The following is a 224,803-nucleotide window of genomic DNA, read 5'->3' on the forward strand; positions in this document are numbered from 1 at the left end:
CAGGATTTCACGTGTCCCGCCTTACTCGTGGATACATCATCGCATTACTCGTACGGGGCTATCACCCTCTAAGGCCCAGCTTTCCTGACTGGTTCCGATTGTCTTTGATGTATCACTGGCCTGGTCCGCGTTCGCTCGCCACTACTAACGGAGTCTCTGTTGATGTCCTTTCCTCCAGGTACTTAGATGTTTCAGTTCCCTGGGTTTGCTTGAAACCTCCTATGTATTCAGAAGTCTCATACCTTCTTTTGATAACCGGAAATCCAAAACCTCTTCGATCGAAATCTAAAGGCTTAGGCATCTCACATTTCTGTTCGAACCCCACACCACAGTCTTTCGACTGAGGTCTTGGAGTTCCGGCTATCGAAGGTGGGTTTCCCCATTCGGAAATCCATGGATCAAAGCTTCTTCGCAGCTCCCCACGGCTTATCGCAGCGTAGCACGTCCTTCATCGCCTCTCAGCGCCAAGGCATCCACCGAACACCCTTAAGGCACTTGATTGCTCTCATTATCAATGTCCACACACTCGGCAGAATGTTGTCTGCAGAATTACCTTGCGGCACGCGCCCTCGATGAACGCTATCTGCAGCCGGACAATGATTAGAAAGACCAGCTTGCTTCGTAAGATCGTTCCGATAGCGAGGCGGTCAAGCTTCGCTAAAAGGATCATTTACAACTCGCTTGTCTTTCAATGCAGCCTTGTGAGCTACGCTAAAAGACGCACGAGCGCCGAAATGATCCGGAGATAATGGAGTATCGCGCAACAATTACTTGTTGCCCGATCCAACTCGGATCGATCTCCTCTTTACGATGTCAGAAATCACGCAGCTTACTGTCCATCCGGACTAGTAAGTGCGAAGTGATGTTTCGCGGACGACGGTATGAGTAGTCGGTGATCAAACCATCTGGTGGAGCCAGACGGGATCGAACCGACGACCTCATGCTTGCAAAGCACGCGCTCTCCCAGCTGAGCTATGGCCCCGTAACCAGAAGACGAATGCTCACTCGATGAGTGTGGTGGGCCTGGGAAGACTTGAACTTCCGACCTCACGCTTATCAAGCGCGCGCTCTAACCAACTGAGCTACAAGCCCCTAACGCATATCCAGTCAAGGACCAGGGATTCTGCAAGGTTGCAGCCCCAGCGCGTGTTCGTCCGCGAAGAAAGAGAAACGAAGACGGCGAAATCCCGCCAATGCAGCTCAACGATCCTGACGACCGTTGGCCACTGATGTTTCTAAAACGGTTCGATAGAAGCAAGCTTCTGAAGAACCATCCTTAGAAAGGAGGTGATCCAGCCGCAGGTTCCCCTACGGCTACCTTGTTACGACTTCACCCCAGTCGCTGACCCTACCGTGGCCGGCTGCCTCCATTGCTGGTTAGCGCACCGTCTTCAGGTAAAACCAACTCCCATGGTGTGACGGGCGGTGTGTACAAGGCCCGGGAACGTATTCACCGTGGCGTGCTGATCCACGATTACTAGCGATTCCAACTTCATGGGCTCGAGTTGCAGAGCCCAATCCGAACTGAGACGGCTTTTTGAGATTTGCGAAGGGTTGCCCCTTAGCGTCCCATTGTCACCGCCATTGTAGCACGTGTGTAGCCCAGCCCGTAAGGGCCATGAGGACTTGACGTCATCCCCACCTTCCTCGCGGCTTATCACCGGCAGTCTCCTTAGAGTGCTCAACTAAATGGTAGCAACTAAGGACGGGGGTTGCGCTCGTTGCGGGACTTAACCCAACATCTCACGACACGAGCTGACGACAGCCATGCAGCACCTGTGTTCCAGGCTCCGAAGAGAAGGTCACATCTCTGCGACCGGTCCTGGACATGTCAAGGGCTGGTAAGGTTCTGCGCGTTGCGTCGAATTAAACCACATGCTCCACCGCTTGTGCGGGCCCCCGTCAATTCCTTTGAGTTTTAATCTTGCGACCGTACTCCCCAGGCGGAATGCTTAAAGCGTTAGCTGCGCCACTAGTGAGTAAACCCACTAACGGCTGGCATTCATCGTTTACGGCGTGGACTACCAGGGTATCTAATCCTGTTTGCTCCCCACGCTTTCGTGCCTCAGCGTCAGTATCGGGCCAGTGAGCCGCCTTCGCCACTGGTGTTCTTGCGAATATCTACGAATTTCACCTCTACACTCGCAGTTCCACTCACCTCTCCCGAACTCAAGATCCTCAGTATCAAAGGCAGTTCTGGAGTTGAGCTCCAGGATTTCACCCCTGACTTAAAGACCCGCCTACGCACCCTTTACGCCCAGTGATTCCGAGCAACGCTAGCCCCCTTCGTATTACCGCGGCTGCTGGCACGAAGTTAGCCGGGGCTTATTCTTGCGGTACCGTCATTATCTTCCCGCACAAAAGAGCTTTACAACCCTAGGGCCTTCATCACTCACGCGGCATGGCTGGATCAGGCTTGCGCCCATTGTCCAATATTCCCCACTGCTGCCTCCCGTAGGAGTTTGGGCCGTGTCTCAGTCCCAATGTGGCTGATCATCCTCTCAGACCAGCTACTGATCGTCGCCTTGGTGAGCCATTACCTCACCAACTAGCTAATCAGACGCGGGCCAATCTTTCGGCGATAAATCTTTCCCCGTAAGGGCTTATCCGGTATTAGCACAAGTTTCCCTGTGTTGTTCCGAACCAAAAGGTATGTTCCCACGCGTTACTCACCCGTCTGCCGCTGACGTATTGCTACGCCCGCTCGACTTGCATGTGTTAAGCCTGCCGCCAGCGTTCGCTCTGAGCCAGGATCAAACTCTCAAGTTGGACTTGAACTTTGAACCGGCTGATCACAACGTTTTGACGAGGTCCCACCATTTTTCATCAACCGAAGTCGATGAGCTGCCCGCGATTCACATCGCTGGCAACGATGGTGTAACCTTAAAACGTGTACCGCCGAAGTCTTTCGTCCCCTCTCAGAACTCAAAAGCCGAAGCTCTTCAGTATCCGAGAGGCGCAAGGACTCCGCCGTCCACGTTTCTCTTTCTTCATCTTCACTTGTCAAACAGCCCGGGACCAGGAGGCCCCAACCTTCCAGAGAGGAAGGGTTCCGACACCCTTACCGACGATGGATGAACTCCAATCGACTTACGTCGACTGTTGTGTCACTCAACAAGGTGAGGAGCATCAGTGGCGCGTTCGCTCGCCTTGGTCAGTGACCCGGCGGCGCCGCGCTCAGTGGTCGGGTTATAGGCCCCACCCATCGGGGTTGTCAACGACCATTGTCAGAAAATCGTCGCACGGTGGATTGTTAAAAAAATCTGCGCGATTACAGCGGGTTAGAAGGACGCCGAGCGGCCGGATCGGGCCGGCGCGGAGAAAAAACTCAAAAAAAGTTTGGGCCCGAGGGGGTCCGGAGGCGGCATGGAGGCGCCTTGAACGCGGCTGGGAGCCCCCGCCCCTGGAAGGCCCCTGGCGCCCAGTCGTTCGGGAAACTTTTCCATATTAGGCGCCGTACTTGAGCCACAATCCCCCGGCGTTCTGATACAGACAAAGCTTGAATCGCAGGGATGCCAGTGGGGGCTGCCGGCGGTTTGTGTGGGGTCAGAGGGAGGCGATCATCCGATGAAGCAGCCTTCTTCAGACATTCGAGACACATCGAGAGATCTTTTTCCGCTTAGCTGTTCGTAATTTCGGCCGGTCCGTCATCTGGGCCTTCTGACCGCGGACGCCTATGCGGCTTTGCCTTTTCCGGAGACGCCCCGAAGAGGGCGGCGTAAGGAGGGGCTCGAAACAGGGCTGCTCAGAACGGGGCTGCTCGAAATCGGGCTCTCGGGTCGTTGATTGGGGGACTTGGGTTGAACCACAGGACGTCACGCGGCGCTTACGGACGTGAGACCGGGATCATCGATCTCGGCCACGAGCCGCCGCTGTCCGTCGATGGTTCCGAAGCCGCCGTCATCGACCGCCGCCGCGTCTCGGTGCAATGGTTCAGCGGGACAATCTTGACCGGACTCTGCGGCGCAGCCCTGATCGGCGGCGCCGTTTTCGCTTCGCTCGACGGCGAGATGACCTTCGCCAAGGTGCCGGAGCGCGTCGAAGGCGCGCTGCGCGGCGCATTCGGCGCAGCCGACCGCGCCGCCACGCTGCACAAGAGCGACCGCCTGCCGCCCCCGAACGAATCCACAGCCTCGCGCAACATCGTGCGCGTCTCGACCGTTGCCCGCGTCGGCAACCGCGACGTGATGCGGGTGCGTCCCTTCATCAGGATTGCCGGCAATCTGTCGATGACGACGAGCGACCTGTCGGCGAAGATCCCGCCATTCAACGCCCAGCGCCTTCTCACCGATGTCGGCTCCGATCCGAAGGCGGCATCCGAGGATCCCAACAATCCGGAAGCCGTCGAACCCGACGCCGAGGTCTCGTTCGTCACCAAGGACCTCTCCCAGGTGCTGCCGAAAGCCAAGATTTCCGCAGTGGTGGCGCTCGACGACATCCTGATGCGGGTCCGTGATGCCGCGAACTGGCGCGGCAATGGCGGGGTGCGCTACGCCGCACTCTCCAATGCTGCGGCCGACGTCTCCGGCGCGACCGGCCCGTCCGACATCAGAAGCGCCTACGCCACCGAAGTGTCGCCGTCCGATCCCTATGCCGGCTTCGAGACGCGCGTGGTGCCGGAAAATGTCACGCTGCTGCCGAAGACCAAGGAACAGATCACCGGCGGCAATCCCAACGGCGAACGCGTCCACGTGGTCAAGAAGGGCGACAGCGTCGCCGGCGTGCTGCGCGATCTCGGCGCCACGGCCGAGGAGATCAAGGCGATCACCGCGACGCTCGGTCCGCGCGGCCGCGACGGCGGCCTGAAGGAAGGCGAGAAGCTGCGCATCCTGATGGCGCCCGCAAGCCCCGGCGCCCGTCTGCAGCCCTACCGCGTCGTCATCGCCAACGAGACCATGGTCGAGGCGATCGCGGCGCTGTCCGATCTCGGCAAATACGTCGCGGTCGACGTTTCCAGCATGAATACCGTCGCCGACGCGGCGGCGAACGCCAACAGCGACGACGATGACGACGATGACGGCACGGGCGTGCGGCTCTACCAGAGCATCTACGAGACCGCGATGCGCAACAAAGTGCCGATGCCCGTCATCGACGACATGATCAAGATCTACTCCTACGACGTCGATTTCCAGCGCAAGGTGGCGCCGGGCGATTCATTCGACGTGTTCTACGCCGGCGAAGACGAAGGCGTGACGGCGAGCGAAAAGAACGACGTGCTGTTCGCTTCGCTCACGCTCGGCGGCGAGACCAAGAAATACTACCGCTACCAGAGCCCCGACGACGGCGTCGTCGACTACTATGACGAGACCGGCAAGAGCGCGAAGAAGTTCCTGGTGCGCAAGCCCGTCAACAACGCCATCATGCGCTCCGGCTTCGGCGGCCGCCGTCACCCCATCCTCGGCTACGTGAAGATGCATACCGGCGTCGACTGGGCGACCTCCTATGGCACGCCGATCTTCGCCTCCGGCAACGGCGTGATCGAGAAGGCCGGCCCCGAAGGCGGCTACGGTAAATACATCCGCATCAAGCATAACAACGGCTACGAGACCGCCTATGGCCATATGTCGGCCTTCGCCAAGGGCATGGAGCCCGGCAAGAAGGTGCGGCAGGGCCAGGTGATCGGCTTCGTCGGTTCGACCGGCGCGTCGACCGGCCCGCACGTCCACTACGAAATCCTGGTCAACGGCCGCTTCGTCGATCCGCTCCGTGTGAAACTGCCGCGCGGCCGCTCGCTGGAAGGCCCGATGCTGGCCGGCTTCGAGAAGGAGCGCGACCGGCTCGACGGCATGATGAGCGGCCGCGCCGGCGCCATCGCCCGGATGTCGGACGCAACCGGCGGTCCGTTGCAGGTCACCAACAGGTAAAAGCCGGCGACCGGCCGAGATCGGCCGATCATCTTCAAACACGATCCGGTTTTGACGTTGTCGCGCGGAGCTCGCCTGGCGGCATCACAACGTCAAGTTTCGTTTGCCAAAGCGGCATGAGGAGCGAATACTTTCCAAAAAACGGGAGGTCTCGCCATGAAGAACAGGCTCGCCTGCGCAGCCTTCGTTGCTGCGATTGTCTCCGCCACCAGTGTTTCGGCCGAAAACTGGGAGGTCACCAAGCTCGTCCCCGGCTCCGCGTTCCACGGCGTGCACGGGCTTGCGATCGACAAGGCCGGCCATCTGTTTGCCGGCAGCGTCGCGGGCGCGGCGCTCTACGAGGTCGACATCGCCGGCGGTACCGCCAAGGTTGCAATCCCAGCTCCGGTCGGAATGGCCGACGACATCGCATTCGCGCCCGACGGCACCATGGCCTGGACCGGCTTCCTGGCCGGCGATCTCTACTCGCGCAAGGGCGACGGCCCGATCAAGAAGCTCGCTTCCGGCCTTCCCGGCATCAATTCGCTCGCCTTCCGCAAGGATGGCAGACTCTACGCCACCACCGTCTTCCTCGGCGACACGCTCTATGAGATCGATGTCGAGGGCGTCAAACCGCCGCGCCAGATCATGGAGAAGATGGGCGGCCTCAACGGCTTCGAGTTCGGCCCTGACGACAAGCTCTACGGTCCGCTCTGGTTCAAGGGACAGGTCGCAAAGATCGACGTCGACAAGGCCGAGCTGACCGTCGTCGCCGACGGCTTCAAGGTCCCGGCCGCGGTGAACTTCGATTCCAAGGGCAATCTCTGGGTGGTCGACACCGCGCTCGGCCAGCTCGTTCGGGTCGATCCCAAGTCGGGCACCAAGACCATGGTCGCGCAATTGAAGCCGTCGCTGGACAATCTCGCGATCGACGACAAGGACCGCATCTACGTCTCCAACATGGCCGACAACGGCATCCAGGAGGTCGATCCGGCGACCGGCCAGGCGCGGCAGGTCATCATCGGCAAGCTCGCTTTGCCCGGCGGCATCGGCGTCACGTCGGAGAACGGCAAGGATACAATCCACGTCGCCGACGTGTTCGCCTATCGCACGGTAGACGGCGCGACCGGCGAAGTCACCGAGAAGGCGCGCATGCACGCCGCCGGCGTCACGCTCGAATATCCGATGAGCGCGACGGCGAAGGGCAACGACGTGGTCCTGTCGAGCTGGTTCACCGGCACGGTGCAGGTGATCGACGGCAAGACCGGCGCCACCCGCGACATGCTGCACGGCTTCAAGGCGCCGCATGACGCGCTCGTGCTCGCGGACGGCAGCATCCTGGTGGCCGAGCTCGGCACCAAATCGCTGGTCCGCGTCAGCGGCGAGCACGGCAAGGACCGCACCACGCTGATCGGCGGACTCGAGGGTCCGGTCGGGCTGGTCGCCGGATCGCGCGGCGAGGTCTATGCCACCGAAGCCTTTTCCGGCGTCGTCTCGATGATCGAGAGCAACGGCGAGAAGACGGTCATCGCCAAGGACCTGAAAATGCCCGAAGGCATCGCACGCGCCAGCGACGGCAAGCTGATCGTGGCGGAGGTCGGCGCGAATCGGTTGATCGAGATCGCACCGGAGAGCGGCACGATCACCGAGATCGCGGCCAATCTCCCGATCGGCCTGAGCGGTGCGCCCGGAGGGCTGCCGACGCATATCCCGACGGGCGTTGGCATCGGGGAATCCGGCACGATCTATTTCTCTTCTGACATCGAGAACGCGATCTACAAGGTCACGAAGAAATAAGTCCCCGCGCGTCGAAATTGTAGATGGATTGCATATGCCGGCAGGGCCGCACCGCAAAGATTGCACGTCCTAGCCAGACCACACTCCGGCTGCAGCAACATCGTCAACAACCCGCAAAACAAACCGCCCCGGAGAGATTGACCTCTTCGGGGCGGCTTTTTGCTTCAGGCTTGAATTGCCGGCGCTCAGTTCAGCTTCCGCTTCGACACCGGCGCCTCGAACTGGGCGATCTCCGCGGTCTGCGGCGCCTTGCCGTTGAAGGTCAGCACGTTGCCTTCGGACGAGATCGCAACGGTATCGCCGTCCTTGACGTCGCCGGCCAGGATCATCTCGGCGAGCGGATCCTGAACGTGACGCTGGATCACGCGCTTGAGCGGCCGTGCGCCGTAGGCGGGATCCCAGCCCTTGGCGGCGAGCCAGTCGCGGCCCGCAGCGTCGAGCGTCAGCACGATCTTGCGATCGGTCAAGAGCTTCTGCAGCCGCGCGAACTGGATCTCGACGATCCGGCCCATCTCGCTCCTCTGCAAGCGATGGAACAGGATGATCTCGTCGACGCGGTTCAAGAACTCTGGCCTGAAGTGCGACCGCACCATTCCCATCACCTGCTCGCGCACGGCCGAGGTGTCCTCGCCCTCCGGCTGGTTCACCAGAAACTCCGAACCGAGGTTCGAGGTCATGATGATCAGCGTGTTGCGGAAGTCGACGGTGCGGCCCTGGCCGTCGGTGAGGCGGCCGTCGTCGAGCACCTGCAACAGCACGTTGAACACGTCAGGATGCGCCTTCTCGATCTCGTCGAACAGCACGACCTGGTAGGGCCGGCGCCGCACCGCTTCGGTGAGCGCACCGCCCTCGTCATAACCGACATAGCCCGGAGGCGCGCCGATCAGCCGCGAGACCGAGTGCTTCTCCATGTACTCGGACATGTCGAGCCGGACCATCGCGGTCTCGTCGTTGAACAGATACTCGGCGAGCGCTTTCGTCAGCTCGGTCTTGCCGACGCCGGTGGGCCCCAGGAACATGAACGAGCCGGTCGGCCGGTTCGGGTCCTGCAGCCCCGCGCGCGAACGGCGCACGGCGGTCGCGACCGCACGTACGGCTTCGGCCTGGCCGACGACGCGCTTGCCGAGCGAGTCCTCCATCCGCAGGAGCTTGTCTTTCTCGCCTTCCAGCATCTTGTCGACGGGCACGCCGGTCCAGCGCGAGACCACCTGCGCGATGTGGTTGGCGGTGACCGCCTCCTCCATCATCTCGCCGGAGTTCTCCTTGGCCTCGATGTCGGCAAGCTGCTTTTCGAGCTCGGGGATCCGGCCATAGGCCAGCTCACCGGCCTTCTGGAATTCACCGCGCCGCTGCGCGTTGGCGAGTTCGACCCGTAAGCCGTCGAGCTCGGCCTTCAGCTTCTGGGCGTCGGAGAGCTTGTTCTTCTCCGCGCTCCAGCGTGCGGTGAGCGCCGCGGACTTCTCCTCGAGATCGGCTAGCTCCTTCTCCAGGGTCTGCAGGCGGCTCTTCGAACCGGCATCGCTCTCTTTCTTCAATGCTTCCTGTTCGATCTTCAGCCGGATGATTTCCCGATCCATCGAATCCAGCTCTTCCGGCTTGGAGTCGACCTGCATCTTGAGCCGCGCGGCCGCCTCGTCCATGAGGTCGATGGCCTTGTCCGGCAGGAAGCGGTCGGTGATGTAGCGGTTGGACAGCGTCGTGGCGGCGACCAGCGCGGAATCGGTGATCCGCACGCCGTGGTGCTGCTCGTACTTGTCCTTCAGCCCGCGCAGAATCGAGATCGTATCCTCGACCGAGGGCTCGCTGACGAAGATCGGCTGGAAACGCCGCGCCAGCGCTGCGTCCTTTTCGACGTGCTTCTGGTACTCATCGAGCGTGGTGGCGCCGATGCAGTGCAGCTCGCCGCGGGCGAGCGCAGGCTTCAGCAGGTTGGACGCGTCCATCGCGCCATCGCCCTTGCCGGCGCCGATCAGCGTGTGCATCTCGTCGATGAACAGGACGAAATTGCCCTCGCTCCCGATCACCTCCTGGAGCACGGCCTTCAGCCGCTCCTCGAACTCGCCGCGATACTTCGCACCCGCGATCAGCGCACCGAGGTCGAGCGACAGCAGCTTCTTGTCCTTCAGGCTCTCCGGCACGTCGCCGTTGACGATGCGCAGCGCCAGGCCCTCGGCGATGGCGGTCTTGCCGACGCCGGGCTCACCGATCAGGACGGGATTGTTCTTGGTCCGGCGCGACAGCACCTGGATCGTGCGGCGGATCTCCTCGTCGCGGCCGATGACCGGATCGAGCTTGCCGTCGCGCGCTGCCTGGGTGAGGTCGCGGGCATATTTCTTCAGCGCGTCATACGCGTTCTCGGCCGTTGCGGAGTCCGCAGTCCGGCCCTTGCGCAGCGCTTCGATCGCCGCATTGAGGTTTTGCGGGGTGACGCCGCCCTTGGCCAGGATCGCGCCCGCCTCGCTGCTCTTCTCCAGCGCGAGCCCGAGCAGCAGCCGCTCGACCGTGACAAAGCTGTCGCCGGCCTTCTCGCCGGCCTTTTCGGCGACGTCGAAGGTGCGGGCGAGCTCGGGCGCCAGATAGATCTGGCCGGCGCCGCCGCCAGAGACCTTCGGCACCTTGTTCAGGGCGTCCTCGGTCGCCTTCAGAATTGCGCGGGAATTGCCGCCGGCGCGGTCGATCAGGCCGGCAGCGAGGCCTTCATTGTCATCCAGCAGCACTTTCAGGACGTGCAGGGTCGAAAACTGCTGGTGCCCTTCGCGCACCGCAAGCGACTGTGCGGACTGGACGAAGCCCCTGGAGCGTTCGGTATATTTTTCGATGTTCATATCGTGGTCTTTCCCTCGGCCTGCCCCTGGAGCCCTCAAAGGCACTCCAAACGGCATCTTCATTGGGTTTCCGATAACCGCATTGACGTTTCTCAACCGGCAACGGTCGTTATCAGCCGGCGCTGGCGCCGGCCTGACCCAGATGTGGGAAGCGAGGCCTCGGACCGGAAGAGGCGAGTTCACAATTTCGTGCGCGGATCCGCCCGCTTGGCGCCGATGGGCCGAATCCCCTAAGTAGCGGCATGACCCCTAGCGCAATGACAGCCAGCCAGACCGCCGAGATCACCGGCCTCTACCGTTATCCGATCAAGGGCCTGACGCCGGAGCCCCTGCCCCGCGTCTCCCTGCGAGCCGGCCAGACCCTGCCCGCCGACCGCCGCTACGCCATTGAGAACGGCCCAAGCGGCTTCGATCCGGAACAGCCGCAGTGGAAGCCGAAGATCCAGTTCCTGATGCTGGCGCGCAATGAGCGGCTGGCTTCGCTCGACAGCCGGTTCGAGGACGCGACCAACCGCCTGACCATCCGCAAGGACGGCCAGATCGTCGCCAGCGGCGATCTCGAGACCGCCGCCGGGCGCGCCGCCATCGAGGACTACTTCAGCCAGAACTTTCAGCCAGAGCTGAAAGGTCCGCCCAAGATCCTGTCCGGCCGCAACCACAGCTTTTCCGACGTCGCCCGCAAGGTCGTGTCCATCATCAATCTCGACAGCGTCCGCGCGCTCGAGACCATGCTCGGCGGCGCCGCCGTCCACCCGCTGCGCTTCCGCGCCAATCTCTACGTGAAGGGCTGGCCGGCCTGGTCCGAGCTCGACCTCGTCGGCCAGACGCTCGCGATCGGACAGGCCCGGCTGCAAGTGGTCAAGCGCATCAAGCGCTGCCCGGCTACCAATGTCGACCCCGAGACCGCCAGGCGCGATCTCGAAATCCCGACCACGCTCTCGAGCAATCTCGGCCACATGGACTGCGGCATCTATGCCGAGGTGATCGCCGACGGCGACATCGGCGTGGGCGACGCGGTTGCGTTGGAAGAGCCGAAGCTGGTGTGACGCGGCGCCGGCGCCACGTACTCCGTCATTGCGAGCGCAGCGAAGCAATCCAGATATCTATCTGCGGAGACAGTCTGGATTGCTTCGTCGCTTCGCTCCTCGCAATGACGGCCGTCAGTTCGGCATCACATACGCATAGATCCGGCCGCGCGAGACCGGTGCTTCGCGAACGCGGTTGCCGTTGTTGCCGGAGATCATGATCGGATTACCCTGCGCGTCGACGCCGGTGATGATGCCGACATGGCCGCCCCGGCCGCCGCGCGACATCACTGCGATGGCGCCGACCTGCGGACCGGAGACGCGCGTCCCGTAATGGGCGAACGAATTCGCCATATCGGAGCCGGTGCCACGGTGACCGGTCTTCTCAAGCACCATGTTCATGAACCGCGCGCACCACAGGCTGCCGCGGCCGGTCGGATTGCCGCCGACATAGCGGCGCGCCTCGGACACGAGGCCCGATCCGCCGCCGAAGCCGCCGCTGCCCGTGGCGCTATGGGCCACGCCGCCGTCATTCGCGTTAGTGGCCATCCCACCGCCACGCCTCGTGGCGATTCGACGGCTGGCGCGCGTGATCTTCCCACTGCTATCGCTGGTAACCATTCCTGCGTTGCCCCGCATGGCCATTCCACCGCTGCCGCTCATAGCCATTCCACCGCTGCCGCTCATGGCGATGCCACCGCTGCCGCTCATGGCGATGCCGCCGGTATTGGCGTTCGGGTCATAGCTGGCGAAGGTGTTGCCGAAGCCGCTCGCCTGCAATTGCGCCGCGCCGCGATCGAAACGCGAGCTGCGTGCATGCCGGTAATGATGATGTCTGCTGGCGTGATGCGCGTAAGCGTGGCGCTCTGCGCTATGACGATGAGGTCGTGCTGACGCCGGAGAAGTGAAGGCGGCGACCGCCGCGAAGAAAACAGCCAGCGCGACGACACAGCGCGACAGGCGAGACGCAAACAACTCGAACATTCTTCATCCTTCGTGACACCCCCACTTCCCAATCGGCCCGTGCGGTGGCCGACATCCGCGGGCTGTATCAGTATCCTGATGTGGCGAGAACAAGACGCGGCCGCGGAGATTTTCTACGATGATTAATAAGTGTTAGGGTCGTATGCGCTCACCGCAGGACGGCATTCCAATGCCGCAGCCACCTCAGGGAGAAAACCGGATGCCTCACGCCCTCACGAAGGACAATTGTCGCCTCTATTTCGAAGAAGCAGGCACCGGCACGCCGATTATTTTTCTGCACGAGTTCGCGGCCGACTACACGAATTGGGAGCCGCAGATGCGCTACTTTTCGCGCGGCCATCGCTGCATCACCTATTCGGCGCGCGGCTACACGCCATCGGACGTGCCTGATGGCGAGGTCTACGGCTACACGCATTTCTATACCGATGCGCTCGCGGTGCTCGATCATCTGAAGATCGATCGCGCGCACTTCGTCGGTCTCTCGATGGGCGCCTATTCGTCGCTCCAGATCGGGCTCAACGCGCCCCAACGTGCGCTGTCGATGACGCTCGCCGGCGTCGGCTCAGGCTCGGAGATCGAGAACCTCGACGCCTGGCGCAAGCAGTGCCGCGCCAACGCGGAGCAATTCGAGATGCTCGGCTCAGCCGAAGTCGCAAAAGTCACGCGCGAGGCGCCGAGCCGGATTCCCTTCCTGGTGAAGGACCCGCGCGGCCACGCCGATTTCTATGCCGCCCTGGCGCGGCACGACGCCAAGGGATCGGCGCGGACGATGCGCGGCTTCCAGGCCGGCCGTCCCTCGATCTTTACGATGACGGACGCGATCAGAGCGGCCACGACGCCGGCACTCATCATCTGCGGCGACGAGGACGATCCGTGCGTGGGCGCAAGCCTGTTCCTGAAGAAGCATCTGCCGGCGGCAGGGCTCGCCATGTTTCCGAAGTCCGGTCACGTCCTCAATCTCGAAGAGCCAGCGCTGTTCAACGAAACGGTGGAACGGTTCGTCACGCTGGTGGAAGCGGGAAGATGGCCGGTGCGCGACCCGAGGTCACTGGCGGCGCATTAGCGCGAAGGCGTCACCAGGTACTGCGTCGCGTAGATGGGGTAACGGGTCGGCCTACTTCCTGCCGCCGCGCGTCAGCAAGAACACGCCCTGCTCGCCGAACAGATTCCACACCCACCAGGGCATCCGCAGCCGCAGCGGACGGCCGTAGAGGTCGAGCGCCTCGGCACGTTCCATCTTGACGTCGATCGCGTCGCAGAGCTCGACGAAATCCTTGATGGTGCAGAAATGGATGTTGGCGGTGTCATACCAGCTTGCCGGCAGGTTCTCCGTGCGCGGCATGTGGCCGCCGATCAGGAGCTGGAGCCGCATCTTCCAGAAGCCGAAATTCGGGAACGACACGATGGCGCGGCGGCCGATGCGCAAGAGATTCTCGAGCACGACCTTGGGCTGCCGCGTCGCCTGCAAGGTTTGCGACAGGATCACGTAGTCAAAGGCGTCATCCGGATAATTCACGAGGTCGGTGTCGGCATCGCCCTGCACCACCGCAAGACCCTTGGCGACGCAGCGGTTGACGCCCTCGCGCGACAGCTCGATGCCGCGGCCGTCGATGCCGCGGGTTTCCAGCAGCTGGAGCAGGTCGCCTTCGCCACACCCGACGTCGAGCACCTTCGAGCCCGGCTTGACCATCTCGGCCACCAGCACATGGTCGGCGCGAAAATCACCGGGCTGCCCGGTCGCAAGGCCGCCCAGCGGCAGCGCTTCCTGTACAGACATGACTAGCCGTCCTTTAAGCTTTCTTGGCGGTGAGCCCGCGCGCCTTGCCTGCCGACTGCAGGAACGCACGGCCGATGTCGAAGAACTCGGGCACGTCGAGGAGGAACGCGTCGTGACCGCGATCGGTCTCGATCTCGGCGAACGACACCCGCGCGCTCGACGCATTCAACGCGTGCACCAGTGCGCGCGATTCCGAGGTCGGGAACAGCCAGTCGCTGGTGAAGGAGACCACGCAGAACCGGGTCTGGATTCCCGCGAACGCCTTCGCCAGCACGCCGCCATGGTCGCCGGCGATGTCGAAATAATCCATCGCGCGGGTCAGATAGAGATAGGAGTTGGCATCGAAGCGTTCGACAAAGGACGAGCCCTGGTAGCGCAGGTAGGACTCGACCTGGAAGTCGGCGTCGAACGAGAAGGTCGGCAGCTCGCGGTCCTGCATCCGCCGTCCGAATTTGCGATGCAGCGCGGCGTCGGAGAGATAGGTGATGTGCGCCGCCATCCGGGCGACAGCGAGCCCACGATGCGGATGGATACCTTGATCGGCATAGCCGCCATGGTGCCAGTCGGGATCGGCCATCACCGCCTGGCGGCCAAGCTCGTGGAACGCGATGTTCTGCGCCGAATGTCGTGTCGAGCAGGCGATCGCCAGCGCGGAGAACACCCGGCTCGGATACGCCGCCGTCCATTGCAGCACTTGCATGCCGCCCATCGAGCCGCCGACGACTGCGAACAGCGTGTCGATGCCGAGCCGGTCGATCAGCATCGCCTGCGCGCGCACCATGTCGGGGATGGTGATGACGGGGAAATCGAGGCCCCAAACCTTGCCGGTCGCCGGATTGATCGAAGCCGGACCGGTCGAGCCCATGCAGCCGCCGATCACGTTGGAGCAGATGATAAAATACTCGCTGGGATCGAGCGGTCGGCCCGAGCCGACCAAAGTCTCCCACCAGCCGGGCTTGCCGGTGACAGGGTGCACATTGGCGACGTGCTGGTCGCCGGTCAACGCATGGCAGACCAGGATTGTGTTGGAGCGATCGGCATTCAGCTCGCCATAGGTCTGGTAGGCGATCTGGAACGGGCTGAGATCGACACCGCAATCGAGCCGCAGCGGCTGTTCCAAGCCAAACTGCGCGACGTGCGAACTCGGATGATCCACCTCGTGCGACCGCTCGTCGGCGGTAATCGCGGGACTCGGAATTGACTGGACGCCAACCATCTGACCATCGACCTCGTTTGCGGTCGTCGTGGTGACCGCATTGACATCAGGCCATGAAAAACCCGGCCTGAACGATAGGTTCGGCCGGGATCGAAAGCGTCCCCGGCCTGTTTAGCGAGTTTTTTAACGTGGCTGCAAGCCGGCCGGCTCAAATGACCACGGAACGGGTAAAAACTACCGTCTTGGACGGTTTTCGTCAAGTCACGGCCCGGATCAGCCAAATTCACCTGTCGCGCCACGGGCGGAAAGGGCCCGATTTCCCTTTGCATTTCTCTTTGCTTTCGCAGCCCCGACTGCCTAATCAGGATATCCATCACAGCGGTGACGGCTCGACTGATCCGCATTGGAACGCCTCTCAACAGCACCTGTCAGACATGTCCCAACGTCCGCCCGCGCCACCATCACTCCAGGAATTGCGCAAGGAGATCGACGCGATCGACGAGGGCATGCATCGCCTGCTGATGCAACGCGGCGACATCATCGACCGCCTGATCCAGGTGAAGCAGACCCAGGAGGTCGGCTCGGCGTTCCGCCCAGCACGTGAGGCCTCCATGATGCGCGACCTCGTGCAGCGTCATCGCGGCATCCTGCCGCTCGATACGGTCGAGAGCATCTGGCGCGTCATCATCGCGACCTTCACCTATGTCCAGGCCCCGTTCTCGGTGCACGCCGACATCTCGGCGAGCGAGCCGGCCATGCGCGATTCCGCGCGATTCCATTTCGGCTTCACGGTGCCTTACGTCGCGCATTTCAGCGCGCAGGCGGCGGTCGAGGCCGTCGCGAAGTCCAAGGGCGATCTGGCGCTGGTCTCGGCGACTTCGAGCCGCACGCCGTGGTGGCTGTCGCTGGAAGAAGCCGGCGCACCAAAAATCATCGCGCGGCTGCCCTTTGTCGAGCGCGCCGACCATCCGGCGGCGTTGCCCGTGTTCGCGGTCTCGCGCGTCGCCGATAGCGCCCTGGTGACGGAGGTCGAGACCTTCAGCGTCCGCGTCTCTGGGTGGAATGCGGAGGTCGCGCGCGCCCTGTCGCCGCTCGCCGAGATCGTGGCGGTGCCCGACACCGCCTTCGACGGTGCCGCGCTGCTGGTCTCGGTCACCGCGACAAGCAACATCGACAAGATCAAGGCTGCCCTGATCGAAGCGGGGGCCTCGGTGCGCTCCACGGCCCTCGTCGGCAGCCACGCAACGCGCTATACGGTGCCCCCGACCGGGTCGAAATCGTAAGTCGCGAACCGCTTAAGCCAGTCCGGAGTTGAAGATGTCCCGCCCCGTGCCGAATCCCGGCATTCTCGATATTGCGCCCTACACGCCCGGCAAGACTCCAGTGGCAGAGCCCGGCCGCAAGGTGTTCAAGCTTTCGGCCAACGAGACGCCGTTCGGGCCCTCGCCGAAGGCGATCGAGGCGTTCAAGAACGTGGCAGATCATCTGGAAGACTATCCGGAAGGGACCTCGCGCGTGCTGCGCGAAGCGATCGGGCGCACCTTCGGGCTCGATCCCAACCGCATCATCTGCGGCGCCGGCTCGGACGAGATCCTCAACCTGCTCGCCCACACCTATCTCAGCCACGGTGACGAGGCGATTTCGACCACGCATGGCTTCCTGGTCTACCCGATCGCGACCATGGCGGTCGGCGCGAAGAATGTCATCGCGGCCGAGAAGAACCTCACCTGCGATGTCGACGCTATCCTAAAGGCGGTGACGCCGAAGACAAAGCTGGTCTGGCTCGCCAACCCCAACAACCCGACCGGCACCTATGTGCCGTTCGACGAGGTCAAGCGCCTGCGCGCCGGCCTGCCCTCGCACGTGCTGCTGGTGCTGGACGCAGCCTATTGCGACTACGTCTCGCGCAACGATTACGAGATGGGGATCGAGCTGGTCGCGACCACCGAAAACACGGTGGTGACCCACACCTTCTCCAAGATCCATGGTCTTGCGGCACTGCGCATCGGCTGGATGTTCGGCCCCGAGCACATCATCGATGCGGTCAACCGCATCCGCGGTCCCTTCAACGTATCGACGCCGGCCATGTACGCCGCCGTTGCCGCGATCGAGGACACCGCGCACCAGGCCATGTCGAAGCAGTTCACCGAGACCTGGCGCAACTGGCTGACCGAGGAGATCGGCAAGCTCGGGCTGAAGGTGACGCCGAGCGTCGCCAATTTCGTGCTGATCCACTTCCCGACCGAGGGCAAGACCTCGGACGCAGCCGACGCCTTCCTCACCAGGCGCGGGCTGGTGCTGCGCGGCTTGAAGAACTACGGCCTGCCGCATTCGCTGCGCATGACCATTAGCACCGAGGAGGCCAACCGCCTCGTCCTCGAAGGCCTGCGCGACTTCATGGCTGGACGATGAGCGCGACCCCGCACTTCCAGCGCGTCGCGCTGATCGGCTTCGGCCTGATCGGCGGCTCGATCGCGCGCGCCGCGAAGCTCCAGGGCCTGGCTTCCGAGATCGTCACCACCGCGCGCTCGGAGAAGACGCGCGCACGCGTGATGGAGCTCGGCATCGTCGATCAGGTCGTGGCGACCAATGCAGAAGCCGTGAAGGACGCCGATCTCGTCATCCTCTGCATTCCCGTCGGCGCCTGCGGCCCGGTGGCGCAGGAGATCGCCCCGCATCTCAAGCCCGGCGCGATCATCTCCGACGTCGGCTCGGTCAAGGGCGCCATCGTCAGGGATATGGCGCCGCATCTGCCGAAAGGCATCCATTTCGTGCCGGCGCATCCCGTCGCAGGCACCGAGCATTCGGGCCCCGATTCCGGCTTCGCCGAGCTCTTCATCAACCGCTGGTGCATCCTCACCCCGCCGGAGGGCGTTGATGCGGCGGCCACCGATCGCCTGCGTGCGTTCTGGGCGGCGATGGGCGCCAAGGTCGAAATCATGACGCCGGATCATCATGATCTCGTGCTCGCGATCACCAGCCATCTGCCGCATCTGATCGCCTACACCATCGTCGGCACCGCCGACGAGCTGGCGCAGGTGACGGAATCCGAGGTCATCAAGTTCTCCGCCGGCGGCTTTCGCGACTTCACGCGCATCGCGGCATCCGATCCGACGATGTGGCGCGACGTCTTCCTCGCCAACAAGGAAGCCGTGCTGGAGATGCTCGGCACCTTCACCGAGGATCTGGCAAAGCTCACCCGCGCGATCCGCCGCGGCGACGGCGAGGCACTGTTCGACCACTTCACCCGCACCCGCGCCATCCGCCGCGGCATCGTCGAAATCGGCCAGGACTCGGCCGCGCCCGACTTCGGCCGGCCGCACGCGCAGCTCGGCAACAAGCCGTAGCACTGAAGTAGCCCGGATGGAGCGCAAGCGTAATCCGGGACCTCCGTCGCTTGAGACAGGATTCCCGGATTGCGCTTCGCTCCATCCAGGCTACGAGCCCGCGTGGCTCCGTGATTAGAACGGATAGTACCGGATCTGCGTCATGACGACGTTGTCGTCCGTCCTCGGAGCGCCGCCGACGCCCGCGAACGCGAACCGTTGCGTGTGGGAATACTGCAGGCCGGCTCTCAGCGTACCGAAACTGCCTTGGTAGATGGTGTCGTAGATCCCGGTCGTGATCTGCCGGACCTCCCTGGTGTTGCCGTTGCAGGTCGCGGCCGGCGAGTTTTCGGTGAAGCAGCCGGTGTTGTTGTAGAGCGGATTGCCGTAGCCGAACGGCACCGTTCCAACATTGGCGAAATTCGCCTTGGCCTTTTCGAGGCCTGCATAGGAGTAGACATCGAGGCTGGGCGTCGCGTGCCAGATCAGGCCGACGGCGGCCGCCGTGATCGTCAGCGGGAGGATGGTGCCGTCCTGCGCCACCGCCGCGTCGGGGAACGGCGTTGCCGTGAAACGGCCGAGCACGCCGTGCGAGCCATAGAGCTGAAGATCGAGGGTTTTCGGAATCAGCTCGGCGAAGATGTGTCCACCGAAGCTTCCGGTGTCGTAGGTGTGGTTGGCGTTGTTGAAGCGATCGAACAGCTGGCGGTAGAGCGCCCACGCCTCGACATGCAGCTTGGTGGGCCCGAGCCGTGGGTCCCACGCTGCCTTGACGGTGATGTCGGGCACCTGATTCAGACTGACATTGTTGAGGTTGTTGAAGAAGCTGCCGCCGGGACCGGTCAGGTTGACCTGAAGGTTCGGGTTCAGCACGCCCTGTGGTCCGATGGCGGGTGTGCCGACGGCCGGGACATTCCCGCCGAAGAACGCGGTCTGGGCATTCTCGACCGAGGCAGCCAGCTTGAACTCCGGTCCGATGTCCTGCCAGACGCGCAGTCCGGGCTGCCGTGCCGCAAGAAATCCCGGAACGGATTCGAAGTCGATCACGCCGGGCGCGTCGACGCCACGAGGATCGATGCCCGACTTGGTCGGCGCGTTCAGCGACCAGGATTGCCCGGCGAGGAAATGTAGACCGAGATCGCTGCGGTCGACCTCGAGGCTGAGCTGCCGCATGCGCGGATTGAACGAGTTGGTCGCAACCGAACTCGCCGTCTGAGCCGCACCTTCGAAATCGATCTCGCCATAGCCCGCGAGGTGCGTGTCGGCATCGGCATTGCCCTCGGCCAGCACCGAGAACCTGCTCTGCCGCGCGGAGAAGCGTGTTTCCGGAATGTTGAAGTTGCGGCTCTGCTGATAGGGGATGAAGTTGTAGACCGAGCCGGTATCGGAGGCGAGATTGCGTGAGCGGTAGATGCCGGTGAGATCGACCCAGCCACCGAAGGTCAACGTCACGCCCTTGTAGCAGACCTTGCCGGCCGCACATGGATCGGCGGCGAGCGCCTTGTAACTTGCCGGCAACTGAACGGCCTTCGCTTGCGCTTCAACCTGCCGCGTCTTGCGCGCCTCCGAGTCCACGCGTTGCTGGAGCTCCTTCAGCTTGGCCTTCAGCGACTGGATTTCGGTTGTGACATTGTCGTCGGCACGCGCCTGCCCGGAACAGGCAGCGAGAATACCCAGCATCAGTCCGCAATTGATGATCCGCACTTGAAGCTCCCTCCATTTGGGAAGCGGATTGGATTGCGCGCGCCGGCTCCGGCGCATGCATGCTTCCCTGGTGTGGAGTGATTTGAATGCGGCTGCGGTTATTCGCGGCGCCGTGCATCTTCTGCATCACGTTTTCCTGACGATCCTGTTCGGAATATTTTCGTTGGCTGCCGATCCGCACGCGCGACTGTTCAAGGCACAGTTCAAGGCAATGCGCATTGGGCCCGGCCGGGACAAGACCGGGCCCACTTCGCGACGGGCAAGGGGTGGGACGGCGGCTATTTGCCCTTGGTCGCGCGCATCACCGTGGGGCGCGGTGATTTCGGCGTGGGGACGAATGCCATCGTCTCCCGCGTCGCGGCATTCGAGATGTTGCGATCACCGTTCGGATACATCGAGGCGTATGCGGCCGGCTCCTGCGACTGCCATTGCCACTGCGCGAAGGCGGGCGTCGCGATCGCGGCCGAGATGGCGACGATGGCAACGAACAGTTTGGACTTGGTCATGGTATCTCTCCTGCCTGGGCGACCGCATCATCTTGCGGCCGACATGGAGAGAGAGCGGAGTTTGCGGCTCCGCATTCCCGGCGGGTCATCACGATCCGGCGAAGCGGCCGTGAGTTCAGCTCGTAACGCGGATGGAGGGAGTTACGACAGCTGAGGGCGGCGAATGGAGAGAGGCGACTCTGAATTCATCCTACTGCTTCGCGCTGCGAACAAACTTTCCCGGCTTGAACAGATCGAGGTCGATGGCCTGTCCCATCGCCAGATATCCGGTGCGGTTGGGATGAAGCTTGTCGCCGGCGCCGCCTGTCGTGCTTTCGGGAACGAACTCCGGCTTGAGGCCACCCGAGGCCGTGTCGAGCGTCGCGCGATCAAAATCTATCACAGCGTCGAATGTCCCCGAGCTACGGATGAATGCGTTGAGCGCCTTACGCTTGTCATCCTGCTCGGGAAAACCATGGGCCGCGCTGGTGCTGCCCAGTGCCGAAACAACGGTGGCGCCGATGATCCGGGCTTGCGGCCATTTCGCACGTAGTTTCGCGACGCCGTCCTTCATCGCGGCGATGACCTCGTCGGCGGCAAAATTGCCGTTCTTGCTGAAATCGTTGATGCCTTCCAGCCAGATCAGGCTCGATATGCCGGACAGCGACAGCACGTCGCGATCGAGCCGCTGACCCGAAGCGGGGCCGCCCGCGTACGGTTTGTCGGGACCGTATTCGGCCGGGCCTGCGATTTGGTTGCCACCGATGCCGCCATTCACGACGGCGACCTTGTTGCCGTAGACTGCCTTCAGGCGACGCGACAGCACGTTGGGCCAGCGATCGTCGCCATTCATGGTTGAGGCGGTCCCGTCGGTAATCGAATCCCCAAACGCCATGATGGCGAAGGCGTCCGCAGGCGCAGTCATCTCGATCGCATCGAGGAAGAACCACGACGCGGTCGCATAGGGGAAGGAAGCCTCGTCTTCGAGGGCGCCCTTCGCGCCGCCGCCGGGCGCACTGACATAGGAGGTCGTCAGCGCTTTGGCGTGCCAGGTCATCGGACCGCTCTGGCCGGCGACATGAAAACTGACCGCAAGCCGGCGGCCGGCGAGGTCATCGGGCCGCTTTGCAAACGGCAGCGCGATCGCATCGCTCCAGACCGAATTCCCCGGCGACACCGTAACGGAAGGCGTGCCGGCGAACGTAATGGGAGTGTTGGAGCCGCGGATCAACGCGGCACTACCCGACTGCAGGCCGACGTAAACGCCGTCAAACGTGACGGGTTTGGTGCCGAAGGCGTTGCTGAGCCGGATGCGGGCCTGACGGCCCCAGATATCCGGCCGCACGATCAGGCGAAAAGTCTGGTCCCGCGCACCGGCCGCAGGCTCGGGAAACGCGAATTTCTGTTCGGGCTGGGCAGACGGATTGCCGACGGGATATGGGCCCTGAACCGCGCCCGTCCAGGACACCACCCAATGTTCGCTATCCCTGGCGGTTGCGGCCTGAAGCGAAGCGACGAGCAGCGATGCTGCCACGAGACAATTCAACGCGCGCATTGTTTCCCCCGAACCCCAGATAATCTGGGCGCGACTTTAGAGCCGGCAGTTGGTCTTCAATAGGGCGGCAGAACGCTACCTGTCGAGCCGCAACTGATACACTCCTCGCCCGACGCCGGAGAGGACCTCGCGGGTTGCAACACCGGCGCTAACAAGACGCTCCTCGGACCATCTGTTCACAGCTTCAAACGCGTCAGGCGGACCAAGCTGTCCGCCCGGTGACTTATGAATTCACGACCTAATACAGCGGCGGGATCTGGCCGACCTTGACCGGGCCGAGCAGCACGGCGCCGTCGACGAACTTCAGCGGGAAGCTGCGGGCCTTCCTACCTTCCAGCGTGCTCTCGGTGCCGATCGAATTGATGCCGGCGGCCACGCCGGCATTGGCGTTCTGCTTGATGACCTTGCCGAGGCCGGGAACGGCGCGGTCGAGCGCACCGAACAGATTGTTCAGGTCCTGCGACTTCACGCCGGGCGCGACGCGATCGAGGGTTGCCTGCGGCACCCCCTCCTCCAGCATCTTCTCGATGCCGAGCGCGGGGATCACGCGCTCGAGACCCGTCACCGTCATCTGCAATTCGCCGTCGAGACGGCCGTTGGCCGAGAGCCCGAGCGTGCCGGCCGCAACCGCGATCATCTCGCCCTGCTGGATCCGGGACTGCACGATCTCGATATGGCCGCCGGCGGCCTGGATCTCGCGGAAGCGCTGCGGCCACGGCTTTGGCGTGAGGTCGGACAGTCCGGTGATCTTCGCCCGCGTGTCGGCCTCGAACGGCTCGGCGAGCAGCGGATGAACGCCCTGGATACTGCCCTGCGCGATCTGGAGCACGGTCTCGATCACGGGATGATCGGACGGCGATCCATCCGCGAGGCGTCCATGCAGCTCGACCTGTTTCGCACGCGCGAGCGGCACCTGCACGCTGCCGTCGACACGATTGACGGTCGGCTCCTCGAACACGATGGAGGCGCGCTCCGGCACGGCGGGCAGGCCGACCACGCTGCTGCGACCCTTGCTCCAGTTCACCACGAAGGTGCTCTGCGTGACGCCGTCAGTGAGCGTCGCGGGTGCGGTGAATTCGGCGATGACGCGCTTGGGATCGTAGACCTGGGCGACGACCAGGATGTTGTCGAGCTTCGCCGTGAACGGCGTCTTGCTGGCGTTCTGCGACACCAGGGCGACGCTGGCGCCCGAACACTGGACCTCGAAGCGGAAGGGGAAGCCCGCGATCGAGCGCTTGGCGCAATCATAGACGCGGCCGGATTTGGCCTCCTGCGCGCGCCAGGCATCGGCGGCGATTTCGGCCTGCGACGCCGCATAGAACCAGAAGCCGCTCCACGCCACCGCGAGGATCAGGAGGATGACAGGGGCGATGAAAAGGCCCCAGCGGGAGCGCCGGCGTGCGGCAACGGTCATATCGGACATGCGGCGATCCTTTGACCCCTGATTTTGTCAAATGTAAGCGAGGTTGGCTTGCTCCGAAAGGCGGAGAATTCGCTTCGCTTGGGGGCGCGGTTCTGGTAGCCGTGCCCGAAATGTCGGAAATCACCCTCCCCTCCGTCACCACTGCCAAAGGCGACCTCTGGGTGTTCGGCTACGGCTCGCTGATGTGGCGGCCGGGCTTCGAATTCGAGGAGCGCGTCCCCGCGCGGCTGGTCGGCGAGCACCGCGCGCTCTGCGTCTATTCCTTCGTCCACCGTGGCACGCCGGAGAAGCCGGGTCTGGTGCTCGGCCTCGACCGCGGCGGCGCCTGCCGCGGCATCGCCTTCCGCGTCGCCGAAAAGAACCGCGCCGACGTCGTCGCCTATTTGCGCGCGCGCGAGCAGGTGACGTCGGTCTATCGCGAAGTCATGCGCTCGGTGTGGCTGGAGAACGATGCGCGGCAGCGCGTCTCCGCGCTCGCCTATGTCGTCGATCGCGGCCATGTGCAATATGCCGGCCGGCTGTCGCTCACCGACCAGCATCGCCACGTGCTCCAGGGCCACGGCCAGTCCGGCGCCAACCGCGACTACGTGACCGCGACGGTGAAGGCGATCGAGGCCGAAGGCTTTCGCGACGCGCAGCTGCATCAGCTTGCCATGATGCTACATGGGGATGCGCATTCTCCGCACGCCCCGACTCCGGTGGACAATCGGGAAAACCGCTAGTTCTCCAACGGCGCATAGCTCGGCGCCGAGCCGATCAGCTGCTCCTGCTCCTTGCGACCCGTTTCGACGAGGCGGCCGGTCGCGTCTTCGATCGCCGTTTGCACGCGGGAGAGAAACTCGTCCTTGGGCAAGCCCGGCGGCAGCGGATCGAGGAACTCCACCACCAGCGTGCCGGGATAGCGCATGAAGGTGCGGCGCGGCCAGAACAGGCCGGAATTGAGCGCGATCGGCAGGCACGGCGCGCCGCAGGACGAATAGATCTGCGCGAAGCCGCTTTTGTAGTCCGGTGGCGCGCCCGGGGCGCGGCGCGTGCCTTCGGGAAAGATCACGAGCTGCCCGCCGCTGCGCACCGCCTCCCGCGCCCGCCGCGTCATGTCCAAAAGCGCTTTGACGCCGGCATTGCGGTCGATCGCGATCATCCCGGTCTTGACCAGGAACTGACCGAACACCGGGATCTGCATGAGTTGACGCTTGAGGATGAAAATCGGACGGTCGAAGAAGCCCGGCAAGACGAACGTCTCCCAGAATGACTGGTGCTTCGCCACGACGACCAATGGTCCCGTCGGAATCTTGTCGAGGCCGCGGAATTCCACCTTGATGTTGCAGACCGCCCGCATCAGGAACAGCGTCGCCTTCGCCCACCATTGCGCGACCGTGAGCATGGCGCGCGGCGGCAACGCGAAGGTCGGCAGCGCCACGATCGCGAGGCACACCAGCACGGTGTAGAACAGCACGTTGAAGACGAGCGATCGCAGGAAAATCAAGAACATCGAGGATCCGATCAATGCCGATCAGTTGCCGATCAATTGGCCTGTGCGGTGGCGGGCCGCTTCGGCTGCAGCCCGGAAGGCTGCTCCGACATCTCGGGCGAAAGGTCAATCCCGAAATCCTCCAGCCGCACCCTGAGCTCGGCCGCGATGTACTTGACATATTCCGACAGCAGCAGCCGCAAGGTGGACGACGAGGTCCACCACGGCTCCTCGCGCCATTTGTCGCCGACCACCACGAACGGGATCAGTGTCGTCTCCGGCATCGCATGCGAGAATTCCACCAGCGCGCGCGGCATGTGATAGTTCGAGGTGACCACGATCAGCGATTTGAAGCCGCGTCCCGCGGCCCAGCGCCGCGCCTCCGCGGCATTGCCGCGGGTCGAGACCGCGGTGCGGTCGAGATCGACGCAGCAACGCATGAAGGACTGGTTCTCCGGCAACGTCCGGGAGATGTCGCTCGCCGTCGAGGTCGGGTGCACGCCGGAGATCAGGAGCCTCCTGCCGTAGCCGGCAGCGAGCAGCTCCATCGCATCCGACACCCGCGAGGAGCCGCCGGTCAGCACCACGATGCCGTCCGCCTTGCGGTCCGGCGCGATCTCGGCGCCGCGCAATTGCGACAGAAACGCGATGAAGCCCACCGCCACGCCGACGAAGGCGAGCGCAATCGCCGACATCACGGTCGCGCGCAGCCAGCCGCGCGGCAGTTTCGGCGATCGATCGTCGGTCGGCGCGGTCATGTGATGTCGGTGATCCCTTCCCAGAGATGATTTTAGGACGTTTTGAGGCGAAGTGGAGTCCGGTTTGTCGGCCTCAATCGACATCATTCAGCGTCGCGAACAGCGTCTGGCGCGAGGCGACCGCGGTGATGGCGCCGATCAGCACGGCCTGCACCGCGAGCACGATGTAGCCGGACGGCCGCAGCGAGAAGGTGCCGAGCAGCGCGGCGAACTGGTCGCCGACGGGGGTGCCGGAAAACCAGCCTGCAATCGACTCGGAGAAGCCGAACACCAGCATGGCGGCGCCGCCGCCGATCACGCCGCCCTCCAACCCCAGCCTGAGGAAATGACGCAGGAAGCGGTTGGCGATATAGCGGTCGCCGGCGCCGACGAAATGCAGCACCTCGACGATCGGACGGTTCGCCGCCATGGCGCCCCGGGTCGCGAACGACACCGAGATGATGGTGGCGACGATGACAAGCGCGAGAATACCGAGCCCGGCGAGCACGGTGGCGTTGGTCATCGAGCGCATGCGCTCGATCCAGGCGCGGTGATCGTCGACGCTGGCGCTTGGCGCCACCTGGGTCACGCGGGCGCGCAGAGCGCCGAGATCAAGCGCCGTGCCGGGCTGCACGCGCGCGATGATCATGCGCGGCACCGGCAGATCGTCCATCGACAGCCCGGTGCCGAGCCAGGGCTCGAGCAGCTTGCCGCTCTCGTCCTTCGTGAACGGCTTGACCTCGACGATGCCGGCTTGCGCGCGCATGGCCTCGGTCACTGCCGCGGTGTCGCGTTCGAGATCGCGGCCCGTCTGCGGGCGGACCTGGATGGTGATCTCGCTCGCGACATCCGACTGCCATTCGGCGGCGGAGGCGCTCACCAGCAGCACCGTGCCGGTCGTCATCGACGCCAGGAAGGTCATGATGGCGACGACGGCGACGAGCGCGCGGCCGTGGATCGAGGCGCGCGGCACGATCGGCGACATGTTGCGCGCCCGGGCCGGAAGCGGCGGCCCCTCCTGCCCGAGATCGACCAGCACGCCGCGCTCGTCGGGCCTACTCATAGACGTGCAGCCGTCCCTGGTGCAGCACGAAGCGTCGCGCCTCGTACTGGTCCATCAGGGCGATATCGTGGGTGGCGATGATGACGGCGGTGCCTGACTTGTTGAGCTCGATGAACAGCCGCAGCAGGCGGCGGCCAAGCGTCGGATCGACGCTGCCGGTCGGCTCGTCGGCCAGTAGCAGCTGCGGCCGCGAGATCACGGCGCGCGCGATTGCCGCGCGCTGCTTCTCGCCGCCGGACAGGATCGGCGGCAGCGCGTCCATGCGTTCGCCGAGCCCGACCCATTTCAGCAGATCGATGACCTCCTTGCGGTAGCTCGATTCGCTGCGGCCCATGACGCGGAACGGCAGCGCGACGTTCTCATAGGTGGTCATGTGGTCAAGCAGGCGGAAATCCTGGAGCACGATGCCGATGCGCTTGCGCAAGTCTGCGATCTCGTCCTTGCCCAGTTGCGAGATGTCGTGACCGAACAAATTGACGAGGCCGCGCGTCGGGCGATGCGACAGGAACAACAGGCGCAGCAATGAGGTCTTACCGGCGCCGGACGGGCCGGTGAGAAATTGGAAGGAATGCGCCGGAATCTGGAAGTTGAGGTCGCGCAGGACCTCGGGCCCCAGGCCGTAACGCAATCCGACATTTTCGAACCGAACCAAGCTCAGCTCCGTTCGAGAGAGGCCGCGGGCCGCACGGCTGTGCTCCGCTACACGCGATCAGCGGGTTTTGCGGCCGTTATGGTTTCCGGTTCGTTAACGGTCGTCCTGTAGCATAATTGGTAGCATCTTTCCCGCTCGGTTCTCCGCGACCGTGTCACCGTCACGACTTGGCCATGCATCAAGGCTCGTCCATGCATATCGTCTGCCCTCATTGTACGACATCCTACGCCATCAAGCCCGCGAGCCTTGGGGCGAACGGCCGGGCCGTGCGCTGTTCCCGTTGCAAGGAAACCTGGGTCGCCCATGCCGAGGATGCCATCGAGGAGGCATCTGTACCGGCCATGGCCGCGGCCAGCCGGGGCGACGACCAGTCCGATCTCGCCGAGCAGTGGAACTCCTATGCCCAGGACGACGGCGCCGCTGAGGCGCCTGTCGTTGACAGCCCCTCGATCGCCAGCGACTGGCCGGACCAGGAAACCAGCGACGCCGAGGACGAATGGTCCGCGGCCGCCCGGTCCGTCGAGGAGGAAGTCGTCGGCGAGCAGCACCAGTCCTGGTTCCGTGGCCTGTTCGGCAGTCGCCGCGGCGCGGGAGTGCGCCGCCCGGTGGCCACGGCGGCCCCGCGAAAATCCCATTTCGGCCTGCCGACCGCCTGCGCCGCCATGGGCGCGCTGGTGCTGGCGTTGGTGATCTGGCGCGGCGATATGGTGCGGCTGCTGCCGCAGACGTCCGCCTTCTACAGGATGGTCGGCCTTGAAGTTAATCTGCGCGCACTGGCCTTCAAGGACGTCAAGCTCTCCAGCGAGACCGTGGACGGTAAGCAGGTGCTGGTGATCGAGGGCGTGATCGTGGGCCAGGGCAAGAAGCCGCTCGACATTCCCCGGTTGCGCTTCGCGGTGCGCGACGCGCAGGGCGCGGAAATCTATGCCTGGAACGCGGTTCTGGAACAGACCGTGCTACAGCCCGGCGAGCGCGCCTTTTTCCGCTCGCGCCTGGCCTCGCCGCCGCCGGAGGGCCGAAATATCGACGTTCGCTTCTTCAACCGGCGCGACATCGCCGGCGGCAGCGTATAATCGATTTCGCAAGTCTCGCAGGCAAAGTTGGTCGCGAGATTGATCCCAAGGTTGGTCTGATGTCCAAGATCCTGATCGCCGACGACGAGGATTCGATGCGCCAGCTGGTGGCGCGCGCCATCGCCATGGACGGCCACGAGACCGTCACCGCGCAAGACGGCGCCGAGGCGCTGGAGATTCTGACTCGCGCGAACGGCGCATTCGACCTGCTGCTCACCGACATCCAGATGCCGGTGATGGACGGCATCGCGCTGGCGCTTTCAGTCGCACGCGATTTCCCCGAACTGACCATTCTGCTGATGACCGGCTTTGCCGACCAGCGCGAGCGCGCCTCGAACCTCAATGCGCTGGTGCATGACGTCGTGACCAAGCCGTTCTCGGTCGCCGACATCCGCACGGCAGTGGCGGATGCGCTGGCGGCGAAGAAGGGGTAGCTGCGTCGGGGCGCCACGTATTCCGCTGTCATGCCCCGGCTTGACCGGGGCATCCAGTACGCCGCGACCTCTCGATTGAATCACAACCGTCTCGGAGAACTGGATCGCCCGGTCAAGCCGGGCGATGACAGAGAACTCAAAAATCCTTCAGCAGCCGCTCGATGTAGTCGAGCTCGATCTGCGGGCGCGAGCTGTCCCCCAAGCGGCGGCGGAGCTCCTCGAGGATGCGGCGGACGCGCTGGGCGTCGATCTCGCCAGGGATCTTGACCGTGTAGTCGTCGCTCAGATCGCGGCCGTGAAGGGGGCGACCGAGCGGATCGGTCTGATTGCCGCCGCTCTGCTGACGGCCGGGCCGGTTGCCGGGACCATCGCCCTGCCCGTCGCCATCGCCCTGCTGCATCGCCTCGGCCATCTTCTGCGCGCCCTTGCGCAAGGCCTCGAGCGCTTTACCTTGCGCGTCCACGGCACCGTCCGAATTGCCTTCGCCGAGCTGCGAGCCGGCATCGCCCATGGCCCCGTCGGCGGCGTCAAGACTGCCGTCGTCATCGCCCTGGTCACCGTCCTGATCGCCGTCCTGGCCCGGTTGTCCCTGCTCGCCCTGCTGACCCTTTTGCCCTTTCTGGCCCTGGCTCTTCTGGCCCTTTTGCCCCTTCTGCGCGAGGCCGCGCTTGGCAAGCTCGTCCTGCAGCTTCTTCAGCCGGTCGCGCAGCGACTGCTGATCCTGCTGGAGGTCCGACATCGACTGGTCGCCCTGCTGCTTGCCGCGCGAGCGCTCACGCCGGGAATCCTGCCCCTGCTTGAAAGTCTTGTCGCGCAATTGCTGCTGCTTGCGGATCATGTCGCTGAGCTCGTTGAGCGCCTGCTCCATGTCGCTGTCGCCGGATTGCCCGGGCTGCGCCATCTGGAGATTTTCCATGATCTGCGCGAGCTGCTCGAGCATGCGCTGGGCCGCTTCTTTGTTGCCTTCGCGCGCGGCCTTCTCGATTTGCTTCAGCAATTCGTCCAGGTCGCGCTGCGTGATGACGGAACGATCGCGATTGGAGGATTGGCTCTTTTCCGTCGCGCGCTTGTAGTCCTCGAGCTTCTGAATCGCATCGGATTGATTGTTCAGGCTCTTGCCGGATTCCTTCTGCCTGAGACTGTCGCCGGAATCCTGCATCGCCTTTTCAGCGCCATCGAGCAGAGCATCAACATCCTGATCCTGCTGGGCAGCCACGGGCGAGACGCCTCCCAACAGGAAGGCGAGACAAGCGATCGAGATCGCCTTCAAGACTGGCACGCGTGCTAACTTCCGCATTTACGGTCTCGCGTCGACTGGTTGGCCCCGTCGTTGCCCGCCTTCGCCCGGTTGTTCGCCGACTTGCGATAGGCCTGAAGCTGCTCGCGTAGCGCGTCCTGCTGCTTCGCCAGCTCTTGGAGCTGCTCGGGCGTGGCGTTCTGGGTCTTTTGTTTCAGCTCGATGGACTTGTCGAGGATGAGCTGAACCTCTGCCGGGAAAGGCTGCCGGGGTCCAAGCGGATTCTGCTCGGCGCGCCGGGCGAGATCGCGCACCTTGCCGGCCATCGCCTCGCGAAGCTTTTGCGTCAGCGCCTTGATCTCGTCCTCGCTGGCGCCGCGTTCCAGCGCCCGCTTGAGCGCGTCCTGGGCCGAACGCAGCGCGGCGTTGACGCTGCCGGCGACACCGTCGTCCTCGATGGTGACCGCGAACGCCCACATGCTTTTCACCACATCGCGCATCGCGTCGTCGGTGCGGGCGGCTTCCAGCTGCAGCGCCAGGCTGCGCAGGCCGAGATAGCAGCCCGCATCCGGCGTGAACAATTCGGGTGCGATCATCAGCGCGTCGAGCGCGGCGTAGACATCCGAGTTCTTGTTGGCGTCGAGCGCGAGGATGCGGCGCTGCTCGACCAGCGCGCGCGCGAGCGAGTTGGTGAACAGTCGCTCGGGCAGGCGCATGTTGAAGGGCTCGCTCCTGGCCTCGTTGCCCGCCTCGTCCTTGGCGGTGAGGGTCAGCGTGACGTCGGCGCCGGCATAGGGATCCTCGCTGAGGTCCTTCACCGTCTGGCCGACGCCGTTTCGGGTGCGCGCATTCGGCAGCACGAGCGGGAATTGCGGAGGCTGGAATAGCGGCCGCGCGGCGGCCTCCTTGACGCCATCCTTGGCATCGACGGTACGCAGGCCGATTTGCGCGTCGGCTCCAGTGACGCCGTAATCGTCCTCGACCTTGTAAGTGAGCTGGAGTCCGCCACGGGCCTGGCGCTCGGGATCCTTGGCCAGCGCGATCGTCGGCGCGCGGTCCGGCGTTGCCGCAAACACCCATTGCGGCTGGCCGGAGGGAGCGCGGACATGCGCAGTGCCGTCGCCGCTGATGGCAAAATGCTTCTCATTGGTACCCTTGGGCGCGGCTTCTGTGGGCGCGACTTCCTTGAGGCCGCCGGAGACGACAACATCAAGGCTGCCGCCGGAGGAGCGAACGATCAGGGTCGAGCCTGCGGGAACGGCAAGCGGCCCGCTGGCCGGCAGCGCCGCGGCCTCCTTGTTCGCCGCCGACAGGATGATTGGCGGCTTGCCGGTGTAGAGCGGTGGCGTGACCCAGGCATCAACGCGAACATTCGTCGGCGCCAGTACGCCGTTCCAGTGGAAGGCGGCCCCGAGCCGCATCGCACGCTCGTCGCCGGCGGCGAAGAAGGTCGCAACCAGCATCACCATGACCAGCGCGCGCAGCGCCCAGGGGTCATGCAGAGCGAGCCGGGGCTGCGGCAGACCGGCGCGGATGCGCTTGATCGAAGCCAGCGTGCGCTCGCGCTGCGCCCGCCACAAGGCCTGCGCAACCGGGTCCTGTGAGCTCAGCGTGTCCGTCAGCGTGGTGGCCGGCCGATGACGGATGCCAGAGCCGCGGTCGAGCCGGGCCAGAGCCTCCTCGCGGCTCGGCCAGCGGAAGCGACTCAATGGGAACAGGACGGCAATCGCAACGCCGGCGAAAACGACAAGACCGATGGCGCGGGCAATGGACGGCAGCGCCAGCCAGAGGCCGGCCCAGGACACCACCAGGAACAGACCGACGACGGTAAGAAGCCGCGCCAAATTTGGCCAGGCACGCTCCCACGCGATGGCATAAGTGGCCCGTTGCAGGGCTTGCGCCAGCTTCAGCCGCGACAGAGCGTCGCCATCGCGGATCGGGTCTGACGGGTCGGGGGTGACGCCGTTCAATCAACTCTCCAGGTTGCCCGGTAGAGAAGCGTACCACAACGGCAGCACTGAGGCATCCGTTCCTGTACGGGAGACACCCCTTTTCCCGCATAACACGAGGACGTGACTGGCCCGCCGCAACCCCGTAATTTCCGCGCCGCCATCCAAGGAAAAAGAAGGAAACGCCATGGACAAGAAGATGCACGACAAGGGCCTGGAAGTCCGCAAAGCGGTGCTCGGCGAGGCCTATGTCAACAACGCTCTGAAGAGCGTCGACGATTTCAACCGTCCGTTTCAGGAGATGCTCAACGAATATTGCTGGGGCACGGTGTGGGGCCGCGAGGAGCTGCCGCGCAAGACCCGCAGCATGCTCAATATCGCGATGATCGCGATCCTCAATCGTCAGCACGAATTCCGCGCGCATCTGAAGGGCGCACTCACCAACGGCGTCAGCCGCGACGAGATCCGCGAGATCCTGATGCAGGTCGCAATCTATGGTGGCATGCCGGCCGCGGTCGACAGTTTTCGGATCGCGCGCGAGGTGTTCGCCGAGATCGACGGCAAGGCGTGAGCTAGACTAACGCTCTTAACTCTATCGCTTCGTCATTGCGAGCGGAGCGAAGCAATCCAGAACCCCTCCGCGGCGACAGTCTGGATTGCTTCGTCGCTTCGCTCCTCGCAATGACAACGGGAAGGAAACACCATGGACATCGGATTCATCGGCCTCGGAAACATGGGTTTCCCGATGGCGCGGCGGCTGATCGAGGCCGGCAACCGGCTCGTCGTGTTCGACACGCGCCGGGAGGTCGTCGACAAGCTGGTGGCGCGCGGCGCCACTGCAGCGACGTCGCCGAAGGACGTCGCCGACCAGGTCGAGACGGTCATGGCGAGCCTGCCCTCGCTGCAGGCTTCGCTCGCGGTTGCGACGGGGCCGAACGGCGTGATCGAGGGGAGCCGCGTCAAGCGCTTCATCGACCTCTCCACGGTCGGCTCCGCGATGGCGGTTAAGATTCACAGCCTGCTCGCCAAGCATGACATCGTGCAGATCGACTGCCCCGTCTCCGGCGGCGTCGGCGGCGCGGAGAAGGGTACGCTGGCGGTGATGGTCTCGGGGCCGAAGACCGAGTTCGAGCTGCTCAAGCCCGCGCTCGACATCATCGGGAAAGTGTTCTTCATCGGCGAGAAGCCCGGCGCGGCGCAGACCATGAAGCTCGCAAACAACTTCTTGTCGGCCACCGCGATCGTGGCGACCTCGGAAGCGGTGGTGATGGGCGTCAAGGCGGGGCTCGATCCCGCCGTGATGATCGACGTCATCAATGCGGGCTCCGGCATGAACACCGCGAGCCGCGACAAGTTTCCGCGCTCGGTGCTGCCGCGCAGCTTCGACTTCGGCTTCGCCACGGGACTGATGGTGAAGGACGTGCGGCTGGCGCTGGAGGAGATGAAGCAGCTCGGCCTGTCGATGGAAGTCGCGGATGCGGTCGGGCGGTTGTGGGAGACGGTCATCAGCGCGGAAGGCGCCGAGTCCGATTTCACCGCGGCGATCAAGCCGATCGAGAAGAAGGCGGGCGTTGTGGTTGGCGGCAGGCCACCCAGCTAGCGCCAACACGAAAACGCAGCGCCGGCGACCGGCGCTGCGCAGTCCTCCTTGGATCGATCTGCTACGAGCGGCGCCTGCCCAAGTTCCAGAAGGTCGATCGGCCGCTCCGGTTGCAGGGAGGCCGAGGCCCCGCTGCATTTGATATACTTCTCGTCGCACCTGCGCATGCACCGTCTCTCGCTCGAGCATTTCGCAGAGGTGTTGTTGCAGCTGACCCACGTAATGTCGCACCGTGTGACCCGGGCCGACGCGACGCCGGAAAGTGCGAGCAGCAAGGCCACGCTGCAAGCTACGAAAAGCATGCGAAGCAGGCCGGCGCCCGCGAGTGAATCGTTCATTCCAATCTCCTGTGTTGGCCGGGCAGGTCTGCGCCTGCGCGCCGAGTTTTTGACGAACGCAGTTCAAGCCTTGGCGAGATAGGGGATCGTGCCGGCCAAGTCGGTATCGTCGATCAACTGGAAGCGGCTCTCGCTGCCGCCCCTGCGCGCTGCCGCGAAGCGGCTGTAGGCGGGATCAGTGACGAAGGACTCTGCTGCCTTCACCGTCGGAAACGACATGATCGCGATCAGCGAGGTGTCGAGAGGGGCACCTTCCAGCGTCTTCACATTGCCGCTGCGCGAGAGGTACTTGCCGCCGTGCTTGTGCACGAGGTCGTGAACGGAGGCCGCATAGTCCGGCACCCATTTTCCGTCGGTCACTTTGATGTCTGCGATCAGATAGGCTGTCATGCCGCGTCTCCTGGCTCGAGTTCAGCTCCGCTTTGATAGGGGCGGGCATCACTTGGGTGCCAGAACACGGCCGGGGCTCGCCAGTACGGGAACTGTAGCGGGGCGATACAAATACTGAATTGCGCCGCCCTGGATCAGCTCGCCAGCTTGCGTTCCTTGGCGAACGGGCTGAGGCCCAGCCAGCTTTGCATGGCCGCGGCAAGCTGCCGGTCGCCGGTGAGCAGCATCCGCCGGCTTGCGACGGCCGCGCGCACAGTATCGAGTCCCATCCAGATCGCCGTCATGGTGCGCAGATCAACCGACACGTAAAGGTCAACATCGAAACCGGGATCAATCGAGCAGAGGTCGACACTGTCGTCGGGATCGACGATCAGCCACCACAATCGCTGCGTCGAAGGCAATTCCGGATACGCGAACTGCAGCACACTGCGGCGGGTCGGCATCGGCGTCGTGTTCAAATTCCGCCGCATGTCCCACATCAACAGCTGGACATCGAGATGCTGAAGCGACAGATCCGACTCGATACGGCGCTGGCCCCAGATGCCGAACGCCTCCACGATTGGGCCGAGTTCGCGTCCGGCTGTGGTCAGCAGATATTCGGTGATACCGCGCTCGGAAGCCGATGCCCGCCGCGTAACGATGCCGGCGGCTTCGAGCTCCTTGAGACGTTGCGAGAGCAAGGCAGGCGACATCCGCGGAACGCCGCGGCGCAGCTCGTTGAAGCGCGTCGATCCGGCAATGAGTTCGCGAAGGAGCACGACGGTCCAGCGCGTGCATAATATCTCGGCCGCCATCGCGACCGGACAGAACTGCCTGTAGCTGCCAATGGTCATGCGGGTCTCCGTGACAAGCGAAGGCGCAACCTTAGGGCCGCCGCGCACGGCTTCCTAGTTCAGTTTCTGTATCAGCAGCGATTCATTCTCTGAACTGGCCGCGGACGGTGGTGAGCGTCTATTCGACCGGCATTGGCAAGCCGGCCGCCGCCATCACGGCCCGCCGGACACAGGAGATTACCATGAAGAAATACGATTCAGCGGCTTCCAGATTGCTCGTTTCGGTTCGCAGCGCCGCGATTTGCACCCTCGGCCTGGGCGTCGGCGTCATGCCGGCGTCCGCAGCCAATCTGACGAGGAGCATCGAGGTCAGCAGTGCTGCGGCCGAGGTGTGGTCCGTGATCGGGCCGTTCTGCGCGATCAAGGATTGGCTGCCGCCGGTGGGGCAGTGCATTGTGGACGGCAAGTCGCCGCCAACCCGCACGCTCGTCACCAGGGACGGCAAGGCTTCGTTCGTGGAGACGCAGACTGCGCGGAACGACAAAGACTACAGCTATTCCTACGCGTTCCTGTCAAGCCCACTGCCGGTGAGCCAGTATAAGTCGACCATCAAGGTCACGGCAAAGGGTGAAGGCGCGTCGGTGGTGACATGGACCGGCATCTACACGCCCGACCCGGGGCGAGAGAAGGAAGCGGTCGATGCCCTCGGCGGCGTCTATGATTCCGGCCTCGCCGCAATCAAGGACCGGTTCAAGAAGTAGGGGTCAATGCAGCGATGGGCGCAGCGGTAGCTGCGCTCATCGTGAACAATCACAGCCTCACAGCCACGGCGCCGGCGTATCCATCGCGATCAATTGCTCGACCTCGATGCGCGGACGCACGACGGCGTACTGGTCGCCCTTCACCAGCACTTCGGGCACCAGCGGCCTCGTATTGTAGGTGCCGGCCTGCACTGCGCCATAGGCGCCGGCGGTCATGATGGCGATGAGGTCGCCGGGCTTTGGCGTCGGCAGCGTGCGATCCAGCGCGAGGTAGTCGCCGGTCTCGCAGACCGGGCCGACGACGTCGGCCATCATGGTCGCGGCCCCCTTCGCAGGCTGTGTCACCGGCAGAATGTCGTGATGGGCCTCGTACAGCGTCGGACGGATCAGATCGTTCATGGCGGCGTCGATGATGACGAAATTCTTGCCGTCACCGTGCTTCACATAGATCACCTTGGCGACCAGGATGCCGGCATTGCCGACGATCATGCGCCCCGGCTCGAACATCAGCGTGCAGCCGAGATTGTGGCTGACGCGCTTGACCATCGCGGCATAGGCGTCGGGCGCAGGCGGCGCCTCGCGGTCCATGTAATAGGGAATGCCGAGGCCGCCGCCGAAATCGACATGCGAGATGTTGTGGCCGTCGGCACGCAGCGTCTGCACGAATTCGGAGAGGATGCGGAACGCGATCTCCATCTTGGACAGGTCGGTGATCTGGCTGCCGATATGCACGTCGGTGCCTGTGACCTCGATGCCCGGCAGCTTCGCGGCGCGGGCATAGACCTCGCGGGCATGCGCGATCGGGATGCCGAACTTGTTCTCGGACTTGCCGGTCGAGATCTTTGCGTGGGTGCCGGCATCGACGTCGGGATTGACACGGATCGAGATCCGCGCGGTCTTGCCCGTCTCGGTCGCAAGGCGCGACAGCAACTCGAGCTCGGGCTCGGATTCGACGTTGAGGCAGAGAATGTCGGCGGCCAGCGCCGCTCGCAGCTCGTCTTCCGTCTTGCCGACGCCGGAGAACAGGATCTTGTTTGCCGGAATGCCGGCGGCCAGCGCGCGCTTCAATTCGCCGCCGGAGACCACGTCCGCGCCGGCCCCGAGCCTGGCCAGCGTGCGCAGCACCGACTGGTTGGAATTCGCCTTCATGGCGTAGCAGACCAGCACCTTCTCGCCGGCGAAAGCGTCGGTGAAAACGCGATAGTGCCGCTCGAGCGTTGCGGTCGAATAGCAATAGAACGGCGTGCCGACGGTTGCAGCCAGCTCGGACAGGTTCACTGCCTCGGCGTGCAGCACGCCGTTGCGATAGTCAAAATGGTTCATGGCGTTGGCTCAGTTGCCCCAGCCTATCGGCTGGGTCTTTCGTCCAGCAGCGGGTCGAGGATAAACGGTTTCTTCCTGCCCTTGGTCGCCGCCGGTGCGGCGTCCGCGCCATAGGTGGGATTGAACACGCTCGGCGTCCTCTGGGCTTCGGCCTCGGTGTCGGTCGGCGGTGCGACGTTGGCTGTGGACGCGCTCGAAGCGGTCGGCGGCAGATCCAGCGGGCCCTTGCGGCCACAGCCGGCAAGCGCGAGCGCCGTCAGGCTCAAGACAATGATGGCCCACCCCGAGCCGGCCGGGCGAAACTTTGACGTCACGACGAAATCCCCACTACGCGCGGCGCACCATACAGAGATTGGCGCGCTCTGGCGAGACCCGGATGATCATGAAACATAAGCGAAATTTTGCCCTCAGCCCAATTTTCGCTCTTTTTCCAGCCGCCTCAGCCAGGCCTTGGCCTGCGCCGCCACGTTCTTCGGCGCGGTGCCACCGAAGCTGGTCCGGCTCTTGACCGACGATTCGACCGAGAGCACGCCAAGCACGTCTTTCGTAACCTTCGGCTCGATCGCCTGCATCTCCTTGAGCGGGAGCTCGTGCAGCGCCACGCCGCCCTCGGCGGCCTTCGCGACGATGCGGCCGGTGACGTGATGGGCCTCGCGGAACGGCATCTTTAACGTCCGCACCAGCCAGTCGGCAAGATCGGTCGCGGTGGCGTAGCCCTCGCCTGCAGCAAGCTTCATCTTCGCTTCATCAGGCACGAGATCCCGGACCATGCCGGTCATGGCGCGGATCGCGAGCGACAGCGCGGCGAAGCCTTCCATCGCGCCCTGCTTGTCTTCCTGCATGTCCTTTTGATAGGCGAGCGGCAGGCCCTTCATCACGATCAGCAACCCATTGAGCGCGCCGATCACGCGGCCGGTCTTGGCGCGCACCAGCTCGGCGGCGTCAGGATTGCGCTTCTGCGGCATGATCGAGGATCCCGTGGTGAACTTGTCGCTGAGGCGGATCATGCCGACCAGCGGGGAGGTCCAGATCACGATCTCCTCGGCGAAGCGCGACATGTGCACGGCGCAGATCGAGGCCGCCGACAGCGTCTCCAGCACGAAGTCGCGATCGGAGACCGCATCGAGCGAGTTGGCCATCGGACGATCAAAACCGAGCGCCTTCGCCGTGGCGTGACGATCGATCGGGAACGAGGTACCGGCGAGCGCTGCAGCTCCGAGCGGGGATTCGTTCAGCCGCTTGCGCGCGTCCTGGAAACGGCCGCGATCGCGCGCGGCCATCTCGACATAGGCGAGCAGATGGTGGCCGAAGGTCACCGGCTGCGCGGTCTGCAGGTGCGTGAAGCCGGGCATGACCGTCCCGGCATGCTCCAGCGCGCGCTCCACCAGCGCCCGCTGGAATGCGGCGAGCGCGGCGTCGGTCTCATCGAGGACATCGCGGACATAGAGACGGAAATCGGTCGCGACCTGGTCGTTGCGCGAGCGCGCCGTATGCAGGCGGCCGGCGGCAGGGCCGATCAGCTCGGACAGGCGGCTCTCGACATTCATGTGAATGTCCTCGAGCGCGCGCTTGAATTCGAAGCCGCCCTTGCCGATCTCTGACAAAATCGTGTCTAGACCCTTGCCGATATTTTTCGCATCAGAGGCCGTGATGATGCCCTGTGCGGCCAGCATCGCGGCGTGGGCCTTGGACGCGGCAATGTCCTGGGCAAAGAGGTGACGATCGACGTCGATGGAGACGTTGATCTCTTCCATGATCTCGTCGGGGCGTTCCGAGAACCGGCCGCCCCACATCTTGTTGCTCATGATCCCCTGCTCACGCCTTGCCTGTCGCCGCCGCACGTTTGCTGACGGCTGCCAGCCGTATTAAGAGGCCTCTGATAGCCATATCTGCGACCGGATGACAAACGATATGCTCGACCCCAACGACAGGCTCGACCAAACGAAAGCACGGTCGGCCACGCGCCGCATCCCCGTCGTCATCGCTACCGTGGTGGTCGGGGGCCTGGCTGGCTTTGCCGCGCTGTACGGGCTCGGCCTGGGCCGGTCCCCATCCGGCGATCCCGCCTGCCGGGCGGCGGTGAACACGGCACAGAAGATCGCCCCGCTCGTCCATGGCGAGGTGGCGGCGCTGACCATGGCGACCGCACCGCTGAAGCTGCCGGACCTGGCCTTCGAGGACGCCGACGGCAGGCCGAAGAAGCTGTCGGATTTCCGCGGCAAGACGCTGCTGGTGAATCTCTGGGCCACTTGGTGCGTGCCCTGCCGCAAGGAAATGCCGGCGCTGGACGAGCTCCAGGGCAAGCTTTCGGGCCCGAATTTCGAGGTGGTGGCGATCAATATCGACACCCGCGACCCCGAGAAGCCCAAGACGTTCCTGAAAGAGGCCAATCTTATCAGGCTCGGCTATTTCAACGATCAGAAAGCCAAGGTTTTTCAAGATCTTAAGGCGATAGGCCGGGCTTTGGGCATGCCCACCTCGGTGCTGGTCGATCCCCAAGGCTGCGAGATCGCGACGATCGCGGGGCCGGCGGAATGGGCGAGCGAAGATGCGCTCAAGCTGATCCGGGCTGCGACGGGCAAAGCCGCCGCGTCGTTCTAGGCGACGATGTTTTAGGCGGTGACGTTGAGGTTGCTGCCGAGGCCGGCGCCGACATTGGCAAGCGAGGGCTGTCCGGCGCCGAGCAGCGTCAGGACGGTGGATTTCTCCGCGTCCGCGTTCTGCTTCATCAGCGTCGCCGAGATATTCGACTGCAGCGCGCCTTGCTGAGAGGCCAGCATGCTGCTGACCATCGCCATCATGTCCATTACGCAAACCCTCGTACCGGCCGTAACCTAGACGCGAGCGGTTAACGGGACATGAATTGCCACGAAACGCCCTAGGTGGGGCTTTGTCCGTGTTCCGGACGCGGCGCGCCATGCAATGACGCGACGCAGAGCCGGGGCGCGAGACCGGCTTATCTCGTCGGAACCGGCTTGGCGCCGCGGTAGTCGTAAAAACCGCGCTGGGTCTTGCGACCGAGCCAGCCCGCCTCGACGTATTTCACCAGCAGCGGGCACGGGCGGTACTTGGAGTCGGCGAGGCCCTCATGCAGCACTTGCATGATCGACAGGCAGGTATCGAGGCCGATGAAATCGGCGAGCTCCAGCGGGCCCATCGGATGGTGCGCCCCGAGCTTCATCGCCGCGTCGATCGCCTCGACATTGCCCACGCCTTCGTACAGCGTGTAAATCGCCTCGTTGATCATCGGCAGCAGGATGCGGTTGACGATGAAGGCCGGGAAATCCTCGGAGACCGCGACCTGTTTGCCGAGCTTGCCGACGAATTCCTTTGACGCCTCGAAGGTCTGGTCGTCGGTGGCGATGCCGCGGATCAGCTCCACCAGCTCCATCAACGGCACCGGATTCATGAAGTGAATGCCGATGAAGCGTTCGGGCCGGTCGGTGGCGGCGGCGAGCCGCGTGATCGAGATCGAGGAGGTATCGGAGGCAACGATCGCCTCCGGCTTCAACACCGCGCAGAGATCGTGGAAAATCTTGCGCTTGACCTCTTCCTTCTCGACCGCGGTCTCGATCACGAGATCGCAGTCCGCGAGGTCGTCCAGCTTCTCGCCGGCCACGATACGCGCCATCGCCTTGGCTTTGTCGTCCTCGCTAACGGCCTTCTTGGAGACCTGGCGCGTCAGGTTGCCGTTGATCGTAGCCATGCCTGACTTGAGGCGGTCGGTCGAAATGTCGTTGAGCACCACGTCGAAGCCGGCCAGCGCAGCGACATGTGCGATGCCATTGCCCATCTGCCCCGCGCCGATCACGCCGACCTTCTTGATTACTGCCGCCATAATGTCATCCACCGGAACGACGCGCTATCAACCGCGCCTGCCTATCCCCCTGAGCCGGGAGGTCTGATTTAATCAGAACCCGGCCTCGAAACCTAGATTGGATCGCTTCGAAGGCGTGTCCCGCGCCAAAGAAAACGCCTCAAAAAGCAACACCGGCCGGAGTTTATAGCTCCGGCCGGTGTTTTAGCGCGTTTTACTTGCCGAGCTTGCCGAGTTCGGCCGTCAGCTCCGGAACCGCCTGGTAGAGGTCGGCGACCAGGCCGTAATCAGCAACCTGGAAGATCGGCGCGTCCTCGTCCTTGTTGATCGCGACGATCACCTTGGAGTCCTTCATGCCGGCCAGATGCTGGATCGCGCCGGAAATGCCGACTGCGACATAGAGCTCGGGGGCCACGACCTTGCCGGTCTGGCCGACCTGCCAGTCGTTCGGCGCATAGCCCGCATCCACCGCCGCGCGCGAAGCGCCGACGCCGGCGCCAAGCTTGTCGGCGAGCGGCTCGATGTACTTTGCGAAATTCTCGCGGCTCTGCATGGCGCGGCCACCAGACACGATGATCTTGGCCGAGGTCAGTTCGGGACGGTCGCTCTTTGCGACTTCCTCGCCGACAAAGGACGACAGGCCCGGATCGGCCGCCGCCGCGACGCTCTCGACCGACGCGCTGCCGCCTTCACCTGCTGCGGCGAAGGTGGAGGTGCGCACCGTGATGACCTTCTTGGCGTCCTTCGACTTCACCGTCTGGATGGCGTTGCCGGCGTAGATCGGACGCTCATAGGTGTCGGGGGCGACCACCTTGGTGATTTCCGAGACCTGCATGACGTCGAGCAGGGCCGCGACGCGCGGCATCACGTTCTTGAAGCGCGAGGTCGCGGGCGCGACGATGGCGTCATAGGACGGCGCCAGCGAGACGATCAGCGCGGCCAGCGGCTCGGCCAGATCGTGCGCGTAGAGCGAGCCGTCGGCGAGCAGCACCTTCTTCACACCGGCAAGCTTTGCGGCCGCGTCCGCTGCAGCCTTGGCATTCTCGCCAGCCACCAGAACCTCGACGTCCGCGCCGAGCGCGGCCGCCGCGGTCAGGGCCTTGTTGGTCGCATCCTTGAGCGACGCATTGTCGTGTTCGGCAATCAGAAGCGTCGTCATCAGAGCACCCCGGCTTCGTTCTTGAGTTTCGACACCAGCTCGGCGACGTCCTTGACCTTGACGCCCGCCTTGCGGCCCGCCGGCTCGGTCGTCTTGAGAACTTCGAGGCGCGCGGTGAGATCGACGCCGTAATCGGCGGCGGTCTTGTCTGCAATCGGCTTCTTTTTGGCCTTCATGATGTTCGGCAGCGAGGCATAGCGCGGCTCGTTGAGACGGAGATCGGTGGTGACGATCGCCGGTCCCTTCAGCTTCACGGTCTGCAAGCCGCCGTCGACTTCGCGGGTGACCTTGAAGTCGCTGCCTTCGACCTCGAGCTTCGAGGCGAAGGTCGCCTGCGACCACCCGAGCAGCGCGGCCAGCATCTGGCCGGTCTGATTGCTGTCGTCGTCGATCGCCTGCTTGCCGAGAATGATCAGGCCCGGCTGCTCTTCGTCGGCAATCTTCTTCAGGATCTTGGCGACGGCGAGCGGCTCGACCGCGCCCTCGGCCTTCACCAGGATGCCGCGATCGGCGCCCATGGCGAGACCGGTGCGGATCGTTTCCGACGCCTGCGCCGGTCCGATGGAGACCACCACGACTTCGGTCGCCTTGCCGGCTTCCTTCAGGCGCAGCGCTTCTTCGACCGCAATTTCGTCGAACGGGTTCATCGACATTTTGACGTTGGCGAGTTCAACACCCGATCCATCGCTCTTGACGCGGACCTTGACGTTGTAATCGACCACCCGCTTTACCGGCACCAAGACCTTCATCGATCCTCTTTCACTCAATCTGGGAGGGGGTTATCAACTGGCGCGGAACCTAAAGGCCTGATCCGGCCCGGTCAACGCGCGAAGGGGTCTAATTTTGGCGCCCAGAAATGCGCCGCCTAATGGGTCAGCGATTCTGGCCCGGAACCCAGAGCACGTCGCCGGCGCCGTCGTCGTTACTGGCGCGGCTCGCGACGAACAGGAAGTCCGACAGGCGATTCATATACTGGATGCCAGCGGGACCAACGGGCTCTTCCGGCCGGGCCGCTAGTTCCACCATCACGCGTTCCGCCCGGCGGCAAATCGTACGGGCGACATGGAGGTAGGCGGCGGCCGGCGTGCCGCCCGGCAGCACGAAGGAGGTCAGGGGTGCCAGCTTGTCGTTGAGCGCGTCGATGTCGCGCTCGAGCCGCTCGACCTGGCTCGCCACCACCCGTAGCCGCTCCGCCTTGCCCTCACGTTCGGGCACCGCGAGGTCCGCGCCGAGGTCGAACAGATCGTTCTGGATGCGGCCAAGCATCGCGTCGAGCTCGGGCGCATCCCTGGTGTGAAGCCGGACCACGCCGATCGCGGCATTGGTCTCGTCGACCGTGCCGTAGGCCTCGATGCGCAGATCATATTTCGGCCGGCGTTCGCCCGAGCCGAGCGCTGTCGTGCCGTCGTCACCGGTTTTCGTATAGATGCGGTTGAGCACGACCATGTTAACGCCCCATCGCCCACACGGCGACCATCGCGATGACGATCGCCACGAACTGAAGCAGCACGCGCCAGCGCATCAGCTTCTGCGAGGTGCTGGGCGAGCCGCCGCGCATCATGTTGATGAGACCTAGCAGCAGCACCAACGCCACGGCGCCGACCGCGATCGGCAGGATGAAAGTACTCAGAAGAGATGCCATTCGAGGGTAAATAACACCCTCCGCGCCGGTCCGCCATGGCGTTCCCGATCTGGCTTTTAAGCCAATAATATCAGAAGCTAGCTGGATGAATCTGGATTTGCGCGAATTACCCGTCCTCTTCGCCTCTCCCCGCCTGCGGCGAGAGGTCGGAATGCGTTTCCCCCGCGCGGGAAGAGGAAACGACAACAGCAGTGCAGGTGGTGCGTGAAGGCAATCCGTGCCATCTACGTCGTCGCGATGGACGCGTTCTACACGTTCCTGGCCGACGATGGCTGGGCGATCGCGAGCCACATTGCACTGTCGACACTGATGGCGCTGTTCCCGTTCCTGATCGTGCTGACCTCGCTCGCCGGCTTCTTCGGCTCCAAGGAACTCGCGGACCAGGCCGCAAGCCTGATGCTCCAGGTCTGGCCCAAGCAGGTCGCGGATTCGATCTCGGGGGAAGTCCACGACGTGCTGACCACGACCCGCACCGGCCTATTCACCATCGGCGCGGTGCTGTCGGTCTACTTCGCCTCCAACGGCGTCGAGGCGCTGCGGGTCGCACTGAACCGCGCCTATGCGGTCGTGGAGATGCGGCCCTGGTACTGGCTACGGCTGGAATCGATTGCCTACACGCTGATTGCGGCCATCACCGCGCTCGCCATGGCATTCCTGATCGTGCTCGGGCCGCTCCTCATCGAGGCCGCGCGCGCCCACATTCCGCTGTTCGTCGAGTCCAACGAGAGGATCCTCACCTGGCTGCGCTACGGCATCACCGTCGGCGCGCTGGTCGTGGCGCTGATCATCCTGCATACTTGGTTGCCGGCGGGACGGCGCCGGTTCCTGCAGATCCTGCCCGGCATCGTCTTCACCATCGTGGCGTCGCTGATCTCGGGCATCGTGTTCGGGCAGTATCTGGCGCGCTTCGCCAACAATTACGTGACGATGTATGCGGGGCTCGCCTCGGTGATCATCGCGCTGGTGTTCCTGTACTTCATCGCGGCGATCTTCGTTTTCGGCGGCGAGCTCAACGCCGCGATCATCAAGTCGCGGCTTCCTCACGGCGTGTCGCTGCAAGCAGCGCAGTCGCTAGCGCCCGCGGAGACACAGGCTTGACCAAAAAGGCGTCGGCGCCGGCTTCGCGTGAGGCGACTTCGTCTTCGCCGCGGCCGGACACCCCGATGATGGGGATCTGAGCCAGCGGCGTCGCCATAGTGCGGATCCGCCTGATCGCCTCGACGCCATTGATGCCCGGCAGCACCATATCCATCAGCACCGCGTCGAAGGCGCCCTGCGCGAGCCGGTTCACCGCGTCCTCGCCGCGCCCGATGAACTCGGCATGATGACCGAGCTCGGTCAGGATGGTGTTGAGCACGACGCGGCCGAACGGATTGTCCTCGACGCTGAGCAAGCGCAGCGCCGGGACCGCATCCATCTCGGCTTCACCCTTCGACTTGCGGGACTTGCCCGATCCCGTGGCATCCACCGACACCGTCAACGTGAAGGTGGCGCCGCCGCCGGGCCGAGGGGCGACCGTGATGTCGCCACCCATCGCGCGCGCCAGTTGCTTCACCGAGGACAGGCCCAGGCCGGCGCCGCCGAAGCGCGAGGCAATGGTCACATTGGCCTGGGTAAACGGCCGGAACAGCCGCTTGATCTCGGCCATGGTGAGGCCGATGCCGCTGTCGGACACGGCAAAGGCGACACCGACGCTGCCTTTGTTCTTTGCTTTGCCTTTGCTCTTGGTGCTGCCCTTGCTGTTGCTCTTGCTCTTGGCGGAACGCCAAGGCGCGACCGTGAGCGCCACGCCGCCGTGCTCGGTGAACTTCACGGCATTGTCGATCAGGTTCTCGAGCGCGGCGCGGAGGCGAACGGGATCACCGACCACCAGCCCCGGCAGCTTCTCCGAGATATCGACCTCGGCCTGGAGACCCTTGGCCGCGGCGCGACCGGCCAGCGAATCGCCGGCGTTGCGTGCGAGCGTCCGCAGGTCGAACAAATCCTGCCGCAGCGAGCTTCCACCTCCGACCGCCTTCCCCGTCCCCTTGCCACTTCGGGCGGCGTCGACGAACAGGGTGGCAAGGTTCGCCAGATGCTCGGCCCCAGCCTTGATCGTGTCGGCCCAGCGTCTTTCCCGTTCCCCGAGATCCGACGTCGCGAGCAGGTCGCTGATCGCGAGAATGCCGGTCAGGGGGGTGCGGACCTCATGGGCAAAGGCGGCAAGCGCGGCCTGGACGACGTCCGGCTCGACCCGCTTGGTGCTGCGCTTGCGCAACCGGGCAGTCGGCCCGGAGCGCTTCCGAGCCACTCGCTTGGACGTCCCCGTAGTGCGCGCTGCGCGCGTTTTCGCCGCCATAACTCCCCTTCGAAGTATCCCCTTCGAACCCCGGGCCGTCAGGTGAGCATGGCACGGCGGAACACCCGGAGTCACGGCGGCGTTTGGCTAACCCCCAGAGAAACTTAATCTAATCCCACCAGCTGGCGGATACCGGCCGGCGTGGCGCCGGCAGCGCGCAGTTCACGAAGGCCGGTCGAGCTGGTTGATTTCGACAGTTTCCGGCCACCCTGGTCGCGAACTAGCCCATGGTGGCGGTAGGCGGGTTCCGGCAGGCGGAGCAGAACCTGGAGCAAACGGTGGACCGAAGTGGCGTGGAACAGGTCTTGGCCCCGCACGATCTCGCTGATGTCCTGGAGCGCATCATCGACAACGACAGACAGATGGTAACTGGTCGGCGTCTCCTTGCGGGCCACAATGACATCGCCCCAGGCTTCTGGCCGCGCCGGAACGACACCACGCTCACCATCGGGCCCCTCGCCCAGTTCGTTCCAGCTCAGGCCGGCGGCGCGGCGGCAGGCAGCCGCCATATCGAGCCGAAGCGCATAAGGCGCACCGGTGTCGATGAGGCGGTCGCGCTCGTCGGCGGGCAGCGATCTGGCGTCGCCGGGATAGAGCGGCGCGCCGTCAGGATCGCGCGGCCAAGGCCCATCCGCTTCACGCGCCGCAACCAGCCTTGCGATCTCGGCGCGGCTTTCGAAGGCGGGATAGACCAGGCCCAGCGCCGAGAGCCTGTCCAGCGCCGCGCGATAAGCGTCGAGATGCTCCGACTGCCGCCGCACCGGCGTCTCCCAGGCGATGCCGAGCCAGGCGAGGTCTTCGTAGATCGCTGTCTCATATTCCGGCCGGCAACGCGTCGCGTCGATGTCCTCGATCCGCAGCAAGAGCCGCCCACCGGTCTCGCGCGCGCGGTCGGAATTCAACAGCGCTGAATAGGCGTGGCCGAGGTGCAGAAAACCGTTCGGACTCGGGGCAAATCGGAAAACGGGTGGCGACATATGCACAAATCTCGTCATGGCCGGGCTTACCCGATCATCCATCTTCCAACACTCTGTTACGATAGGAGATGGATGCGCGGGTCAAGTCCGCGCACAACGAGTTCAGCAAGCGATGACCATCCACCTCGAAACCCAATCCGATCTCGAAGAGGCCGTCTATGCGCTGGTCAAGCACGACCCGCGCCTGAAGCCCGTGCTGGCGACTGCCGGCATGCCGGCATTGCGCCGGCGCGAGCCTGGCTTTGCGGGGCTTGCCCACATCGTCTGCGGACAGCAGCTCTCGACCGCGAGCGCCGCGGCGATCTGGGGACGGCTGTCCGCCGCGTTCGATCCGTTCGATCACGAGGCGGTCCGCCGCGCCCGCACCGACCGGCTGGGGCGGCTCGGCCTGTCCGCCGCCAAGATCAAGACGCTGAAACATCTCGCGCGCGAGATCACCGCACAACGGCTGAACCTCGACGTGCTCGCCGAAGAAGACGCCGATGCCGCGCATCACTCGCTGATCGCACTGCCCGGCATCGGACCGTGGACGGCGGACGTCTATCTGCTGTTCTGCCTCGGCCATGGCGACGCTTGGCCCGCCGGCGACCTCGCCGTGCAGGAAGGCATCCGCATCGGGCTCGGCTTGCAGGCGCGGCCGACGGAGAAGCAGATGGCGCCGCTCGCCGAACCCTGGCGTCCCCTGCGCGGTGCGGCGGCGCATCTGTGGTGGAGCTATTATCGCGCAGTGAAGAAGCGGGAAGGCGTGATCGCGGGATCAGCTTAGCCCCGCAACCTACCGCGATCGGACCGGGCGCATTCGGCGACGAAATCGACCACGGCCCGCACCGCCGGCAGCTCGACGAGGTCGGGATGGGCGAGCAGCCACAGGTCCGCCACGCTGGCGAGCTTCTGCGGCGCGACACGCACGAGATCGGGATAGCTTTCGGCGACGAAGCACGACAGGGCGGAGATTCCGAGTCCGGCGCGGACCGCCGCCAGCATGTCGCCCTGGGACGAGCAGCGCATCACCACCCTAGCCTGACGCGTGACGACGTCGCTCCAGCGCGCAAGCTGGGCATTGGAGGCCTGATCGGCGAAACCGATGACGCTGTGCCCCTTCCACTCGCCGCGCCGTTCCGGCAGGGACCGCCCGCCGGCGTACTCGCGCGAGGCGTAGAATCCGGTGCCGAGACGGCCGACCTTGCGGCCGACCAGATTTTCCTCGCCGCTGTCGAAAGGCCGCAGCACCACGTCCGCCTCGCGCCGGCGTACGCTGGCCGGAAACGGATGGGTGATGATCTCGAACTGGATGTGATCATGCGCGCGCAGGAAAGCAGGCAGGCGCGGCATCAGCCAATGCGATGCCAGCGTCGCGCCGATCGACAGCTTGACGGTACCACGCGCCTTGTGCCCTCCGGCCGAGACTGCCGTCTCTGCCCGCAGCGCGGCCGCCGCCATCACCTCGGCGTGCTCGCGCAGCGTCCGTCCCTCCGCCGTCAGCGCCAGGCCGTCGGCGGCGCGCGCCACCAGCCTGGTACCGAGCTGGGCTTCCAGCGCCGCGATCTTGCGGCTGACGGTGGGATGGCTGCTGTGCAGCCGGCGTGCCGCGCCGGTGAAGCTGCCGGTATCAGCGACCGCGACGAAGGTCTTGCAAAGGTCCCAATCCATGAGCGGCCTCTGTTCAAATCTGAATAGCCATCCGTTCAATATTGAACGATGGGAGGCCGCACTCCAACCCCTATAATGGCGTGAAATGAAACATGGGCGGCAACTCGCCCACGACGATCAACAGGGAAACGCCTCGTCATCCGCCTGCCAGCGGACTGCGTTTCCGGGAGGACATCATGGCGCTGCCCGCTCTCTTGAAGGATTCGCTCGAGCTGCCCGTGGTCGGCTCGCCGCTCTTCCTCGTCTCGGGCCCTGAGCTGGTGATCGCCCAGTGCAAGGCCGGCATCGTCGGCTCGTTTCCGGCGCTCAATGCCCGTCCGGTGGAAAAGCTCGACGAGTGGCTGAGCCGCATCGAGGACGAACTCGGCGAATACAAATCGCTCAATCCCGGCAAGAAGGTCGCACCCTACGCCGTCAACCAGATCTGCCACGCCTCCAACGACCGGCTGATGAAGGACATGGAGACCTGTGTGAAGCACAGGGCGCCCATCATCATCACCTCGCTGCGACCGCCCGCCGAGCTCGTCGAGGCCGCGCATTCCTACGGCGGCCTCGTGTTCCACGACGTCATCAACGTCAAGCACGCGCGCAAGGCGGCCGAGCAAGGCGTCGACGGGCTGATCCTGGTCTGCGCCGGCGCTGGAGGACATGCAGGAACGCTCTCGCCTTTCGCGCTGGTACGTGAGGTCAAGCAATGGTTCGACGGCGCGATCCTGCTGTCGGGCGCCATCAGCGACGGCTTCGCAATCGCCTCCGCGCTGACGCTGGGCGCCGACCTCGCCTATATGGGCACGCGCTTCATCGCGACGAAGGAAGCCAACGCTGACGAAGCCTACAAATCCGCCCTGACACAGCACGCCGCGCACGACATCGTCTACACCAACCTCTTCACCGGCGTGCACGGCAACTATCTCGGCCCTTCGATCGCCGCGGCCGGGCTCGATCCGGACAATCTGCCGGCGGCCGACAAGACGAAGATGAACTTCGGCTCCGGCGGGAACATGAAATCCAAGGCGTGGCGCGACATCTGGGGCTCGGGCCAGGGTATCGGCCAGATCGCAGACGCGCCGCCGGTCGCCGAGCTCGTCGACCGGATGAAACGGGAATTCGACCAGGCCCGACAGGATTTCCTGATGCGCGCCAGCGCCTGACGACTCGGAACGACAATAAAACGGGAGGACACCATGAAGCTGGCAGCCGCACTGATCGGCATGTCGTTGCTGACGCTCGCCGGCGGCAGTGCCCATGCCGAAGGCAGCGACGAGATTCGCATCGGGCAGACCCTGCCCTACAGCGGTCCGGCCTCTGGCTTCGGCGCGATCGGACGAACGCAGGAAGCGTTCTTCGAGAAGGTCAATGCCGAAGGCGGCATCAACGGCCGCAAGGTCAAGTTCATCACGCTGGACGACGCCTATTCGCCACCAAAGACCGTTGAGCAGACCCGCAAGCTGGTGGAGCAAGAGGAGGTGCTGATGATGTTCGGTTCGCTCGGCACCGCCACCAACAGCGCCGTGCAGCGCTATCTCAACGCCAAGAAAGTGCCGCAGCTGTTCGTGCTCTCCGGCGCCACCAAATGGGCCGATCCGCAGAAGAACCCGTGGACCATGCCGGGCATGGCGGCCTACGAATCCGAGGGCGTGGTCTATGCCAAATACATTTTGCAGGCCAAGCCCGACGCCAGGATCGCGATCCTCTCGCAGAACGACGATTTCGGCCGCGACTATGTCGCGGGGTTCAAGCGCGCGCTCGGGACCAAGGCGGCCGGCATGATCGTCGCGGAAGCAAGCTACGAGACCAGCGCGCCGACGATCAGCTCGCAGCTCTCGACCTTGAAGGTCTCCGGCGCCAACGTGCTGTTCGGCGTCGTGCTCGGCAAGTTCACCTCGCAGATGGTCAAGGGCGTGGCCGAGATCGGCTGGAAGCCGGAGCTGTTCTTCGTGCCGACCTCGGCGTTGTCGATCTCTTTCCTGGAACCGGCAGGGCTCGACAACGCGGTCGGCCTGATCTCGTCCAGCAACCAAAAGGACACGATGGACCCGCAATGGGCCGACGATCCCGGGGTGAAAGAATACTTCGCCTTCATGAAGCGCTACATGCCGACCGCGGACCTCTCCAACTCCAACTACGCCGCGGGCTATCACTATGCCACGCTGCTGATGACCGTGCTGAAGGCGTGCAAGGACGATGTCAGCCGCGACAACATCATGCGCCAGGCGGCCTCGCTGAAGGATGTGAAGCTGCCGCTGCTGCTGCCGGGAATGGCTGTTGCGACCGGCCCCGACGACTATCTGCCGTTCCAGCAGCTTCAGCTCCGGCGTTTCAACGGCAAGAGCTGGGTCGGCTTCGGCGACGTGCTGGATGATCGCTAGACGAGCGGAATGAGGAGACGCCATGATCATCAGCGGCGAACGCCAGATCAGCTATGACGACATCCGGGCCCGGATCAAGCGGGCGATGAGCGGCTTCCGTGCCCTGGGGCTTGCGGAGGCAGCGCCGGTCGCGATGATGCTGCGCAACGATTTCGCCCTGTTCGAGGTGGTTGCCGCTTCCGCCGCGCTGGGCAGTCCGGTGGTGCCGATCAACTGGCATCTGAAAGCCGAGGAGGTCCGTTACATCCTGGCCGACAGCGGGGCGAAGATCCTCGTCTGTCATGCCGATTTGCTGCCGCAGATCCGCGACGGCATACCGGCGGATGTCCTTCTCCTGGTCGTCGCGACGCCGCCCGAACTCGCGGCGACCTTCTCGATCCCTCGGGAGCTGACCGAGATCCCTGTGGGACTGACCGATTGGGACCGCTGGCGCGACGACCATCCGCAAGCGCAGGAGCCACCGCGCCGGGCGGCAGCGATGATCTACACGTCGGGGACTACGGGCATGCCGAAGGGTGTACGGCGCATGCCGATGCAGCCCGAACAGGCGGCCGCCTCGGAACGCGTGGGCGGGATCGCCTATGGCATCAAGCCGCGGGAAGACCAAATCGTGCTGATCAACGGGCCGATGTATCACTCGGCGCCGCATTCCTACGGCATGCTGGCGTTCCGCAGCGCTTGCACCATCATCCTCCAGGCGCGGTTCGATGCCGAGGAGCTGCTGGCGCTGATCGAGCGCCACCGCGTCACGCACATTCACATGGTACCGACCATGTTCGTCCGGCTGCTGCGGTTGCCCGAAGCGGTCAGGCAGCGTTACGACCTGTCGTCGCTGCGTTTCGTCGTGCACGGCGCCGCGCCCTGCCCGCCAGACGTCAAGCGCGCCATGATCAACTGGTGGGGACCCGTCATCAACGAATATTTCGGTTCCACGGAGACCGGGATCCCGGTCTGGCACTCGGCCGAGGAAGCCTTGAAAAAGCCCGGCACGGTCGGCCGCGCCATCGAAGGCGGCATCGTCAGGATCTTCCGCGATGACGGCAGCCCGTGCGGTGCCAACGAAGTCGGCGAAATCTACATGCGCCAGACGGCAGTGCCCGATTTCGACTATCACGGCAGGACGCAGGCAAGGGCCGAGGCCGGCCGCGACGGCCTCGTCAGCGTCGGCGACGTCGGTTACCTCGACGAGGACGGCTATCTGTTCCTGTGCGACCGCAAGCGCGACATGGTGATCTCCGGCGGCGTCAACATCTATCCCGCCGAGATCGAGAACGCGCTGATCGGAATGCCCGGCGTGCGCGACTGTGCCGTGTTCGGCATACCCGACGCGGAATTCGGCGAACAGCTGTGCGCCTTTGTCGAGCCTGAATCGGATGCCGGGCTCTCGGCCGACGCTGTCCGATCGTTCCTGCGCGAGCGGCTTGCCAATTTCAAGGTGCCGAAGGACGTCGAATTCCGCGACGCGCTGCCGCGCGAGGCAACGGGAAAGATTTTCAAGCGCAAGCTGCGGGAGCCCTATTGGGCGACGTGAAAACAGGCGACGCGTCCGAGAGTGCGAGACCGTATTAACGGGAACGAGTGGCAATCGTTCCTGGGCCTCTTCAATATCGAGCAATTTGAAGACGCGCGCTTCCGTCGCAAAATGGAAGAGCAACCAATTCGAATCTCGTCTGTTATCGACCGGCACAATCACTGCCGGAGGATAAACTATGTCACGTCTAATTTCGCTCGCTGCGGCTCTCCTGCTGCTCGGATCGGTACCCGTAAGCGCGCAGTCGCAAAAGGCACAAAGCGGCCCGGGCAACAATGCGGTCAACAGCTCTGATCACAACAACTCCAACGCACCGGTCGCAGGCCGCAACAGCTTCACCGAGGGCCAAGCGAAGTCGAAGATCGAGGGCGCGGGCTATTCCAATGTTTCCGGCCTGCAAAAGGACGACAACGGCGTCTGGCGCGGCAAGGCCGACAAGGCCGGGACCAAGGCGGACGTGAGCGTCGACTTCCAGGGCAACGTGAACCCCGCCAAGTAAGGAGGATAAAACATGACCACCACCATTTCTCGACTCTATGACACCTATCCGGATGCGGAACGTGCGGTCAGCCGCCTGGAGGCCGCGGGCGTGCAGCACTCCGACATCAGCATCGTCGCGAACAATTCCGATAATTGGTACGGCTCATCCACCGGCAAGGTCGACCGCGATCGCGACGGCGTCGACGATCGCGCCGAAGGCGCCGGCACGGGTGCCGGCATCGGCGCGGGCCTCGGAAGCGCGGCGGGCCTGCTTGCAGGACTCGGCTTGCTGGCCATTCCGGGACTCGGACCGGTGGTTGCCGCCGGATGGCTGGCTTCGACCGCAGTTGGTGCCGCGGCCGGCGCCGCGACGGGCGGCATCGTCGGCGCGCTGACCGAAGCCGGCGTCTCCAAGGACGATGCGTCGCGCTACGCGGAGGGCGTCCGTCGTGGCGGAACGCTGGTATCGGCGCGGGTCCCCGACCAGGACCGCTCACGGCTCGATGCTCTTCTGCACGAAAAGGCCGTGAACCTGCAGGAACGGAGCACCGCCTGGCAAAAATCCGGCTGGAACGGCTTCGATGCCGCAAGCCCGCCGCTGTCGCCTGACGATGTCGGCCGTGAGCGCGAGTTGTACGGCAATGGGATGCGGGGCAGATAAGGATCCGCGAACCAAAACGACAGCACGAGGAGGCTCCACTCAGGTGGAGCCTTTTTCGTCATACACCTCTCTCGTTCCGCGAGCGTGCGGCGGGCATCTCGCAGCGCTCACCGGCGTATTCCGCCTGAGCAGGGCCACATGCTTTCGCTGCTCGGGTAAAGCGCTTTCGATACCCCTCCTTCCAGTATAGCCTTCGACCCTAGAGGAAACGCCGCGAAGACGGCACGAGGTCGCGCATGCTGGACAGGACGATGGATATTGCCGCATCCGCACAAGCCTGGCTCGACGAATTTGAGCGCACGCTTGGCGCACCCGATGGCGCTGGGCTGGATCGTCTTTTCCTCGCCGACAGCTATTGGCGCGACGCGCTGGCACTCAGCTGGAACCTGCAAACAATCGCCGGCGGCGACTCCATCAAGCGGGAGCTGACAACGCTGGCGGCAAAGGTCGCGCCGGGCAGCTTCAAGATCGCGCCCAACCGAGCGCCACCGCGCTGGGTCACGCGTGCCGGGACCAACACTATCGAAGCCATCTTCAATTTCGAGACCGCAATCGGCCGTGGTAGCGGCATCGTCCGGCTCGTACCCGACGCCGCCGACGGCGACCGCCTGAAAGCGTGGACGCTCCTCACCGCGCTCGACGAGCTCAAAGGCTTCGAGGAACAGCTCGGCACCTCGCGGCCGCGCGGCCAGGCCTATTCGCGCGACTTCCGTGGACCGAACTGGCTCGACCTGCGCAACGCCTCGCGCGACTACGCCGCTCGCGATCCTACCGTGCTGGTGGTCGGCGGCGGCCAGGCCGGACTCGCGATTGCGGCGCGGCTGAAGCAGTTGAAGATCGACAGCCTGATCGTCGATCGCGAGGCACGGATCGGGGACAATTGGCGCAAGCGCTACCACGCGCTGACCCTGCACAACCAGGTGCAGGTCAATCATTTGCCCTACATGCCGTTTCCTCCGAGCTGGCCGACCTATATTCCCAAGGACAAGCTCGCCAACTGGTTCGAAGCTTATGTCGAGGCGATGGAGCTCAACTTCTGGACCGACACCGAATTCGAAGGGGGCGCCTATGACGATGCCAAGGGCAATTGGACCGTCACGTTGCGACGTGCTGACGGTGGCAAACGGACCATGCACCCGCGCCATGTGGTGATGGCAACCGGTGTCAGCGGCATCGCCAATGTGCCTTTCATCCCGACACTCGACAACTTCAAGGGCACGCTGCTGCATTCGAGCCGCTACGAGGACGGCGAACACTGGACCGGCAAGCGCGCCATCGTCATCGGCACCGGCAACAGCGGTCACGACATCGCGCAGGATCTTCACTCCAGCGGCGCCGAAGTGACGCTGGTGCAGCGTTCACCTACGCTCGTCACCAATATCGAGCCGTCGGCCCAACTCGCTTATGCGACCTACAATGAGGGCACGCTCGAGGACAACGATCTGATCGCGACCTCGATGCCGGCACCGATTGCGAAGAAGACCCATGTGATGCTGACGGAGCAGTCGAAGCAGCTCGACAAGGAGCTGCTCGACGGCTTGCGGCGCGTCGGCTTCAAGCTCGATTTCGGCGAGGCCGGCACCGGCTGGCAGTTCAAATATCTCACCCGTGGGGGCGGCTATTATTTCAACGTCGGCTGCTCCAACCTCATCGTCGAGGGCGCGATCAAGCTCAGGCAGTTTTCCGAGATGGAGGGCTTCGTCACCGAGGGCGCCCGGATGAAGGACGGCGCGACTATTGCCGCCGATCTGATCGTGCTCTCGACCGGTTACAAGACGCAGGAATATCTGGTGCGGAAACTGTTCGGCGACGGCGTCGTCGACCGGGTCGGCCCTATCTGGGGCTTTGGCGACGGCCTCGAGCTGCGCAACATGTATGCACGCACCAGGCAGCCCGGCCTCTGGTTCATCGCCGGCAGCCTCGCGCAATGCCGGATCAACTCGAAATATCTAGCGCTCCAGATCAAGGCGATCGAGGAAGGGATTTTGGGGCGTGAGGCGGGCGCGATTTGAGCCTCCTCGTCATTGCGAGCGCAGCGAAGCAATCCAGTGTCTTTCCGCGGACACAGTCTGGATTGCTTCGCTGCGCTCGCAATGACAGTGTGGAAACGATCGCGCATCGCCGACACCAATAAGAGGAGAACACCCATGCCAGCCATTCTCGGCACCGGCGAGCACCGCTACCGCGTCGTTGAAAATTTCACAAAGCTGCCGGACGGATGGCAGCTCACCGACGTCGCTTCGGTCGCCGTCGACAGCAAGGACCGCGTCTACGTCTTCAACCGCGGGGCCCATCCGATGGTGGTGCTGGACCGCGAGGGCAATTTCTTGCGCAGTTGGGGCGAAGGCCTGTTCTCGCGCGCCCATGGCCTGCACATCGATGCCGACGACAATCTCTATTGCACCGATGACGGCGACCACACCGTGCGCAAGTGCAGCACAGACGGCAAGGTGCTGCTGACGATCGGCATTCCCGAGAAACCGTCGCCGTTCATGAGCGGCGATCCCTTTCACCGCTGTACCCACACCGCGCTGTCGCCGAAGGGCGAAATCTACGTCTCCGACGGCTATGGCAATGCGCGCGTGCACAAGTTCACGCCCGGCGGCAAGCTGATGACCAGCTGGGGCGAGCCCGGCACCGACCCCGGCCAGTTCAACATCGTGCACAACATCGCCACCGATGCCGACGGCTTTGTCTATGTCGCCGACCGCGAGAACCATCGCGTTCAGGTGTTCGACGGCAACGGCAAGTACGAGACGCAGTGGAACAATCTGCACCGCCCTTGTGCGCTATGCTGTTGCGGTGGGGCTAAGAGCCCGACCTTCGTTATCGGGGAACTCGGCCCTGGCCTGGCGGTCAACCGCAAGGTACCCAATCTCGGCCCGCGGTTGTCGATCGTGGACGCCAAGGGCAACCGCATCGCGCGGCTCGGCGGCGAGGCAGGCCCGGGCGTTGCGAGCGGAAAATTCCTGGCACCGCACGGCATTGCACTGGATTCCAGGGGCGACATCTATGTCGGCGAGGTCGGCGTCACCGACTGGAAGACCAGCTTTCCGGATGAGGAGATGCCGGCCGCGGTGCGCGCGACGCGATGTTTGCAGAAGCTGGAGCGGGTGCGGGAGTAGCTGCCTCGGCACATCCACATCGCGCTGTCAGGACGACGCTGCCTCCGCGGCCTCGGCCCTGGAAATCACGGCGTTTTTCGCGTTTTGCCACCCCCCGGCCGCAATGCTTGCGCCGGAATAAGTCGCTCAACGGGCTTCACAATCCCGTCACGCTGCATGTAGTATGTCAGTTACGTGCTGCTTCGCAGCGTACATTGGAGGCCAGGAGCGTTACTTGAACGCACATGTCTCGCAAGGCCATTGGCCGGTGTTGGTGCTGAATGCGGACTTCCGGCCGCTGAGTTACTACCCACTGTCTTTGTGGTCGTGGCAGGACGCGATCAAGGCGGTATTCCTCGACCGCGTCAACATCGTCGCGCATTACGATCAGGCGGTCCATAGCCCCACGCTGCAAATGCAGCTACCGAGCGTGGTCTCGCTCAAATCCTTCGTCAAGCCGACCACCCACCCTGCCTTCACCCGATTCAACGTCTTCCTGCGCGATCGTTTCGCCTGCCAATATTGCGGCTCGCCCGAAGACCTCACCTTCGACCACATCATCCCGCGCAGCAAAGGCGGCCAGACCACCTGGGAGAATGTGGTTGCGGCGTGCTCGCCCTGCAATCTGCGCAAGGGCAATCTGACGCCGGTGCAGGCCAAGATGTTTCCACGCCAGCACGCGTTCGCGCCGACCGTGCACCAGCTCCACCGCAACGGCCGGCTGTTCCCACCGAACTATCTGCACGACAGCTGGCTGGACTATCTCTACTGGGATACGGAGCTGGATCCGTAGCGTCGGCGTGCAGGCCCTCAGCGGTCCATCGTTGACTCGCGGCGCTCAACACCGGGAGAGATCAGCGAACTTCGCTATCTGCGCGCCTGCTCCAGATCGATCTGATAGACGGAAATCCGGTCGATCTCGAATGCGACGGTAGGCGGCGACTCCGCGTCGACCGGACCGACGCCGAGGAAGAATTTCGATCCGATCGCGAGATTGACGATCATGTACATGGGATCGTCGAAACCGATCGGCACCTTGATGTCGGACACCGGCCTGCGGTCGATGAAATAGACCAGGCGATCCTCCTCCCACAGCACGCCGTAAGTGTGGAATGCGCTCGACGCGTCGCCCACCGCGAAGTCGAAGCCGCAGGACTGGATCTTCTGGGTCGAGGGAATCCGCCAATGCGTCGTCATCACGAGATCACCCGGCTTTTCGCCGCGGCCTTCCAGCACGTCGACCTCCGGCGGCCAGCCGCCGTCATCCGCCAGCATCCAGAACGCCGGCCACACCGCGTGCCCGACCGGCACCTTGGCGCGGATCTCGAAATACCCGTGCTTCTGCGCGAACGTGCCCTGGGTCGTCAGTATCCCGGAGATGTACTCGTTGTCGAACAGCACCGGTTTCAATTCCAGCGGCGTGTGGCTGGCGACGATCGACAGCACGCCGTCCTTGACCTTGAAGGGATCGAGCCCGAGCGGCGCCGCCGCACGCCCGGCGTAGCGCGGATCGACATAGATCTGTTGCTCGCCATTGGCGCTGGTCTTGCGCTTGAAGTCGGAGCCGTCGCCACCCCAGTAGCGCGCCTCCGGCCAGGCCGCACCGCCGGCGTAATGCGGCACCCAGCGTCCGTTCGCCAGCGGATGCTCGTCAAAATCCTCGTTGAAGGTCCGGCGTAGCGGCAAGAAGACCAGCGAGGCCGGATTGACCTCCTCCAGCCGGCGGCACTCGATGGTGGAGGGATCGGTCGTGACCTGCAGCGACATGCTCACCGGGGCAGCATTGAGATCGTCCTGCGCGATGGCCGGCGCAGGCACTACGCAGAGACCGATCGCAGCCAGAGCGCCCCTCGTCCAACGCGCGATCATCACCGCTCTTCGAAGATGCCAGAGGAAGGGCGGAAGTTAGCTCGCCCATATCGGGACGCGCAAGAGCGGGCCCGCGACCGCGCGCCAATTCGGGGGCGCCACCCGCCCACGCCATCCGGATTTTCGTGCACTTATAAAAATGGAGCACCGCGCGCGGCAGGCGACCGGCGGGTCTCCCTCGGGGACGGAACTCGAAGCGCCGGCATCCGTTCAGAGTCGAGGCCGGATGTCGCGCGGACGCCAGTTGTCCGCGACAGACATATCCGGCCCCGCCACAGCACAAGGGGAGAATAGTGATGGCCACAAGCGAGACGGATCACGTCTACAAGATCCTGGAACTGGTCGGATCGTCCGAGACCTCGATCGAGGATGCGATCAAGAACGCGGTCAGCCGGGCCGCAAAGACCGTTCGCGAGATGAAATGGTTCGAGGTTGTGCAAACGCGCGGCCATATCGAGAATGGTGCCGTGCGCCACTACCAGGTGACGCTGCGGGTCGGCTTCACGCTGGATGAGTAAGGCAGAAAACGCCGGGCGAAGCCGACGCCCGACGCCAGCCTGGTTAGCTCGACAATAGCTCCGTCCATTGCCGAGGATTGTTCCAACCGGAAGCGCACAATCCGCGCGGATGTTGCAACAGGCCGTTAAGGCCAAAGTGAGAGGTTTGCGCCGAAATGGAGCAAGCCTGATGACCACGGGTCGCGAACTCGGAAAGACTCGCCTTCCGCTCTGGGCAGCGGGTTTCGTCATCCTGACCTGCTTCGCCATCCTCGGCTTGAGCGCCTGGCGTGAATGGGAAACACGCGATGCAGATCTCAAGAACGCCGAGATCGACGTCGCCAATCTGGCGCATTCGCTGATCCAGCACGCGGACGACACCTTCGAACTCGTTGATACGATCCTCGTCGGGCTGGTCCATCGGCTCGAAATCGACGGCACGGGTCTGGACACGATTACCAAGCTTCAGGCCTATCTGCCGACACGGAAATCGTCGGACCGCATCCGCGGCATCTTCGTTTATGACGCGACCGGGCAGTGGCTTGCCACGACCGAGCGGCTCGACTTCTCCAAGCTCAACAACAGCGACCGCGGATACTTCCAGCGTCATCGCGACTCGCCCGAGATGGGCACGTTGATCGGAGCGCCCGTGAAGAGTCGAGCCGGCGGCCAATGGGTCGTCACCGCGTCCCGCCGGATCAACGATGTCGACGGCGGCTTCGCCGGCGTTGCCCTGCTCACGATCGACGTCAGCTATTTCGTCAAGTTCTACGAGCGGTTTGACATCGGTCCGAACGGCTCGACGTCGCTGCTCAACGATAGCGGCATCATGCTGGCGCGCAGCCGCGACGACAGCGGCGCCTTTGTCGGACGCGACCTGTCCAACGCGCCCTTGTTCAAGGGATGGGAAAGTCGTCCCGCCGCAGCAGTCTACTATTTCAAGTCGCCGCTCGATGGCGTCCAGCGGCTTAGCTATTACCAACGCAGCAGCCGCTATCCCCTGATGGTGCTGGCGAGCAAGTCGCGGGACGACGTGCTGGCACCCTGGCGGCAAGCCGCGGCAGCGCGCACCACCTTCGTCCTCGGCCTCGTGCTGCTGATCGCGGTGATCGGCTTCTACCTGGTCCGTCAGCTCGTACAGCGGCAGCGCATGGCCCAGGCCCTCGTCGTCAACGAAGCAAACTTCCGCCTGTTAGCCGAGCAATCCAGCGACATGGTGACCCGGATCGGGCTGGACAACCGGCTGCTCTACGTTTCCCCCTCGTGCGTACGCATCACGGGCTGGTCGTCCGACGAACTGCTGTCCACTTCGGCCCTGGCCGGCATTCACGCCGACGACATGGAGCGGGTCGAGCAGGCTATCGCCGCGCTGAGGAATGGCGAGGCCGAGGAGGCGCGGTTCGTCTATCGCCAGCGTCACCGCGACAAGGGCGAGATCTGGGCGGAGGCGGCGTTGCACGTGACCCTGGCGTCGGACAGCGGCGAGATCGACGGCGTCGTCGCGGTGGTGCGCGACATGACGGAGCAGAAGGATCTTCAGGACAAGCTCGCCTCACTCGCAACGACCGACGGCCTTACCGGCCTCGCCAACCGGCGCACATTCGACGAGCGTCTCGCGGACGAATGGGCGCGCGCCAGGCGCGACGGCACGCAGCTCTCGCTCCTGCTGATCGATGTCGATTATTTCAAGAAGTTCAACGACCATTACGGCCATCTGGCGGGCGACGGATGCCTGCGCGCGCTGGGCCGGATTCTGTCAGCGCTCACCAAGCGCCCGGCCGACCTCGCGGCGCGCTACGGTGGCGAAGAATTCGCCGTGCTGTTGCCGAACACCGGTCCCGAGGGCTGCGCCGAGGTCGGCGATGGGATTCGCAAGGCGCTGCACGATCTCGCCATGCTGCATGCGCAAAGTCCCCCCTCGCGCCTGGTGACCGCAAGCGTCGGCGGCGCGACGAGTCTGCCATCCCAAACCACGGCGGACTGCAGCACGCTGGTCGCCGCCGCCGACCGCGCGCTCTACGCCGCCAAGGACAACGGCCGTGACCGGCTGGTGATGTCGGGACAGGTCGTTCCCTGGCCCGCCAAGAGCGCGTGACGGATCGACCGTTGCGCCGGATTTGTCGCCTGCGCCCCAGCGCGTTATGACTTGGATCACGGCCGGATGTTCGACCAATCCGAGAGTGCCGCTGTGACTGGTAGAATCAAACTCGTCCTCTTCGACATGGACAATGTCCTCTGCGACTACGACAGGGCAAAGCGTGTCGCATGGCTGGCGAAGCTTGCGGGGACCACGAACGAATCCGTCCACAAGGCGATCTGGGACAGCGGCTTCGAGCTGCTCGGCGATTCCGGCACTCTCGACGCCGCGGACTATTTGCGGTGTTTCGGCGAGCGCATCGGCTATCCGCTGTCACTGGACGAGTGGATCGAGGCGCGACGCCGTTCAATGCAGGCCGATCGTGCGATGCTGGAGATTGCCGGCAGCTTGCGTCAAACCGTCGACATTGCCGTCCTGACCAACAACACCACGCTGGTCGCCGACCATATCGCTGCGCTGCTGCCGGAATTGCCGCCGCTGTTCGGCAAGCGAATCTACGCCTCGGCCCGGTTCAAGACGGCGAAGCCGGACCCGCGCTGCTACCGCCTCTGTCTGTCGGAGCTCGACGTCACACCGGAGAGCGTCCTGTTCGTCGACGATCTCATGGTCAATGTCGCCGGCGCGCGAGAGGCGGGCCTGTTCGTGCATCACCACACCTCGGTTGAGGCTTTCAGCCGAGCCCTTTCGGAGTACGGCCTGCTTTACGCATGAATGCGCGCTTCGCTTTTCCCGGCGTCATGCGAGATGGCACGCCACAAAGTGCCCGCCCGCTCCCTCCTTCAGCTCCGGTGCGCTTTCCGCGCAACGCGGCTGGGCGATAGGACAGCGGGTGTGGAAATGGCAGCCCGACGGTGGCTTCATCGGGCTCGGAACGTCGCCCTTGAGGCGGATGCGCTCGCGCTTGAGCTTGGGATCGGGCACCGGCACCGCTGATAACAGCGCCCTCGTGTATGGATGCTGCGGATTGCGATAGAGGTCGCTGGCCTTGGCGAGCTCGACGATACGGCCAAGATACATCACCGCGACCCGGTCGGAGATGTGCTCGACCACCGACAAATCGTGCGCGACGAAGAGATAGGTGAGGTTCAGCTCGGCCTGGAGATCTTCCAGCAAGTTGATGACCTGCGCCTGGATCGAGACGTCGAGCGCGGACACCGGTTCGTCGCAGACGATCAGTTTCGGCTCGACCGCGAGCGCGCGCGCGATCACGATGCGCTGGCGCTGGCCGCCGGAAAACTCATGCGGATAGCGGCGCATGTGCTCGGCCTTGAGACCGACCTTCACCAGCAGGCTCGCAACGCGATCCTCGCGCTCCTTGGCCGATGAGCCGAGCTTGTGGATGACGAGCGCCTCGCCGAGGATGGCGCCGACCGTCATGCGCGGATTGAGGGAGGCGAACGGATCCTGGAACACGAGCTGCATGTTCCGCCGCATCGCGCGCAAATCGGTGCCGCCGAGCTGGCCGACATCCTGGCCGTCGAACACGACCTCGCCGTCGGTCGGCTCGATCAGGCGCAGCACGCAGCGTCCCGTCGTCGACTTCCCGCAGCCGGATTCGCCGACGAGGCCGAGCGTCTCGCCGCGATTGACCGAGAACGAGACCCCGTCGACCGCATAAACGCTGCCGACCTGACGCGACAACAGGCCGCCATGCACGGGAAAATATTTCTTCAGGCCGCTGACGCGGAGCAAGGGCTCGGTCATGCTGCGCCTCCCAACTGCGTATCTCCCAGATGACAGGCCATGCGGTGGCCGGGCGCGATCTCGCGCAGCAACGGCTCCCTCTCGGTGCAGACGCTCATGGCGTGGCGGCAGCGCGGCGCGAAGCGGCAGCCGACCGGCGGATTGATCAGGATCGGCACCGAGCCGCCGATCGCCTCCAGCCGCACCTTGTGCTCGCTGGCGAGATCGATGCGCGGGATCGAGCGGATCAGTCCCTGGGTATAGGGATGGCCGGGATTGCCGAAGAGCTCGTCGACAGACGCCTCCTCCACCACCTTGCCGGCATACATCACGACGACGCGCTGCGCGGTCTCGGCGACGACGCCCATGGCATGGGTGATCAGCATCACCGCCATGCCGAAACGTTCCTTCATGTCCTGGAGCAGGTCGAGGATCTGCGCCTGAATGGTGACGTCGAGGGCCGTGGTGGGCTCGTCGGCGATGATCAGCTTCGGCTTGCAGGCGAGCGCCATCGCGATCATCACGCGCTGGCGCATGCCGCCGGAGAACTGATGCGGATAGTTGTGCACCCGGCCTTCGGCATTGGGAATCTGCACCAGCTTGAGCATCTCGATGGTGCGCTCGAGCGCCTGTTTCCTGGTGACGTTCTCATGGCGGCGCAGGCTTTCGGCGATCTGCTCGCCGATGGTCAGCACCGGATTGAGCGAGGTCATCGGCTCCTGGAAGATGAAGCCGATCTCCTTGGCGCGGATCTCGTCGAGCTGACTGCTCGTCAGCGGCACGAGATCGCGGCCTTCGAAGATGATCTCGCCCGCCGCGATGCGGCCCGGCGGCATCGCGATCAGCTTGAGGATCGACATCGCGGTGACGGTCTTGCCGCAGCCGGATTCGCCGACGACGCAGAGCGTCTCGCCGCGATTGATGGAGATGTCGACACCGTCGACGGCCTGGAGGATGCCGTCGTCGGTGGAGAAGTGGGTTTTCAGTCCCTTGATCTCGAGCAGCGGCGCCATCAGATCACCCGCCGCGCATCGAGCGCGTCACGCAGGCCGTCGCCGATGAAGTTGATGGCGACCACCGCGATGAAGATCGCGCCGCCCGGAAACAGCGCCCAGTGCGGGCCGATGTCGAGAAAGTCCTTGGCATCATAGAGCAGCCGGCCCCAGGTCGGGGTATCCGGAGGGAAGCCGAGACCGAGGAAGGACAGCGTCGATTCCGCGATGATGGCGGCGGCCACGTCGATGGTGCCGGCGATGATCACCGGACCCAGCGCATTAGGCAGGATATGGCGCACTACCTGCCGCACCGGGCTTGCCCCGAGCGCGCGCGCGGCTTCGACGAATTCCTTCTCGCGGATCGACAGGAACTGCGCCCGAACGAGCCGGGCGACGGGCATCCAGCGCAAGCCACCGATCACGAGCACGATCAGGATGAAAATGCCGCCCTCGGGGCCGAAAGCGGCCTTCAGCCCGTCGCGGAAGAGATAGATCAGCAGCAGCAGCAGGGGCAATTGCGGCAGCGACAGAAAGAGATCGGTGAGCCACATCAGCCCATGACCGAGCGCGCCGCGCGACATGCCAGCGAGCGCGCCGATCAACACGCCGACAAAGACCGAGACCAGCATCGCGGCGAGACCGACCGCGAGCGAGATGCGCCCGCCATAGATCATGCGGGCGAGGATATCCTGCCCGAGATCGTCGGTGCCAAAGGGATGGGCCAGCGACGGCCCCTGCATGCCCGCCACGATGTCGATGTCGTCGATCTTGACCCGCCAGACGAAGGGGCCGACCACCACCGCCAGGATCAGAACGAGGAGCAGGAACGCGCTGACCACGGCAAGCTTGTGCCGGCTATAGCGCCGCCACGTGTCGCGCCAGGGCGAGTAGACGCGCCGCTCAGCGGAGGGAGATGCGAGGGTCAAGCCAGCCATAAAGAACGTCCGCGATGAGATTGAACAGCACGACCAGGCACGCAAAGACGAAGGTGACGGCCATCACCACCGGCGTGTCGTTGGAAAGGATGGAGGAGATCAGCAGCGAGCCGATGCCGGGGATGCGGAAAATCTGCTCGGTGACGATCGCGCCGCCGAACACCGCCGGGATTTGCAACGCAATCAGCGTGACGACCGGGATCATCGCGTTACGCATCACATGCTTGATGATCACCCGCCGCTGACCGATGCCCTTGGCGCGCGCGGTGGTGACATAGTCGAGCCGGATGACGTCGAGCATCGCCGAGCGCACGAAACGTGTCATCGACGCAGCCTGGAACAGGCCGAGCACCGCCACCGGCATGATCGCCTGACGGATCATCTCCAGCACCCAGTGAATCCCAGTGCCCTTGATGTCGGTCGTGTAGACGAAAGGCAGCCAGTCCAGCGTGACCGAGAAGATCAGGATGAACAGGATGCCGGTGAAGAAGGTCGGCAGCGAGAAGCCGACAAAGGCGAGCGTGTTGGCGACCTGGTCGAACAGCGAATAAGGTTTCGTCGCGGCATAGACCCCGACCGGGATCGCGATCAGGAGCGCCAGAATCTGCGCCGAGCCGATCACGTAGAGCGTCGTGGGCAGTCGCTGGAGAATGAGCGTGTCGACGTTCATCCGGCTGACGAAGGAGAAACCCCAGTCGCCGTGCAGCATGGCGTTGAGCCAATGCAGGTAACGAAGGTAGATCGGATCGTCGAGGCCGAACTTCGCCCGAAGCGCGAGAGCGACTTCGGGCGGCACGTTCGGATTGGTCGCCAGCTCCGAGAAAGGATCGCCCGGGGCGAGTGCGAGCACGACAAACAGCACCAGCGAGATTCCGAGCAGGCTCGGAATCGCGATCAGGAGGCGACGCAGGACATACTGGCTCATGAAGAAGGACCGCTCTAGGCGTGCGTGATCATTCTTCGCGGTACCAGTCGAACAAATTGTCGGTCTCGTTGGCCCAGCCGGAAACGACCGGGCGCAGATTGTTGGCGGCCGCCTCGACCTTCAGGCGGTGCTGTACCGGGATGAAAACGATGTCCTGGTACATCAGATCATTGGCCTTGATGTAGAGCGCCGCGCGCTTGACCGGATCCATCTCGCCGTCCGCGGCCAGGATGGTCGCGTCGTACTCCTTGTTGACCCAGCGCGGGAAGTTGGTGCCCTGCCACTTGTTCTCCTTGGTGGCGACGAGGTTCGAAAGGTAGCGACGCATATGCTGCGACGGATCGGGCTGGCTCAGCGGGATCTGGAACATCTCCATGTCGGCGTAGAACTTGGAATAGGTGTCGGGATTGCCGACGTCGGAGGAGAAGAACACGGAGGCGACGACCGATTTCAGCTCGACGTCGATGCCCGCCTTCTGGCACGCCTGCTTGACGATCGCCTGCGTCTTCTGGCGCGGCCCGTTGATCGCGGTCTGGTAGAGGAGCTTCAGCTTCTTGCCGTCCTTCTCGCGGATGCCGTCGGCGCCCGGCTTCCAGCCGGCGTCGTCGAGGATCTTCGAGGCCTTCTCGACGCTGAACTCCCACGAGGTGTTCTTGGACACGAATTTTTCGGGCCCGTTGAGGAAGTTGGCGGTGGTGCGGCCGGCGCGGCCGTAGATCGCCTTCTTCACCGACTCGCGATCAATCAGCAGCGAGAGCGCCTTGCGCACCGCCGGATCGGAAAACAGCGGGTGCTTGGTCTTTATCGAGGAGCGTTCGCCATCGACCTCGGTGTTGGGATCGGTGAAGTTCAGTGCGATGAATTCGGTGTCGCCGCCGACAGCGTAGACGGTCTTGCCCTTGCCGCCCTTCTCCAGGCGCAGCAGCACATCGTCCTCGACCTGAATGTTCCAGCCGAAATCATATTCGCCGGTCTGGATCACCGCGCGCGCGGCAGAGACGGCGTCGCCGCCGCCCTTCATCTCGATCGAATCGAAATAGGGCCGGTTCGCCATGTGATAATCGGGATTGATCACGCCGCGGACAAGATCGCCCGGCTTGAACTCGACGAACTTGTAGGGGCCGGTGCCGACCGGCGAGAGGTTGGTCGGCGCCTCCCGCGACTTGGACCCCATATAGTCCTTGAACAGATGTTTCGGGATGATGGTATTGGGAGCCCCGACAAAAGCGTCGGCCCAGAACGGCGTGGGCTTGTTGAAGAGGATGCGGACCGTGAGGTCGTCCACCTTCTCGACGGTGATGTCGCGGAGCGTCGCGATCGTCAGCGCGGAGGTCGCCGGATCCTTGGCATATTCCCAGTTGAAGACGACGTCGTCGGCCGTGAACGGCGTGCCGTCGTGCCATTTGACGCCGGGCTTGAGCTTCCAGGTCACCGACTTGCCGTCGGCGGCGAGGCCACCGTTCTGGATCGAGGGAGTTTCGGCGGCCAGAACCAGCTTCATGTTGCCGTCGGGATCCCAACAGGCGAGCGGCTCGTAGAACAGGCGCGCGCCGTCCTGGTCCTTGGTGCCGGTGGCAAAATGCGGATTGAGCAGGGTGGGCCCCTGCCACCACAGCAGCTTGAGCGCACCACCGCCGCCGCGCTTGGTCGGCTTGTAGGTCGAGGCGCCCTCAGCCATCGCGACGCCGCCAAGCGCGAGGATCTGGTTGGCCAAAGGCGCGGTGAGACCCACGGCAGCCAGGCGCTGAATGAAGCCGCGGCGATCCATCCGCCCGTCCTTCACGTCACCGATCATCGAACGCAGTTCTTTATCCAGCATGGTTGTCCCCGTCTGGTTCCCGTATGGATGCAGGCGGTCGCGCGGGGCGACCACAAAGTTGGCTGGCGGTAGATGGCACACCGAATGGGCCGCGCGTCAACCGGGACCGTGTGTATGCAAACGGTCTTCTGACTGTCTGTTGGGCAAAATCATATTCCGCAGCCCATCCGTTCGGCAATCCAGCATCAAAACGCGCTGAATTCCGCGCTGCACTGCAGAAAATTTGATCGCCGGATCAGACGAAGTATCGAGGCGAAATTCTACGCCACGGACATGTCGAGCGGCGGCGCGACATGGTCTGGCAGCGGACAGACGTAAGGCGTCTTGGCCGTCCGCTTCTTAAGGTCAGCCTTGGCAGCCTTGATCAGCTCCGGGTCCGTCAGCGCCTTGATGCCGATGCCGGCCATCGCCTTGGCGGCCTGCACCATGGCCTTGTGGGCATGCGCGCTCTTGCCCTGCGCGACCACCTGCCAAGTGTGGAAGGGCGTACCGATTGCAACCGTGGGTGCGTGAACCTGCACGGTCGGCACCACCCAGCTCACGTCGCCGACGTCGGTCGAACCGACCAGCGGATTGCGCTTGGCATCGAGTGGCACCAGGAAGTCAGCCAGCGGCCGGTCGGTCGGCTCCATGCCGATCGCGTAATAGACCGACTCGATGTCCTTGTCGCTCAGCGTCGCGCGGATCTCCGTGGCAAAGCCCTTGTCTGCGTCGTCGAAATGCGGCGGTCCGAGCTCTTCCATGACCCGGTGCAGCGCGTGCTCCAGCGGCGTGTTCGGCAGGATGTTGGAGACCGCGGAGATGATCTTCATCTCGACCTTGGTCTCGGTCATCAGCGCCGCGCCGTCCGCGATCTTGCTCACTCGTCCGACCAGCTCGTTCATGCCGGGCAGATCACGGGCGCGGATCGAATAACGCACGCGCGCATGCGCCTGCACCACGTTCGGGGCGATGCCACCGGTGTCGAGCAGCGCGTAGTGCACGCGCGCGTCGCTCGGCATGTGCTCGCGCATATAGTTCACGCCGACATTCATCAGCTCCACGGCGTCGAGCGCGGAGCGGCCGAGATGCGGCGAGGCCGCCGCATGCGAGGTGCGGCCGGTGAAGATGAAGTCGGCGCGGGTGTTGGCGAGTGACGGCGTCACCGCGACTTCCCAGAAGCTGTGCGGATGCCAGGTGATGGCGATGTCGGCGTCTTCAAATGCGCCGGAGCGCACCATGAAGGCTTTTGCCGCGCCGCCCTCCTCCGCGGGGCAGCCGTAATAGCGCACGCGACCCGGCACCTTGTTCTCGGCAAGCCAGTCCTTCACCGCCGTCGCGGCGAGGAGAGCTGCGGAACCGAGCAGATTGTGACCGCAGCCATGGCCGTGGCCACCGGTCTCGACCGGACGATGCTCCGCGACGCCCGCCTCCTGGCTGAGGCCCGGCAGCGCGTCATATTCCCCCATGAAGGCAATGACCGGTCCGCCCTCGCCCCATTCGCCCATCACCGCGGTCGGAATGCCCGCGACCTGCTCGGTGATGCGAAAGCCCTGATGACGCAACTCGGCAAGATGCTCGGCGGCGGACCGCGCCTCGGTGTAGCAGACTTCGGGCATGCCCCAGACCTTGTCGCTGAGGTCGATGAAACGTGCCTTGATCGTGTCGATGCCACGCCAGATGTCGCTGCGGTTGTCCATGCTTCGGTCCGTGATCCCTAGGTCAAACGAAGCGGCAATGGTTAGCAGCTTCATTGTACGGCGCCTAGCACCTCGCCGGACAGCAGCCATGCGGTCAATGCCGGAGAGCCGCCCGACCGACCGTGCATAACCGGTCCTGTGCCTTTCAAAGATTTCACACGGCGTTCTCTGGAATAGTTAGGAACGAGGCTTTCAAGACGGCCTCCTCCGGCCTAAATTATGCGTGCTTCGTGTGTCGTTCCGCTAGCCACGGCGGAGCGATGCTCTCAGCCAGGAGAACTCGATGCCCGCCCTGACCGAATGGAGAGTGCCGCCGGCCAATCAACCGCGTGCGAGCGATTACGGTTTCGATCTCGACCGCGCGCTCGCCTCTGTCGTCGGCCTGCATGCCATCATCCCGCCGGACGCCTTCAGCGCCGAGACACTGGGGACCGAACGCGCCGGCAACGGCGTCGTGATCGACGATGGGCTGGTGCTCACCATCGGTTATCTCATCACCGAAGCAGAGTCCGTGTGGCTGCATGTCGGAGACGGGCGCGTGGTGGAAGGACATGTGCTCGGCTTCGACGCCGTCACCGGCTTTGGCCTGGTGCAGGCGCTCGGCCAGCTCGACGTCGCCCCCTTGCCGCTCGGTGTCTCGGCCGAGACCCGGCTCGGCGACCGCGTCGTGGTCGGCGGCGCCGGGGGACGCACGCGTTCGGTCGCGAGCCAGATCGTGGCCAAGCAGGAATTCGCCGGCTACTGGGAATATCTGCTGGACGAGGCCATCTTCACCCATCCCGCGCACCCGAACTGGGGCGGCACGGCGCTCCTCAACGAGCGCGGCGAGCTGATCGGCATCGGCTCGCTCCAGCTCGAACGCGAGCGCGACGGCAAGGCCGAGCACGTCAACATGATCGTGCCGATCGACCTGTTGAAGCCGATCCTCGACGATCTGCGCAAGTTCGGTCGCGTCAACAAGCCGGCACGGCCATGGCTCGGACTCTTTTCGACCGAGATCGACAACCGCGTGGTGGTGATCGGAATCTCCGCCAATGGTCCCGCCGCCCGCGCCGAGCTCAAGACCGGCGACGTCATCCTCGCGGTCGACGGCGAGAAGGTCACGAGCCAGACCGGCTTCTACAAGAAGCTGTGGGGCCTCGGCGCCGCCGGCGTCGACGTGCCGCTGACGGTACATCATGAAGGCGTCACCTTCGACGTCACGGTGACCTCGACCGATCGCTTCAAGCTCTTGAAGGCGCCGAAGCTGCACTGACAAGGCGAACTGACGCAGGGAAACGACGATGAGCGAGGCCGTCGTTGACGACATCGTGGCCGTGCTGCCGCCGCTACTCAATGCGCTGGAAGCGCTCGCATTCTTTCAGCGAAACCTGCACCCGCCGGCCTTCGGCTCCGTGATGAACGCGATCGGCGCTCCCGACGAGGCGCTGCAAACGGCGCGCGCGGCAATCGGAGAATGGCCGGGGCAGTTCACCGGACTGCGCGAGCGGCTCGATCGTGCCTGCGACGAAACGCTCGCCGCCTTTGCCAGCCTGCGCGAGGTTGAGCGTGGCAATGGCGACCTCGTCGCGGTGTTCCGCGCGCTGCGCCATGTGCCGCGCGCGCAGGAGGCACTCTATCCGCTGGCCGTGCAGTTTCCGCCGGTCAGCAGCTTCTTTCTCAACGCCGCCATGCGCGAGAATGCCGACCTGTTGTCGCGGCTCGAAGCCGGCGCGGACGCGCACACCGGCATCATCCACGATCACAACGAGCCCGGCAGCCGCGGCGGCTTTTCGGTCTACGTGCCCGAATATTATACGCCCGATCGCGCGATGCCGCTGGTGGTGGCGCTGCATGGCGGCAGCGGCAACGGCCGCGGGTTTCTGTGGAGCTGGCTGCGCGACGCCCGCAGTCTCGGTGCAATCCTGGTGGCGCCGACCGCGACCGGCCCGACCTGGGCCCTGATGGGTGACGATTCCGACACGCCCAACCTCACGCGCATTCTCGAAACGGTGCGCAGCCGCTGGACCATCGACGCCTCGCGCATGCTGCTGACCGGCATGAGCGACGGCGGCACCTTCTGCTACGTCACCGGGCTCGACGGCGCCTCGCCCTTCACGCATCTCGCGCCAGTCTCGGCGACCTTCCATCCGCTGATGGCGGAGATGGCCGACGCCACGCGCCTGCAGGGCCTGCCGATCTTCATCACGCACGGCAAGCTCGACTGGATGTTTCCGGTGCAGACCGCGCGGCAGACGCAGGCAGCCCTCGCCGCCGCTGGCGCGAATGTCACCTATCGCGAGATCGACGACCTCAGCCACACCTACCCACGCGAGATCAACGCGGAGCTGGTGCAGTGGCTGAATGGAGAATGAACAACCTCTCCTTACCTGCGCCGCACTGTCGCGGAACAATCGATCCGGGTCGACGTTATCGCCCGTCATTGGAGGTTTCGCGATGCGGATGTTTCTTGGAATGATTTTGGGCGCGCTGCTGCTCGGCTGCGGCGTGTATGTCTATGACTCCATGCAGACGTCGTCGGTTGCTAATGGCGAGGTCGCGACGACCAATCGCACCATCGTGAACTGGGATGTCGCAAAAGCCGACTGGGACGCGCTGCGCGATCGCGCGCACAAGGACTGGGTCCGCATCTCCTCGAAGTAACGACGTGGTATCATGAATGAAATGAGGCGCCGTCGCGGGTCCGCGGCGGCGCCTTCGTCTTGCGCGGTGAATATCGCTCGGCTCAGTTCATCTTGGCCTTGCGGGCGTCGGCGATGACCTGCTCGAACTCGTTCATGCTGAGCACGCCCGGCACGCGGTACTTGCCGACGATGAAGGACGGGGTGCCGCGGAAACCGAAGGCTTCGGCCTGCTCGTTGTTGCGCTTGAGCAGAGCGTCGATGTCCTTGGCGTGGTCGGCGAGATCGCGCTTCAACCGATCCATGTCGACGCCGGCGGCCGCGAGCAACTCGTTGATGCGTGGCTCGGTCAGGCGCGAACTGACGCCCATCATGGCGTCATGGGCCTGGTGGTATTTGTCCTGGAATTTCGCCGCGAGCGCCGCCCGCGCGGCGGTGACCGAGACCGGCCCGAGGATCGGCCAGTCCTTCATCACCAGCCTGACCTTGCCGTCGTCCTGGATGACCTGACGCAACTCGGGCTCGAGCTTGCGGCAATAGGGGCAGTTATAGTCGGACCATTCGATAATACTGATATTCCCGTCGGGATTACCGGCGACGGGAACATCCGGGTCGCGCAGCACCTTGGCTTCGGTCAGCACCTCGTCTTCGTCGGTCGCCGCGCGCGCCGAGGTGATTCCACCCGCGACAAGGGCGCCCGCCCCAATCAGCGTCAGCGCCGCGCGCCGCGTCGGCACAAGGGCTTTATTCCTGAATCCAGCCATATCTCGTTCCATTTCGGTCCCATCTCCGTCGATACGGTTCGAGACTGGGAATTGTTACAGCTCATATAGAGTGTCGCGGTGCCGATGTCATCGCACCAGCAGCGTGACCGCCAAAGGTACCAGGAAGGAGGTCACCAAGGCGTTCAGGCTCATGGCGATCCCGGAGAAGACGCCGGCGATCTCGTCGACCTGGAACGCTCGCGCGGTACCGATCCCGTGCGCGGCAAGGCCGGCGCCAAAGCCGCGGGCGCGGAAATCGCTGATGCCGGTGCGGTTCATCAGCGGCGTCACGATGATCGCGCCCATAATGCCCGTAAGGATAACCGCAACCGCAGCCAGCGAGGGATCGGCGTGCAGGGATTCGGCGATGCCCATGGCAACACCGGCCGTGACGGATTTCGGCGCGAGCGACAAAACCACTTCGTGCGGCAGACCGGCAAGTTGGGCCAGTAACACCACGGACACCACGGCCGTGACCGATCCCGCGACCAGCGCCACCAGCATCGGCACGATCGAGGCGACGACGCGCTTGCGGTTCTCGTAGAGGGGAACAGCCAGCGCGACCGTCGCGGGCCCCAAAAGGAAATGCACGAACTGCGCGCCGGCGAAATAGGTCGTGTAGGAGGTGCCGGTTAGCAGCAGGAACGCGCCGACGATCCACATCGCATGCAGCACGGGATTGGCGAGCGGATGGCGCCGCGTCGCCAGCGACGCCGCGTCCGTACCGGCATAGACCAGCAGCGTCACTGTCAACCAAAGCAGCGGCGACTGCGAGAGATAGACCCAGAGCGAGAACGGATTGTCCTTCATCGCGTGTCCTGTTGCCTCAACAGGCGGCTGACCAGGCGGAAAGTGAGTACGGTTGCGAGCAGGGTGACGACCACCGACAGCGCGAGCACGAGGATGATGGCGATGCCGTGGGACGCGAGCAGATCGAGCTTCTGCACGACGCCGACCCCGGCCGGCACGAACAGCAGCGACAGATGCGCGAGCAGACCCTTGCTCGCCGTCTCGACGCCATCATCACGCAGCGGCCCGCGCGCGAGAAGCGCAAAGCGGTCGCGCGCGAGCAGCAGGATGAGGAGCAGCAAGAGGCCAAGCACCGGGCCCGGCATCGGCAGGCCGAGGCCGCGCACGACGGCTTCGCCGATCAACTGGCAGAGCAGAATGAGACCAAGGCTTGCAAGCATGACTTGGGCATCAAGGGATGCCCCGGCAGTCTTGTCAATCACCGCTATGCAGCGGTCGTGCGCGGCGCTTGCGCAGCCGCAACGCGCGGCAGCATTGCCATCAGCGTCCCGGTCATCATGGCGATCAACGTGACCTTGCCCTCGTGCTCGGCAAACGCCCTGGCCTCGCAAAAGGTCAGCGTGCGGCCGGGCTTGACCACTTCGGCCTTGAAGACGAAACGCTCGCCCCGTGCCGGCGCGAGCAACGTGGTCTTGAACTCGACGGTGAGGATATCGGCCTCGCACGGCATCAGGGTGAAGGCAGCGACACCACAGGCATTGTCTAGTCCTGCGGTAATGATGCCGGCGTGGACAAAGCCGTTCTGCTGTGTGAGGGCCGGCGAATGCAGCATGGCGAGTTCAGCCTCGCCCGGCGCAAGGCGGACGATCGCGATGCCGAGCGTGTGCATTGCCGGCTGGCGATCGAACATGGCGATGGCAGCCGCGCGGTAGCCCGGGTTCTTCGGCTCGTATGCGGCCATGGCTCAGGCCTCCGCCGGCTCGGCGAGATGTCTCAAGGCGATCTCGCGAATGTCGTCCGTGAACAGCACCGATTTGCGCAGGCTGCGGTCCGTGTGCACGCCCGTGATCTCGCAGAACGCGGCGATCTCGCCGGTATCGGCATTGATCATGTCGTGCCGGAAGCGGATCGATTTGTCGCGGATCTCGAGCAGGTGACTGCGTATCTCGACGATGTCGCCGGCGAGCAACTCGCGCTTGTAGGTGATGTTCTGCTGCACGGCGGCCATGCCGCGCCCGGAGCCGCGCAGATAGCTCGGCGTCAGCCCGAGCCGGGCGAACAGATTCCAGTTGGCTTGGTCGAACTTGCCGACATACCACATGATGTTCATGTGGCCGACGTGATCGCACTGCCACGGATAGACCGTGCCGCGATAGGTCGCCTCCTGCTCCATCGCAATTCTCCCTGACCTTTTCTGGCTTTGATTGTTGATACGGTAGCGTATCAACCTCCTCCCGCGTTAGCAATACGGTACCGTATCAAGAATCGGCGAGGCTGCCTGCATGAGTGACGGCAAAGGCGATGTCTGGGTGGAGGCAGGGTTCACCGAACTCGCCCGATCGGGGGTCGAGGGGGTGCGGGTCGAGGTGCTCGCCAAGAATCTGGGCGTCACCAAGGGCGGCTTCTACCGCCGCTTCGCCGACCGTGCCGCGCTGCTCGGTGCCATGCTGGAGCGCTGGCGCGAGGGGCGCTCAACGGCGATCGCGCAGCAGACGAGTCTCGATGGCCAAGAGCCCCGTGAGCGGCTGAGGGCGGTGATCCAGCTCTATTCCGAGCGGCTCAATCCGGACGGGATGGCGATCGAGCTTGCGATCCGGCAATGGGCCCGCTCGGACGAGGGCGCCGCGGCAGCGGTGGCGAATGTGGACGCAGCGCGGCTGAAGCACGTCGCCGAACTCTATCGCGCGACCGGCCTCGAGACCGAGGCAGCCGAAGCGCAGGCCTTCCTGTTCTACTGCTTCATCTTCGGCCAGAGCCTGCTGTTCGTCGAGCGCGGCCCGCGCAAGCGATCGCAGCTCGTGGCGAAATCGGCCGAGAAGCTACTGGATTAAAGCAAGAGGCCGGAGCTTGGCTCCGGCCTCTGCGTCGTCTTGAAGCGTCAGGCGGCGCCCTTCAGCTTCTTGTTGCATTCGCTGTAATAGCCGCCGCCCTTCTCGATCCACTTCATGCCGCCATTGCCGTTGGTGGTCTTGTTGGCGTTGTACTGGTCGACGCAGGTGTGCAGGCGCCCCTTGCCGGGGGTCTCCTTGGCGTATTTCGGATCAACGGCGTTCGGATAGATCGCGGGGCCGGCCGGCAGGGTCGGCGCGGCAGCCGGGGCGGCCTCCTTCTTCGCCTGCTTCGGCTCGGCGGGAGCGGCGGGCGCAGCAGGAGCGGCCGCGGTCGGCGCAGCCGCTGGCGTCGCATCCGCGCCGCACTGGGCCTTGCGGAAGTCATTCCACTTCGTGGTGCCGAGCGAGCCGTCCTTCTTGGCGGCCTGGTATTTCGCGCTGCACTCCTGCGAGGTCAGCGCCTGCGCCGGCGCACTCACCACCAGCGCGGCAAAGCCCGACAGCGCAACTGCACACAGCAACTTTGATTGAATGGTCATCCTTGGTCTCCTCCTTGATCTTCCCCCGAGGGAAGTGAACCGAGGATTGCTATCCTAGCGTGCCGCCGGCTCGCGACAAGGAAGCGATGGCTGCTGCCGCCAAAATATAGTGATCCTCCACGTTCGAATTATTCATGTCGCGTTCAGCAAGGCCAGCCGACTTTCGCGCCCTCCGCAATTCCCGCAAGAAGAGTGCAGCACCATGACCTTCACATCTCGCCTCGCCGTCGTCGCTCTCACCTCCCTGCTCGCCACCGGCACTGCCTTCGCGCAGACCGCCGCGCCGGCAGCAAAGACCGACACCAAGACCACAACCGCCGCCCCCATGGACAAGAAGGCACCGAAGGAGCACTCGGCCGAATCGCTCGAATGCTCCAAGCAGGCCGACGCCAAGGGCCTGCACGGCAAGGAGCGCAAGAAATTCCGCTCCGAATGCATCAAGACCGCCAAAGCCGGTATGGCCGCGCCGGCTGCGGACAAGAAGTAAATCCTTCCCCCTGCTCGCGGCTTCGGGAGAGGCGCGCGCATTGCGGCATGACGTGGCCGCAATTGTGCGCCTCTCGCTGATTTGCGATAAGGCGGTGTGAAGCAAATCACCGCCTCCCTGCCGTTCGAATGGCCGAGCCGTGCCAAGATCTTGAGCACGGTGGAAACGCTTGTCATCGGCACCGCCGGCGGCCTCGTGTTTCTGCTCGCGGGCCTTCCGGGGGGATTGATCTCGGGCTCCATGATCGCGGTCGGGATCGCCGCGATCGCCGGTCGCCAGCTGACGCTGCCGCCGATCCTGACCCAGACCGTGCTGGTGCTGCTCGGCATTTCGTTAGGATCAGTCGTCTCGCGCCACCTGCTTCAACAGGTCAGTGCCTATCCGCTCACCATCGGGCTGCTCGCGCTCGCGACCTTCTGCTCGACCTTCGGCTCGAGCTATTATCTCCAGCGCATCCACGGCTGGGACCGCACCTCGGCCTTCCTCGCCGGCAGCCCCGGCGCGCTGTCGCAGATCACGATTTTGGCGGTCGAGCGCGGCGCCGACCTGCCGGGCATCGCTGTGGTGCAGACCATGCGCGTAATCATCCTCACCGCAGCGCTGCCGATGGTGCTGGCGTTCGCCGGCGTCGCACCCTCCGTCGCGCCGTCGCTGACGACGACGATTGCCTCGCCGCTTGACCTCGTCGAACTGGTCGCGGCCTCGCTGGCCGCGGCGCTCGTCCTGCGGCTGATCAGGTTTCCGGCGAGCTGGATGTTCGGCGCGATGATCGGCTCGAGCGTGTTGCATGGCGCAGGCTGGGTCGAGGGCGGCCTGCCGGACTGGGTACGCGGCGTGGCGCTGATCGGCATCGGTGCCCTGATCGGCAGCCGCTTCGCGCGGATGCAGATCAAGACGCTCGCCGGCCACATCAACGCGGCGCTGGGCTCGTTTGCCGTCGCCATCGCCGTCTCCGCGATCTTCGTCGGCATCGTGGCGCTCACCACGCAGGTGAAATTCTCCGACGTCGTGGTCGCCTACGCACCGGGCGCGATGGACGCCATGCTGGCGCTGGCCCTGACGCTGCACATCGACCCGATCTTCGTCGGCGCCCATCACCTCTCGCGTTTCGTCTTCGTGACGATCGCGACGCCGGGCATCGTGCACCTATTCGGCCGGACACAGGACGATGTGGATGATTGAGCCTTAGCGCTTCGCCGTCGCAACGAATCCCCACGCGGCGATCGCAGCCATCAAGAGCGAGATCAGCAAATTGTAGCCGGCAAGCGAGAGGCCGAGGAAGCGCCACTGCACCTCGTCGCAGCGGACCACCTTCACGGTGTCGAGTCGCGACAGCAGGTCGGCGGCGCTGCCGAGATTGACGACGGGACCGGAGCAGTCGGTCGGTCCCTTCCAAAAGCCCCATTCGACGCCGGCGTGATAGGTGCCGAGCCCGGCATTGGCGAGGCTCGCCAGCACAAGGATCGCGAGGCCCGCGAACAGCAGCGGCCTCGGCGCACCGCCCCGCGCCGCGAGTGCGATGAGCAGGCCCAGCGGGATCGCGAGGTAATAGGCGTAGCGCTGCTCCAGGCAGAGCGGACAGGGCACGATCCCGAGCACCAGCTGGAAGAACCAGGCGCCTGCGATCGTCGCGGCTGCAATCAGCGTGACCGCGAGCGAAGCGACCAGCGCGGGGCTCGTGGCCGCCGGTTTGAATGCAGGTATTGCGGCACTCTGGGTCGTCACGGCAGCCTCTTTTCGATGGGTCGCTTTCCAAGGCTGTAACCCCGGCTCATGCGGCTGTCGAGAACGGCCGGGATCACTTTGGCGCGGGTTGACCCCGCTTGGTCCATGGCTATAGTCCGCCGGCTTCGCGACGCCCTGTTAGGGGCTGACCGAGGGCCCCTGTGGCGGAACTGGTAGACGCGCTCGACTCAAAATCGAGTTCCGCAAGGAGTGCTGGTTCGATTCCGGCCAGGGGCACCACTCGCAATTTCATACTTTGAATCCTTTCGGTTTTTTCTCGCTATTGTCCCGGTGGGGCCGCACCTCTCCTGACAGCGGGACAATTCCGTTCATCTTTAGTGCTGCGGCAATGCGGGTGCCGGCCTCGTGCGCCAGCTTCTTTTGGTTGGCGCCGCGCGTGTACGTCGAGACCTGCCGGCGGCTTCGCCAACCGAATAGCGCCATCAGCTGTTCGTCGCTGGCTCCCAAGTCGGCCGCGATCGTTGCGCCTGCCTTGCGCAGACCATGCGCGCTACAATGAGTGAGCCCAGCTTCGTCACAGCGCTCGCGAAACCAGTTACCTATGCCGGCATCACTGAACGGCTTACCGAATGCAGTAACGAGGTAAGTAAGATGGCCGATCTCGCTCGCATTGATCACCGCCTGGAGCGGCGGCAGGATGGGAATAGATCCGCTCTCGCCGTTCTTGCCGCGCCGAAGCCGCATTGATCCATCCTTGACGTGCTGAGGTCCCATCTTGATCACATCGCCCCGCCGCTGTCCGGTGAAGAGCAGCAGCGCCAACGCTAGATTGGCCTTCGAGCCCAAGCGGTGATGCTCCACGAACCGCGCGACTTCATCGATGGTCCAAATATGAAAGCCATCGGTTTTTATCGCATTGTACTTCACAAGTTTTGCAGGGTTAGCATCGAGCTCGTCGACGCGAACTAGGTAATCGAGCACCACGCGCATGCTCTTGAGAAATTCGTTCGCAGCCGCGGGTGTGGTTGCACGCCGATCCATACCCTTTTGAATAACTGACTTGGTGATCAGCTTGACCGGTTCGTGGCCGTGCGCATCGACGATCTTGTTGAGGATCAGGCGGCGAGAGCGCCTGCGGCTTTCTCCAAGATGTTGGAATGAGGTCGACGTGTAGTAGTCGAGGACAGCCCGTCCCAATGTTCGCGCCGGAAACATGGTCGGCGCTGGACGGGCGAGCGGAGCGGGCCGGTCCTCCGCGATTGCATTCCGATAAGCCTGCATGAACTCTTCGGAGCCAGGTTCGCCGCCAATGCGTATCTTGGGCTTCCCCGGCAGTCTGACGTAATACCGAACGATGTTCTCGCTCCGGTCGATGGTTAGTCGACGCAATCTAATCCCGGTCACAGCAAGATCTCTCTGTCAGCCTTAACAACAACGTCGATCAACGCCTCGCTCTTGCCCTCGAGGATCGGCTCGAAAGCCGTCGAACCATCAGGTAGCAAGATCGTACGAACCCTCTGCCCTTGCCTGCGATATGCTCGCAGTACCCGGTTTATATCCGCTTGGCTGACTGAGGCTTCCCGGCGTGACATTGGCTTCTTCAATAGCTTTGCAGAAGACGGAAAACTCGGGACACAAAAGTGCGATAGCGGCGATCTGCTTGTGAACGTTTTTAGCGCTTTTTCTTTCTGCTCATGTTCTTGAACAGTTCTTCCGGCGCGGTTGGTTTTGGAGGCGGCTGCGGTTTCAACAGCTCAGGCGGCAACGCTGCTCGGCCGAAGTCACTTTCTGTATAGATAAGATCGAGCAAGGTTTCCGCGAACAAGAGACCCAAATAAACCATCGTTGCCACTACGGGCATGCCACGCCCCTCCGAACCAGAGAAGTGCTGTAAGATTGGCATCTCCTTCGGCTTAATAAGCTGCGCCGATACTGGAGCACGATCGTCGGACTTAGTAATCTGCAGCACAGGAAAGTCTCGCATCGAGGTCATTTCTAAAAGGCGCATAACGACCGCTCCCAGACTGGAATGCTCGTCGCCCTTCGGGGTACCGTAAATGATCGTGATCTCCGGAGCCGCGGCCATAGCGGCGTCGACAGCAAGCTGCGCGCCTATCCCCGCCTTTGTGAGCTCAAATACAACTCCCGCGAGAAGGACATCGAGGATTGAATACTTATTCCACTGGCCCGAATCTTTGGTTTCCGGGAAAAGCCGATTGCGGTTTCGCCAAGCGCGAAACGTCGCTGGCGAACAACCAGTGGTGTAGAGGAGCGTGGATGCGAAGAATACTTTGTCCGTGACGAACATGCGCAGAACCCATTCTGCTACATATGCATCGATTCTATAAACGATGCAAGTGTAGCATTTTTAGGGGGCAAAAAGCCCGCAACACAACAGACTGTGTAGAGCGCGTTCTAAGCAGCTCGGAACAACTGGCCAAAGCGCCCTATCCCGGAAAAGGGGAAAGCATGGGCTATGGAACAAAGGGCAGGTATCGGGCAGTTCAATCCTGTCTGTCAGCTCCAGCTTTTTCCCTGATAGATCAGTAGCCTATTGAAGGCCTTGAGGTTTTCGGGCCGCTCCCTGATACACGGGAGTGATGCATCTGTGATTCTGAGAATGGCCTGCCCAACCAAAAGACAAAGTACCGACAACTGGTACTATCGCCGCACCATCCCGAAAGATGTTCAAATGCTCCTGCAGAAGCTCCCGAAGGAGCGTCGCCCTCGCGGTTGGTACAAGACACACATCAGCATCTCCCTAGGCACTGCTGACCGCACGGCGGCCAAGGCGAAATGCGGTGAAGTCTCCGCCCTCGTAGAGCGGCATCTCAAGGCGCTCCGCGAAGGCCCCAGGACTCTTAGCGTTAGGCAGATCACTGCACTGTCTGGAATTGCTTATCGAGCTTTCACCGAAGCGTTAGAGGACAATCCCGGTCTCACAGTGGAGGGATGGCTCAACGTCGCTGAGGCAAACGAGGCGGCAAAGCGAGGCAACCCTCTGCTGATCGCCAAGAGCAGCAAAGAACGGCGGGAAATCTCTATGGAGCAGCGCTTCGGTGGCTTGGCCGACGCTACTCTGCTGCGAGAAGGCATCATCACAGATGACGACAGCCGCTGGAAACTCATCGAAGCATTGTCGCGTGATCTCAGGGAAGGCGCCAAAAAGCTCGCTCGAAACGCGGATGGGGACTTCACACCGGATACCTATGTCAGCCGCTTCCCCTTGATGAACGAGAGTAAGCCAGCTATTCGAAGCGGCAAGACGCTAACAGGGCTCGTGAACGCCTGGCACAAAGATGCGTTGGCGAGAGGGGTGAGGCCACGAGACGCGAAGCGCTGGATGGCTGTCGTGCTCAGATTTAAAGAGTGGCTCCGCCAAGATGATCTAAGTCGGGTGGCATCAGAGACAGTTCAGAGATGGGGTGACGAGCGGAGCGCTGGGGGCATAGCAGCGAAAACCATCAACGACACTGACTTCGCAGCCCTGAGGGCTGTGTTTGGGTGGGGCAGAAAGAGAGGATGGCTGATCTCCAATCCTGCCGCCGAGGCACGCATCGAAGGGCGAGCCAAGAAAGTCACCCGCGAGAAGTTCTTCTTAGCCGATGAATACGGAGCAATTCTCAGAGCGGCGCTGGCCGTCAAGGCCACGAACCGAGAGCACCCAAAGACCACCGCCGCCAAACGCTGGGTACCGTGGCTGTGTGCCTATTCGGGAGCCCGTGTCATGGAGATGATCCAGCTGCGTAAGGAGGACTTGAGGAAGGAGAGCGGGAATTGGTTATTCGCCTCACGCCAGAGGCTGGAGATATGAAGATCAACGAGTATCGAGATGTTCCGCTACATCAGCATCTGGTTTCGTTAGGCTTCATAGATTTCGTACAAAGCGCGAAGAAGGGCCACCTGTTCTGTGATCTTGGAACGGATGGCACAACGACAGGTCCCGCGGACGGCGTTTACAAGCGTATCCGAGACCTCGTGCGCAGCGTCGTTCCAGATCCGCGCGTTCAGCCCAATCATGCGTGGCGATACACATTCAAGACCTACGGGCACGAGGCGGGGTTGAGCGAACTAACGCTCGATGCGATTTGCGGACACGCGGCCAAAACAAAAGGACAGGACTACACGAAAGTCACCCTGAGGACGCGCATCGAAGCAATGAGTAACTTCCCCCGGTACAAATTAGGCAGCACTGAGACCACTTCCTGAACGGACCCTGCACTGATCATCGTGTAGCATCTCCTCCAACCCACTACTGACATGGCAAAGAAGTATTCGACTGACGAGTTCATTGTCCTCGCGAGAGCCGTTCACGGCCATCGCTACGACTATACTGCGACACAATACAGAAACCGAAACCAGCCCGTTAAGTTTCTATGCGTCGAGCACGGGGAAATCTCTCAGAAGGCCCAAAATCACTTGCGCGGAAGCGGCTGCACTGCGTGTGGCTATGCGAGCAAGCGGAGCAAGAACCAAGTTTCGACAGAAGAATTCGTGTTACGAGCGAAGAAGGTTCACGGAGAAAAATATGACTACTCCGAGACCGCTTACGTGATCAAACGCCAGCCTGTTACGATCATTTGCCGCCAGCACGGACCGTTCACGCAGATGCCGGGCAATCACTTGTCTGGTCACGGCTGCCCCGCGTGTCACCGGGGCACTGCTAACAACCACAAATTAAGCAAAGCTCAGTATATCGCCAGAGCCAAGAGCGTTCATGGGGACACATACGACTACTCCAAGACCGAATACGAGCACAGCCAGACGTCTCTAGCGATCATTTGCCGGACCCACGGCATCTTCCAACTGAACGCCGCCTATCATCTGCAAGGAAGGGGTTGCAAAGCGTGCGCCCAGCTCCGCCGACGGCCTCCAATGAAGGTCGACATTGAAGAATTTATCAGACGCTCCAATGAGCGACATAACCGCAGATACGACTACACCCGGGTAAAGTTCATAGCGGTGAAGGACCTCGTTACGATTGGCTGCCCAGATCACGGCGACTTCGTTCAATCTGCACGGTCCCACTACCAAGGGAATGGATGCCCACAGTGCGGCCGGATGCGAAGGAACTTGATCAGCATCTATCACGAAGAATTCGTCCAAGAGGCGCGTGCGATTCATGGCGAGCAATTTGACTACTCCCGCGTGATATTCAAATCGAAGAGGAACCACGAAAAGGTCGAAATAGTCTGCCGCCACCACGGCGTTTTTCTACAGAACCCAATGAACCATCTTCGAGGTAGCGGGTGCCCTCAATGCGCAGGTAACGCTCCAGGAACGACGAATTCATTCATCAAATCGGCCCGACAAGTTCACGGCGAGAAATATGACTATGGAAACGTCATCTACGTTACCAGCAACTTTCCTATACGCATCACTTGCCGCAACCATGGGGATTTTGTCATGGGGCCCGCGATGCATCTTACGGGCAGGGGATGTCGACAATGTAGTGACGAACGACGCACCGAACTGAGCCGCACGACAACCGAAGAATTCGTCGCCGCAGCAAGGGGAGTGCACGGAGATACATTTGAATACTCCGACGTCAAGTACATTAACAACAACGAAAGAGTGGTCATTCGGTGCCGCTCTCACGGAGCGTTTGACCAACTGCCTCGGAGTCACCTTTTTGGGATTGGTTGTGCCCGCTGCTCGTCGTCAAAGGGCGAAAGAAAAATTCGCACCATCCTTCAACGGCTAAAGATTGACTTTCGAGAGCAGGTAAATTTTCCCGATCTGATCTTCCCTGAGACCGGAGGACGACTTCGGTTTGACTTTTACGTAGATTCGACGCGAACGGCCATCGAGTTCGATGGGGCCCAGCATTTCGAACCAATTAACTTCACCGGCCTTGATGAGTCAGACTTGCAGGTGTCATTCGAACAACTGCAGAAGCGCGACGCATTCAAGACCCGCTACTGTGAGACGAATGGTATCAGGCTAATCAGAATTCCTTACACGGAGATTGAGGCGATTGACGAACTCGTAGAGGAGCTATTTGGACCGAACCTTGTGGTCGCCGATTAGCGCTTATCCTCTCGTTGCCACGCAGCAGCAAGCTCGGCGGCCTGTCGGCGAATTGAACGACTTCGCCCCTCCCTTGCCAGAGCCGACAGCCGAGCAAACGTCTCCTTGGCATCAAGAAACCGCCCAACGACTTCGTCGCGCAGCGGATGCGTCACACCCGTATCGGAACTATTCTGCCACCCACGCATCGCCTCAAGGGCTTGCAGAAGCCCCCTGTCATCCTCGACAGCTGCAGCAACGTGCTGCCTCACAATTTCCTCATCGCCAAGCTGGCCCCAGCAATAGAGTGCATCAAGAGGGCTGGGTAGATTGAATATCCTTTTCACTCCAAAACTCTCGTACAGAGTCGTCACCTGACAGATTGATTCATCAAGGTCGTCCCGACTGAGCCACTGGCTATCGGGATAACTGCGGTTTCCCTCCGGGAGCCCGTGCGCGAAGACATGATGTCCATATTCATGAGCGACGGCAAATTCCTCCATCGCCTTTAGAATAAGAAATTGCGTGAGCTGCCCAGCGCGTTCGGGCGCTGGAGTGGTGCGACCTGGAGCACCAAACGAGGCGAAGTGGATTAGGATGCTCGCCCATTCGGCTTGCAGCTCGGGAGACGCCTGGAGACGAGCCCGTATTTGCATCGGATCGAAACAAACCTTGACCTGAGGCTCTGGGCTGACATGGCCGGGTTCATGGATGAGGGTTCGGGCAAGTACCTTGCTGATCAAGTTGCAGAAGGTCACGAAATGAAGACTGAAGCTTAAGATGCTTACATCCGTCATCATCACGGAAGTTTGGGTTGCGACTACTCCCATTTCCGGAGCGATCCCGAAAACAACACCACTGCGAATTTGAACTTTGAGGGCTTTACAAACCTCTTCGACCCGATCGATGATCCCCTTAAGGATTGTTCGGGCATGCAGGTCATCTAATGGCGATCCTACTGGCGTCCGCTTAATTGTCGTCTTGTAAAGTTCTATGAGGGCGGGCGCTTTCCCCCCCATGCGGAGAGCGCCGAGATATTCAAGCTCCTGAGCTGGTTTCCGATGTCCGGACCCGAACACTGGCAGAGGCTTGATCATCTGGGGGAACTCAGGCGCGTGCTTCGGTGCGGTCAGCACTCTCGATATGAATAGTGAGGAGAATTCTGACCCGCCCTATGACGGGAAACGAGTGCTCTAACACAATTCGTGCACTCGCTGGCCCGGCGATCACGCTGCCAGCCTGCAGAGCATTCAATCCGGTCATCGCCCGCACCCCTAGTGTTAGTATTAGGCGGCACAACTAGAGCGGAGGCAACCCCACCCTTCGTTGGCGGCTGAGCGCAAGGCTGAAAACCCAACAAAAATGCGAGGCGGTGGAGCGAGGATTGCTACCGTCAGTTTCCTCCATATGGGTGTCCGCAGATTCCGGTGCGGAAAACGGCGTTCTAAACCGGGTCCGAATCGTCTTCGCGTGGGGGCTTTGCACGCTTCACGTTGCTCCGGCCCTTCCGTCTTCGTCGTCCCAGATGATCACAACGGTAAGCCTTAGTGAGCGCCGTACCTGCCGCGATCCAAGCCATCGGTTGAGCGAGACCGATTCAAACCGCCGCGCAGCCAAGCCGTTGATTCTGTGAGAAATGGCGTACTAGACTGGTTTTGCGGGTTCAAAGATTCGGAGCTAATTCCGTTCTCCGGCTTCATTCAGGCTGTCGTTTGGAGGACCGCTCTCCGCCCGCTAAAAAGCAGGAAAACGACCCAACTTTCGGCCTCCTCTGCAGATCCAAGTACGAGATCGGTTTTTGCCGGGTGGCGGAGGGAGAGAATCCAGAAAGAAACTTGCTCGCCGCACTGCTTCCTAGGTGCTCTCGGTAAGCGAGAGCACCTAGGCCTCTCCAAGCCGGTTTGAAGCCTTTCTCGCGCGTCCCTGCGGCTGCGCAGCATCCTCCGTGAGTAGAGCCGCGCCTGCTATCACCAACGAGCCCATGGCAGGCAGGCGACCTTTGCTTTGGCTATGCTGCCTTCAGGACATTACAATTTGAGATTGGCTTGCTACCACTCGTGGACAATCGGCCGTTCCAGCGCATGTTAGGCCAAAGGGTCTACCTCTCGCGGAATGCACGGTTCATCTGATCACTGAAAGGTTTTAGGAGATAGGACGCCGCGGTTCGTTCCTGCGTGGATACGAACACTTCAGCGGGCATGCCGGGGACGAGCTTCAGTCCCTTCCCTTGGACAATCGCATCTTCGCTTGGAAGCAGCTGGATCTGGGCCAGATAATACTCCTGACCGTTCGCTGGATCGCGCGCCGATGCCGGCGACACCATCACCACCTTGCCCTTCAATTCCGGTGTTGTAGTTCGATTGAAAGCGGTAAGCCTGATGCGAGCCGGCTGCCCCAGTCTTACCTGGTCGATATCGGCCGGCGAAACCTTGATCTCGAACTTCAGCTCGGCGTTTTCCGGAACTACTGTTGCGATCTTGGCCGCCGGCGTGATCACGCCTCCCACCGTATAGGCGAACAGCTCGTTGATGTAGCCGGATGCAGGTGAGCGAATTTCAGTACGCGAAAGTCGATCCTCGATGGCAAGCCTCCGCTCCTGAAGTTCCGCGATGCGCGCATCAACCGTACGCAGATCCTTCTGAGCTTCTGTGGTCGCATTCTGATCGACAGCAATGATCTGAACCCGGATCTCGCTTGTGCGCACCTTGGCGCGGGCTATACTGGCTTGGATTTCGCCCCGTTCGCCGAGCAGGCGCGCCGCGTCGCGCTGAGCTCCATAGACACGCTGGTGCTCGACGATCTTGCGCTCGAACAGATCCTGTAGTTTGTCTCGTTCACTCAATACGAGCTTCATCTCCTCTTCCTTCGCGGCCAGACGCGCTTCCATGCCCCGGATCTCCTCGCCGGTCTGGCCGATGCTCAGTTCAAGCTGTTCCTTCTGGCTGTCCCTGGCCACCTTATTGCCGGTGAAGAGGCGGGTCTCTCCGTGGATAACGTCGGCGGCGGTCCTTGCGAACATCGCGTGAAGGTCCGGTGGGAATTCAACGGTTGTGAGATTATCGCGTTCGGCGAGCAATCGCGCTCGGCGTCCAAGTGACTCGACAAGCTGAGAGCGCACGATCAAAAGCTCCGCTCTGATTTGAACGTCATCGAGGGTCGCCAGGATTTGCCCTTCACGGACGAAATCCCCCTGACGCACCGCAAGCGACTTGACGATCCCGCCATCCCGATGCTGCACCTCCTTTAGATTCTGGTCGACTTTGACGGAACCGGGAGCGACGATTGCGCCCTCAAGCATCGCCATCGCAGCCCATCCGCCGCAGCCAGCCACCAGCATTCCGCTTAACAGGGTGCCGGCGAGAATACGCGGCCAGAGGCGGAAAGGCTTCGCGGACGCGTCCGGTCTCTCGACCCCGGCGGGTGCCGGCGCTGGTACGAATTCCGATGCATCGACGTGCTTCATGGCTTGGCGTCCCTCACGGGTGAATGGCCGCGAACTGCAGCTGGTGGTGACCGGAAATCTCGATGGTTATGACATCCTCCGGGTCGGGGCGGCCGGCCACCTCGATGGCCGTATATTGGCCATCTGCAAGGTCTTCGAAACGGAAGCGCACCGCTCTGCCATGGCCGCTATTGTCTTCGTCATTGTAGACTTGCTCGAACAAGTCTTCGATCTGATGTTCCACGCTATCGTCGTCGCTCAGAATGATCTGGTAGTTGGCAGCGACGATTCGGTCTCCGATCGTGAAGTCGGTGATCTTCCGCACCAGGTCGTGACCGGGCCCCTCGTTGGAGCCGCGATGGAATTCGAAGATGTCGTTCCCGACGCCGCCCGTCATCGTCACGGAAGTGTCGCCGGCCACGATCCGATCGTCGCCTGAGCCAGCGATGATCTCCTCGAAGCCCGAAATCAGATCCTCGCCGACCTCAATGCCCTGCGCCGTTCCATGGCGTAGATCGATGGTAACGGTCAGGGTAGAGGCCGAGTAATCCAACGTATCCCAGCCTGCGTTGCCGACATAATGGTCCGAAGTTGCATCGGCGGACGCAACGACACGATCGTTGCCGTCGCCTCCGTTCACGACATCCGAGCCCGCACCGTCTGCGATGAGGTCGTGGCCGTCGTTTCCGTTGAGAAAGTCATCGCCGTCGCTTCCGGTCAGCCCGTCGTTACCCGCACCGCCATCGATCGACGATCCGGTCGCGGCCGCCTTGAGAGTATCATCGCCGGAACCGCCGACGATATTCTCGAACTCGGCGACAGTATCGTGCCCGATGTCCTCGCCGACAGCCTGGCCGCTACCGAGGTCGACGGCGATGCCGTGCACTGCTGACGAGTAGTTCAGCGTATCGATCCCGATGCCGCCTTCAAACCTATCGTCGGTAGCATCTGCCGCAGCCAGGACGTGATCGTCGCCCTCCCCGCCTTGGATGATATCGGAGCCCATTCCATCGGCCATGGTGTCATTGCCGGCGTTGCCGGTCATGACGTCGTCGCCCGCGCCTCCAACCATCACGTCATTGCCGGTGCCACCGGACATCTGGTCATCGCCTGCGCCACCGTCGAGCGTGTCGTCGCCTTCGTCTCCCTGGAGAAAATCGTCGCCAGAGCCTGCCAACAGGATGTCGCGCCCAGCGCCACCTTCGAGGTGGTCGTTACCATCTTCCCCGTACAGTGTGTCGTTGCCCGCTTCGCCGAACAGCCGGTCATTTCCGGCGCCGCCGAACACGATGTCGTTTCCTGCGCCCGCAAATACGATGTCGTCACCTGCGCCCGCGTAGACGACGTCGTCGCCCGCTCCGGCCAGGATGTGATCATCGCCATCCCCTCCGAATATCTTATCATTCCCCTCGCGGGCATCGATGTTGTCGTTACCGCCGAGCGCGATGATGGTGTCCGCGCACTTGGTGCCCAGCAAATTGTCGTCGCCTTCGGTCCCGATAATCGGAGGCGCCTCGACCACGTTGAAGGACGCAGTCTGAACCACGAAATGGCTGCCGTCGCTGATCGCATATCTCAGGGTGACCTCGCCCAGCATGCCGCGTTCGTGCTCGAATTCCCAGCCGCCGTCCTCAGTCCGCGTCAAAGTTCCGGACGAGGAGGAGAGACCGACAACGGTGAGATGGTCGCCATCCGGATCGGTGGCACCCGCCAGCAGCGCCATGATGGTGATGGTGAGCGCCTGACATCCGGCCACATCGGGCAGGTGGATCGGGCCGGAAAGCCGCGGCGCGCGATTGCGGAGATCCGGCGTCGGACCTGGAGAATCGCGCGGGTCTCTCGGATTGTGGGGCTTGTCGCCACCTCCACCTCCACCTCCACCTCCACCTCCGCCTCCGCCTCCGCCTCCGCCACTCGCGGCGTCGGGGCGGTCCGGACTGCGCTTATCGCTGGCGCCCCTCGGCGTCTCACCGCCGAAGCCAGTGTCGATTTTCGATTGCGGGGTGCGCGCCTGGCCGATGATGTCGCCGGAACCCAACGCAACGCCCTCCCCGTCCGGGCGAGCCGAAATCCTCACGGCTTCAGTCCTGCCCGACGATTTTGCGGCGAGCTCAACGTCACCGGGCTCGGCATCGGAATCGACGACGGCGTCCTCCTTGATGGCCTGCTCCTCGGTATCCGAGCTGTGCGGCGGCCGGTGATCATCGTGCTCCGCCAACGTCGCCGGCAGGAAGCTCTTCAGGTAGGCAGTGCAGGATCCGACGATCAGCAGAAAGATGAGCGGCACGAAACGACGGGGGCGATCCTCCTTCTCATAGTCCTCGCGGCCGGGCGCGGTTTCGCTGGTTTGCCGCTTGGTGGCCTGAATGTTGATCATGCGGGCCTCCTCATCTGGGATTCGCTCTCACGGGTTTCGGTAGCCGCCGCCGGCTGCAGGACCGGGGTCATGATGTCTTGCTTCTTGCCGAATGCGACCATGCGGCCAGCCTGAACGATGGCAACGAGGTCGACTGCGACCAGTGCGCTCGGCCGATGTGCGATCACGATGGCGATGCCGCCGCGGGCGCGTATGCTCTCGATCGCGGCCGTCAGCGCGGCCTCTCCCTCTCCGTCGAGGTTCGAATTCGGCTCGTCCATCACGACGATGAAGGGGTTGCCGTATAACGCTCGTGCCAGCGCTACCCGCTGCCTCTGGCCCGCCGATAGTGCGCAGCCCTGAGGTCCAAGCTTCGTGCGATAGCCGTCCGGCATCCTGACGATCATGTCGTGGACGCCCGCCGCTTTTGCAGCCTCGATAACCTTACGGTAGTCCGGATCCGGCTCGAGGCGGCAGATGTTGTCCTGGATGGTGGCATCCATCAAGGCGATCTCCTGCGGCAGGTAGCCGACATGTTTGCCGAGCTCCTCCTCCCGCCATTGCGAAAGGTCTGCGCCGTCGAGCCGGACGCTGCCGCGCAGCACCGGCCAAATCCCGGTCAACGCCCGCACCAGCGTGGTCTTGCCGCCGGCGCTGGGGCCGATGATGCCGAGCGCCTGGCCAGCCTCGAGCTCGAAGCCGACCTCGCTCAGTACGACCTGTCCGGATCCCGGCACCGCGACCGTGATCTTGTCGACCGAGAGACGCTCGGTCGGCTCGGGAAGCTGCATGGGTTCCTCGGCGGCGGCGAGCGCCACAACCGTCTCACGAAGCCGATGATAGGCCATGCGCGCGGCGATGAAGGATTTCCAATTGCCGATCGCGAGATCGACGGGAGCAAGCGCCCGGGCAGAGGCCACCGATACTGCGATAATCGTGCCGGCGGACAGTTCGCCTTTGATGGTGAGATAGGCGCCAAGACCAAGCAGCGCAGACTGGAGCACCATGCGCAGCACGCGCGACACCGCCGCGAAAGAGCCGGTTATGTCGTTGGCGCGGGTCTGGAGCTCGAGATGCTCCCCGTTGGCCTCGTTGAAGCGACCCACGGCACGACCCGCGAAGCCCATCGCCTTGAGGACTTCGGCATTGCGCGCGTTGCAGTCCGCAATGCCGTTACGCGCGATCGCAGCTTTTCGCAAGTTAACAGCGAGCCGCTTGGTCATGATCTCGCTCACGACCGTCAGCACGACGAGAACGAGAGCGCCGGCTACAGTTAGTGCGCCCAGCATCGGATGCAGGACGTAGATGAAGGCGAGGTAGATCGGCATCCACGGCAGATCGAACAGCGCCGAAGGGCCCTGGCTGCCGAGGAAGCCGCGGACCGTATCGACGTCACGCCCGCGCTCGAGCGCCTCAGACGTCGAGAAGCCGAAGCGCGGCATGTCGATGGCGACCCGATGCGCCAGTGGCGCGATCTTGCGGTCGATCCTTGCTCCGACCCGCACCAGCACCTGGGAGCGAACCACGTCGAAGCAGCCTTGGAACAGATAAAGCCCGATCGCAAGCGCAGAGAGTACCAGCAGCGTCGGCACGCTGCCGCTGGTCAGGGCCCGGTCGTATATCTGCATCATGTAAACGGAGCCGGTCAACGCCAGCAGGTTGATCATGCCGGAGACCATGAAGAGATAGAGACCAATGCCTCGCAGGCCCTGCGTCAATTCTTTGAGCCGGCGGCGTTTCGCAGCGGTAAGTTCTTTCGATTTCGCCATTGGATGTGATGCCGTCTGGTCGGAGGGATCGGAGGGGAGCGAGAGAGACGGGACGGGGCCAATCCCGTCTCTCTGCGGCCGCGACTACAGTGTCGTGTTCGCGGCCGTAATGTTCTGGTGTCCGGCGATCTCGATCTTGAAATCGGCGGCCGTATTGCCGTCTACGTTGCCTTGGACGACAGTGAAGTCGCCGTCGGCCCGGGTTTCGTAGTTTACCGCGAGCTGTCCGGCCGCCGTGAAGGCGGCGCCCGTGACCAGCGTGAAGCCCTGGTCTCCGGCGGCCGAGTAGTCGGCATCGATGCCGCTGAGGTCGAGCCGGTCGCCCGGCTCGAAGCCGACAATGGTGTCACCGTTGGCCGCTGCGACCGAGTTGAACTTGAAGATGTCGTTGCCGAGACCTCCGTTCATCACGTTCACCGTATTGCTAGCGACGATGGTGTCGTTTCCAGACCCGGTGTTGACGTTCTCGATTCCCCAGAGCGTGTCGTTGCCGGTCTGGGAACTCATCGCCGTTCCGTTCGACATCGGTCCGGAGCCCAGGTTGACGTAGGCGTTTGCGGTGATCGCCGACATGTCGAGAGTATCAACGCCGCTGCCACCGTCGCTGTCGTCGCCAAAATAGGCGTCGTTGCCGTCGCCGATCTCGGCCACAATCAGGTCGTTGCCTGCGCCACCGAACACCGTATCGTCGCCCGCGCCGGCATTGATCAGGTCATTGCCGCCATCGGCAAAGATACGATCCACTCCCGCGTCGCTGTAGACGATATCGGCACCGTCGCCGGCGAATACCTGATCATCGCCGGCCCCTGAGAGGATCACGTCGCGCCCGGCGCCGCCGTTCACGAAGTCGGCGCCATCGCCGGCCGAGATCGAGTCGGCACCAGCATTGCCGACCAGGACGTCATCGCCGGCGAAGCCCACGATATTGTCGTCCCCGCCAGCGCCGGTGAGAACGTCGGTCTGCGGCGTACCCGCCAGGACCATCGCGGCGATCGGCGGCGCAGTGTCGGTACCATCGCCCGTCCCTGTACCGGTGCCTGTTCCGGTGCCGGTGCCGGTGCCGGTGCCGGTGCCGGTTCCTGTGCCAGTCCCAGTCCCAGTCCCTGATCCGGCATCGTCGCCATCGTCGTCACCGTCGTCGTCGTCGCCGCCGGAGCCGGTGCCGGTGTCATCTCCATCGTCGTCGTCATCATCGTTGCCCGCATCGTCACCGTTGCCGGTGCCTGTTCCCGTTCCGGTGCCAGTGCCGGTGCCGGTGCCGGTGCCGGTCTGGACGGTCGCGAACACGTCTTCCGAAAGATTCGCAAGCCCGGTGTTGCGCTCAATGATTGCACCGAAGCCTTGCTCCTCGACGGTCTGATAGAAGTCGAGGTTCTCGACGCGATCGAGATAGTACAGGCGATCGCCTTCCTGGAGGCGGTCGAGTTGTTCGTGAAGCACGACCCACATGGTCTGGCCGACCACGCCGCCATTTATGTGCTTCTCCGCGAGCCCGCCGACGAACAGGTCGACGCGATCGATGCCTTTCACCGTATTGTGGTTCGGACCGGTGAGTTCGATGCCGGGATTGATCGCCTGGAATGCGGCAATGTCCCCGGCCGCCAGCACGAGATCCGGATAGGCCTGCTTGAACTGCGCGATCAAGGCATCGCTCAGGTTGTTGCGGGCCTGGAAGTCTTCCCAGGAGGTATAGGGCGTGAGGTTGCCGCCTGCGAAACCCACAGCTTCCTGAACGTACGGGTCGGCAGAGGCCATCAGGTCGGCGCGTATCTGGTTCATCGAGCCGATGCCGACGTCCCATTCTCGCGCCACGTCGAAGGCGAACACGTCTGCGCTGATCCGCACGAGATCGTTGCGCACGGCATCCACGATGTTGACGTCGACCGCCTCGGCCGCCTGCAGGACGCTGCCGCCGAGGATTGCACCGACACCAAGCTGCTCGTAGCCAGGCTTCGGCACGTAGTCCGGAGGCAACATGTTCACGAAGGCACTGGAATCGTTGGTCGGGTTGAGGAAGGCATCGAACAGGTTGACCTGAGTCGGTTGACCCTGGGCATTCAGAACCGTCATCGTCTGGCCGATCAACGAATGGCCGAACCGATAGGCTGCCGTAGCGAACTCATGGCTGACCCGGGCATCGACCTCTGGGTGATAGCCGTCGAAGCCGTGGTCGCCGTCGCCGCGCATTCCGCCGAGAAGATGATCGGCGAACTCGGTATAGACCACGCGCTGATATTCAGCCTCGTTGACGATCTTGGCCGCCTGGAACAGCTCCTCAGCTGTGCCGGTAAATCCGGCGGCCAGAAGCCCGTCCACATGGAAGTTGTGGTTGCGAGCCCAGATGGTGTGGATCGAGGTCAGCGCGATGTTCTCGTTGGCCCGTCCGTCACCGGCCACATAGTGGTCGAGCAGGTTCATGAAGGGATTGGTGTCGAGCAGCAACGGGAAGCCGCTACCCATGAAGTCGTTGACCATCGCGGGCACCATCGCGTCGTTGATGACGCCGCCGTTAACAAGGCCCACGAAGTAGTCGCGGAATGCGACGTGGTGGTCGCCGGGCAGCGAGTCCGCCGTGAACACCGTGTTGTTGGCCCAATGATGCTGGATGATGTCCCGAAGCGTGGGAAGCAGGTTGAAGGCCGGGTTCGACGGATCCGGTCCGCCGGCGAGCAGCCGGCCGGAGAAGCCGCCATGCCCATCGCCTTCCCGTAGCAGCTGCCCGACCAGTTCGTCGGAGCCGTAAGCCTGGTTTTGGTCGACAAAGGGCGAGGTCTTGTTGAGGTGCTGCGGCACGCCATCGGCGTCCATCCCGGCAACCGTGCCGCGGGTCAGATCGGCGGGATTATCCGTGCCCGGCGCGTGTCCGGTCCCGGGGGCACCAATCTGGAGCGTGCCATTGCCGCCCTTGCCGAGGAAGTCGAGGCCGTGGTCGAAATACTGACCGAACGCCGTGAACAGGCTGTTGACGCCGGACGCCTCTTTCGGAAGCCCAGCCTCCTGGGTGCCGAGCACGTTGCTGATTGCGCGGGGATCGAGGCCGTTGAATAGCGGGTTGATGGCGCGATTGCCGGTCGCCGGATCGTAGTCGCCGTAATGGGCATCGGTGATGCGGATGAACGGCTGGTCTGCCGAACCATAGTTCGGATGCGCCCGGTTGTTGCCGGTACCTTCCAGATCGCGGATGCCGACCGCGTCATTGTCCTCGCCGCCTTGGAGGCCATTGACGAGGTTCTTCAGCGCCAGCACGTCGGAGGCGTTGAAGGTGATGCTGCCGTTGCCGGCCGGGTTGTCGTTGCCGCCGCCACCGCCGTTGCCGCCCGGAGCGGGGATGCCATCGGGGATGACCTCGTCCTGGGGACGAGCACCGATCATGGTGTCGTCGTTACCGGTGGTGTGGAAGGCGACGTGATGTGCCGATCGCAGATTGGTCAGATCGACAGTGGTCGCGCCTCCCTGGTCGTTCACCGTGATGGTGTTGAACGACAAGCTGGTCGGATTGAAGTTTCCGATCGGAAGGACCGTGTCGGTGCCGAGCCCCGTATTGATGACGATTTCTTCAATTTCGGTTAGCTCCGCAATGATGTTAGCGTTGGTCACTGCGCCGACCACGCCATTGGTGTTGCGGGTAACAACGATTTCCGTTCCCGCGCCGAGACCGCTGAGCCCCGCATGCACGGCGCTGCTCTGGATGCCGTCCGCGGCATTGTTATTCCAGTCGTCCGTATTGGAGTAGATTCTGTAGACTTCGCTGCCGAGGCTGCCGTTGACGACGAACGTATCGCCCAGCGCTCCCTCCGTGCCGCCGTTGACGACATCGCGGCCGTCGGGGGTAAGACCCAGCAGACTGGCGCTCCAGGTGATGGTGTCGTCGTCGGCGCCACCGTTTAGGATGTCGTTTCCGGTGCCGCCATTGAGGGTGTCGCTGCCATCTCCGCCGTTGAGCGTGTCGTTGCCCGCGTTGCCGTTGAGCGTGTCCGCTCCGCCGAGGCCGCTCAGCGTGTCGGCGAAGTTTCCGGCGGCCGCAGTGATGACGTTGTCGCTTGCGTTGCCGATACCCGCAAACGCCGCGTTGGCGACGTTGGTCAGGTTCTCGACGCCGGTCAACAGCGTGTAGGTGGCAAGCGTCGTTTCCACCGTATCGACCCCGACCTCGAGAGCCGATTCGATTACCTGATCGCCGACATTGTCGACGACGTAGGTGTCGCTGTTGAGGCCACCGGTCATGATGTCGGCACCCGTGCCGCCATCGAGCCGGTCGTTGCCCACGCCGCCACTGAGAACGTCGGCGCCACCGCCACCCGAGAGCGTGTTCGCCGCTGCGTTGCCGGTTATCGTGTCGGCATTGTTGGTACCAACTACATTCTCGATATTGGCGATCGAGCTGAAGCCACTTGCCGTTCCGGCGAGCAGATTCACATTCACTCCGGGACTGGCTGCAGCATAGGCCAGCGTATCCACACCCGCGCCGAGATCGGCAGTGACCGATTCCACGCTGGTCAGCGTGCTGCCCGAGACGAGGGTGAGCGCAGCCCCCACCAGGGTAACATTCAGGGTATTGTTGCCTGCGGTGCCACCGACGGCCAACGTGTCGCTGTTTGCACCACCGTCGATGGTGTCGGCGCCGCTGGCGCCGGCGACAATGTTGAAGGTGTCGTTTCCGGCGAGGCCGGACATCACGTTGGCGGCGGCATTGCCGGTAATCACGTTGGCGAGCGCATTGCCTGTGCCATTGATGGCGGCGGTGCCGGTCAGGATCAAATTCTCGACGTTGGCGCCGAGCGTGAAGGTAACCGAGGACTGCACGGTATCGGTGCCCTCGTTGGGCTGCTCCGTCGCCGTGTCGGCGCCATTGTCGACGACATAGGTGTCGTCACCGGCCCCGCCCGCCATCGCATCCACGCCCGCCCCGCCGTCGAGCCGGTCGTTGCCCAGTCCGCCATTGAGCGCATCGGTCCCGGCACCGCCGTTGATGACGTCGTCTCCGTCTGAGCCGTTCAGCGTATCGTTGCCGCCCCGCCCGTTGAGAAGGTTGGCCAGGACGTTGCCGTTCAGGAGGTCGTTGGTCGCATTGCCGCCGACCTTGGCCGAATTCGCTGAGACGAAACTCTCTGCGAGGCCATCCTGGTCAACGTAGCTGACGGTGACCCGGAAGAAATTAAGATTTCCGGCCGGCACCGTGTAGTTCTGCTGGGTCGCCGTCCCTGGAGCGAGTGTCCAGCCGTTCAGGCCATCGGTCGACTGCTCCCAACGATAGGAGAAGCCGCCTGCCCCGGGCAGACCGTTGACGTCGACGATGCCGGAGCGGTCGGCCGTGAGAACGTTCTCGGCGCCCGTGATCGTCACCGAGCCGGTGGCGCGGCCGATGAAGACATCGACCGTGCCGTTCGGCAACCCCGCCGCATCGCGGGTCGTGAAGCGAGCGATTTCGATGTTGGCGAGGGTGTCGATGCCCTCGTCATCGAGCAACGGAATCCGCAGGCCGTCTGCGCCGAGCAGCGGAGCCACGACGTTGTCGGTGACCGTCACGGTCCCGTTTGCGTTGCGGGTGATCGTGAAGTCCGCACGGGCGCCGGCAAAGGTCGCCACGTCGACATCTGTTGCGCTGGCGCCATCCGATATGATCTCGCGGACAGCTTCGAGCTGGCCCGGATTGATCTTGCCGGTGCGCATCAGGTCGGCGAGCGATTTGCCGTCCCAGTCGGAACGGCCGGACCCCGTCACGATGCTTGTCAGACCGTCGACTGAGAACAGCACGGCGCCCGTGGGTCCCGTGGCATCTTTGGTCTGATGAACGGCAATGCGAACGTTGAGCCAGCGGTCGCCGTCGATCAGGTCGTTACCGGCGTTGCCCGTGATGACGTCGCTGCCGGCGCCGCCGAGCAGGATGTCGCCGCCGTTGGCCGGATTGAAGACGGTCGTGTCAGGGGCGAGGTCGCGGAAGTGCGCGCCGCCCGTGATCGCCGCGACTGTCGCTGCCGATTGGCCGAACAGGCCTCCCGGCGCGAGCTTGATGAAATCCTCCATGCCGCGGATCAGGTCCACGTTCTGGGATAGCAACTGGCTGTCGGTCACGGGGCCGCCGACCGGTCCCGTTGCAGCGCCGACCGCGCCGACAGGCGCGCTTGTCCCGATCAAGGTGTCGTCGTGCTTCCAGCCCGAGGCGCCTTCGACGGAATCGTTGCGGTCGCGGAGCGTCAGCGCGGTTTGAGTGAGGAACCGCGAGATCCCGAGGTCGATGATGCCATTCGTCTCGTCACCCTTCTGGATCGACCAGTCGAAGCCCAGCATGCCGTTGTTGCGCTGGATGCCCGCGCCCTGGACCATGATGTCATCGCCGGACTCGCCGTCGTAGTCGGTATCGTTGCCCTGGCCGTTGAGAATGTCGTGGCCGATGATGGGTGAATCAAAGAACAGGTCAGAGTTCTCACCGGAGAGACCGTCGAATCCCTCGCCGCCCTCGATCCAGTCGTCGCCTTCGTTGCCCATCAGGCCGTCGGCCGCGCTGCCACCGAGCACAAAGTCGTTGCCGGGGCCAGCAAACACTTCCTTCGGGTCCGTCACGCCCATGATGAAGTCGCTGCCCTCGCCGCCGAACAGCAGATCGATGCCCTGGTCGGCCACAATCACGTCGTCTCCCGCCTCGCCGCGGAGGAAGTCGTCACCGAACGGATCCTCGATGATGTCGTCACCGTCGCCGCCAAACACCTGATCGGATTCCATACCGGCATTGAGGTAGTCGTTGCCACCGTCGCCCCATAGTGTGTCGATCCCCTTGTCGCCGATCAATCGATCGTTGCCCTCGGTGCCGCCAAGCACCACATGCTCGCCGCCGGAGAATTTAAGCACGCCGCCGTCAAGGATCGGCTTGCCGTCGGTATCGAATACCGGATTGCCGTTCACCATGCGGGCGGTGCCCTCGATGCGCACCACCTTGGGATCAATTGCCTGCAGGAAGGGGTCATCGTGGGTTGGATCGAGGTCGCCGCGGTTGGCCGGATCGGTGTGATCGCGCGAGGGGTCGCCGCTGTAATTCTCTTGGCCCGCGAACCGGTCGAGCTCCAGGATCATGTCGGCGGAGGACATCAGGACGCCCGGCAGATGGGTCGAATGAAGATCGCCAAGGTCGGTATTGCGCATCACCAGATCGGTGAAGGAGTTGGGTTCCAGCAAATTGAGCAGGTTCATGCCCTGCGTGCGGCTCAGATAGTAGAAGCGGTCGCCGTTCTGCAGATGCTCGAGCTGGTATTCGAAGATGAAATTGAAGGTCGAACCAAGTTGACCGCCGAACTCGTTGAGTTCCTCGGCGAGGCCGCCGATCCAGAGATCGACGTGGTTGAGGCCGCCGAGGCTATCATCATGAGGTCCCAGGCCGTCAGCTGCGTAAACGCCAGTGGCATTGAGGAAGTCCAGCCGATCAGCCGCCAGCGGATCCGACGCGTGGATCGTGTGCGCCAGAACCGGCGGATTCATAGCGGCATTGGCCGGTACGTCCTGATCGGTACCGAGCACGAGCACCATCGCGGCAGCGCGCTTGCCTTCCGAGGTGGTTTCCGCCTCGATCAACGGATGGGTGCCGTAGGCGGCGATGAAGTTGACTACCGACAGCGGGTGCTTGATGTGCTGGGCAAAATCGGTCCAGCTGACGTAAGGCTTGACGTCAACCGCACCGGTCATCGCGTAGATCTGGGCACGTGCCTCGTTGAGCGGCGGGATACCGGCCTCTCGACCTCGGGCGATATTGATGGCCGGGAGGTCAAGGGGCAGCCCGAGCAGGTTGTTGCGCACGGCCTCGACGACGAATTCGTCGATTTCGTTGCCGACCTGGCGGGACATGCCGCGGATAAGCGCACCAGTGGCGGCTTCGTCGCTCAAGCCGTCCGGCGTGATGCCGCCCGTGGTAAATTCGATCGGATTGAGGAAGGCTTTGATCAGGGTGACCTGGACTTGATCGTCCTGGTTCGGATCGTTGCTGTTGACCAACGAAAGGTCGTTGTCGAGACGGTCGACCGTGTCAGTCAGCATCGAGTGGCCGAAGCGATACACGGTATGGGCGAATTCGGCGATGATGGCCGGGTTGAGATCCGCCGAATTGGTGAACACGAAAGGATCGACGTTTGGCTGTATGCGCCGGGCAAACTCCTCGAATACCAAGTGCTGGTACTGCATCTCGGTGACGAAGCGCGCCGCCTGGAACAGGCGCTCGCCGTCCCAATTCAACGCGTCGATCGCAGCGTCCTTGAGCGCGGCATTCGGCTCGGCCAGGATGGCGTCGAGCGCGGCCTGGCTGATGCCATTACGGAGGCCATTGGCATCCGGCGCCATCCATTCGTTGACCACGGTCGCGCTGCCCGAGGCGATAATGGTGTCCTTGTTCACCTCGACCAGGCGATTGTGCTCGGAATGGAAGATGGTGTGGACGGCGGTGAGGCCGATATTCTCGTTGCCACGGCCATCGCCGGTGATGAAATGAAGGTCGAGCAACTCGTTATCGTAGACGAGATTGTGGCCCTGATTGTCCATTGCAACGGCGTTGCCGACGACATGCGCGTCGACGCCGGTAACGGGATCGATGTCGTCCGGCCGCAACTGGCCATTGACGATGACCGGCGCCGCCGTATTGGCAATGTCGTTGAGGAAAGCGTGTCCGGTGCCGACGGTGTGAACGGAGAACGAGGTCGCGCCGACGTGCGGTGTAAAGCTGGCGGGCAGGTCTGCCAAGGTAATGTTATGGAGATCGAGGCCCCCTGCCTTACCCTCGACGGTCATCAGGGTCGTGAATGTCTGGGCGCCGACCACCTCTGTCACGGTCACCATGACCTGGGCATAGCCGTGTGCGCCAGGCGTGAAGCGGCCGTAGGCATCGACCACCAACTGGGGCACGTCGAGCACGTCGGCATCGTTGAGCATCAGGCCGAGCTTCGCCGCTGCCTGGGCCTTCACCTCCGCCCAGTTGGCGATTCCGCCATGAGCGCCGTTGAGCAAACGACCGCTATTTTCCGCAAATGAGTCGGCGACGGTGTCGCCATTCGAATCGACGGTGAACTTGTACTCGCGCAGGAAGACCTGATGCGAGGCGCTGGAAGTATAGGTTTGGTTCTGGTCGACGAACGGGGTCGTCGTATTCTGCGATTCGGTGCCGTTCGGGCTCGGATTGCCATTCGCGTCGAACGGCGAGGTGCGCGACAGCGTCATGAAGCGCAGCTCGGGCGGAAGGTCGTCCGCGGTGCCTAATACGTGATCAGCGCCAGCGATCAGCGGATCGTCCGCCTGTAGCGGCATGTAGATGGTGCCGTTGCCGCCCTTGGTCACGAGGTCCAGGCCGTGGTCGAAGAACTGGCCGAAGAAGGACATCCAGGCGCTGTTTGGCGGCGACAGACCGATGTCCGGGGAACGGTTTTCGATCAGAAGCGAGCCATCCGGCGAAATTTCGAGTCCGTTCTCCTGCAGCGCAGCGACGAGGGCTGCGGAAGCGCCGGCCGCGGTGGTGCCGTGCTCGGCTGCCACCAGAGCGGCGAGGTTCGACGTCGCCGTGGCGGAATACCCAGCCACGTCGACCTGGGCCTGGAGGATCTGGGCGAATTCGGAAAACGACAGCCCGTCGCCGAGCGCGGCGGAATAGCCGCTCAGCGCGGTGTCCATCGCAGTCAGTGCTGTCTGCAGGGTCGCTGCCTTGTCAATGTCCGCTTGCGCGACACCGGTTGCGGATTGCAGCGCGACGACGACGGCATCTTGCGCCAGCTTGGCCGTATGAGCTGCCGAGGCCGCGTCGCCGACCGCGGTCTGGTCGGCCGGATCGAACGAATTGTCGTTCATACCGTTGCGAAACTCGACGAGCTTGGCGAGCACGTCGGTCATGCCGTTTTTCACCGCCGTGGCCGAGGCGTCAGCGGCCACGTAGGCGCCGTGGGTGGCGCTGTTGCCCGCAGCTGCGATCGCCGCGGCGCGTGCCGCCAGGATCGAGTCGGCAGCGGCATTCGGGTCGGCGGCACCTACTACCTGGAGAGCAGCGACTAGCGCGGAGCGATTGGATAGCGTCTGATCCACGATTAAGTTGGAGATGATGCGGGGATCGGCATCGGCCACGCTGTGCGGGTTGACGAACGCACCAGGAGCGACCGGGACGGCGGGATCATAATTGGTATTCGTGACGAACAGGCCGTTTGGAAAGCCTGGAGTTCCTGGAGGAACCAGCATCATGGTGTCGCCGTCGGCCTCGTTCGTATAGACCGGAGTCAGCAACCGCGGGAATATCTCGTCGGCTGCGCCGACCTGACTCTGTCCCGGCAAAAGGTGATTGAAGCTGCCGTCCACGGTTCGCAGGCCGATCGGTAGCAGGGCCGCGTCTTGACCGATGATGTCGATGAGGCTCTCGCCGGCGACGTTCCGTTCAGCGACTTTGATCTGGTCGAGGATCTTGGTGAGGTCGGCGAGGTTGACGACGAAGCTGGTGCTCATGATTGGATCCCCTGCTGTTCAGGAACATTTGCGATGCGCCCAGTTAGGGCCGCAAACGATCTGAGAGGTAGGGGACAAGGTCTCAGCGTCGTCGGGACTGAAGCCGCAGCGATTCCTCGGACCTTGGTCTCATAGTGCGGCGACATAGGTCGATCGCGAACCACATTGGCGGCGTCAGAAAATTGCGAGGCTTTCTTACGGAAAGACCTACGAACTCCATTCCAACGGTGTGGAAGGAAGCGCCCGAGGGAAATAGCGGCTTGTCTGGTATCGGCGTTCTGCGCATGGACGCCTTCAAGAGGCACCGTATTTTGACGGTGCGGCATAAGGACGCGAAGGAGCAGTGCCCGGAATATCCCGGATCGTTTTTTGTTCATCTCCCGGGGATTGTGTGACGAGCTAGTGCCTTTGAGTTCAAAAGTTATTGGAAATGTCTCAGCCCGGTTGGCAAATTAGATTGGGCATCGCCGGAATTTCACGGCGCCCCACCCCGCTGCTTCCGACCTTTTTGCTTGCAGCCGCGATAACCATCGTCTGCTCGATGACGCTGCTTGCTTATGCGGTCTCCAACGCCTTGCAATCGAGTTTGACGCTCACCGCGGCCGAAGAAGGCGCATCACTTCTCGATCTTTTTCTCGGTCCGTTGGTGCAGGAGCTCGCAGCTACCAACAAATTGTCGGACGACAGCGTCAAGAAGCTGGACGGGATACTCGAAACAAAGCTTGGCACACGTTCGAAGTCAATCGAGGTCTGGCGGCGTGACGGCACCTTGGTTTACTCCACCAGTAACAAGCATCGTGTCGGAACGAAGTCCGCCCCAGCCGAGATGAACGCCGCTTTCCTCGGACAGGCGACGGCAGCCATCAAAACAAGCGCCGATCAGAAATCGCAGCACCCCATGATCGAGGTCTACGCTCCGCTGTACCGATCGGGAACGAAGGAGATCATCGCGGCAGGCAAGGTCCTCAACGATGGCGAAAGACTAGCCGGCGAGTTGCGCGACATCCGGATTAAGTCGGGCGCTATTGTCGCCACTATCGCGGCACCGATGATGTTCTTGCTGTTCCTGCTGGTCAAGCGCACAGCCAGCACAGTTCGAAAACACCGCATCGCCTTGAGGGAAAAGGTGGCGCAAACGGCTGCGCTTGCGACCCTAAACGACAAGCTGCGCCAAGAGGCAGATAACGCGCGATTGGAGTCGATTCAATCCAACGAGCGCTTCCTGAATCAACTTGGGCAAGACCTTCACGATGGGCCAATTCAGGTCCTGACCGTACTCGGCCTGAAGCTCGGCGAACTGCTGGAGACAAACGATTTAGAAGCCGCCGACGATGGTCGGCCCTCTTTCGCAGATGTTGACGAACTGCTGAACGACACTTTGACCGAGTTGCGAGACATCGCGACGGGCTTGGTATTGCCCGAGCTCACTGACCTCTCAACGACCGAAACCTTGCAGCTCGCCGTTCGGCAACATGAACGCAGGACCGGCACAACTGTCAAATGCGAGATCGAGAATCTCCCTTTCTGTCCCGCTCCCCTGCGCGTCTGTTTGTACCGGATCGTCCAGGAGGCGCTGAACAATGCGTATCAGCACGCCCGCGGATATGGACAACGTGTGGCTGCTTCACAGACAGGCAACTCGCTGAACGTGCTCGTAAGCGACAGTGGACCAGCAACAACTGCGCCACTGCAGGCGCCCAAGCGGGGTCACCATTCAGGGCTGGGATTGAATGGGGTCCGCAGACGCGTCGAAGCCTTCAACGGGTCGCTGGATGTGATCTCGTTGACAGATGGAACTGGTGTTTCGGCTAAGATACCGCTCGTCAACTCGACACACTGAGGTCACGCCATTGTCCCTTGGCGAACCACTTTGCTTCAGGATCGACATACGTTAACATCATCTTTCGATGCGCATTTACATTTGAAATTTCTAACACTAAGAATACCAGATAAAAAATTGCCTGTTTTAAACTGACTGCGACGGCTGGCTTTTTAGCCGAACTCACTCGTGTTCCGGTCAACGGTTGCGCCGACTGAGTTGCGCTGTGTATTTTGTACGGGAGTTTCCCATGAGTACGGTCACAATTGCCGTCATTGATGATCATCCCTTGATGATCGAAGCCATTCACTCTTTGCTAGGCCGCACTTCGGGGTTCGAAGTCATCGGATTGGGAACAACGGCCTACGACATCGTGGAACTTTGCGACCGAAACCGGCCGCAGGTCGCGATAGTCGATCTTAGCCTGCCCGGCGACGTCTATAGCGCGATCGAAAACGCGATCAAGATTTCACCGATGACGAAGGTCGTGGCGTTCACCGCAGCTACCGGCGTCGATTCGGCCATTCGCGCACTGGACGCGGGGGCCAGCGGTTATGTCCTGAAGGGAAGCAATACCGCGGAATTGATACAGGCCATCTGGGCGGTTCAAACTGGTGAGACCTACATCACACAGAGCTTCGCAAGCAGGGTTATAGCCGGCCTTCGCGACGCTTCGCTGAGGCGCAAGGCCGCGCAGGCTGTGATCTTGAGTATTCGCGAACGGCAAATCGTTCGCCTGCTCATGAATGGCAAAACCAACAAGGAGATCGCAATTGCCATCAACATCAGCGAGAAAACCGTCAAGCACTACATGACGGCGCTGATGCAGAAGCTGCAAGTTCGCAACCGTCTGGAAGTCGTGATTGCTGCGCAGAAATTCAACGAATCTCGCGCCCCGGTCAGTTTGCACGCGTAGGAATTAAGGCATCCACGAACGTGGCTTTTGTGCAGAACGGATGGTGCTGTGGTTTTGTATCGCCGCGTCACGCTCCAACCACTAGCCAGGATGCTGGAAAGCGTCTCCACATCGTGGCCATGCCGCCATCACCAAGGTCGGAAATGACTTGACAACGCTATCGTGAAGCCAGCCTAAGCTGGAGGACGGACGGTATGGTGCGTTCTGCGACAGACGTCTGGTTGCTTTCAAGCCTTCTGCTCTCTGCCGTGCTTTTTCCGGCCCGCGCGGGCGCACCCGACGAGTTCAAGCTGAATTTCCCTGTCCGATGCGAGCTGGGCTCAACCTGCTTCATCCAGAATTACGTCGACCATGATAGCACCGACCAGGTTCGCGACTATGAATGCGGTGGTCGAAGTTACGACGCCCACGACGGTACCGATATCAGAATTCCCGATATGGCTGTCCAGCGCCAGGGCGTCGAGGTCCTCGCGGCGGCTGCCGGCATAATCACCGCGATCCGGGACGAAGTCGATGACGTTTCGGTGCGCACGATCGGCAGGGCCGCGATCAAGGGCAAGGAATGCGGCAATGGCGTGGTTATCGATCACGTTAATGGATGGAAGACCCAATACTGCCATTTGGCCAAGGGCAGCGTGCGCGTGAGTCGGAACGAACGCGTCTTGCCAGGGCATCCGATCGGTCTGATCGGTCTCTCTGGCGATACGGAGTTTCCCCACCTTCATCTGACGGTGAGACATCTGAACAAGATTGTGGACCCCTTCGCTTACGGATCGGAGCCGACGGTCTGTGGGAGCGGCCGTCCGATCTGGACCGGGTTGACGGGCGACCAGTTGAAATACCGGCCGCGAGAAATCCTCAACGTCGGATTCACCGATCGCCCTCCGACCATGGACCTGGTTGAGTCCGGCGAAGCCACGAAATACCCTACCAACCTGGAATCCGAAGCGCTGGTGGCTTACGTTCGCGTCATCGGCTTGCGGCAAGGCGACCAGCAAATCGTCACGATCCGGGGTCCCGACGGCGTTATCCATTCCGAATACAAGGCACCTGTTCTCGACCGCGACAAAGCCCAGTACTTCGTTGCTTCCGGACGAAAACGGAAGGCCGCGGCGTGGATGCCGGGCGGCTACACGGCAGAGTATACGGTTGCACGAAGCGACGGAATCGTACTGCGCAAAACCTTCGAAATTCAACTTGGCGCAAAATAGCGCCGCATTGCGCCAGCCGACTTCAATCAATGATGGTGATGATGGGCGTGCGGCGCAGATTCGTCGGCGCGCTTGGCATACGTCATCGCCTCGATATACGCGATGACGTCGCTCGAATCGAATTCCGACAGCCCCAGATTTGGCATCCGCACGGCAGGATATTTCTGGGCTAACGAGAGCGCGGCGGGATCCTTGTTGGCTCTCAGCTTCTCCGGCTCCATAATATATGCAGTGAGCCAATCGCGGCTTCTTCGAGTACTGACGCCCTGGAGATCCGGCCCCACCCTGCTGCCCCGGCCGATGGTATGGCATCCCCCGCAAGTTTTTAGGAACAGAGCCTGTCCCGGCAGGTTCAGCGGGTCGTCCACGAACGAGCCGGCATTGGCCTGCACTGCGGGTCGTACTGCCGCGCGCTGAACGGGATCCATGGCGCGAACGGCCGATGCCAGCACGTTGATGTCGCCAAATGCCGAATTCCTCTCCCATTCGCCCGTCAGGTCGTTGAACAATAGGACTTCGTTGCGATGCTCGGTGAGGGCCCTGCTGCGTTCGCCAAGCCGATGGCGAATGAGCTCGATGTCTTGTGCCTTGCCGGTAAGGAAGAGCCAGCCCGACCCTATGCCGAAAGCCTTGCTGTATTCCTTCAGCTTCTCGGGTGTATCAGTGACCGGGTCGATGCTGATTGACACAAAGAAGTAGTCCCGCCCCGCACTCTCGCCGAGCTTGTCCTCGAGCTGGGACAGCCGCGCGGTCACGACGGGGCAGATGTCGCGACAGCTGGTGTAGATGAAGCTGATGACGCTGATCTTGCCTTTCATCACGTCATCATAGAACAGCAACGTCCGCCCATCCTGCGTGACCACCGGGACGTTGGGAATGTAGCCCTCCTTCCAGCGCATCTCTGCGCCTTGTGTCACGCCGGTGAGGACAAGGATGGCGAGCGCGGCAAGCCAGCTGCTTGCCGCCGCTCCCCTCCAGACATGCACGAGTGACGCCACGGTGAAGCGCATGTTCGCCTCTTAAGTCTTCGATAAGGCACCAGTGAAGAAGCGGCTATTAACCGGATCTGCCTCCGGCAGAACTTCGGGTTGCTTCCAAGTCACGCCGTTGGCGGATGGAAGCGGCGTCATTGTCGGCTGGTAATGAGGCCTGGATCCCGTCTTGGCAAAATCAGGATCGCCGGGCGACGGCGATAGCAATTGATATCGCAGCAGCATGGCGAAGTCCTCGTGAACCGTGTTGTGGCAATGATTGACATAGGCACCGCCGAATTCGCCAAATCGAACTTGGAACTTGACACGGCCATCCGGCCGGAGGCGCCAGACGTCCTTCCTCACCAGCAGTTCTGTTGCCGGAATCGTACCCGCCCCCCGATTGATGGTAACGCCCTCTTCGAAGTGGAGATGGATGGGGTGATCCCAACCGCCTCCACCGTTGATTAGAGTCCAATGTTCAACTTCACCGGGCTTGGGAATGAGCGCCGAAATCCGGTTTGCATTCAGCGTATGCGCTGCCTGCCCGTTCACACGGATCGACCATGGGAATATCTGCGTGTCGCCGCAGTCGGGGATGCATTGCTTTTCCGGGTTGTTGCGCGAATCCCCGTCGCTGAACCGTCCGAATTCGATCACCCTTTCCCGAACCGGCGCCACCACAGGAATTTGCGTGGTCAGGGTCCGTCGACCCGTCCGCCAATCAGAATCGCTCAAGTCGACGCTGGGGTCCGGAGTTTCCGCCGTATATGTCGTGCTTGGATCATCGACGCTCGTCAGCGAGTAAACGACGCGGAACTCCATGATCGGGCCGACGCACGGATCTTCCTCGCCCTTGAAAGCCTTCTTGAGCGAGACGGCCCCATCCGGCTTGCGTCCATCCGACTGCTTCAGGAGATTGAGGAAGTAGAGACTGTCGCCGGGCCGGAACGCGGAAAAATCAATGACGATATCGTAGCGCTCGGCAACTCCCTGCTCATCAAGCTGGGTGAGCTGGATCGGGCTGACGACGAAATTGCCGTCATTGGCTATGAAGTAGAACGGCACCGGCGTTTCCGGCGCAAACCGCAGGCTCTTGTTGACCGCCAGCGCCAGCTTGATGAAACGCGACATCGATGCGTTTAGGATGCGGAAGCGATAGCGGCGGGGGAGAACTTCGAAATATGGATAGTAGGATCCGTTGACCAGGAGCATGTCGCCGACGAATCCGTCGGTGTCGAAAATGTCGAAAAACAGCTGGCCGTCCTTGTCCATCGCCGGGTTGGTGATCGCCAGATTGACATCGAAATCAATATTGCCCCAGGGGAGACGATTTCCGCTCGGCAGTCTGAGGTTCACGTTGTTTCGGTCGGCTCGGTCGCTGCCTCGGTCCGGACCGCTGTAGTAGTTGCACATCGCGAACATCCCCTTGTGGACGTTCTCGGCCGTGAAAAAGAACCGGTGATCGTGTAGCCAGAGCGTCCCTTGCAGCTCACGGAAATCTCCGGCAACCGGAACGATGCCATCGCCGTCGTCGGGGCCCGACGCCTTACGCAGGTAATCCGGATCACTCGTCAGCCAAACGCTCGGCATGTCGCGTCGCGCCAGCGCCGTGCTCCAATGGTAATCATAGAAGGTTCCGGGAAAATGGTAGGCGTTACAGGCGCCGTCGCTCTCGGCGCCATTATGCGCATTGTGGAAGTGAATCGAGATTTCGTTGCGGCCAAAGCCACCGTTGAGGGCGCGATCGACCGGCAGATCGTTGTAGATTCGCGTCAGGACAGGCTCGCCGTAGCGAGCCTTGATCAGGCAAGGCGCTCCGTAGCCTGTCCTTCGCCCCTCCCGCGCGCCTTGCATTCCGGGCGGCCGGCGACCGAAAGACCACATGGCGTTCGGGTGCTGGTCGGGCATCTCGTCGCAGAACTTCGTCGCCGAGCGGCATTGGCCCATCGACATGAGATAGCCGACTTTCGGGTAGAACTCCTCCCATCGCTGGTGCGCAAATAGCGGCCCGGGCGGACGTCCTTCCATAGGCCCGACGTAGGTGACCGGATTGCGATAACCGGCGCGTCCTGAATTGTCGTAGTCGGTGTGGTACGAGAAATTCTTGGCAGCGGGCTCGTTCACCCCCGGAGCGACTTGCCACGCCGCGTCGCCGTTGGTCTGACGTAACAGTGGAATAGGCTTCTGCAATTCCTGCCGTGGCATCCGGTGGGTGAATTTTTTCGCGCCGAACAGCGGGCTTGGCGGGGTGCCTGTCGGCACCTGCGCATATGCACTTGTTGCGAAAGGACTTAATCCGTTCTTCGCCAGGATTGCGCCTGTTGCCGTCAGCAATCCCCATCGAAACAAATCTCGCTTCGAGATACTGCCTTGCGAAAGAGCGCTGACAATTTCAAGCCGGTTCGCACGAGCGTCCTCGGCCTCTTTCAGGCGACGCTTTGACTCGCTTTTGGAGAGATACATGTCTAGCCCCGCCGCAATCATGATTTATAAAATCTCAACCTGAGCTACGGAATGGCGAAGAACAAGGTACCTAGGTCCCAAACGCAACGCCTTAGGTCCCGTCATATTTCGGACCAAAGTCTTAGCGCCGGAACGACTCGGAGGAGCAGTCGGTTTCGAGCTGTGACTTGACGAACGAACGCTCGCGGCGATAGCAAGATCGAAAGGACTCGGTGAACGTTTCCGCCATGTTGTGTTTGCTATTTCGACAGATTAAATCTCGGTGTGCAGCAGTGCTGCTCCCAGCCTCTCCGCGAATATTTCCATAGCTCGAGAATCTGCTGCGAGACTCCCTCGCTTTTCATAACGTGATCTCACTCCTGTCGACTCCAGCTCGGCCTGTGCTTCACCTAGATGTTCGCCAAGCGCGAGGCTTCTCAGGATCCGGAAACAGGGCTCGGCGATGCTGGCGCGAAGACCGGGGGCCAGGACGCATGTACATCATTACGGACGGCGCAAGATGTCAGCATTCGAAACGGGTTTTCCGAGCAATGCGACCGCCTTTACTAAAGCCATCGGCGTTTTGATGCGCTCGCCACACTATCGCGAATACACCATTGGCGACCTCGAGTGGCTGCTAATTCCTGCCATAGCAAATGGGCAGTATCGGTTTGCCTCTGCGCAAACTGAGGCGGACGACAGTCGGGTACTTCCGGCCGCGATCGTACTTTGGGCGCTTGTTTCGCCGCAGATCGACCAGGGTCTGACAGCAGCGGCGAATTTCCGCCCGAAGCTTGACCCGGCCGATTGGATGTCAGGCGACATTCCCTGGCTGGTGCATGCCGCGGGCGAAGAACGCTTCGTTTACCTGGTGGTGAAGGACTTGCTGCAGACGACATTCAAGAATCGCAAGGTCAAGATCCTTGGGCGCAATGGTGACAATGGCGCCAAGATTTACGTCCTTGAAACGGGAGAGAACGGTATACGCCACTTTAAAACGCTTCATTAAACACCTCGTCGATCAGCGGCGCGAGGTGAACTAGGTTCTAGCTTGAGTGCGAGCATATTAATTTGACCGGTGATATTGCCGATCATCGACGATCCCGCTCATTGCCTGAGCTGCCGCGTTGAGCCGCTCCGCCTGCTGGTCGGCTGCCTCAGCCCCGGACGTCGCCATGCCTGCCGTTTGGCGCGACTTCAGAAATCTCCCGGATTTGAGGCGTTCATCTCTTCGCTGCCGGCGGCCACTGCGTCTATTAGACCGCGTGCTGCTTCAGCCTCCTTCCGTCCGACCGCCCGGGCGGTGATGTCAATGGCGTATTTAACAACCTCAAATGGCTTGCCGTTGAGATCGATTGTAGCTTCAAACGCTTAGACGCAGTGGTTGCAGTCACGCGTTGCGAAACGGACGCGTGAAACTACGGGGCCGCTGCTCCCGGAGCCACGGTACCGCGCGTAAAGGCGAATGACTGCCCCGAACTGGATCGCACCGAATCTAACCTGCAGGCCTTACTAGCGTCACGCTAGGTGTTTCGGCTGCAGCGCAGACACGGTTGCGTCCGTGTTCCTTGGCCACATACAGCGCGCCGTCCGCAGCAGCCAGCATCGAAGCCGGCGATGTTCTGGCATCGCACTTGCCGCCCGGAACCCCTACGCTGATCGTGACGCACCCGAAAAAGCTTTCTTGATGCCCAATCGAAAGGTCGACAACCGATTCCCGGATTTTCTCGGCAACAATCTCCGCGCTGCCGGAGGACGTTTCAGGAAGCAGGACAGCGAATTCCTCACCGCCGTAACGCGCGACCAGATCGGCCGGCCTTTTCAGGCAGGATGCGATGGCCTCTGCAACTTGGCGGATGCAGTCGCCGCCCGCGGAATGACCGTAGGTGTGGTTGAAAGACTTGAATTTGTCTATGTCGATGAACAGCACAGAAATGCGCGAAGTGGAACGTTGGCACCGCTTGAACTCGAGATCTAATATTCGATCGAAACGTCGCCGGTTCGCGATTCCGGTGAGCGGGTCCGTTTCGGAGAGCGCCTTGAGCTGCTCGTTTGCTGCAACGAGTTGCTCCTCGGCAGCCTTGCGTTTAGAGATATTGCGGATCACGCCGACAATCTCGGGGCCGGGCTCTTCCGGATCGTGGACATAGTTCATCTGGGTTTCGACCCAGACGTACTTGCCGTCGCTGCAGCGCGTTAGATACTCGGCGGTCCCCGTGGGTCTCTCGGGCCCTAGCTCCTCTATCAGCCCCTTCACGAGATCCCGATGGGCCGGGTGGATATTGGAAAAGGCTGGCTGCTCCAGAAGCTCTGAGGGCCTCCAGCCAAAAAGCTTCTCGACGGAAGGCGAGATATACAAGCGGTGACCGGTCCTGTCGAAGCGGGTGACGACATCCTCTACGTTTTCGGCCAGCAAACGGTAGCCGCGCTCCCGTTCACGCAGCATTCTGGCCATGGCCGAGCGCTTGCGGATCTGCACGGCCAGTACAATTCCCAGCCCAATCAGGATCGTGGACAATGTACCACCGAGTAGCAGATCGAAGTTCCTATCCCTGCGCCAGCCCTCCAGGATGGCGTCTTCCGGGACTGCGACCGTGACGACGATTGGAAAATCCAATGCCGCCTCGTAGGCAAATTGCTTCGTGCGGCCATCGAACGGCGACACGATAGAATACAAGCCCTTCCCGGAATCCCTCAGGTGACCGAGGAACGAGCTGCGCGCTACGTCCTTGCCAACCTGGTCGTCTCGGCGATGGACCAGAACTTTGCCGCTCGTCGTCATGAGAGTAACGGTACGGTCCTGCTCGGCTTCAAAGCCTTGGTAAAATGACCTGAAGTAGGCAAGATCGATGGCCGCGAACACGACGCCTCCGAATGAGCCGTCTGGATTCGGCAGCCGCTGCGTCATCAGGAGAGTGGGTCTTCCAGTGACGCGAGAAATGAGCGGCTCGCTGATGCGGGTCGTCGCGTCTTCGGGGTGTGATTGATGGTAGCGGAAATACTCTCGATCGCCGTTGTTGACTGCCGGCACGGTTTCGAACGACGAAAACGTCCAATCGCCGGTCTGCCCGAGCACGCCCAGTTCGCGAGCCTGAGGGATGTTCTTTGCATACTGGGCGAGCAGATCGTTGATCTCCGCCGACGCCCGCGCGGACCTATCAGAGTGGCGGATGTACTGGCCCGTTCCAAACAACGCGAGCGACACCGCGTTGAAGCTTTTGGACGCGTGTTGCGCGAGGGAGTGGGTGAGCCCCTGAGTCTCGGATCCCGCCTTGGCGAACGCGAGCGCTCGTTCTTGCGTGGCCTTCCAGCCGATCAGGGCCCAAAAGCTCGCAAGCGTGAAGCCGAGCAGCACGACGATGATAGTCAAAGGAGACTTTACCAACTTCGGCACGGTGCAACGTCCTGTTCGCGAAACAGGATAGAACCGTCTGCTGAAATCGAAGTTTCAGTCCGACACGTCGCCGCTGATTCCCATCCACATCGTTAGCGCGAAGGGAATGACCTCGATATGGAGCACGGCCATCGGCAGTGCCTAGTTCGCAGGTGACCTGCAAGAAAAGCTTGGACACGCGACTGGTTTGGAAGAGCATGTTTATGCCCCCAAGCTCGCTTTGGGCGACCGGACTGACGCCGTCCCCAAGGCGCTGGCACGTCCGCTTTCTGACCGAGAACTGATGTCCTTCGGATATGAGTTGTTCTGGAAGAAGTCGGCCAATGAACCATGCCATACCGACCCTTAACAAGCCGGATTGAATGGGGAAGCTCTCCCCTCGCCATTTGGGAGGTCCTCTGGCCTTGAACGCACGCCACGGGATCGCACCTCCATCTGCAGTTACAACCCGGCATTAATGCCATCATCCTAAGATTTGGAGGTTTCGGACCAGGGCCAATTCCATGTCACTCCTGAAGAACAGCGAAAGTTCCGCCATCCCCTTTTTCGGAGCGCGCAAGTACGCTCAAAGGCTCGTCAAGGAGTACGAACACGTAGAGCAAGAGCGCGATGAGGCCCTGCAGCGCTGCCACGAGTTAAGCGGCTTCGTTACCCAGATTACAGATCGATACGAAGTAGCCGTGAAGCAGCTAGAGCGAATTGGCGGGGCTTCCCTTTTGGAAATTGAAGCTCGCCGAAAGCACCTTGAAGCCGAAGTCGCGATCCTGACTGCACAGATAAGCGAGGAGCGCGCGCAAGCCGAGGCAGGAAAGCGCGCGATTGCAGCCGAACTTGCTGAAACGCGCCGCGCCATTGTCGAGACACGAGAGATCGCACTCCTTCAAGAAGTTGGCGTGTACGAATATAACCATCCGCTTACCGATGCTGTAGCGTACCAGGCTGCGCTCGATCGACTGCAAGACGCCATCAAGTCCGCAGTTAAGAAGGATGGTGGCGCGATCCTGGCAATCACCAGTTGGCAGGTAAACGGATCCGCCTCCGAGGGTGAAAAGATGGTCCGTGAAGCCTCTAAGCTTATGCTGAGAGCATTCAATGCTGAGGCCGACAATCTGGTTCGCACACTTAAGCCCTACAAGCTCGACAGCGCAATTGACCGCTTAAGCAAGGTTGAGGAAACGATACGCAAACTTGGGAAGACCATGCAGCTCCAGGTCTCTCCGGCCTACTTCCAATTGCGTGTTGACGAGCTCCGCCTAACTGCCGATTTCCTTCAGAAGCAGTCAGAGGAAAAGGAGGAGGAGAGGCAGCAACGCGAGCGCATGCGCGAAGAGCGGAAAGCTCAACAAGAAATCGAGCGGGAGCGGGCGAAACTGGAAAAAGAGAAGCTTCATTATGAAAATGCTTTTCAGGCGCTAGAAGCCAAGGGCGATCAAGATGCAATGCAGCGGCTGCGCTTGCAGATAGCAGAGGTGAGCAACGCGATCGAGAGCGTTGACGCACGGGCGGCCAACACGAAGGCCGGATATGTGTACGTGATCTCCAACATTGGCTCCTTCGGCGAAGAGATGGTCAAAGTCGGAATGACGCGGAGGCTCGATCCTATGGAGCGCATACGCGAACTGAGTGACGCATCGGTGCCGTTCAACTTCGATGTCCACGCACTCTTCTTCTCAAATGACGCTGTCGGTATCGAGACTGCCATGCATGAGCGCCTTGGGGAGTCGAGAGTGAATGCGGTAAATCGCCGAAGGGAGTTTTTCCGCGCCCGCCCATCGGTCGTCAAAGCACTCCTGTGCGAATTGGCGGGAGACCTTTTGGAATTCCGCGAGGCTGCCGAAGCAATCGAATATCGGCAAACGCTTAACATGCGAGTAGCAGGATAGGAGCTAGCTCGCGGGTTTCACGCCGGATTCACTGATGCGACCTGCGTAGCAGGCGGGCAGGAAATCAAATCCCTGCAAAGCCGGAGTGCAATCGCTTAGCTCGCGCCAAGTATCTGATTTCGATGACAGATTTACCCGCAGGAGGCTCATCGCGGCCAACAAGAGCTGAAAATCGTAGCCGGGCTGAAAAAAAATCTCTGAGTGGAAGTGGGGCCGGTCCGCGGGGCGGGAGGCCCTGAGGAATTGACTACCCCCCACCCCTCCCGACATCAGCGGCTCGACCAGTGGCTTTTAGTATTTAATTGCTGGATTTTGCGCATGAACCAGTAAGACCGTCCGCTTTGCGAGCTTCCAGACTTTTGACCACCCCCCGGGAGGCGGATAACTGCGCGGCAAAAAAATAATTCACCGAATTTTGCGGCAAAAAATCCCTGATTAGAGGGCCGGTCCGTCAGGGCGGATCTTAGACTTTGATGTGCCCCCCTACCTTTCTCTTGGACTGTCCTTACGAACATCCGGCCATGTACGGTGCACCCTGAGTAGCGGGCCTATGAACCTGTACGGGCATGCTCGAACTAGGTCACCATTCGGCCGACGTGATGCGGCGCAGTCGAGGTGTCTTTCCGGGCCTTGTCGCGGCCGCTCATCGATGTTGCCGATCCTTCGCTGCGACCATGTTATCGCGCCCAAGCGACACCGTAGCACAGTGCACCCGATCCATAGCCAGACGGCGGCCGTCAATCTCCTGGGAGGACGGAGACTCTTCAGAATGGATCGAGGTCTCTGTTCGGCAGGGATTGCTGCCGCTGGTGTTGCGCAGTCTCTCGGCGTTGGGCCCGCATAGCCCTGACGTGCCAGCCCGCCCGCACCGGTGCCGCGTTGTTGGCACCGTCTCCTTCTATTTTTATATCTGTGTTCTTTAAGGTACTCACTTTTGTGAACGATTTGGACCCTATACCGCATGCGACTGACGGAGCCCGCTTGATCCAAGAAACCCACGCTGGGGATATGACCCGGACGACATTGGTGAGGTGCTTCGCACCTCGCTGTGGTCGCTCCCTGACTTGAAGGAGTTCCAGGCGCCGAGCTTCGTGCATTGCATTCTGCACCGTGGTTCTGCCCACGCCGGCGCGGTCCGCGATCTCGTCAATTGAGAGGTCGCAAACACCATGCCGCTTTACCTCTCCGGCGATGATGCATAGCGCCGCGCGTTCGCCTTCGGTGAAGTGGTGGCGCAAGGTATCGGGCATCGTGCTGGACCCGCCGAGCATCCGTTTGCGGTGACGCCGTTTGAGCCGTTCCTCGTCTGTGAGCCGACGCCGACACGGCCGCGGCGCGAAGTGCGACAACTTGCGGGCGGCGGTGACGCTTACTGCGACGCCATCAACTCGGTGCGGCCTTCGGCCCGGCCTCCGCTTTTCAATTGCCTGGCTTAGGAACGTGGCATCTTCATCGCTGAGTTCACCGTTGCTCACCCGATGCCACACAGCGCGACCAACGTTGTCAAGCTGATCAGGAGAGAGGGCGGAGTTGACAGCGTCATATAACACCGCAGCGGTTGGCGAAAGGACCCGCAAGAGGGTGGTCATTCGCGGCTCCCGCCGGAAATGCTGGCAACCGCCGCATACGCTGCGCGCCGCCCCAGGAATTCGCCGAGCGGCCGATCATCGACATCGAAGGCCGCGTAGAGCGTCGGGGAGATTCGTAAATATCGCCCTAGGCGCTCGCGACCTTCATAGACGGAGTGTTCGACCGGCTCGAACGGGACATCCTTGGAAAATTCCTTAAGCACCTCAATCGAAGCACCACGGGACAAACGGCTCGCTAAACCTTTGACTGGTTTGGCTTTGGCAGACCCGGCCAGGGGCACCACGCTTCGCCCTTTCGGGCTTCGCGTGGCGCAGCCCGCGCCAAGCCCGAAAGGGTGAAGCGTGTCCGGCGAAGCCTCTTGGCGAAGACGGACTGTCTCGGCCTCCCCCTCCCTAGCAATCGTCACATGCCACCTGTATAAACCGGTAGCTTCTTCCGCAATTCGAAGGAGCTCATATGAACGACCTGCACACGTGGCTTTCGCAACAGCACCACGGCCTGCGCACCTTCCGGATCTTTCAGCAAAAGCTCGAGACGCTCGGCCGCGACGACCCCGAACAGCGCGGCCTGTGCCGTCTGTTGAGCGGTCTGGTCGGCAGCTATGTCGAGACGTTCGATGAGGCCCCGCTGCCCGTCGAGGTCGCTGACGGAGCCTATCATCGCCTGCTGGCGCTGGTCGCAAGCCTCGACCTCGCGGGCGACACCAGTCGGCGGCTCGCGGACATCAACCGGGTTGCGACCTGCGAACTCTGGCAGTGACGAGAGCGGGCCGCCGTCCGGCTCGCATCCGCATCCCTGGGACACTTCGCCAGGAGAGGGCCGCGTGCTTCCCTGCACGAGCCTCCCTCGACGGGTTCGACTTCAGAGCCAGTCCCTATATCGTGGGGCAACCTATGTTGATGCAGCGAGCAGCTTCGATGGCCAGGAGACGCGCGACCGAAACGGACGCCGACGACCTCCCCCGCTTCTTCGTCTGGGTGCGCGGTCTCGAGGGCCCCGAACCGCAGAAATGGATGGCGATGGATTTCGGCGTCGGTGACTGGAAGCGGCCGCTCGTGCTCGCCTATCTGGAGCTGCCGGAAGGCGAGCGACACTTGCCGTTGTCGGCGCTGGCCCGGCGATACCCACCGCCGCGGGGAGAGGCTTCGTAGAGGGGCCATCCTGGGCGGAAGCGAGGATCTCACCAGCCCCTCAACCCGGGGCGAGCAACGCCGCACCGCGTGGATCACGGTGCAGCGTCTGCCCGCGCCGCCGACGCCATCGGCCGCAGCAAAGCGGTAGGCGGCGTCCGCGACGGCGGAAGAGTGACAATGCGCCCCCATGATTATGGGTGTCGTGGCGCCCGCACCGCGGCTAAACTTGGCCCTGCGCCGCGGGGGACACGCGGTGCAGGACGATGATCATGACCGAACAGGGCGAGACGGGTGAAGCCATCACCATCCTCCTCGTCGAGGACGACGCGCCGACCTGCTGGCGGCTCCACGACGCGCTGGTCAAGGCCGGCTACGAGGTGCGCAGCGCCGGTACGCTGGGAGAGGCTCGTTCGGCGCTGAGCGTGGCGGTGCCGCGCGTGCTGCTCACCGATCTGCGGCTGCCCGACGGCCACGGCATCCAGCTGATCCGCGAGACAAGGCAACGCTTTCCCGACACCGAGATCATGGTGATCTCGGCGCTTGGCGACGAAGAGAGTGTGATCTCCGCGATCACCGTCGGCGCCACCGGCTATCTCCTGAAAGATGCGTTCCCCACCGACATCGCCACCACCGTGCGCGATCTGGTCGCCGGCCATTCGCCAATCTCGGCCTCGATCGCCCGTTTCATCGTGCGCAGAACGCAGGGTACCGCGCAGAATGCGGCCGAGCCTCCGCCGGGTCCCGCCCTCAACACCGCAAGGCTCACCCCACGCGAGATCGACATCCTCTGGGGCATCGCCAAGGGCTTCAGCTACGCCGAGATCGCGAGCCATCTCGGCCTGTCCAAGCAGACCGTGCCCGGCCACATCAAGAACATCTATCGCAAGCTCGAGGTGCACACCCGCAGCGAAGCGGTGTTCGAAGCGGTACAGCAGGGCCTGATCAAGCTGTGAGCCAGATCGCGGCGAAGGCACCGGTCAAACCCGCGCGACGCCGGCTGCTGGTCTCGCGACTCGTGCCCTATCTGCTGCTCCAGGCGCTGATATTGGTCGCGACCGTCCTCGGGCTGCGGCTGCTCCAGCCCAGCGACCCCGACGACTTTGCCCTGACCGAATTCTCGCTGCGCGAGGACGGCGTGGCGCGTCCCGTGACGTTGCCGCATTTCACGTCATCACGCTATTCCCTGGCCGACCCGCCGCTCTACACCGGCGCCTTCACGTTCCGCCGCGGCGATGTGGCGTCGGGATGGTCGGTATTCCTGCCGCGCTTCAGCAACGCGGTGGAGGTCTCAATCAACGGCGTCGTCATCCTGGATTCCCGACGCGATGCCAACGCCAACCGGCCCGACCGCAACACTCCGCAGATCGGGTCGATCCCGTCCTCGCTGCTGCGCGAGGGCGCGAACGAGATCACGGTGCGGCTGTTGGTTTGGGGACCGCTCAAGGGCTTTCTCGACACCGTCTATGTCGGGCCGGATGCGGCCTTGCGGCCGGCCTACGAGACACGCACGCTGATGTTCGTCACGTTGCCCGTGGTGTTCTCCGCCTGGCAATCGATCCTCGCCGTCATCCTGGCGATCATGTGGCTGATGCGCCGCCGCGAGCCGGTTTACGGCGTGCTGGCGGTGGCGATGGTACTCGGCGTGGTGCAGGCCTTTGCGCCGCCACCGGTGCCCCCCGTCAACACCTCCCGGCTCGCCGCGGTGTTGCTCGCGTCCGCACCGATCGAGAGCGCCCTGGTCGTCGTCTTCGGCGTGCTGTTCTTCGGCTGGCGCTGGCCGCGTTACGGCATGCTGCTGTTCGCGCCGGGGCTCGTCGTGTTCAGTGTCGGGCTGATCGCCGGCCCGCCGTTGCCGCGCATTCTGTTTCTCCTGTTGGGGATTCCGACCGTCGGGCTCTGCCTGTTGCTGATGGCCTGCGTCACAGCTGCCGCAGTGGTGCGGCGGCAGGACGCGGCAAGCTTCACGCTCGGCTGCGCGGTGACCATAGTGCTGATATGCTGGGTCCACGACATGCTGTCGGTGTTCGAGATCGTGACCGACGAGCGCATCTTCCTCTCGCGCCTCTCCTATTCGGCGATGCTGGTCGCGATCGGCGCCGGCTTGACCTGGCGGTTCGCGCGCGCGCTGAACCAGGTCGACAGCTTTGCCGGCCAGCTCGTAACGCGCGTACGCGAGGCCGAGGAGCGGCTGAAGGCGAGCTTTGCCCGCGAGGAGGAGCGTGCACGGGCCGCCGCGCTCGCCAATGAGCGCACGCGGCTGATGCGCGACCTGCATGACGGCCTCGGCGGCCAGCTCATCAGCATCGTGGCACTGTCCGAGCGCGGGCACGAGGGCGCGACCATCACCGACGCCGCCCGTGCGGCGCTGAAAGACCTCCGTCTCGTCATCGACTCCATGGACGACATCGGCGGCGACCTGATGCTCGCACTCGGCTCCTGGCGCGAGCGCGCGACCGCACAATTGCGACCGCACGACATCGCACTCGACTGGCACGTGGCGACGCCGCAAGGGCTGCCGCTGCATCCCGAGCTCAGGCCATGGCATGTCATCCAGATCGTGCGCATCCTCGACGAGGCCGTGACCAATGCGGTCAAGCACGCAGAGGCCCGCCGCATCGCGGTCACCATCGAGACGGTCGACGGAGGTCAGGGACCGTACGGTGTGATCAGGGTCGCGGATGACGGCAAGGGCTTTGCGAACGGTTGTGCGCCGGTCGGCAGCGGCGGGGCCACCGACGCGAGCCAGACCGCGCGGGGCCTTCGCAACATGAGGAGCCGTGCCGCGCGCTGCGGGGCGATGCTCGATCTCGGTTCGGATTCCTCAGGCACGCGCGTGCGGCTGCAATTGCCGCAGATTTTCCCCGACAGCGATGCCGCCGTCGGCTGAAAAGCCCCCTCTCCGAACGTGTGGGACGCGCGGAGAGAGGGACGGGCCGGATGATTTGCCTGCGGAGGAAGGGGGGTTCGTCCGCACGGCTCCTTCGCCCGAACTCTTTCGTTGTTCTCAGCGCACGCCCACGCGATTGACCGGACCACCGCGATTCATCGGCGTGCCCGCGCGCACGCCGACACCGGGCGCACCGACCCCGGGTGTCGCCACGGCGACCGCGGCGGCCGGCGCTACCCTCACCACTGCCGCCGGTCGTACCACGCAGCCTTTGGGTATGCCGACCGTCTTGCAATAGACCACCGCTTGCGCCGGGCTCGTGCCCAGCGACACCATCGCCGAACCTGCCAGCGCCAAAATCGTCAACCCGGCGCTCAGCGCTCCCGCTCTTTTCGACATCTTGCTCTCCTGCTTGCCGTTCGGCGTCCCGATGCAATCACCGGGTCTCGCAGCCGACGTGCAGCCTGAATGACAAAAGACGGCGCGCTGATACATGCCATGAAAATGGGGGTACGGCGGCGGGACGGGCTGGCCGATGCCATGAACATGGCATGGACCTGCGCCCGGCGGTCGCGAGATGGTCCGGCCCGCTTGATCCCAGGCGGGACCAACGACATTCCCAAGGAGGTGTTTTATGAAGATTTCGGTTCTTGCCGTGCTGCTGCTCGCCGCGACCGCCCAGACCGCCGCTGCGCAATCCGGTCCGACCCCGCAGGAGCAGATGACCTGCCGAAGCGACGCGAGCAAATTCTGCGCCGAACACATCGGCAAGCCGCCGCAGATGAATGCCTGCCTGCGAGAGAACAAGTCGAAGCTTTCGGACGGCTGCCGCAAGGTCGTGGAGTCGCACGGCGGGTGAGTGGTCACCGTCCGCGGCACAAATCTCGCGGGTGTTGCGTCAGACCATAGCCGACGATGCGCCCGTCATAGATCGCGCGTGACGGCGAGGACGGACCTAATCGTCGTCGCCGAATAGCCTGATCTGGGGAAAGCCGCCGCGCGGCCGGCTCGGGACCTCGCGCGCATCGGCATCTTCGCGGATGTTGCGCGCGACGTCGTCCCAATCGGTGCGGTCGCGCACCCCACGCGGCTCGCGGGAATCGTAATGACGGCGCTCGGCCCAGCGCTCACGGCGCTCCGTCCGGCGCCGTTCAGACGTGGCCCGCTTGACGTCAGAATCCCTGGCCTTGGCAAAGGCGTTGTCGGGTGGGGATGACGGCTCTGTCGACGCCTGCTGTGCAGCAGGCTTCGCGAGTTGCGGAGGCGATGCCGGCGCTGGCTTGGGCGGCTCTACCGCAGCCGCTTGCGAAGGCTGTTGCGCTGGCTGTTCAGCGTTGGCCTGAGTGGTCTGCGTGCCGGGCTTCGCGGCTTCGGATTTTGCTTCAGGCGTGGATTCGGGTTTAGCGTCGGATTTGGCTTCGGCCTGCGCTGGCGCGGCGACCATGGCGCCGAAGGCTTGCGAGCCGGTGAGATACTGCAGGCGCTCGGATGCCGCGTCCGTCGTAGCGGGCTTGGCGTCAGCGCGTTGCGCCATCTTGCTGGTATCAGGTCCCTGCTTGGGCGAGACCGGATTCATGATATTGCCGGCGACAATGCCGCCGCCGAGACCAATGGCGATGGCTGCGACGATGGTTCCTGCACCGACGAAATAGGCTGTCGAGGCGCGCATTGGTCCACTCCCTCTTTGAAGCGGGCAACGCTTGTCGATTGCCGGATGTTCCCGATACAGGCGCAGTTCCGGGAGGAACTTGATTTCCGGAAGAAACTTGCGCGTTAGATCTGCTGCGCCACCTTCTCGAGCCCGATGATGCGGGCGAGCTTGCGCACTTCCTCTTTCTGGTCGTCACGCAGCTGGAACAGCAGCGGCATCGCCGCCGACTTCAACTGCTGGACCTCGTCGCAATTGGGATCGATCGGAACACCCTGCACGTTCGGATTGGACAGCTTGTTTGCCGAGATCTTGCGGACAACATTGCGCAGCGCGGTTTCGACCGAGGGCCAGTAATATTCTTGCGACGACGACAACTTCAGACGGTCCCTGATGCCCGCGATCTGCACGTCGGAGAGCAGCGAATAGGATTTCTGCGGCTGCGGCTTGGCGACGACCTTCGGCTTGGCCGGGACTTCGACGGCAGGAATGTCTGCAGCGGCCGGAGCCTCGTTCACGCTCGCCTTGGGCATCGGGAAATCGGATGGCGTGGCGGCGGCAAACGCCTGGCGCAGCGGCTCGGTCAGCACGGGCATTTGCGATAGCTTGTCGGCAGGAACCTGGACCGGGTCGAACGCGGCCGAGGCCAGTGCCAGCGTCGGAACCAGACGATCGGCCTTGGCGGCCCGATTTGTTGCAAGCGGCTTGGGTGCCGGCGCCTGCGTAATCATTTCGGCGCTGACGCTGGGCACGCTGTCGCGGCCGAGAATGGCGGTGGTGGCGGCGCCGAGGACGAGGAAGCAGGTCAGCACGACGATGGTGATGGCTTTCGACAAACGTCTCTCCGCAACCGGCTTCAAGTCCACGTGATCACTGCCCGGAAACTGGGCGAAAATTAAGGCTTAACCGTGCCATTGCGACGGCAATCGCGCGGACTACGGCGACATCGCCTAGAAAACTCAACAAAATCAGGCAGCTATCGCCAGATCGTAGGCGTCCTGGATGTCGGCTACGATCTCCGAGGCCTCCCAGACTCCGCGCGGCTCGACCGATTGCAGCGCCACCGTCCAATTGCCGCCCCGGCGGGTGCGGGGGACGCTGACGATGTCGAAGCGCACATTGCGGCACAGCGGGTGGCGGGCCAGCGCATGGGCTACGCGAACACGAATCTCGTCCAGCGAAGCCGCCGTCCTGGCGTTGAGAAAGTCGAAGTCCATCGCCTGTCCCTCTCGGTCCTGATTGGCGCCGTGAGAGGGATTCTTGCCGGGCGTTGGTTAATCTGCCGTTAAGTGGGGGCCTCTAAGGAGCGCTCGATTAACCGTGAGGGGGCGACGGGCCCTGTCGGTCTCCGCATTTTCACGGGGAGACGCGGCCACCCGCCCCTCGATACTCGGCGACCGTCCCTGCGACGAGATCGTCAACCGCGAGCACGTCGGTCACGCCGGATGTCGAGTGCCCACCGCTCCAGATATCGCGCCAGCGCTTTGGCCGGTTCTCCCGTGCGGCGACGTCGATGTCCTTGGCGATGTCGATGGCCCCGCGCGCCGGCAGGTCGTCGGGATCGAGACCCGCGGCGACGATCGACGGCTTTAGCATGCTGGTTTGAAGTCCCGTGAACGCGGTGGTCAGCAGGATATCGTCGGCGCTGCTCTCGACCAGAAGCCGCTTGTAACGATCATCCGCCATGCTCTCGTGGGTCGCGATGAACTTCGTGCCCATGTAGCCGAGATCGCAGCCGAGCACTTCGGCCGCGCGCAATGCGTGGCCGTCGCTGATACCCCCCGCGAGCACGATGATGCCATCGTAGAACGCCCGCACCGCACGGACGAAGGCGAACGGGTTGAGCCAGCCGGTCTGCCCGCCCGCGCCCGCAGTAAGCAGCACGAGCCCGTCGGCACCTGCTTCCGCCGCGCGTTCGGCGTGGCGGATCGAGGCAACATCCGCAAGCACCAAGGCGCCGGCGTCGTGCAGCGGCTTGAGCACCGGTGTGGGGGAGCCGACCGAGGTGATGACGATCTCCGGCCTGTGGCGCAGCAACACGGCGAGATCCTGCTCCAGCCGCGCGTTGGAGCGGTGCACGATCAGGTTTGGGCACAGCGGCGCGGCCTTGCGGCCGGTTTGATCTTCATGCCGCAGCAGCCGCGCTTCGATGTCGGTGAGCCATTCATCGAGTTGCTCGGTGCTACGGCAATTCGCGCTGGGGAAGCTACCGATCACACCGTTGCGGCAGGCGGCGACCATGAGCTCGACGCCCGACACCAGAAACATCGGCGCGGCGATCAGCGGCAGGGCGAGACGACCGTGGAAACGTTGCAGCCGATCTGACGTCACGCATGCCTCCCTCGCGCGGGCTTAGTCGTTCCCTCCCGCATTCCCTGTGCTAGCGTCGCGGTAAACATTGGCACGCCGGAAGCCGATGACAAAGCAGCGAGGAAACATATGTCCGATCCGCTCCATGCATCGTCTCCGACTTGCGCGCAGGCGCTGCGGGCGCTGTCGCGCTACCCGGGCCGAACCGCGTTCGCGTGGCCCGGCGGATCGCTGAGCTATCAGGGCACCATCGACCTGATCGGGCGCATCCAGGGCCTGTTCATGCGGCTTGGATTGCGGCCCGGCGCGCGGGTCGCCTTCCTCACCGCGAACCGCGCCGACACATGGTGCGCCGGCGTCGCCGCGCAATTGTCGCGGCTCTGCGTCACCTGGCTACATCCTTTGGGATCGCGGGGAGACCAGCTGTTTCAGCTCGAGGATTCCGGGGCCGAAATGCTGGTGGTCGATGCGGGCTCCTTCCGCGAGCGCGGCGGCGAGCTCGCCGCACAGGCGGCCTGGCTCAAGGCGGTGTTCACCACGGGACCGGCTGACTACGGCATCGACCTCTTGCAGGCGATCGAGATCGAAGGCCATGCCAGCGCGCATTGCCTCGCCGGCCCCGACGATCTCTCCACCCTGAATTACACCGGTGGCACGACCGGCAAATCCAAGGGCGCGTTGCGCTACCACCGCGAAAATGCCGGAGCCGCGGCCGCGATCCTTGCCGACTTCGAGATCCCCGATGGCGCGCGCTACCTCGCGGTGGCACCGATCAGCCATGTCGCCGGCACGAAAGTGCTGCCGACCTTGATGCGGGGCGGCACCGTGCACATGCTGAAGGGTTTTGATCCCGAGGCGGTACTGGCGACGATCGCACGCGAGCGCATCAACTTCACGCTGTTCGTGCCGACCATGATCTACGTGCTGCTCGATCATCCCGCGCTCGACAAAACCGACTTCTCCTCGCTTGAGCTCGTGCTCTATGGCGCCTCCGCGATGTCACCGAGCCGGCTGATCGAGGGCATCGAGCGGATCGGGCCGGTGTTCTCGCAGCTCTACGGCCAGACCGAATGCTATCCAATCTCGGTGCTGCGCAAGGCGGATCACGATCCCAACAGGCCGGAGCTGTTCCTGTCATGCGGTTTCCCGATCGCGGCGTGCGAGGTCAAGATCCTCGACGACAACGACCAGGAAGTGAAGACGGGCGAAGCCGGCGAAATCTGCGTGCGCGCTCCACACGTCATGGCGGAGTACTGGAAGCGGCCGGACATCACCGCCGAGACGCTGAAGAACGGCTGGGTGCACACCGGCGACATCGCTCGCAAGGACGATCGCGGCTACATGTTCATCCTCGACCGCAAGAAGGACATGATCGTCTCCGGCGGCTTCAACATCTTTCCGCGCGAGGTCGAGGACGTGCTGTCGCAGCATGCGGACGTGGCCATGGTGGCGGTCGTAGGCATCCCCGACGAGAAATGGGGCGAAGCCGTCACGGCTGTCGTCGTCCTGCGCGAAGGCGCAAAACCTGACGCCGATGAACTGATCAATCTGGTGAAGACGCGAAAAGGCTCGGCCCATGCGCCGAAGCAGATCCAGTTCGTCAAGCAACTCCCGATGACGGGTGTCGGCAAGGTCGACAAGAAGGTGCTGCGCGCGAGCTTTTGGAGCGGGCGGGGCCGGATGGTGGGATAGAAAAGGTGCCTTACCGCTTCTCGATCACAAGGCTTTGCACGGCGCGGCCGAAATAGCCCTGCCGGTCGGCGAGCCGCGACATCGCAAGCCCAGCACCATCGGGACCGATCCAGGAATCGCCGTCGAGCAGGATCCATTCGCCGATCGGCTGGCGCGAAAAGCTCACGGTGAGGTCGGCGTTGATATAGGTCCAGGCGCGGAAATCGAGCGACGAGGCGGTGCCGTTGGAAAAATCGGCCGCGACCACGGCGCGCATCGCCTGCGAGAGCGGTTCGCCTGCGATCAGGGGATGGTCGACGCGAAACCAGATCGCACCGGCGCCGGCCTGGCCGAAGCGGCCGCGCGCGGCACGCATCGACACCGATCGCACGAACGGACTGGTGGCGGCATGACCGTCATCGAGCAGCGAGTCCTCCGGGGACGGCAGCGTAACCGGCAGCGCCGTGACGTCCTCGGGCAGCGTCAGCGGCTGGCGCTTGATCTTGAGCACGGTGGCGGCGACCACCTGTACGCCGTCGGCGAACAGCTTGACCCCGCAGAGCTGGATCTTGCGGCCCTCGCGCAAGATCTCGGTCGCGATCGTGAGCGGCGCCACCGGCACCGGGCGCATCAGGTCGATGGTGACCCGCGCGATGTCCATCGCGACAGGCGTTGGAATGCGCTCCGCCGCCCACGTCACCAGCGCGGCCGGCGCCGAACCGTGCTGCATACGCCGGTCCCACGGGCCCGCAGCATCCGGGCTGGTGACGACGCTGTCGCCGTCGACGCGGTAGATGGGGGTCATCGGTTCTCCGTGATGCATGTGCGGAGTTCAGCAAAAAATGTCGTCCCGGCCCCTAGTGCGCAATTGCGTACTAGCCGGACGACTAAGATCACAACGGCGGATCAACCGCCTCGTCGTATTCCCTCTTGAAGCGCGCGATCATTTCGGCGGCGGGCACGATGCCGTCGATGCTGCCGACGCCTTGGCCTGAACCCCAGATTTCCTTCCAGGCTTTTGGCTTGGCACGCTCGCCGGAGGCATCAGTGCCGAAGTTCATCTTGGAGGGATCGGACGTCGGCAGGTTCTCCGGATCCATACCGGCGGCAAGAATCGACGGCTTCAGATAGTTACCGTGCACGCCGGTGAAGAGGTTGGAATAGACGATGTCATCGGCCGTCGCGCCCGCGATCATCTCCTTGTACTTCTCGACCGCATTGGCTTCCTTGGTGGCGATGAAGGCCGAGCCGATATAGGCAAAGTCGGCGCCGAGAATGCGCGCGGCGCGGATCGCCTTGCCGTTGCCGATCGCGCCCGACAGCGCGATCGGGCCGTCGAACCATTTTCGAGTTTCAGCGACGAACGCCAACGGCGAGATCGTGCCGGCGTGGCCGCCCGCGCCCGCCGCGACCAGGATCAGGCCGTCGGCACCCTTCTCGATCGCCTTGTGCGCAAATTTCTGGTTGATCACGTCGTGGAAAACGATGCCGCCCCAGCCGTGCACGGCCTGATTGAGCTCCTCGCGCGCGCCCAGCGACGAGATGATCATCGGCACCTTGTACTTGGCGCAGAGCTGCATGTCATGGTCGAGCCGGTTGTTCGACTTGTGCACGATCTGGTTGACCGCAAACGGCGCCGACGGCTTGTCGGGATGCGCGCGGTCATACGCCGCGAGCTCTTCGGTGATGCGCGCCAGCCACTCGTCAAGCAGCTCCGGCGGCCGTGCGTTCAGCGACGGAAACGAGCCGACCACGCCCGCCTTGCACTGCGCGATCACGAGATCGGGCACCGAGATGATGAAGAGCGGCGAACCGATCACCGGGATCGACAGGCGTCCCTTGAACAAGGCAGGCATGGACATTGCGAGACGATCCTCTGTTGGCGTCAAATCGAAGCTGGGAGCCATACCAACAAGGCAATCTTTCCACTGTCAAGTAGTGCGTTTTGGTGCCGTGGAGGACGGCGTTACCGCAATTCCAAGCCGCGGAATTCAGCGCGGGACGACGCCATCACGCAATCAGGTCCGGATTGATCAGCCGCTCGAACGAGAACATCTCGTCCCATTTCTCCTGCGTCAGCAGCTTACGCTCGACCACGACGATCTGGTGCAGTGACTTGCCGCTCTTGTAGCCCTCGCGCGCGATCTCGGCGCATTGCTTGTAGCCGAGCAGCGGCTTCAGCACCGTGACGATACCCAGCGAGTTCAGCACCATGTTGCGGGTATGCTCCTCGTTGGCAGTGATGCCCACGACGCAATTCTCGCGCAGGCTGTTGACCGCGCGCTCCATGGTGCGGATGGAGAAGAACAGCGCGAACGAGATCACCGGCTCCATCACATTGAGCTGGAGCTGACCCGCGGACGCCGCGAGCGTCACGGTGGTGTCGAGCCCGATTACGAGGAAGCTGGTCTGGTTGACGACCTCGGGGATGACAGGATTGACCTTGCCCGGCATGATCGAGGAGCCCGGCTGAAGCTGCGGCAGGTTGATCTCGTTGAAGCCGGCGCGCGGGCCCGAGGCGAGCAGGCGGATGTCGTTGCAGATCTTGGTCAGCTTGCTCGCGGTGCGCTTGAGGACGCCGGAGAGCTGCACATAGGCGCCGGTATCCGACGTCGCCTCGACGAGGTCGCCTGCAAGGATGAAGTCGACGCCGGTGAGCGCGCTCAGATGCCGGACCGCGAGCTTGGGATAGCCCTGCGCAGCGGTGACGGAGGTGCCGATCGCGGTCGCGCCGAGATTGATCTCGCGCAGCAGCGCGCGGGCCTCGGAGATTCGATCGACCTCCTCGCCCATGGTGGTGCCCCAACCGCGGAATTCGGCGCCGAGTGACATCGGCACCGCGTCCTGTAGATGGGTGCGGCCCATCTTCAGCACGCGATCGAACTCCCTGCCCTTGGCGAAGAACGCCTCCTGGAGTTGACGCAGCGCCGTCATGTAGCTCTCGAGCCGCAGGATCAGCGCCAGCCGAAAGGCCGTCGGATAGGTGTCGTTGGTCGACTGGCCGTAATTGACGTGATCGTTGGGGCTGACGTGCTGGTAATCGCCCTTCGCAAAGCCGAGCGATTCCAGCGCGAGATTGGCGATCACCTCGTTGGCGTTCATGTTGGTGGAGGTGCCGGCCCCGCCCTGAATGAAGTCGGTGACGAACTGGTCCATCATATCGCCGGCGATGACGCGATCGCAGCCCACGATAATGGCTTCCGCGACTTTGGTGTCCACCGCCCCGAGATCGCGGTTGGCCATGGCGGCGGCCTTCTTGACGTAACCAAGCGCCTTTACGAAGTAAGGCTCCTGGTTCATCGGAATGCCGGTGATGTGGAAGTTCTCCTTCCCGCGGATGGTCTGGACGCCGTAATAGATGTCGTCGGCGATCTCACGCTGTCCGAGGAAGTCCTGCTCCGTGCGACTCATGGGCGCTCCTTGCTTGCTCGCGCGACGTCCTCAGTTCTGGCACAGCGCGCTGGTGACGAAGGTATCGGTGCGGCAGTCATCCGGTTTGCGTTGCCTGCCCGGAATCAGAACCTTGGCCGAGCACTTTTCCGCGGAGTCGGCATTCAGGCTCTTGCCTTCCGTGTAGCCCTTGCTCTGGCAGAGTTTGTCGGCGGCGAGCTTGCAGTCGGGCGCGCCGTTCGACGAGGCCGGACAGGCCACGCGCCCCGACACCACGGTCGACGGCTTCGCCAGGCGCGACAAATCGTTCATGGTCTCGCTCGGGCTTTTGATCGGCGGCAGGATCGAGGGCAGCTTGTCGAACAGCTTGCCCATTTCGTTGATCAGCCCGGGATTTTCCTCATGCACCGGCGGCGACGGAGGGGCTGTCGAGGGCGCCGGTGCGGCCTGCGGTCCTTGCTCCTGCAAGCCGAGCGCCGGCGGTGCGGATTGCGGCCATCCGGTACCGCCGGCAACGAGCAGGACCGAAAGCGCCGAAAATATCAGCCTGCCCAGTCGCAGGACCGGATTGCCGGATCGAAGCATCATGACGGCAACCGTAGCCGAACGAGACGCAGCGGCAAAGCGCCTTCGGGGTTAGATCAATTTGACTGCGACGACAAAGCCGAGCACGAGCACCGCGGCGCCGATTGCCACCACCAATCCGAGATGCTTCTCGATCTTGACCCGGATCCAATCGCCGTAGCGGTTGAGCAGAATCGCCACGATAAAGAAGCGCCCGCCACGCGCCACGATCGAGCACAGGATGAAGAGCCCGATATTGTAGCCGGCAAAGCCGGACGTGATGGTCACGAGCTTATAGGGGATCGGTGTCAGGCCCTTGAGCAGGATGATCACGGCGCCCCATTCGGCATAGGAGGCGCGGAAAGCGTCGACCTTGCCGCCGAGGCCATAGACCTCGATCAGCCAATGGCCGACCGAGTCGAAGAGCAGCGCACCGATGGCGTAGCCCAACAGGCCACCCAGCACCGACGTCGCAGTGCAGATCGCCGCATAGACCCAGGCGCGTTGCGGGCGCGCCAGTGACATGGGGATCAGCATCACGTCCGGCGGGACGGGAAAGAAGGAGCTTTCAGCGAAAGCCACGGCGCCCATGATCCAGAGCGCGTAAGGCTTGTGAGCGGCGTCGATGCACCAGTCGTAGATACGTTTCAGCATGGCGCCGCGATGAAGCACCATGGGACGGATTTGTCCATGCCGAGATGGGACCGATTTGTGCCAATACTAGTGGCGCTTGCGCGCGGTACGGCCTTCGAGCGCGACGATTGGCCGCCTGGCGGCGACACGCGGTGATGCACCTTTGGGCAGTTTCATCGCCGATTTCGGCAGCTTCTCGGCGATGCCGAGCATGTCTTCACGCCGCGTCATCTCGCGCCAGACGTCCTCAGGGCGCACGCCGGCCGAGGCCCAGAGCACGGTCAGATTGTAGAGCAGGTCGGCGCTTTCCCGGATCACGGCTTCGCTATCGCCGTTGACCGCGTCGATGACGACCTCGATAGCCTCTTCAGCCAGCTTCTTCGCCATTTTTGACGGGCCGCGCTGAAACAGCCGCGCGGTGCGCGATGTTGCCGGATCAAGGTCCCTGGCCGCGAGCACAGCCAGATATAGCCGCTCAAGCGAATCACTCATGTACGCGAAGCTACTCTAAACCCGTGGCGGGGACGTTAACGCACGGCAGCAAAAGTAAAAAAGCCGGCCGTCGCAGCGAGCGCGACGGCCGGCCAACATTTGCTAGCCAAAGCTAGTAGCAAGTCGAAAGGTTGCCTTGGCCGCCCTGCGCGGACTGGTACGGGCCGCCGCAACGGTGATACGGGCGCGGACCGATATACGAGTCGCCGCCGTAATAGACCGGACCGTCGTCGTAGTAGACCGGGCCGCCGCCGTAATAGGCAGGAGCATCATAGGCGTAGGCGTCACGGGTCGCGGCGATTGCGAGGCCGGTGCCGATAGCACCGGCAATGGCCGCGCCGGCAAAGGCCGCACCGCCGCCGCCACCATGCCAATGACGGCCGCCCGCGTACGAAGCGGTCGGGGTCATTGCGGTCAGCGCCAGCACCGCGGCGGTAGCGAGAACGGCCTTACGGCCGGCAAATCCTGAAAATCTGTCAAACATGTCCTGGACCCTCCTTGGGACCTCGAATGGTGCCTGATGACAGGCTCGTGTCTCTCAAACACCCGCATCCCATGTTGGGTTCCCCAACCCCAACACAAGCTGAACGGGGTTGCGTGATCGTGACGCAACCGCCGCTCATCCGCCGTTCATATTGACGCGGACAAGCTTGTCGCCAGCCGGCGCTCCGAGCGTCACCAAATCATAACACCGGACCGGCGCCACTGATGTTCGAATTCGCGACAATCGCTCTTCGCGGCCTGCTGGCCGCTGCAATGTCTCTTGCGGCGCTGACTGCGCGCGATGCTACCGCGGCCGAAACCGCCGCGCCCTTCATTGCAATCCACTTCACCTTCGACCGCCCGATCGATGCGAGCATGGCGCCGTTCTTTCTTGCCGCAAAGGACGGCAGCTTCGGAGCCGAGCGTCTCAACGTCTCCTTTAGCAGCGCGGCCGGATCGCCGGAGGCGCTTGCGCGCGTCGCCAAGGGCGACAGCGAGCTCGCGCTCGTCGACATCAACGAGCTGATCCGCTTCCGCGACAAGGATGCGACACCGGTCAAGGCGGTGTTCGTGCTGTTCAACCGCGCGCCCTACGCGATCGTCGCCCGCAGGAGCCGTGGCATCCACCTCCTGCCCGACCTGGACGGCAAGACCGTCGGCGTTGCCGATAGCGATCTGTCGATGCGGCTGTGGCCGGCGCTGGCGCAGCAGAACGGCATCAACACGGCTCACGTGAAATTCCACAAGATCAGCGCCGCGGTGCGCGAGCCGATCCTCTCCGCGGGACAGGTCGATGCCGTCGCCGGCTTCAGCTATCTCTCGGCAGTGAACCTGCGCGACCGCGGCGTACCAGGCGGCGATCTCGTCGCGCTTCGCTATGCCGACTATGGTTGCGAGGCCTATGGCTTTGCCGTCGTGGTCAACCCGGTTTTCGCCGCGGCCAAGCCGGACACCGTGAAGGGATTCATTCGCGCATTGATCGCCGGCATCAACGCGACCGTCAAGGAGCCGGCGCGTGCGGCGGACGAGGCCGCGAGCCGCATTGAGGACGGCGACCGCGATCTTGAGCTGGAGCGCCTGCGCACCGTCCTCGTCGACAACATCCTGACCGACGAGGTCCGTCGCAACGGCCTCGGCGACATCGACCCGGCGCGCATGGATCGCGCGATCGACCAGATCGGGCAGGATTTCAAATTCCGCAAACGGCCGGCGGCGGGCGACATCTTCGACGGCGGGTTCTTGCCGCCCGTTGCAGGGCGGTTGATCAACTGAGCAAAACCGACAGCTTCCGCTATATCTCGCAGCCGATCCCTGATTAGAGTATGGGCTCACTCCGTTCGATCCGCCCGAGCTCCCCGCCCATGCCCATTCTCCGCCTTTACACCCGCGTTCTCGAGCTGCTCGGCAAGGAGGCACGACTGGGCTGGCTGCTCGCGGTCGTCAATCTCCTGCTTGCGGGCTCGCAATTCGCCGAACCGGTGCTGTTCGGCCGGATCGTCGATGTGCTCTCGGGCAAGACGGTCGCAGGCTCCAACTCGGCCTGGCCGTTCCTGGTTGCATGGGTCGCGTTCGGGCTGTTCACCATCGCCTGCAGCGCGGTCGTAGCGTTGCAGGCCGACCGGCTCTCCCACCGCCAGCGGCAGGCGGTCCTGACGGACTATTTCGAGCACATCATGCAGCTGCCGCTGACCTTCCATTCGGGCACCCATTCGGGCCGGTTGATGAAGGTGATGCTGAACGGCACAGATGCGCTGTGGCGATTATGGGTCGGCTTCTTTCGAGAGCATTTTGCCGCGATCCTCTCGGTCGTGGTGCTGCTGCCGCTGTCGCTCTACCTGAACTGGCGGCTTGCAATCCTGCTGTTCCTGCTCTGCATCGTCTTCACCGCGCTGACCACCTTCGTGGTGCGCAGAACTTTCGGCATGCAGATGGAGGTGGAGGAGCACTACAGCGAGCTCTCCGCGCGCGCTTCCGACGCCCTTGGCAATGTTGCGCTGGTGCAGAGTTTCGTGCGCATCGATTCCGAGGTGAAGGGCCTGCGCTCCGTTGCCGACGAGTTGCTAGCGGCGCAAATGCCGGTGCTGTCGTGGTGGGCCCTCGTCACCGTCATCACGCGCGCCTCCACCACGATCACTGTGCTCGCGATCTTCACTTTCGGCATCGCGCTGCACGACCAGGGGCTGACCTCGGTCGGCGAGATCGTGATGTTCGTGAGCTTCGCGACGCTTCTGATCCAGAAGCTGGAGCAGGTCGTGAGCTTCATCAACAACGTGTTCATGGAAGCCCCGCGCCTGCGCGAGTTCTTCAACGTGCTCGATGCGGTGCCTGCGGTGCACGACCGGCACGACGCGATCGATGCGGGCCGGCTCTCCGGCCTCGTCGAATTCAACGACGTCACCTTCTCCTATGACGGCAAGCGGCCGGCGGTCGAGGACCTCTCCTTCACCGCGCTTCCCGGCCAGACCATCGCGCTGGTCGGCGCAACCGGCGCCGGCAAGTCGACGGCGATTGCGCTGCTGCATCGCGCCTTCGATCCGCAGTCCGGCTTCATCAGGATCGACGGCATGGACGTGCGCGGGGTGACGCTGACATCGCTGCGGCGGAACATCGGCGTGGTTTTTCAGGAGGCGCTGCTGTTCAACCGCTCGATCGCGGAGAATTTGCGCGTCGGCAAGCCGGACGCCACCGAGGCCGAGATGCGCAAGGCGGCGGAGCGCGCGCAGGCGCTCGAATTCATCGAGCGCAGCGGCGGCTTCGAGACCAATGCCGGCGAGCGCGGCCGCATGCTGTCCGGCGGCGAGCGCCAGCGGCTGTCGATCGCACGTGCACTGCTGAAGGATCCGCCGATCCTGATCCTGGACGAGGCGACCAGCGCACTCGACGCCGTCACCGAGGCGAAGGTGAATACCGCTCTCGACGAAGTGATGAAGGGCCGCACCACCTTCGTGATCGCCCATCGCCTCTCCACCATCCGCAATGCCACGCGCATCCTGGTGTTCGAGAACGGGCGTGTGATCGAAAGTGGAACTTTCGATGAACTCGTGGCCAAAGGCGGCCATTTCGCCGACCTCGCCAGGGCTCAGTTCATGGTTCAGGAGAACGCACGGGCCAGCGTGACAGCGGCTGAGGCTGCCGCGACGGCCGCCAAGTCATCTTAGCAAGTCGCCTTGGCAAGTCCCCATCATATCGTCGAAATTCGGCCCATTTCATTGCGGAATACCCCGCTGATGCCCCTATTCCCGACGCACCAGCCGGTATAGGTTTGCGGCGCCGCAAGCGGCGGCGCTGGATTTCAGAACCGAACATCAGATCACGAGAGCCGACCGGAACCGGCGGGTCTCCAAGGACCGGAATCGGATAGTGCACGCTCTTCGCCCGCTGCTTCGTCAATCCCTGTTCAACCTGTTCGCCGCGACACTCGCCTGCGGCGCATTGCTCGCGCCGCGCGCGGCGGGCGCCGAAGCGCTGCTTCTGATCGAGGCCGATAGCGGCAAGGTGTTGCAGGCGGAAAACGCGACCATTCCCTGGTATCCGGCTTCCGTCACCAAGATCATGACCGCCTATGTGACGCTGAAGGCGGTCAAGGACGGCAAGCTCACGCTCGACACAATCCTCACGGTGTCGCCGACCGCAGCCTCGCAGTCGCCCTCGAAGATGGGGTTCCGCCCAGGAACGCAGCTTACCGTCGACAACGCACTCAAGATGATGATGGTGAAATCGGCGAACGACATGGCCGTCGTGCTCGCCGAAGGCGTCGGCGGTTCGATCGACGGCTTCTCGGCGCTGATGAACGACACTGCGCAGAAGCTCGGCATGACGCAGACGAGCTACGTCAATCCGAACGGCCTGCCCGCCGACGGACAGATCACCTCCGCGCGGGATCTCGGCATTCTCGCGCGCTCGTTCCTGCGCGACCTGCCCGAGTACGAGTATTTCGTGCATATTCCGGCAATCCGCTTCGGCAAGCGCGTCACTGGCAATTTCAACAAGCTGATCGGCCGCTATCCCGGCGCCGACGGTTTCAAGACCGGCTTCATCTGCGCCTCCGGTTACAACCTCGTCGCATCGGCCACCCGCAACGGCCGCCGGCTGATCGCCGTCGTGCTGGGCGCCAACTCCGGGACCGCGCGCGCGGTGAAGGCGGCGCAGCTGCTGGAGCGCGGCTTCTCGCAAGACAATCTCACCTGGCTCCGGCCCTCGCTCGGCACCGTGGACAAGCTGGTGCCGGTCGACGCCTCGCCGCCGAACCTGCGTGACGACATGTGCGGCGGCCATCGCAAGCGGCCGGCCAGCGACGATGACGACGCACTGATCGCGACCAATGGCGGCACGTCCGGGTCCGCCTCGGCCACAGGCGGCGAAGCTCAGGTCACCTTCTTCACGGCCGGGCTTCAGCCGCCGCTGATGAAGGCCTCCGAGCTGATGGCCTCGGCCCCGGCGGCGGCCGAGCCCGTGCTGGTCTATACCGGCCCGACCCGAACCGGGACCGCCCTGATCGCGGCGGTCGCGGCCGATGCCGACCAGCAGGCCACGCCAAAGCCGCGTGGCAAGAAGTCGCGCGTCGCCAAAAAGCCCGACGCGTCAGACAAGCCGAAGGATGCCAAGACGGCGGCGGCAAAGCCCGACAGCAAGCCGGTGGCGACCGCCAAGCCGGCCGACGGCAAATCCGCAGCCAAGCCGGCCGGTACCAAGCATGCCGCAGCCAAGCCCGATGTGGCGGCAAAGCCTGCAGCAAGCGGCGAGCAGGCGGCCAAGCCCGCTAAACCCAAGGCCGCGACCAAGCCCGCCAAGCCGGCCAACAACAGTTAACGGCCGACGCGAGGCGAGACCGCGCCGCACTTCGCAGTTGCGGCAGCGCCATTGCGAGGATTCCGGTAGCCACTCCCTGACGTTTGTCCTAAGGCTCGACCGCTTGCCACCCGTTCCGGCAGGCTCGATACTGACGGCAATGAGGCAAGCTCGAGACACAACGGGCTCTGGTCAATGAGGGGAGTTTCCATGGAGCGCATCTGGCTTAAGCAATATCCGCCCGGCGTCCCCGCCGATATCGAGCCGACGCAATATTCATCGCTGGTCGACCTTCTGGAGGAGAGCTTCGCCAAGTTCGCCGACCGCAAGGCGTTCATCTGCATGGACAAGTCGATCAGCTATCGCGATCTCGACCAGATGTCCCTGGCGATGGCGTCCTACCTGCAAGGACGAGGCCTGCAACGCGGCGCCCGCGTCGCGATCATGATGCCGAACGTGCTGCAATATCCGGTCGCGACCGCGGCCGTGCTGCGCGCCGGTTTCGCCGTGGTCAATGTCAATCCGCTCTACACGCCACGCGAGCTCGAGCACCAGCTCAAGGATTCCGGCGCCGAAGCCATCATCGTGCTGGAGAATTTCGCCCACACCGTCGAGCAGGTGATCGCGAAGACACAAGTCAAGCACGTCATCGTCGGCAGCATGGGCGACCTGCTCGGCTTCAAGGGCGTGATCGTCAATCTGGTCGTCCGCCGCGTCAAGAAGATGGTGCCGGCCTGGTCGCTGCCGGGCGCGGTGTCCTTCAACGACGCGATCTCCGCCGGCCGCTCTCTGGCCTTCAACAAGCCGAAGCTGTCGCCCGGCGACGTCGCCTTCCTGCAATATACCGGCGGCACCACCGGCGTGTCCAAGGGTGCCACCCTGCTTCATCGCAACATCGTCGCCAACGTCCTGCAGAACGACGCCTGGCTGCAGCCAGCGATGGCCGCGCCGCCACATGTCGATCAACTGATGGTCGTCTGCGCGCTGCCGCTCTATCACATCTTCGCGCTGACGGCCTGCTACCTGCTCGCGGTGCGCGCCGGCGGCTGCAATCTCCTGATCCCCAATCCGCGCGACATCCCGGGCTTCATCAAGGAATTGGCGAAATACCAGGTCAACAACTTCCCGGCCGTGAACACGCTCTACAACGGCCTGATGCACCATCCCGACTTCAAGAAGCTCGACTTCTCCAAGCTGAAGATCTCGAACGGTGGCGGCATGGCGGTGCAGCGTCCGGTCGCCGAGCAGTGGAAGGCGATCACGGGCTGCTCCATCGCCGAAGGCTACGGCCTGTCGGAGACATCTCCGACGCTGACCTGCAACACCACGACCGATCCCGAGTTCAACGGCACCATCGGCATCCCCGTGCCCTCGACCTGGATCTCGATCCGCGACGACGACGGCAACGAGATGCCGCTCGGCCAGCCCGGCGAGATCTGCGCCAAGGGCCCGCAGGTGATGTCGGGCTACTGGAACAGGCCGGAGGAGACCGCCAAGGTGATGACGGCGGACGGCTATTTCCGCACCGGCGACATCGGAATCATGGACGAGAGGGGCTACACCAAGATCGTCGACCGCAAGAAGGACATGATCCTGGTCTCCGGCTTCAACGTCTATCCGAACGAGATCGAGGAAGTGATCGCGAGCAACCCCGGGGTGCTCGAATGCGCCGTCATCGGCATTCCCGATTCCAAGTCGGGAGAGGCGGTGAAGGCGTTCGTGGTCAAGAAGGACCCGAACCTCACGGCGGAGGCCCTGGTCAAGTTCTGCCAGGAGCAGCTGACCGGCTACAAGGTGCCCAAGCACATCGAATTCCGTACCGACCTGCCGAAGACTAACGTCGGCAAGATCCTGCGCCGGCAGCTGCGCGACGAGAAGAAGGCGGAGGCGGCGTAAGCGCCTCTTTCGTTCATGACCGACGACAGCAACATCAGTCCGGCCGGCATCCTCGCCTTCTGGCGCGAGGCCGGCCGCGATGCCTGGTACGAGCGCAATGACGCATTCGACGTTGAGATCAGGCGCCGCTTTCTCGCGCTGTGGCAGAAGGCGGTCGCCGGCGAGCTCTTGTCATGGGAGGCGACCGACGAGGGCGCACTCGCGCTCGTCATCGTGCTCGACCAGTTTCCGCGCAACATGTTTCGCGGCACGTCGCAGGCCTTTGCCAGCGACGCGTTGGCGCGCGACGTCGCCCGCCGCGCCATTGCGCGGGGTGCAGATCAAAGGATCGACCCGGTCCTGCTCGAATTCCTCTATTTGCCCTTCATGCATTCCGAGCACCTGCCCGACCAATTGCACTGCGTCGCGCTGTTTCAAAACACCGACAATGCTGAAAACCTGAAATACTCGCGGGAGCACGCCGACATCATCCGGCGGTTTGGCCGCTTCCCCCACCGCAACCGTCTGCTCGGCCGCGACACCACGCCGGACGAGCAGGCCTTCCTCGACGGCGGCGGGTTCGCCGGCTGATGACATAAAGGTGAAGGTCCCGCCCTCACCGCCTCCGGGTCACTATCCGTGCCGGCAATATTGTGCAGGCCCGCCGCACGGTCTAAAAAGCGGGACCGATTTTCAGGGAGACTGACGATGGCGATCCAGACTGGCGACAAGCTGCCCGAGGCGAAATTCCGCGTGATGACGGCGGAAGGCCCGCAGGTGAAGACCACCGACGATATCTTCAAGGGCAAGAAAGTGGCGCTGTTCGCGGTGCCCGGCGCCTATACCGGCACCTGCCACAAGATGCATCTGCCGAGCATCTTCCTCAACGCCTACGCCCTGAAGGACAAGGGCGTCGACACCATCGCCATCGTCTCCGTCAACGACGCTTTCGTCATGAACGCGTGGAAGCGCGACACCGACCAGCGCGACGAGGCCATCTTCCTCGCCGACGGCAATGCCGACTTCGCCAAGGCGATTGGCATGGAGCTCGACGCCTCCGGCAACGGTCTCGGCATCCGCTCCAAGCGCTATTCGATGCTGGTCGAGGACGGCGTGGTCAAGAAGCTGAACCTCGAGGCGATGCCGGGCAAGGTCGAAGTGTCCGGCGGCGATACTTTGCTCGGGCAGCTGTAAGCGGCCATCGCTTTCAGCCACAAACGACGCTGTCATGCCCCGCGAAAGCGGGGCATGACGGTATTCCAGAAACAGTTGTTGCTAAATCGAGAGGCCGCGGCGTACTGGATCGCCCGCCTTCGCGGGCGATGACAGTTGAGACTGGAGCGCCGACCGCGCGCTACTCCGCCACCCGCGCCTGCAACCGCGCCTTCACGATCCCGTCGCGCGCGAGCTGATCGGCGCGTTCGTTCTCGGGATGCCCTGCGTGGCCCTTGACCCAGTGCCAGCGCACGTCATGAGCCTTCAGCGCGGCATCGAGGCGCTGCCATAGCTCGACATTCTTCACCGGCTTCTTGTCGGCGGTGCGCCAGCCGTTACGCTTCCAGCCGTGGATCCAGCCAGTGATGCCCTGACGGACATATTGGCTGTCGGTATAGAGATCGACGGTGCAAGGCTTCTTCAGCGCTTCCAATGCGGAGATCGCCGCCATCAATTCCATCTGGTTGTTGGTGGTGTGGCGCTCACCACCGTTCAGTTCCTTTTCCTTGTCGCCGAACTTCAGGATCGCGCCCCAGCCGCCCGGCCCCGGATTTCCCGAGCAGGCGCCGTCGGTGTAGATCGTGACGTTGGGAAGCTCGCTCACGCCACCAGCCCCGACGGCATCAGCCCGTAGTCGCGCACGCTGGAAACGCTCTGGTGGAAGCGCAGCTTGCGGACATATTCCAACGGATCCTTCGGCTTGACCAGCGCGCCGGGCGGTACGTTGAGCCAGTCGACCAGCCGCGTCAGCAGGAAGCGCATCGCAGCTCCGCGCGCGAGCAGCGGCAGCGCTGCCTCTTCCGCCTCGGACAGCTTTCGCACGCGGCCATAGGCATTGAGGAAGGCCCGCGCCTTGGTGACGTTGAAGGAATGATCCGGCTCGAAGCACCAGGCGTTGAGGCAGATCGCGACGTCATAGGCAAGCCAATCATTGCAGGCGAAGGTGAAGTCGATGATCCCCGAGAGCTTGTCGCCGAGGAAGAAGACGTTGTCGTTGAAGAGGTCGGCGTGGATCACGCCTTCAGGCAGCTGCGTCGGCCAGACGCCACTCTCGAGGTAGTCGAGCTCGTGGCCCAGGAACGCGCGCAGGCCGGGCTGCACCTCGTCGGCCCGCTGTGACGCGGCATCGAACAGCGGCCGCCAGCCCGGGACCGACAGCGCGTTCGCACGCCTGATCGCGAAATTCGCACCTGCCAGATGCATCCTGGCGAGCCCCTCGCCGACGCCGGCGCAATGGGCCGCGCTCGGCTTGCGCGGCCAGACGCCTTCGAGAAAGGTGATGATGGCGGCGGGCCGGCCCGACAGCTCGCGCAACGCCTCGCCGTCCGTTCCCTTCACCGGCAGCGGGCAGTTGACGCCGTGCTCGGCCAGATGCGTCATCAGCGCGAGGAAGAACGGCAGATCGTTCTTCGCCACGCGCTTCTCATAGAGCGTGAGGATGAACGACCCCTTGGTCGTATGCAGCAGGAAGTTGGAATTTTCGACGCCCTCGGCGATGCCCTTGTAGGAGAGCAACTCGCCGAGATCGTACTGGTTGAGGAAGTCCGCAAGCTCGTCGGCGGCAACGTCGGTGTAGACCGCCATGAAGATCTACTCGGCGGCGGCTTCGGGGCGCACCTGACGCGGCAGCGGGAAGAATTCGTTTTCTTCCGCGGCCGAGACCGTCTCCACATGCAGCGTGAAGCGCTCGGCGAACGCGTCCATGATCTCCTCGACGATCACTTCCGGGGCCGAGGCGCCCGCGGTGATGCCGAGGCTGGTGATGTTCTCGAACCGCTTCCAGTCGATTTCGGTCGCGCGCTGCGCCAGCACGGCGATCGGGCAGCCCTCGCGCTCGGCGACCTCACGCAGGCGCTGCGAGTTCGACGAGTTCGGCGCGCCGACCACGATCAGGGCATCCACCACCGGCGCCACCTTCTTCACCGCGAGCTGGCGGTTGGTGGTGGCGTAGCAGATGTCTTCCTTGTGCGGCCCGTTGATGTTCGGGAAGCGCTCCTTCAGCAGCGCCACGATCTCCGCGGTGTCGTCGATCGACAGCGTGGTCTGGGTCACGAAGGCGAGGTTGTTCGGGTCCTTCGGGGCGATGGTCTTCGCGTCCTCGGCGGTCTCGATCAGGGTCACGGCGCCGGTCGGGAGCTGGCCGAGCGTGCCCACCACCTCCGGATGATGGGAATGGCCGATCAGGAAGATCTCGCGGCCGCGCTTGAAATGGATCGCGGCCTCGCGGTGCACCTTGGTGACCAGCGGGCAGGTCGCATCCAGCGAGAACAAATTGCGGGACGTGGCGTCGGCCGGAACCGATTTCGGCACGCCATGGGCCGAGAACACCACCGGCGCGGTGGTGTTTTCCGGGATCTCGGCGAGTTCCTCGACGAAGATCGCGCCCTTCTTCTTCAACCCATCGACGACGTATTTATTGTGCACAATCTCATGGCGAACATAGACGGGGGCACCGTATTTATCGAGCGCCCGTTCCACGGTGTCGATCGCCCGGACCACCCCGGCGCAGAAGCCACGGGGAGAACAAAGCACGATCTTGAGGTCTGGTTTTGCTGACATTGAGCGATCTCGGGACCGAATCACCTCGCCAAATAGGCGGGAAGCGGTCGATGAATGAATAGGGGCTTGGGTACGGTCTTACAGCGACTTCAGAGGGAATTGGGCCCCCTTTCGGGCGCTGTCAAGGCACTATCTATAGCAGAACCATTGCGTGGCTACCCCCTCCGGGCTTATATAGCGCGAATTCCCAGTCATCGCTGATGACCACCGGTTTCGCCTCCAAAGGGGTGGGCGAAGCACAAAGGAGATTTGCCATGAGCAACGCACCTCTGATGCCCAAGGCGACCGCCGTCTGGCTGCTCGACAACACCGCGCTGACCTTCGATCAGGTCGCCGATTTCACCAAAATGCACCCCCTCGAGGTGCGCGCGATCGCCGATGGCGACGCCGCCCAGGGCATCAAGGGCATGGATCCCCTCTCCAACGGCCAGCTGACCCGCGAGGAGATCGAGAAGGGCGAGAACAACCCGGACTACCGGCTCCGCCTCCAGGAGAGCAAGGTGGTGCTGCCGCCGCAGCCCAAGCGCAAGGGCCCGCGCTACACCCCGGTCTCGCGCCGCCACGAACGCCCAAGCGCCATCCTCTGGCTGCTGCGCAACCATGCCGAGCTCAAGGACGCCCAGATCATGCGCCTGGTCGGCACGACCAAGAGCACGATCGCCAGCGTCCGTGATCGCACCCACTGGAACACCTCCCAGCTGACGCCGATTGATCCCGTCACCCTCGGCCTCTGCTCGCAGATCGAACTCGATTTCGAGGTCGCGCGCGCGGCCAAGGAAAAGCCGATCGACGCGGCCTATGGCGGTGCCACCCTGCTGCCGGCCTCAGAAACCACCAAGAAGGACGAGTACGAACCCGCGGAGAGGTCCAGCGACGATCTCAACGTCGATGCCGTGTTCGCCAAGCTGAAGACGCTCGGCGGCAAGAAGCAGGACCAGGAGGAGGAGTAATCCTTCGTCTTTAGTCGTCATCGAATGCAAGCGCGGCGGGGAAACCCGCCGCTTTCTTTGCGTGACGCAAGAAGCTTCAGCAACCGCGTCATTGCGAGCGCAGCGAAAAGCAATCCAGATTGTCTCGACGGAGAGATCCTGGATTGCTTCGCTGCGCTCGCAATGACGGATAAGTGGAAAGCAGCCTTTACGGCCGGTCCGGATGGTTCAGCATGTATTCGCCGAGGTCGCGCTGGCGTCGGTCGGCGCGGGTGGTCGCGGCGCTGCGCTGGACGTCGCGGTCCTTGCGGCAGGCCACGTATTCGGGCGAGCCGGCCGCATAGCCGCGGCTCTGGCAGACCGCATCGTCATCGTCGCCGCCCATGGCCACCGGCGTCTGGTAGCGCGCGGAGCAGGCGGAGAGAATGAGGCCCGCAAATGCAATCGCTAGAAACGGCTTCGAATTCATGGCAGGCCCTTCATCCTCAGGGTGAGGAGCCCGCGCAGCGGGCGTCTCGAACCATGCAGGCCAAGCTGCAGCAGCGGGGCCTTTCATCCTTCGAGACGCGCGCGAGGCGCGCTCCTCAGGATGAGGATTGAGCGGAAAAATGCGGCCTATTCAAGCCCCATTACAAACCTCACACCCGCCCCTTCAGCGCATCGCCGATCTCGTCCAGCACCTTGGGGTCCTCGATCGTCGCCGGCATGGTCCAGGCTTCACCATCTGCGATCTTCTTGATGGTGCCGCGCAAGATCTTTCCGGATCGCGTCTTGGGCAGGCGGCCGACGGTGATGGCGAGCTTGAACGCGGCAACGGGACCGAGCTTGTCGCGCACCAGCGCGACGATCTCCTTCTCGATCTCGGCCGGGGCCCGTTTCACACCCGCCTTGAGCACCAGGAAGCCGCAGGGCACCTCGCCCTTGATCGCGTCCTTGACGCCGAGCACGGCGCATTCGGCAACATCGGGATGCGAAGCCAGGATCTCCTCCATGCCGCCGGTGGAGAGCCGATGGCCGGCGACGTTGATGATGTCGTCGGTGCGTCCCATGACGAAGACATAGCCGTCTTCGTCCTTGTAGCCGGCATCCGACGTTTTGTAGTAGCCGGGGAATTCGGTGAGATAGGCTTCCTTGAAACGTTCGTCCTGATTCCAAAGCGTCGGCAGGCAGCCCGGCGGCATCGGCAGCTTGATGACGATCGAGCCCATGGTGTTCGGGCCGACCGGCTTTGCCGCTTCGTCGACCACGTCGACCTGATAACCCGGCATCGGCACCGTCGGCGAGCCGTGCTTCACCGGCAGCTGGCCTAAGCCGACCGGATTGCCGGCGATGCACCAGCCGGTTTCGGTCTGCCACCAATGGTCGATCACAGGCACTTTCAACTGCTGCTCCGCGCATTCCACCGTTGGCGGATCGGCGCGCTCGCCAGCCAGGAACAGCGTACGGAAGGTCGAGAGGTCGTATTGCCGAATGAATTTTCCTTCCGGATCTTCTTTCCGGATCGCGCGGAATGCGGTCGGCGCAGTGAAGAAGGCGACAGCTTTGTGCTCGCTGATCACGCGCCAGAATGCGCCGGCATCGGGCGTGCCGACCGGCTTGCCCTCATACATGATCGAGGTCGCGCCGTGCAGCAGCGGTCCGTAGACGATGTAGCTGTGGCCGACCACCCAGCCGATGTCGGAGCCGCACCACCAGACCTCGCCCGGCTTGACGCCATAAAGGTTGAACATGGACCATTTCACCGCGACGAGATGGCCGCCATTGTCGCGCACGACGCCCTTGGGAATGCCGGTCGTGCCTGACGTATAGAGGATATAGAGCGGATCGGTGGCGGCGACGGGCACGCAAGGCGCCTTCTTGCCGTCGTTCATCGCCTTGCGGCGCAGGCCCGCCCAATCATAGTCGCGGCCGGGCGTCAGGGCGCAGACGAGCTGCGAACGTTGCAGCACGATGCAGGCCTTCGGCTTTGCGCCCGCAAGCCTGATCGCCTCGTCGAGCAGCGGCTTGTACTGCACGATCCGGCCGGGCTCGATGCCGCAGCTCGCCGACAGAATCAACTTTGGCTGCGCATCGTCGATGCGGGTGGCGAGCTCTTTCGCGGCAAAGCCGCCGAACACCACGGAGTGCACCGCGCCAATGCGCGCGCAGGCGAGCATCGCGACGACGGCCTCCGGGACCATCGGCATATAGAGGATGACGCGATCGCCCTTGGCGACACCAAAATCCTGCATGATGGCGGCGAGCGCCTGCACTTCGGCCAGCAGTTCGGCGTAGGTGAATTTGGTGACGCTATTTGCCAGCGGCGAATCATGGATCAGCGCGATCTGGTCGGCGCGGCCGCGTTCGACATGGCGGTCGAGCGCGTTGTAGCAGGTGTTGACGACACCACCGCTGAACCAGCGGCCGTAGACGCCCTGCGAGGGATCGAAGAGCTTTTTCGGCGGCTCGATCCAGTCGATTTCCTTAGCCGCCTCGGCCCAAAAGCCCTCAGGGTCGGCCAGCGAGCGCGCATAAACCTCGTGATAGAGGCTCTTTCCGTCGACGTTCCCTCGGACGTTCATTCCCGCGCTCCCGTTCCCTTTATTCGCCTAGGCTTGACCTTGTGGCAGGACAAACGTCCCGCCATGACAGGGATCAAGTACCAGCCATGTTTGAGGGGTATTTTCCCGGGAACGGGCCGCGGTTCAAGCTGAAAAGAACAGTGCTCAGCTATCCATCGCATTGAGCCGCTGCAGCCGGTCCTGCATGACCTTCCTGAGATCATAGCCCGGGCGCCCGAAGCTCGTATTGCGGGTGGCGAGGAAGTCGCGTTGGGTGCGACGGAGCTCGCCGGCCGAGCGGGACCCGGCCGATTTCAGCACGCGCTCGTAGGTCTCGGCGATCTGGCGGTCGAGCACACCCAGTTGCGGATCGGCACAGATCACCTTCTCGACCTCGCGCTTCGCAGTGGCACAATCGAACGACGGGCCATTGCCGGAATTCGCAGCGAGCGGCCGCAGCGGCTCGCCGCCGAATTTCGCGATCTCCGCGATCATGGCGCGGCGGCCGGCGGCGGCGTTGTCATTGCCGGGATCGAGCCGCAGCGCGGTCTCGTAGTCGGCCAGCGCCTTCCTGCGTTCGCCCATCTTCTTGTAGAGCACGGCGCGGTTATTGTAGGTCTGCGCGAAATTCGGATCCAGTTTCAGCGCGGCCTCGTAATCGCTCAGCGCCGCGCCAAGCTCGCCCTTGAGGTGGTAGGAATCGCCGCGGTTTGTGAAGAAATTCGGCCGCGGTGCCAGCCGGAGCGCCTGATCGTAATCGGCAATCGCCTTGTCGTACTCGCCCATCGCGGCCAGCGACAGCCCGCGATTGTCGTAATATTCGGGCACCTTCGGATCGAGCCTGATCGCCTCGCCGTCGTCGGCAACCGCCTTGTCGAGCTGGCCGAGCTTCTTGTAGGCGGCGCCACGATTGGTGTAGCTGCGCGGCCGGTTCGGATCGAGCCGCAACGCCTCGCTGAGATCGCGGACCGCCTTCTCGTTGTCGCCGCCGAGATAATAGGTCACGCCGCGGTCTGACCAGGCCTGTGCATTGTCAGGCTTTAGCTTGATCGCCTGATCGTAATCGGCAAGCGCGCGGTCGAGCCGGCGCTGGTTGGTGTAGACCACGCCGCGCAGCTCGTAAGATTCCGAATCTTGCGGATCGAGCTCGATGGCCTTGCTGAGGTCCGCCGCGGCGCGGTTGAGATCGCCGCCGGCCTCGCGGAGGAGATCGCCGCGCAGGCGCCAGGCTTTTGCGTTCTTGCCATCGAGCGCAATGGCGCGATCGATATCTCGCAGCGCCTGCGTGAGGCCGCCCGAGGTCCGCGCATTGGCGTCGGCGCGCACCAGCAACGCCGCGGCGCGATCGGAGGATGGAATTGAGGCCTGGTCAATGGTGGCGCTGCAGGCCGGGATCAGCTCAGCCGGAGCGGCCTTGCTCCCCATCACGCAATCGACGCCGGCCGAGGCAGGGGCGACGAGGACGACGCTCATTGCCGCGCTAAGCAGGAGCGAGCGAAACGAGATTTTTGCAAACGAGAGCATTTGCGCGGAAGGATGCGTGCCGCACATGGCATAGGGCTCCGGGACATCAGGCTTTCACCATTGTCGCGGCGGGGACGCGATGGGTTCAAAATTGAGCCAGTCAGGGGCGCACCAGCGCCCTTCTCACGAGAAGGCGTCATGCCCGGGTTTGAGGTTGCGGAGGCCCTAAAGCTTCAATACCCGTCCACCCCGTTGAGCCGCTGCAGCCGCTTCTGCATTGCCTTCTTCAAATCGTACCCCGGCCGGCCGAACCCGGCGTTGCGGCGGGCGATGAAATCGTCCTGCTCGCGCTGAAGCGCCTTCGCTTCGCCTGCATTGCGGGCTTCGCGCAACACGCGCGCGTTGGCGGCAAAGACCTCACGGTCGAGATCAGCGAGCTCGCGGTTGGCGCAGATCGCCTTCTCGACGGGACGGCGCGCACCCTTGCAAATGAAGCTGGGCTTGCCCGCGACCGCCATCTGCGCGCCGATCCGCTCGATCTCGCGCGCCATCGCCTTGTGGTTGACCTTGGCCTTCTCGTGGTTCGGATCGATCTTCAATGCCGCGCCGAAATCCTGCACCGCCTTGGGCTTGTCACCCTTCCTCAGCCAGAGTTCGCCCCGCGCGTTGAAGATATCGGCGAGACCGGAATCGAGCTCCAGGGCGCGGCTGTCGTCAGCGATTGCGCGGTCGACCTGATCATGCCGGGCAAACAGCGCGCCGCGCGCGATCAGCGCCTTGATCAGGTCGGCCTTCGCCGTCTTCTCGTTGTCGATCACGGCGGCGCAGGCCGTGACGGCCTTGTCGATATCGTCGGCTGCGGCGGCCGCGAGGCACGGCGCGATGTCGACCTGCGGGACCGCGGCCGGTTCGCCGCCGGTCGCGGCATGAGCCACGACGAACGAGAGCGCGAAGAGCACCGCGGCGCCGGACCATTGAATGAGAAAACGCATGCTCGTCACAGTCGGAAAGTCTTGAGTTAAGGTCCGGGTTGAGGTCTTGCCTTGGGGCTGCACTATCCATCATACGGCCGGATTGGTGCTAGCTTGTGGCGCCGCTCAAATCGGTTTCGGGGATCAACGTGTCGACATTCGAATGGATCATCGTGCTTCTGCTCGGCGCCGTTGGATTATCGGCGCTGGCGCGGCGGATCAAGGTCCCCTACCCGACCTTTCTCGCGATCGGGGGTGCACTGATCGCCTTTGTGCCGTCGAGCCCGTCCTGGACGCTGGAGCCCGACCTGGCACTGGCTCTTTTTGTCGCACCGGTCCTGCTCGATGCCGCCTTCGACACCTCGCTGCGCGATCTCCGCAACAATTGGGTTCCAGTCGCCACCCTGGTCGTCGCCGCCGTCGGCCTGACCACGGCCAGCGTGGCCTACGTCGCGCACCGGCTGATGCCTGATATGCCCTGGGCCGCCGCGGTTGCGCTCGGCGCCATCGTGGCCCCGCCGGATGCGGCCGCCGCGGTTGCGATCCTGAGCCAGGTCAAGCTGCCTCATCGCATGGTGAAGGTCCTGGAAGGCGAGAGCCTGCTCAACGACGCGACCGCGCTCCTGATCTATCGCATCGCCGTCGGCACGGTTGCCACCGAGCATCTGGTATGGAGCCAGGTCGCGCCGACCATGGCGCTGGCGCTGGTCGGCAGCGTCGTCGCGGGCCTGGTCGCAGGCCGCATCATCCCGCTGTTCATGGAACGCGTGAAGGAAGCGCCGAGCGCGATCATCGTGCAGTTCGCCACCACCTTCATGGTCTGGATTGCCGCCGAGCATCTCGGTCTCTCCGGCATCCTCACCATCGTGGTCTACGGCATCACCATCGCGCGCACGGCGGGGGCACGCATGCCGGCGCGGCTGCGGGTGCCTTCCTATGCGGTGTGGGAGACTATGGTGTTCGTGCTCAACGTGCTCGCCTTCATGCTGATCGGCATGCAGATGCGGCCGATCTGGACGCGGCTCGATGCAGACGTGCGCTGGGAATATTGCGTGGCCGCGGCCTGGATCCTGCTCACCGTGGTCCTGGTGCGCCTGGCCTGGATCACATTCTACCGCACGACGCTGCGCGCGCTGATCGCGCATGGGATCTATCACCCCAAGGATCCGAAGCAGGTCGCCTCGCCCAAGGGCGGCCTCATCATCTCCTGGTGCGGTATGCGCGGCCTCGTCACGCTCGCCACCGCCTTTGCCTTGCCGGAAAACTTTCCGCATCGTGACTTCATCGTCTTCTCGGCGTTTGCCGTCGTGCTCGGCACGCTGGTCGTTCAGGGCCTGACGCTGCGGCCGCTGATCCTGGCGTTCGGCCTCAAAGATGACGATCCCGTCGGCATCGAGGTCGCGCGCGCCCGGGCCGTCGCCTATCGCGCGGCGCTCGACGCGATCGAGGACGATCCATCCGAGGAGGCTGAAATCCTGCGACTCGAATATCGCGCCATCCTGATGCAGGCGGACGACGATCCCCATGGCGGCATCACCAACGGCGAACTGCCCGCCGATCCGCTGCGCCGCCGAGGTATCGCGGCCGCGCGCAAATCGATCTTCGACCTTCGCGCCAGGGAAGTGATCGGCGACGATGCGTTCCATCGGATCGAGGAAGAGCTCGATCGCGCAGAATTGAGCGCAGGGGGTTAAATCCCAATCCCCCAACAAGAGCCCTGCACAGGTGGCTAGGGGCTTGAACCAAACGCCGCCTCTCCAGACTCATCCCTCATGACGACCCTGATCGACGACCGTCGTGTGCGCGCGCGAGATGCGTCGCCCGCACGATATTTCTATCTCCAAATGGCACTGGCCTGCGCGGCCACCGCCTTTCTCGGCTTCGCACCGACCTATTTTGTGCCGCTCGCCAACCGGACACTGTCCGCAAGCCCCGTCATTCATTTCCACGGTCTGTTGTTCTTCACCTGGTCTCTCTATTTCGTGATCCAGACCTGGCTCGCCGCCTCAGGTCGCGTGGTCAATCACCGTGCGCTCGGCATCGCCGGCGTTTCGCTCGCGACCGCGATGACGATCTTCGGCTTCCTCGCCTCCGTACATGTGATGCAGCATTCCGCCGCGCTCGGACAGAAAGAGGCCGGCATCGCCTTCTCGATCGTGCCGATGAGCGGGATCGCGTTCTTCGCAGTGGTGTTCGTGCTCGCGATCATGAACACGCGAAAGCCCGAGATTCACAAACGCCTGATGCTGCTCGCCGCGGTCTCCATCCTCGATGCCGCGATCGCGCGCTGGTTTCTCACCTTTCTCGCGCCTCCGGGACCGCCCGGGCCGCCGCCGGTGCCGGTTACCATCGCGCCCGCGATGGTCGCCTCGCTGCTGCTCGTCGTCGCCATGGTACGCGACTGGCGCACCGAGGGCCGCGTGCATCCGGTCTACATCACCGGGACGCTGGCCATGCTGGCGGTGAAGGTGCTGAACTGGCCGATCAGCGAGACTGCGGCGTGGCATTCGTTTGCAGGCGGGATTCTAGCGCTGGCGCAGTAGGGTTCAGTCGTCGTCCTGGCGAAAGCCAGGACCCATTACCCCGAATGCCGATTGCTGACACCGGCTGGAGCCGGCAGTCTTCGCCAAACCTAGCCGTGTGGCAATGGGCCCTGGCTTACGCCAGGGCGACGAGCAAGGGGCTACGCCCCCGCCTTGCACGTGATCCCGCCGTCCACCACGAGCTCGATCCCCGTCACATATTTCGCTTCGTCCGAGGCCAGGAACAGCGCGGCATTCGCGACGTCCCAGGCCTCGCCCATGTGACCCATCGGCACTTGCGCATCGCGGGCGCGCCACATCGCCTCGACGTCGCCCTTGGCGTAGCTGTTGGCGAGGCCCGCGGAATGCTCCACCATCGGCGTCTTCATCAGGCCGGGTAGGATCGCGTTCACCCGCACATGGTTCTTGGCGAACTCGACCGCGGTGGAGCGCGTCAACTGGTTCATCGCCGCCTTGCTGGCGTTGTAGCTGACATAGGAAATCCCGACATGCCGGATCGAGGCGATCGAGGAGATGTTGATGATGGAGCCACCGCCCTGCTTCACCATGACGGGGACGACGTGCTTCATGGCGAGATAGGCACTCTTGAGGTTGACGGTGAAGACGCGATCCCAGCTCTCCTCGGCGACATCGACCACGCTGCCCATCTCGGCGATGCCGACATTGTTGTCGAGCACGTCGATGCAGCCATAGGCCTTCAAGCACGCCGCGATCATAGCCTCGATCTCGGCTGCTCGCGACACATCGGCGGTGAACGCCATCGCCTTGCCGCCCTCGTCCGTGATGATCTTCGCGGTCTCCTCGGCGGCCGCACCATTGCGATCGACGCAAAACACCTGCGCGCCCTCACGCGCAAACGTCACCGCGGTGGCCTTGCCGTTGCCCCAACCCGGCCCGATCGAGCCGGCGCCCACGACCATCGCAACCTTGCCCTTGAGCCGATCCATCGCGTTTCTCCCCTATTCTTGTTCTTGTAGCCCGGATTACGCTTCGCTCCATCCGGCTACGGATCTTTGCAGACGCTCATCTTTGTGACGTTAGCACCAATGGGATGACCGACAATCTCGGACAACGTCCGGCACTTGCCGTCATGGCATAGCCGCCATTCGCCAGCCGCGCCGGAATTGCCCAGCACGACCTCCGGCATCGGCGCGCGCGCAGGCTTCCATTGAAACCAGCCGTCGACGAGGCGCGCCTCGGGCGGCGGCTCCATGCCGGGGCCGGTGCCCTTCACGCGTGCCTGCGTCAGTTCGAGCCCGGCGGGGGTGACGCGCCAGTCTTCCTGCCAGTCGACCTTCGCGATCGAATGCGTCCACACCAGCGTGAACGCGGACAGCGCCAGCGCCTTCACGCCTGAGGCTGTGACGAAGCAGAGGCTCACACCGCCTCGACCGGCGACGGCGGACGCTGCCGCCACTGCCACAGCACGATGGCCGCTGCGAGCAGGAAGCCCACGGTGTCGCTGAACGGGAAGTCCCCGAGCAGGCAGAACGCGGCACCGAGCGCGACAAGACGTTCGAGGAACGTCAGGCGCGTGAACAGGAATCCGATCGCGACCATGCCGAACAGCGCGATCGCCACCAAGGCCTTCAAGGTCGCCAGTGCCACCGCGCCGTAGAAGCCGAGCTTGGCCGCCATGGGATCGCCGCCCTGCAGCATCAGCGCCGGCGAATAGACGAATATGAAGGGGATGACGTAGCCGGCGAGCGCGATGCGCATCGCCTCCCAGCCGATCTTGTCCGGATTCTCCTTCGCGATCGGTGCTGCGGCTAACGCCGCCAGCGCCACCGGCGGCGAGAGGTCTGCCATGATGCCGTAATAGAACGCGAACATGTGGCTTGCGATCAGGGGCACGCCAAGCTTGGCCAGCGCGGGCGCCGCGAGCGCTGCCGTGATGATGTAGGTCGGAATGGTCGGGATGCCGGTGCCGAGCAGGATCGACAGCAGCATGGTCATGATCAGCGCCAGGAACAGGCTCTTCTCGCCGAGGCCGATCACCCAGCCGCCGAAGATGGTGCCGACGCCGGTCTGCGACATCATGCCGATGATGACGCCGACAATGGCGCAAGCCATGCCGACGGTGATGGCGGATTTCGCGCTTTCAGCCAGCGCATCGCGGCAGGCGCGCAGGGCGGAAAATCCACCGCGCACGAACGCAGTGACCACGATCAGCGCGACGACGACGCAGGCGACCGGCACGATCTGAAGGCCGTCGCGCGAGAGCGCGGCGACGACGAGCGCGAGCCCGATCCAGAAGATATAGCGGATCGCCATCGAAGGCGCGCCCGTCGTGATGGCGGTGCCAAGGATCAGCGCCACCGTCAGCGCAAGGCCCATGCTGCCGGCATAGAGCGGCGTAAAGCCTTCGAACAGCATGTAGACCAGCGCCGCGAGCGGCAACACGAGGTACCAGCGCGTCACCAGCGCCTTCCAGGCGCTTGGAATCTCCGAGCGCTTCATGCCGGTGAGGCCGTGCTTGCCGGCTTCCAGATGCACCATCCAGAAGGCGGAGGCGAAATAGAGCATCGCGGGAATCGCCGCGGCTTTCACGATCTCCGAATACTGGACGCCGAGCGTCTCCGCCATGATGAAGGCAACCGCGCCCATGACCGGCGGCATGATCTGTCCGCCCATCGAGGCTGTCGCCTCGACGCCGGCCGCGAACGCGCGGCGATAGCCGAACCTGATCATCAGCGGAATCGTGAACTGGCCGACGGTGACGACGTTGGCGACGCCGGAGCCGGAGATCGTGCCCATCATGCCCGAGGCGAACACCGCGACCTTGGCCGGGCCGCCGCGGGTCCTGCCGAATAATCCAAGGGAAACGTCGGTGAAGAGCTGGATCATGCCGGCGCGCTCCAGGAACGAGCCGAACAGGATGAACAGGAAGATGTAGGTCGCCGAGACGTAGATCGGCACGCCGTAGAAGCCCTCGGTGCCGAACGACAGATGCGTGACGATCTGGTCGAAATCATAGCCGCGATGGTTGAGCGGCGACGGCAGATACTGGCCGAAGAACCAGTAGACGAGGCAGGCGCCGCACATCAGCGGGAGCGCCGCGCCCATCAGCCGCCGGGTGCCTTCGAAGATCAGGACGGCGAGCAGCGTGCCGACCACGAGATCGAGGCGCGTCGGATCGCCGTCACGTGCGATCAGATCCGCATAGAAGATCCATTGATAGAGCCCGCACAGAAAGCCCGCGCCGCCGATCAGCCAGCCGATCGCGCGGCCGAAATCGCTTTTGGCAGTGAAATTGCCGATCAGGCCGAAGGTGAGGAGGATGAGGAAGCCGACATGGACGCCGCGCACCACCTGGCTCGGCAGATAGTTGAAGGCCGCGACATAAAGCTGGAAGGTCGCGAAGGCGATGCCGATCCAATAGGCGAGCGTGCCCCACCAGCCCGGGCCAAAGCCTTCTGGAAAACCGTGCTCGAAATTGTCGAACTCGACCTTGATGGGCGCTTCGCTGCCCTCTGCCTGCAACATCGATATGACCCCAACCGTCCAGCGCTTATAACATTGCACGACGCCTCCAGACCGTCATGCCCGGGCTTGTCCCGGGCATTCACGGACTTTCTCGCCTGCTCCTGGAACGTGGATGGCCGGGACAAGCCCGGCCATGACGCCCGATAACGAAAGCTGATTACTTGATCAGCCCCTTTTCCTTGTAATAGCGGATCGCGCCGGGGTGCAGCGGAACCGGGCTGCCGCTGGCGGCCGTCTCGAGCTTGATCTCCTTGCCGGCCGCATGCGCGTTGGCGAGCTCGGGCAGCGACTCGTAGACTAGTTTTGTCATCTGGTAGGCGAGATCGTCCGACACCGCCGAGCTGGTGACGAGGTAGTTGACCACGGCGGCGGTCGGCACGTCCTTGTCCTGCCCGGTGTAGGTGTTGGCGGGAATGGTCGCCGCGATGAAGGGCAGGCCGATCTTGTCGACGGTCTCCTTCGGCACCGACACCACCGTGATCGGGCTCGAGGTCGACAGATCCTTCAGCGAGGCCACGCCGAGGCCGGCCGATTGCAGCGTCGCGCCGAGCTGGCGGTTCTTCATGAGATCGACGGATTCGGCAAACGGCAGATACTCCACCTTGCCGAGATCCTTGTAGCTCATGCCGGCCGCTGCCAGGATCGCGCGCGAATTGAGCTCCGTGCCCGATTTCGGCGCGCCGACCGACAGACTCTTGCCCTTGAGGTCCGCCAGCGTCTTGATGCCGCTCTCGGCGGTCGCGACGATCTGGATGTAGTTCGGATAGATCGCGCCGATGGTCCTGAGCTTGTCGAGCTTGGACTTGAAGCCCGCCTCCTCGTCACCGTCCCAGGCCGCTTTCAGCGAGTCGCCCAGCGTGAACGCGATCTCGCCGCGACCCTGCTGGAGCAGGATCAGATTCTCGACTGATGCCTTGGTGGCCTGCACCTGCGTCTTCACGTTCGGAATCTTGTCGCCGTAGATCTTCCCGATCGCGACCCCGAGCGGATAGTAGACGCCGGAGGTGCCGCCGGTCAGCACGTTGATGAAGGATTGCGCCTGCGCGCAAGGCGCGGAGGCCGCCAGCGCAAGAGCCGCGGCCACGCCGAAAATCGTCCGTTTCATGATCTTTCCACTCCCCAAACCGGCCGGGAAGTTGGCCGGATGAGGGGTGCGGGTCAACCCATCCAAAAGTCAAAACAGGACTGCGGTAAATGGCTGTCCTGCCTCGATTTTTGGGGAACTCAGCGGGTGCGGCGAGGTGGCGCAGCCGGGTCGGGGCAGCCCCTCACTGGAAGGTCATGTCCAGGCATTTGGAGATGTCGGAGCCGAGGCCCGAGGAGATGATGATGCAGCCGCGCACCTTCTGCGCGCTGACGTCGGCAGCCCAGACCGAGTAGCCGCCGGGGCCGAAGAACGAATTGGTGTTCGGAGGCTCGGTCTCGGTGGCGTCGAAATCGTAATGGCCATCGGTCTCGAAGATGCGCGGCTTCTTGGTGCAGGCGCCGTCGGTCTGGACGTTGATGACTTCCTTGTTGTCGCGGGTCAGCGCCAGCGAGACCTGGCAACGGAAATATTCCGAGGTCTTGGTGTTGAAGAGATAAGTGTAGGACTTGCAGGTCGCGGTGTTCAGCTTGCCCGGGGCCAGGCCACGGCTGCACGAAATCCGCTGGTTGTGGCTGAGCTGGTAATCATCGGCCCGGGCGGCCGGCGTGAGCGCCGTCAGCAACAGGCCGGCGGCCCAGCAAGCTTTAATGACGAGGTTCATTCGAATCATCCCCTACCCAATGTTTTTGTCGAATTGCGTTCTAGACGGAAAGCGGAACATAGTCGCGCGGGGACGAAGGGAAAATCACAAACTGCTGGGCAAGACGTGATGCGCTGCGGCGCTTTCGCAAATTGACCCGGATGCATCGTTCGTGATTTGTTCAAGCCGGGCGCCTCGATGGGGAGGATAGGGTGATGGCAATTTCAACAAAGATCTTTTTGGTGACGGCCGTGCTCGGCGCGTTTGCTGCGCCCGCATTGGCGCAGACCGCTGCGACACCTTGGGAGCTCAAGCCCGACACCGGCTACGCCTATGACAAGGACGGCAAGACCTTTTCCTACAAGATGGGCACCAGCAATGCCGGTGAACTTCTGAAGGGCGCCAAGAAGGTACCGAAAGGCACGCTGTTCTTCATCGGCCACAACGGCCAGCTCTACATGCGCAGCGGCCCGTATCTGGAAGGCGACGGCAAGTTCAAGTTCGGGTCGGATCAGTAGGGACGGGACGGCGGGCGACAGCGCCGCCACACTCGGTGTCATCGTCCGCGAAGGCGGACGATCCATTATTTCAGAGGCGGTTGTGCTTAAACCGAAACGCCGCGGCGTACTGGATGCCCCGCCTGCGCGTGGCATGACAGCTACCGCCGCCTAAAACGCCCCCGCCAGCTCCCGCGCGCCGGCATTGTTGCTGTTGCTGTCCATCCTCGTATCCGTCACCGCCAGCAGCTTCGCCACCGTGTTGTGGCGGATCGCGACCGGATTGCGCTCGTAGCCGCCGCGCTGGAAGAAGTTCGACGTCGGCACCTGCTCGCGCATCGCCTGCGGCATCGTCACCATGTCGAGGCCGGTGCCGTCGCCGGTGAGGTTCATCATCTCGAGCTCGGCCGCGCTGAGCGGGCGGCTATAGCCCTTGGCGCGCGCGAACAGCACCGACGTGAGCAGCTTGTGGGTCTGCAGCATCGGCCCGATATCGATGTCGAGCACCATGGCATGCATGGCCCAGCCCTGCGCGGTGTTGCCGATCTTCTCGTGCTCCGACCAGGTGTCGGGCACCGATTTGGCGTGCGCCACCATTTTCTTGAGAACGGTGAGCTTGTGCTCGAGCGACTGGCGCGCCGGGCCCGAGGTCCGCGCGACCTTATCGGAGAGCGCGCGGATGAACTCATGGCCTTGCTCGGCCAGCAGCTCGACGCTGTTGGTCGTCAGCAGCTGGTTGTAGCCCATCGCGGTCGAAATGGCGCGCTTGCCGCCATGCTCGATTCCCGCCTGCACGTCATAACTGCCGGTGCCGCCGGTCTCGAACGCATAGACCCGCACCGCCTGCTCGCGCGTCAGCCCCGAGGCCAGCGCGTAGCGTGCATAGACGCGCTTGAATTCGACTTCGTTGGACGGCCGCTGCGGCGTGAACTGGTAGAGTTCCTGCGCCGCGCGCAGCAGATCGGCGACCACGGGGATCGGCTTTTTCGTCGGGCGGTCCGGGGTTTCCTCCGGCTCCGGATTCACTGGCCGTTTCGGCCCGTTATAAAGCGGCGGATGCTCCAGCACGTAATCGTCGAGCGTGATCTGCTGCCCGCTGCGCCGCTTGGCGTTGCGACCTTTCCGCTTCTCGGAGATCTGGCTCCAATAGACGCCGGCTTCCTCGTCGAAGGCCGCACGCGCCGCCTGATACTCCTGCAGCTTGCGGCGATATTCCAGCACGGCGGGCGACGCACCGCCTTGCGCGAAAAATTGCGACAACAGCTGGGCTTTGGCATTCCGGACGGCCGGCGGCAGCGCGTCGGATTCGCCACCGCGCGCAGCGGGCGCGAGCAGGACGAGCGCGAGTGGAACCAGTCTCACGGCATTTCGAATCGATTGATGCATGCTGCCCTCTTAGCAGGCATCCGGTAACCGTCACGTTAACACGTCGTTTACCTCGTTTTCGCCTCGCGTCACTTCCAGGCGAATACCGGCTGTTCCAGCTCGGTGACGCGGGTGTGCCGCCCCGCCAGCACCTCGCGGAACTGGTAGATCAGGGCCGCCGTCGGCGCGTGGATCAGGCTCGACTGATGATGAAAGCGGATCACACGGCGCGTGCTCTCGGGGATCACGACGAAATCGAAAGCGTCGGAGCGCTCGACCGTCGCAAGCGCGATGCGATGGACGGAGGCGACCTCGTCCGGGTTTGGTTTGATCGCGGCACTATCGGCGGCCCAGACCACGACTGGCGTAATCAGATAGCCCGAGCGGGTCGGATAATCATCGAGCGTGCCGAGCACCTCCGCGCTGGTGAGGTGGAGGCCTAGCTCCTCGTCGAGTTCGCGCAGCGCCGCCTCGACCGGCGTCTCGCCGGCATCGCAGCGTCCACCGGGCAAGGCCCATTGACCGCGATGGGCGCGCAGATGCGATGCGCGCAGCGTGAGCAGCAACGCCGTCTCATCGCTCTCGCTGGCCGCAGTCAGCGCAACTGCCACCGCGGCGCGCTTCAACGCCGCCGGCGCTTCGTCCTCCGGCAGCCGCGTGAAGGCCGCGCAGGCGGCCGCGATATTCCGCCGTGTGGCATCGTCGAACGGTCTCATGATGCTTGACTACACCACGTCCGGCCCCGATGAAATGAAATCGCACGACCCGCTCAGGAATGGACGACATGACCAATAAGACAGCCGCACGGCTGAAGGCAGAAGGCTGGACCATTCTGGAGACCACGGGCTTCATGCATCTGATCGGCCCGCTGTGGGAGCGCAAGGTCGACGGCCAATACGAATTCGCACTCGCGACCGAGGACAAGCACCACAATCGCCGCGGCATGGTCCAGGGCGGCGTGATGATGACGTTCGCGGACCGTACCTGCGGCATGACCGCCCGCTACGTCTCCGGCAAGGAGTTCATGGCGACGGTGCAGCTCGACACCCATTTCGTCGAAGCTGGCCAGATCGGCGACATCCTGATCTCCCGCCCGCGCGTGGTGCGCGCGACGCGCAGCCTGATCTTCATGAGCACCGAGGTGACGGTGGACGATCGTTGCGTGGTGATGGCCAATGGTGTGTTCAAGATCTTGAAGGGGCCGGGGTAGGAGCGATACCCACCGCTGTCATTCCCCGCGCAGGCGGGGAATCCAGTACGCCGCGGCTTCTCGATTAAACTACAGCCCTCTCGGAATACCGGATCGCCCGGTCAAGCCAGGCGATGACAGCTGAGAGCGTAGCAAGCAGCTCCCCAACCGCGTCATTGCGAGCGCAGCGAAGCAATCCAGACAGCCGCCGCAGACGCATCTCTGGATTGCTTCGCTGCGCTCGCAATGACGGAGTGAGACGGTTATGCTGTCGCCCGAAGCAGCAGCTAAGGACGCGCCCCATGCAATACCGCCAACTCGGCCGCAGCGGCCTCAAAGTGTCGCCGATCTGCTTGGGCACGATGATGTTCGGCGGGCCGACCGATGAAGCCACCTCAAAGCGGATCATCGCGAAGGCGCACGAGGCCGGCATCAACTTCATCGACACCGCGGACGCCTATTCGAAGGGCGCATCCGAAGAGGTCGTGGGACGCGCCATCGGCAACAACCGTCACGCCTGGGTGCTCGCGACGAAACTTGCGAACCCCATGGGCGAGGATCCCAACCGTGTCGGCCTGTCCCGCCGCTGGGTGTTGCAAGCGGCGGATGAGAGCCTGAAGCGGCTCGGCACCGACCACATCGACATCTATTATCTGCACAAGGAAGACCATTCTACGCCCCTGGAGGAGACGGTGCGCGCGATGGGCGACCTGATCCGCGCCGGCAAGGTGCGCTATTTCGGCGTCTCGAACTACCGCGCCTGGCGCGTCGCCGAAATCTGCAACATCTGCGACCGGCTCGGCATCGACCGTCCCGCTGTGAGCCAACCCTATTACAACGCCATGAATCGCATGCCCGAAGTCGAGCACTTCCCGGCCTGCTCCTATTACGGCCTCGGCATCGTGCCCTACAGCCCGCTGGCGCGCGGCGTGCTGACCGGCAAATACAAGCCCGACGCGGCTCCCGACAAGGAGACCCGCGCAGGCCGCAACGATACGCGCATGATGCAGACCGAATGGCGGCCGGAATCGCTCCAGCTGGCGCAGGAGATCAAGGCCCACGCCGAGAAAAAGGGCATCACCGCAGGCCAGTTTGCGGTCGCCTGGGTGCTGAACTCCGCTTTTGTCTCCTCGATCGTTGCCGGTCCGCGCACCGAGGAGCAATGGGAAGGCTACACCGGCGCGCTCGCCTATCGCTTCACTGCCGAGGACGAGGCGCTGATCGACAGACTGGTCGTGCCGGGTCATCCCTCGACGCCGGGCTACAACGACCCGGCCTATCCGATCGAAGGACGCCGCGCGCGGACGGCCTGAGCCGGAGACAGGAATGGCCCTCGAAGATCGCTACGGCCTGCCGCTCTCCACCTCTTCGCCAGAGGCGGCATCCGCTTATCGCGAGGGCGTCGACCTCATGCTCGCGGGCTGGACCGGCACGGCGGAAACGCTGGAGCGCGCGATTGCGCTCGATCCGGATTTTGCGCTCCCCCATATCGCCCGCGCCCGCGTGCATGGCTTCTATCAGCAAGGCGATCTGGCTCGGCAGAAGGCGGCGCTCGCGCGCGAGCTCGTGGCGAAACGCGGCACGGAACGCGAGCGCTCGCATGTCGAAACGCTGGCGCTCGCAATCGAGGGCCGGCTGCCCGAGGCGATCGCGGCGACGATGACGCACGTCGAGGCGTGGCCGCGCGACGCATTGGTGCTGTCGCTGCCGCTCGGCGCGTTCGGCCTGTACGCGTTCTCCGGCATGGCCGATCACGACCGCGCGCGGCAGGAGCTGTGCGCGCGCGTCGCGCATCACTATGGCGAGGATTGGTGGTTCCTCACTATGTACGGCTGGGCGATGACCGAGAACGGCAATGTCGGTCGCGGCCGCGGCGTCACCGAGCGCGGCTTCGACCTGCGCCGGCAGAATGCCCATGCCGCGCACGCCGTGCTGCATGCGATGTTCGAGGACGGTTCGATCGAAGCGGCCGACCGGCTCGTCGACGACTGGATCCCCTCTTACCATCGCGCCGGAATCTTGCACGGCCACATCCGCTGGCATCAGGCGCTCGGCGCGCTGGAGCATGGCGATGCCGCGCGGGCGCTCGCGATCTATGCCGACGTGCTGCAGCCAAACGCCACGCAGGCGCCACCGCTCAATCTCGTCACTGACGCTGCGTCACTGCTCTGGCGCCTGTCGGCTTACGGCCACGCCGTGCCGAGAGCGCTCTGGCTCGAAGCCGACGCCGCCGCACAAAAACTGTTTCCGAAATCGAGCCTGCCCTTCGCCGATATCCACATGGCGCTGTTCGCGGCTGCGACGCAAAATCGCGAGGCGCTCGCCACACGTCTTGCCGCCATCGAGCAAAGGCTCGCCGATGGCAAGCTTCCGGCCGGTCCCGTGGTGCCCGCGGTCTGCCGCGCACTGGCGGCCTTTGCCAACGAGGACTACGCGGCATGCGTGCAAACGCTCACGCCGATTCTCGGTGAGGTCGTGCGTCTCGGCGGCAGCCACGCCCAGCGCGAGTTGATCGAGGACACTTTTGTCGTTGCCCTGATGCGCAGCGGCGACCTGCCCCGCGCCCGCGCGCTGCTCGACGCCCGCCTGCACCGCCGCCCGTCCCTGCGCGATACGCGCTGGCAGGCGGCGATGGGATAGCCCCGCCACGAAAAAAACACCGGCCGAGCGGCAAGTGCCGGCCGGGAATGGGTTGGGCGATCTGGGCGAATCGCCGTTGGGGTGGCGCGGTGGTATTTCAGACGGACTTGGCTGAGCAAACGGGATCGCAACCAATTTGCGGTTCGCTGGTTGTCGGACGGAACTTTTCCGTGGTTCCCTGGCATGTGAGCCTTCCGATGCGCCTCTGCCGACCCATCCTCGCTGTCGCCGTCGTCCCCACCTTCGTCCTCTTGGCAAGCCCTTGTTTTGCCGAGTCTTCCGCGCCGATTCCCGTCAACAATCCACCCGGGCAGCAGACCGCCTTTATCGATTTGCTGGCGCTGATGTCCGGCCACTGCAAGACGTTGAAGGTCGCCGGCCGCACCTTCGCCTGCAAGACGGTGGCCTACGCCCACGGCGACAGGGGCCGGGTCAATTTCACGGTCGCGGTCGACGATCCCGCCGACGAGAATCACGTCGTGTCGTTCTCCGGCGAGAACGGCAAGCGCGCCGACGACAACTCCTATGAGTTGCCGATCGACCGCATGCTGCTCAACTCCAAGGACCGTCCCAAGGTCGACGGCCTGCCGGTGCCGGCCGAGCAGACCTCCACCGGCCTCTGCCGCCAGACCGGCAATTTCGCCGCCAAGAAGGTGACTGACGTCACCTGCTCTGCCACCGACAGCGAAGGCCGTCGCTACGAACTGCTGTTCGTCTCCGACGGCACGCCCGTGAGCGTGCGTCGTATCAGGCAGTCGGCGCCGTCGATCCAGGATCCGTTCAAATAGCGGTCCTTCTTCGCTCTGCATGCGGGGCCAGGTGAACCGCCGCCTGCGCGGCACAGCCGGATCAAATCCTTTCGTTGAAACTTCGGAACCGGCAGGTATGCTCGGATGCGTCCTCACCGAGGAGGCGCCCGTTGCAAACACAGGCCAGGCACAGAGTCAGCAATGAGGATGGTCATCGCGATCAAACGGCTCCTGATCGCCTGCCTGTTCGCAATCCTGGCACATGAATGCCCTGCAGCCGACAGTCCGGGGCAGCGCTCTATCCTGGTGCTGGAAGACGCCGACTTTCGTTCGCCATTCTATTCGGAGATTTTCGCCGGTATCCGCACGGCTGCAAAGGAAAATGGGCAAATCCACACCGTGATCTACGGCGAAAGCCTCGATCTCGCCCGTTTCCCGGGACCGGACTACGAGGAGAGCCTGGTCGGTCATGTCAAGACCAAATACGCGCATCGGCCGATCGACATCATCGTCTCGATCGGCGTCGCGTCGGCGAAATTCCTTCAGGCGCGCAAGCACGACATCTGGCCCGCCGCCCCCGTGGTTTACGGCTTCGTGCCCGATCTGCCCGAGACGCGCGCGCTGTTCCTGCCCGGCACGACCGCCATCTTTGCCAAGGTGTCTCCGGCGCAGATACTGACTGCGGCACGCGCGGTCGTTCCCGACTTGACTGGCGTCGTCCTCGTTGGCGATGCATGGAAAAATCCGCTGATATATGGCCACTGGAAACAGGAATTCGCGACCACGATGCCGGGTCTCGAAATCATCGATCTGTCCGGCATGGTGCTGCGGGAGGTGCGCGAACGGGTCGGCTCCTTGCCCCCTCGTTCTGCGATTCTGACCTCGGCAATGTATTCCGACGGCGAAGGCACCCACTATTTGCCGGCCGCGGCGCTTGCGCGCGTCGCCGAGCGCGCGAACCGCCCGATCATTATCACCTCCGACACATTTCTCGGGCGAACCGGGGTTGGCGGCTTCCTGCTGCTGCCCGAAACCATCGGACAGGAAGCCGGCCAGTTGGCAATGCGGATTCTCGGCGGCGAATCGCCGTCGAACATCCCGCCCGTTGCCGGGGATAACGTGAAGCCGATCTTCGACTGGCGACAGCTCAAGCTCTGGAATGTGGACGAAGCCCATCTGCCTCCCGGAAGCGAGGTGCGTTTCCGAGAACCGAGCTTCTGGGAGCAGTACTACTGGCGTGTCATGATCAGCGCCGGCGTGGTGCTGGTGCAGGCGATGATGATCGGCATCCTCCTGCGCGAGCGCAGGCTGCGATTCCAGGCGGAGGTCGAGGCACGCCAACGCATGTCGGAGCTAGCCCACATGAATCGCCTTGCGACCGCGGGCGAGATGTCTGCGACGATCGCGCATGAGCTGAGCCAGCCGCTCGCCGCCATTCTGATCAATGCTGAGACCGCCGAGCAGGTGTTGCAGACACCGGCACCTGACCTCGGCGTGATCAGCGAGATACTGGGTGACATTCGCCGAGACGATAAGCGCGCTAACGAGATCGTCGTTCAGGTGCGCTCATTTTTGAAGAGGGCCCGCACAGAGCGGATCGAGCTCGACCTCAACGCGACGGTCAGCGATGTGTTTAGGTTCCTTTCCATTCAGGCCCTGACCTACGACGTTGCGCTCGCGACGGATCGATCGTCCTTGGATATTCGCGTAACTGCCGACAAAGTGCAGCTCCAGCAGGCTATTCTGAACCTGGTCATGAATGCCATCGAAGCGGTGGCCGATCTGCCGGAGGATCGGCGACGCATCGTCGGTCGAACCAGCCTTGCGAACAATCAGGCCATGATCTCGATCGCAGATGCCGGCGACGGCATCTGCACAGAAAAGGTAACCGAAATCTTCAAGCCGTTTTTCACAACCAAGACGCAGGGAATGGGCATCGGCCTCTCGATCACGCGCACGATCATCGAGGCACATGGCGGGCGCATCTGGGCCGAGAACGCGCCGACGGGAGGCGCCGTCTTTCATATCAGCCTGCCGCTGGCTGTGGCACGGTCGTAAGTCGAGGCCCTCTGCCGTTCAAGTCGCTCCGCCCGTCACGTGAACGCCTTTTCCAGCGTCGCGAAGATCACCGCAAGCGATTTGTCGTGCCGCGTCACCGGCGGCACCGGGCGATCGATCTTCATCAGCTGATAGACCGCCGTCTGCGCCGCGCGCACCGAATATTCGACGGTGAACACGACGTCATCGGGGATTTCGACGAACTGGCTGACGAAGGCGAGATTGACGGAATTCCTGGACACCGGCAGCGGCCGGTCGTCCGCGGTGCGCGGCATGAACATGCTGGTGATGTAGGGCATGCGACAGGGAACGCAGATCGCATCCTCGAAGACGGCAGGGTCGAAATTCAGGTGACCGCAAAGCTCCTTCAGGATGTCGGCGCCGCCGCAATCGGACATCGGCTTGGCCACGAAATTGCCGACGCGGTCGGGATGCATTGCATAGCCCCAGAACACCTGCACGTTGTTCGGCTGTCCGGCGAAATGCGGCTGATGATACAGCACCACCGACATCAGCCAATTGGAGTCCTTGAACGTGACGAGACCGCCGGTGCCGGCCTTGTTGCCGGAGAACGCCTCCATCTTGTCGAAGAAGCGCGGATCGCGGCAGGTGACAGTGAATGACTGCCAATAGGATTCCGGGATCGACGCGTTGAACGCGGACGGCTTGCCGAATTCTGGACGGCCCTTCGCGATTTTCTCCCACAGCACCCAACCCCGGCTGTCGGACTTGGTCAGGCGCGGAGCCGGCTCGGTCATCGAGCCCAGGCTCGAGGCGTCGGTCATCGAGCCGTTCTGAAAGAACACGAGATCGCCGTCCTCGAGCTGGACATTGGCGGTGCGGCCGTCGCGGTCGAGTACGAGCTGGCGCACCCGCAAGCGTCCGTCCTCGCTCTCGATCGCCATGTCGGTGACGGCAGTGCCGCGCACGAACTGAACGCCCTGCCCCTTGAGCCAGTCGGCAAGCGGCCGCACGATCGCGTCATACTGGTTGTAGACGGTGCGCTTGACGCCGGCGAGCGTCTCGATGCGCGGGAATTCGTTCATGAAGCGATGCAGATAGCGTTTCAGCTCGACCGCTATGCCAGGGCTGGAAGGCGAAAGTGGTCTGCCACATGTACCAGAAATTGGATTCGAAGAATTTGGGCGAGAGCCAGTCGGTGATGCGGCTGTTGCCGAGCGTCTGCTCCGAGGCCTCCGTGAGCCGCAGCAACTCGAGCCGGTCGCGCCCGGAAAATCCCATATGCGAGACATCGAGCTTGAAGCGGTTGCGATCGACCAGCCGCGCTCGCGAATGCGCAGGGTTCTCGGTGTTGAACGCGACGGTTTCCTCGCGCACGCTGAGGCCGGGATGTTCGAGCGAGGGAATGCTCGACAGCAGGTCCCAGGTGCATTCGTAATGATCGGTCGTGAGCATGCGTCCGCCGCGCAGCGAATAAGCGCCGTTCGCGAGCAGCGCGCCGTCGAGGCTGCCGCCGACCAGCGGCTGCGCCTCGTAGATCACGATGTCCCGCCCCGGCAGCTGCGCGTCACGAACCAGGAACGCCGCGCCCGCGAGCGATCCAACGCCGCCACCGATGAAATACGCCTTCATGTCTTGCCTCGATCCGCAATTCGAATTGTCGTGGCGACATTGCATGGCGAGACACTGGCCGGAGTTGCGCTGGATCAAGCGCAACGCGCGTGAGGATCACGTTGAGTTGAGCGATTGACTGATCAGCGCCGGCATGGCGTCCTTTCGCGACATCATCGAATCACGTCTTGACATTGCGGCCGTACCTCGGAGCGACCCATGACGCGCGATCGCCTGTTTCTGCTGCGACCTGGTTTCGAGGACCCGGCCTTTCCTGGACGCCGTTTCTATTGCTGGCATTGCGCGCTGATCGAGGGCTTGCTGGTCTCGTTTCCGCAGCTCGCCGACAAGCTCGACGTCGAGCGCATCGCGTGGCCACGCCCGCGGCACGCCGTGATCGCGCTGGCTGGCGAGGAGAACCAGTCGTTGCCGCTGCTCGTGCTGGCGGTTGGAGCGACCTCGCCGCACCAGACCGGCCGCCATCAGGGCCGCGCGTTCATTGCCGACAAGGACGCCATCCTGGGCGCACTCTCCGAACGTCACAGCTTTCCCGATCCGCATCCGTGAGGGGAGAGCGCTCGCGCGATGACGTGTCGAATCTGAACGGCGAATTCGTCGCCACCGATACGTGATTGCGTCATTCGCGGCAGAGTGATGGCAGGGTTGCGATCGACGCTGGTGATGCGACAATAAATCTCACGAGACGCACGCAGCCGCGCGAATCGGGCGCCGATGAAACTGCGTCGTTTCGACGCCCGCACTGGCCGGAACGCGCCGGCTGACCATGTGTTGTCACACGACATTCAACTGGAGTGATGACATGAAGTATCTCTTTGTCGCGATGGCCGTCGGTGCTGCGGCGCTTGCAGGCGGATCCGCGGCGAACGCGGCCGATCATTCAAGCGCAAAACAGAACGCGCCAGCGGCCCAGTCAACCGATATCAGCGCGCAGCACAGGCACCACCATCACGGCTATCGCCATCACTGGCGTCCTCACCACCATCCCGGATTTCATCGTCCGCACTACCGAAGCTACGGCTATTATCCGCGGCACCACGGATATTACGGCGGCGGACCGTACGGATATTATGGCGGCGGCGGTCCCAGCGTGACGTTCGGCTTCGGCGGCAGTCGCTGGTAAGACGAGAGGCAGCAACACGAAAGGCCCGCGAAATGCGGGCCTTTTTTGCTCGTCAGCCTATCCCCGCAAGATCATCCCCGCCGTCTGTTGGCCGCTCGCCAGCGCCGCTTCGACCGTGCCCATGTCGGCTCCGCGATAGAGCGCCTCGCCGGAGAACAGCACCGGCCCGTCGGCGCGCGCGAGGATCGTTTGCGCCTCGCGCGTTCGCGGCGTCGCCCAGGAATAGGCGCCGCGGGCGTAGGGATCGTGCGCCCAGTTTGTCGCAACGGCCGCGATGAGCTCGTGCGCGAGATCTTCGCGCGAGAGGCCGAAGACGGTCGCAAGCGAATCGAGCCCGGCGTCGATCAGCGCTTGCGGGTCGAGCTGCGTCAGCGCTGCCGTGCGCGGGCCGCCGAACCATCCGGTCAGCACGGGATGCCGGTCCGGGTATTGCGTCCACCACACCGGGATGGCCTGGTCGGTCAAAAGGAAGCTCATGTCCGCAAGCTCTTCCTTGCGCTCGCGCCACCATGGCCGCCTGAAGTGCAGCAGGATTTTTATTACGTTACCGAAGCCGATGTCGTCGGCAGACGCCGCCTTCAAGCGCGCGCTCTCCGGGAGCGCGATCTCGCGCAGCAACGGCAACGGAACAGTGAGGATCACGCGATCGCAGCCATGTACCCCGCCGCCGACACAGCGAGCGGCGAGCGCGCCGCCCTCCTCCTCGATCGCCGACACCACGCAGCCGAAGCGAAAAATCACGCCAAGCTTGCGGCACTCGGCCGTCAGGAACTCGATCATCGCACCATAGCCGCCCTTGACCCGCGCCTGCGGAGAGTGCCCGCCAGCCATCCATTCCTCGCGCAGCGCCAGCGTCGAAGCGCGCTCGGGATCGGCCGCATCGTAGCCCTCGACCATTCGCTCGATCGCATGGCGCAGCCGCGCGTGCTCATCGCCGGCAAAATGCCGGCGCAGGAAATCGGCGACGGTGAGGTCGTCGTTCAATTCCCGAACCACGGCGTGCAGCTCAGCCTCATGCGGATCGTGGCGATCCTCGCGCACGATGTCTGCGCCGTCAAAGCCCCACCGCTCGCCTTCGATCCCCTGAAGGGACAACCCGGCCTCACGCAGCAACGCGCGCGTGACCGGCGCCTCGCCGTGGACGAATTCGGCGCCGCCATCGGCGGGGTAGCCGAACTCCGAAGCAGGCAGCGGATGGATGCGGCCGCCGCAGCGCTCGCGCGCCTCCAGGATCGTCACTGTCTTGCCCGCGCGCGCCAGCTCGCGCGCCGCCATCAGACCGGCCGCGCCGGCACCGACGATGACGATATGCTCTGATGTTACGGACATGGCGGTGCTGTTACTCGCCCACGGCCTGCGGATCGTTCTGGATCAGATAGCGTAGCAGCAGGACACCGCCGCCGAGATCCCGCGTGCTCTCCAGCCCCATCGCAGTCAGCGGTGCACGCCGGTCGCCGTCGGAGTCCGTGGAATCGAACACGAAGGGCGCGCCCCTGGCGCCATCGATCGCGGGACTGAGGATCAGGTTGAACTCGTCGATCAGGCCGGCGCGCAGGAACGCGCCGTTGGCGACGCCGCCACCCTCCACCAGCAGGCGCTTCACGCCGAGCTCGCGATTGAGAATATCCACCGTCAGTGCGAGGTCGATCTCGGACTTGCCGGCAAAGATATAGGACACGCCCTCGCCGCGGAGCCCGGCGAGATGCGAATCGGAGACGCTCTCGGTCAGCACGACGACGATCGGATCGCCGCCGATATCGGAACGGCCCCAGCCGATCTTGCCCTTCGCATCGAGCACGACGCCATAGGTTTTCGCGTCACGTCGCGCGAACCAGTTTTCGCGCGGAAATTTCGCGTCCGTCGTCGCCGGATAAGGCTCGCGCTTGGCGAACTCCGAGCCGGTGACGCGGCCGATCACCCAGGCATCGCCGCCGAGCTCGTCGTGGATCTTCTCGAACCAGTCCGATCCTGGTCCCTTCGGGCGCCAGCGGCTCGGATGGGTGCGGCCGTCCAGACTCGAATGCATCAGACAGATGACGTAAGGCTTCATGCGCATCTCCGGGCCGCGCTCAGGCGGCCGGCTCATTGCCCTTCTCACTCCCCGTGGCGCGATCGTTCACGATCACCGCGAGGGGATTGAGCTTTGGCGGCGCGACGAGTTTGAGCGTGTTGGTGTCGCGATGGTTGAACGGCGCGCCGCGCACGAACAACTCGGTCTGGATCAGATAGGTCCAACTGCCGTCGTCGTTGAAGGTGATGTCGCAGCGGTAAGCGTCGGTGCGGAACGCTTGTTCCAGAAAATCAGTCGAGCAGATCCCGTAAGCGGTGTCGCCGCGCTTGGCCGTGACAGAGATCTCCTTGTCGTCCGGCCCGGCCTTGCCCGACGCCAGCAGCACCTGCCCACGCGGGATCGCCAGCGTCTGCATGATCAACCCGGTCGCGGGCTCCCACAACCAATAGCCGACCTGGTCATGGAAGGTGATGTCTTCCTCAGGCGTGTTGATATGGATGTGATAGCGCAGCCCATAGAGCAGCTGCGGGCCGTTGGCTTGGGGATCGATCGGGTCCATCCGGATGCGCTCGATGAAGGTCCGCCGCTCCGGCCCTTCCGCCTTCGGATTGATGTCGATACCCTTGTCGGCCTGCCAGACACCGGCGAGACGGCGGAGCGGGCCGAGATTGGCAAGGCCGTCGGGCGAGACGTCCTCGGGCTCGGTGAAGATATCGGCGGGAAGGGGGAGCATGGGTGTCCTCGCGTCGTTGCGAGGCAGCAATAGCATGAGAGCGCCGGCGTGGCTCGGTCTCAAGCCTCACAATCGCGAATGGACGTAGGCGCCACGCGCAGACGATCCATGATGCGAAACGGAGCCGAACCTCCTCAGTTCGGCTCCGTCGCCAGGATGCTTAGTGGCGGTGGTCGCGGACCTCGGGGTGAGTCCGGTGATCCCGGACGATGGGTTGATCGCGATGGTCGCGCACGACGGGCGGGTCGCGATGGTCGCGGACGATGGTCGTCGCGTTCGAAGGCGTCATCACGTTCGCCAGTGCGATCGCTGCAAGAGCCACGAGGATGTAGTTGCGCATGAGTTTTGCCTTTGCTTGGTGGATCACTGCGAGCCACCTGACACCAAGCTAGATTGATCAGCTCGAATGATATGTGTCGTCGATCACCCGGCGATGATCGATGCGCTGTCAGCCGTGCCATCGTCCAATCGCAGGAGAGGCGGACGGCGACCTCACGATCTATTATGATTCGTCTACGTCCGGCGGACGGGCCTCCGCGGCCCCGAGACGAGGACATCTCGCGCCCAATATCATTGCATCGTCGAATCCCAGCATACTTGATACGCCCTGCTGGTTTGCAATCAACGTCGCGTCTGCCGCAGTTTTAATCAGGCCATAAGCATTTGTGTTCGGTGTTCCCGTTTGCGCCACGGAATCACGGTGATAAGATCACGGCCTCAGGATTGTGAAATACACCATAGGCGATGAAGCCACTCCTAAACTAGCGTTCACGTGACGTCCGTTATTTTCAAGTGAGTGGTTTGGAATGCAGCAGGCTTCGGTCGAGAAGTTCTCGGACCTCATCGGCGCGATCTACGACTGCGTGATCGCACCGGAACGCTGGACGGGCGTTCTAAACGAGATTCGCACGGAGCTCGGCTTCGCGACCGCCGTGCTATCGGCATATAGCCTCACGAACATGAGGATCGGAGTCAATGCCGCCTCCGGGACCGACCCTGTCCAGACGATGGCCCAGACCAGCATCGAGTATGCGCCTGATATCGTCGAACTCTGGGGCGGCGTTGAGCGCATCCGGCAATATCCGCTTGGAGAACCGATCATTCGATCCCAAGCGGTCCCGGAGGAAATAGTCCTCGGCAATCGCTATCACCTGGAATGGGCTCTCCCCAAGGGCTTGTTCGACGCCGTCGGCGTCGCCCTCGTTCGCGAAAAAACAATGATCGGCAATGCGACATTCAGTCAGCATCAGTCGGACGGGGCCATTGACGATGCGCAGGTTAGCGGATTGCGCGTTCTCGCACCTCACATCCGCCGCGCCGTGATCATCAGCAATCTGTTCGACATGAAGACCGTGGAAGCCACGACATTCGCCGCGACAGTGGAGGCCCTGACGGTCGGAGTCGTTCTGGCGGACGACGATTCGAAGATCGTTCACACCAATGCCGCAGCCACAGCCATGCTCGCGGCAAGCGATCCACTTCTGGCTCGACATGGCCGGATCGCCGTTCAATCGGCGACCACCACCAGCACGTTGCAATCGGCCATCGCGCAAGCAGCAAAGGACGAGGCGGCACTCGGCCAAAAAGGCATCAGCATCCCAATCCCCCGCTCGAGCGGAGATCCTCTCGTCATTCACGTTCTGCCGATGCGACGCGGCCACATGCGGGCCGGCCTGGTCCAGCGCGCCGCCGCCGCTCTGTTCGTGGCATCTGCCTCCGGTCCGCCGCAGCTGCCTCACGATGCTCTCATCCAGCTCTACGATCTGACGCCGGCCGAAATTCGCATCTTCGAGCTCATCTGCGATGGACAGACACGCGACGCGATCTCGTCGCAACTCGGAGTGTCGGTCAGCACCGTGAAAAGTCACCTCTTGCACGTCTTCGAAAAGACAGGTTGCCGGCGCCAAGTCGACCTGGTCAGGCTGGCAAGGTCGCTGACGTTTCCGGTGTAGGGAAGCTCGGGGTGACGGTACGCTCCGTCGTCCAGTGATTTTGAAGTGAGTGGTTTGGAATGCAGCAGGCTTCGGTCGAGAAGTTCTCTGACCTCATCGGCGCGGTCTACGATTGTGTGATCGCGCCTGAACGCTGGACCGCCGTTCTGGATGAGATTTGCGCCGAGTTCGGCTTTGCCACCGGCGCGCTCTCGGTCGCCAGCCTCACCAACATGAAGGCCGTCGTCAACGCGGTGTCCGGGTCCGACCTGGCCCAGATGGCCCAGAACGGGGTCGGCTACGGCCCCGATATCATCGAGCTCTGGGGCGGCGCCGAGCGCATTCAGCAATATCCGCTCGGCGAGCCGATCGTTCAATCCCAGGCGGTCCGGCCGGACATCATTTCCAGCAACCGCTATTATCGCGAATGGGCCCTGCCCAAGGGCTTGTTCGACGCCGTTGCCGTCGGCCTCGTACGCGACAGGACGATGGTTGGAAATGCGATATTCAGCCAGCATGAGTCGGCAGGCCGCATTGACGATGCGCAGGTCGACGGATTGCGCCTTCTGGCGCCTCACATCCGCCGCGCCGTGACGATCAGCAATCTGTTCGACATGAAGACGGTGGAAGCCAACACATTCTCGGCGACGGTGGAGGCCCTGACGGTCGGCGTCGTCCTGGCCGACGAGGATTCGAACATCGTTCACACCAACGCCGCAGCCGCGGCGATGCTCGCGGCCGGCGATCCGATCGTGACAAGGCATGGCCGGATCGCGGTTCAATCTGCGGCGACCACGGCCGCATTGCAATCAGCCGTCGCGCAGGCAGCAAAGGACGAGGCGACGCTCGGGCAAAAAGGCATCGGCATCCCGATCCCCCGCCAAGGCGGTGACCCTCTTGTCATCCACGTTCTGCCGCTGCGACGCAGCCATACCCGATCCGGTCTGATCCAGAGCGCCGCTGCCGCCGTGTTCGTGACGTCCGCCTCCGGGCCGCCGCGATTGCCTCACGATGCGCTCAACCAGCTCTATGACCTGACGCCGGCCGAGATCCGCATCTTCGAGCTCATCTGCGAGGGACACACGCGAGACGCGATCTCGGCCTTGCTCGGCGTTTCCGTCAGCACTGTGAAGAGCCATCTCATTCACGTCTTCGAAAAGACGGGCTGCCGGCGCCAGGTCGATCTGGTCAGGCTCGCGAAATCGCTGACGTTCCCGGTGTAAGGCGCGGGGGCGAGACGGCGCACGGTCGGCCGGACCTGGGCGTGGACGGCCCCGGAACCGTCGCAATGATCATTCCGCGGTGATCCAAGGCCAGTCCTCGTTCGTTCCCAGACCCACAGGTCGCTTGTCGAGGCGCTATGATCGCTGCTATCCGAGCTTTAGATGCGCCATTCCGGGCGAAGGCTGGTTTTCCCCGGAGGATCGAAGCGCGGCTGTCGACTGGCGCGAACAAAGGGCCGAACACAAAGGTGGATTGGGCTGATCTGATCGGACGCGTCGCCTCGGCCGGAGACCGGGAGGCCTTCAAGCGCCTGTTCGAGCATTTCGCGCCGCGCATCAAGGGACTGATGCTGAAGGCCGGGTGCAGTTCGGACGAGGCGGAGGAGATTGCTCAAAATACCCTGATCGCCGTCTGGCAGAAGGCAGGCCAGTTCGACCCTACGACGGCCGGGGCAGCGGCATGGATATTCACCATCGCGCGCAATTTGCGCATCGATTTGTTCCGCAGCAGAGCGCGGGCAGACCGCCTGCGGGGCACCTCTGAGCTTCCCGAGACGCCGGATCCTGCGGAACCCGCGGACGCCGTTATGTCCCGCTTGCAGGACGCGGCGCGGATCAATTCGGCCGTCAGGCAGCTCTCGATGGAGCAATCCATGGTGGTGAGATTGTCGTTCATCGAGGAGAGGCCGCACCCGGAAATCGCGAGCCTGCTCGGCATTCCGCTCGGAACGGTGAAGTCGCGGATCAGGCTGGCGATGAACCGCCTGAGAGACATATTGGACGAAGAAGCATGACGATCAGCCATCATCCACCGGAAGATCTTCTGGCCGACTTTGCGGCCGGCAGGTTGGAAGAAGCCCATCAGTTGGTGGTGGGGGTGCATGTTGCGGGTTGCGCTCGGTGCGGCCGGTTCGTGCAGGCCATCGAGCAACTTGGCGGCTTGGCTCTTGAAGATGTTGAGCCGGTGCCGGTCGCATCGGATGCGTTCGAGCAGGTGATGTCGCGCATTCACGACGCTCCTGAAGAGCGAGCGGCGCGGACTTCCGAGGCCGCTCGCGGCAGCGAGCAGGATATTCCGGCGGCGCTGCGAAACTACCGCATCGGCAAGCGCAGGCGCATCGCTCCGGGTCTGAGCATGCGACCGATCGAGTTGTCCGGATCGGGCACGGCGCGGGCATTTCTGCTTCGCTCCGCGCCGGGGACGCGCATGCTCGAACACACGCACACCGGAACCGAATTGACCCTCGTGCTCGAGGGCAGCTTCAGCCACCAGGGCGGCCGGTTTGGTCCGGGTGATTTCGACTATGGCGACGACGAGATCGACCATCGACCTTTGGTGGGCGACGAGGGCCCATGTGTTTGCCTTGTCGCAATGACGGGCGACCTGCGCATGAACGGCCTGCTTGGCAGGCTGATCGGGCCATTCGTGCGGCTTTGATCCGCTCGCCTCCTTCTTCCGCCGGGTGATCCGAACGCGCGCCCGGATCGTTTCGAAGGAAACGCAAGGGAGACAGGTCATGGCCGGCTTAAGCCTGACGCAGGCGCAGAGCGAAACATTGCCCGAATTGTTGGCATGCGTTTCGGCGGGCGACGCACAAGCCTTCGCAGCGCTGCACATGCTGACGCGGAGCAGGCTGCGCAGGACTGCGCTCGCCGTCGGAACTCCGCCCCACGACATCGAGGACATTCTTCAGGAAGCCTATCTGAAGATCTGGCGCAACGCGGGTCGGTTCGACGGCGACCGTGCTTCGGCGATGACCTGGATGTCCGCCATCGCGCGGAATACCGCCATCGACCATCTGCGGGTCAGAAGACTGCCGACTCACGAGCTGGACGAGGCGCTGCTGGTTCCGACAAGTGCTGATCAGCCGGCGATCGACGATTTCGACTACGCCCGCGCCGAACCGATCGCACGCAGCGTGCTGGCTCGTTTGCCGGAAGACCGCCGCAGGCTGGTGGCGCTGGCCTATCTCGAGGGTGAGAGCCGTGCGAGCTTGTCTCGGCGCTTCGGTGTGCCGGTCGGCACCATCAAGACCTGGTTGCACCGAACCCTTCTGGCGGTACGCAAGGACTGCCTTGCCGCATCGGCTGCAGCCTGAAGCAGGCAAGGAACCCGCGCGTCGCCGCAGAGATCATCGAATTCCCGATCCGTGGACACCAGGATCCGCTTGTGTCCTCCGTTGCGAGACTCGAGCAGATGGTGAGAGAGGTCGACGGTCTGGCGGCCAACAAGCCCGCGGAAGATCTCGATCTTTTGCTCGCTGTCATGGAGCGCTTCGGCGATCGACTGGTCGATCTTGCGCACCTCGTGCTTGACGACGATGCCAAGCGGAGTGTCCAGATCGCATTCACATCGCTCTCCGACAAGATCGCGGCGACCAGAGAGGCCTTTGACGGGTGCGATGGAGCGACGGATCTCTGATTCGGCGCCACGCTCGTCCGTTCGACGCGCGAAGTCAGTTCTGCGCGCCGATCCTAATTGAGGCGGAGCAGCGAGATGTTCAGCAAGGTCGCAAAACCCACCCAGCCGGCGTAGGGAATGAAAAGGGCCGCTGCCAGTCGATCGTTCGCCCATTGACGCCAGACAAAGGCAAGGATCACAGCAAACAGGGCAACAATGACGCCGAGCGCCACGTCCATGCGATGAAGCGAAAAGAAAATGGGAGACCATGCAAAATTCAAGATCATCTGCAGGCCCCATATTCTCATCGTCGTTCCGCGCGGCTCCGCCTCGAAGGTGCGGAATCCCGCCACGGCGATCATCACGAACAGGGCCGTCCAGACCGGTGCGAACACCGCATCCGGCGGATTGAAAGATGGCTTGTTGAGCGCGGCGTACCAGGCTCCCGGACGGTTCAGGACCCCGATCAGAATCCCCGCAGCAGGGACCAGAAACAGGAAAGCGGCGCACCGGTACCATCTGCCGCGCTTACGGTCGCCATCGTGCCGCAGCGCCCCGTCGTGCGTCCCGTCCATAATCAATGCGCCATCCGTTGAGCGACGAGAAATCCGGTCCAGGCGCTGACACCGGCGAGGACCGATCCCCAGCCCACGTCCGCGAGAGTGAGCGCCGTCGACCAATTCCTCAGCGTGGCCTGGTTGGTCAGATCGTAGGTCGCATAGGTGAAGCAGCCCAGCATCACGCCGGACATGAAGGCACGCAGTGCGCCGCCATCCTGCTGAGCCGGCAGCACCGCGAACCAGATCAGGCCGACGGGATAGGCCAGATAAAACACTGCAGCAGCGGCGAGGTCGGGCTGCGACCGTAACATGTCGCCCAGCACCGGCCGGTAAAGTCTCTCGACCATGGTCTTGAGCCAGATCATGTCGAGCGCAACAAAGGTCGCAGCCACCGACAGATATGTAAAAAGCAGGCTCATGTCCGGTCTCCCCTCCGGTGTCGCAACCGGTTTAACAAAGGCATCGGCTGTAAACGACGTGAAGCCCTCGCTGGATCACGCGGCGCGCTCGTTCCGCCTTGCCCCGCAACCCTGTCTCGCCCTTGAGCCAGATCGGCGGCCGGAACTCCGATCATTCCGGCGCCTTCTTGGGCGGCCGTGGAAAGAAAGCGCTGGTGCGTGCCTGATAGTCCCGATACCGGCGGCCGCGGGATCGCAGCATCTGGACTTCGAGCGGGGGTATTCCGGTCACGTGCACGAGTATCCAGTACATGATCGCCGGCGCGATCAGGCTCGCCCAGCCCCATGCGTAGTCCGGCGACAGCGCGATCATCGGATAGGCGAGCCATCCGAGCCATTCGAAGAAATAATTCGGATGACGCGACCAGCGCCAAAGCCCGATGTTGCAGACTAGGCCCGCGTTTGCCTTGTTGCGCTTGAAGCTTCGCAATTGCTCGTCGGCGATCGCCTCGCCTGCGACGGCCGCAAGCATGATGGCGGCGCCCGCATAGTCCTGAATGCCCAGGGCGGCCCGTGGAGAGTGTGCAGCCAGGAAGACCGCGAATGGCAGCGGCACCGAGGCGAAGGCCTGCGACTGCAGGAAAGCAAACATGCGAAGCGGCGCCTGTGAGCCCCATTCCTGCGCGTAGCTTGCATATCGCGGATCGTCGATACCCGCTGCGGCGCGCCGGGCGATATGCGTCCCGAGCCTCACCGACCAAAGCAGCACGAGCCCGCCTACGAGCATCTGACGCACTTGCAGAGCCTCGCCGAATGGCAAAAGGGCCGCCACCGTCCCAACCAGGCCGACGGAGTAGGTCCAGATCGTATCGACCCACCCGGAATTGCCGGTTCGCTGCTGAACGATCCAGGCCAGCCCCATCAACAGCGAAAGCGCAAGCGCGATGCCGGCGACGATCAGTATTTGCAGGAAATCCATGCCTCACCATACCCAAACTCGGATCCTTACGTCCCTCCCGTGCCCCGGTTTCGCTGGTGATCCACGCTGTCCGCTGGAACGTTTCCTCAAGCGCGGGTGGACAGGTCAGCTATTGGAGCTGTCCTGAGCCGGGCGGCGGACGACATTGGCCCGAAACCGGATGTTCCGGCCGTCGCTGGTGGTATTGGGGGCGATAAAGCATGCGTTTGGCGGTGATCGGGACGGGAATTGCCGGCAATGGCGCCGCGTGGCTCCTGTCCGAACGTCATGCCGTGACCGTCTACGAGCGCGAATTGCGACCGGGCGGACACAGTCATACAGTGCGCGTTGACTACGATGGCGAAGAGATCGACGTCGACATCGGCTTCATCGTGTTCAACGAGCCGAACTACCCGGAATTGACGTCTCTGTTCGCGCACCTGGGTGTAAAGACCGAGGAGACATGCATGAGCTTCGCGATGTCGGCCGACCATGGCCGATTCGAGTGGCGGGGCGGCGGCGAGACCTTCCTGCAGGTCGCCTCCGGCCTGTTTGCCCAGCCGCGTAACCTCTTCTCCCCGTCGTATTTTCGCATGCTGGCCGAGGTCCGGCGCTTCAACAAGGAAAGCGTCTCCGACTTGCGGGCTGGCCGGCTCCAGAACCTCACACTCGGCGAATATCTGCGCAAGCAAGCGTTCAGCCCGCGCCTGTTCAGCGATTATCTGGGACCGATGGGGGCCGCCATCTGGTCGTCGCCCTCGGCCGAGATCCTCGCCTTTCCCGCGGAAAACTTCATCGCCTTTTTCGACAATCACCGGCTGTTGCATCTGGATCGGCCGTTCTGGCGGACCGTCCAGGGCGGCAGCCGGCGCTATGTCGAGAAACTCACCGCCAGGTTCAAGGCCAGCATCCGGCTCGGCTGCGCGGTCACATCAATCCATCGCACCGAGCACGGCGTGACGATCGGCGACAGTCACGGCCATCAGGACTCCTACGACGCTGTCGTGATGGCCTGTCACAGCGATCAGGCCCTGGCGATGCTGTCGGATGCCGACCCACGCGAGAGATCCATTCTCGGCGCGATCCGTTACGCTCCAAACACGGCCTATCTGCACCGCGACATCAATCTTATGCCGAAACGCCGCAATGCATGGGCATCCTGGAACTTCTTGCGCTGGCAACGCGAAACGCCTGCCCAGAACGACGTCGCCGTGACCTACTGGATGAACCGGCTGCAGGGCATCGACGACCGCAAGCCGCTGTTCGTCAGCCTCAATCCTCCTTTTGAGCCGGCGCCTCATCTCACCTTCGGCAAGTTCACATTCGCGCATCCGCAATATGACGCAAGCGCGTTCGCCGCGCAGAGGAATCTCCCCGAAATCCAGGGACGCCGCCGCACCTGGTTTTGCGGCGCGTGGACCGGCTACGGATTCCATGAGGATGGCCTGCGCTCCGGCATCGCCGTTGCCGAGGCACTTGGCAGTGCGGTGCCGTGGCGGCAGTCCGGCGCGTTGCTGGCGCAGGCTGCTGAGTAGAACATGTTGCAACCGGGTGCCCCAGAACGAACGGCGACGTCATCTGCGGCCGCGCTCTACCTGGGCAGGGTGATGCACGCCCGCATGCGACCCGTGCGCCACAGGTTCGCTTACCGGGTCATGAACCTGCTCATCGACCTCGACCGGCTTGATGAAGCGGATCGCCAGTCTCGCCTGTTCGGCATCAATCGCGCGTCGGTCTTCAGCTTCCACGAATCCGATCACGGCAAGCGTGACGGCGCATCCTTGAGCAACCATGTGCGACGCCTGGCCGAACAACGCGATATCGATCTGTCGGGAGGGCGCATCCTCCTTTTGTGCTATCCGCGGCTCTTCGGCTACGTATTCAATCCGCTTTCGATCTACTTCTGCTATGGCAGCTGCGGCAATCTTGCGCTGCTGATCTACGAAGTCCGCAACACTTTTGGCGAAATCCATTCCTACATCCTTCCGGTGGGGGACGCTGCTGCCGGCGGTGCCATACGACAATGTCAGGCGAAGGAGTTCTACGTCTCGCCCTTCATGGAAATGCAAACGCGGTATCGCTTCAGCATTGCTCCGCCCGACCAGCAAGTGAAGGTCAGAATCGTGCAGACCGATGAGCATGGCGTGATATTTACGGCTGCATTCTCCGGGCAACGTCGCCCGCTGACCAGTCGCTCGCTGTTGGCGACGCTCGTCACCCTGCCACTTCTCACCTTCAAGGTCGTCGCGGCCATCCATTGGGAAGCGATCCGGCTTTGGCTGAAAAATGTTCCCTACGTTCCCCGTCCGAACCAACGCTGAATGTGAAGCCATGGACCTCGCAGCCACTCACCAGACTGCTCGTTTCGATGACGTTCCCTTGCTCGCGCGGCTCGCGCTGCGGCTCGCCTCGCGGCTCAAGCTCGGCACCGTAGATGTTCGCCTTCCCGACGGCAGAACGGTGGTGTTGCGGGGAACGCATCCGGGGCCGTCGGCGACCATCGAGCTCAACAGCTACGCCTTCGCGCGAAGCCTGGTGTTGGGCGGCGATATCGGCATGGCCGAGGCTTACATTCGAGGCGATTGGAGCACACCGGATCTCTCCCAGCTGCTTTACGTGTTCTGTCTGAACGACGATCTGGTCGACAGCGCCTTCGCCGGCAATGCACTGGTCCGGCTTTGCCGGCGCGCGCTGCATCGGTTGCGCCGAAACACGCGACTGGGATCGCGGCTGAATATCCACGCCCATTATGATCTCGGCAACGCTTTCTTTGCGGCCTGGCTCGATCCGAGCATGACCTACTCGTCGGCATTGTTCTCGCCCGATGCGACCGACCTGCTCGCCGCTCAACGGCACAAATACGAACAGCTGGCGAAGGCGATCGAGCTGCGGCCCGGCCATACCCTGCTCGAGATCGGCTGCGGCTGGGGCGGCTTTGCCGAATATGCCGCCAAAACTTGCGGCGCCAAGGTCTTGGCGCTCACCATCAGCAAGGAGCAGCACGCATTCGCCAGCCGGCGAATCCACGAAGCCGGGCTCGGCGACAAGGTCGAAATCCGGTTGCAGGATTACCGCGATCAGGACGGACAGTTCGACCGTATCGCCTCGATCGAGATGATCGAGGCGGTCGGCGAGCCGTTCTGGCCGACATACTTCAATCAACTGCATCAACGGCTCAAGCCGGGCGGTCTTGCCGGCATCCAGGCGATCACCGTCCGCGACGAGCTCTTTGACAGCTACCGGCGGCGCGTGGACTTCATCCAGAGATACATCTTTCCGGGCGGGATGCTGCCTTCGCCGAATGTCCTGCGCTCGCTCGGCGAACGCGTGCAGATGCCTCTGATCCGCGAGCGGGTCTTTGGACAGGACTACGCCAAGACGCTCGCGGTCTGGCGAACGAGCTTCGGCCATGCCTGGACGGACCTGACCTCACTCGGGTTCGACGAGCCGTTCCGACGGCTGTGGGAATATTATTTGTGCTACTGCGAGGCAGGTTTCAGGGCCGAAAAGATCGACGTCCGTCAGCTGGTATTCGCGCGCCGAAGCTGACGTCGCTGACGTTTCCGGTGTGAACGAACCCTCAAGCCGCTTCCGACGCTGATCGCGCACGCTGCTCGAGCACGCCGATCGTCGAGACCAAATTGTCGCGTCGCGCGCGAAGATTAAGCGCAAGAAGCGGGTATGTCGGCTGAAACGGGTCAAACACCCCTGCTCTCGCCTCTTCCTCGAGAATGTCGGTGTTGATGAGCCGAACGCGCCACCACAAATCGGCGACCAACGCATCGAGCCGGAGTTCGCCAGCAGCACCAGAACGGGACATTTCCTGCATCACTTGCCTCAACCTGAAACGGCCTCTCTTCCAAAGCCAGACTTTGGTCCTGGCTGAGCAAGCAGAGTGCCAGCAACGGGCGGGCGAGATCTGGCTCCGGATTGGATTGCTGCGCGAGCCGGCTGGTCAAGGCTTGGCGCTAGGGAAGTGTTGCCCGTGGAGAGCGAAATGGTGCCCAGGGGCGGAATCGAACCACCGACACTGCGATTTTCAGTCGCATGCTCTACCAACTGAGCTACCTGGGCGTGCTCCAAAGAGGGGCCAAAGCCCATCGAGCGGGCGGTTTATAGTGGGCTGAAGGCTGCCTGTCCACCCACGCTTCGCCGATGGCTTCGCGGGGCGCGGCCCGGCTGTGCACAAGGCGGGACGTGGCTCGGAGGCAACGCCGCGTGGCGGTGCATCGACAATTTAAATACTTGATAGAACAGGGCTATTCTTCCCCATCTGCCTCGTCATCCCGGCCGGGAATGACATAGGAGCCTTTCAGCCAGCGGTTCAGATCGACGTCGCGGCAGCGCGGGGAGCAGAACGGGCGGGTGGCCTCGGACTGCGGCTTGCCGCAGATCGGGCAGGTTTTGAGGGAGCTTGCGGGCTTTTTCACCGGGTCGTCCATGAGGTGCTCAGCTTACACATGCGAGCCAGTTCAAGAGCCTGTCGCCAAAGGGGTTCCTCCGGCGAAGGCGCAGGCGTCCCGGCCAGATCTCCGCGGGGCAATTCTACTGTGCATGGGGTTGTTTTCGAGATTTTTTGCAGGAGCGGCTTGTCGGCTCAGATGGCGGTGGCGTTGAGCCAGCCGAAGCGGATCGGGAAACCTTCGCCGCCAAGCAGCGTGGTGGTCTCGTAGAGCGGCAGGCCGACCACGTTGGTGTAGGACCCCACCATCTTGACCACGAACGACCCGGCGATGCCCTGCACGGCGTAGCCGCCGGCTTTGCCGCGCCATTCGCCGGAGCCGATATAGGCCTGGATGTCGTCTTCCGAGAGGCGCTTGAAGCGGACGCGGGTCTCGACCAGGCGCTGGCGGAAGGCCTCGCGCGGCGTCACCAGGGTGATGGCGGTGTAGACGCGGTGGTTGCGGCCCGACAGCAGCCGCAGGCATTGCGCGGCCTCGTCGACCAGGTTGGCCTTGGGCAGGATGCGGCGGCCGACCGCCACCACCGTGTCGGCGGAGAGGATGAAGGCGCCGCGCAGCTCGTCGTCGAGCTGAACCGATTTGAGCGCCGCATCCGCCTTGGCCCGCGCCAGCCGATTGGCGCAGGCGCGCGGCAGCTCGCCCCGCTTCGGCGTCTCGTCGACGTCGGCGGGCCGGAGCGCGTCCGGCTCGATGCCGGCCTGGTTGAGCAGCGACAGGCGCCGCGGCGAACCGGAGGCGAGAACGAATTTGGGGCGGCCGAGCATCAGGTGATTTGGGGAATGAAGCAGGGGGTGAATTGCGCGCGGAACCTATCGGACGGGGGCTGATTTCACAACCCGGGAACCCGGACTTTACTGATTCGACGGGTACAGGATGCGTGTGCCCGCAGTCTGTGACGCGGGTGTTACGGGCGCCGAATGCTACCCGTTCGCCGCGCCCACCTTCGAAAATCGCCGGCGGATGCGCAGCAGGAGCTGATCGCAGACGTCGCGATAGGCAGCCAACTTCTGGTCGCGGCTGCCTTCCATGGTGGTGGGATCCTGCGTCGGCCAGTATTCGACGTCGGCGGCGAGCGTGCGGGTCAGCTCCAGCGCCTTGTGGTGCGCCTCCGGCGAAAGCGTGATGATCAGGTCGAAATTCAGCCCCTCCCAGTCCTCCAGCTCCTCGAAGGTCTGCGGCTTGTGGGTGGAGATGTCCTGGCCGAGCTCGGCCATCACGGACACCGCGAACGGATCGAGCTCGCCGCGCCTGGCACCGGCCGACTTCACGTAGAGGCCCTGCGGAAACATGTGCCGCAGCAGGCTCTCCGCCATCGGCGAGCGCACGCTGTTCATGGCACAGGCGAACAGCACCGATTGCGGATCGCGTGCGCGTGGCGGACCCGCCATCGCGCTCAACCCTTCCAGTGCAGGACAGTAATGAGCGTGAACAGCCGGCGCGAGGTCTCGAAATCGACCCGCACCTTGCCCTTCAGCCGCTCTTGCAGCGTGCGCGAGCCCTCGTCATGGATGCCGCGGCGGCCCATGTCGATGGCCTCGATCTTGTCCGGCGTCGCCGTGCGGATCGCCTGGTAGTAGCTGTCGCAGATCATGAAATAGTCCTTCACGATCCGTCGGAACGGCGTCAGCGACAACAGATGCGCGACCACGGGCGTGCCGTCCTCGCGGCGGATGTCGAACATCAGCCGGCTGCCGGTGATGCCGATATGCAGCGTGAACGGCCCCTTCCCGTCGGCGCCCTCCGGCGCGAACAAATTCTGCTCGATCAAATCGTAGATCGCGATCGCGCGCTCATGCTCGATGTCGGGCCCGGAACGGCCGATCGAGTCCTCGTCGAGCGTGACGCCGACGATGCGATTGGTCGAGTCGTCCTGTTCGGGCGGCTGGGTCATGACAAATTGAGGCGCAATCCAATCGAGCGCGAATGGGCATCTAGCCCCTCCGCCTTACCGAGAATCATCGCGGCCGGACCCAGCGCACGCAGCTGATCCGGGCCGCATTTCAGGATCGAGGTGCGCTTGAGGAAATCGTGCACCGAAAGACCCGACGAGAATCGTGCCGAGCGCGCCGTCGGCAGCACGTGATTGGAGCCGCCGACATAGTCGCCGATCGCCTCCGGTGTATGCGGCCCGAGGAACACGGCGCCGGCGTTGCGGATCCTTGCGGCGAGCGCGTCGGGATCTTGCGTCATGATCTCGAGATGCTCGGCGGCAATCGCATCCGCGAGCGGAATGGCGTCGTTGAGGTTCTTCACCATGATGATGGCGCCGAAATCGGCCCACGAGGCGCTGGCAATCGCGGCGCGCGGCAGCGTCTTCAACTGCGCCTCGACGGCCTTTTCGACATCGGCGGCAAGGCGCGCCGAATCGGTGATCAGGATCGACTGCGCGCTGGTGTCGTGCTCGGCCTGGGCCAGCAGATCGGCGGCAATCCAGTCGGCATTGCCGGTGCCATCGGCGATGACAAGCACCTCGGAGGGACCGGCGATCATGTCGATGCCGACCTTGCCGAACACCAGCCGCTTTGCCGCGGCGACATAGGCGTTGCCGGGTCCGACGATCTTGACGACAGGCGCGATCGTCGCGGTGCCATGCGCGAGCGCGGCAATCGCCTGCGCGCCGCCGACGCGATAGATCTCGGTGACGCCGCCAAGCTTTGCTGCCGCCAGCACCAGCGGATTGAGCTTGCCGTCGGGCGAGGGCACCACCATGACGAGACGCGCCACGCCCGCGACCTTTGCCGGCACCGCATTCATCAGCACCGAGGACGGATAGGCCGCGGTGCCGCCGGGCACGTAGAGGCCGGCGGATTCGATCGCGGTGTAACGCCAGCCGAGCTCGACGCCGAGCTGATCGGTGAAGCGCTCGTCCTTCGGCAGTTGGCGGCTGTGATAGGTCTCGATGCGATCGCGCGCGAGCTTGAGCGCATCCAGCGTCGCTGCATCGCAGGCTTTCACCGCGGCCTCGATCTCGGCGGCGGTGACGCGCAGGCCGGATGCATCGAGCGTCAACCGGTCGAACTTTGCCGTGGCCTCGAGCAGGGCGGCATCGCCCCGCTTCGCCACGTCGTCGACGATGGCACGCGCGGCCGCCTCGACGTCGGCCGAGGCCTCGCGCTTGGCGGCGAGGAAGGCCCCGAATCGCTGGTCAAAATCGGCGCTGCTGCGGTCGAGACGAACGGGCATCTTGGCTTCTAACTGGTTTTTGGGGGCGCGGTTTGGCTCACCAGGCCCCTGCTCAATGGCGCGGCGGGGAAGCTGCGTCAACCCTTGGGCCGGGCCGTTCCCCTCCGGCGTCGTCCTGGCAAAAGCGGAATGCGTGGCCTTGGCATGCCACCTCACCCCTCCCCTTCAGCCTCCAACCCCGTCCCCAGCTGATCCGCCCCCAGATCAGTCAGCTCGCATTCAAGGCATTCGACGTCGAGGCGGATGGCGCCGCCTTGGGCAAACAGCAGCAGCGCGCTCCCGCCGGGGGCATCCTGGCCGTGGAATTCGATGCCGACGAGATCCAGGACAGTGTCCGGCGCGTCGAGGTCGATGTTGCGCGCCTTGCAGGCGAGCACGCGGTCGAAACGGAGGGCCGCCACCAGCCGGCGCGGCTTGGCCTCGCCGTCCAGCGTCTGCTCCCAGTCCAACCGGCTCATGCCGACGACCAGCCGCTTTTCGCTTTGGCGCCAGATGATGTCCGAGGGCTGCACGCGGGCGTCCTGGACGTGGGCCGAGATCACGGAGAGGTCGTCGGCGTCGAGTGCGATCAGTTTGAGCTGGGGAGACATCGACGGCGCTTTCTGCTTCGGGCGGACGGGGCTCAACGCGGGCGGCCGGCGAAATTTCCCTAGAACTAACGGCCCACCGGACTAGAGGCTATTGATATCCTCCATCTCCAGCACCGTTCGCGGATACCCCTCCCGCGCAACCCGGATCATGGCGCGGCCGATCTGCTCGGTCGAGGTGACGAACCGCGGCGAGAGCCGGCGCAGCACCGACCACAGTGGCCAGGTTGCCGCATACACGGCCTGCACCCACGCGGTCTTGGAGCGGGCACCGTGGAGCGGTTGGATCGCACCGGGCCGGAACATGTAGGCTGCCTTGAACGGAAGCTTGAGCAGATCGTTCTCGGTCTTGCCCTTGATCCGCGCCCACATCCGCGAACCCTGCTCGGTGGAATCAGTGCCGGCACCCGTGACATAGACGAATGTCATCTGCGGATTGAGCCGGGCCAGCACGGTCGCCGCTGCGAGCGTGAGGTCATAGGTGAGATGACGGTAGCGCTCTTCGCTCATGCCGATCGAGGAGACGCCGAGGCAGAAGAAGCATGCGTCGAAGCCGGTGAGCTGCGTTTCGATCGCCGAGTAGTCCATGAAATCGCCGTGCGTGATCTCGGTGAGCTTGGCGTTGCGCACGCCGGTCGGGCTGCGGCCGACCACGAGCACGCGGCCGATGCCGGCATCGACCAGGCATTCGCGCAAGACGCCCTGCCCGACCATGCCGGTCGCGCCGAAGATGATGATCTGCATCGGGACCTCCCCGACAGGCCCGCGGCTCATGCGGCGGCCGCGATCTCGTCGAAGGATACACCGGTCAAAGTCGCCGAGACATCCCACAGCATGGCTGCCGAGGCGAAATCGTTTGCCTGCGGCATGATCTTCGCCGGACGCGGTGGCCCTTTCAATTCGTAGAACCCGTTCGGACCGTAATAGCCGCCGGGCTCCGCTGCCGGCGAGGTCGCCGCCAACAAGGTGGGCAGCGCGCCTTCCGCGGCAGATTGGCTAATGAAGGGCTGCAGCCAGCGGCTCACGCGCGACTGGAACGTGTTCGCACCCGGACCGTTCGAAATCAGATCGGTCCGCGCGTAGCCGGGATGTGCGGCAAGGCTCGTCAGACCCCAGCCTGCGGCGAGGCTGCGGCGCTGCAACTCCAGCGAAAACATCAGCATCGCCAGCTTGGACTGGCAATAAGCCCGCCACGGACGATAGGAATGCCTAGCCTGCAGATCGTCGAAATTGATCGAACCGGAGCGGTGCGCAAGGCTAGACAGGTTGACGACCCGAGCCGCCTTCGCACGACGAAGCTGCGGCAACAGCTGCGCCGTGAGCGCGTAATGACCGAGATAATTGGTGCCGAGCTGCATCTCGAAACCATCCGCCGTCTGCTGCCGCTTCGGCAGCGCCATCACGCCGGCATTGTTGACAAGCAGGTCGAGCTGTTCATTGCCGGCCGCGAAGCGCCTGGCGAAATCGGCAACGGAGGTTAGATTGGCGAGGTCGAGATGCTCGTAGGCGATCAGCGCATTGGGAAAGCGCTCGCAAATGCCATCGATCGCGCGCAGGCCCTTTGCGTCGTTGCGCCCCGTGAGTATGACAATGGCACCGGCGCCCGCCAGCGCCATCGCCGTCTCGTAGCCGAGGCCGCCCGTCGCTCCGGTCACGACGGCAGTCTTGCCGCTGAGGGAGGGGATGTCTGCCGTGGTCCAGTCGGTCATGCCATAGCTCCGTCGGGGCTGGGAAACGGCCCGCGACGGGTCTAAATGTGCACTGGGTGCAACTTTGCAAGTGGTGAAATGATTTGAAGCTCTCGAAGCTCGCCGGGAAATCGGTCAACAAGCGCACCAAGCCATTGCCGGCAGGAGCAAAATCCCCCGATGGCCCCGGCCTGCGCCAGCGTAAATTGCAGGCGACCCGCGAGCGGTTGACCCGCGGGGCGATGGCACTCTTCCTGGAGCGCGGCTTCGAGGCCACGACCATCGACGACATCGCGGCCGCTGCCGACGTGTCGCGACGCAGCTTCTTCCATTATTTCGCCTCGAAAGAGGACGTCGTCGCGGCCTGGCAGGAAGGCGCCGCCGCCGCGCTGGTCGGGGAGGTCGTTGCGCGGCCGGCGGGCGAAACCATGCTAACCGCGGCGGAGAACGCGATCGCGGCGGCGCTCAAGCGGATCGATCCGGCGGAGGCCGCGGCAATGTCGCGGCTCAAGCGTGATAATCCCGCGCTTCGCGCGCGCGACCAGCTCAAATACGAGAAGCTCGAGCGCGCGCTGGCCGAGGGACTTGCCCAGCGCGCCAGAAACAAATCGGACCAGTTGAAGGCACGCCTCGTCGCCATGATCGCCACCGGCGCGATGCGCGTGGGCGGCGAGAGCTGGATCGGCGGAGGAGCGCGGGAGAAGCCGGAAACTTTCGTCAAGCGCACCTTCGACGCGATCAGGGCGATATTGGAATGAGGCCGCTCACCCCTTGAAGAACGCCAGCAGATCCGCGTTGATGGTCTCGGCGTGCGTTGTCGGCATGCCGTGCGGGAAACCCTTGTAGGTCCTCAGCGTGCCGTTCTTCAAAAGCTTGGCGGACAGCGGCGCGGAATCGGCGTAAGGCACGATCTGATCGTCGTCGCCGTGCATCACCAGCACCGGCACATTGATCTTCTTCAAATCCTCGGTGAAGTCGGTCTGCGAGAACGCGACGATGCCGTCGTAATGGGCTTTCGCGCCGCCCATCATGCCCTGGCGCCACCAGTTCTGGATCACCGCTTCCGAGGGCTTCGCGCCGGGACGGTTGTAGCCATAGAAGGGGCCGGCCGCGATGTCGCGGTAGAAGCTGGCGCGGCCGGCAGCGAGCTGTACCTGGAAATCGTCGAACACGCTCTTCGGCAGGCCGCCGGGATTCGCGTCCGTCTTCAGCATCAGCGGCGGCACCGCGGACAGGATCGCGGCCTTCGCCACCCGGCTCTCGCCATGGCGCGCGATGTAATGCACGACTTCACCGCCGCCGGTGGAATGGCCGACATGGATCGCGTTCTTGAGGTCGAGATGGGCCGTCACGGCCGCGAGATCATCGGCATAATGATCCATGTCATGGCCGTCGGCGACCTGCGACGAACGACCATGGCCGCGACGGTCATGGGCGATGACGCGATAGCCGCGCGTCACGAAGAACATCATCTGCGCGTCCCAGTCGTCGGCCGACAGCGGCCATCCGTGGCTGAACACGATCGGCTGGCCCGAGCCCCAGTCCTTGTAGAAGATCTCGACGCCGTCCTTGGTGGTGATGGTGGGCATTGTCAGGCTCCTTGAATGATCAGGCGAACGCCATCGGCTTGAAGCGGCGCCAGGCGCCGATGGTGAGCACCACGAAGAACACCAGCACGAGGCCCTGCACCACGGCGAACACGGGGCCTCCGGGCGGCGCCGGCGCCACGGCGGGCGCGAGCGCGGCGAGCGCCGGCACCTTCAGGAACGACTGGATCACCAGCACGAAGACGTTGAAATACAGCGAGATCATCGCGGTCACGATGTAGACCGGTCGCCAGACGCCCGCGAGCTTCATGCCGTACAGCGCGAGGCAGGCGATCGCGAGCAGGACCAGCGAGATGATCCCGATGATGTGCGACGGCAGCAGCTCCTTGAACGGAAACAGGAAGCCGGTGGCGCTGGTGAGGATCGTGAACGCTAAGAAAATCGCGGTGAGGCCGGGCATCGGCTTCGAGCCGAGCAGGCCGAACATCACGACGAGGCCGGCGGCGATGCCGACTAGGCTGATGACGACATGGACCAGCGTGAAGGCGGGCAAGCTCAACCCAAGAACCATGACATCTCTCCTATTCTCTGCATCAAGTTCGGGAGATTGATATTACGGCCCTCATCAGATTGCCACACGCGCTGGCGTCACACATGCGTGCGCAGCCATGCGTCATCGTGCGAATCGAAAACGCATGGCTGAATTATTTGCATCGCTGTCATAAACGACGGCAGGCTTTCAACGAAAGTTGAATCGAATAGGCGGGGGCGCTCGCGAGGTGCGAGCGCCCCTGCACACGTCTCACACTTCCTTGGTGTCGAAGATCAGCAGGTCGGCGCCGCCGCTGGCGAATTTCGGCACGTCAGCGCCGGTCGCCTTGCCTTCCGGGCTGCCGAATGCCGCCTGGATGTCGGCCGCGCTGTCGAAGGTGAGAATGGCGACCAGATGGATTCCGGACGGTCCGGCGGGGGAGCCGACCGGCCCCTTGCTGATGGCGTACTTCTTCAGGCCGGGAAGTTTCTTGGCAAGCGGAATGTGGGTCTCGGCATAATACTTGTCGAAGGCCGCAGCATCCGTGGGCGTTTTATACAGCACGACGATTTCAGCCATTTAGTTCCTCCCATTTGAGTCTTTGTTCTTCCACGGGCGTTTGGCCTCGCGACGAGGGGATAGTCCGTGGGACACGTCGGGATGGCAAGTCACATTCGCCTTGCCATCTGCGTGTCTTCTACTTGACTAAAGCGCCGGCTTTGCGGCGTCGCCGAGATAGCCGTGCAGGGAGGCCACGACCTGCGCGCCCTCGCCGATGGCACCGCCGACGCGCTTGACCGAGCCGGAGCGGACATCGCCGACCGCGTAGACGCCGGGCACCGACGTCTCCAGCGGTGCAACCAGCCGGCCCTGGTTCTGCTCGGACTGCGCGCCGGTGACGACGAAGCCGCCGCGATCGAGCGTCACGCCGCAGCCGTCGAGCCAATTGGTGGCGGGATCGGCGCCGACGAACAGGAAGAGATTGCGGATGTCGGCGAAGTCCTCGTCGGCCGACAGCCGGCTCTTCCAGCGGATGCGCCGCAGCAGCGAGGCCTCGTCGCCTTCGAGCGCCGTGATCTCGGTGTTGAACATCAGTTCGATGTTCGGCGTGGCTTCGATGCGCTCGATGAGATAGCGCGACATGCTGGCGCCGAGACCGCCGCCGCGGATGATCATCAGCACTTTTTTGGCGTGCCCCGAGAGGAACACGGCGGCCTGCCCCGCCGAGTTGCCGGCACCGACCAGCGCCACCTCCTCGCCGGCGCACAGCTTCGCCTCGACCGGCGAGGCCCAATACCAGACGCCGCGGCCCTCGAACTTGTCGAGGTTCTCGATCTCGGGCCGGCGATAGCGCGCGCCGCTGGCGACCACCACCGCGCGCGAATGCAGGGGGTCGCAGCCGTCGAGCGCCACCGAAAATGCGCCATCCTTGCGCGTGCAGTCGAGCGACTTCACCGTCACCGGGATCATGATCTCCGCGCCGAACTTTTGTGCCTGGTTGAAGGCGCGTGCGGTCAGGGCCTGGCCGGAAATTCCGGTCGGAAAGCCGAGATAGTTTTCGATGCGCGCGCTGGCTCCGGCCTGGCCGCCGAAGGCGCGGGTGTCGAGCACGGCGACCGATAGGCCTTCGGACGCGGCATAGACGGCGGTGGCGAGTCCAGCCGGCCCGGAGCCGACGATCGCGACGTCGTAGATGCGGTCGTTGCGCGGGCCGCCGATCATGCCGATCGCGCGCGCAAGCTCGGTTTCGCCGGGATTGCGCAGCACCGCACCGTCGGGAGTGACGACCAGCGGCCAGTCGTCCGGCTTGGGCGAATAACGCGCGATGACGTCGGCGGCGTCGCGATCGCGCGCGGGATCGAGCAGATGATGCGGCTGGCCGTTGCGGGTGAGGAAGCCCTGCAACCGCACCACGCCTGCCGAATGCGACGGACCGATCAGCACGACGCCGCCGACGCCGCCCTGGAGCAGATTGACCCGGCGCAGGATCAGCGCGCGCATGATGCGCTCGCCGAGCTCGGCCTCGGCGACCAGCAGCGCGCGCAGCCGCTCCGGCGGCAACAGCAGCGTCTCGACATCGCCTTCGGCGCGACCGTCGACCAGCGCCGGCCGTCCGGAGAGCTGGCTCAGCTCAGCCAAAAATTGCCCCGGCCCCTGGTCGATCAACGGGGTCACATGGCCAAGGCCGTCGCGCTGGGTGATGGCGACGTGGCCCTTCAGCACGACGAACATGCCGGGCCCCGGCTTGCCGGTCTCGAACAGGAATTCCCCATCGGCATAGTTGCGGACCTCGCCGAAATGCCTCATCCGCTCGATCTCGGCCGATGTCAGCGTCGGAAAGGTCTGTTCAGGGCGGGTGAACCGCGACATCTGCGCGTCACTCTCGGGTCGTTGCGATTCGTCCTGCCCCATTGCCACGTCCATGCTCTCCAAAGAAATTCCAGCCGTCGGATTCTAGCCGCCGGTCTTGTCGGCGGTCCCCTCATCTAGGGAACCATCTTCATTCTGCGAGGGGTCGGCACTTGTGGCGCGTTCGCGCGCCTGCACCTTCCGCCGCTTCAGGTTTTCGCGCAGCGCCGATTTCAGCCGGTCGTCGCGGGACGCCCTCGCCTGCCGCGAGTCCTGTCTCGAATCCTGTCGCTCGCTCTTGTCGTTCTCGTCAGCCATCGGGGTCCATTACAGCGATCGGCGATAACATGCCCGAGGAATAAGGCAGCTCAAGAGGCCCGCGCGATCTGATCGTGCGAAAATCGAAATGGATCGAACCCGGCGCGTCGGGCAACTGGCCAGTTGGGTGGGGATATCGGAACCGAACCCGCGGAAAGTCGGCCATTTCGGGCCAAAACAGGCACTTTGGCCCCGATATCGACCCGATTTTATCGCTTTGGCGGAGCTAGCAAGCTTGCACAGGAGGGGGGCTTGTGTCAGATATCGGCCCGCTTGGTAGGCCCCTCGTGGCGGCCGATTCTTACCCCAGCACATGCTGCCGTAGCTCAGTGGTAGAGCACTCCATTGGTAATGGAGAGGTCGACAGTTCAATCCTGTCTGGCAGCACCATTCCCTGGGTCAAATCACGCACAGATCAGCATTCTCGCGGCTCAAAGCGCCCGAGTTTTGCTTCTCCTTACCCCTCCTCCGTGGAGAGGGCGCAGGGAAGACCGGGTGCCGGCTGGCACCCGCGGTCCGCTGCGCGAAAATGTAGCGCAAAAAGACCGCACAGCAGCATACAGGTGACGCCGAACACTCGGCCTTCCCTGCGCAGTGGGTTGACGGCTTATGCCGCGCTCTCCCCGGCGACGAGTTCCTTTTTGTCACCGTCGCCTTGCGAATTGAGGATGGACAAAGACCCGGTTGAGTCTCGATCCATCTCCGCAAGGCTTGACCGTAGCAACGACGGCCAGGACCACACGATTTTGCCGTACGCAGCGATCCGGCTTTGCCAAGAGGCTTCGCCGGACACGTCCTGCTTCGCCCAAAAGGGCTTCGCAGGGCGTTGGCGCCGGTCGTCCGCACGCTAGACAAGACCTCACGAGGTTCATCTCGCCCTGGTCCCGTCTTCGTGCCCGACGCTGCCGCGTCCACCACCCCCCGATCCACGTTCGTTACGACGGACGACCGCCCCTCTCCCTGGACCGGGATGGCGGATTTAATACTGCGATTCCGAATTTCGGTAAAGCGGAATATTTTTATGGAGGAGGGTTGACGGGGTTTTATGGGAAGCGGGTGTGTTGCCCGACGGGTCGCCCTTGGTTGCGCGTACTCCTTTCGCCATTATCGGTGGATTCAAGACGCAATCCTGGGACAGGAATTTCTCAGCGGACTGCGAGCAACAAAAATTCGACAATCTGGAATAGTCGAAATGGCGTGGGAAAAGATCGTCAAGCGAATTGGGGTGGGTTGTTGCCCAGAATGTCAAAGCCCTGGCTTTGACTATCAAGGAGGCGCAAATCCTCACAACGACGAAAGAGCCGCGGTTCTATGTCCGAACTGTGGATGGAAAGGGATGCTTGGCCAAATGCGAATCATCCCGGAGCCGGGCACAAAATGGGGCATCGCAAAAAATGAGTGACGTGAAACGGACGTCATTGATCGCCCTGCTCGCGCGATTGGTGGGCTTCACGCTTGGCGGAGCCGTTCTCGGATTCGCGGCTATGCTGATCGGGACCTCGTTTCTAGGTGGCGTACAGGGAGGCATTTCATAGCGATTGGACGCTCGTTGTGCTCCTTGGAATCCTCGTTGGGTGGAGTTGCAGGGGCCAAAGGCGCCACCCGCCTCGTCAAGTCCTGGCGCAGCTAAGGAATTGTTCGGTGGCCAAGCATGCTTGATCGCAAACTCGTAGGATGGGTAGAGCGAAGCGAAACCCATCGAGGTATCGTGCGGTGGCGAAACATGATGGGTTTCGCAAGTGCTCTACCCATCCTACGCACTGTCCTCACCCAATTTCTGTCCGGTGAAGCGATCGTCGGAACGGCGAAGCCGCCGGCAGAGTTCGCGATTGATGTTCTGCAGGACGATCACATAGGCGTGGATGTCCGCCTTGTAGCAGGCGTAGAGCTTCTGGGCGGTCAGCTCGTAGAGCACGGTCGGACTCTCCGCGATCACCGTGGCAGAACGATTCTGCATTTCGATCAGCGTCATTTCACCGAAGAAATCGCCGGGCTCCAGAACTGAAATCGGAATGATGCTCCCAGAATTCGCCCGCTTGCTGACCGCAAGGCGACCGGATTTGACGATGAACAGCGAGCGTCCAGGCTCGCCCTCCGTCACGACGGTTGCTCCGGTATCAAATCGGCACTCGACCAGCATCGACATCAGGAGGTCGAGACTTTGATCCGGAATACCGCCGAAGAACGGTGTGGCGAGCAGGAATGCCTTCACGTCGGGGACACTGACGGCCATCTCGTGAGGATAATCTTCATGGCCATCTGCGGCAAGCAGAGCAGATCGGCGCTGACGATGCTCAACGTGTTGGAACAAGGCGGTCGGCGAAATTTCGTAGGATGGGTAGAGCACTTGCGAAACCCATCATGCTTCCGCCTAGACCAAGTGCGATGGGTTTCGCTTCGCTCTACCCGTCCTACGCACTCTCGCCGCGCAACGTTCGCCTTCTCCAGAGGTCAACCAGCACCTTGACGGTCGCCGCAAGCACAGCTGCGCACAGCGCCGCCTTCGAGATCGTCTCCATCGTTCCCTCGATCAGCAGGCAATGGGCCACGCTGCCTGCGACGATGACGACCGCGAGGGGAAGATGGACGATGCGCCAGGTGCGCAGCCGCAATCCCAAGCGCCGCCGGAGCAGCGCCAGAAGCGCGACGGTGAAGATGGCCCACATGGCGGTCACGCCGAAGGGGGAGAACGGCGTCGGTGACGTATAGGTCAGGGCGTCGATCATGTCGGGCGGGCTGGTGATCCAGAGGCCTGCGACGTGAACCATGACGGCCAGAACCAGCGTGCCACCGATCCAGTGATGGGCGCGCCGGCCACGATAGGCCGACAGTCCCGGCAGGTATCCGCCGATCAGCAGGGGCTGAACGAGCACGAGACCGAGCGCGACGATGCCAGCGAAGCCGGCAAGGATATAGACCGGGCCGCGCCATGCGAGCTGTTCGCTTCCCGCAGCGAGCGCGATCGGCACGCAAATGGCCAAGGCAAGGGCGAGCCAGATCAGGGGCGCCCGGGCCGATCTTCGCCCCTTCATCTCCAATGCGATCAGGCCGACTGCAGGACGAAGTGCGCCTCGAGGCTGGTTTCCTTTGCGCTCCGCATGATCGGCCGCAGAAAGACCGTCTTGAACTCACCGCTGTCATAGGCGAGGTGGCCATGCGGCTGGCCGAAGATGGGAATGATCTGCGGCATCTCGAGCCGGAACTTGCCGTCCTTGTCAGTGAGCGTGGCGCCATGGCTCTGCGGCTCGTGCTCCTGCCCTTCGGTGGTGTGTGCCCAGATCTGGATGCGCTGACCTGCGAGCGGCGCCCCGTCGCCGGCGCGGCGCACGGTGCCGCTCATCCAGAAGCCGCCCTTGCCGATCCGCTCCACGATCGCCGCGCCCTTGCGGTAGTTGTTCGCGCCGCCCGACATTGTCTCGGTCGGCGCGAGGCCGGCCGCGCGGGCAGGCAACAGCAGGCCGGGAACACCGGTTGCCAAAAGCCCGGTTGCGAGGATCGAGCCGCCCGCGGCGAGGAGGCTCCGGCGATTGAGTACGACCGTGGTCATGTCGGTTCCTCCTGGCGAGCGTCCAATGGCTCAGTGAGTGTACAACAACAGGCGCCCGACGCCCAGTTGGGCCGGGGGGCGCAACGGGCCGCAATGACGGTGTTGTGAACGGGGCGCAGACCGCTCGCACCTGCATCAGTGATCGTCGTCTTCCTTGACCAACGTCAACAAGCGAAGGGTCAGGAACGTGAACACGGCGACCGTCACCGCGACATCAAAAGCGCCGAGCCCGACGGAAACGCCGATGGCACCGGTCGCCCAGAGACTCGCGGCCGTCGCGGTCCCCTGCACCGAATTCCCCTGCTTGAGAATTGCGCCACCGCCGATGAAGCCGATGCCGGTGATGAGGCCCTCGATCACCTTTGCCATCCCGTCAGGCGAATGCAGGAGCAAGCTTTCGCTGGCCTGCACGAAGCCGCAGCTTGCCATTGCGACCAGCGGAAAGGTGCGCAAGCCCGCGCTTCGCGCCCGCTTCTCACGGTCCCAGCCAATGGGAACGGCGAGCGCGAAGGCCGCAGCCAGCGCAACGACATGAACGCCGATGTTGAATCTGTCCAAAGAAAGCCCCCGAGATGAAAATCGTAGCCGTTGATCAAACCGGCCGGCAACGCCGCAATGCGGCCCGCGGTTTCCATGCAGGCGAATTTGCCGCATGCCTCAGCGCAGCGATGGCTTCGCCTCCACGAAATGGAGCCGCCGGCGCAGCACCATCATCGTTTCGGCTGGTATTCCCGGCGCCGGCTCCTACATGTCGAGTCCACGTTTCCATCGCATGCGCCATCCGGACCCGCCCATGATCCCCTTCTCCGTGCTCGACCTCGCCCCCATCCGACAGGGCGGCGACGCATCACAAGCGTTCCGTAACTCGCTCGATCTGGCGCAGCATGCGGAAGCCTGGGGCTACAAGCGCTTCTGGCTGGCCGAGCATCACAACATGACGGGCATCGCGAGTGCGGCGACGTCGGTGGTGATCGGGCATGTCGCGGGCGGCACCAAGACGATCCAGGTCGGCTCCGGGGGGATCATGCTGCCGAACCATTCGCCGCTCGTCATCGCCGAGCAGTTCGGCACGCTGGCCTCGCTTTATCCCGGGCGGATCGATCTCGGGCTCGGCCGGGCGCCGGGCACCGACCAGTTCACCGCGCGGGCGCTGCGGCGCGATCTCGCCACCAGCTCCGAGAATTTTCCGCAGGACGTGCTGGAGCTGCAGGCGCTGCTCGGCGACGTGCAGCCGAACCAGACCATCCGCGCCGTGCCGGGCATGGGGACGAAGGTGCCGCTGTGGATCCTGGGCTCCAGCACTTTTGGCGCGCAGCTCGCAGGCATGCTCGGCCTGCCGTTCGCGTTCGCCTCGCATTTCGCACCGCAAATGATGATGCCGGCGCTGCGGGAGTATCGCGCGCGCTTCGAACCCTCGGCGCAGCTCGACAAGCCGTACGCGATGGTTGGCGTCAACGTGTTTGCCGCCGACAGCGAGGCGGACGCGCAGAGGATGTTCTCATCGCTGCAGCAGCAGTTCATCAATCTGCGCCGCGGCACGCCCGGCCCGCTGCCGCCGCCGGTCGACGACATGGACGCGCTGTGGTCGCCGGCCGAGAAGGCGATGGTTGGCCAGTCGCTGTCCTGCTCGGCGGTCGGCTCGCCTGAAGTGATCGAACAGAAGCTGAAAGTGCTGATCGCTGAGACAAGCGCTGACGAATTGATGACCACGGGGCAGATCTACGACCACGCCGCGCGGCTGCGCTCGTTCGAGATTGCAGCTGGGGTAAGGGATCGGCTGGCGGGGTGAGGCCAGAGTCTGGCGCGGTCGACTTGGCAATGGCGCGTCCGTCATTGCGAGCGCAGCGAAGCAATCCAGAGTGCTTCTTCGAAAGCAAGTCTGGATTGCTTCGTCGCTCCGCTCCTCGCAATGACGGGTCGCCCTAATCCGGAAAGCCGAACAGCCTTGCCGGATTGTGCACCAATATCTTTTCCAGCTCCGCCTGGTCGGGCGCGTAGCGGTACATCAGCTCGAGCAGATCGGCGTCGTTGGGCGGCTGCTTCACCGAGACCGGATGCGGCCAGTCGCTGGCCCAGACACAGCGGTCGAGGGCCGCCTCGATATAGGCGCGCGCGATCGGGATGACGTCGTCGTAGGGCGGCCCAAGCTTCGAGGTCTTCTCGCCGAGCGACAGCATCACCCAGAAATTGCCCTTGGCGAGCAGCTCCAGCATCTTGCGCAGGTTCGGATCGTTTCTGCCGGCTTCCGGATCGGGCCGTGCCATGTGGTCGATCAGCACGGGCACGTCGAGATTCTCGTATTTGGCGACGCTCGACATGATGCCGTCCTTCTCGGGCTGGATCTTGACGTACCAGCCGAGCTCGCGGATGCGCGCGATCGCGCGGGCGAAATCGGCATCCGACAGCACGGCGCCGAGCTCCTGGCGGAAGCTGAAGCGCGCGCCGCGGACCCCAGCATCATGCAGCTTGGCGAGATATGCGTCGTTCGCCTCCGCGAACACCAGCGCGTTGGCGCAGCCGCGATAGTTCGGGCCCATCGCGGCGAGACCGTCGAGCACGACGGCATGGTCGGCGCCATAGGTGGTGGTCTGCACGATGACGCCGCGCTCGATGCCGAGCGTCTTGTGCACGCGCAGCGCCGCTTCCCAGGTCGCGGTCGGCATCCGATAGGCCGCACCGGGTCGTTCCGGATATTTGTCGATGGGGCCGAGCACGTGAAACTGGCTGTCGACGGTTTTGGGCGGCGGCGCCTTGACCGGGCGGCGCGGGTTCGGGACGAACGGCAGATAGGTCGGCATACGCGAAACTCCCTTAGTCGATCATTGCGGTGAAGTCACACTGCACCAGCGCGCCGCCATCCATGTTGTCCATCGGCAGCGCGTGGCGCGCCGGGCGTGAATGCTCGTCCGGAAACATCTTCAACCATTCGACATTCACGGGCCCGCGCTGCGTGCGATCCTTCAGCCACACCGTCATCTTGATGATGTCGTCCGTGGTGCCGCCGGCAGCCTCGACCGTCGCCTTCATATGCGCGAACATGTTGGCGCATTGCGCCTCCAGGCTCTCGGGCATCGCGCCAGCCGCATCGCGGCCGAGGATGACGCCCGACATCACGAGATTGCCGATGCGGCAGGCGTTCGGAATCGGGTTGGCGTGCTTGAAGCCGCCGATATGGATGCTCTTGCGCCGCGTGTGACCGGTCATGATGCGCTCCCTCTTGCTTATTGGTTCAGACGAACTGGCACGACACCGAGCCGAACGCGCCATAGTCGGCATGAAACGTGTCGCCGCGGCGGATGTCGATCGGCCGCGTGAACGATCCAGCAAGCACCACCTCGCCGGCGGCGAGATGTTCGTCATGCGGCGCGAGGCGGTTGGCGAGCCAGGCAATGCCGTTGGCGGGATGGTTGAGCACGCCGGCGGCCAGCCCGGTTTCCTCGACCTCGCCGTTGCGGAACAGCAGCGCGCCGATCCAGCGCATGTCCGCGTCCATCGGACGGAACGGCCGGCCGCCGAGCACCAGCGCGGCGTTCGCCGCATTGTCCGAGATCGTGTCCATGACCTTTCGCGCCTTGCCCGTTTCGGGATCGACGCGGTGCATGCGCGTCTCCAGAATCTCCAGTGCGGGCGTGACGTAGTCGGTGGCGTTGAGCACATCGAAGATGGTGCAATCGGGCCCACGCAGCGGCGCCTTCAGCACGAAGGCGAGCTCGACCTCGATGCGCGGCGCGTGGAAGCGGTCGAACGGAATGGGCGTGGCATCAGCATAGAACATGTCCGCGAACAGCACGCCGTAGTCCGGCTCCGAAATGCCGACCGCGTTCTGCATCGCCTTCGAGGTCAGGCCGATCTTGTGGCCCTTGATAACCCGGCCGCGTCCGAGCTGGAGTTTTGTCCAGGCGCGCTGAACGGCATAGGCATCCTCGATGCTGAAATCGGGATAGTCTTTGGTGAACATCGTGATCAGCGTCTTGGTGCGCTCGGCCTCGTCGAGGCGCGCGGCAAGGCGTTCGATCGTGGCAGTATCCAGCATGGCTTAACTCTCCGCGGCCACGGTATTGCGCAGCACGCCGATGCGACTGGATTCGACCTCGACGACATCACCGACTTTCAGCCAGCGCGGCGGGTCGAAGCGGGCGCCCGCCCCGGTCGGCGTGCCCGTCACGATCATGTCGCCGGGCTTTAGCGTCGCAAAGGTCGAGAGATAGGAGATCAGAAAGTCGAACGGGAACATCAGCCGCTCGGTGGTGTCCTGCTGTCGCACCTCGCCGTTGACGCGCGTGATGATGTCATGAGGCCCGCGCGGATCGAGCTCGTCCGATGTGACGATCCAGGGACCGATGCTGCCGGAGCGGTCGAAATTCTTGCCCTGCGTGACGTTGAACTTGCCGTGACGCAGCCAGTCGCGGATCGTGCCCTCGTTGCACAAGGTCATGCCGAAGATGTGCGCCCAGGCCTTTTCGCGCGGGATGTGGCGGCCTCCCCGGCCGATCACGATGACAAGCTCGCCTTCGTAATCGAGCTGGTCGGACACATGAGGTTTTTCCAGCGGCTGGCCGGAGCCCGTCATCGAGGACATGCTACGCACGAACAGGCTGGGATATTTGGGCAGGTCGGAGCTGTCTTTATACTCCGCATTGCGCTCGGCGTAGTTGACGCCGATGCACCAGAGCTTTTCGGGCGCCAGCACCGGCGGCAGCAGCACGAGATCGTCCAGCGCGTAATCCGGCTTTTGGCCGGCGATAGCTTCCTGCGCATCAGCCAGCGCATTGGCCGCGATCAGCGCCCTCACATCAGAGAAGTCGCGGCCGATCCGCCGGGTCAGATCAACGACACCGCCTTCGATGGCGGCACCGTAGCGCGGCTCTCCGTCCAGGAGATAACTTAGGAGTCGCATGGTCGTTCTCCAATGGTCTTGAGGCGCGCGCGGGCAGCGCGTTCAGTCTTTCGACTTGGGGGTCTGGAACACGCCACGCAGCGTTACGATCTCGCCGAGTCGGGCGTAACGCGGCCCGCCGATGCGCGCGATCGGATCGAGCGCCGCAGTCTCGACCTTGCCGTCGTTCACGAGGCCGTCGCGCAGGTGGAACATCACGACTTCGCCGACGATGAGGCGGCTGCGGGCATCGCCGAATTCGAGGCACTGCCGGAAGCGGCATTCCATCGCGACGGGTGCAATGGCAAGACGCGGCACCTTGATGCGCTCGCTCGCGATCGTCTCAAGGCCAAGCTCCGCGACCTCGCTGATCTCAGGCGGATGCTCGACCGATGAGTCGTGCACGGCCCGCATCAGCGGGGTGTCGGCGATGTGGATGACGTATTCCTCGGTGTCGAGGATGTTGTGCGCGGTGTCCTTGTAGTCCGCGCCCTTGCGGCCGACGCTGATGGCCAACATCGGCGGCTTCTGCGAAACGAAGGTGAAGGCGCTGAACGGCGCGAGGTTGAGCACGCCCGCGCGCGACAGGCTCGTCACCCAGGCGATCGGACGCGGCACCACGATGCCGGTCATCAGCCGGTAGATGCGCTCGGCGCCGAGCTCGGTGGGGTCGATCCGCATCGATCAATCCGCCTTGATGTTGGCCTTGCGCACGATCGGAATCCATTTGGCGTCCTCGCGCGCGAGATAAGCCTTGAATTCGTCGGGCGTCATCGCGACGGCTTCGCCGCCGAGCTTCTCGAACTTGTCGACCACGGCGGGATCCTTCAGGATCGCGGTGAGCGCCTCGTGCAGCTTGTCGATCACGGGCGCCGGCGTGCCTGCCGGTGCGAACAGGCCGGTGAAGGTCTGGCCGTCGAAATCCTTGTAGCCGAGCTCAGCGAAGGTCGGCACGTCGGGCAGCGACTTCAGGCGGTGCGGGCTGGTGACGGCCAGCGCCCGGAACAAGCCGGCCTTGATGTGCTGCAGGCTGACCGTGAGCTGGTCGAACGCGAACTGCACTTGCCCGCCCAGGAGATCGTTGACCGCAGGCGCATTGCCGCGATAGTGCGCGGTGACCCATTGCAGGTCGAGGCTGGACTGCATCAGCTCGCTGAGCAGATGGTTGGTGGTGCCGGGACCGGGCGAGGCCATCGTCAGCTTGCCGGGCTCGCGCTTGGCGAGATCGATGAATTCCTTGAAATTCGTCGCCTGCACCGACGGATGCACCTCGAGCACCAGAGGCGTCATCGAGATCGTCGTGATCGGCAGGAAGTCCTTCTTCCAATTGTAGGCGTCGCGCTTGTTGATTTCGGTTGCGAACAGCACCGGACCGTTGGCGCCGACGAACAGCGTGTAGCCATCGGGCGCCGATTTCGCGAAGGCCTCGCCCGCGATCATGCCGCCGGCACCCGCCTTGTTCTCGATGATAAAGGGCTGGCCGAGCTTTTCCTGAAGCTTGTCGGCGATGATGCGCGCGGCGCTGTCGACATTGCCGCCGGCCGGATAAGGCACGATCAGCTTGACGTTGCGCGCCGGCCATTGCTGGCCCGACGCCGGTCCCGTCAACATCGCCGCTGCGGCAGCTATGGCAATCCAGATTAATCTCATGTTAACCTCCCGGCGGCGCTTCCAATTTTACGTCGATTTGCTTGACGTCGTACACGGCATCTCGATTCGGAGCGCAATCTCCAGATGCGCGCTTTACCTGTCGAGGAAATTGTGGCGTTCTTGTCCATATTATGGACAAGACGACTTCCGCGAAATCCGCCCGCCGCATGACTGAACCGCGACAGGGCGCGCAGGCAATCCGGCGCGCGCTCGCGGTGCTGCGCATTCTGGCCGCGGGCCGCGAAGACGGCGTGCCGCTGGCCGAGGTGGTGCGGGCGACCGGCCTCACTCGCCCGACCGTGCATCGCATCGTCCACGTGCTGATCGAGGAGGGCATCGTCGAACGGCACGACCGAACCGACCGCTACGCAATCGGCAACCAGGTGCCGGAGCTCGCGCTCGCGCGGGCCCGGCCGTCGCGGCTTCTGATCGCGGCAAATCCGTCGCTGCAACGCGCCTCCACCGAGATCGGCGACACGCTGTTCCTGACGGTGCGGACCGGCAATGACACGCTGTGCGTTGATCGCAGGATCGGCGTTTATCCGATCCAGGTGCTGTCCATCGAGGTCGGCGCGCGCCGACCGCTCGGCGTCTCCAGCGCGGGCGTCGCCATCCTCGCCGCGATGCCGGCGCAGGACGCGCGAAAAATCGTCGCGGCCAACGAGAAGAGGCTGGAGGCCTACCGCACCGACGCTGCGACGGTGCTGGGCCAAGTCACCGCCGCAAGACGGCTGGGATACGGCATGAGGGAAATTGGTCTCGTGCAGGGCACGAAATCGATCTCGACCTGGATCAAGACGCCCGACGGCCGCCCCGCTGCCGCGATGACCGTCTCCGCCGTTCGGACGAGGCTCGGCCCGCGCCGCGAACAGGAGGTCGCGGAGATCTTGCTGCGGGAAGCGCGCATCATCGAGCAGGCGATCGGGGGTTAGACAACGCTGTCAATGGGCTGACTTCGCGCGCCATTTTGTGGCACAAGAGCCGCCTCCGCCGACCGAGCAACGAGGCCACGCATGCCCGCGCCAAAACCGCCCGCCTTCGAGACCCTGAGCCTGCATGCGGGCCAGCATCCGGATCCCACGACCGGCGCCCGCGCCGTGCCGATCTACCAGACCACGTCCTACGTGTTCCAGGATTCCGATCACGCCGCCGCGCTGTTCAACCTTGAGCGCGCCGGCCACATCTACACGCGCATCTCCAATCCGACCACAGGTGTGCTCGAGGAACGGCTTGCGGCGCTGGAAGGCGGCGTCGGCGCGATCTGCACCGCGAGCGGCATGGCCGCGCTGCATCTCGCCATCGCGACGCTCCTGAACGCCGGCGACCATATCGTCGCGTCGAGCTCGCTCTATGGCGGCACCATCAATTTGCTGGCGCACACGCTGCCGCGCTTCGGCATCGCCACAACGTTCGTGAAACCGCGCGATCTCGACGCCTTCCGCGCGGCGATCAAGCCGAACACGAAGCTGGTGATCGGCGAGACCATCGGCAATCCCGGGCTGGAGGTGCTGGACATTCCGAAGGTCGCGCAGATCGCGCATGACGCGAAGATCCCGCTGCTGATCGACAACACCTTTGCCACGCCCTATCTCAGCCGCCCGATCGAGCTCGGCGCCGACATCGTCATGCATTCGGCGACCAAATGGATCGGCGGCCACGGCATCGCGATCGGCGGCGCCATCGTCGACGGCGGCCGTTTCGATTGGCGTTCATCCGGAAAATTCGGCGTGCTGACCGAGCCCTATGGCGGCTATCACGGCATCGTCTTCGACGAGCAATTCGGCACCGCCGCCTTCATCATGCGCGCGCGCACCGAAGGCCTGCGCGATTTCGGCGCCTGCCTGTCGCCGACCAACGCGTTTCAGCTGTTGCAGGGCGTCGAGACGCTCGGCGTGCGCATGGACCGCCACATCCAGAACACGCACCTCGTGCTGGAAGCACTGAAAGCCAACAAGGCCGTGGATTGGGTGCTGCACCCCTCGCTGGAAGACCACACGGACTACCAGCTTGCAAAGACGCTGCTGCCGCGCGGCGCCGGCTCGATCGTCTCCTTCGGCATCAAGGGCGGCCGGCCCGCGGGCCGCAAGTTCATCGAATCGCTGCGGATGATCAGCCATCTCGCCAATGTCGGCGACGCCAAGACGCTGGTGATCCACCCGGCGTCGACCACGCATCAGCAGATGGACGCCGAGCAGCTCAAGGCCTCCGGCATCGGCGAGGAGCTGGTGCGGCTCTCGGTCGGCATCGAGACCGCAAGCGACATCATCGACGATCTCGCGCAGGCGCTGCGCATCTCGCAAAAGGTCTGACAACATGAGACTCTCCGTCAACGGCGCCGAGGTGCTGGTCGCAACCGGCGGCCGCGACTTCGACAAGGCCCTGCCCGCGGTCGTCTTCCTCCATGGCGCCGGCTTCGATCATTCGACCTGGGCGCTGCACACGCGCTGGTTCGCCCATCACGGCTTTGGCGTGCTGGCGCCTGATCTGCCCGGTCACGGCCGCTCCCCCGGACCTTCGCTCGGCAGCATCGCCGAGATGGCCGACTGGACGGCGGCCCTGCTCGATGCGGCCGGAGTTACGAAAGCGCATCTGATCGGCCATTCCATGGGATCGCTGATCTCGCTGGAGACGGCCGCACGTCACCCCGACAAGGTCTCCGCGCTCAGCCTGATCGGCACCGCCGCGACGATGACTGTCGGCCCGGATCTGCTGAAGGCGGCCGAAGCCAATTCGCAGGATGCAAACGACATGGTCTCGATCTGGGGCCTTGGCTTCAACGCCGAGCTCGGCGGCAGCCTCGCACCGGGCCTGTGGATGCATGGCGGCGCGCAGGCCGTGTTGAAGCATTGCGAGCCGGGCGTGCTGTTCAGGGATTTGTCGGCCTGCAATGCTTACGCGAATGCGCTTCAAGCAGCCGCGAGCGTGACGGTGCCCACGACGCTCATCCTCGGCGAGCGGGACATGATGACTCCGGTGAAGGCCGGCAAGGCACTTGCCGCGGCGATCCCGCGTGCGAAGACCGTCGTGGTGCCGGGGGCCGGCCACATGATCATGGCCGAACGTCCGGACGAACTGCTGGCTGCGCTCAGGAACTGACAGGATCAATCGTCCGTCTTGCGCGTTGCGGTCAGACATCCCTGTGAATTGCAGAGGGAACTGGACCATGCCAAGACAGGAAGTCATTCGCAAAGCCAGGCAAGACAAGCGTGCCGGAAAATCGGCAAGCACGCAGGCCGGCGAATTCGTCAAGGACCAGATCGACAAGATCCGCAAGGGCAAGCGTGGCGCGCGCTCGACGAAACAGGCCATCGCCATCGGTCTGTCCGAAGCGCGCCGCGCCGGCGTCGATCTCCCGCCGCCGCGAAAAGGACGCGTCAAGAAGGCGACGCGACGCAGCGCCGAATACGCCTATGAAGTCGGGCAGCGCAAGCGCACGCCGAAACGCCAGCCGCGCGTGTCGCGGGCCGTCGAAAAGGTTTTGAAGAAGGAGCCGCGTTCGACCGCATCACGCAGCGCACTGTCGAAACAGGGCAAGCGTGCCGCGAGCCAGCGATCCGCCGCATCACGTTCAGCCACCGCGCGCAAGGCAAGCCGCACCAAGGGTGCCAAGGCCCGCTCCACCGCCGCAAAGAAGGCGGCACGCACCAGGGCTCGCCGCCGGAGCTGATCAGTTCGCGCGCCGACTCCGCTCGGAGAACACCGCGCGTGCAGCACGCTCGGCCTCGCGCGCCGAGCGGAACTGCCGGCCTTCGAGGCTGTCGAACAGACGCTCGGAGGAGAAGAAGCGGAAGCCGCGCGTATCCTTCGTGACGATGCCGGCGGCGCGGTCGTGGATTTCGATGATGTAGGCATTCGATTGAATTTTGGACATGACTGCTCGTCCACCGGGGTCTCGGCGTTTCCTGTCTCGGGATTTGCTGGGTGAGGTGCTGCTAGAAGACGGCGGTCAGCAACAACAACAGGCGCCGGTGGCCGCTGAGAAACAGCGCGGCGTCATGCACGCATGCATGTCATTGTTACTGCGCTGGTGATCGGTTCTCATATCGCGGCTTCGGCTCGAGGAGCAGTGTCGATGCCTGGAATATCGAGCGTTTAGCGCGATCGGTCAATGAAATGGCCATCCATAATTGCCACCGGCGCGCATCGGCACTTCTCCGGGCGCGAGCGCAGGCAAACGAATTCATCTCGCGATGAGTTCTTCCCTTGCGGGAGAAGGGAAGACGCATCACCACATCGTCGCGGCTGCCCGCCCGGGCCAGGCGCGATCATACTCCGCGCCGCCGACCTTGTTCTCGCTCATCTCGGCGAGAATCTGGCCGGGCGTCGGCAGCGTCTTGGGGTCGATGCGCTTGTCGGGATTCCAGAGATCGGAGCGGACGATGGCGCGGGCGCACTGGAAGTAGATCTCGTCGACCGTCATCACCATGACACTGCGCGGCGCCTTGCTTTCGACCTTGAACGAGGCCAGCAGCTCGGGATCGATCGAAAGATGCGCCCGGCCATTGGCCCGGACCGCATTGCCGGAGCCGGGGATCAGGAACATCAGGGACACCCTGGGATCGCGCACGATGTTGCGCAAGGAATCGACCCGGTTATTGCCGCGGCGATCCGGCAGCATCAGCGTCTTCGGGTCATGAATGCGGACGAAGCCGGAGAGATCGCCGCGCGGCGAGCAGTCGATCCCCTCGGGTCCGATGGTGGCGAGCGCGGCGAACGGCGCCTTTTCGATGAAGACGCGATAGAGCGGGGTGACGTGGTCGGCGACTTTCACGGTCGAGGCGTCGTTGGTGACGCCGTAGATGGCCTCGAGCTGCTCGACCGTTTCAATCACCGACATTCCAGTCTCCTTGTTGCGCGGGCTATTCGTGCCAGCTCTGGTTCTTGATCACGCGCAGAAGCTGGTGGCCGTGATACTCTGCGCCGCCCGCGTTGAGGATGGTGACGTCGGCCTGCGCCGATGCGTCCTCGACGCTGCGCGTCAGCCGTTCCGTGATATTGCCGTCACTGTTCCGGGCGCGTGCGGCAAGCCGCTGCGCCAACACATCCGGCGGCGCCGTGATCGCGACCACCACGACGTTTGCATAGGCCTGGCGTAGCGCGCCGATCACCGTGCGCGAAACGTTGGCCACGACGGCGCGTCCGGCACGAATATCGTCGTTGAGGTCGCGCGGCAGCGCGTAGCAATGCCCATGCGCCTCCCAATGCACGGCGAATTCGCCATGCTCGCGCGCGCGACGGAATTCGTCAGAGCTCACCGCGACATTGTCTTCGTCGGCCGAGGACTCGCGGGTCACGACGCGGCGCGGAAAGACGATGTCGTGGTCCTCGATGCACGCCGCCCGCGCCAGCCGCAGCAGCGTGTCCTTTCCGGCACCGCTGGGACCGACCACGAGCACGAGCCGCCCGGGCCCGATCGCGCCCGTCTGCGCTGCCGCCATGGTGACGGTCTCGCTCATGCCACGCGGCTCCCTTCGCGCCAGACGCTGCGGACCGCGGGGACGCTGCCGGCAACATGCACGCGGATCAGATCGGCACGCTTGCCGACGGCAATTTCACCGCGGTCGGACAGGCCGACGGCCTCCGCGGGCGCCTTCGTCACCGTGCGGATCGCCGCCGCAAGACTGATGGCGGGCACATGCTCGGGCAAATGCAGCGCGGCCATCAGAAGGCTCGAGGGAATGTAGTCCGACGACAGGATGTCGAGCAGGCCCTCGCGGGCGAGATCGACCGCGGCGATGTTGCCGGAATGCGAGCCGCCGCGCACGACGTTCGGCGCGCCCATCAGGATGTCGATGCCGGCCTCGTGCAGGCCGCGCGCGGCCTCCAGCGTGGTCGGGAATTCCGCGACCGAAACCCCATCACGCACGGCGTCCACGACGTTCTCCTCGGTGGTATCGTCATGGCTCGCCAGCGGGATCTTGTACTTATGTGCCAGCGCCACGATCTCGCGCATGTTGGTCGCGGCATAGGCCTTCTGATACTCGAAACGCTTCGCGAACAATTCGTCGAGTTGGGCGTCGGTCTTGCCGCCGCCCTTGCCGCGGTAATAGTCGCGCAGCTTGCCTTCGTCGCGGAACTGGCGCTGGCCGGGGGTGTGGTCCATCAGCGACATGAGCCGCACGTCAGGACGGTCGATCAGCTCCTTGGCCTCCTCGACGACGCTCGGCATCGGGATTTCACAGCGCAGATGCAGGAAGTGATCGGCGCGCAGCAGGTCGGCATCGCGCGCGGTCGTGATCGCGGCGGCGAGCGTGCCGGCGCGTCCGTCGACTTCTTCGGCGCCGTCCTCGCGCCAGACCCGGAGCGAATCGAACACCGTGGTGATGCCTGATGTCGCGAGCTGGCCGTCATAGGAGACGACGGCGGCGACCGGATTCCAGAATACTTTTGGCCGCGGCACGTAGTGCGCCTCGAGGTGGTCGGTGTGGAGCTCGATCAATCCCGGCATGATCAGATCGCCGCCGGCATCCTCTGCCCCCGTGGGCGCCCTGCCCTCGCCGATCTCGGCAATGCGTCCATCGGCGAGGGCAACCCAGCCCTGCTCGATCACCCGTTCCGCCAGCACGATCCTGGCGTTGGCGATCACGATGTCCTTCTTGGCGTTCATGTCCATTTCCTTCAGGCCGCGGCGGCGAAGCTGGTGACGTCGACGATGCGGTCGGCAATCAGATGACGGATTTCGTCGTCATGGACAATGGCGACCATGGCGACGCCCTGGCGCTTCTTTTCGGCGACCAGCCCGACCACGACGGCGCGGTTGGCGGCGTCGAGCGAGGCGGTCGGCTCGTCGAGCAGCAGGATCGGCAGATCCGAGATGAAGCCGCGCGCGATGTTGACGCGCTGCTGCTCGCCGCCGGAGAAGGTCGCGGGCGGCAGCTGCCAGAGCCGCTCGGGGATGTTGAGACGATGCAACAATTCGCCAGCACGGGCTTGTGCGTCCGCGCGCGCCAGGCCGTTGACGATCAGCGGCTCGGCGACCACGTCGACGGTCGCGACGCGCGGCACCGCGCGCAGGAACTGGCTGACATAGCCGATGGTCGCGCGGCGGACGTTGAGGACCTGCCGTGGCTCGGCGGTGGCGAGATCGATCACCTCGCCACGATGGCGGATGCCGATGCGGCCGGAGTCGCAGCGATAATTGCCGAAGATCATCTTCAGGATCGACGATTTTCCGGCGCCTGATGGCCCAGACAGCACGACGCATTCGCCGGGGTCGACGTGGAAGGTCACGCCGCTGACGACAGGCAATTCGATGCCGCCCTGCAGGTGCATCGTAAAAGTCTTGTTGGCGTCGGCGATGTCGATCATGGCGGTCATTGGAAAACTCTTCTTGCAAGGCTCATGGCGTTGAAGCCTCATGGCGGCAGAATCGAGGAGACGAGCAGCTGGGTATAGGGCTCGCGGGGATCGTCGAGCACCTGGTCGGTGAGGCCGGTCTCGATCACGCGGCCGCCCTTCATCACCATCACACGGTGCGACAGCAGGCGCGCGACCGCGAGATCATGGGTGACGATGATGACCGCGAGGTGCAGCTCGGCGACCAGGCTGCGCACGAGATCGAGCAGGCGCGCCTGCACCGAAACATCAAGTCCGCCGGTCGGCTCGTCCATGAACACCAGCCGCGGCTCGGTGACGAGGTTGCGGGCGATCTGGAGACGCTGGCGCATGCCGCCGGAATAGGTCCGCGGCGCATCGTCGATGCGTGCGATGTCGATCTCGACGCGGGTCAGCCAGTCCGACGCGGTATCGCGAATGCGGCCGTAATGATTCCAGCCCACCGCCATCAACCGTTCGCCGACATTGGCGCCGGCCGAGACCGCCATGCGCAAGCCCTGCGCGGGATCCTGATGAACGAAACCCCAGTCGGTGCGGAACAGGAAGCGCCGCTCGGCCTCGCCCAGCGTGGCGAGATCGCGGGCGACGCCGTCGCGCATCCGATAGGACACATGGCCGCCGCTAGCCGCGAGCTGACCCGACAGCAGCTGGAGCAGCGTCGATTTGCCCGAGCCGGATTCGCCGACGATCGCCAGCACCTCGCCGGGATAGAGCGCAAAAGACACGTCGCGGCACGCCGCGATACGGCCATAGGACTTGCTGAGGGATTTTGCGACCAGCAGCGGCTCGTCGTTCTCGAGCATGTGTTGATCAGCCATTGGATGCCTCCTGCGCCTTGTCCTTGTACGGCGCGGCGCTGAGGCTGCCGTGATGGCCGGCGGCCTGGCGGCCCTCGCAATAATCGGTATCGGAGCAGACGAACATGCGACCGCCCTTGTCGTCGGTGACGATCTCGTCGAGATAGGAATTTTCCGCGGCGCACAGCGCGCAAGGCGCGTTGAAGCGATACGGCTCGAAGGGATGGTCCTCGAAGTCGAGCGACACGACTTGCGTATAGGGCGGGATCGCATAGATGCGCTTCTCGCGGCCGGCGCCGAACAATTGCAGCGCCGGGCAATTGTCCATCTTGGGATTGTCGAATTTCGGCGTCGGCGACGGGTCCATCACATAGCGCGCGTTGACTTTCACCGGATAGGCATAAGCCGTCGCGATGTGGCCGAAGCGGGCGATGTCCTCATAGAGCTTGACATGCATCAGGCCATATTCGGCGAGCGCGTGCATGCGCCGCGTCTCGGTCTCGCGCGGCTCGAGGAAGCGCAGCGGCTCCGGGATCGGCACCTGATAGACCAGCACCTGATTCTCGTGCAGCGATCTCTCCGGAATGCGGTGGCGGGTCTGGATCACGGTCGCATCTTCCGTCGCCGTGGTCGTGGCGACGCCGGCGGTCTTGGCAAAGAACTTCCGGATCGAGATCGCGTTGGTGGTGTCGTCGGAGCCCTGATCGATCACCTTCAGCACGTCCTCGGGCCCGAGGATCGCCGCGGTGACCTGTACGCCGCCGGTGCCCCAGCCATAGGGCATCGGCATTTCACGGCTGGCGAACGGCACCTGATAGCCGGGGATCGCGATCGCCTTGAGGATTGCGCGGCGGATCATCCGTTTGGTCTGTTCGTCGAGATAGGCGAAATTGTAGGCGGGCGCGTTCATTCCGCGGCCTCCTTCATGGCATCAGGCGCATTGGCTTCAGTGAATTCCTTGCGCAGCTTGCGCAACAGGCCGAGCTCGGACTGGAAGTCGACATAGTGCGGCAGCTTGAGATGCTCGACGAAGCCGGTCGCCTGGACGTTGTCCGAATGCGACATCACGAATTCTTCATCTTGCGCAGGGGCGAGCGCCTCTTCGCCCAGCTCGCGCGCGCGCAACGCGCGGTCGACCAGCGCCATCGACATGGTCTTGCGCTCGCTCTGGCCAAAAGCGAGGCCATAGCCACGCGTGAAGCACGGCGCTTCGGTCGCGGAGCCCTTGAACTGGTTGACCATCTGACACTCGGTGAGCTCGATCGATCCGAGCGGCACGGCGAAGCCGACGTCTTCCGCCGAAAATTCGACATCGACCTCGCCGAAGCGAATCTCGCCGGCGAAGGGATGGTTGCGGCCGTAGCCGCGCTGGGTGGAATAGCCCATCGCCAGCAAGAACCCTTCGTCGCCACGCGCGAGATTTTGCAGGCGCAGGTCACGATCCGCCGGAAAGTTCAGCGGCTCGCGGGTGAGGTCGCCGACGCTGGCGCCCTCTTCCGCTTGCGGCGAGGGCTCGATCAGGCCGTCGCGGCCGAGGATATCCGTCACCCGCGGCGTGGGCACTGTCGATGCTTCGGCCGTCGCTGGCGCTTCCGGCACAAAGCCTTCGGCGAGCGAGGGATCGAGCAGGCGATGGGTGTAGTCGAAGGTCGGCCCGAGAATCTGGCCGCCGGGAATGTCCTTGAAGGTCGAGGACACCCGCCGCTGCACCCGCATCGCGCCGGTCTCGACCGGCTCGCTGGCGCCGAAGCGCGGCAGCGTGGCGCGGAAGGCACGGACCAGGAAGATCGCCTCGATCAGATCGCCGCGCGCCTGCTTGATGGCGAGTGCCGCGAGCTCGCGGTCATAGAGCGAGCCTTCGCTCATGACGCGGTCCACGGCGAGGCCGAGTTGCTCCGAGATCTGGTCGAGCGTGATTTCCGGCACGCTTTGATCGCCGCGTCGCGCACTGGCGAGCAGGCGATGGGCGTTCTCGATGGCGCGTTCGCCGCCTTTGACTGCGACATACATGCTTAGCTTCCCTTGCTCACGACACGCGTGGTGCGCGGGATCGCAACCACGGCGTCATCGGCCACCAGCACCACATCGACGCCGCGCGGAAACAGCGCCTCGTTAATACGAAGTCGCTCGAACAGGTCGAACGGCTTGATCGAGGCCTTGAGCGTGGCGACACCGTCGATGCCGGGGCCGCGCAGCTCGAAGCTGCGTCCGGCGTCAAGGCTATCGACCTGGACGATCAATGTGGTCGAGCGATCCGGATATTCGCTGGTGCCGAGCGCGAAGCGCTCGAGCGAAGGCAGCGCCCCACCATCGCTGATCAGCGCGAAGCTGGCGATCGAAGAATCCTGCACCACCGGCGCGCCGGTGTGGAATTTCAGCCATTTCACGAGGTCGGAACTCTCAGACATGCGCGCATCGAGCCAGAGCGGCGTGTCGTGATCGAACAGCGTCAGTGCGATCGCGGCGGTGCCGCGCATCATCACGTGAGGTGCTCCTGACGTCGGCACGATGCGCTGGACCGATCCCGGCCGCGCCATCGCGTCCATGACCGAGCGAAAGGTCGATTGCGCCGACAGCACCTTGTCGGCGAACCCCGGCGGCAGTTCCGCAATCGTGGTCATGATCTCACCCCTCGCCGCGCACCATGGTGTAGAAATCAACCTTCGTCGCGGCGGTCTCGGCCGCCACCTGTTTGCGCTTGGCCATCAGCTGCTCACGCAACGGCGCGATAATATCCCGCTCCACCGCGGCGCCGAAATCGCTGGACTGCACCAGCGCATCGCACAGCGCGATCAGCCGCGCCTTCTCGCCGTCGCGACCGAGCGTGTAACCGAAACCGACCTCGCCGCTCGCAAGCCGCACCGCGGCGCGCGACACCGTGGCTTCGCCAAGGTTGAACGGCGCGCCGTCGCCGCCGACCCGGCCCCGCAGCATGACGAGGCCGTTTTCCGGCGCGCGCAGATCCTGATGCGCTGGCAAAGCGAGAGCGCCTAGGCGAGCGGCGATCTCGCCCGCCTCCGCGTGCGCCAGCACGGCCATTGCGGCCTTGCGCTGGGCTTGCTGATTGTTGTGCTGGGTCACCACATCCACCGACTTTTCTGCAGAACTTGCCGAATCCAAGTTGTCTATAATACTAGACAACTTGATAGCGGAGCGCCATGACTGTTTGGTGACAAGGGCGTGATTTCTGGAGTAGCTTCCCGGCCACATGAGCATGCAGGACACAGCTTCCTCCGGCGTCGCATTGTGGCGCCTCGTTGCCGACGGCATCGAGCGCGGCATCGCCGACGGCCGCTTTGCGGCCGGCGACAAGCTGCCAGGCGAGGTGGAGATCGCCGAAACCTATCGCGTCAACCGCCACACCGTGCGGCGCGCGCTGGCCGCGCTTGCGGAGCGCGGCATCGTGCGGGCCGAACGCGGCAGCGGAACCTACGTCGAGGCGCAGAAGCTCGCCTATCCGCTGCGCTCGCGGACCCGTTTCTCCGAGATCGTCGGCGCGGACGGCCGCGAACCGCATGGCCGGTTGATCGAGGCGTCCGATGATGTCGCGACCCGCGAACTCGCGCGGGAGCTCGGCCTCAAGACCGGTGCACCGCTGGTGCGGATCGAGGCGATGCGCCTCGCCGACCGCACGCCGATCTGCGTCTCCACGACGTGGCTGTCGGCGCAGCTGTTTCCGGGTGCGGGCGACGTCTTTGCCGCGACCCGCTCGATGACGAAACTGCTCGAGCATTACGGCGTCCGCGACTATCGCCGCGGCGCGACCCGGATCACCGCCGGCATCGTTGACGCAACCGACGCCGCACGGCTCGATCTGGCGCTGGGACGGCCGATCCTGGTGGTCGACGCCACCGATCACGATCCCGACGGCAAGCCGCTGGTCACCAAGCATTCGCGCTTTGCGGCGGAGCGGGTGGAATTTCTGGTGGAGTCGTAGGGTGGGCAAAGGCGCACTTGCGCCGTGCCCACCATCCATCCAGTGCTGCGATTGAACTGGTGCGCACGCGGCGCTTTACCCACCCTACGAAATCGGTGATCAGGCCACCGCCCTTCGCCCAATAATCGCGAAGCGCAGTTTTCCCGAGACGAAATCGATCGCGGCGACCGCGACCAGGATCATCAGGATCAGGAACGACACCTTCTGCCATTCCAGCACGCGGATCTGCTCGGCGAGCTGGAGGCCGATACCGCCGGCACCGACGATGCCGATGATGGTAGCCGAACGCGTGTTCGACTCGATGAAATAGAGCACCTGGCCGGCGATCACGGGCAGGACCTGCGGCAGCAGACCGAAGCGGATCTCGTGCAGCGCACTGCCGCCGGAGGCGCGGATGCCCTCGACCTGCTTCTGGTCCGCGCCCTCGATCGCCTCCGAGAACAGCTTTCCAAAGGCGCCGAAATCGGACACGGCAATGGCGAGCACGCCGGCAAACGGGCCGAGCCCGACCACGTTGATCCACACCAGCGCCCAGATCAGCGTGTCGATGCCGCGGGTCGAATCCAGGAAACGTCGAATCGGGAAGCGCAAAATGCTCGACGGCACCACGTTACGCGCGGCAAGAAGACTGATCGGCAGCGCGAACACCGCAGCCAGCGTCGTGCCGAGCAGCGCGATCGACAGCGTCTCGCCCAGCGCCTTCAGATAGATCGGCAGCGACGAGCCGGGATCCGGCGGAATCATCATCAGGCTGATCCAGCCGAGCTGGCTGAGGCCGGCGACGAAGCGCGAGGGCGAGAAGTCGAGATCGACGAGGCCATAAATCAGGATCGCGAGCGCCGCGACGATCATCCCCGGCATGGCGAGCCGCGCCGAGGCCGGCCGGTCGAACACATCGGGGTAGCGCGCGCGAAGCGCGGCGATGTCGATCTCCTGCGGCCCCGTCACGTCCGCGTCTCCCTGCCGAACAGGCGGCCGCGCAGCCAGCCGGTGCTGATGTCGATAATGAAGACCGTGACGATGATGGTGAGCAGGATAGCGCTGACGTCGGAGTAATAGAACTTGCGGATGGCGACGACCAGCTCCTGGCCGATGCCGCCGGCGCCGACGAATCCCATCACGGAGGCCTCGCGGACGTTGATCTCGAAACGCAGCAGCGCGTAGCTGGCATAGCCCGCCGTGACCTGCGGCAGGATGGCGAAGCGCATGCAGGAGAGCCAGCTCGCGCCGGTCGAGCGGACGCCTTCGACCGGCTTCATGTCGGCGTTCTCGACGATCTCGGAGAACAGCTTTCCGAGCGCGCCGGTGGAGTGAATCGCAATGGCCAGTACGCCCGCCATCGGTCCGAGCCCGAAGGCGATCACGAAGATCAGCGCAAACACGATGCCGGGCACCGTGCGGGCGAATTCAAGCAGGCGCCGCACCGCGAACCGCAGCCAGGGCGCGGGCGAGGTGTTTTCAGCCGCGAAGAAGTTCAGGCAGAAGGCAAAAGTCGCGCCGATCAACGTGCCGACATAGGAGATCAGCAGGGTCTCGCCCAGCATCCTCAGCCATTTGCGCCAGCCCCAGAGCCACTCGCCGACATCGGTCCAGACCCGCTGTCCGCTGTCGAGTGTGAGGATGCGGTCGAAATAGCTGATGAAGTTGCCGTAATGGGCGAACAGCGTCCGCAGATTCACTTCCGCGCCTATCGCCGCCAGAAGCAGCGCAGCGGCGAACACCACGGCTCCGAACAGGAGGCGCCCTCGCCTGCGCGCGACCGCCTGGCGATAGGCGGCGTTGAGCACGGCGAGCTGCTGCTCCGGGAGGATCGAAACCGCGACGGTCATCTGATCAGGAAAGGTGGTCGATCAAAGAGAAAGAACCGGGTCCATCGACCCGGCTCCAGTGGCATCGTCCCGAAACTCAGGACGCCTTCTTCTTACGCAGTGCATCGACGAACTTGATCAGCTCGATCGTGCCATCCCAATCCTTGGTGGTCGCGGGATGAAAACCTTTCTTCTGGCCGTCCTGTAGGCGATCGAAGGCAGCCTTGTCCTTGGCCGGCGCGTCGAAGAACGCCTTGGCGATGGCGGCCTTGGCCTCTTCCGGCAGGTCAGAATTGTAGGCATAGGGGCCGTTGATGATCGGCGCCGACTTGTGGATGATGCGGAAATCATCCTTCTTCATCGCCGAGCCATCGGCATTCTTCAGCATGCCCTTGGTCAGCATCTGCGCCAGCGTCGAATCGTCGTCGCTGGTCCACTGGTTGGCGGTGACGTCGACCGTGCCCTGCGCCAGTGCCAGGATCGCGTTCTCGTGGCTGCCGGTAAAGACGACCTTGCTGAAATAGGTGTCGGCGTCCGCGATGCCCATTTTGTCGAGCTCGAAGCGCGGCACGTTGTTGCCGGAGGTTGAGTTCGGGTCGACCAGGCCGAGGTTCTTGCCCTTGAGCTGGTCGATGCTCTTGTAGGGGCTGCTCGCCTTGACGAAGAACACCGAGTAGTAGCCGGTAGAGCCGTCGGAGTTGATGTCGTTGGCGAAGGCGTCGGTCTTGACGCCGGTCAGGCGGGCGCGGGCAAACGACGCCGAGCCATAGCTTGCGATATGAATGTTGCCGGCACGCTGACCTTCGATGACGGCCGCGTAGTCGTTGGCGATGCGCAGCGTGACTTTCACGCCCAATTCCTTGGAGAGATAGTTCATGAACGGCGCCCAGCGCTCGGTGACGCCCGAGGCGTTTTCCGCCGGAATGACCGCGAAGGTCAGTTCGGGATATCTAGCTTTCCAGTCCTCGGCGGAAGCCGAGGTCGCGAACGCGAGCGCGGCGGCGCCGGCAAGAATCAATCTGCGAGTGATCATGATAGCCTCTTCATTGGTTGAGGTCGGTTGACGCAAAACTGGTGGGTCCTGATGCGGCGCCGCTCAGGCGGCGGCCGCCGTTCCAAGCACCGGAATGCCCTGTCGCACCGGTGCGGGCGTGCCGCCCATGACATCGGCGGCTTCGAGATCGTAGAGCTCGCGCGCAACGTGCTCGGTCAACTCAGCCGGTGCGCCGTCGAACACCACGCGTCCCTGCGCCATGCCGATCAGGCGGTCGCAATAGCTGCGCGCCAGGTCGAGCGAATGCAGATTGCAGAGCACGGTGATGCCAAAATGCTTGTTGATGCGCAAAAGCGCATCCATGACGATCTTGGTGTTGCGCGGATCGAGCGAAGCGATCGGCTCGTCGGCGAGGATGATGTCGGGCTGCTGCACCAGCGCGCGGGCGATCGCGACGCGCTGCTGCTGGCCGCCGGAGAGCTGGTCGGCGCGCTGGGCCGCGAGCGGGGCGATGTCGAACTGCTCAAGCGCGGACATCGCCAGCGCCTTGTCCTGCTCGGGCCAGGTCTGCGACAGCGAGCGCCAGGCCGGCATCGTCGCAAGCCGTCCCATCAGGACGTTGGTGAGAACATCGAGCCGGCCGACCAGATTGAACTGCTGAAAGATCATCGCCGAGCGCGCCCGCCACTGCCGCAGCTCCTTGCCGCGCAGCGCCGTGACGTCGAGGCCGTCGAACAGGATGCGGCCCTGCGAAGGGGCCGCGAGACGGTTGATGGTCCGCAGCAGGGTCGACTTGCCGGCGCCGGACCGTCCGATCACGCCGACGAAGCCGCCGGGAGAGACTTGAAACGAGGCGTCGTCCACCGCGGCTTTCACGCCGAAGCGACACGTTAGACCTTCAACCACCAGCATGCAGGGCTCCAGAGTAGCTGGGACCCACCGCTAACGCCGGCGCTTGACACTTGTGTGACACGGACGTTGCGGTGCGGCGATCCTACACACATCATCCCCTGTTCATCCCCTGTCATCGCGTCGTCATGACATTGTCATCAAGCCGCTCGAAGAGAAACGCCCGCCCTCTCGTTCGGATGCAACATGGCCGCCAAAGCTCTTTCGGTCCAGCCGACCATCGATCCCTCGGCGAAGCTGCACGACGCCAGGCTTGGCGCCTATACCGAGGTCGGCGCGCGCACGATGCTACACGAGGTGACGATGGGCGATTACTCCTATGTCGTGAACGACGCTCAGATCACCTACACCACCATCGGAAAATTCTGCTCGATCGCGGCGGTGACGCGGATCAATCCGGGCAACCACCCGATGCACCGCGCCACGCAGGCGCACTTCACCTATCGTTCGAGCGCCTATTTCGAAGGCGAGAGCGACGACACGGAATTCTTCGACTGGCGGCGCCAGCATCACGTCCATATCGGGCATGACGTCTGGATCGGCCATGGCGCGATCGTGCTGCCGGGCCGCAACATCGGCACCGGCGCGGTGATCGCGGCCGGCGCCATCGTCACCAAGGACGTTTCGGCCTACACCATCGTCGCCGGCAATCCGGCGCGCATCGTTCGCCGGCGGTTCTCGGAAGAGCTTGCCGGACGGCTCGCCACCCTCGCCTGGTGGGATTGGGATCACGACAAATTGCGTACAGCACTGCCCGATTTCCGCAAGCTCGGGATTGAAGATTTTCTCTCGACATACGAAGCACGAGCAAGTTCTCTCAACAATTCTGTTGGCAGCAAACCAAGCGCAGTCGCGTGACAGACATTTTCCTTGAGGGCGGCCGAACCCTGATCGGCTCCGAGCTCGTCGAAACTTCGCTTGCCCTGTCCGGAACGGACATCGCAGAGATCGATGCCTCTCGCGGCCGGGCGCGGCTTGCGATCGACGCGCGCGACCTGCTGGTCCTGCCTGGCATCGTCGATCTGCATGGCGATGCCTTCGAGCGGCAGATGATGCCGCGCGCCGGGGTCGATTTTCCGATCGACGTGGCGCTCGCCGATAGCGACCGCCAAGCGATCGGCAACGGTATCACCACGGTGTTTCACGCCACGACCTGTTCGTGGGAGCCGGGCCTGCGCAGCGCCGACAATGCGCGCGGCCTGATGGAGGCGATCGAACGGCAGCGCCCGCAATTCGCGGCCGACACCCGCTTTCACCTGCGCCACGAGACCTACAATCTCGACGCCGAAACCGAGATCAGCCAGTGGCTCAGCGATGGCCGCGTCGACCTCTTCGCCTTCAACGACCACATGGACGGCACGGTTGGGGACATGGCCAAGCCCCGCAAGCGCAACCGCATGGTGGAGCGCACCGGCCTGTCGAGCGAGGAATTCGATCGGCTGGTCCGACACGTGCTTTCGCGCGCCAGCGAGGTCCCGGCTTCCATGTCGCGGCTTGCTGCGACTGCCCGCGCCGCCGGGGTGCGGATGCTCTCGCATGACGATGCGACACCGGCGATGCGCGAGGGCTTTCGCGCCATGGGCGTGGCGATCGCGGAGTTTCCGATCAACGAGGAGACGGCGCGGGCGGCGGCAAGCCACGGTGACGCCATCGTTTACGGCGCGCCGAACGTCGTGCGCGGCGGCAGCCATACGGGCTGGACCAAAGCATCCGACATGATCGCCAAGGGGCTCTGCTCCGTGCTGGCCTCTGACTATTACTATCCCGCGCAGCTGCTCGCTGCGTTCCGCCTCGCGGCCGATGGTGTGCTGCCGCTGACCGAGGCCTGGAACCTGGTCTCCGCCGCGCCGGCGCGCGCGACCGGCCTTGCCGATCGCGGCGTGCTCGCGGAAGGCCGGCGCGCGGATATTGTGCTGGTCGATGACAACGTGGCGCTGCGGCCGCGGCTGATCGCCGTCATATCAGGCGGCAAGCTCGTGCATTTCACCGACGCGGCGCGATTGCTTGGCATGGCAGCTACCCCGCGCGAAGCTGTCGTCGCGGCATAAACCCGCTATGCTCGAACGATGACAAGTTTCCCCCGCTACGCGATCTATTTTGCCGCAGGCAGCGACAGCGCCCTCTCCCGCTTCGGCGCGGAGCTGCTCGGTTACGATGTCTATACCGGCAACGAGCTGCCCTTTCCCGCCGACGCATCGCATCTCGCGCCGGACTGGCGCGACATCACCGCCGATCCTCGCAAATACGGTTTTCATGGCACGCTGAAAGCGCCGATGGCGCTCGCGCCTGGCAGGACGGAGGCGGAGCTTTTGGCGACCTGCGTGGCCTTCGCCGGCGAGGCGCGGACGATCCCGGTGATCTGCCCGATTGTCGATGCCATCAGCGGCTTCATCGCGGTCATTCCGGCCGAGCCGGTCGTTGCGCTCCAAGAGCTCGCCGCCGATTGCGTCCGCGCGTTCGATGGCTTTCGCACCGCCCTGACGGCGGAAGATCGCGCGCGGCGCAAGCCCGAGAAGCTCAGCGAGCGGCAGCGCGACTATCTCGACCGCTGGGGCTACCCCTACGTGATGGAGGAATTCCGCTTCCACATGACGTTGACGGGGCGGCTGGACGCGGAGCGCCGCGGCCCGATTCTGCAGATGCTGCGCGCGCGGTTCGCGGCGCTCGGGCTTGATGCGCTGGCGATCGATCGCATTGCGCTGTTCAAGCAGGATGATGCGGGGGCAAGGTTCCGCATTGTGGGCGAGTGGGTGCTGGCGAGATAGCTCCCTCAAGCTCCGTCATTGCGAGCGCAGCGAAGCAATCCAGACTGCGTCCGCGGAAATAGCCTGGATTGCTTCGTCGCTTCGCTGCTCGCAACGAGTGAGTTACTTCCCCCACCGCAACGCCAGCGCATCGCGCTCCTTGGCCAACTCCAGCAGCCCGGCCCGCGTCGCCGGGTGCAACGGCTGCAGCGGATGCCGCACCGTGTCCGACTTGATTACGCCGCCGGCCTGCATCATCGCCTTGCAGGCGATCAGGCCGCATTGGCGGTTTTCGTAGTTGATCAGCGGCAGCCAGCGTTCGTAGGCGGCTTTGGCCTCTTCACGCTTGCCGGCGAAATAGGGATCGACGATCTGGCGGATGCCGTCGGGATAGCCGCCGCCGGTCATCGCGCCGGTGGCGCCGGCATCCAGATCGGCGAGCAGCGTGATCGCTTCCTCGCCGTCCCAGGGACCCTCGATATCGCTGCCGCCCGCCTCGATCAGGCTGCGCAACTTTGCAGCCGCGCCGGGCACCTCGATTTTGAAATAGCGGATGTTGGAGAAATCGCGCGCCAGCCGCGCGAGCAGCTCGACCGACAGCGGCGTGCCGGCGACAGGCGCGTCCTGGATCATGATCGGAATCTTGATTGCGCCCCACAGCACCTTGAAGAATTCGACCACGCCTTTCTCGGGCACGCGGAAGGTTGCGCCGTGATAGGGCGGCATGACCATGACCATGGCGGCACCGGCCGCCTCGGCCTGTTGGCTCCGCGCGGCGCAGACGGCCGAGCTGAAATGCGTGGTCGTGACGATCACGGGAACGCGGCCCGCGACATGCTCCAGTACCGCATGCATCACGGTCTCGCGCTCGGCATCGGTGAGCACGAACTGCTCGGAAAAATTGGCGAGAATGCATAGACCATTCGAGCCTGCGTCGATCATGAAATCGATGCAGCGGCGCTGTCCCTCGAGGTCGAGCTCGCCGCGCTCGTCGAAGATGGTGGGTGCGACCGGGAACACGCCGCGATAGGGGCGCTGGGCCTTGTGTTGGGGCGTGACCGGCATCGAACTCTCCATCCCTGATATCTCTTACACCTGCCGCGACGCTCGCGCAGCGTCACAGATGTACCCGCCGCGTGCATCGGCGGCAATGCCGTTGGCGCGACGGTGGGACGGAAGATCGTCGAAGTTATGCGGTCCTCACCGCGCCCAAAAAGCCCTCGACCGCCACGCGGAGACGATCGGCGTCGGCGGACATTTTCGACACGGACACCGACAGCACCGAACCGGCATTGCCTGTCTCTTGGTTGAGCCTGGCGACGCTGCCGATGGTGTCGGTGACCTCGCGGGTTCCCTGCGCGGCCTGCTGGAAGTTGCGGGAGATCTCGGTGGTGGCAGCGCGCTGCTGTTCGACCGCGGCCGCGATCGCCGTCATCTTCTCGTCGATGCCGCTGATCGCGCCGCCGATCGCGCGGATGGCGGTGACCGCCTGGCCGGTCGCGCCCTGGATCTCCGCGACCTGGCGGGAGATCTCTTCCGTCGCCGTCGCCGTCTGCGAGGCGAGGCTCTTGACCTCGCCGGCGACCACGGCGAAGCCGCGGCCGGCCTCGCCCGCGCGCGCGGCTTCGATGGTGGCGTTCAACGCCAGCAGATTGGTCTGTCCTGCGATGGCGTTGATCATCTTCACGACTTCGCCGATGCGGCCAGCGGTCTGATCGAGGATCTCGACCGTCGCATTGGTCTGCGCTGCCTGCGACACGGCTTCACGGGCCTCGCGTGCGCTGGCCTGCACCTGCGCGGAGATCTCGCCGACGGACGCGGAGAGTTCTTCGGTCGCGGCCGCGATGGTCTCGAGATTGTTGGTGGCCTGTTCGGCGGAGGACGAGACCGCCGCGGTCTGGCTGCTCGATTCTGACACCAGCGAGCGCACGTCGGTCGCGGTGGCATCGAGCTCCTTCGTCGACGCCGCAACGCTGTGAATGACGGCTTGCACGGTGTCGTCGAAACTGCGGCAAGCCGCATCGACGGTACCGGAGCGGGCGAGCTGCAGCGCCTGCTGCGATTCACGTTCCCGGCCCAGGCGTTCCGCGGTCGCCGCGCTCTCGCGCAAGCTTTCGAGCGCGGCGGCCATGGTGCCGAACTCGTCGGGATACCTGGATTGCGGGACGGGTGTCGCGTAGTCGCGGGCGCTGATCTTGGCGATGGCATCCAGGATGGCACGCACCGGGCGCATGAGGCGGTTGCGGATCACGTACACGCCGGCCAGGGTCACGGCGAGCGCGAGCAGGAACGCGAGCGACTGCACGACGAGATTGGTGAGCGCCCTAGCCTGCACCGTCTCCGCCCGGACGATCGACTGGTCGAGCGCCTTGTTCGCCACCGCGACGATGGACGCGAAGGGTGACTGACACAGCGTATTCCATTCCGCGGCGGGCATCGCGGGCTTGCCGCTGCCGTCGAAATTCTTGGTGAGGTCGCCGATCTGCTTGAGGGCACCGTCGGTCTTGGCCTTCGCGTCCGTCGCTGCCGTCACCAGCTCCGCCGCTACGCCCGGCGCAGCCAGCAACTCGGCCATGCCCGCCCAGCCGGAGGTGATCGTGCCATCCCATTGCGCCACTGACCGCTTCTGAGCGTCGTCGAGCGGCTTGCTGCCGTTGACGTTGGAGCGCAGCGACGAACAATGGATTCCATAGCGATCGCGCACCTGCCAGGCGAAGCGCCGGACCTGGATCATGCGTGCAATGAAGGGGTCGTCCATCCAGGCACGGTTCGACACGGCGGTGGAGGCGAGGTTGGCCGTGTCGATCACCTTGGTGACAGCATCATACCAGGAGTTGGTGCGCTCGATCTTGCGCTCGGCACGCGGACGCTTGGCTTCATCGTAGAACAGCTGGAATTGCGGCGCCGCGGCGCTCCAGCCCTGCTTCAATGTGCCGGCGAGTTCGTCGCGGCGGGCGAAGTCGACGGTGGCAAGCGCGGCTCCGATCGCGTCATAGCCGCCCTGCTCGGCCTTCTCCGCCGCCTCTAGTTTTGCTCGCGGATCATCCTCGCCGAGAATCGCGCTCTGGGCATCGCCGCGATTGTTGCGCAGCGCCAGCACGCCATGGAAGATCGCCTTGTCGGCCGCGGCAAGCCGCGCGGTCTCGAGGCTGTCGCTGTAGCGGCCGAACGCCCCGACCATCTGGATCGCCGTGGAGGCCAGCGCACCCGCGGCCAGCAGGGCCATCAAGGTCAGGAGGAGCGAACTTACCGATTTCTTAAACATTGCCATGGTGTCGGGGGCCCATTCTTTCGAGCGCCACCTTGCCGACGACATGCCAATGTTCCGTTAAGGTTTTAATCGAATGGGCTTGAAGTTCCGGCCCGACGAGCCTCAGTACAGCCCCGGATATCACGCAACCTTGGTGAAATCCGGCGGGCGGCGCTCCGCAAATGCCGTGAAGGCCTCGCGCGCCTCGGCGGTGCGCAGGCGCAGTCCGAACTGCTCGCCTTCGGCATTCATCTGCGCGACCAGCGCCTCGCCATTGCGCATCAGCTTCTTGGTAGCGGTGAGCGCGCCGGCCGGCTGACGGGCAAGACGCTGCGCCAGCGCGAGCGCTTCGGCATCGAGCTTGTCGAGCGGCACCACGCGGTTGGCGAGCCCCCATTCCAGAGCGGATTTGGCCGGCACGGTCTCGCCCAGCGCGAACATCTCGTAGGCCCGCGCGTAGCCGATGCG

General features: G+C 63.6%; 211 protein-coding genes, 5 tRNA genes, 2 rRNA genes, 2 pseudogenes and 1 riboswitch (2 of these 221 only partly in view). Of the genes and pseudogenes, 85 read left to right on the forward strand and 135 right to left on the reverse strand.

Going from position 1 to position 224,803, the window contains the following annotated elements; all coding sequences use genetic code 11:
- The 4 genes from IVB40_RS31475 to IVB40_RS31490 all read right to left on the reverse strand — a co-directional run.
- A 23S ribosomal RNA gene (locus IVB40_RS31475) occupies positions 1–501 on the reverse strand (it extends 2,372 nt beyond the left edge of the window).
- A 405-nt stretch (positions 502–906) separates the two neighbouring features.
- Positions 907–982, reverse strand: a tRNA-Ala gene (locus tag IVB40_RS31480).
- 33 nt (positions 983–1,015) lie between these two features.
- Positions 1,016–1,092, reverse strand: a tRNA-Ile gene (locus IVB40_RS31485).
- Positions 1,093–1,280: 188 nt separating this feature from the next.
- Positions 1,281–2,769 (reverse strand): 16S ribosomal RNA (locus tag IVB40_RS31490).
- The 16S and 23S rRNA genes sit together here with 2 tRNA genes alongside, the layout of an rRNA operon.
- A gap of 1,031 nt (positions 2,770–3,800) precedes the next feature.
- Between IVB40_RS31490 and IVB40_RS31495 the strand changes: the two genes are divergently transcribed.
- Together IVB40_RS31495 and IVB40_RS31500 are read left to right on the forward strand one after the other, a co-directional pair.
- Positions 3,801–5,864 carry a M23 family metallopeptidase gene (locus IVB40_RS31495; protein ID WP_027565592.1) on the forward strand — a complete coding sequence of 688 codons (2,064 nt, stop codon included), beginning with the start codon at positions 3,801–3,803 and terminating at the stop codon, positions 5,862–5,864.
- A 156-nt stretch (positions 5,865–6,020) separates the two neighbouring features.
- Positions 6,021–7,640 (forward strand): hypothetical protein, encoded by a 1,620-nt coding sequence (locus IVB40_RS31500; RefSeq protein WP_247817303.1) that lies wholly within the window; start codon positions 6,021–6,023, stop codon positions 7,638–7,640.
- 185 nt (positions 7,641–7,825) lie between these two features.
- Here the strand turns inward: IVB40_RS31500 and clpB are convergent, their stop codons facing one another.
- A complete protein-coding gene (gene clpB, locus IVB40_RS31505) occupies positions 7,826–10,465 on the reverse strand; it encodes an ATP-dependent chaperone ClpB (protein ID WP_027565594.1) in 2,640 nt (879 codons plus the stop codon).
- Between the two features lie 257 nt (positions 10,466–10,722).
- Here clpB and IVB40_RS31510 point away from each other — a divergent pair, with 257 nt between their 5' ends.
- Positions 10,723–11,511, forward strand: a complete 789-nt coding sequence (locus IVB40_RS31510) for an MOSC domain-containing protein (RefSeq protein WP_247465671.1) — start codon at positions 10,723–10,725, stop codon at positions 11,509–11,511.
- A 114-nt stretch (positions 11,512–11,625) separates the two neighbouring features.
- Here the strand turns inward: IVB40_RS31510 and IVB40_RS31515 are convergent, their stop codons facing one another.
- Positions 11,626–12,474, reverse strand: a complete 849-nt coding sequence (locus IVB40_RS31515; RefSeq protein ID WP_247817304.1) for a TIGR02594 family protein — start codon at positions 12,472–12,474, stop codon at positions 11,626–11,628.
- Between the two features lie 199 nt (positions 12,475–12,673).
- Here IVB40_RS31515 and IVB40_RS31520 point away from each other — a divergent pair, with 199 nt between their 5' ends.
- Complete coding sequence (locus tag IVB40_RS31520) at positions 12,674–13,537, forward strand: alpha/beta hydrolase (RefSeq protein ID WP_247427658.1); 864 nt, start codon at positions 12,674–12,676, stop codon at positions 13,535–13,537.
- A 51-nt stretch (positions 13,538–13,588) separates the two neighbouring features.
- Here IVB40_RS31520 and metW read toward each other — a convergent pair whose 3' ends face one another.
- Both metW and IVB40_RS31530 read right to left on the reverse strand, forming a co-directional pair.
- Positions 13,589–14,251, reverse strand: a complete 663-nt coding sequence (metW, locus tag IVB40_RS31525) for a methionine biosynthesis protein MetW (RefSeq protein ID WP_007597293.1) — start codon at positions 14,249–14,251, stop codon at positions 13,589–13,591.
- Between the two features lie 13 nt (positions 14,252–14,264).
- Positions 14,265–15,467 (reverse strand): homoserine O-acetyltransferase, encoded by a 1,203-nt coding sequence (locus tag IVB40_RS31530; protein ID WP_247817305.1) that lies wholly within the window; start codon positions 15,465–15,467, stop codon positions 14,265–14,267.
- Between the two features lie 90 nt (positions 15,468–15,557).
- Positions 15,558–15,637, reverse strand: a riboswitch (SAM riboswitch).
- A gap of 204 nt (positions 15,638–15,841) precedes the next feature.
- Between IVB40_RS31530 and IVB40_RS31535 the strand changes: the two genes are divergently transcribed.
- Genes IVB40_RS31535 through IVB40_RS31545 form a run of 3 tightly spaced genes read left to right on the forward strand, consistent with a single transcriptional unit; the run spans position 15,842 to position 18,754 of the window.
- Positions 15,842–16,690 (forward strand): chorismate mutase, encoded by an 849-nt coding sequence (locus IVB40_RS31535; RefSeq protein ID WP_027565599.1) that lies wholly within the window; start codon positions 15,842–15,844, stop codon positions 16,688–16,690.
- Between the two features lie 34 nt (positions 16,691–16,724).
- The gene (locus IVB40_RS31540; protein WP_247817306.1) at positions 16,725–17,819 is read left to right on the forward strand and encodes a histidinol-phosphate transaminase; all 1,095 of its coding nucleotides are present in this window, start codon (positions 16,725–16,727) and stop codon (positions 17,817–17,819) included.
- A complete protein-coding gene (locus IVB40_RS31545; RefSeq protein WP_027565601.1) occupies positions 17,816–18,754 on the forward strand; it encodes a prephenate/arogenate dehydrogenase family protein in 939 nt (312 codons plus the stop codon). Before IVB40_RS31540 ends, IVB40_RS31545 begins: the two co-directional genes overlap by 4 nt.
- A 114-nt stretch (positions 18,755–18,868) precedes the next feature.
- On the opposite strand, the gene IVB40_RS31550 is transcribed toward IVB40_RS31545, so the two are convergent.
- From IVB40_RS31550 to IVB40_RS31565, 4 genes are all read right to left on the reverse strand, one after another.
- On the reverse strand, positions 18,869–20,437 hold the full coding sequence (locus IVB40_RS31550) for a hypothetical protein (protein WP_247817307.1): 1,569 nt from the start codon (positions 20,435–20,437) through the stop codon (positions 18,869–18,871).
- Positions 20,438–20,715: 278 nt separating this feature from the next.
- Positions 20,716–20,943 (reverse strand): hypothetical protein, encoded by a 228-nt coding sequence (locus tag IVB40_RS31555; protein WP_247817308.1) that lies wholly within the window; start codon positions 20,941–20,943, stop codon positions 20,716–20,718.
- A 190-nt stretch (positions 20,944–21,133) separates the two neighbouring features.
- Positions 21,134–22,456 (reverse strand): GDSL-type esterase/lipase family protein, encoded by a 1,323-nt coding sequence (locus tag IVB40_RS31560; RefSeq protein ID WP_247817309.1) that lies wholly within the window; start codon positions 22,454–22,456, stop codon positions 21,134–21,136.
- 259 nt (positions 22,457–22,715) lie between these two features.
- Positions 22,716–23,900: a DUF2125 domain-containing protein gene (locus tag IVB40_RS31565; protein ID WP_027565605.1), complete on the reverse strand. Its 1,185-nt coding sequence runs from the start codon at positions 23,898–23,900 to the stop codon at positions 22,716–22,718.
- 110 nt (positions 23,901–24,010) lie between these two features.
- Between IVB40_RS31565 and IVB40_RS31570 the strand changes: the two genes are divergently transcribed.
- Entirely contained in the window at positions 24,011–24,622 is a 612-nt protein-coding gene (locus tag IVB40_RS31570; protein ID WP_247817310.1) for a gamma-glutamylcyclotransferase, read from the forward strand.
- Here IVB40_RS31570 and IVB40_RS31575 read toward each other — a convergent pair.
- The 4 genes from IVB40_RS31575 to ftsE all read right to left on the reverse strand — a co-directional run bounded on the left by IVB40_RS31575 (position 24,619) and on the right by ftsE (position 27,823).
- Positions 24,619–25,392, reverse strand: coding sequence for a lysophospholipid acyltransferase family protein (locus IVB40_RS31575; protein WP_247817311.1), 774 nt, complete (start codon positions 25,390–25,392; stop codon positions 24,619–24,621). The genes IVB40_RS31570 and IVB40_RS31575 overlap by 4 nt on opposite strands.
- 32 nt (positions 25,393–25,424) lie before the next feature.
- On the reverse strand, positions 25,425–26,129 hold the full coding sequence (locus tag IVB40_RS31580) for a YdcF family protein (protein WP_247817312.1): 705 nt from the start codon (positions 26,127–26,129) through the stop codon (positions 25,425–25,427).
- A gap of 73 nt (positions 26,130–26,202) precedes the next feature.
- On the reverse strand, positions 26,203–27,171 hold the full coding sequence (locus tag IVB40_RS31585; protein ID WP_027514144.1) for an ABC transporter permease: 969 nt from the start codon (positions 27,169–27,171) through the stop codon (positions 26,203–26,205).
- Complete coding sequence (ftsE, locus tag IVB40_RS31590) at positions 27,164–27,823, reverse strand: cell division ATP-binding protein FtsE (RefSeq protein WP_008135325.1); 660 nt, start codon at positions 27,821–27,823, stop codon at positions 27,164–27,166. Before ftsE ends, IVB40_RS31585 begins: the two co-directional genes overlap by 8 nt.
- Before the next feature lie 191 nt (positions 27,824–28,014).
- On the opposite strand from ftsE, the gene IVB40_RS31595 reads away from it, so the two are divergent.
- Together IVB40_RS31595 and IVB40_RS31600 are read left to right on the forward strand one after the other, a co-directional pair.
- Positions 28,015–28,896: an MJ0042-type zinc finger domain-containing protein gene (locus tag IVB40_RS31595; RefSeq protein WP_247817313.1), complete on the forward strand. Its 882-nt coding sequence runs from the start codon at positions 28,015–28,017 to the stop codon at positions 28,894–28,896.
- 59 nt (positions 28,897–28,955) lie between these two features.
- Entirely contained in the window at positions 28,956–29,330 is a 375-nt protein-coding gene (locus IVB40_RS31600; protein ID WP_247427628.1) for a response regulator, read from the forward strand.
- Positions 29,331–29,466: 136 nt separating this feature from the next.
- Here IVB40_RS31600 and IVB40_RS31605 read toward each other — a convergent pair whose 3' ends face one another.
- Positions 29,467–30,627: a DUF4175 family protein gene (locus IVB40_RS31605; protein WP_247285827.1), complete on the reverse strand. Its 1,161-nt coding sequence runs from the start codon at positions 30,625–30,627 to the stop codon at positions 29,467–29,469.
- A complete protein-coding gene (locus IVB40_RS31610; RefSeq protein WP_247817314.1) occupies positions 30,615–32,537 on the reverse strand; it encodes a TIGR02302 family protein in 1,923 nt (640 codons plus the stop codon). The genes IVB40_RS31605 and IVB40_RS31610 overlap by 13 nt, the downstream gene beginning before the upstream one ends.
- Positions 32,538–32,703: 166 nt before the next feature.
- On the opposite strand from IVB40_RS31610, the gene IVB40_RS31615 reads away from it, so the two are divergent.
- Together IVB40_RS31615 and IVB40_RS31620 are read left to right on the forward strand one after the other, a co-directional pair.
- Complete coding sequence (locus tag IVB40_RS31615) at positions 32,704–33,087, forward strand: carboxymuconolactone decarboxylase family protein (protein WP_027514149.1); 384 nt, start codon at positions 32,704–32,706, stop codon at positions 33,085–33,087.
- A gap of 132 nt (positions 33,088–33,219) precedes the next feature.
- Positions 33,220–34,116 (forward strand): NAD(P)-dependent oxidoreductase, encoded by an 897-nt coding sequence (locus tag IVB40_RS31620; RefSeq protein ID WP_247427622.1) that lies wholly within the window; start codon positions 33,220–33,222, stop codon positions 34,114–34,116.
- 401 nt (positions 34,117–34,517) lie between these two features.
- Here the strand turns inward: IVB40_RS31620 and IVB40_RS31625 are convergent, their stop codons facing one another.
- Positions 34,518–34,844 carry a DUF1330 domain-containing protein gene (locus tag IVB40_RS31625; protein WP_027565614.1) on the reverse strand — a complete coding sequence of 109 codons (327 nt, stop codon included), beginning with the start codon at positions 34,842–34,844 and terminating at the stop codon, positions 34,518–34,520.
- Between the two features lie 134 nt (positions 34,845–34,978).
- Positions 34,979–35,677 (reverse strand): helix-turn-helix domain-containing protein, encoded by a 699-nt coding sequence (locus IVB40_RS31630; protein WP_027565615.1) that lies wholly within the window; start codon positions 35,675–35,677, stop codon positions 34,979–34,981.
- 110 nt (positions 35,678–35,787) lie between these two features.
- Here IVB40_RS31630 and IVB40_RS31635 point away from each other — a divergent pair, with 110 nt between their 5' ends.
- Positions 35,788–36,378: an SRPBCC family protein gene (locus IVB40_RS31635; RefSeq protein WP_247357797.1), complete on the forward strand. Its 591-nt coding sequence runs from the start codon at positions 35,788–35,790 to the stop codon at positions 36,376–36,378.
- A 57-nt stretch (positions 36,379–36,435) separates the two neighbouring features.
- On the opposite strand, the gene lysA is transcribed toward IVB40_RS31635, so the two are convergent.
- From lysA to argH, 3 genes are all read right to left on the reverse strand, one after another.
- A complete protein-coding gene (gene lysA / locus IVB40_RS31640) occupies positions 36,436–37,701 on the reverse strand; it encodes a diaminopimelate decarboxylase (protein ID WP_247404345.1) in 1,266 nt (421 codons plus the stop codon).
- Positions 37,702–37,724: 23 nt separating this feature from the next.
- Positions 37,725–38,015, reverse strand: a complete 291-nt coding sequence (locus IVB40_RS31645) for a lipoprotein (protein ID WP_247285814.1) — start codon at positions 38,013–38,015, stop codon at positions 37,725–37,727.
- A gap of 93 nt (positions 38,016–38,108) precedes the next feature.
- A complete protein-coding gene (argH, locus tag IVB40_RS31650) occupies positions 38,109–39,506 on the reverse strand; it encodes an argininosuccinate lyase (RefSeq protein WP_027565619.1) in 1,398 nt (465 codons plus the stop codon).
- A 106-nt stretch (positions 39,507–39,612) separates the two neighbouring features.
- Between argH and IVB40_RS31655 the strand changes: the two genes are divergently transcribed.
- Entirely contained in the window at positions 39,613–40,302 is a 690-nt protein-coding gene (locus tag IVB40_RS31655; RefSeq protein WP_247817315.1) for a TlpA disulfide reductase family protein, read from the forward strand.
- Between the two features lie 11 nt (positions 40,303–40,313).
- On the opposite strand, the gene IVB40_RS31660 is transcribed toward IVB40_RS31655, so the two are convergent.
- The 6 genes from IVB40_RS31660 to IVB40_RS31685 all read right to left on the reverse strand — a co-directional run bounded on the left by IVB40_RS31660 (position 40,314) and on the right by IVB40_RS31685 (position 44,319).
- Positions 40,314–40,508 carry a hypothetical protein gene (locus IVB40_RS31660; protein ID WP_247285811.1) on the reverse strand — a complete coding sequence of 65 codons (195 nt, stop codon included), beginning with the start codon at positions 40,506–40,508 and terminating at the stop codon, positions 40,314–40,316.
- A gap of 149 nt (positions 40,509–40,657) precedes the next feature.
- Positions 40,658–41,539 carry a 3-hydroxybutyryl-CoA dehydrogenase gene (locus IVB40_RS31665; protein ID WP_007597339.1) on the reverse strand — a complete coding sequence of 294 codons (882 nt, stop codon included), beginning with the start codon at positions 41,537–41,539 and terminating at the stop codon, positions 40,658–40,660.
- A 193-nt stretch (positions 41,540–41,732) separates the two neighbouring features.
- Positions 41,733–42,677, reverse strand: coding sequence for an FAD-binding protein (locus IVB40_RS31670; protein ID WP_247817316.1), 945 nt, complete (start codon positions 42,675–42,677; stop codon positions 41,733–41,735).
- Positions 42,677–43,426, reverse strand: a complete 750-nt coding sequence (locus IVB40_RS31675; RefSeq protein ID WP_018453239.1) for an electron transfer flavoprotein subunit beta/FixA family protein — start codon at positions 43,424–43,426, stop codon at positions 42,677–42,679. The genes IVB40_RS31670 and IVB40_RS31675 overlap by 1 nt, the downstream gene beginning before the upstream one ends.
- A gap of 124 nt (positions 43,427–43,550) precedes the next feature.
- The gene (locus IVB40_RS31680) at positions 43,551–44,123 is read right to left on the reverse strand and encodes a cob(I)yrinic acid a,c-diamide adenosyltransferase (protein ID WP_247817317.1); all 573 of its coding nucleotides are present in this window, start codon (positions 44,121–44,123) and stop codon (positions 43,551–43,553) included.
- Position 44,124: 1 nt separating this feature from the next.
- The gene (locus tag IVB40_RS31685) at positions 44,125–44,319 is read right to left on the reverse strand and encodes a twin transmembrane helix small protein (RefSeq protein WP_247427614.1); all 195 of its coding nucleotides are present in this window, start codon (positions 44,317–44,319) and stop codon (positions 44,125–44,127) included.
- Between the two features lie 204 nt (positions 44,320–44,523).
- Between IVB40_RS31685 and IVB40_RS31690 the strand changes: the two genes are divergently transcribed.
- A complete protein-coding gene (locus IVB40_RS31690) occupies positions 44,524–45,417 on the forward strand; it encodes a YihY/virulence factor BrkB family protein (protein ID WP_027565623.1) in 894 nt (297 codons plus the stop codon).
- Here IVB40_RS31690 and IVB40_RS31695 read toward each other — a convergent pair.
- Both IVB40_RS31695 and gluQRS read right to left on the reverse strand, forming a co-directional pair.
- Complete coding sequence (locus IVB40_RS31695; RefSeq protein WP_247817318.1) at positions 45,344–46,657, reverse strand: ATP-binding protein; 1,314 nt, start codon at positions 46,655–46,657, stop codon at positions 45,344–45,346. The genes IVB40_RS31690 and IVB40_RS31695 overlap by 74 nt on opposite strands.
- Before the next feature lie 104 nt (positions 46,658–46,761).
- Complete coding sequence (gene gluQRS, locus IVB40_RS31700; protein ID WP_247817319.1) at positions 46,762–47,634, reverse strand: tRNA glutamyl-Q(34) synthetase GluQRS; 873 nt, start codon at positions 47,632–47,634, stop codon at positions 46,762–46,764.
- Between the two features lie 112 nt (positions 47,635–47,746).
- On the opposite strand from gluQRS, the gene IVB40_RS31705 reads away from it, so the two are divergent.
- Positions 47,747–48,400 (forward strand): DNA-3-methyladenine glycosylase 2 family protein, encoded by a 654-nt coding sequence (locus tag IVB40_RS31705; RefSeq protein WP_247817320.1) that lies wholly within the window; start codon positions 47,747–47,749, stop codon positions 48,398–48,400.
- Here IVB40_RS31705 and IVB40_RS31710 read toward each other — a convergent pair.
- Positions 48,397–49,284 (reverse strand): LysR family transcriptional regulator, encoded by an 888-nt coding sequence (locus IVB40_RS31710; RefSeq protein WP_247817321.1) that lies wholly within the window; start codon positions 49,282–49,284, stop codon positions 48,397–48,399. The genes IVB40_RS31705 and IVB40_RS31710 overlap by 4 nt on opposite strands.
- Positions 49,285–49,460: 176 nt before the next feature.
- Here IVB40_RS31710 and IVB40_RS31715 point away from each other — a divergent pair, with 176 nt between their 5' ends.
- The 8 genes from IVB40_RS31715 to IVB40_RS31750 all read left to right on the forward strand — a co-directional run bounded on the left by IVB40_RS31715 (position 49,461) and on the right by IVB40_RS31750 (position 58,222).
- The gene (locus IVB40_RS31715; RefSeq protein WP_247285803.1) at positions 49,461–50,435 is read left to right on the forward strand and encodes a nitronate monooxygenase family protein; all 975 of its coding nucleotides are present in this window, start codon (positions 49,461–49,463) and stop codon (positions 50,433–50,435) included.
- A gap of 33 nt (positions 50,436–50,468) precedes the next feature.
- The gene (locus IVB40_RS31720) at positions 50,469–51,653 is read left to right on the forward strand and encodes an ABC transporter substrate-binding protein (RefSeq protein WP_247817322.1); all 1,185 of its coding nucleotides are present in this window, start codon (positions 50,469–50,471) and stop codon (positions 51,651–51,653) included.
- Between the two features lie 22 nt (positions 51,654–51,675).
- A complete protein-coding gene (locus IVB40_RS31725; RefSeq protein ID WP_247817323.1) occupies positions 51,676–53,184 on the forward strand; it encodes an acyl-CoA synthetase in 1,509 nt (502 codons plus the stop codon).
- Positions 53,185–53,362: 178 nt separating this feature from the next.
- Entirely contained in the window at positions 53,363–53,683 is a 321-nt protein-coding gene (locus tag IVB40_RS31730) for a PepSY domain-containing protein (protein WP_027565631.1), read from the forward strand.
- Positions 53,684–53,695: 12 nt separating this feature from the next.
- A complete protein-coding gene (locus IVB40_RS31735) occupies positions 53,696–54,325 on the forward strand; it encodes a hypothetical protein (protein WP_247817324.1) in 630 nt (209 codons plus the stop codon).
- A gap of 236 nt (positions 54,326–54,561) precedes the next feature.
- Complete coding sequence (locus IVB40_RS31740) at positions 54,562–56,337, forward strand: NAD(P)-binding domain-containing protein (protein WP_247817325.1); 1,776 nt, start codon at positions 54,562–54,564, stop codon at positions 56,335–56,337.
- 135 nt (positions 56,338–56,472) lie between these two features.
- A complete protein-coding gene (locus IVB40_RS31745; RefSeq protein WP_247817326.1) occupies positions 56,473–57,450 on the forward strand; it encodes a peptidyl-alpha-hydroxyglycine alpha-amidating lyase family protein in 978 nt (325 codons plus the stop codon).
- Positions 57,451–57,664: 214 nt separating this feature from the next.
- Positions 57,665–58,222: an HNH endonuclease gene (locus tag IVB40_RS31750; protein ID WP_007597381.1), complete on the forward strand. Its 558-nt coding sequence runs from the start codon at positions 57,665–57,667 to the stop codon at positions 58,220–58,222.
- A 74-nt stretch (positions 58,223–58,296) separates the two neighbouring features.
- Here IVB40_RS31750 and IVB40_RS31755 read toward each other — a convergent pair whose 3' ends face one another.
- Positions 58,297–59,298 (reverse strand): glycoside hydrolase family 16 protein, encoded by a 1,002-nt coding sequence (locus IVB40_RS31755; protein ID WP_247817327.1) that lies wholly within the window; start codon positions 59,296–59,298, stop codon positions 58,297–58,299.
- A gap of 296 nt (positions 59,299–59,594) precedes the next feature.
- Between IVB40_RS31755 and IVB40_RS31760 the strand changes: the two genes are divergently transcribed.
- The 3 genes from IVB40_RS31760 (at position 59,595) to IVB40_RS31770 (ending at position 62,604) form a co-directional block, all read left to right on the forward strand.
- Positions 59,595–59,816: a dodecin gene (locus IVB40_RS31760; protein WP_018453224.1), complete on the forward strand. Its 222-nt coding sequence runs from the start codon at positions 59,595–59,597 to the stop codon at positions 59,814–59,816.
- A gap of 169 nt (positions 59,817–59,985) precedes the next feature.
- The gene (locus IVB40_RS31765; RefSeq protein WP_247817328.1) at positions 59,986–61,890 is read left to right on the forward strand and encodes a sensor domain-containing diguanylate cyclase; all 1,905 of its coding nucleotides are present in this window, start codon (positions 59,986–59,988) and stop codon (positions 61,888–61,890) included.
- Between the two features lie 66 nt (positions 61,891–61,956).
- Positions 61,957–62,604 (forward strand): HAD family phosphatase, encoded by a 648-nt coding sequence (locus tag IVB40_RS31770; protein WP_247817329.1) that lies wholly within the window; start codon positions 61,957–61,959, stop codon positions 62,602–62,604.
- A 24-nt stretch (positions 62,605–62,628) separates the two neighbouring features.
- Here IVB40_RS31770 and IVB40_RS31775 read toward each other — a convergent pair whose 3' ends face one another.
- From IVB40_RS31775 to IVB40_RS31800, 6 genes are all read right to left on the reverse strand, one after another.
- Positions 62,629–63,597, reverse strand: a complete 969-nt coding sequence (locus IVB40_RS31775) for a dipeptide ABC transporter ATP-binding protein (RefSeq protein WP_027565638.1) — start codon at positions 63,595–63,597, stop codon at positions 62,629–62,631.
- Complete coding sequence (locus IVB40_RS31780) at positions 63,594–64,589, reverse strand: ABC transporter ATP-binding protein (RefSeq protein ID WP_007615332.1); 996 nt, start codon at positions 64,587–64,589, stop codon at positions 63,594–63,596. Before IVB40_RS31780 ends, IVB40_RS31775 begins: the two co-directional genes overlap by 4 nt.
- The gene (locus IVB40_RS31785) at positions 64,589–65,506 is read right to left on the reverse strand and encodes an ABC transporter permease (RefSeq protein WP_247817330.1); all 918 of its coding nucleotides are present in this window, start codon (positions 65,504–65,506) and stop codon (positions 64,589–64,591) included. The genes IVB40_RS31780 and IVB40_RS31785 overlap by 1 nt, the downstream gene beginning before the upstream one ends.
- Positions 65,472–66,431 carry an ABC transporter permease gene (locus IVB40_RS31790; protein ID WP_007597394.1) on the reverse strand — a complete coding sequence of 320 codons (960 nt, stop codon included), beginning with the start codon at positions 66,429–66,431 and terminating at the stop codon, positions 65,472–65,474. Before IVB40_RS31790 ends, IVB40_RS31785 begins: the two co-directional genes overlap by 35 nt.
- 28 nt (positions 66,432–66,459) lie before the next feature.
- Positions 66,460–68,250 carry a peptide ABC transporter substrate-binding protein gene (locus IVB40_RS31795; protein WP_247357778.1) on the reverse strand — a complete coding sequence of 597 codons (1,791 nt, stop codon included), beginning with the start codon at positions 68,248–68,250 and terminating at the stop codon, positions 66,460–66,462.
- A 260-nt stretch (positions 68,251–68,510) separates the two neighbouring features.
- Entirely contained in the window at positions 68,511–69,929 is a 1,419-nt protein-coding gene (locus IVB40_RS31800) for a M20 family metallopeptidase (protein WP_247427559.1), read from the reverse strand.
- A gap of 283 nt (positions 69,930–70,212) precedes the next feature.
- Here IVB40_RS31800 and IVB40_RS31805 point away from each other — a divergent pair, with 283 nt between their 5' ends.
- The 3 genes from IVB40_RS31805 to IVB40_RS31815 all read left to right on the forward strand — a co-directional run bounded on the left by IVB40_RS31805 (position 70,213) and on the right by IVB40_RS31815 (position 72,572).
- Positions 70,213–71,184: a S1C family serine protease gene (locus tag IVB40_RS31805; RefSeq protein ID WP_247285783.1), complete on the forward strand. Its 972-nt coding sequence runs from the start codon at positions 70,213–70,215 to the stop codon at positions 71,182–71,184.
- Positions 71,185–71,212: 28 nt separating this feature from the next.
- The gene (locus IVB40_RS31810) at positions 71,213–72,283 is read left to right on the forward strand and encodes a phospholipase (RefSeq protein WP_247817331.1); all 1,071 of its coding nucleotides are present in this window, start codon (positions 71,213–71,215) and stop codon (positions 72,281–72,283) included.
- An 82-nt stretch (positions 72,284–72,365) separates the two neighbouring features.
- Positions 72,366–72,572: a hypothetical protein gene (locus tag IVB40_RS31815; RefSeq protein ID WP_027514183.1), complete on the forward strand. Its 207-nt coding sequence runs from the start codon at positions 72,366–72,368 to the stop codon at positions 72,570–72,572.
- A gap of 82 nt (positions 72,573–72,654) precedes the next feature.
- Here IVB40_RS31815 and IVB40_RS31820 read toward each other — a convergent pair whose 3' ends face one another.
- The 5 genes from IVB40_RS31820 to IVB40_RS31840 all read right to left on the reverse strand — a co-directional run bounded on the left by IVB40_RS31820 (position 72,655) and on the right by IVB40_RS31840 (position 75,457).
- Positions 72,655–73,314 (reverse strand): DsbA family protein, encoded by a 660-nt coding sequence (locus IVB40_RS31820; protein ID WP_027565644.1) that lies wholly within the window; start codon positions 73,312–73,314, stop codon positions 72,655–72,657.
- 87 nt (positions 73,315–73,401) lie between these two features.
- Positions 73,402–74,124 carry an LrgB family protein gene (locus IVB40_RS31825; RefSeq protein WP_247817332.1) on the reverse strand — a complete coding sequence of 241 codons (723 nt, stop codon included), beginning with the start codon at positions 74,122–74,124 and terminating at the stop codon, positions 73,402–73,404.
- On the reverse strand, positions 74,121–74,504 hold the full coding sequence (locus tag IVB40_RS31830; protein WP_247817333.1) for a CidA/LrgA family protein: 384 nt from the start codon (positions 74,502–74,504) through the stop codon (positions 74,121–74,123). The genes IVB40_RS31825 and IVB40_RS31830 overlap by 4 nt, the downstream gene beginning before the upstream one ends.
- A gap of 44 nt (positions 74,505–74,548) precedes the next feature.
- Positions 74,549–75,025, reverse strand: a complete 477-nt coding sequence (locus IVB40_RS31835) for a PaaI family thioesterase (protein ID WP_247465587.1) — start codon at positions 75,023–75,025, stop codon at positions 74,549–74,551.
- 3 nt (positions 75,026–75,028) lie between these two features.
- Positions 75,029–75,457 (reverse strand): acyl-CoA thioesterase, encoded by a 429-nt coding sequence (locus IVB40_RS31840; RefSeq protein ID WP_247817334.1) that lies wholly within the window; start codon positions 75,455–75,457, stop codon positions 75,029–75,031.
- Positions 75,458–75,566: 109 nt separating this feature from the next.
- Here IVB40_RS31840 and IVB40_RS31845 point away from each other — a divergent pair, with 109 nt between their 5' ends.
- Positions 75,567–76,115: a TetR/AcrR family transcriptional regulator gene (locus tag IVB40_RS31845; protein ID WP_027565649.1), complete on the forward strand. Its 549-nt coding sequence runs from the start codon at positions 75,567–75,569 to the stop codon at positions 76,113–76,115.
- 47 nt (positions 76,116–76,162) lie between these two features.
- On the opposite strand, the gene IVB40_RS31850 is transcribed toward IVB40_RS31845, so the two are convergent.
- A complete protein-coding gene (locus tag IVB40_RS31850) occupies positions 76,163–76,654 on the reverse strand; it encodes a hypothetical protein (protein WP_247357771.1) in 492 nt (163 codons plus the stop codon).
- Positions 76,655–76,856: 202 nt separating this feature from the next.
- On the opposite strand from IVB40_RS31850, the gene IVB40_RS31855 reads away from it, so the two are divergent.
- Positions 76,857–77,141, forward strand: coding sequence for a PsiF family protein (locus IVB40_RS31855; RefSeq protein WP_247285771.1), 285 nt, complete (start codon positions 76,857–76,859; stop codon positions 77,139–77,141).
- A gap of 96 nt (positions 77,142–77,237) precedes the next feature.
- Positions 77,238–78,323 carry an AbrB family transcriptional regulator gene (locus IVB40_RS31860; RefSeq protein ID WP_027565651.1) on the forward strand — a complete coding sequence of 362 codons (1,086 nt, stop codon included), beginning with the start codon at positions 77,238–77,240 and terminating at the stop codon, positions 78,321–78,323.
- 3 nt (positions 78,324–78,326) lie between these two features.
- On the opposite strand, the gene IVB40_RS31865 is transcribed toward IVB40_RS31860, so the two are convergent.
- The gene (locus IVB40_RS31865; protein ID WP_247817335.1) at positions 78,327–78,866 is read right to left on the reverse strand and encodes a disulfide bond formation protein B; all 540 of its coding nucleotides are present in this window, start codon (positions 78,864–78,866) and stop codon (positions 78,327–78,329) included.
- Between the two features lie 155 nt (positions 78,867–79,021).
- On the opposite strand from IVB40_RS31865, the gene IVB40_RS31870 reads away from it, so the two are divergent.
- Positions 79,022–79,106, forward strand: a tRNA-Leu gene (locus IVB40_RS31870).
- Positions 79,107–79,115: 9 nt separating this feature from the next.
- Here the strand turns inward: IVB40_RS31870 and IVB40_RS31875 are convergent.
- Together IVB40_RS31875 and IVB40_RS31880 are read right to left on the reverse strand one after the other, a co-directional pair.
- The gene (locus IVB40_RS31875) at positions 79,116–80,108 is read right to left on the reverse strand and encodes a tyrosine-type recombinase/integrase (protein WP_247817336.1); all 993 of its coding nucleotides are present in this window, start codon (positions 80,106–80,108) and stop codon (positions 79,116–79,118) included.
- Between the two features lie 391 nt (positions 80,109–80,499).
- Positions 80,500–81,135 carry a hypothetical protein gene (locus IVB40_RS31880; RefSeq protein WP_247817337.1) on the reverse strand — a complete coding sequence of 212 codons (636 nt, stop codon included), beginning with the start codon at positions 81,133–81,135 and terminating at the stop codon, positions 80,500–80,502.
- A 312-nt stretch (positions 81,136–81,447) separates the two neighbouring features.
- Between IVB40_RS31880 and IVB40_RS31885 the strand changes: the two genes are divergently transcribed.
- The 3 genes from IVB40_RS31885 to IVB40_RS31895 are packed head-to-tail and all read left to right on the forward strand — an operon-like array spanning position 81,448 to position 84,857.
- On the forward strand, positions 81,448–82,641 hold the full coding sequence (locus IVB40_RS31885; RefSeq protein WP_346283304.1) for a DUF6538 domain-containing protein: 1,194 nt from the start codon (positions 81,448–81,450) through the stop codon (positions 82,639–82,641).
- The gene (locus IVB40_RS31890) at positions 82,638–83,036 is read left to right on the forward strand and encodes a hypothetical protein (RefSeq protein ID WP_247817339.1); all 399 of its coding nucleotides are present in this window, start codon (positions 82,638–82,640) and stop codon (positions 83,034–83,036) included. Before IVB40_RS31885 ends, IVB40_RS31890 begins: the two co-directional genes overlap by 4 nt.
- A gap of 51 nt (positions 83,037–83,087) precedes the next feature.
- Complete coding sequence (locus IVB40_RS31895) at positions 83,088–84,857, forward strand: endonuclease domain-containing protein (protein WP_247817340.1); 1,770 nt, start codon at positions 83,088–83,090, stop codon at positions 84,855–84,857.
- Here IVB40_RS31895 and IVB40_RS31900 read toward each other — a convergent pair.
- From IVB40_RS31900 to IVB40_RS31930, 5 genes are all read right to left on the reverse strand, one after another.
- A complete protein-coding gene (locus IVB40_RS31900; RefSeq protein ID WP_247817341.1) occupies positions 84,854–85,933 on the reverse strand; it encodes a hypothetical protein in 1,080 nt (359 codons plus the stop codon). The genes IVB40_RS31895 and IVB40_RS31900 overlap by 4 nt on opposite strands.
- A gap of 1,001 nt (positions 85,934–86,934) precedes the next feature.
- Positions 86,935–88,299 (reverse strand): HlyD family type I secretion periplasmic adaptor subunit, encoded by a 1,365-nt coding sequence (locus IVB40_RS31905; RefSeq protein ID WP_247817342.1) that lies wholly within the window; start codon positions 88,297–88,299, stop codon positions 86,935–86,937.
- A gap of 13 nt (positions 88,300–88,312) precedes the next feature.
- Positions 88,313–90,655, reverse strand: coding sequence for a cadherin-like domain-containing protein (locus IVB40_RS35845; RefSeq protein WP_275992899.1), 2,343 nt, complete (start codon positions 90,653–90,655; stop codon positions 88,313–88,315).
- Positions 90,652–92,403: a type I secretion system permease/ATPase gene (locus IVB40_RS31925; RefSeq protein ID WP_247817343.1), complete on the reverse strand. Its 1,752-nt coding sequence runs from the start codon at positions 92,401–92,403 to the stop codon at positions 90,652–90,654. Before IVB40_RS31925 ends, IVB40_RS35845 begins: the two co-directional genes overlap by 4 nt.
- Before the next feature lie 84 nt (positions 92,404–92,487).
- Positions 92,488–102,858 carry a peroxidase family protein gene (locus IVB40_RS31930; RefSeq protein ID WP_247817344.1) on the reverse strand — a complete coding sequence of 3,457 codons (10,371 nt, stop codon included), beginning with the start codon at positions 102,856–102,858 and terminating at the stop codon, positions 92,488–92,490.
- A gap of 457 nt (positions 102,859–103,315) precedes the next feature.
- On the opposite strand from IVB40_RS31930, the gene IVB40_RS31935 reads away from it, so the two are divergent.
- From IVB40_RS31935 to IVB40_RS31945, 3 genes are all read left to right on the forward strand, one after another.
- Positions 103,316–104,698 (forward strand): ATP-binding protein, encoded by a 1,383-nt coding sequence (locus IVB40_RS31935; protein WP_247817345.1) that lies wholly within the window; start codon positions 103,316–103,318, stop codon positions 104,696–104,698.
- A 229-nt stretch (positions 104,699–104,927) separates the two neighbouring features.
- Positions 104,928–105,593, forward strand: coding sequence for a response regulator transcription factor (locus tag IVB40_RS31940; protein WP_247817346.1), 666 nt, complete (start codon positions 104,928–104,930; stop codon positions 105,591–105,593).
- Between the two features lie 194 nt (positions 105,594–105,787).
- Complete coding sequence (locus IVB40_RS31945) at positions 105,788–106,804, forward strand: M23 family metallopeptidase (protein WP_247817347.1); 1,017 nt, start codon at positions 105,788–105,790, stop codon at positions 106,802–106,804.
- A gap of 26 nt (positions 106,805–106,830) precedes the next feature.
- Here IVB40_RS31945 and IVB40_RS31950 read toward each other — a convergent pair whose 3' ends face one another.
- Both IVB40_RS31950 and IVB40_RS31955 read right to left on the reverse strand, forming a co-directional pair.
- Positions 106,831–107,814 carry an SCO family protein gene (locus IVB40_RS31950; protein WP_247817348.1) on the reverse strand — a complete coding sequence of 328 codons (984 nt, stop codon included), beginning with the start codon at positions 107,812–107,814 and terminating at the stop codon, positions 106,831–106,833.
- 9 nt (positions 107,815–107,823) lie between these two features.
- On the reverse strand, positions 107,824–110,241 hold the full coding sequence (locus tag IVB40_RS31955) for a multicopper oxidase domain-containing protein (RefSeq protein ID WP_247817349.1): 2,418 nt from the start codon (positions 110,239–110,241) through the stop codon (positions 107,824–107,826).
- Between the two features lie 499 nt (positions 110,242–110,740).
- Between IVB40_RS31955 and IVB40_RS31960 the strand changes: the two genes are divergently transcribed.
- On the forward strand, positions 110,741–111,229 hold the full coding sequence (locus tag IVB40_RS31960) for a toxin-activating lysine-acyltransferase (RefSeq protein ID WP_247817350.1): 489 nt from the start codon (positions 110,741–110,743) through the stop codon (positions 111,227–111,229).
- Between the two features lie 44 nt (positions 111,230–111,273).
- Here the strand turns inward: IVB40_RS31960 and IVB40_RS31965 are convergent.
- Both IVB40_RS31965 and IVB40_RS31970 read right to left on the reverse strand, forming a co-directional pair.
- Positions 111,274–111,576, reverse strand: a pseudogene (locus tag IVB40_RS31965) (histidine kinase); the annotation flags it as partial.
- A gap of 139 nt (positions 111,577–111,715) precedes the next feature.
- Positions 111,716–113,614 carry a diguanylate cyclase gene (locus tag IVB40_RS31970; RefSeq protein WP_247817351.1) on the reverse strand — a complete coding sequence of 633 codons (1,899 nt, stop codon included), beginning with the start codon at positions 113,612–113,614 and terminating at the stop codon, positions 111,716–111,718.
- Between the two features lie 503 nt (positions 113,615–114,117).
- Here IVB40_RS31970 and IVB40_RS31975 point away from each other — a divergent pair.
- The gene (locus IVB40_RS31975; RefSeq protein ID WP_247817352.1) at positions 114,118–115,497 is read left to right on the forward strand and encodes a DUF4041 domain-containing protein; all 1,380 of its coding nucleotides are present in this window, start codon (positions 114,118–114,120) and stop codon (positions 115,495–115,497) included.
- Between the two features lie 764 nt (positions 115,498–116,261).
- On the opposite strand, the gene IVB40_RS31980 is transcribed toward IVB40_RS31975, so the two are convergent.
- Positions 116,262–117,086, reverse strand: coding sequence for a hypothetical protein (locus IVB40_RS31980; protein WP_247817353.1), 825 nt, complete (start codon positions 117,084–117,086; stop codon positions 116,262–116,264).
- On the reverse strand, positions 117,083–117,367 hold the full coding sequence (locus IVB40_RS31985; RefSeq protein WP_247817355.1) for a hypothetical protein: 285 nt from the start codon (positions 117,365–117,367) through the stop codon (positions 117,083–117,085). Before IVB40_RS31985 ends, IVB40_RS31980 begins: the two co-directional genes overlap by 4 nt.
- 176 nt (positions 117,368–117,543) lie before the next feature.
- On the opposite strand from IVB40_RS31985, the gene IVB40_RS31990 reads away from it, so the two are divergent.
- From IVB40_RS31990 to IVB40_RS32005, 4 genes are all read left to right on the forward strand, one after another.
- Positions 117,544–117,846: a hypothetical protein gene (locus IVB40_RS31990; RefSeq protein ID WP_027565653.1), complete on the forward strand. Its 303-nt coding sequence runs from the start codon at positions 117,544–117,546 to the stop codon at positions 117,844–117,846.
- 158 nt (positions 117,847–118,004) lie between these two features.
- The gene (locus tag IVB40_RS31995) at positions 118,005–118,238 is read left to right on the forward strand and encodes a hypothetical protein (protein ID WP_247817356.1); all 234 of its coding nucleotides are present in this window, start codon (positions 118,005–118,007) and stop codon (positions 118,236–118,238) included.
- A 251-nt stretch (positions 118,239–118,489) separates the two neighbouring features.
- Positions 118,490–119,173 (forward strand): response regulator transcription factor, encoded by a 684-nt coding sequence (locus IVB40_RS32000; protein ID WP_247817357.1) that lies wholly within the window; start codon positions 118,490–118,492, stop codon positions 119,171–119,173.
- Positions 119,170–121,107 (forward strand): ATP-binding protein, encoded by a 1,938-nt coding sequence (locus IVB40_RS32005; protein ID WP_247817358.1) that lies wholly within the window; start codon positions 119,170–119,172, stop codon positions 121,105–121,107. The genes IVB40_RS32000 and IVB40_RS32005 overlap by 4 nt, the downstream gene beginning before the upstream one ends.
- Positions 121,108–121,224: 117 nt before the next feature.
- On the opposite strand, the gene IVB40_RS32010 is transcribed toward IVB40_RS32005, so the two are convergent.
- A complete protein-coding gene (locus IVB40_RS32010; RefSeq protein WP_247817359.1) occupies positions 121,225–121,506 on the reverse strand; it encodes a hypothetical protein in 282 nt (93 codons plus the stop codon).
- Between the two features lie 235 nt (positions 121,507–121,741).
- Here IVB40_RS32010 and IVB40_RS32015 point away from each other — a divergent pair, with 235 nt between their 5' ends.
- Entirely contained in the window at positions 121,742–121,966 is a 225-nt protein-coding gene (locus IVB40_RS32015) for a cysteine rich repeat-containing protein (protein WP_007597470.1), read from the forward strand.
- A gap of 96 nt (positions 121,967–122,062) precedes the next feature.
- On the opposite strand, the gene IVB40_RS32020 is transcribed toward IVB40_RS32015, so the two are convergent.
- The 4 genes from IVB40_RS32020 to IVB40_RS32035 all read right to left on the reverse strand — a co-directional run bounded on the left by IVB40_RS32020 (position 122,063) and on the right by IVB40_RS32035 (position 125,086).
- A complete protein-coding gene (locus IVB40_RS32020) occupies positions 122,063–122,776 on the reverse strand; it encodes a hypothetical protein (RefSeq protein WP_247817360.1) in 714 nt (237 codons plus the stop codon).
- 104 nt (positions 122,777–122,880) lie between these two features.
- Positions 122,881–123,591 carry a hypothetical protein gene (locus tag IVB40_RS32025; protein ID WP_027565660.1) on the reverse strand — a complete coding sequence of 237 codons (711 nt, stop codon included), beginning with the start codon at positions 123,589–123,591 and terminating at the stop codon, positions 122,881–122,883.
- Between the two features lie 132 nt (positions 123,592–123,723).
- Positions 123,724–123,972, reverse strand: coding sequence for a hypothetical protein (locus IVB40_RS32030; RefSeq protein WP_247285759.1), 249 nt, complete (start codon positions 123,970–123,972; stop codon positions 123,724–123,726).
- Positions 123,973–124,111: 139 nt separating this feature from the next.
- On the reverse strand, positions 124,112–125,086 hold the full coding sequence (locus IVB40_RS32035; RefSeq protein ID WP_247465566.1) for a nitronate monooxygenase: 975 nt from the start codon (positions 125,084–125,086) through the stop codon (positions 124,112–124,114).
- Between the two features lie 108 nt (positions 125,087–125,194).
- Here IVB40_RS32035 and IVB40_RS32040 point away from each other — a divergent pair, with 108 nt between their 5' ends.
- Positions 125,195–126,757: an AMP-binding protein gene (locus IVB40_RS32040; RefSeq protein ID WP_247817361.1), complete on the forward strand. Its 1,563-nt coding sequence runs from the start codon at positions 125,195–125,197 to the stop codon at positions 126,755–126,757.
- A 10-nt stretch (positions 126,758–126,767) separates the two neighbouring features.
- On the opposite strand, the gene IVB40_RS32045 is transcribed toward IVB40_RS32040, so the two are convergent.
- From IVB40_RS32045 to IVB40_RS32075, 7 genes are all read right to left on the reverse strand, one after another.
- A complete protein-coding gene (locus tag IVB40_RS32045) occupies positions 126,768–127,541 on the reverse strand; it encodes a thioesterase family protein (RefSeq protein ID WP_247817363.1) in 774 nt (257 codons plus the stop codon).
- An 88-nt stretch (positions 127,542–127,629) separates the two neighbouring features.
- On the reverse strand, positions 127,630–128,598 hold the full coding sequence (locus IVB40_RS32050; protein ID WP_027565664.1) for a nitronate monooxygenase family protein: 969 nt from the start codon (positions 128,596–128,598) through the stop codon (positions 127,630–127,632).
- A gap of 148 nt (positions 128,599–128,746) precedes the next feature.
- Complete coding sequence (locus IVB40_RS32055; protein ID WP_027565665.1) at positions 128,747–130,147, reverse strand: aspartate ammonia-lyase; 1,401 nt, start codon at positions 130,145–130,147, stop codon at positions 128,747–128,749.
- A 30-nt stretch (positions 130,148–130,177) separates the two neighbouring features.
- Positions 130,178–130,714 carry a hypothetical protein gene (locus IVB40_RS32060; RefSeq protein ID WP_247817364.1) on the reverse strand — a complete coding sequence of 179 codons (537 nt, stop codon included), beginning with the start codon at positions 130,712–130,714 and terminating at the stop codon, positions 130,178–130,180.
- 48 nt (positions 130,715–130,762) lie between these two features.
- A complete protein-coding gene (locus IVB40_RS32065) occupies positions 130,763–131,365 on the reverse strand; it encodes a YqaA family protein (RefSeq protein WP_081747784.1) in 603 nt (200 codons plus the stop codon).
- A gap of 45 nt (positions 131,366–131,410) precedes the next feature.
- A complete protein-coding gene (gene hisE, locus IVB40_RS32070; RefSeq protein WP_027565667.1) occupies positions 131,411–131,815 on the reverse strand; it encodes a phosphoribosyl-ATP diphosphatase in 405 nt (134 codons plus the stop codon).
- Positions 131,816–131,927: 112 nt separating this feature from the next.
- A complete protein-coding gene (locus IVB40_RS32075; RefSeq protein WP_027565668.1) occupies positions 131,928–132,299 on the reverse strand; it encodes a hypothetical protein in 372 nt (123 codons plus the stop codon).
- A 224-nt stretch (positions 132,300–132,523) separates the two neighbouring features.
- Here IVB40_RS32075 and IVB40_RS32080 point away from each other — a divergent pair, with 224 nt between their 5' ends.
- The 6 genes from IVB40_RS32080 (at position 132,524) to IVB40_RS32105 (ending at position 140,155) form a co-directional block, all read left to right on the forward strand.
- Positions 132,524–133,570 carry an ABC transporter substrate-binding protein gene (locus IVB40_RS32080; RefSeq protein WP_247817365.1) on the forward strand — a complete coding sequence of 349 codons (1,047 nt, stop codon included), beginning with the start codon at positions 132,524–132,526 and terminating at the stop codon, positions 133,568–133,570.
- 89 nt (positions 133,571–133,659) lie between these two features.
- Positions 133,660–135,456 (forward strand): glucan ABC transporter ATP-binding protein/ permease, encoded by a 1,797-nt coding sequence (locus IVB40_RS32085; protein ID WP_247817366.1) that lies wholly within the window; start codon positions 133,660–133,662, stop codon positions 135,454–135,456.
- 202 nt (positions 135,457–135,658) lie between these two features.
- Entirely contained in the window at positions 135,659–137,107 is a 1,449-nt protein-coding gene (locus tag IVB40_RS32090) for a serine hydrolase (RefSeq protein WP_247817367.1), read from the forward strand.
- 189 nt (positions 137,108–137,296) lie between these two features.
- Entirely contained in the window at positions 137,297–138,982 is a 1,686-nt protein-coding gene (locus tag IVB40_RS32095; protein WP_027514214.1) for a long-chain fatty acid--CoA ligase, read from the forward strand.
- A gap of 15 nt (positions 138,983–138,997) precedes the next feature.
- Positions 138,998–139,552 (forward strand): DUF924 family protein, encoded by a 555-nt coding sequence (locus tag IVB40_RS32100; RefSeq protein ID WP_247817369.1) that lies wholly within the window; start codon positions 138,998–139,000, stop codon positions 139,550–139,552.
- A gap of 117 nt (positions 139,553–139,669) precedes the next feature.
- Positions 139,670–140,155: a peroxiredoxin gene (locus tag IVB40_RS32105; protein WP_027565673.1), complete on the forward strand. Its 486-nt coding sequence runs from the start codon at positions 139,670–139,672 to the stop codon at positions 140,153–140,155.
- Between the two features lie 160 nt (positions 140,156–140,315).
- On the opposite strand, the gene rnhA is transcribed toward IVB40_RS32105, so the two are convergent.
- The 3 genes from rnhA to ispH are packed head-to-tail and all read right to left on the reverse strand — an operon-like array spanning position 140,316 to position 142,735.
- Positions 140,316–140,780, reverse strand: a complete 465-nt coding sequence (gene rnhA, locus IVB40_RS32110) for a ribonuclease HI (protein WP_247817371.1) — start codon at positions 140,778–140,780, stop codon at positions 140,316–140,318.
- The gene (locus IVB40_RS32115) at positions 140,777–141,760 is read right to left on the reverse strand and encodes a homoserine kinase (RefSeq protein WP_247817372.1); all 984 of its coding nucleotides are present in this window, start codon (positions 141,758–141,760) and stop codon (positions 140,777–140,779) included. The genes rnhA and IVB40_RS32115 overlap by 4 nt, the downstream gene beginning before the upstream one ends.
- A gap of 6 nt (positions 141,761–141,766) precedes the next feature.
- Positions 141,767–142,735 carry a 4-hydroxy-3-methylbut-2-enyl diphosphate reductase gene (gene ispH, locus IVB40_RS32120; protein WP_007597506.1) on the reverse strand — a complete coding sequence of 323 codons (969 nt, stop codon included), beginning with the start codon at positions 142,733–142,735 and terminating at the stop codon, positions 141,767–141,769.
- 254 nt (positions 142,736–142,989) lie between these two features.
- Between ispH and IVB40_RS32125 the strand changes: the two genes are divergently transcribed.
- The gene (locus IVB40_RS32125) at positions 142,990–143,685 is read left to right on the forward strand and encodes a cell cycle transcriptional regulator TrcR (RefSeq protein ID WP_027565675.1); all 696 of its coding nucleotides are present in this window, start codon (positions 142,990–142,992) and stop codon (positions 143,683–143,685) included.
- Between the two features lie 187 nt (positions 143,686–143,872).
- On the opposite strand, the gene IVB40_RS32130 is transcribed toward IVB40_RS32125, so the two are convergent.
- The 4 genes from IVB40_RS32130 to IVB40_RS32145 all read right to left on the reverse strand — a co-directional run bounded on the left by IVB40_RS32130 (position 143,873) and on the right by IVB40_RS32145 (position 148,660).
- Positions 143,873–144,133 (reverse strand): hypothetical protein, encoded by a 261-nt coding sequence (locus IVB40_RS32130; protein ID WP_007597509.1) that lies wholly within the window; start codon positions 144,131–144,133, stop codon positions 143,873–143,875.
- A 169-nt stretch (positions 144,134–144,302) separates the two neighbouring features.
- A complete protein-coding gene (locus IVB40_RS32135; RefSeq protein WP_247817373.1) occupies positions 144,303–146,225 on the reverse strand; it encodes a propionyl-CoA synthetase in 1,923 nt (640 codons plus the stop codon).
- A gap of 144 nt (positions 146,226–146,369) precedes the next feature.
- Positions 146,370–147,755 carry a tetratricopeptide repeat protein gene (locus IVB40_RS32140; protein ID WP_247817374.1) on the reverse strand — a complete coding sequence of 462 codons (1,386 nt, stop codon included), beginning with the start codon at positions 147,753–147,755 and terminating at the stop codon, positions 146,370–146,372.
- Between the two features lie 146 nt (positions 147,756–147,901).
- Positions 147,902–148,660 (reverse strand): tetratricopeptide repeat protein, encoded by a 759-nt coding sequence (locus IVB40_RS32145; RefSeq protein WP_027565678.1) that lies wholly within the window; start codon positions 148,658–148,660, stop codon positions 147,902–147,904.
- A 95-nt stretch (positions 148,661–148,755) separates the two neighbouring features.
- Here IVB40_RS32145 and IVB40_RS32150 point away from each other — a divergent pair, with 95 nt between their 5' ends.
- Together IVB40_RS32150 and IVB40_RS32155 are read left to right on the forward strand one after the other, a co-directional pair.
- Positions 148,756–150,333 carry a sodium:proton antiporter gene (locus IVB40_RS32150; RefSeq protein WP_247817375.1) on the forward strand — a complete coding sequence of 526 codons (1,578 nt, stop codon included), beginning with the start codon at positions 148,756–148,758 and terminating at the stop codon, positions 150,331–150,333.
- Positions 150,334–150,411: 78 nt separating this feature from the next.
- Complete coding sequence (locus IVB40_RS32155) at positions 150,412–151,182, forward strand: hypothetical protein (RefSeq protein WP_247817376.1); 771 nt, start codon at positions 150,412–150,414, stop codon at positions 151,180–151,182.
- 140 nt (positions 151,183–151,322) lie between these two features.
- Here the strand turns inward: IVB40_RS32155 and IVB40_RS32160 are convergent, their stop codons facing one another.
- The 5 genes from IVB40_RS32160 to IVB40_RS32180 all read right to left on the reverse strand — a co-directional run bounded on the left by IVB40_RS32160 (position 151,323) and on the right by IVB40_RS32180 (position 156,416).
- Positions 151,323–152,129: a glucose 1-dehydrogenase gene (locus IVB40_RS32160; RefSeq protein WP_247817377.1), complete on the reverse strand. Its 807-nt coding sequence runs from the start codon at positions 152,127–152,129 to the stop codon at positions 151,323–151,325.
- A 56-nt stretch (positions 152,130–152,185) separates the two neighbouring features.
- Positions 152,186–152,563, reverse strand: a complete 378-nt coding sequence (locus IVB40_RS32165) for a DUF1850 domain-containing protein (RefSeq protein WP_247357749.1) — start codon at positions 152,561–152,563, stop codon at positions 152,186–152,188.
- On the reverse strand, positions 152,560–154,668 hold the full coding sequence (locus tag IVB40_RS32170; protein ID WP_247817379.1) for a TRAP transporter permease: 2,109 nt from the start codon (positions 154,666–154,668) through the stop codon (positions 152,560–152,562). The genes IVB40_RS32165 and IVB40_RS32170 overlap by 4 nt, the downstream gene beginning before the upstream one ends.
- 157 nt (positions 154,669–154,825) lie before the next feature.
- Entirely contained in the window at positions 154,826–155,773 is a 948-nt protein-coding gene (locus IVB40_RS32175; RefSeq protein ID WP_027565684.1) for a TAXI family TRAP transporter solute-binding subunit, read from the reverse strand.
- A gap of 163 nt (positions 155,774–155,936) precedes the next feature.
- Positions 155,937–156,416 carry a hypothetical protein gene (locus tag IVB40_RS32180; RefSeq protein WP_247357747.1) on the reverse strand — a complete coding sequence of 160 codons (480 nt, stop codon included), beginning with the start codon at positions 156,414–156,416 and terminating at the stop codon, positions 155,937–155,939.
- 194 nt (positions 156,417–156,610) lie between these two features.
- On the opposite strand from IVB40_RS32180, the gene IVB40_RS32185 reads away from it, so the two are divergent.
- Positions 156,611–156,913 carry a hypothetical protein gene (locus tag IVB40_RS32185; protein WP_027565686.1) on the forward strand — a complete coding sequence of 101 codons (303 nt, stop codon included), beginning with the start codon at positions 156,611–156,613 and terminating at the stop codon, positions 156,911–156,913.
- Between the two features lie 150 nt (positions 156,914–157,063).
- Here IVB40_RS32185 and IVB40_RS32190 read toward each other — a convergent pair whose 3' ends face one another.
- Positions 157,064–158,278 (reverse strand): hypothetical protein, encoded by a 1,215-nt coding sequence (locus IVB40_RS32190; protein WP_247817380.1) that lies wholly within the window; start codon positions 158,276–158,278, stop codon positions 157,064–157,066.
- A gap of 68 nt (positions 158,279–158,346) precedes the next feature.
- Positions 158,347–158,973, reverse strand: coding sequence for a CoA pyrophosphatase (locus IVB40_RS32195; RefSeq protein ID WP_247285733.1), 627 nt, complete (start codon positions 158,971–158,973; stop codon positions 158,347–158,349).
- Between the two features lie 68 nt (positions 158,974–159,041).
- On the opposite strand from IVB40_RS32195, the gene IVB40_RS32200 reads away from it, so the two are divergent.
- From IVB40_RS32200 to IVB40_RS32220, 5 genes are all read left to right on the forward strand, one after another.
- The gene (locus IVB40_RS32200) at positions 159,042–159,467 is read left to right on the forward strand and encodes a PaaI family thioesterase (RefSeq protein ID WP_247817381.1); all 426 of its coding nucleotides are present in this window, start codon (positions 159,042–159,044) and stop codon (positions 159,465–159,467) included.
- Between the two features lie 281 nt (positions 159,468–159,748).
- Positions 159,749–160,759, forward strand: a complete 1,011-nt coding sequence (locus IVB40_RS32205) for an aldo/keto reductase (protein ID WP_247817382.1) — start codon at positions 159,749–159,751, stop codon at positions 160,757–160,759.
- 13 nt (positions 160,760–160,772) lie between these two features.
- On the forward strand, positions 160,773–162,086 hold the full coding sequence (locus IVB40_RS32210) for a tetratricopeptide repeat protein (protein ID WP_247817383.1): 1,314 nt from the start codon (positions 160,773–160,775) through the stop codon (positions 162,084–162,086).
- A gap of 197 nt (positions 162,087–162,283) precedes the next feature.
- A complete protein-coding gene (locus IVB40_RS32215) occupies positions 162,284–162,874 on the forward strand; it encodes a hypothetical protein (RefSeq protein WP_247817384.1) in 591 nt (196 codons plus the stop codon).
- Between the two features lie 168 nt (positions 162,875–163,042).
- Positions 163,043–164,893: a sensor histidine kinase gene (locus IVB40_RS32220; protein WP_247817385.1), complete on the forward strand. Its 1,851-nt coding sequence runs from the start codon at positions 163,043–163,045 to the stop codon at positions 164,891–164,893.
- A 35-nt stretch (positions 164,894–164,928) separates the two neighbouring features.
- Here the strand turns inward: IVB40_RS32220 and IVB40_RS32225 are convergent.
- Positions 164,929–166,486, reverse strand: a pseudogene (locus IVB40_RS32225) (oleate hydratase).
- 198 nt (positions 166,487–166,684) lie between these two features.
- Here IVB40_RS32225 and IVB40_RS32230 point away from each other — a divergent pair.
- Entirely contained in the window at positions 166,685–167,032 is a 348-nt protein-coding gene (locus IVB40_RS32230) for a DUF3088 domain-containing protein (protein WP_247817386.1), read from the forward strand.
- A 253-nt stretch (positions 167,033–167,285) separates the two neighbouring features.
- Positions 167,286–167,606, forward strand: coding sequence for a hypothetical protein (locus IVB40_RS32235; RefSeq protein WP_247817387.1), 321 nt, complete (start codon positions 167,286–167,288; stop codon positions 167,604–167,606).
- A gap of 57 nt (positions 167,607–167,663) precedes the next feature.
- Here IVB40_RS32235 and IVB40_RS32240 read toward each other — a convergent pair whose 3' ends face one another.
- The 4 genes from IVB40_RS32240 to IVB40_RS32255 all read right to left on the reverse strand — a co-directional run bounded on the left by IVB40_RS32240 (position 167,664) and on the right by IVB40_RS32255 (position 170,690).
- Positions 167,664–168,935: an NAD(P)/FAD-dependent oxidoreductase gene (locus tag IVB40_RS32240; protein WP_247817388.1), complete on the reverse strand. Its 1,272-nt coding sequence runs from the start codon at positions 168,933–168,935 to the stop codon at positions 167,664–167,666.
- A 10-nt stretch (positions 168,936–168,945) separates the two neighbouring features.
- On the reverse strand, positions 168,946–169,656 hold the full coding sequence (locus tag IVB40_RS32245) for a dihydrofolate reductase family protein (RefSeq protein ID WP_247819618.1): 711 nt from the start codon (positions 169,654–169,656) through the stop codon (positions 168,946–168,948).
- A 19-nt stretch (positions 169,657–169,675) separates the two neighbouring features.
- Complete coding sequence (locus IVB40_RS32250; protein WP_247285716.1) at positions 169,676–170,350, reverse strand: heme-binding beta-barrel domain-containing protein; 675 nt, start codon at positions 170,348–170,350, stop codon at positions 169,676–169,678.
- Positions 170,351–170,510: 160 nt separating this feature from the next.
- Positions 170,511–170,690: a hypothetical protein gene (locus tag IVB40_RS32255; RefSeq protein ID WP_027565700.1), complete on the reverse strand. Its 180-nt coding sequence runs from the start codon at positions 170,688–170,690 to the stop codon at positions 170,511–170,513.
- A 466-nt stretch (positions 170,691–171,156) separates the two neighbouring features.
- On the opposite strand from IVB40_RS32255, the gene IVB40_RS32260 reads away from it, so the two are divergent.
- From IVB40_RS32260 to IVB40_RS32285, 6 genes are all read left to right on the forward strand, one after another.
- Positions 171,157–172,302: a helix-turn-helix transcriptional regulator gene (locus IVB40_RS32260; RefSeq protein WP_247817390.1), complete on the forward strand. Its 1,146-nt coding sequence runs from the start codon at positions 171,157–171,159 to the stop codon at positions 172,300–172,302.
- Between the two features lie 59 nt (positions 172,303–172,361).
- Positions 172,362–173,504: a helix-turn-helix transcriptional regulator gene (locus tag IVB40_RS32265; RefSeq protein WP_247817391.1), complete on the forward strand. Its 1,143-nt coding sequence runs from the start codon at positions 172,362–172,364 to the stop codon at positions 173,502–173,504.
- Positions 173,505–173,752: 248 nt separating this feature from the next.
- Positions 173,753–174,298 carry a sigma-70 family RNA polymerase sigma factor gene (locus tag IVB40_RS32270; RefSeq protein WP_247819619.1) on the forward strand — a complete coding sequence of 182 codons (546 nt, stop codon included), beginning with the start codon at positions 173,753–173,755 and terminating at the stop codon, positions 174,296–174,298.
- Positions 174,295–174,942: a ChrR family anti-sigma-E factor gene (locus IVB40_RS32275; RefSeq protein WP_247285713.1), complete on the forward strand. Its 648-nt coding sequence runs from the start codon at positions 174,295–174,297 to the stop codon at positions 174,940–174,942. Before IVB40_RS32270 ends, IVB40_RS32275 begins: the two co-directional genes overlap by 4 nt.
- A 79-nt stretch (positions 174,943–175,021) precedes the next feature.
- Entirely contained in the window at positions 175,022–175,603 is a 582-nt protein-coding gene (locus IVB40_RS32280; RefSeq protein WP_035961032.1) for a sigma-70 family RNA polymerase sigma factor, read from the forward strand.
- 71 nt (positions 175,604–175,674) lie between these two features.
- Complete coding sequence (locus IVB40_RS32285; protein WP_247817393.1) at positions 175,675–175,926, forward strand: hypothetical protein; 252 nt, start codon at positions 175,675–175,677, stop codon at positions 175,924–175,926.
- A 53-nt stretch (positions 175,927–175,979) separates the two neighbouring features.
- Here IVB40_RS32285 and IVB40_RS32290 read toward each other — a convergent pair whose 3' ends face one another.
- From IVB40_RS32290 to IVB40_RS32300, 3 genes are all read right to left on the reverse strand, one after another.
- Complete coding sequence (locus IVB40_RS32290) at positions 175,980–176,480, reverse strand: TspO/MBR family protein (RefSeq protein ID WP_247817394.1); 501 nt, start codon at positions 176,478–176,480, stop codon at positions 175,980–175,982.
- 2 nt (positions 176,481–176,482) lie between these two features.
- Positions 176,483–176,884 carry a DUF2177 family protein gene (locus IVB40_RS32295; protein WP_247427430.1) on the reverse strand — a complete coding sequence of 134 codons (402 nt, stop codon included), beginning with the start codon at positions 176,882–176,884 and terminating at the stop codon, positions 176,483–176,485.
- A 151-nt stretch (positions 176,885–177,035) separates the two neighbouring features.
- On the reverse strand, positions 177,036–177,842 hold the full coding sequence (locus IVB40_RS32300; protein WP_247817395.1) for a DUF1295 domain-containing protein: 807 nt from the start codon (positions 177,840–177,842) through the stop codon (positions 177,036–177,038).
- 200 nt (positions 177,843–178,042) lie between these two features.
- Here IVB40_RS32300 and IVB40_RS32305 point away from each other — a divergent pair, with 200 nt between their 5' ends.
- The 3 genes from IVB40_RS32305 to IVB40_RS32315 are packed head-to-tail and all read left to right on the forward strand — an operon-like array spanning position 178,043 to position 181,370.
- A complete protein-coding gene (locus tag IVB40_RS32305; RefSeq protein ID WP_247817396.1) occupies positions 178,043–179,356 on the forward strand; it encodes an FAD-dependent oxidoreductase in 1,314 nt (437 codons plus the stop codon).
- A gap of 3 nt (positions 179,357–179,359) precedes the next feature.
- Positions 179,360–180,142, forward strand: a complete 783-nt coding sequence (locus IVB40_RS32310; protein ID WP_247427404.1) for a DUF1365 domain-containing protein — start codon at positions 179,360–179,362, stop codon at positions 180,140–180,142.
- 10 nt (positions 180,143–180,152) lie between these two features.
- Entirely contained in the window at positions 180,153–181,370 is a 1,218-nt protein-coding gene (locus IVB40_RS32315) for a cyclopropane-fatty-acyl-phospholipid synthase family protein (protein WP_247285707.1), read from the forward strand.
- Positions 181,371–181,401: 31 nt separating this feature from the next.
- On the opposite strand, the gene IVB40_RS32320 is transcribed toward IVB40_RS32315, so the two are convergent.
- The 10 genes from IVB40_RS32320 to IVB40_RS32365 all read right to left on the reverse strand — a co-directional run bounded on the left by IVB40_RS32320 (position 181,402) and on the right by IVB40_RS32365 (position 187,763).
- Positions 181,402–181,650, reverse strand: coding sequence for a hypothetical protein (locus IVB40_RS32320; RefSeq protein WP_247429031.1), 249 nt, complete (start codon positions 181,648–181,650; stop codon positions 181,402–181,404).
- Between the two features lie 169 nt (positions 181,651–181,819).
- Positions 181,820–181,895, reverse strand: a tRNA-Phe gene (locus IVB40_RS32325).
- Positions 181,896–182,080: 185 nt separating this feature from the next.
- Complete coding sequence (yacG, locus tag IVB40_RS32330) at positions 182,081–182,263, reverse strand: DNA gyrase inhibitor YacG (protein WP_027565712.1); 183 nt, start codon at positions 182,261–182,263, stop codon at positions 182,081–182,083.
- A gap of 155 nt (positions 182,264–182,418) precedes the next feature.
- Positions 182,419–183,048: a Maf-like protein gene (locus IVB40_RS32335; protein ID WP_027565713.1), complete on the reverse strand. Its 630-nt coding sequence runs from the start codon at positions 183,046–183,048 to the stop codon at positions 182,419–182,421.
- A gap of 156 nt (positions 183,049–183,204) precedes the next feature.
- Complete coding sequence (locus IVB40_RS32340; RefSeq protein ID WP_007615472.1) at positions 183,205–183,672, reverse strand: low molecular weight phosphatase family protein; 468 nt, start codon at positions 183,670–183,672, stop codon at positions 183,205–183,207.
- Positions 183,673–183,677: 5 nt separating this feature from the next.
- Complete coding sequence (locus IVB40_RS32345) at positions 183,678–184,175, reverse strand: UPF0262 family protein (protein ID WP_018453111.1); 498 nt, start codon at positions 184,173–184,175, stop codon at positions 183,678–183,680.
- On the reverse strand, positions 184,172–185,467 hold the full coding sequence (gene hisD / locus IVB40_RS32350; RefSeq protein WP_247817397.1) for a histidinol dehydrogenase: 1,296 nt from the start codon (positions 185,465–185,467) through the stop codon (positions 184,172–184,174). The genes IVB40_RS32345 and hisD overlap by 4 nt, the downstream gene beginning before the upstream one ends.
- Before the next feature lie 152 nt (positions 185,468–185,619).
- Entirely contained in the window at positions 185,620–186,057 is a 438-nt protein-coding gene (locus IVB40_RS32355; protein WP_247285700.1) for a DUF2948 family protein, read from the reverse strand.
- Positions 186,058–186,138: 81 nt separating this feature from the next.
- Positions 186,139–186,798: an NAD(P)H-binding protein gene (locus tag IVB40_RS32360; RefSeq protein WP_247285698.1), complete on the reverse strand. Its 660-nt coding sequence runs from the start codon at positions 186,796–186,798 to the stop codon at positions 186,139–186,141.
- 26 nt (positions 186,799–186,824) lie between these two features.
- Positions 186,825–187,763, reverse strand: coding sequence for an SDR family oxidoreductase (locus IVB40_RS32365; RefSeq protein WP_247817398.1), 939 nt, complete (start codon positions 187,761–187,763; stop codon positions 186,825–186,827).
- 83 nt (positions 187,764–187,846) lie between these two features.
- Here IVB40_RS32365 and IVB40_RS32370 point away from each other — a divergent pair, with 83 nt between their 5' ends.
- Positions 187,847–188,500: a TetR/AcrR family transcriptional regulator gene (locus tag IVB40_RS32370; RefSeq protein WP_247817399.1), complete on the forward strand. Its 654-nt coding sequence runs from the start codon at positions 187,847–187,849 to the stop codon at positions 188,498–188,500.
- 6 nt (positions 188,501–188,506) lie between these two features.
- Here the strand turns inward: IVB40_RS32370 and IVB40_RS32375 are convergent, their stop codons facing one another.
- The 5 genes from IVB40_RS32375 to IVB40_RS32395 form a co-directional block, all read right to left on the reverse strand.
- A complete protein-coding gene (locus IVB40_RS32375) occupies positions 188,507–189,331 on the reverse strand; it encodes an alpha/beta hydrolase (protein WP_247817400.1) in 825 nt (274 codons plus the stop codon).
- Between the two features lie 19 nt (positions 189,332–189,350).
- The gene (locus tag IVB40_RS32380) at positions 189,351–189,860 is read right to left on the reverse strand and encodes a hypothetical protein (protein ID WP_247817402.1); all 510 of its coding nucleotides are present in this window, start codon (positions 189,858–189,860) and stop codon (positions 189,351–189,353) included.
- Between the two features lie 231 nt (positions 189,861–190,091).
- The gene (locus IVB40_RS32385; protein ID WP_027565721.1) at positions 190,092–190,400 is read right to left on the reverse strand and encodes an EthD family reductase; all 309 of its coding nucleotides are present in this window, start codon (positions 190,398–190,400) and stop codon (positions 190,092–190,094) included.
- 126 nt (positions 190,401–190,526) lie between these two features.
- Positions 190,527–192,233, reverse strand: coding sequence for an FAD-dependent oxidoreductase (locus tag IVB40_RS32390; protein ID WP_247427353.1), 1,707 nt, complete (start codon positions 192,231–192,233; stop codon positions 190,527–190,529).
- Positions 192,234–192,275: 42 nt separating this feature from the next.
- Positions 192,276–192,488, reverse strand: a complete 213-nt coding sequence (locus IVB40_RS32395) for a hypothetical protein (protein ID WP_247357728.1) — start codon at positions 192,486–192,488, stop codon at positions 192,276–192,278.
- 315 nt (positions 192,489–192,803) lie between these two features.
- On the opposite strand from IVB40_RS32395, the gene IVB40_RS32400 reads away from it, so the two are divergent.
- A tRNA-Thr gene (locus IVB40_RS32400) sits at positions 192,804–192,878 on the forward strand.
- A gap of 1,363 nt (positions 192,879–194,241) precedes the next feature.
- Here the strand turns inward: IVB40_RS32400 and IVB40_RS32405 are convergent.
- From IVB40_RS32405 to IVB40_RS32420, 4 genes are all read right to left on the reverse strand, one after another.
- On the reverse strand, positions 194,242–194,721 hold the full coding sequence (locus tag IVB40_RS32405) for a cyclic nucleotide-binding domain-containing protein (protein WP_027565724.1): 480 nt from the start codon (positions 194,719–194,721) through the stop codon (positions 194,242–194,244).
- A gap of 178 nt (positions 194,722–194,899) precedes the next feature.
- Positions 194,900–195,520 (reverse strand): ferric reductase-like transmembrane domain-containing protein, encoded by a 621-nt coding sequence (locus IVB40_RS32410; protein WP_247817404.1) that lies wholly within the window; start codon positions 195,518–195,520, stop codon positions 194,900–194,902.
- Positions 195,521–195,531: 11 nt separating this feature from the next.
- Positions 195,532–196,035 (reverse strand): Twin-arginine translocation pathway signal, encoded by a 504-nt coding sequence (locus IVB40_RS32415; protein ID WP_247817405.1) that lies wholly within the window; start codon positions 196,033–196,035, stop codon positions 195,532–195,534.
- 135 nt (positions 196,036–196,170) lie between these two features.
- Complete coding sequence (locus tag IVB40_RS32420; protein WP_247817406.1) at positions 196,171–196,593, reverse strand: MgtC/SapB family protein; 423 nt, start codon at positions 196,591–196,593, stop codon at positions 196,171–196,173.
- A 235-nt stretch (positions 196,594–196,828) separates the two neighbouring features.
- Here IVB40_RS32420 and IVB40_RS32425 point away from each other — a divergent pair, with 235 nt between their 5' ends.
- Positions 196,829–197,824 carry an LLM class flavin-dependent oxidoreductase gene (locus tag IVB40_RS32425; RefSeq protein ID WP_247819620.1) on the forward strand — a complete coding sequence of 332 codons (996 nt, stop codon included), beginning with the start codon at positions 196,829–196,831 and terminating at the stop codon, positions 197,822–197,824.
- 133 nt (positions 197,825–197,957) lie between these two features.
- Here the strand turns inward: IVB40_RS32425 and IVB40_RS32430 are convergent, their stop codons facing one another.
- From IVB40_RS32430 to IVB40_RS32455, 6 genes are read right to left on the reverse strand one after another with little or no spacing between them, the layout of a single operon-like run.
- Positions 197,958–198,833: an amidohydrolase family protein gene (locus IVB40_RS32430; protein ID WP_247817407.1), complete on the reverse strand. Its 876-nt coding sequence runs from the start codon at positions 198,831–198,833 to the stop codon at positions 197,958–197,960.
- 13 nt (positions 198,834–198,846) lie between these two features.
- Positions 198,847–199,239: a RidA family protein gene (locus IVB40_RS32435; protein ID WP_247285675.1), complete on the reverse strand. Its 393-nt coding sequence runs from the start codon at positions 199,237–199,239 to the stop codon at positions 198,847–198,849.
- 25 nt (positions 199,240–199,264) lie between these two features.
- Positions 199,265–200,068: a 2-oxo-hept-4-ene-1,7-dioate hydratase gene (gene hpaH / locus IVB40_RS32440; RefSeq protein ID WP_247817408.1), complete on the reverse strand. Its 804-nt coding sequence runs from the start codon at positions 200,066–200,068 to the stop codon at positions 199,265–199,267.
- Positions 200,069–200,071: 3 nt separating this feature from the next.
- A complete protein-coding gene (locus IVB40_RS32445) occupies positions 200,072–200,932 on the reverse strand; it encodes a fumarylacetoacetate hydrolase family protein (protein ID WP_247817410.1) in 861 nt (286 codons plus the stop codon).
- Positions 200,933–200,974: 42 nt separating this feature from the next.
- Entirely contained in the window at positions 200,975–201,592 is a 618-nt protein-coding gene (locus tag IVB40_RS32450; RefSeq protein WP_247817412.1) for a flavin reductase family protein, read from the reverse strand.
- A gap of 3 nt (positions 201,593–201,595) precedes the next feature.
- Positions 201,596–202,561, reverse strand: coding sequence for a tripartite tricarboxylate transporter substrate binding protein (locus IVB40_RS32455; RefSeq protein WP_247407062.1), 966 nt, complete (start codon positions 202,559–202,561; stop codon positions 201,596–201,598).
- Positions 202,562–202,692: 131 nt separating this feature from the next.
- On the opposite strand from IVB40_RS32455, the gene IVB40_RS32460 reads away from it, so the two are divergent.
- From IVB40_RS32460 to IVB40_RS32475, 4 genes are all read left to right on the forward strand, one after another.
- Complete coding sequence (locus tag IVB40_RS32460) at positions 202,693–203,493, forward strand: IclR family transcriptional regulator (RefSeq protein WP_247817413.1); 801 nt, start codon at positions 202,693–202,695, stop codon at positions 203,491–203,493.
- A gap of 81 nt (positions 203,494–203,574) precedes the next feature.
- Positions 203,575–204,870 (forward strand): O-acetylhomoserine aminocarboxypropyltransferase, encoded by a 1,296-nt coding sequence (locus IVB40_RS32465; RefSeq protein WP_247817414.1) that lies wholly within the window; start codon positions 203,575–203,577, stop codon positions 204,868–204,870.
- Between the two features lie 4 nt (positions 204,871–204,874).
- The gene (locus IVB40_RS32470) at positions 204,875–205,657 is read left to right on the forward strand and encodes an alpha/beta hydrolase (protein ID WP_247817415.1); all 783 of its coding nucleotides are present in this window, start codon (positions 204,875–204,877) and stop codon (positions 205,655–205,657) included.
- Between the two features lie 67 nt (positions 205,658–205,724).
- Positions 205,725–206,228 (forward strand): DUF6496 domain-containing protein, encoded by a 504-nt coding sequence (locus IVB40_RS32475; RefSeq protein WP_247817416.1) that lies wholly within the window; start codon positions 205,725–205,727, stop codon positions 206,226–206,228.
- On the opposite strand, the gene IVB40_RS32480 is transcribed toward IVB40_RS32475, so the two are convergent.
- From IVB40_RS32480 to phnG, 10 genes are all read right to left on the reverse strand, one after another.
- Positions 206,229–206,432 (reverse strand): hypothetical protein, encoded by a 204-nt coding sequence (locus IVB40_RS32480; RefSeq protein WP_247817419.1) that lies wholly within the window; start codon positions 206,430–206,432, stop codon positions 206,229–206,231.
- A gap of 354 nt (positions 206,433–206,786) precedes the next feature.
- Positions 206,787–207,398: a pyridoxamine 5'-phosphate oxidase family protein gene (locus IVB40_RS32485; RefSeq protein ID WP_247817420.1), complete on the reverse strand. Its 612-nt coding sequence runs from the start codon at positions 207,396–207,398 to the stop codon at positions 206,787–206,789.
- A 22-nt stretch (positions 207,399–207,420) separates the two neighbouring features.
- Positions 207,421–208,017 carry a phosphonate metabolism protein/1,5-bisphosphokinase (PRPP-forming) PhnN gene (phnN, locus tag IVB40_RS32490; protein WP_247817421.1) on the reverse strand — a complete coding sequence of 199 codons (597 nt, stop codon included), beginning with the start codon at positions 208,015–208,017 and terminating at the stop codon, positions 207,421–207,423.
- Positions 208,014–209,168 (reverse strand): alpha-D-ribose 1-methylphosphonate 5-triphosphate diphosphatase, encoded by a 1,155-nt coding sequence (locus IVB40_RS32495; protein WP_247817422.1) that lies wholly within the window; start codon positions 209,166–209,168, stop codon positions 208,014–208,016. Before IVB40_RS32495 ends, phnN begins: the two co-directional genes overlap by 4 nt.
- Positions 209,169–209,179: 11 nt before the next feature.
- Positions 209,180–209,878, reverse strand: a complete 699-nt coding sequence (phnL, locus tag IVB40_RS32500) for a phosphonate C-P lyase system protein PhnL (RefSeq protein ID WP_247817423.1) — start codon at positions 209,876–209,878, stop codon at positions 209,180–209,182.
- A gap of 38 nt (positions 209,879–209,916) precedes the next feature.
- Positions 209,917–210,714 (reverse strand): phosphonate C-P lyase system protein PhnK, encoded by a 798-nt coding sequence (gene phnK / locus IVB40_RS32505; protein WP_247817424.1) that lies wholly within the window; start codon positions 210,712–210,714, stop codon positions 209,917–209,919.
- Positions 210,707–211,603 (reverse strand): alpha-D-ribose 1-methylphosphonate 5-phosphate C-P-lyase PhnJ, encoded by an 897-nt coding sequence (locus tag IVB40_RS32510; protein ID WP_247817425.1) that lies wholly within the window; start codon positions 211,601–211,603, stop codon positions 210,707–210,709. Before IVB40_RS32510 ends, phnK begins: the two co-directional genes overlap by 8 nt.
- Positions 211,600–212,703, reverse strand: a complete 1,104-nt coding sequence (locus IVB40_RS32515; protein WP_247817427.1) for a carbon-phosphorus lyase complex subunit PhnI — start codon at positions 212,701–212,703, stop codon at positions 211,600–211,602. Before IVB40_RS32515 ends, IVB40_RS32510 begins: the two co-directional genes overlap by 4 nt.
- A 2-nt stretch (positions 212,704–212,705) precedes the next feature.
- The gene (gene phnH / locus IVB40_RS32520) at positions 212,706–213,314 is read right to left on the reverse strand and encodes a phosphonate C-P lyase system protein PhnH (RefSeq protein ID WP_247817428.1); all 609 of its coding nucleotides are present in this window, start codon (positions 213,312–213,314) and stop codon (positions 212,706–212,708) included.
- 4 nt (positions 213,315–213,318) lie between these two features.
- Positions 213,319–213,783 carry a phosphonate C-P lyase system protein PhnG gene (gene phnG / locus IVB40_RS32525; protein WP_247817429.1) on the reverse strand — a complete coding sequence of 155 codons (465 nt, stop codon included), beginning with the start codon at positions 213,781–213,783 and terminating at the stop codon, positions 213,319–213,321.
- A gap of 118 nt (positions 213,784–213,901) precedes the next feature.
- On the opposite strand from phnG, the gene phnF reads away from it, so the two are divergent.
- Complete coding sequence (gene phnF, locus IVB40_RS32530) at positions 213,902–214,630, forward strand: phosphonate metabolism transcriptional regulator PhnF (protein WP_247817430.1); 729 nt, start codon at positions 213,902–213,904, stop codon at positions 214,628–214,630.
- 99 nt (positions 214,631–214,729) lie between these two features.
- On the opposite strand, the gene phnE (IVB40_RS32535) is transcribed toward phnF, so the two are convergent.
- The 4 genes from phnE (IVB40_RS32535) to phnC all read right to left on the reverse strand — a co-directional run bounded on the left by phnE (IVB40_RS32535) (position 214,730) and on the right by phnC (position 218,344).
- Entirely contained in the window at positions 214,730–215,491 is a 762-nt protein-coding gene (gene phnE, locus IVB40_RS32535; protein WP_247819621.1) for a phosphonate ABC transporter, permease protein PhnE, read from the reverse strand.
- An 83-nt stretch (positions 215,492–215,574) separates the two neighbouring features.
- Positions 215,575–216,459, reverse strand: coding sequence for a phosphonate ABC transporter, permease protein PhnE (gene phnE, locus IVB40_RS32540; protein ID WP_247285654.1), 885 nt, complete (start codon positions 216,457–216,459; stop codon positions 215,575–215,577).
- 76 nt (positions 216,460–216,535) lie between these two features.
- Positions 216,536–217,471, reverse strand: a complete 936-nt coding sequence (phnD, locus tag IVB40_RS32545) for a phosphonate ABC transporter substrate-binding protein (RefSeq protein ID WP_247817431.1) — start codon at positions 217,469–217,471, stop codon at positions 216,536–216,538.
- Between the two features lie 63 nt (positions 217,472–217,534).
- On the reverse strand, positions 217,535–218,344 hold the full coding sequence (gene phnC, locus IVB40_RS32550) for a phosphonate ABC transporter ATP-binding protein (RefSeq protein WP_247427248.1): 810 nt from the start codon (positions 218,342–218,344) through the stop codon (positions 217,535–217,537).
- Between the two features lie 183 nt (positions 218,345–218,527).
- Between phnC and IVB40_RS32555 the strand changes: the two genes are divergently transcribed.
- From IVB40_RS32555 to IVB40_RS32565, 3 genes are read left to right on the forward strand one after another with little or no spacing between them, the layout of a single operon-like run.
- Positions 218,528–219,199, forward strand: a complete 672-nt coding sequence (locus IVB40_RS32555; protein WP_247817432.1) for a chloramphenicol acetyltransferase — start codon at positions 218,528–218,530, stop codon at positions 219,197–219,199.
- A complete protein-coding gene (locus tag IVB40_RS32560) occupies positions 219,196–220,389 on the forward strand; it encodes an alpha-D-ribose 1-methylphosphonate 5-triphosphate diphosphatase (RefSeq protein WP_247817434.1) in 1,194 nt (397 codons plus the stop codon). The genes IVB40_RS32555 and IVB40_RS32560 overlap by 4 nt, the downstream gene beginning before the upstream one ends.
- Before the next feature lie 18 nt (positions 220,390–220,407).
- Positions 220,408–221,106: a DUF1045 domain-containing protein gene (locus tag IVB40_RS32565; protein ID WP_247817435.1), complete on the forward strand. Its 699-nt coding sequence runs from the start codon at positions 220,408–220,410 to the stop codon at positions 221,104–221,106.
- Positions 221,107–221,208: 102 nt separating this feature from the next.
- Here IVB40_RS32565 and IVB40_RS32570 read toward each other — a convergent pair whose 3' ends face one another.
- The 3 genes from IVB40_RS32570 to IVB40_RS32580 all read right to left on the reverse strand — a co-directional run.
- On the reverse strand, positions 221,209–222,150 hold the full coding sequence (locus IVB40_RS32570; RefSeq protein ID WP_247817436.1) for a dihydrodipicolinate synthase family protein: 942 nt from the start codon (positions 222,148–222,150) through the stop codon (positions 221,209–221,211).
- A gap of 124 nt (positions 222,151–222,274) precedes the next feature.
- The gene (locus IVB40_RS32575; protein WP_247819622.1) at positions 222,275–224,356 is read right to left on the reverse strand and encodes a methyl-accepting chemotaxis protein; all 2,082 of its coding nucleotides are present in this window, start codon (positions 224,354–224,356) and stop codon (positions 222,275–222,277) included.
- A 120-nt stretch (positions 224,357–224,476) separates the two neighbouring features.
- Positions 224,477–224,803: the 3' end of an enoyl-CoA hydratase gene (locus IVB40_RS32580; RefSeq protein ID WP_027565760.1), read on the reverse strand. 444 nt of this gene lie beyond the right edge of the window; the window shows 327 of its 771 coding nt (coding positions 445–771); its start codon lies beyond the right edge, outside the window; its stop codon occupies positions 224,477–224,479.

It is taken from the genome of Bradyrhizobium sp. 40, from assembly GCF_023100925.1.
In the GTDB taxonomy this organism is placed as follows: domain Bacteria; phylum Pseudomonadota; class Alphaproteobacteria; order Rhizobiales; family Xanthobacteraceae; genus Bradyrhizobium.

Excerpts from the sequence above, each read along its gene's own strand:
- phnF (WP_247817430.1), top strand. The coding sequence starts at position 213,902 with ATGAGCATGCAGGACACAGCTTCCTCCGGCGTCGCATTGTGGCGCCTC.
- IVB40_RS32075 (WP_027565668.1), bottom strand. The coding sequence starts at position 132,299 with ATGTTTGACAGATTTTCAGGATTTGCCGGCCGTAAGGCCGTTCTCGCT.
- IVB40_RS31905 (WP_247817342.1), bottom strand. The coding sequence starts at position 88,299 with ATGAAGCACGTCGATGCATCGGAATTCGTACCAGCGCCGGCACCCGCC.
- IVB40_RS31695 (WP_247817318.1), bottom strand. The coding sequence starts at position 46,657 with ATGGCGGCGAAAACGCGCGCAGCGCGCACTACGGGGACGTCCAAGCGA.
- IVB40_RS32230 (WP_247817386.1), top strand. The coding sequence starts at position 166,685 with ATGACGCGCGATCGCCTGTTTCTGCTGCGACCTGGTTTCGAGGACCCG.
- IVB40_RS31975 (WP_247817352.1), top strand. The coding sequence starts at position 114,118 with ATGTCACTCCTGAAGAACAGCGAAAGTTCCGCCATCCCCTTTTTCGGA.
- IVB40_RS31740 (WP_247817325.1), top strand. The coding sequence starts at position 54,562 with ATGCTGGACAGGACGATGGATATTGCCGCATCCGCACAAGCCTGGCTC.
- IVB40_RS31810 (WP_247817331.1), top strand. The coding sequence starts at position 71,213 with ATGAGCGAGGCCGTCGTTGACGACATCGTGGCCGTGCTGCCGCCGCTA.
- IVB40_RS32430 (WP_247817407.1), bottom strand. The coding sequence starts at position 198,833 with ATGCCGACCTATCTGCCGTTCGTCCCGAACCCGCGCCGCCCGGTCAAG.
- IVB40_RS31670 (WP_247817316.1), bottom strand. The coding sequence starts at position 42,677 with ATGACGACGCTTCTGATTGCCGAACACGACAATGCGTCGCTCAAGGAT.
- IVB40_RS32565 (WP_247817435.1), top strand. The coding sequence starts at position 220,408 with ATGACAAGTTTCCCCCGCTACGCGATCTATTTTGCCGCAGGCAGCGAC.
- IVB40_RS32305 (WP_247817396.1), top strand. The coding sequence starts at position 178,043 with ATGCGTTTGGCGGTGATCGGGACGGGAATTGCCGGCAATGGCGCCGCG.
- IVB40_RS31540 (WP_247817306.1), top strand. The coding sequence starts at position 16,725 with ATGTCCCGCCCCGTGCCGAATCCCGGCATTCTCGATATTGCGCCCTAC.
- IVB40_RS32215 (WP_247817384.1), top strand. The coding sequence starts at position 162,284 with ATGCGCCTCTGCCGACCCATCCTCGCTGTCGCCGTCGTCCCCACCTTC.
- IVB40_RS32200 (WP_247817381.1), top strand. The coding sequence starts at position 159,042 with ATGACCAATAAGACAGCCGCACGGCTGAAGGCAGAAGGCTGGACCATT.
- hpaH (WP_247817408.1), bottom strand. The coding sequence starts at position 200,068 with ATGCTGGATACTGCCACGATCGAACGCCTTGCCGCGCGCCTCGACGAG.
- IVB40_RS31575 (WP_247817311.1), bottom strand. The coding sequence starts at position 25,392 with ATGTTCTTGATTTTCCTGCGATCGCTCGTCTTCAACGTGCTGTTCTAC.
- IVB40_RS31760 (WP_018453224.1), top strand. The coding sequence starts at position 59,595 with ATGGCCACAAGCGAGACGGATCACGTCTACAAGATCCTGGAACTGGTC.
- IVB40_RS32360 (WP_247285698.1), bottom strand. The coding sequence starts at position 186,798 with ATGCAGATCATCATCTTCGGCGCGACCGGCATGGTCGGGCAGGGCGTC.
- IVB40_RS32240 (WP_247817388.1), bottom strand. The coding sequence starts at position 168,935 with ATGTCCGTAACATCAGAGCATATCGTCATCGTCGGTGCCGGCGCGGCC.
- IVB40_RS31950 (WP_247817348.1), bottom strand. The coding sequence starts at position 107,814 with ATGCGCTTCACCGTGGCGTCACTCGTGCATGTCTGGAGGGGAGCGGCG.
- IVB40_RS31995 (WP_247817356.1), top strand. The coding sequence starts at position 118,005 with ATGGCCAGGAGACGCGCGACCGAAACGGACGCCGACGACCTCCCCCGC.
- IVB40_RS31800 (WP_247427559.1), bottom strand. The coding sequence starts at position 69,929 with ATGGACAACCGCAGCGACATCTGGCGTGGCATCGACACGATCAAGGCA.
- IVB40_RS32555 (WP_247817432.1), top strand. The coding sequence starts at position 218,528 with ATGGCCGCCAAAGCTCTTTCGGTCCAGCCGACCATCGATCCCTCGGCG.
- IVB40_RS31745 (WP_247817326.1), top strand. The coding sequence starts at position 56,473 with ATGCCAGCCATTCTCGGCACCGGCGAGCACCGCTACCGCGTCGTTGAA.
- phnE (WP_247819621.1), bottom strand. The coding sequence starts at position 215,491 with ATGCCGGGGATGATCGTCGCGGCGCTCGCGATCCTGATTTATGGCCTC.
- IVB40_RS31820 (WP_027565644.1), bottom strand. The coding sequence starts at position 73,314 with ATGGCTGGATTCAGGAATAAAGCCCTTGTGCCGACGCGGCGCGCGGCG.
- IVB40_RS31615 (WP_027514149.1), top strand. The coding sequence starts at position 32,704 with ATGGACAAGAAGATGCACGACAAGGGCCTGGAAGTCCGCAAAGCGGTG.
- IVB40_RS32030 (WP_247285759.1), bottom strand. The coding sequence starts at position 123,972 with ATGGACTTCGACTTTCTCAACGCCAGGACGGCGGCTTCGCTGGACGAG.
- IVB40_RS35845 (WP_275992899.1), bottom strand. The coding sequence starts at position 90,655 with ATGATCAACATTCAGGCCACCAAGCGGCAAACCAGCGAAACCGCGCCC.
- IVB40_RS31840 (WP_247817334.1), bottom strand. The coding sequence starts at position 75,457 with ATGGAGCAGGAGGCGACCTATCGCGGCACGGTCTATCCGTGGCAGTGC.
- IVB40_RS31845 (WP_027565649.1), top strand. The coding sequence starts at position 75,567 with ATGAGTGACGGCAAAGGCGATGTCTGGGTGGAGGCAGGGTTCACCGAA.
- IVB40_RS32195 (WP_247285733.1), bottom strand. The coding sequence starts at position 158,973 with ATGAGACCGTTCGACGATGCCACACGGCGGAATATCGCGGCCGCCTGC.
- IVB40_RS32415 (WP_247817405.1), bottom strand. The coding sequence starts at position 196,035 with ATGACCACGGTCGTACTCAATCGCCGGAGCCTCCTCGCCGCGGGCGGC.
- IVB40_RS32480 (WP_247817419.1), bottom strand. The coding sequence starts at position 206,432 with ATGTCCAAAATTCAATCGAATGCCTACATCATCGAAATCCACGACCGC.
- IVB40_RS32050 (WP_027565664.1), bottom strand. The coding sequence starts at position 128,598 with ATGTCCATGCCTGCCTTGTTCAAGGGACGCCTGTCGATCCCGGTGATC.
- IVB40_RS32130 (WP_007597509.1), bottom strand. The coding sequence starts at position 144,133 with ATGAATTCGAAGCCGTTTCTAGCGATTGCATTTGCGGGCCTCATTCTC.
- IVB40_RS31655 (WP_247817315.1), top strand. The coding sequence starts at position 39,613 with ATGCTCGACCCCAACGACAGGCTCGACCAAACGAAAGCACGGTCGGCC.
- IVB40_RS32065 (WP_081747784.1), bottom strand. The coding sequence starts at position 131,365 with ATGGTGCTTCATCGCGGCGCCATGCTGAAACGTATCTACGACTGGTGC.
- IVB40_RS31715 (WP_247285803.1), top strand. The coding sequence starts at position 49,461 with ATGGCGCTGCCCGCTCTCTTGAAGGATTCGCTCGAGCTGCCCGTGGTC.
- IVB40_RS32010 (WP_247817359.1), bottom strand. The coding sequence starts at position 121,506 with ATGTCGAAAAGAGCGGGAGCGCTGAGCGCCGGGTTGACGATTTTGGCG.
- ispH (WP_007597506.1), bottom strand. The coding sequence starts at position 142,735 with ATGTCAGCAAAACCAGACCTCAAGATCGTGCTTTGTTCTCCCCGTGGC.
- IVB40_RS32095 (WP_027514214.1), top strand. The coding sequence starts at position 137,297 with ATGGAGCGCATCTGGCTTAAGCAATATCCGCCCGGCGTCCCCGCCGAT.
- IVB40_RS31980 (WP_247817353.1), bottom strand. The coding sequence starts at position 117,086 with ATGACCACCCTCTTGCGGGTCCTTTCGCCAACCGCTGCGGTGTTATAT.
- IVB40_RS32570 (WP_247817436.1), bottom strand. The coding sequence starts at position 222,150 with ATGCCGGTCACGCCCCAACACAAGGCCCAGCGCCCCTATCGCGGCGTG.
- IVB40_RS32260 (WP_247817390.1), top strand. The coding sequence starts at position 171,157 with ATGCAGCAGGCTTCGGTCGAGAAGTTCTCGGACCTCATCGGCGCGATC.
- IVB40_RS32385 (WP_027565721.1), bottom strand. The coding sequence starts at position 190,400 with ATGGCTGAAATCGTCGTGCTGTATAAAACGCCCACGGATGCTGCGGCC.
- phnD (WP_247817431.1), bottom strand. The coding sequence starts at position 217,471 with ATGATCACTCGCAGATTGATTCTTGCCGGCGCCGCCGCGCTCGCGTTC.
- IVB40_RS31815 (WP_027514183.1), top strand. The coding sequence starts at position 72,366 with ATGCGGATGTTTCTTGGAATGATTTTGGGCGCGCTGCTGCTCGGCTGC.
- IVB40_RS32000 (WP_247817357.1), top strand. The coding sequence starts at position 118,490 with ATGACCGAACAGGGCGAGACGGGTGAAGCCATCACCATCCTCCTCGTC.
- IVB40_RS31630 (WP_027565615.1), bottom strand. The coding sequence starts at position 35,677 with ATGACCATTGGCAGCTACAGGCAGTTCTGTCCGGTCGCGATGGCGGCC.
- IVB40_RS32140 (WP_247817374.1), bottom strand. The coding sequence starts at position 147,755 with ATGTGCGGCACGCATCCTTCCGCGCAAATGCTCTCGTTTGCAAAAATC.
- IVB40_RS31665 (WP_007597339.1), bottom strand. The coding sequence starts at position 41,539 with ATGGCGGCAGTAATCAAGAAGGTCGGCGTGATCGGCGCGGGGCAGATG.
- IVB40_RS31880 (WP_247817337.1), bottom strand. The coding sequence starts at position 81,135 with ATGTTCGTCACGGACAAAGTATTCTTCGCATCCACGCTCCTCTACACC.
- IVB40_RS32255 (WP_027565700.1), bottom strand. The coding sequence starts at position 170,690 with ATGCGCAACTACATCCTCGTGGCTCTTGCAGCGATCGCACTGGCGAAC.
- IVB40_RS32210 (WP_247817383.1), top strand. The coding sequence starts at position 160,773 with ATGGCCCTCGAAGATCGCTACGGCCTGCCGCTCTCCACCTCTTCGCCA.
- IVB40_RS31530 (WP_247817305.1), bottom strand. The coding sequence starts at position 15,467 with ATGGTTGGCGTCCAGTCAATTCCGAGTCCCGCGATTACCGCCGACGAG.
- IVB40_RS31520 (WP_247427658.1), top strand. The coding sequence starts at position 12,674 with ATGCCTCACGCCCTCACGAAGGACAATTGTCGCCTCTATTTCGAAGAA.
- IVB40_RS32390 (WP_247427353.1), bottom strand. The coding sequence starts at position 192,233 with ATGGGGCAGGACGAATCGCAACGACCCGAGAGTGACGCGCAGATGTCG.
- IVB40_RS31925 (WP_247817343.1), bottom strand. The coding sequence starts at position 92,403 with ATGGCGAAATCGAAAGAACTTACCGCTGCGAAACGCCGCCGGCTCAAA.
- IVB40_RS32465 (WP_247817414.1), top strand. The coding sequence starts at position 203,575 with ATGCCCGCGCCAAAACCGCCCGCCTTCGAGACCCTGAGCCTGCATGCG.
- IVB40_RS32340 (WP_007615472.1), bottom strand. The coding sequence starts at position 183,672 with ATGGCGGGTCCGCCACGCGCACGCGATCCGCAATCGGTGCTGTTCGCC.
- hisD (WP_247817397.1), bottom strand. The coding sequence starts at position 185,467 with ATGCCCGTTCGTCTCGACCGCAGCAGCGCCGATTTTGACCAGCGATTC.
- IVB40_RS31730 (WP_027565631.1), top strand. The coding sequence starts at position 53,363 with ATGTCACGTCTAATTTCGCTCGCTGCGGCTCTCCTGCTGCTCGGATCG.
- IVB40_RS32575 (WP_247819622.1), bottom strand. The coding sequence starts at position 224,356 with ATGGCAATGTTTAAGAAATCGGTAAGTTCGCTCCTCCTGACCTTGATG.
- IVB40_RS32460 (WP_247817413.1), top strand. The coding sequence starts at position 202,693 with ATGGACAAGACGACTTCCGCGAAATCCGCCCGCCGCATGACTGAACCG.
- IVB40_RS32100 (WP_247817369.1), top strand. The coding sequence starts at position 138,998 with ATGACCGACGACAGCAACATCAGTCCGGCCGGCATCCTCGCCTTCTGG.
- IVB40_RS31805 (WP_247285783.1), top strand. The coding sequence starts at position 70,213 with ATGCCCGCCCTGACCGAATGGAGAGTGCCGCCGGCCAATCAACCGCGT.
- IVB40_RS31765 (WP_247817328.1), top strand. The coding sequence starts at position 59,986 with ATGACCACGGGTCGCGAACTCGGAAAGACTCGCCTTCCGCTCTGGGCA.
- clpB (WP_027565594.1), bottom strand. The coding sequence starts at position 10,465 with ATGAACATCGAAAAATATACCGAACGCTCCAGGGGCTTCGTCCAGTCC.
- IVB40_RS32080 (WP_247817365.1), top strand. The coding sequence starts at position 132,524 with ATGTTCGAATTCGCGACAATCGCTCTTCGCGGCCTGCTGGCCGCTGCA.
- IVB40_RS31585 (WP_027514144.1), bottom strand. The coding sequence starts at position 27,171 with ATGAGTAGGCCCGACGAGCGCGGCGTGCTGGTCGATCTCGGGCAGGAG.
- IVB40_RS31940 (WP_247817346.1), top strand. The coding sequence starts at position 104,928 with ATGAGTACGGTCACAATTGCCGTCATTGATGATCATCCCTTGATGATC.
- IVB40_RS32445 (WP_247817410.1), bottom strand. The coding sequence starts at position 200,932 with ATGCGACTCCTAAGTTATCTCCTGGACGGAGAGCCGCGCTACGGTGCC.
- IVB40_RS32045 (WP_247817363.1), bottom strand. The coding sequence starts at position 127,541 with ATGACCCCCATCTACCGCGTCGACGGCGACAGCGTCGTCACCAGCCCG.
- IVB40_RS32355 (WP_247285700.1), bottom strand. The coding sequence starts at position 186,057 with ATGTCTCCCCAGCTCAAACTGATCGCACTCGACGCCGACGACCTCTCC.
- IVB40_RS31835 (WP_247465587.1), bottom strand. The coding sequence starts at position 75,025 with ATGGCCGCATACGAGCCGAAGAACCCGGGCTACCGCGCGGCTGCCATC.
- IVB40_RS32085 (WP_247817366.1), top strand. The coding sequence starts at position 133,660 with ATGCCCATTCTCCGCCTTTACACCCGCGTTCTCGAGCTGCTCGGCAAG.
- IVB40_RS31625 (WP_027565614.1), bottom strand. The coding sequence starts at position 34,844 with ATGACAGCCTATCTGATCGCAGACATCAAAGTGACCGACGGAAAATGG.
- IVB40_RS31600 (WP_247427628.1), top strand. The coding sequence starts at position 28,956 with ATGTCCAAGATCCTGATCGCCGACGACGAGGATTCGATGCGCCAGCTG.
- IVB40_RS32155 (WP_247817376.1), top strand. The coding sequence starts at position 150,412 with ATGACGACCCTGATCGACGACCGTCGTGTGCGCGCGCGAGATGCGTCG.
- IVB40_RS32015 (WP_007597470.1), top strand. The coding sequence starts at position 121,742 with ATGAAGATTTCGGTTCTTGCCGTGCTGCTGCTCGCCGCGACCGCCCAG.
- IVB40_RS31955 (WP_247817349.1), bottom strand. The coding sequence starts at position 110,241 with ATGTATCTCTCCAAAAGCGAGTCAAAGCGTCGCCTGAAAGAGGCCGAG.
- IVB40_RS32020 (WP_247817360.1), bottom strand. The coding sequence starts at position 122,776 with ATGCGCGCCTCGACAGCCTATTTCGTCGGTGCAGGAACCATCGTCGCA.
- IVB40_RS32435 (WP_247285675.1), bottom strand. The coding sequence starts at position 199,239 with ATGACCGGTCACACGCGGCGCAAGAGCATCCATATCGGCGGCTTCAAG.
- IVB40_RS32425 (WP_247819620.1), top strand. The coding sequence starts at position 196,829 with ATGATCCCCTTCTCCGTGCTCGACCTCGCCCCCATCCGACAGGGCGGC.
- IVB40_RS32315 (WP_247285707.1), top strand. The coding sequence starts at position 180,153 with ATGGACCTCGCAGCCACTCACCAGACTGCTCGTTTCGATGACGTTCCC.
- IVB40_RS31850 (WP_247357771.1), bottom strand. The coding sequence starts at position 76,654 with ATGACCATTCAATCAAAGTTGCTGTGTGCAGTTGCGCTGTCGGGCTTT.
- IVB40_RS32365 (WP_247817398.1), bottom strand. The coding sequence starts at position 187,763 with ATGACCGACTGGACCACGGCAGACATCCCCTCCCTCAGCGGCAAGACT.
- IVB40_RS31930 (WP_247817344.1), bottom strand. The coding sequence starts at position 102,858 with ATGAGCACCAGCTTCGTCGTCAACCTCGCCGACCTCACCAAGATCCTC.
- IVB40_RS32510 (WP_247817425.1), bottom strand. The coding sequence starts at position 211,603 with ATGAACGCGCCCGCCTACAATTTCGCCTATCTCGACGAACAGACCAAA.
- IVB40_RS32115 (WP_247817372.1), bottom strand. The coding sequence starts at position 141,760 with ATGGCGGTCTACACCGACGTTGCCGCCGACGAGCTTGCGGACTTCCTC.
- IVB40_RS31785 (WP_247817330.1), bottom strand. The coding sequence starts at position 65,506 with ATGGCTGGCTTGACCCTCGCATCTCCCTCCGCTGAGCGGCGCGTCTAC.
- IVB40_RS31535 (WP_027565599.1), top strand. The coding sequence starts at position 15,842 with ATGTCCCAACGTCCGCCCGCGCCACCATCACTCCAGGAATTGCGCAAG.
- IVB40_RS32125 (WP_027565675.1), top strand. The coding sequence starts at position 142,990 with ATGAGCAACGCACCTCTGATGCCCAAGGCGACCGCCGTCTGGCTGCTC.
- IVB40_RS31875 (WP_247817336.1), bottom strand. The coding sequence starts at position 80,108 with ATGCAGGCTTATCGGAATGCAATCGCGGAGGACCGGCCCGCTCCGCTC.
- IVB40_RS32060 (WP_247817364.1), bottom strand. The coding sequence starts at position 130,714 with ATGATGCTTCGATCCGGCAATCCGGTCCTGCGACTGGGCAGGCTGATA.
- IVB40_RS31500 (WP_247817303.1), top strand. The coding sequence starts at position 6,021 with ATGAAGAACAGGCTCGCCTGCGCAGCCTTCGTTGCTGCGATTGTCTCC.
- metW (WP_007597293.1), bottom strand. The coding sequence starts at position 14,251 with ATGTCTGTACAGGAAGCGCTGCCGCTGGGCGGCCTTGCGACCGGGCAG.
- IVB40_RS32280 (WP_035961032.1), top strand. The coding sequence starts at position 175,022 with ATGGCCGGCTTAAGCCTGACGCAGGCGCAGAGCGAAACATTGCCCGAA.
- IVB40_RS32105 (WP_027565673.1), top strand. The coding sequence starts at position 139,670 with ATGGCGATCCAGACTGGCGACAAGCTGCCCGAGGCGAAATTCCGCGTG.
- IVB40_RS32375 (WP_247817400.1), bottom strand. The coding sequence starts at position 189,331 with ATGCCCACCATCACCACCAAGGACGGCGTCGAGATCTTCTACAAGGAC.
- IVB40_RS31660 (WP_247285811.1), bottom strand. The coding sequence starts at position 40,508 with ATGGACATGATGGCGATGGTCAGCAGCATGCTGGCCTCTCAGCAAGGC.
- IVB40_RS32160 (WP_247817377.1), bottom strand. The coding sequence starts at position 152,129 with ATGGATCGGCTCAAGGGCAAGGTTGCGATGGTCGTGGGCGCCGGCTCG.
- yacG (WP_027565712.1), bottom strand. The coding sequence starts at position 182,263 with ATGGACGACCCGGTGAAAAAGCCCGCAAGCTCCCTCAAAACCTGCCCG.
- IVB40_RS32515 (WP_247817427.1), bottom strand. The coding sequence starts at position 212,703 with ATGTATGTCGCAGTCAAAGGCGGCGAACGCGCCATCGAGAACGCCCAT.
- IVB40_RS31900 (WP_247817341.1), bottom strand. The coding sequence starts at position 85,933 with ATGATCAAGCCTCTGCCAGTGTTCGGGTCCGGACATCGGAAACCAGCT.
- IVB40_RS31510 (WP_247465671.1), top strand. The coding sequence starts at position 10,723 with ATGACAGCCAGCCAGACCGCCGAGATCACCGGCCTCTACCGTTATCCG.
- IVB40_RS31720 (WP_247817322.1), top strand. The coding sequence starts at position 50,469 with ATGAAGCTGGCAGCCGCACTGATCGGCATGTCGTTGCTGACGCTCGCC.
- lysA (WP_247404345.1), bottom strand. The coding sequence starts at position 37,701 with ATGAACCATTTTGACTATCGCAACGGCGTGCTGCACGCCGAGGCAGTG.
- IVB40_RS32245 (WP_247819618.1), bottom strand. The coding sequence starts at position 169,656 with ATGAAGCCTTACGTCATCTGTCTGATGCATTCGAGTCTGGACGGCCGC.
- IVB40_RS31705 (WP_247817320.1), top strand. The coding sequence starts at position 47,747 with ATGACCATCCACCTCGAAACCCAATCCGATCTCGAAGAGGCCGTCTAT.
- IVB40_RS31775 (WP_027565638.1), bottom strand. The coding sequence starts at position 63,597 with ATGACCGAGCCCTTGCTCCGCGTCAGCGGCCTGAAGAAATATTTTCCC.
- IVB40_RS32495 (WP_247817422.1), bottom strand. The coding sequence starts at position 209,168 with ATGAACGCCAAGAAGGACATCGTGATCGCCAACGCCAGGATCGTGCTG.
- IVB40_RS31735 (WP_247817324.1), top strand. The coding sequence starts at position 53,696 with ATGACCACCACCATTTCTCGACTCTATGACACCTATCCGGATGCGGAA.
- IVB40_RS32455 (WP_247407062.1), bottom strand. The coding sequence starts at position 202,561 with ATGAGATTAATCTGGATTGCCATAGCTGCCGCAGCGGCGATGTTGACG.
- IVB40_RS32410 (WP_247817404.1), bottom strand. The coding sequence starts at position 195,520 with ATGAAGGGGCGAAGATCGGCCCGGGCGCCCCTGATCTGGCTCGCCCTT.
- IVB40_RS32250 (WP_247285716.1), bottom strand. The coding sequence starts at position 170,350 with ATGCTCCCCCTTCCCGCCGATATCTTCACCGAGCCCGAGGACGTCTCG.
- IVB40_RS31675 (WP_018453239.1), bottom strand. The coding sequence starts at position 43,426 with ATGAAGGTCTTGGTGCCGGTAAAGCGGGTGGTCGATTACAACGTCAAG.
- phnE (WP_247285654.1), bottom strand. The coding sequence starts at position 216,459 with ATGACCGTCGCGGTTTCGATCCTCCCGGAGCAGCAGCTCGCCGTGCTC.
- IVB40_RS31960 (WP_247817350.1), top strand. The coding sequence starts at position 110,741 with ATGTCAGCATTCGAAACGGGTTTTCCGAGCAATGCGACCGCCTTTACT.
- IVB40_RS31885 (WP_346283304.1), top strand. The coding sequence starts at position 81,448 with ATGGCCTGCCCAACCAAAAGACAAAGTACCGACAACTGGTACTATCGC.
- IVB40_RS31595 (WP_247817313.1), top strand. The coding sequence starts at position 28,015 with ATGCATATCGTCTGCCCTCATTGTACGACATCCTACGCCATCAAGCCC.
- IVB40_RS31825 (WP_247817332.1), bottom strand. The coding sequence starts at position 74,124 with ATGAAGGACAATCCGTTCTCGCTCTGGGTCTATCTCTCGCAGTCGCCG.
- IVB40_RS31555 (WP_247817308.1), bottom strand. The coding sequence starts at position 20,943 with ATGACCAAGTCCAAACTGTTCGTTGCCATCGTCGCCATCTCGGCCGCG.
- IVB40_RS32275 (WP_247285713.1), top strand. The coding sequence starts at position 174,295 with ATGACGATCAGCCATCATCCACCGGAAGATCTTCTGGCCGACTTTGCG.
- IVB40_RS32135 (WP_247817373.1), bottom strand. The coding sequence starts at position 146,225 with ATGAACGTCCGAGGGAACGTCGACGGAAAGAGCCTCTATCACGAGGTT.
- IVB40_RS32040 (WP_247817361.1), top strand. The coding sequence starts at position 125,195 with ATGTCCGATCCGCTCCATGCATCGTCTCCGACTTGCGCGCAGGCGCTG.
- IVB40_RS31710 (WP_247817321.1), bottom strand. The coding sequence starts at position 49,284 with ATGGATTGGGACCTTTGCAAGACCTTCGTCGCGGTCGCTGATACCGGC.
- IVB40_RS31620 (WP_247427622.1), top strand. The coding sequence starts at position 33,220 with ATGGACATCGGATTCATCGGCCTCGGAAACATGGGTTTCCCGATGGCG.
- IVB40_RS31580 (WP_247817312.1), bottom strand. The coding sequence starts at position 26,129 with ATGACCGCGCCGACCGACGATCGATCGCCGAAACTGCCGCGCGGCTGG.
- IVB40_RS32205 (WP_247817382.1), top strand. The coding sequence starts at position 159,749 with ATGCAATACCGCCAACTCGGCCGCAGCGGCCTCAAAGTGTCGCCGATC.
- IVB40_RS32265 (WP_247817391.1), top strand. The coding sequence starts at position 172,362 with ATGCAGCAGGCTTCGGTCGAGAAGTTCTCTGACCTCATCGGCGCGGTC.
- IVB40_RS31570 (WP_247817310.1), top strand. The coding sequence starts at position 24,011 with ATGTCGGAAATCACCCTCCCCTCCGTCACCACTGCCAAAGGCGACCTC.
- IVB40_RS31565 (WP_027565605.1), bottom strand. The coding sequence starts at position 23,900 with ATGTCCGATATGACCGTTGCCGCACGCCGGCGCTCCCGCTGGGGCCTT.
- IVB40_RS32335 (WP_027565713.1), bottom strand. The coding sequence starts at position 183,048 with ATGCTCGGCCGCCCCAAATTCGTTCTCGCCTCCGGTTCGCCGCGGCGC.
- IVB40_RS31795 (WP_247357778.1), bottom strand. The coding sequence starts at position 68,250 with ATGCTGGATAAAGAACTGCGTTCGATGATCGGTGACGTGAAGGACGGG.
- hisE (WP_027565667.1), bottom strand. The coding sequence starts at position 131,815 with ATGAGTGATTCGCTTGAGCGGCTATATCTGGCTGTGCTCGCGGCCAGG.
- IVB40_RS31890 (WP_247817339.1), top strand. The coding sequence starts at position 82,638 with ATGAAGATCAACGAGTATCGAGATGTTCCGCTACATCAGCATCTGGTT.
- IVB40_RS31755 (WP_247817327.1), bottom strand. The coding sequence starts at position 59,298 with ATGATCGCGCGTTGGACGAGGGGCGCTCTGGCTGCGATCGGTCTCTGC.
- IVB40_RS31830 (WP_247817333.1), bottom strand. The coding sequence starts at position 74,504 with ATGCTTGCAAGCCTTGGTCTCATTCTGCTCTGCCAGTTGATCGGCGAA.
- phnN (WP_247817421.1), bottom strand. The coding sequence starts at position 208,017 with ATGAGCGAGACCGTCACCATGGCGGCAGCGCAGACGGGCGCGATCGGG.
- IVB40_RS32180 (WP_247357747.1), bottom strand. The coding sequence starts at position 156,416 with ATGAACCTCGTCATTAAAGCTTGCTGGGCCGCCGGCCTGTTGCTGACG.
- IVB40_RS31855 (WP_247285771.1), top strand. The coding sequence starts at position 76,857 with ATGACCTTCACATCTCGCCTCGCCGTCGTCGCTCTCACCTCCCTGCTC.
- phnK (WP_247817424.1), bottom strand. The coding sequence starts at position 210,714 with ATGGCTGATCAACACATGCTCGAGAACGACGAGCCGCTGCTGGTCGCA.
- IVB40_RS31680 (WP_247817317.1), bottom strand. The coding sequence starts at position 44,123 with ATGGTCGTGCTCAACCGCATCTATACGAAAACCGGTGACGACGGCACG.
- IVB40_RS32295 (WP_247427430.1), bottom strand. The coding sequence starts at position 176,884 with ATGAGCCTGCTTTTTACATATCTGTCGGTGGCTGCGACCTTTGTTGCG.
- IVB40_RS32345 (WP_018453111.1), bottom strand. The coding sequence starts at position 184,175 with ATGACCCAGCCGCCCGAACAGGACGACTCGACCAATCGCATCGTCGGC.
- IVB40_RS32380 (WP_247817402.1), bottom strand. The coding sequence starts at position 189,860 with ATGGTTCTTGGGTTGAGCTTGCCCGCCTTCACGCTGGTCCATGTCGTC.
- IVB40_RS32185 (WP_027565686.1), top strand. The coding sequence starts at position 156,611 with ATGGCAATTTCAACAAAGATCTTTTTGGTGACGGCCGTGCTCGGCGCG.
- IVB40_RS32475 (WP_247817416.1), top strand. The coding sequence starts at position 205,725 with ATGCCAAGACAGGAAGTCATTCGCAAAGCCAGGCAAGACAAGCGTGCC.
- IVB40_RS32145 (WP_027565678.1), bottom strand. The coding sequence starts at position 148,660 with ATGCGTTTTCTCATTCAATGGTCCGGCGCCGCGGTGCTCTTCGCGCTC.
- IVB40_RS31725 (WP_247817323.1), top strand. The coding sequence starts at position 51,676 with ATGATCATCAGCGGCGAACGCCAGATCAGCTATGACGACATCCGGGCC.
- IVB40_RS32190 (WP_247817380.1), bottom strand. The coding sequence starts at position 158,278 with ATGCATCAATCGATTCGAAATGCCGTGAGACTGGTTCCACTCGCGCTC.
- IVB40_RS31515 (WP_247817304.1), bottom strand. The coding sequence starts at position 12,474 with ATGTTCGAGTTGTTTGCGTCTCGCCTGTCGCGCTGTGTCGTCGCGCTG.
- IVB40_RS32175 (WP_027565684.1), bottom strand. The coding sequence starts at position 155,773 with ATGAAACGGACGATTTTCGGCGTGGCCGCGGCTCTTGCGCTGGCGGCC.
- IVB40_RS32170 (WP_247817379.1), bottom strand. The coding sequence starts at position 154,668 with ATGTTGCAGGCAGAGGGCAGCGAAGCGCCCATCAAGGTCGAGTTCGAC.
- IVB40_RS32290 (WP_247817394.1), bottom strand. The coding sequence starts at position 176,480 with ATGGACGGGACGCACGACGGGGCGCTGCGGCACGATGGCGACCGTAAG.
- IVB40_RS31545 (WP_027565601.1), top strand. The coding sequence starts at position 17,816 with ATGAGCGCGACCCCGCACTTCCAGCGCGTCGCGCTGATCGGCTTCGGC.
- IVB40_RS32395 (WP_247357728.1), bottom strand. The coding sequence starts at position 192,488 with ATGGCTGACGAGAACGACAAGAGCGAGCGACAGGATTCGAGACAGGAC.
- phnL (WP_247817423.1), bottom strand. The coding sequence starts at position 209,878 with ATGACCGCCATGATCGACATCGCCGACGCCAACAAGACTTTTACGATG.
- IVB40_RS31945 (WP_247817347.1), top strand. The coding sequence starts at position 105,788 with ATGGTGCGTTCTGCGACAGACGTCTGGTTGCTTTCAAGCCTTCTGCTC.
- phnC (WP_247427248.1), bottom strand. The coding sequence starts at position 218,344 with ATGCTGGTGGTTGAAGGTCTAACGTGTCGCTTCGGCGTGAAAGCCGCG.
- IVB40_RS32055 (WP_027565665.1), bottom strand. The coding sequence starts at position 130,147 with ATGAGTCGCACGGAGCAGGACTTCCTCGGACAGCGTGAGATCGCCGAC.
- IVB40_RS32470 (WP_247817415.1), top strand. The coding sequence starts at position 204,875 with ATGAGACTCTCCGTCAACGGCGCCGAGGTGCTGGTCGCAACCGGCGGC.
- IVB40_RS32320 (WP_247429031.1), bottom strand. The coding sequence starts at position 181,650 with ATGCAGGAAATGTCCCGTTCTGGTGCTGCTGGCGAACTCCGGCTCGAT.
- phnH (WP_247817428.1), bottom strand. The coding sequence starts at position 213,314 with ATGACCACGATTGCGGAACTGCCGCCGGGGTTCGCCGACAAGGTGCTG.
- IVB40_RS32485 (WP_247817420.1), bottom strand. The coding sequence starts at position 207,398 with ATGTCGGTGATTGAAACGGTCGAGCAGCTCGAGGCCATCTACGGCGTC.
- IVB40_RS31990 (WP_027565653.1), top strand. The coding sequence starts at position 117,544 with ATGAACGACCTGCACACGTGGCTTTCGCAACAGCACCACGGCCTGCGC.
- argH (WP_027565619.1), bottom strand. The coding sequence starts at position 39,506 with ATGAGCAACAAGATGTGGGGCGGCCGGTTCTCGGAACGCCCCGACGAG.
- IVB40_RS32450 (WP_247817412.1), bottom strand. The coding sequence starts at position 201,592 with ATGCGGATCGACCCCACCGAGCTCGGCGCCGAGCGCATCTACCGGCTG.
- IVB40_RS32405 (WP_027565724.1), bottom strand. The coding sequence starts at position 194,721 with ATGGCCGTCAGTGTCCCCGACGTGAAGGCATTCCTGCTCGCCACACCG.
- IVB40_RS31895 (WP_247817340.1), top strand. The coding sequence starts at position 83,088 with ATGGCAAAGAAGTATTCGACTGACGAGTTCATTGTCCTCGCGAGAGCC.
- IVB40_RS31605 (WP_247285827.1), bottom strand. The coding sequence starts at position 30,627 with ATGCGGAAGTTAGCACGCGTGCCAGTCTTGAAGGCGATCTCGATCGCT.
- IVB40_RS32310 (WP_247427404.1), top strand. The coding sequence starts at position 179,360 with ATGTTGCAACCGGGTGCCCCAGAACGAACGGCGACGTCATCTGCGGCC.
- IVB40_RS31770 (WP_247817329.1), top strand. The coding sequence starts at position 61,957 with ATGTTCGACCAATCCGAGAGTGCCGCTGTGACTGGTAGAATCAAACTC.
- IVB40_RS31790 (WP_007597394.1), bottom strand. The coding sequence starts at position 66,431 with ATGAGCCAGTATGTCCTGCGTCGCCTCCTGATCGCGATTCCGAGCCTG.
- IVB40_RS31685 (WP_247427614.1), bottom strand. The coding sequence starts at position 44,319 with ATGGCATCTCTTCTGAGTACTTTCATCCTGCCGATCGCGGTCGGCGCC.
- IVB40_RS32235 (WP_247817387.1), top strand. The coding sequence starts at position 167,286 with ATGAAGTATCTCTTTGTCGCGATGGCCGTCGGTGCTGCGGCGCTTGCA.
- IVB40_RS31780 (WP_007615332.1), bottom strand. The coding sequence starts at position 64,589 with ATGGCGCCGCTGCTCGAGATCAAGGGACTGAAAACCCACTTCTCCACC.
- IVB40_RS32220 (WP_247817385.1), top strand. The coding sequence starts at position 163,043 with ATGGTCATCGCGATCAAACGGCTCCTGATCGCCTGCCTGTTCGCAATC.
- gluQRS (WP_247817319.1), bottom strand. The coding sequence starts at position 47,634 with ATGTCGCCACCCGTTTTCCGATTTGCCCCGAGTCCGAACGGTTTTCTG.
- IVB40_RS32300 (WP_247817395.1), bottom strand. The coding sequence starts at position 177,842 with ATGGATTTCCTGCAAATACTGATCGTCGCCGGCATCGCGCTTGCGCTT.